The organism is Streptomyces filipinensis (genome assembly GCF_014649495.1).
GTDB classification, from domain to species: domain Bacteria; phylum Actinomycetota; class Actinomycetes; order Streptomycetales; family Streptomycetaceae; genus Streptomyces; species Streptomyces filipinensis.
This window is the reverse complement of record NZ_BMTD01000017.1, coordinates 1-187,100: the sequence shown is the minus strand read 5'-3', so window position 1 is coordinate 187,100 and position 187,100 is coordinate 1. Positions and strand designations below refer to the sequence as shown.

Sequence of the window (187,100 nt, the reverse complement as noted above, 5' to 3'; positions counted from 1 at the left end):
GTACAAGCAGCAGGACTCCGAGCACCTGCTGGAGACCACCGGCAAGCAGCTGCGCAAGCTGATGAGCTGGGTGAACGAGGAGGCGTAAGCCTCACGGCAGGGGGGCGGCTCCCCGAGCAGCCGCCCCCTCCCGCTCCGCACCCGCGCCCCTCACTCCACCGGCCCACAAGCACGTGTCGGGACGGGGCGTGCCGGGGACGGACCGACCCGCTCGCCGAACCGACGCTTCCGCGGAGGAAGACCGGCCCCTGGCCCTGCCTCATGCACGCGAGTCCGGTGGTGGCCCCGGAGTTCCGGACGGGCGATGGCCCATGGATGCCCCTGCTCCCCCGTACTCGGAGGGTCTGCTGCCGGCCCCCGGCCGCTGACCACAGAGCCGTCACACCCGGGACCGCTCCTGGAGCACTCCGAGGAAGGCCGAGGCGACGAGTGCGACAGCGCGGTCCTCGTCGTGTGCCAGCCGGCGCAGGACGTCCTGCGCGGTGGTCCCCGGCAGCTCGACCAGCGCCTGGGTCAGGCGTATCCGCGTCGCGGAGTCCGCGGTGGGCGCGGCGAGTTCGCCGGCCAGTGCGGTCAGGATCCGGTCGCCACACCCGGGGTCCTGGGACAGTGTCCCCAGGATCTCCGCCGCGTCGACGTCGTTGGCGCCTTCGACCACCATGCCGACGAGGGTCGGCACGGCCTCGGTCACCCCACGCCTGCCCAACGCCGGCGCGGCGTGCCTGCGCACCGTCGTGTCCGGGTCCCGGAGCGCCTCCACGAGCACCGCGGTCGCGTCCGGGGTCTCGGGTATCCCGGCGATCGCCTGCACCGCCCGCCGCCGGACGTCGACGTCCTCCGACCGCACACCGGCGGCCAGCGTCTCCACCCCGTCGCCGCCCGATCGGGCGAGCGCCCAGCGCAGGGCGCCCGCCACGTTGGGGTCGGATTCGGTCAGGACCGCCCCGGCCAGCAACTCGGCGGGAACCGACCAGCCCTCCGGCCGGGCCAGCACGGCCTGCTGCCTGCGCGCGGCGCTGGTCGAGTCGAGCCCCTGCATGAGCTCGACGATGCGCAGCACGTCCTGCCAGCCGGTGGGCGCCGACGCATCGATCGCGCGGAGCCGCTCAAGCAGCTCCCGTTCCCGCTCCAAGCGGTCTTCCGTCCACCGGATGAGGTCGCTGACCAGGGCGGACGGCGTGAAGGCCGGATCCTGCAGTGCGCGCCCGATCTGCTTGAGCGAGAGCCCGAGGGACCGCAGGCTCTCCACGTGGAAGATCCTGCGGACGTCGTCGGCGGAGTACTCGCGGTAGCCGCCGACGGTGCGACCGGTCGGTCGTACCAGCCCGAGGGCGTCGTAGTGCCGGAGCATCCGGGCGCTCACCCCCGAGTGACGGGCCACCTCGCCGATCAGCACCCCGCGGCCTCCACGGCCTCGGCGACCTCCGCGGCAGCCACGGCGCCGGCCGACTCGGTCATCCCGGCGGTCTCCACGACACCCGCCCTCTCCGTAGCCTCCGCGGCCTCCACGACACGCGACGTCTCCCCGGCCTCCGCGGACTCCCCGGTCTCGGTGGCTCCCGGCGCAGTCGCGACGGCAGCGGCTCGTTCCGGGCCGAGTGTGACGACTCGCTTCGCCTCGTCGAGGGCCGCGTCGAAACCGGTCTCCGGGTTCTGCCGGAGCAGCTCGGTGGCACGGGCGTGCGCGGCCACCACCGGATCGGGATGCGCCGCGGCCTGCTCCAGGGCGGGCGTGCTCACGTCGCCGAGGTCGACGAGGGCACGGCTCAGGCTCAGCCGCACCTCGCGGTCGCCGCGGCCGAGCTGCATGACCAGTGCGTCCGCCAGGTCCCTCTTCACGGCTTCGGGCACGAGGGCGACCGCGACGCGCCACGCGGTCCGCGCGACCTCGTCGTCGGCGTCGCGCAGCATGTCGCGCGTGATCCAGGCCCATGCGCTGCTGTCACCGATCTTGGAGAGCGTGTGCAGCGCCTGGCTCCGGGCCTGAGTGCGCCCGGAGTCGAGTTCCTGACGGATCCGGGGCAGGGTGATCTCCGGCGGCAGGCGGGTCAGCGCCCACGACAGCATGTCCCGCACGAAGAAGTCCGGCTCGACCGCGCACCGCTCGACGAGTGTCTCCAGGAAGCCGGGATCGGGGTTCGAGCCGACCGCCAGGGCCGCCTGGAGCCGGACCGACGCGTCCTTGGCGCCGAGGGCGTCGGCCACGCGGGTGTGCTGCGGGGTTCCGCTTGTCGTGTGGATCGGGACCACCTCCTGCACCCAGCGCACACCTTAACAACGTGTCAAGGTCAAGCCCGTTGTCGGACCAGGCCTGTTGGTCGCCCGGCACATCCGCACCCGGTCCGCGGTCGTCGCCGGCCGGCTGCGCGACCGCGACGGCGCTCCAGAGGCTGTCGAGACGGCGCTTCACCCGGGCCGGATCAATCGCCGGAGTAGCCCCAGAAGTAGATCTCCTGCGGTTCACCCTGATCGTCGTGGAGCACGGCGCACCGGCCGTACCAGCGCCAGTGGTCGAATTCCTCGAAACGGGGCACGTGAGCCCGGGTCGGCTTCCGCGTGCCCAAGACACGCAGAGCCTCCTCGTCGGTCACCTGCTTCATCGTGCAGTAGTCCGGCTTCTCCTCCGGCCCGATGATCCGGAAGATGTCGAGGATCGAGTGCGTCCCCTCGTGCTGAACGAGCTCGTGTTCCCACAGCTCGTCCATGGTCTCCGGCCATGGCAGCCGCTCCTCCTCCGGCCTCCAGTCGGCACCCGGTCCCCAGTAGTACTCCCGCTCCTCGAAGACCTTCCGCCTCAGCCCCTCGAACGCCCCGACAAGATCCTCCTGATACGGCACGGCATAGTCCCACCCCGACGCGCCCATACGGTCCCTCCTCATCCAGCTCTGCCAGAACGGCCGGACGCTAACAGCGGCCACTGACACGCGCGAGCCGTGCTCCTGGACGCCTTGGACGGCAACGGCCCGTTCTAGACCTGAGGCAGGATTCTTGCGCGAGCTTCCCTCGAACCAATGACCACATCCAGCGTTGCCGGATCCTCGCGGTGCTTTTTGATCGAAACATCACCCCGCTGATCAGAAGCAGGCCCATGATCCTGAGACGAGTAATTGATCACCATCGCCAACTTACTGCAGCCCAGCGAAGCCCACATCCTAGATCCGTCTGAACCTGCTGCCGAGGCGAAACTGTAGGGACCGGCCGGGTAGGGCGTACTCTCTTCCGAATCACTTCTAGGCCACGCTGAAGTGACGTGGATCAACGATCGTTCAGAATTCTCCGCCTCAGCTACCCGAAGGCCACAGAATTCCCCCTGGATGTACGCGATCAGACGATAGGAACCCTCCCGAACCTCGCCAATCACCTTAGGCTTCTGGGATTTACGCGGGAATTCGTCCGCAGTGATCAGCTGCTCTTCACTCGAGTCGATCGACTTGAGTCGACTCAGCTGCGCAAATTGACCAGACGGCGATTCATGGGCAAATCCGCTTCCGCCCCCCGAAGTGCATGCCACACATGAGAGCGAAAGGGTGACCCCTAAGGCTAGTTTTCGAACCACCTGCGCCATAGAGTCACCCTTTCACATGCCACGATTACCGGCGGGCTAGCCATTCCGTCCACCGGGTCGGTTCGACTCCGCGACTGACCGAACGAGGAAAAACATAACCACTGCACGACACCCCCTCAATTAAATTGAGGGAGAATTGAGAGTGGACTGATTGATTCCGGAAAGCAATTCCTATTCGATGGTTCAGGTTTTCAATTACGGGACGAAGGGGCGGTTTTCTCAACCCGTCTCCTCTCCGGAGCCCCCGATCAACCGGTAGCCGGCGCCCTCACAGCGAGCCAGGCGCCGAGCGCCGAGAAATCGGCGTCCACGAGCCCTGAGCCGGCTCCCCCATCCACGTCGTGGCCCACACGAGAGGGCAGTCCAGGGCCAGGAGGCGCGATCCGATGCCGGGATCCAGTCGATCAAGTAGTGGGTTCCCCTGATCGACGGACGTCGAGGAGCGGTACGACGCCCCGAACGGGATGAGCGGCCCGTCGACGTCGAGGAAGAGGATGGGGCGCTCCGCTGCGCTGGCCACAGCCGTACGATAACCCGGCGCGGTGGCGGCGGGGACTCTGCTTCCCGGGCCGTCCCCGGGCCACCCAACGGGTTAACACCCAAGCCTCGCGTTCAGGCAAGACGGGGTGCCTCTTCCCAGCCGAGTGCAGCGCTCCAACTGGGTCTGGCTCCAAGCCACTTTCTCAACAAAGGGCGCCACACGGGTCAGAGCGACATCCTACGATCGCCTGCATGCTGCTGACACCCCACGAGGTACTCGGCCGTTGGCTTCTCACCACCCTTGGTGAGATGGGCGGTGCGGGTTCCAAGCAGGCCGTGCTTCGGAGGATCGAGGAGCGATACGGTTCCCAGCTCACCGAGACGGACCACCTGCCGCAACCATCCAACGGGGAAGTCAAGTGGGAGAACCGGACCGCTTGGCAGCGGGACCGGATGGTCAAGGCAGGGCTTCTCAAGCCTTACGAGAGGCGCGGTGATCCTTGGGCGCTCACCGAGGCGGGCTGGGCGGCTCACCGTGCCCTCGTATCCGGTCAGGGGGATCCGGGCGCCCGCGCCCTGCCGAACAAGGCGGCGCCCACGTCCCGCGCCTCTGATCCTCCTGAGGCGTCGGGCGCAACCCGGTGACCGCTGATGAGCAAGACCGACCGACTGGTGAAAGGCGCTTCCCACGTCCAGGGTCGCCATCGCCGCACGGCACATGCGGTAGGGCCTGGCCGGTATCGGCCAGGCCCCAGGAAGGGTGAGTGCGGGTCAGCTCACCACCGGTACCAGCGCCCACGGCCGCCGCCGGCACTCGTGGAGCGCACAACGAAGCCGAGCAGCCACAGCACCAGGACGGCGAGAGCCACCCACCAGAGGATCTTGACGGCGAAACCGGCACCGAAAAGGACGAGTGCGAGAAGCAGAACGAGCAGCAAGGGAACCATGGTTATCGACCTCCTGAGCCGCCGTATGCCCCGTGACTGTTACTTCACTCGACAGCTGCGGCTTGTTTGTGCAGGGAGAGCCGGGGCACGAGTGGGCTACCGCAAGAACGGCACCACAGTGACGAGGAGGCGGATTCCATGACTGCCGGCGAGAAGGCCAAGGCGAAGACCGAGCAGACCGAGGGCAAGGTCAAGGAGGTCGCGGGAAGCGCCATCGGGAATGACCGCATGGCCGCCGAAGGACAGGCTGAGAAGAGCACGGGGGATGCCCGTGAGGCCAAGGAGAAGGCCAAGGACGCCTTCAAGCACTGACTGCATCTCTTTTCTCCGAAGGGTCTTCCCGCGCGCGCCCCGGGAAGACCCTTCGAGGTGTCTCCGCGGAAACGGTCACCACCACGTCACTCGCCCGACCCGGGCTGGTGGGTTCTCGCCCGACGGTGTGAAGATGTCGTCATGCACGCGGCCCCCGAGCAGAAGGTGTACCTCACCCGCCTTGAAGAGGTCTTCGTGATCACGGTGCGCGGTGAGACGGACCACGATGACACAGAGGAGTTCGAAGCGGCCTGGGATGCGGCCGATCAGGCCGCACTGCCCACCACGGCGATCGACCTGTCCCAGGTCACCTTCGCCGACAGCATGCTCCTGAACGCTCTCCTGGACGCCAGGCGCCGACACGTGTCCGGCGGCCGGCAACTCATCCTCCTCGGCCCCCTCCCCCCGGCGGTCAGCCGACTGTTGACCCTCAGCGGGACAATCGACCACTTCACGATCGCCGACACGGGCCCCTCCCTCACCAGCTGAGGGCATCGTTCATGAAGGAGACGCCGACGGGCAGGCGATCCGACGCGCCGATCACGGGAAGTAGTGAAGAGGTAAGGCACAACCACGGGAAGACGGTTATGGTCACCCCGCTCGGCGAGGAGTCTTCGGACAGCCCGGTGCCCCCGGCGCCGTGGCGGTACTGTGCGGTCTGGGACTGCACCGAGGGCCGGATCGCAGATGCCCGGCGCGTCGGCGGACACGGCCTCCGCTTGATCACACGGCTCTGCGACCGGCTGCACACCGTCGATCCCGGAACCGGCAAGCAGGTCGTCGCCCACCTCCCCCTGCACCGATCAGGGGACTGACCGCTCCCGGCCCGCCTCCGCGTCTGGTACGAGGACGGCGATGACGCTCGTCGACCATGACCGTGCTGGTCAAGTGGCGCCCGCGCCGGTGCAACCGTCGTTCTCCCGGTGCCCGTGCGGGTCCGCGCGGCTCGCCTGCGCGGTGAGGTGGTCCAGCACGTTGGTGAGACGGAGCCTGCGGTCCAGGAAGTCCGGCCGACGGTCCAGGTGCAGAGTCGCGCCGACGGCGGTGGTCCGGCGGTGGATCATCAGCAGGGCGGACAGGCCCGTGGAATCGATCCAGGTCAGGTCGCGGAAGTCCAGACGTACGTCGCTGAGCCGGACGGGCTCGGCTGTGAGGTGCTGGACGACCGTGTCGACCAGGCCGGCGCTCGTGTCGTGGTCGAGCTCGCCGCCCACGCACACGGCCAGGGTGGTGTCCTCGTGGAGGACGGTGACGGTGAATTCGGGAAGAGGCAGATCGGTCATGCGTGGATGTCGGGGTCGGGGACAGGGCGGGTGGGGCGGTCGCACAGAACGGCTCCGCCCGCCTGGAGCAGGTCGACGGTGCGGGGGAACTCGCGCAGCTGGTCGGCCAGGGCCTCGAGGCCGGTCACCACGGAGTGGGCGGGGACGTGCCTGGCCTCGAGGATGTCGGCTGTCCAGGTGAGAAACTCGGTGAAGACGTCGGGGTCGTCGACGTAGAGGGCGGTGGCCAGGAAGTCGATGATGTGGGCGATGTCCTCCGCGGTGCGCTCGCGCTGCGCGTCGGTGTATGCGCGCATTGCCGGGAAGCGGCTTTCCAGGTCGCTCAGGGTCTGCTTGACGAGCTGCGGGCGGGACAGGACGACCATCGTGTATTCCTGGTCGGCCAAGTGCGGCAGATCGTCCGCCACCTGACGGATCGTGGCCGGACCGGGCCGCTCAAGGCCCGCTTGGAGCACGGCTGCCGCCCCGCGGGCGTCGGCCGCCCACCGGTCGGCGCCCAGCGCCCGGGCGTGACGGCCGTCCCGGCCGAAGGCGCGGCCGCCGGCGAGGACGGGGACGCCTAGGGCCTGACAGGCGGTGATGGCGGCGTGGGCGGCGGGCAGGTGGGTGGATATCGAGCCGGACAGCAGGATGGCATCGGGGTCGGTGTGGTGCAGGTGCGCCACCAGATGCGGCGTCGGCGTCTGGGCGCCGAGGTAGTCGACCTGCCAGCCGCGCAGGACGAGGACCTCGCTGACGAGCCGAGCGGGGAAGGCGTGCCATTCACCGTCGATGCAGCTGACCGTCACCCGGCCTTGGCGGGGGGTGCGGGGTTCACGCGTCGGCCGACGGTGGGCGAGCGAAGCGACGATCCGCTCGTTGATGGCGGTGGCGGCGTGCTCCTGAGCCACGGTGATGCGGTCGGCGGCCCATTCGAGGCCGACCTTCTCCTGGACGGGCGCGATCACATCCAGCAGCAGCCTCTCCTCCTCCATGCCGTCGGCCGCTGCCTGGTGGACGAGGCCGGCGGCTCTGTGTTCGTCGCCGTCGGCGACTGCCTGCCACAGCCGGTCCGACAGCTCGGCCGTCGCGTCCGAGGGGCTCACGTGTTCCTCCTGCTGCTTCGCGCGCCCGTTCCGTTGAGGACTGTCAAGGGACCGGTCCTGGGGACGCTGACGGCGACAGCAGCCATGTCGTCGTGCCGGCCTCCGCCGATCCACTGGGAGGCCAGCATCCGCACCCGCTCCACGACCGCTTCGGCCGGCAGGCCCGCGCATTCCGACAGCGCCCGCTGCAAGCGGTGCTCACCGAAGAGTTCGTCGCCCAGCGGGCCGCCGCGGGCCTCGGTGATGCCGTCGGTGTAGAGCAGGCATGTCTCTCCCGGCGCCAGCGTCGTCTCCACCGTGTTGGCCGTGACGGTCGGCAGGGCACCTACCAGGGTGCCGCGCGTGGCTGACTCTTCCACCTTGCCGTCGGCGCGGACGATCAGCGGGGGCAGATGTCCGGCGCTGGTCAGCCGGACCCGGGCTCGGGTGCCGCGGCGGCGGACGGAGGCGAGCACCAGGGTGGCGAAGCGGGTGTGGTGGGAGGTGAGCAGGGCGCCGTTGAGCAGGTTGAGCACCCGCTGGTGGTCGTCGGTCAGCGGCAGCAGCGCGTGCAGCGTGTTCCGGATCTTGCCGGTGAGCACCGCAGCGTCCAGTCCCTTGCCCGCGACGTCTCCCAGGACGACAAGGGTGTCCTGGGACGGGTCGGAGCCCGGGTGGACGTCGTAGAAGTCCCCGCCGACCCGCTCGTGGTCCTTCGCGGCACGGTAGCCGCCGGCGTAGTCCACCCCGTGCACGCTGCTCAGCCGAGGGGGCAGCAGTTCGCGCATCAGGGTGGCGGTCACGTTGGCCTGTTCGCCGTAGAGGCGGGCGGCGGACAGGGCTGTGCCGGCGCGAGCGGCGAAGAGGCGCGCGAAGACCTCCTCCCCGTCGGTGAAGCACTGCTCGGCGCTGGAGCGCAGGAGCACCAGGGCTCCGGCGGACACTCCGTGGCCAGGGAGCGGGGCGACGATCACGGATCCCACGGGTCCGGCGAAACCGTCCGGGACGACCCAGTCGGGCAGGCCGACGGGGTCTATCCAACGGGCCGGTACGGGCGGGAAGCCCTGGAGCGCCTCGGCCAGCCCCGGCACACCGGCGACATCGACCTGCCGCGTGACCTGGCTGACCGGGCCGCCCCGGTTGGCGTAGGCCAACGGACGGCGCCGCCCCTGCCGCGGAGCGACGAGGACGGCGGCGTCGGCGAGGTGTTCCGCGGCAAGGGACGCGGCCACCTCCATGCAGCGGGACACGTTCAGGGTGGACAGCAACGTGCTGGAGACGTCCGACAGGATCTCCGTCCGCGTCCGCGCGTCGCTCAGCGCGGTCTCGGCAAGACGGCGGTCGGTGTCGTCGACCAGCCACCACACCACGTCTCCGTCACCGGCAGCGGTTGGATGCGCTTCGTAGTGGCGCCCTTTGATCGGTCCGCTCAGTGGGCCGGCGGAGCTGCCGCGCTGTCCGCCGCTGACGCGCTGGTGAGCATCGGCGAGCCAGGACGGAACCTGCTCGTGCAGCCGGTCGCCGCTCGCCGCTCCGGGGAGAAGTGCCCGGGCGGCCTCATTGATCTCGACGAGGCCGCCGTACCTGTCGACGATCAGAACGGGATAGGGGGCCTCAGTCCACGTCGCACCGACCAGGTGGCCGGCGTCGGGCGGACGGGCGGAGATACCGGGGGAAGCAGTCACAAACGGAGGCACGCACGGCGCGTACCTCACCACCTTCCTGCCCTGGGAAATAGATGTCTTATGGCAACAGTCCCGTATCGCGCCCGAGCTTGCAAGCGGTCCAGTCGGCGGCGCCGCTCGCCCGGCGTTGACACCAGTAGTCTGGTAACCCGGACCGGCGAAATGTCGCTGACACGTTCGACGGCCGACCTTCTGCCCAAGGAATCCGGAGGTGACGGCGATGCTGCGGGTCACCGAGCGGGCCGGGGACCGAGTCGTCGTGGAGCTGCCGGAAGACGTGGATCTGGACAGCACGCCCGGCCTGCGGGCGGTGGGCGACCGCCTGATCGACGAAGGCTGCCGGCACCTGACCTTGGACTGCTCCCGGACCGTCTACCTGGACTCCACCGGCATCAGCGCGATCGTCACCTGGTACCAGCGCCTGGATGCAGTCAGCGGCTCGCTGACACTGTCGGGCGTCAACGAACACCTGTACTCCCTGCTGACCCGGCTGGGACTGCACACCGCCATCACCATCACTCCTGGCACGGCCGCCGACGACAAGCAGGGTTCCTGAAAGCTTCCGGCCCACCGGTGCCGGGCCTCGCCGGGCACGGTCGCCTCATACATCCCACACGACACCGCGGGCAGTGGGTTCCGGGGCTCACACCCCGGGTCGAGCAGCAGAGGTGAGAGCATCCGCCCCATGGACAACGCGGACGATCGCACGGCTCGCTGGTGGGCGGCACTGCGCCGGACACCTCTGGCCGTCTGGAACGACGACGTCACGGACTGGGCCGCCGCCCTGACGTACTACGCGGTGCTGGCGCTGTTTCCGGTTCTGCTGGTGATCCTCTCGATCGTGGGTCTGACCATTCCCACGGCCAAGCCGGAGGTCATCGACCGCATGTCGCAGGCCGCTCCCGTGGCCTCCCGTGCTCTGCTGCGCGGTGCCCTGCGGCAGATGGCCGGACAGTCGTCGGCGGCTTGGACGCTGATCTTCCTCGGCGGGTCAGGAGCACTGTGGTCGGGATCCAGCTATCTGAGCGTCTTCCGCCGGGCGCTGCACGCCATGCACCGGGTCAGTGCGAACCGGCCGGTCTGGCGCACCGCTCCGCGTATCGTCGCCACGGCACTCGTTCTGATCGGCCTGCTCCTCACGTCCACCCTCGCGTTGTCTCTCACCGGCGCCCTGGCCCGGCGTCTGAGCCGGGCGCTGCATCTGGGCGCCGGGCCGCAGGCCGCCTGGGACGCTCTGAGGTGGCCCGTCGTGGCCGCGGTCACCGTGGTGCTGGTGCTGGTGCTGTATCGCTCGGGCCCCGCACCGTCCCGCCCTGTCAGGAGGATGGCGCCGGGCGGCACGTTGGCGGTGGTCCTCCTGCTGACCGTCTCGCTCGGATTTGCCGTCTACACCTCGCATGTCGGTACGTATCATCGTCTGTACGGTTCACTGGCCGGAGTCGTTGTCTTCTTGATCTGGCTGTGGCTGTCCAACCTGGCCCTTCTGGTCGGCGCTCAGTTCAACGCGGAACTGGCGAAGCCTGCTCGCGGGAGAGGAGCCGAGGGACCGGTTCAAACAGCGGACCACTTGTAGCCGGGGACCGTGAACCGCTCCGCTTGCATACCGGCCACACGGGTACAGCGATGGATTACGGGTGTGCCCGCAGCACCCGTACAGGACTGAGAGTGATGTGTTCGTGACTCTTCCCGGCGGCACCGACGATCGTGTTGAGGGCTCGGAGGGCGATCCGAGCGCCGACGCGCACGAGATCGCCGCGGCCGTGGAGCGCCTTGCGAACCTGTGGTCCATGGCCGCCCAGGAGGCGGTCGTACGGTTGTCCCCCCACCAACTGCGGGCGCTTCGGGTGCTGGAGGCGGCACCGGAGGTGAACCTGACGGGCCTGGCGGAACGACTGGACATCGGGCTTCCCACCTCCAGCCGTCTGTGTGACCGACTGGAGGCGGCGGGCATGCTGGAGCGCACACTGCACCCGCACAACCGCCGTGAGGTACAGCTGCGGCTCACCGGTCAGGGACGCCGTGTGCTGGCGGATGTGGCCCGTCGACGCGCCACGACCCTGACCGGAGTACTGGCAGCCATGGCGCCCGAGGAGCGATCGGCACTGGTCCTGGGCATGAACGCCTTCCTCTCCGCTGCGGACGGAGAGTCGACGCCGCCATCGGAGGCGCGGTAGATCTAGCGGCTCGGCCGCACCTGACCGGTCGAGGCGGCGTCGCGCCCGATCCAGTCCAGACAAACGACAGCGGCGTCGGATGCCAGCCCCTCGCCGCCGACGTGTTCGACCAGTCCGGCGACGACCGACCGTGCCGCCTCGTGCGGCGAGATCTGACGGGTGGCGCCCAGGACCTGGCGCAGGACCCCTTCCCCGAACACTTCTCCGCTCGCCGACCGGGTCCCGTGCACTCCGGTGCTGATGACGACCAGGCGGTCCCCCGGCTCGACCTGGAACGTCTGCTCCTCGTACCGGGTCTCCTCGAACATGCCGAGCGGCATCTGCGCCTCCAGCTCGACGAGCTCGATCGTGGCACCGCGCTGGCGGTACAGCTGCGGGGATCCGGCGTCCACGGCCCAGCCCCTGCCTGTGGTGAGATCGAAGCGCAGCAGAAGGGTGGAGGCGTACGTCCTGCCGCCGTACTGCGAGTAGATGGCCTGGTCGGCGAGGCTCGCCTGGTCCGCGAGGCCGATGCCGGCGCGACGCGCGTTGCGCAGTGCACCGACGGCGAGGCTGGTGAGCAGGGCGGCGTCGATGCCCTGACCCATGCCGTCGGTGACGGTGAGAGTGAGGTGGTCGGCGTCGGTGGACCAGTCGAAGTTGTCGCCGCCGATGGCGTAGGCGGGCTCCAGATGCGCGCCGATGACGTATTCGTCGCGGGCGCACCCACGGCCCGGGAGAAGCTGCCACTGCATCTCGGCGGCGAGGGTGAGACGGCGGGTCCGGCGGGCCATGAGGTACAGGTCGGTGTCCCGGCCCGCCGTCACGACCTCGTGTCCCAGTGCGGTGGCGATGTCGCCGAGCCGGAGCACCGTGCCGGGGTCGGCGGAGGTGCCGGACACGCGGACGCAGAGCACACCGAGGCGGTCACCTCGGACGGATACGGGCAGGTGAACCAGCTGCGTATCCGCCTCCGCAGTCACTTCCACCACTGGCTTCTGGGTGGTGAAAGCGGTACCGGCGGGACCGTCGTGGGCGGAGACCGGATCGCCGGTGTGCGGCAGGTGCGTGACGGGCTGCAGGACCGTCAGACCGTAGTCGGCGAGCAGGAGCGTCACCTCGCGGGCCCCGAAGCGCTCCGCCAGCAGACGGCCGGCGGCGGCCACCAGCGCGTGCGGCGAGGCCGCGCGCAGCCGTCCCTCTGCGGACGAGATCGGTTCGGATACGTTCACGGTGTCTCCATCGTCTCTCCGTGCGGCCCCCACGCTATCGCCTGTGGCACCTCCGGCCGCGGTGGTGGGCGCAGCCCGCGTGCACCCGCGAGCAAGGAGTCTCGACACGGTTGTGTCGGCCGCGCAGGCGTACTCGAGGGCCGAGACGGTCACACCGCGCGCTGTCGTCTACGCCGGGACACACTTGCGCCGTGGGCGCCGAGCACGTGTCCCCCGGTGACCGTCCCGCGCGGTGACGGCGCGTGAGTCCGTCCGCTCAGCCGGCCTGAATCCGTGGCCGCCGCTCCCGCTCCGACTCGTCGCGGCGCCCCGCGTCGACCGGATCGAAACGTCGTGCGCCGTGCCCCGCACCGCCTTCCGCCGCTGCGGGACCGGGCGTTCGGGACCTTCCCGTCTCCCGTGAGGCCAAGGGCGCCACCGTCCGGCCCGGCACGTCATCGGGTGCTGAGTATGCCTTCGCGCAGGCGGGTCAGCAGACGTGTGATCAGGCGGGAGACGTGCATCTGGGAGACGCCGAGACGTTCGCCGATCTGCGCCTGGGTGAGTTCCTCCACGAAGCGCCAGTGAATGATCCTGCGGTCGCGTTCATCGAGTTCGGCGATCATCGGAGCGAGCGCGTGGAAGTCCTCGACCAGTTCCAAAGCGGCGTCCTCGTTGCCGATGAAGTCCGCGAGCGCCGCCTCACCGTCCTCGCTGCTGTTGATCGCCGCGTCCAGGGACGCCGACTTGTAGCCGTTGGACGCCAACTGGGCCTCGACCACCTCGTCCTCCGGCAGGCTCATCAGCTCGGACAGCTCCCTGGTCGTCGGTGTCCGACCCAGCCGGCTGCGTAGCTCCTCATTGGCCCGGGCAAGCTGCACACGGGCCTCCTGGAGCCGACGCGGCACATGCACGGCCCAGGAGGTGTCACGGAAGAACCGCTTGATCTCACCGACGATGTAAGGCACGGCGAACGAGGTGAACTCGACCTCACGGGACAACTCGAACCGGTCGATCGCCTTGATCAGACCGATCATTCCCACCTGGACGATGTCCTCCATCTCCTCCGGCCCACGGCTGCGGAACCGGCCGGCCGCATACCGCACCAAGGACATGTTCATCTCGATCAGCGTGTTACGCGCGTACTGGTACTCCGGCGTACCCTCCTCCAGCACCGCCAACTGATCGAAGAACACCTTCGACAACTCCCGCGCGTCCTTCGGCGCGACCTTGGACGGGTCCGCGATCTCGGGAACGCCCACCGCCTGGCCAACGGTCCCCTCGGTCGTCGTCGCCATCACGCGCCCCTCCCACATCAGTCAGCCTCGGTTCGCCGGGCCATCGTCCGGCAGCCCCCGCATACCCCGGCCGGGGACCGGCATTCCTCACTGGCCCGCGCGGGCAGGGTGCACGCGGCCTCCATCGTGTGCATGACCACCGCTCCTGCTCACGCCGCCGCGGACACCGCTTGGCTCTGGGCGGGGCTCTCGGCACTCCGGCGCGAGCCCCGGCGGGCACAGTGCCCGCGGAACGTGGTCGGCGTCTTCCTCTCCCAGGTCTGATCTGGGCGACCCAGGGAAGCCGTGGTGGGGCAAGCCCCCGTGAACCCCGCCGAGAACCGAGGTGAACCAATGGCGCAGGATCTGACCCCGAAGTACACGGTGCCCGGCATCGAGCGTGAGGCGGCCGGCCGGCTGATCGGTCTGCTCCGGCTGCGCCTGCACGCCCTGAACGATCTGCACCTGACGCTCAAGCACGTGCACTGGAACGTGGTCGGGCCGCACTTCATCGCCGTGCACGAGATGATCGACCCGCAGGTGGACCGGGTCCGGGACATGGCCGACGACGTGGCGGAACGCATCGCCGCGCTCGGCGGCGTCGCGCAGGGCACGCCGGGAGCCCTGGTCGCCGAGCGCACCTGGGACGACTACTCCATCGGCCGCGCCGACGCGATCGCCCACCTCGGCGCCCTCGACCTCGTCTACACCGGAGTGATCGAAGCCGTCCGCGCCGCGATCAAGGAAGCGGGCGACATCGACACCGCCACCGAGGACCTGCTCATCGAGCAACTGCGCGACCTGGAACAGTTCCAGTGGTTCGTGCGGGCGCACCTGGAGAGCGCGGGCGGCGCCCTCGCCACCGGGCAGGCCCGGACCGAGGAGGAGGCCGCGGCCAAGGGGGCCGAACTCGGCTGAGCGGCCCCACGTCGGCAGGCCGGGAGGCGGCGACTTGGCATGCCTTTCCTCCGGGATGCCGGTAGCCCGCGTAGGTGACTTGAGGCTGAAAGCGAGGTGGTTGCCGGCACCGGGCAGCCGCCTCGCCCCCTTCCGGTCAGCCCCGGACGATGGTCTGGGCCTGCGGACCCTCTCGGCTCGGCCGACTTCAACCGGCGTTCCCTGGACCATGACGAGGAAGCCATGAGCGGAGAAGGGGCCGGGCCGGCGGGAGACCGGGCCGACGCGTGAGCCCGGAGGGGGTCGCCCCCCCCGCCCTCGCGTCGTGACGTCATGCGGTCAGTGCGTGGTCAGTGCGTCCCCTGCACGCGGCGGGTCGGTACGGCCGGCGCCGACAGGGACTCGTCCGCAGCGGGCTCGGTGTCGGGCCGGTAGACGGTCAGCGCCTCCGGCAGCTTGTCCAGCACGAAGGCGCGCGGCGCCGGGACGATCTCCCCGTCACAGGCCATACGGGCGCCCTCCGGCAGCAACGACACCTCCAGGCGTTCGGCACGTGCCGCCGCGTAGAACGGCGTGCGGGTGAGCCGACCCGCGCACGCCGCGGCGAGCAGCCTGGTACGGGCGAACCGGCCTGCGCGGGCCACCCGCAGATCGAGCAGGCCGTCCGCCAGATCGTGTCGGCGCACCGGCGCGATACCGACACTGCGGTACGAGCCGTTGCCGGCGAACAGCAGCCACAGCGGCCGCTCCCGCCCGTTCACCTCGGCACGCAACGGCCGCGAGCGACGCAGCGCGTGCAGGACGGCGAGCAGGGTCGCCGGCGGCCCTCCGATCCGCGGCGACCACCGCTCACGCAGCCGCACCAGCTCCGGGTAGACACCGAGGCTGAAAGTGTTGAGGAAGTAGCGGGGCTCTGCCGCGCCCCCCTCCTCCGACGGCCGCACGCGCCCCACGTCGACCCTGACGGCGCTGCCCTCGGTCACCGCCTGGCAGGCGTCGGCGATGGTGTCGACGCCGAGGTCGGCGGCGAAATGGTTGAAGGTGCCGCCGGGCAGCACCAGCAGGGGGACGTCCGCGGCCAGTGCCGGCGCCACCGCGGCGTTCACGGTGCCGTCACCACCGCACACGCCCAGCGCTCCGCCCAGTGCGGCGGCCCGGCGCGCGGCCTCGGCGAGCAACTCGGGCAGCTGTGGCCCCTGCTCCCCGTGCAGCCGGATCTCCGCCTCGGGCAGCGCCGCGCGCAACTGGCGTACCGGGTCGACGAGTTGGGGCTGGGCGCCGGAGCCCGGGTTGACGACCACCACAAGCCCCTTCCCTCGCGGCAGCGGCCTCACGTCCGTGCGGGCCCGGGCCGGCGGCGGCAGCTGGGAGCGGGACGGCACCATTCCGCGCACCGCGTAGGCGGCGCCGACCCCGAGCACCGCGCCGGCCAGCACGTCGCCGGGGAAGTGGGCACCGGTGTACACCCGGGAGAAGGCCACGGACACGGCGAGCGGCGCCATTGCGGCTCCCGCTTGCGGCGACTCCAGAGCGACGCCGGTGACGAACGCGGCGGCGGACGCGGTGTGACCGGAGGGGAAGGAGGTGGTGAACGGCGGCCGGTGCGGGCGCCGGGCAGCCGGCACGCCGTCCAGCAGGGGCCGCGCCCGGCCCACGGACCGCTTGGTCACGGTGTTGACCAGGGCGGAGGCCACAGTCAGGGACGCGATGCCCCGCATGGCCGCCCGGCGGCCCCGCGCGCCGCCGAACACCCAGAGACCAGCGGCCAGCCCGCCCCACAGCACTCCGTGGTCGGCGACCCGGCTCAGCCGCGGCAGGACGGGCTCGGCCGCGGGCCACCGGCGGGCCGAGACGGCATGGAAAAGGGCGTGGTCGGCCGCGGACAGCAGCTGACGTACCCCGCCCACTTCTCGCTTGTTCATGGCAGTTCTCGTACCCCACGAGACCTCGCGCATCCTCCCGTGCCTCCTGAGGCGCAGGGCGGGCCGACAACGCGAACATCGCACCGGGCCGACCCGGTGTCCTGGTGTCCGACACGCAGCCACGCTTCCCTCCGGGCGCCGCGTCGGGACCGGTTTTCACCAGGGAGACCCGGCCGCCCGACACGCCGGCGACGCCTGAAGGGCAGTCACGTCACAGGGGCGCGCGGCGGATACGTCCGGGCTCCCCTGCTCCCCGTCCGCCGCCAGGAGACAACGGATCGGGTCGGCGTCGGCCTGTGCGCGGATCCGTGAACCGCCCGCGGTCCCTCACCTCGGCGACGGCCGTGTCCGCGGTGCACCACAGGCGCAGTTCGCCCGCCGCGCCGCCACCGCGGCCCGCAACGCACGTCAGTACGCCCAGCGCGCCGCCCTCGCCCGGACCTGCAGGCCGGCCTGCTGCGCCCCCGTCACCGACGTACGAAGTCGCACGACACCGCCACCAGCAGCACGGGGGCGGTGTCCCGAGCTGCTCACCGGCACCGTGTACGCCGACTCCTTGGTCGAGTCCGCGATTCCGCGCTGACCTGAAGGGCTTTGACATCAGCCGGGTCGTCGGCCTGGACGAGACCCTGCTGACGCCGACCACGGACTCACCCTTGCGCTTTCCTCGGGTGCCCCGGGGATGTCGCCTGCGGCAGCAGCCTGGAGGGCGGCGTTCACCGAAGGGAAGACGGGAAAGACTTCCTGGAGCCCGAGCATGCGCCACACCTGCTCGTAGTGGGCGCTGAGAGCAGCCACGCGCAGGGTGCCGGCACGGTGGTCCAGGGTGCGCGACAGCGTGATGAGCATGCTGACGCCGGAGGAGTCCATGTACTGCACCTGGGATGCGTCCAGCACCAGGGTGGTGCAGCCACGGTCGACCAAGTCCTCGCACTGGGCACCGACAAGGGGCGCGTTGTCGTAGTCGACCGTCTCCGGGAGCTGTGCGATCGTCGCGTCCTCGTGCTGCATCTGGACAGTGAGCATGAAGAAGGGACTTCCCTCCAGATCGTTCTCGTCGGGCCGGGTCACAAGTGTGCTGCGGACCTTGCCTCTGTTCCACCGTCTGCCCCCGTTGTCTTGGGACAGACCGATGCATATGCGGGTGTGATGCCCGCCGAGGGTAGCGGTCTGCCGAACACAACGCATCCGCCGTCCCTGCTGGACGGTGCCTGGCTTCAGGACACCGTCCGGGCCGGACGAGATCGGTGCGGGTCTACTCCGGCAGCTCGGTGTGGAGCCTGACCCTGGTCCCCTCATCCGGTACGGAGCGGATCTCCACGAGGTCGCAGAGCTGGTGAACCAGCCACAGGCCGCGACCACCGACCTGCCTGGCGTCCGGCCTTCTCCGTCCGACCAGGGGGTCCTCGATGTAGCCCGCGTCGCGGAACTCGCACACGAGTCGGCGCTCCTCGCTCCAGGTGCGCAGCACACCGTGTCCGCCGCCGTGACGAATGCTGTTGGTGGCCACCTCCGTGGCGGCCAGGTGCAGTTCTCTCAGGCGTCGGCCGGTCAGGCCGTGCCGTTCGGCGCACGCGGCGATCTTCTCGCGCAGGGCGGGCAGGTCACCCCTGCTGTAGGCGAATTCCTCGTACGGGTCGCACGGGTCGGTGAGCGGTGTGAAGCGGTACGGTGCCTGCGGGTCGTAGTCCGCACACGGCATCGTGCGGCCGTCCTGGCGCAGCTCGGGGTGGCACCGGGCCATTTCCGCCAGTGACGCCTTGTCGTGAGCGATGTCGTAGGGGCACAGCAGCCACCAGGCCGGGCCCCGGGCGAAGGCTTTGTTGAGGAGCCATTCGTGGTAGCGCAGCTCCTCGGCTTCGGCCGGGCTGCGGACCTCGTCCCAGGGTGATTCGCCGATCCCGCGGACGGGCCGTCCTTGCGAGGCGTACTCCTCAAGCCATTCCTGCCAGGCTCCGATGAGCCGGCCGGGGTGGTGCGCGACCCCTGCGGTGTCGACGTAGCGGACGGCATCCTCGTCGCGGATCTCGGCGCGCAGCAGGGACGCCTTGTCCTGGGGGACGGCCACGACGACGGCCTCGCCACCTGCGAGGGCGTCGTGGATGAAACTGAGGGCACCCTCGACGAACGCGTCCCTGCCGGAGTACGGGTACAGCTCGTGCCGGTATCCGGCGCCCGGCGCGTTCGAGCTGGGAGCAGAGGAGGTCACGGCGCCATCACCACCGGAATCTCGGGGACCGCGAAGCCGGACAGCTGCCAGGTGAGCCGGACGGTGTCGTTGGTGCCTTCCAGGACGACCTTGCGGTCCGGAAGGTGCCTGGCCGCATCGGCCAGGGCGCTCATCCCGGCGGCGTCGAAGAACTGAAGAGCATGGCAGAGCAGGCGCACCGTGGCCTTCTGGGCGAGGAGGGCGCACAGGATGGAGCCGAAGGCCACCGCGCCCTCGCTGTCGACGATCCCGTTCACCGTCCAGCCTTCCTTCCCCGTGCGGTACACCTGGAACGCCGGTGCCGTCGGACGGCTGCCCAGACTGTGGGGGTGCACGCACCTGATCTGCTCCAGGAGGGAGGGATCCTGGTCCGCACCGCTGTAGGCGCAGACCACCAGGGCTCCGGTGTCGGCGGCGAACTCCTCCAGATCGAGTTCACTGCGCAACAGCTCCTTCGTCCGCTCCGGACGGCAGTCGGGCCCGACGTGGTGCAGCACCCGGAGCGAGCGGAACCCCTCGCGGTCGGCGTTGGCCGCCTCCCGACGCACCGCGGCCAGCAGAGAGCCGTCCAGCCGAGCCGGGTCGAGCACGAGCTGCGCGAACTCACTCCCCGCTTCGAGAGGCGGCCCGACGATCACCACCTTGTCCCCGTACAGGGCCCCGTCCGCGACGAAGGACCGGCTGCGGTCGATGACGTGGTCGGTCCGGTCCAACACCTGGCAGACGTGATCACCGGTGTCGACCTCGTCCAGAGTGGCCAGAGTGCGCGGCGCTCTCACTGCTCCTCCATCCTCACGCGTCTCACTCTACTGACAGGGTGCCGACACGCGCCCAGCCTCGGAGGGGGCCTCTCGGGGCGACATCCGCGGCGTCCACGCCGGAGGTCGCCAGGCTCATGGCCATGCTCAGGGCCACCGTTCTCGTGGATCACCTGGGCCCAGCGTGGCCCGCGACCCGGGCCGCGAGGCCGACGGTTCCCTGGGCGGCCCATCAGAAGCAGCGTCATCTCAGCGTCGAGACGACCTGCCGCCGTCCGCGCCGAAGCGGTGAATGTTCACACCTCGGCCCGGCACGACGTCATGAAACGCCAGGTCGGCGTCGTTCGTCAGGCATACGACGCGCTGCACGTCATGCATTTCGAGAAACAGGTCGAGCACACCCGGCCGCGCCTGAACGCCCCTGGAACACCCCAGGTCAGCGACCCTTCTCCGCAGGCTCAAGGATCGCCACGCACTCCACGTGATGCGTCATCGGAAACAGATCGAACGCCCGCAGCGTCCGCACCCGGTACCCGCCCTCGCGGAAGTACGCCAGGTCGCGGGCCAGCGCGGCGGGGTCGCAGGCGACGTAGGCGATGCGGCGGGCGGCCAGGGAGGCGAGGTGGACGACCGTCGTGCGGCCGGCGCCGGCGCGGGGCGGGTCCAGGACGATCAGGTCGACCTCCGTGATGCCCGTGCGCGGCAGGACCGACTCGACCTTGCCCTGTTCGATGCGGACCCGCGGGAAGCCGGCGAGGTTGTGCCGCGCGTCCTCCACCGCCCGCTTGCCGGACTCGATGCCGAGGACCGCGCCCTTGTCGCCGAGGCGGTCGGCCAGGGCGCCGGCGAACAGGCCGACGCCGCAGTAGAGGTCCAGGGCCGTTTCGCCCTTGCGGGGCAGCAGGCCCTGCATGACGGCCGTCACGAGCGTGTCGGCCGCCTTCGGGTGGACCTGCCAGAAGCCGCCGCCCGCGACGCGGTGGGTACGGCCGTCCGCGCGTTCACGGACGAAGGGGCGTCCGTGGACCCGGTGGATTCCGCCGGACTTCTCGTCGACGCGGAGGACGGAGACCGGCTTGTCCAGTTCCACCAGCGGGAGGCGGCCGCCGGGGCGCGGGGTCAGGATCACCTGGCGGTCCTGCGAGCCGGTCGCGGCGATCGCCTCGACCGACTCCATGCCGGTCCAGTCCCGCCGCTCGATGCCCAGCTCGCTGACGCCCTCCGCCGCGATCATGCAGTGGTCGATGCGTTCGACCTCGTGCGAGCGGTGGCGGCGCAGGCCGGCGTGGCCCTCGGCGTCCACGGCGTACTGGACGCGCGTGCGCCACTGCGGGACCTGGCCCGCGGGCAGCTTGTCACCCTCGGCCGGCATCACCGTGCCGTCCCAGCCGGCCTCCTCGGGCGTGAGGCCCGCGAGCCGCTTGAGCTGTTCGGCGATCACCTCGCCCTTGAGACGGCGCTGGGCGCCGGGCTTGGCGTGCTGCCAGTCGCAGCCGCCGCAGCGGCCGGGGCCGGCGAAGGGGCAGGGGGCCTCGACACGGTCCTTGGAGGCGTCCAGGATCCGTACGGCGTCCGCGCGCAGGAAGCGGGCTCCCTCCTCGCCCTCGGTCACCCGCGCCACCACCCGCTCGCCCGGCAGCGTGTGCCGCACGAACAGCACCTGGCCCTCGGCCGTGCGGGCGATGCAGTGGCCGCCATGGGCGACGGGGCCGATCTCGACCTCGTACTCCTCCCCGACCAGCGACTTCTTCGGTTCTGCCTGCATGGCGGGGTGACTCCAGATCGGAAACGGGAAACGGCCGGACAACAGCCCACCAGTCTACGTGGCTGTCGTCCGGCCGTTCACCACAGGCCGTGCGCCGGGAATCAGTCCTTGGCCGCCGAGGGCTCCTTGGGCCGCTCCGCCGCCGGACCCCGTCGTACGGCACCCGGTGCGCTCCACTCCTGACGCCTGCGGGCGCGCACCTTGGCCGCCTCGGAGGACGCCAGCTGGTAGGGCACGGAGGTGACCATCACGCCGGGTGTGAAGAGCAGGCGGCCCTTCAGGCGCAGGGCGCTCTGGTTGTGCAGCAGGTGCTCGTACCAGTGGCCGACCACGTACTCGGGGATGATCACGGAGACCGCGTCGCGCGGGGACTCCTTGCGCAGACCCTTGACGTACTCGATGATCGGCCGGGTGATCTCGCGGTACGGCGAGTCCAGGACCTTCAGCGGTACGTCGATGCCGCGCTGCTCCCACTCCTCGCGCAGCGCCTTGGTCTCGGCCGGGTCCACGTTGACCGTCAGCGCCTCCAGCGTGTCCGAGCGCATCAGCTTGGCGTAGGCCAGGGCGCGCAGGGTGGGGCGGTGGATCTTCGAGATGAGCACGACCGAGTGGACGCGGGACGGGCGGACCAGATCGTCGTCCGGCTCCTCGGGGGCGGCGATCTCCTCGGAGACACGGTCGTAGTGCTTCCGGATCGCGGTCATCGTCGCGTAGAAGATGCACATGCCCAGCAGGGCGACCCAGGCCCCGTGCGTGAACTTGGTGACCAGGACGACGACGAGCACCAGGCCGGTGAAGAAGGCGCCGAACGCGTTGATCGCGCGGGAGCGCACCATGTGGCGGCGCTTGGCCTGGTCCTGCTCGACCGCCAGGTGGCGGTTCCAGTGCCGGACCATGCCGGTCTGGCTCAGCGTGAAGGACACGAACACGCCGACGATGTAGAGCTGGATCAGCCGCGTGGAGTCGGCGCCGTAGATGACGGTCAGCAGCATCGCGGCGCCCGCGAGCAGCACGATGCCGTTGGAGAAGGCGAGGCGGTCGCCGCGGGTGTGCAGCTGGCGCGGCAGGTAGCGGTCCTGGGCGAGGATCGAGCCGAGCAGCGGGAAGCCGTTGTACGCCGTGTTCGCCGCCAGGAAGAGGACCAGCGCGGTGGCGGCCGCCAGGACGATGAACAGGAAGCTGCCCTTGCCGAACACCGCCTCGGCGACCTGGGAGATCACCGGGTTCTGGACGTAGCCGGAGCCGAGCGGGTGGCCGTTGTGGAGCAGGTCGGTGGCCGGGTTCTCGGCCATGCGGACCTTGGTCGACATGGCGAGGGCGATGATGCCGCAGAACATGGTGACGGCCAGCAGGCCCATCATCGCGAGCGTGGTCGCCGCGTTCTTCGACTTGGGCTTGCGGAAGGCCGGGACGCCGTTGGAGATCGCCTCCACACCGGTGAGCGCGGCACAGCCGGAGGAGAAGGCGCGCAGCAGGAGGAAGACGAGCGCGAAGCCCGCGAGACCCTGGTGCTCGGCCTTGATGTGGTAGTCGGCCGTCGGCGCGTGCATGGTGTCGCCGAGGACCAGGCCGCGGAACGCGCCCCACGCGATCATGATGAAGACGCCGCCGACGAACACGTACGTCGGGATCGCGAAGAGCTTGCCGGACTCCTTCACGCCGCGCAGGTTCATCAGAGTCAGCAGGACGATCACGGCGACCGCGCACAGCACCTTGTGCTCGACCACGAAGGGGATCGCGGAGCCGAGGTTCTCGATGCCGGAGGCGATGGAGACGGCGACGGTCAGGACGTAGTCGACGAGCAGCGCGCTGGCGACGGTGAGGCCGGCCCTGGGACCGAGGTTGGTGGTGGCCACCTCGTAGTCACCGCCGCCGCTCGGGTAGGCGTGCACGTTCTGGCGGTAGGAGGCGACGACCGTGAACATCAGCACGACGACCGCGACGGCGATCCACGGGCTGAAGTGGTACGCCGACACACCCGCGATGGACAGGACCAGCAGGACCTCCCCCGGCGCGTAGGCGACAGAGGACAGCGGGTCGGAGGCGAAGACGGGGAGTGCGATGCGCTTCGGCAGGAGCGTTTCGCCCAGCCGGTCACTGCGCAGTGCGCGCCCGATCAGAATCCGTTTGGGCACGTCGGTCAGTTTGGACACGACAGAGGATGGTAGGCCTTCGAACAGGCAACCGCCCACCCGGCATCCTGGTTCTGCCTCACGAGTGAAATCAGGGGCGCGCTGAACTGCGGATTCCGCGGTCCGTGCGCTCCCCGTGCCTAGATGGCAAACCCCGCCTGTCATCGCACTTCGGAGGTCCTATGCCCGCCACCGCGGAGCTCGTCGGGGCGACCCTCGCCATCCTCGGCCTCGGAATCCTGACCCTGTGCAGCGTGCGCAGCATCACTCGCCGGCGCCCGCCCCCGGTGATCGCGGACGCCGAGCGCTGGCGCTGCTAGGACGTGATCGCGGAGGCGGACGGCTGACGCCGCCGACGTGAGGCGCGTGATCGCGGATCTTGATCACGGAACGTGATCAAGGCGAACCGCGCACGGGGGTGCCCACCCCCTGGCGCCCGTGTGTAGCTTTGGGCGTCGGTCTGAGACCCTGATGCTGAGCAGTAACTTTTGGACACCGGAAGGACGGTCGTGCACATCGTCATCATGGGCTGCGGAAGAGTAGGTTCCGCTCTTGCCCAGACCCTGGAGCAACAGGGCCACACGGTCGCCGTGATCGACCAGGACCCCACCGCCTTCCGCCGGCTGGGCCCCGGATTCGGTGGTCGCCGGGTCACCGGGGTCGGCTTCGACCAGGACACGCTGCGCGAGGCGGGCATCGAGGAGGCCGGCGCCTTCGCGGCCGTCTCCAGCGGTGACAACTCCAACATCATCTCGGCGCGCGTGGCCCGCGAGATGTTCGGCGTGGAGAACGTGGCCGCCCGTATCTACGACCCCCGCCGCGCCGAGGTCTACCAGCGCCTGGGCATCCCCACCGTGGCCACGGTCCGCTGGACCGCCGACCAGATGCTGCGCCGGCTGCTGCCCTCCGGCGCCGAGCCGCTGTGGCGCGACCCCACCGGCGGCGTCCAGCTCGCCGAGGTGCACGCTTCCGCTCACTGGGTCGGCCACAAGATCAGCAAGCTGCAGGAGGAGACGGGCGTCCGCGTGGCGTTCCTGACCCGCCTGGGCGAGGCGATCCTGCCGACCTCGCAGACGGTGCTGCAGGAGGGCGACCTCGTGCACGTGATGATGCGGGCGGACGACGTCGAGAAGGTCGAGGCGGCGTTCGCCCAGGGCCCGGAAGAGGAGAGCGGTCACTGATGAGGGTCGCCATTGCCGGAGCCGGTGCCGTCGGCCGCTCGATCGCGGGCGAGCTGCTGGAGAACGGCCACGAGGTCCTGCTGATCGACAAGGCCCCGACCGCGATCTCGGTGGAGCGGGTGCCCCAGGCGGAGTGGCTGCTGGCCGACGCCTGCGAGATCACGTCCCTGGACGAGGCGGCGCTGCAGCGCTGCAACGTCGTCATCGCCGCGACCGGCGACGACAAGGTCAACCTGGTCGTGTCGCTGCTCGCCAAGACGGAGTACGGCGTCCCGCGCGTCGTCGCCCGCGTCAACAACCCGAAGAACGAGTGGCTGTTCAACGAGGCCTGGGGCGTGGACGTGGCCGTCTCCACCCCGCGCCTGATGTCCGCCCTGGTCGAGGAGGCGGTGAGCGTCGGCGACCTGGTCCGCCTGCTGCGTTTCAGCCACGGCGACGCCAACCTCGTCGAGCTGACCCTGCCCGAGGAGTCGGCCCTGGCCGGCACCCAGGTCGGCGATGTGGAGTGGCCCGAGGACACCTCCCTGGTCACGATCATCCGCGGCACCCGCGTCCTGACCCCGACCAAGGAGGACTCCCTGGAACCGGGCGACGAACTCCTCTTCGTGGCCGCCCAGGCCCGCGAGGAGCAGTTGGAGGAGCTGCTGTCGGTGCGGCGGGAAGAAGCCTGACCGACACGAAGAAGGGCGCCCTCGACCGCGAGGGCGCCCTTTTCGTCGTACGGCGGCTGTCTACGCCTCCCGGCGGTGCCGCCCGCCCGAGGGTTCGCCCCCCTCGGCGGCCAGCGCGGCCTCGCGTTCCTTCTCGGCCTTCTCCTCGGCCTCCATCTCGGCGAAGACGTCGATCGGCGCGGGCGCCTTTGCCAGGAAGACCCAGGTCAGCCAGACCGCCAGCAGGAACGGCGGGATCTTCAGGGCGACCAGGACCCAGCCGAGCCTGGTCGTGTCCGACCACCAGTACAGCGGGAAGAGGATCGCGCACTTGGCGAGCAGGATCAGGCCCCAGGCCCAACTGGCCTTCGCGTAGGCCTTCTTGCGGCCGGGGTTGCGGGTGCGCCAGGAGAGGTTCTCCTTGAAGACCGGGCCGAGGATGAGGCCGATCAGGGGCACCCCGGCGAGGGTCGTGATGATGTACGCCAGCGCCAGGCCCAGCGTGTAGAGCATGCCGGGGAGGTAGAAGTCCTTGGCGTTGCCGGTGAACATCGCGAAGACCACGCCGAAGGCCACGCCGAACACACCGCTGAAGGCGTGCTTGACGGTGTCCTTCATGGCGAGCCGGACCACGACCAGGACCAGGGAGACGATCAGCGCCGCGATCGCCGACACGTGCAGGTCCTTGTTGATCGTGAAGATCGCCACGAAGAGCAGGCCCGGCACGACCGTCTCGACCATGCCGCGGACACCGCCGAACGCCTCGAACAGCGCGGCCTCGGTCACCGCCCGGGCGTCACCGGCCGGGTCGGGCGGACTCTGGTCGGCGCTTTCGGTCGGCTTGTCGAGGGACGTCACCGGCTACTCCCGTCCGAGGGGTCGCAGTTCGTACTTCGGGTTGAACAGCACCCGGCGGCCCCGGCTCATCGAGATCCGGCCCGATGCGATCAGCTTGCGTCCCGGTTCTATGCCCACGATGGAACGCCTGCCGAGCCACACCACGTCCAGCGGGGCGGAGCCGTCGAACAGCTCGGCCTCCAGGGCCGGGACCCCGGCGCGAGGTCGCAAGGTGACCGTGCGCAAGGTACCAGTTACGGTCACGATCTGCCGGTCATGGCAGTCACCGATCTTCGTACAGCCCGCCGTCTCGGCGTCTTCGCGCAGCTCCTCGGACTCCAGGTCCTCCTGCGACGAGGAGAGCCGGTCGAGCATGCGCCGGAACCGGCCGGCCGGCTTTTCGGAACGAGGAACAGCACTCATACCTGAAGCGTACCGGGGCCCACCGACACCGCCGTAGCCCAGCTCACTTCGCGGCCCGGCTCACTTCTCGAACCGGTATCCCATCCCCGGCTCCGTGATGAAGTGCCGGGGGTGCGAGGGGTCGGTCTCCAGCTTGCGGCGCAGTTGGGCCATGTACACGCGCAGGTAGTTGGTCTCGGTCCCGTACGACGGTCCCCACACCTCCTGCAGCAGCTGCTTCTGGCTGACCAGGCGCCCGGTGTTGCGGACCAGCACCTCCAGCAGGTGCCACTCGGTCGGGGTGAGCCGGACGTCCTTTCCGGCGCGGTTGACCTTCTTGGCGGCCAGGTCGACGGTGAAGTCCTCGGTGTCCACCGTCGTCAGGTCGTCCTCGCCGGGCCCGACCGGCTCGGCCCGGCGCACGGCGGCCCGCAGCCTGGCCAGCAGCTCGTCCATGCCGAAGGGCTTGGTGACGTAGTCGTCGGCACCCGCGTCCAGCGCCTCGACCTTCTCGTCGGAGGAGTGCCGGGCGGACAGGACCAGGATCGGCACGCGGGTCCAGCCGCGCAGTCCCTTGATCACCTCGACGCCGTCCATGTCGGGCAGGCCCAGGTCCAGCACGACCACGTCGGGGTGCCGGGACGCGGCCAGTTCGAGGGCGGTACGGCCGTCGGGGGCCGCGTCGACCTCGTACTTGCGTGCCTTGAGGTTGATCACGAGGGCCCGCACGATCTGCGGCTCGTCGTCGACCACGAGCACCCGGGTCGTCATAGGGTCTGCCTTTCTGGTTCCGCGGTGTCCCAGCCCGCATCGCGGGCCTCGGGAGCCGATCCTGCCGCCCGCAGGCTCAGGACCATGGTGAGTCCCCCGCCCGGCGTGTCCTCGGCGTTGAGGGTGCCGCCCATGGCCTCCGCGAAGCCCCGGGCGACCGCGAGACCGAGCCCGACGCCGGCGCCGCGCGGGGCGTCACCGTAGCGCTGGAAGGGCTCGAAGATCCGGTCCTTGGCCTCGTCCGGCACGCCCGGGCCGCGGTCCACCACCCGCACCTCGACCCGGTCGGCGATGGCGCTCGCGGAGACCAGCACGGGCCGCCCGCGGGGGCTGTACTTGACGGCGTTCTCGACCAGGTTGGCCACGGACCGCTCCAGCAGCCCGGGGTCGACCTCGACCATCGGCAGGGTCTCGGGCACGTCCAGCTCGACGCTGTCCTCCGGTACGCCGCCCAGGGCCATCGGGACGACCTCGTCCACGTCGATCTCGCGGATCAGCGGGGTGACCGTACCGGTCTGCAGTCGGGACATGTCGAGCAGGTTGCCGACGAGGTGGTCGAGCCGGTCGGCGCCCTCCTCGATGCCCTGCAGCAGCTCCGCCTGGTCCTCCTCGGACCAGGCCACGTCGTCCGAACGCAGCGAGGAGACGGCGGCCTTGATGCCGGCCAGCGGGGTGCGCAGGTCGTGGCTGACGGCGGCCAGCAGGGCGGTGCGGATGCGGTTGCCCTCGGCGAGCGTGCGGGCCTGGTCGGCCTCCTCCTGCAGGCGCCGACGGTCCAGCGCGACGGCGGCCTGCGCGGCGAAGGCGGCGAGCACCCGGCGGTCCTCGGCGGGCAGCACGCGGCCGGTGAGCGCGAGCGCCATGTGGTCGCCGACGGGCATGTCGACGTCGGCGTCCTCGGGCCGCTCCAGCGAGCGCCCGAATCCGGCGCGTCCGGCGCACGTCCACGGTTCGACGTCGCTCGCCCGTTCCAGCAGCGCGGCCGACTCCATCGCGAAGGTCTCCCGGACCCGCTCCAGCAGCTCCTCCAGCCTCGTCTCACCGCGCAGCACGTTCCCGGCGAGGAAGGAGAGGATCTCCGACTCGGCGCGCAGCCGGGCGGCCTGGTGGGTGCGCCGGGCCGCGAGGTCGACCACCGAGGCGACCGACATGCCGACGCCGAAGAAGATCGCGATGGCGACCATGTTCTTGGGGTCGGCGATGGTCAGCCGGTGCAGGGGCGGGGTGTAGAAGTAGTTCAGCAGCAGCGAGCCGAAGGCCGCCGAGGCCAGGGCGGGCAGCAGGCCGCCGAGCAGCGCCGCCGCGACGGTGACCGCGAGGAACAGCAGCATGTCGTTGGCGAGGCCGAGGTCGACGGTGTTCAGCAGCACCGCGAGGACCGCGGGGCCCACCAGGCCCACCGCCCAGCCCCAGATGATCCGGGCCCGCCCGAGCCGTCCGCCACGGGCCACGGGCAGTCCGCGGCCCTTGGCGACCTCCTCGTGGGTGACGATGTGGACGTCGAGGTCGGGGCCGGAGTCCCGGGCGACCGTCGCGCCGACGCCGGGCCCGAAGACGTACTGCCAGGCCTTGCGGCGCGAGGAACCGAGCACGATCTGGGTGGCGTTGACACCGCGCGCGAAGGCCAGCAGGGCGGCCGGTATGTCGTCGCCGACCACGTGGTGGAAGGTGCCGCCCAGGTCCTCCACGAGGGTGCGCTGGACGGCGAGTTCCTTCGGGGAGGCCGAGGTCAGCCCGTCGCTGCGGGCTATGTAGACGGCGAGCACCTCACCGCCGGCGCCCTTCTCGGCGAGCCGCGCGGCCCGGCGGATCAGGGTCCGTCCCTCGGGGCCGCCGGTCAGGCCGACCACGATCCGCTCGCGCGAACCCCAGATCTTGGAGACCCGGTGTTCGCTGCGGTACGCGTTCAGGTACTCGTCGACCCGGTCGGCCACCCACAGCAGCGCCAGCTCACGCAGGGCGGTGAGGTTGCCGGGGCGGAAGTAGTTCGAGAGCGCCGCGTCGACCTTGTCGGGCTGGTAGATGTTGCCGTGGGCCATACGGCGGCGCAGGGCCTGCGGGGACATGTCGACGAGCTCGATCTGGTCGGCGCGCCGTACCACCTCGTCCGGGACGGTCTCGCGCTGGCGCACCCCGGTGATCGACTCCACGACGTCGCCGAGTGATTCCAGGTGCTGGATGTTGACGGTGGAGATGACGTCGATCCCCGCGGCGAGCAGTGCCTCGACGTCCTGCCAGCGCTTGGCGTTGCGGGATCCGGGGATGTTGGTGTGGGCGAGTTCGTCGACCAGGGCGACGGCGGGCGCCCGGCGCAGCACGGCGTCGACGTCCATCTCGCCGAAGGCGGTGTCCCGGTACTCCAGCCGCTTGCGCGGCACCTGCTCCAGGCCGTGCAGCATCACCTCGGTGCGCGGCCGCTCGTGGTGCTCGACGAAGGCCACGACGCAGTCGGTGCCCCGCTCCACTCGGCGGTGCGCCTCGGAGAGCATGGCGTACGTCTTGCCCACGCCCGGTGCCGCGCCGAGGTAGATCCGAAGCTTGCCGCGTGCCATGGCCCCATTGTCTTCCCGTAACTGCTGCCTACGCAGCGTCGACCTTACGGCCAACAATCACGGCAAACGGGACGCGGGGGCGGGCGCCGGACAACTTTGACGCAACCCTGATGAGCAGGCCGGGCACCGGGACGGCTCCGTGCTCGGCGATTGCGCCGTCGCGCAGTTCCAGCACCCGGTCGGCGAGGTATCGACGGGACGCCCGTATGGCGCCCTGAAGGGGCGCGGGGAACTGCGCGACGAGCCCCCGCGACCGGCACCCGACGACGGAGAACCGCCCGCACGGCACGACTCCGCAAAAACGGGCCGCACCTCTCAGAGGCACGGCCCGTACATCCCTGCTGAACCCAGCGGAGCGCCTAGCGGACTTCCGTGATCTCCGGCCCGCGCTGCAGCTGGCCCATGCCACCGGAGAAGCGCGAGGACTCCTCCTGCTGGACGCCCTCGGGCACCATCTGCGCGTCGTTGGGGAGCTTGAGGACGATCGGGTCGCGGGGCGCCATCGGCCCCTCCCCGCGCACCACGACCGCGTCGCGGAAGATCTGCTCCAGCAGGCCGGCGGCCTGCGGCTGCACGGCCCCCTGCCCGGAGATCACACCGCGCAGGAACCACCGCGGACCGTCCACACCGACGAACCGCACGACCTGGAAGCCACCCGTGCCGTCCGGCAGCTGCACCGGCACCTGAGCCCGCAGTTCCCAACCCAGCGGGCCCTCGACCTCGTCGACGATGCCACCCTGCTGGGTGATGCCGCCCGCGATCTCCTCGCGGACCTCGCCCCAGATGCCCTCGCGCTTGGGGGCGGCGAAGGCCTGGAGCTGGATGGCGCTGTCGCGCAGCACGACGGTCGCGGCGACGATCGCGTCACCGGCGACCTCGACCCGCAGCTCCATGCCCTCGACACCGGGGATGAACAGCCCGCCGAGGTCCACGCGGCCCTCGCCCGGGTCGCGCACCTCGCCGCTGTCCCACGGCCCGTCGGGCCGCGGTCCCGGCTCCAGCCGGACGCGCTCGCGCTCGGCCTCCGCTTCCTCGTCCGCCTCGGTGTCGACGCTGTCGACGACCTGCTCGGCCTCGCCGGCCGCATCCTCGGCGGCACCCTTCTTGTTGCGACGTCCGAACACGTCACTGTCCTTCCCGGTCGGATACGACCGAAGCGTATCGATTCCCACCCGTCGGACCGCCATCGGCGGCCTGACCGCTTGTGCCGCTCTCGTCGCCCACCGCGGCATGGCCACCGGTGGACCCGAAGCCCCCTTCGGCCCGCGCCGAGCCGGGAAGTTCCGCGACCTCCTGGAAGCGGACCCTCTCGACCTGCTGGACGACCAGTTGGGCAATCCGGTCGAAACGCTCGAACCGCACGCTGTCGCGCGGATCGAGATTCACCACGATCACCTTGATCTCCCCACGGTACCCGGCATCAACCGTCCCCGGGGCATTCACGAGGGCGACACCGCAGCGGGCGGCCAGGCCGGAGCGCGGATGCACGAAGGCCGCGTACCCCTCGGGCAGGGCGATCGACACCCCTGTGGGCAGCACCGCCCGCTCCCCCGGGGCCAGCTCGCACGACTCGGTGGTGCGCAGATCGGCTCCGGCGTCCCCGGGGTGCTCGTACGCCGGAAGCGGTACGTCGGGGTCGATGCGCCGGAGCAGCACGTCCAGGGGGCCACCGCTCACGGGTTCACCTCGAAGGCGCGGGCGCGCCGGAGCTGGTCCGGGTCGCTCATGGCGGCCTGGATCTCCTCCTCGCGGCCGTGGTCGATGAAGTGGTCGACCTTGACCTCGATGAAGAGGGCGTCGGCGCGGACGGCGACGGGCCCGTCGGGGCCGCCGAGGCGTCCGGTGGCGGTGGAGTAGATCTTCCGCCCGGCGACGGCGGTGACCTCGGCCTCCAGGTACAGCGTGGTGCCCACCGGGACGGGCCGTGCGAAGTCGGTCTCCAGCCGGCCGGTGACGGCGATGGTCCGCAGCAGCCAGTTCAGCGAGCCGAGGGTCTCGTCCAGGGCCGTGGCCAGCACTCCGCCATGGGCGAGGCCGGGGGCGCCCTGGTGGGCGGGCTGGACGGTGAACTCGGCGGTCAGCGAGACCCCCTCGCCCGCGCGGGCCTCCAGGTGCAGGCCGTGCGGCTGCCCGGGACCACAACCGAAACAGTGTTCGTAGTGGGCGCCGAGGAGTTCCCCGGGCGCGGGCGCGTCGGGGTGCCGTACCGGTTTGACCGCGTCGGCGGGAGGCTGAAGGCTTACGGAACTACCACTCACAGCCGCAGACCTTACCCGCCGTCCGTCACCCCCCACCGCCCCGCCTGACGGCGCTTAGCGCCGGCCGCCCTGATTCCGGGCCGGTACGGATCCCGTGCCAAGCTTGGCTCCATGCAGCCCTCCGCCACCCCGTACGAAGAACGCCTCACCACCCCCCGCTCGTGGTGGCTGATCAGTTTCCTCGTGGGCGTCTCGTTCGCCCTGATCCTGCTCCCCTTCGGCACCCTGCCGCTGCTCGGCGGCCTGGTCGGCGGTACGGCGGCGGCGGCGGTGGTCGCCAGCGCGTACGGCTCCCCGCGCATCCGCGTGGTGGGCGACTCGCTGATCGCGGGCGAGGCGAAGATCCCGGTGTCGGCGCTGGGTGAGTCGCAGGTGCTGGACGCGGAGGAGGCCCGGGCCTGGCGGACGTACAAGGCCGACACGCGTGCCTTCCTGCTGCTGCGCGCCTACGTCCCGACGGCTCTGCGCGTGGAGGTCACGGACCCGGAGGACCCGACGCCGTACCTGTACCTGTCGACGCGGGAGCCGGAGAAGCTGGCGGCGGCGATCGAGGCGGCCCGTACGGCGAACGCCTAGAGCTCTTCCGGGAGGTCGCCGAGTCTCAGCGGCTTCTCCGGCTCCTCCAGCGGGGGAAGCTCCGGCAGTTCCTCCCACGGGACCTGGACCGTGCGCAGGTCGGCCCGGATACGGGCGGCGAGCCTCCTGGTGTCCCTGCGGTTCATGACCGCGCCGACCGCGGCACCGATCATGAACGGCATGAGGTTGGGCAGGTCGCGGACCATCCGCTTCATGATCTGCTGGCGCAGTTCGCGCTTCATGCGGCCGCCGAGGGCCGTGTCGTAGGTCGACGGCTTCATCACGTCGATCCCGCGCTCCTCCGACCAGGAGGACAGATACGCGGTACTGCGGGTCTTGAGGTTCCCCGGCGGGCGTACGCCGTAGACCTCGTGCAGTTCGGCGATGAGCTTCAGCTCGATCGCGGCGACCCCGGTGATCTCCGCGGCCAGTTCGGTCGGCATGGCAGGCGGCACCGGCAGCATGGCCGCCGCTCCGATCCCGGCCCCGATCGCCGAGGTGCCGGCCGCCGCGCCCGCCACGAGCTTGTCGGCGAGTTCTTCGGGCCCGGCGCCCGGGAACTGCCGGCGCAGGGTCGCGAGGTCGCGTACGGGGACACGCGGGGCGATCTCGATGATCCGGTCCGCGAGGTAGGCGAGGCCCGCGCGAGCGCGGCTGCCGCCCTTGCGGGCCCCTTCCCGGGCCATGCCCCGGGCCTTGTCACGCATCGCCGCGGCCCGTCGCCTGGCGACGGGCGCGGGTTGCCGCACCGGCGCCGGGTGGTCCGCCCGGTCGGTCGCCGGTTCGAGCGGGGCCACCACTCCTGGTGAGCCCCGCTCGTCATCACGCGCGCCGTGCGGGCCGTGGGACGGCCCTTCGTCCGCTTTCCCCAGGGAGAAGCGGCGCTTCCGTGGAGGGGTCGAGCCGGTCACGGCCGACCCGTCCTCAGTCGCAGTCGCGGCAGATCGGCTGACCGTTCTTCTCACGGGCCAGCTGGCTGCGGTGATGCACCAGGAAGCAGCTCATGCAGGTGAACTCGTCCTGCTGCTTGGGCAGCACCCGGACGGCCAGCTCCTCGTTCGAGAGATCGGCGCCGGGCAGTTCGAGGCCCTCGGCGGCCTCGAACTCGTCGACGTCCACCGCGGAAGTGGACTTGTCGTTCCGCCGGGCCTTCAGCTCTTCAAGGCTGTCCGAGTCGACGTCGTCGTCGGTCTTGCGTGGAGTGTCGTAATCGGTTGCCATATCGCTCTCCCCCTCTGGGTGTCTGCGGTGTCTCCAGCGCACGTAACGCGTGAGAGGCCGGACTTGTGCCCGACCTGAGGCGGAGATTTTGCCTCACATCAAGGTCTGTTACTCAATCGACACCCAACCCGACCCCTCAAGAGTGATCGGCTTGGCTGGCGGTGAGGACCGTACACGGTTCGAATGTCACACCTCAAAGGCGCCTCACCGTGTACTTCCCGTGATCAAGAGCCCTGAAAACCCGGACTTTCCCGGCTTTCTGCCATCTGTCATGATCACGGAACGTACATGGCTGGAAATCCGCCCATGTGATTGATCGCACAATGTGAACCCCGTCGGGCGCCCTGAAAATTCCGCGCAAAGCGAACATCGTCCGCGTGTGTCGGTTCTGGTCACAGCGGCAGGGTGACCCGCATCACCAGACCACCGCCCTCACGCGGCTGCGCCACGATGTGGCCGCCGTGCGCCCGGGCCACGGACCGCACGATGGACAGACCGAGGCCGACGCCCTTGTCGCTGCCCGTGCGCTCCGTACGGAGCCGCCTGAAGGGTTCGAAGAGGTTGTCGATCTCGTACGCCGGCACCACCGGCCCGGTGTTCGTGACGGTCAGCACCGCCTGTGCGTGCTCCACCTCGGTGGTCACCTCCACCCAGCCGCCCTCGGCCATGTTGTACCGCACGGCGTTCTGCACGAGGTTCAGCGCGATCCGCTCCAGCAGCACGCCGTTGCCCTGCACCACGGCGGGCTTGCGCTCGCCGCGGATCTTCACGCCCTTGGCGTCGGCCTCGGCGTGCACCTGGTCCAGGGCCTGGGAGGCGACCTCGGCCAGGTCGACGGGCTTGCGCTCGACGATCTGGTTGTCGCTGCGGGCGAGCAGCAACAGGCCCTCGACCAGCTGTTCGCTGCGCTCGTTGGTCGCCAGCAGCGTCTTGCCGAGCTGCTGCAGCTCCACCGGGGCGTTCGGGTCCGACAGATGGACCTCCAGCAGCGTTCTGTTGATCGCGAGCGGGGTGCGCAGCTCGTGGGAGGCGTTGCCGACGAAGCGCTGTTGGGCGGTGAAGGCCCGCTGCAGCCGCTCCAGCATGTCGTCGAAGGTGTCCGCCAGCTCCTTCAGCTCGTCGTCCGGGCCGTCCAGCTCGATCCGGCGGGACAGATCGGATCCGGCCACCTGCCGGGCGGTACGGGTGATCCGGCCGAGCGGGGACAGCACGCGGCCGGCCATCGCGTAGCCGAACGCGAAGGCGATCACGGCGAGGCCCAGCAGGGCCAGCAGGGAGCGGCTGAGCAGGTTGTCCAGGGCACCCTGGCGCTGCCGGTCCACGCAGTGGGCGATCGCGTCGTTGAAGTCCGGCAGCGGCACCGAGCTGGAGTTGATCGCGGTGATCGCCGGGCAGTTGTCGCTGGAGACCTTGATGTCCGTACCGCTCACGATCTTGAACAGCGGCTGGTTGCCCGTGCTGATCGCCTGCGCGGCCAGCAGGTAGATGATCGACAGCAGCAGGATGCCGGCGATCAGGAACATGCCGCCGTACAGCAGCGTGAGCCGTATGCGGATGGTCGGGCGCAGCCACGGGAACGGGGGCTGCGGCCTCCTGGGGTCCCAGGTGGGCTTCGGTGGCGCCTGGGGCGGTGCGGGTGTCGCGGCCATGGCGGATCAGATCCGGTAGCCGGAGCCGGGGACGGTGACGATCACCGGGGGCTCGCCGAGCTTGCGACGCAGGGTCATCACGGTGACGCGGACGACGTTGGTGAACGGGTCGGTGTTCTCGTCCCAGGCCTTCTCCAGCAGCTGCTCGGCGGAGACGACCGCGCCCTCGCTGCGCATGAGCACCTCCAGCACCGCGAACTCCTTGGGCGCGAGCTGGATCTCCTTGCCGTCGCGGAACACCTCGCGGCGGTTGGGGTCGAGCTTGATGCCGGCGCGCTCGAGGACCGGCGGCAGCGGCACGCTCGTACGGCGGCCGAGGGCGCGCACGCGCGCGATCAGCTCGCTGAACGCGAACGGCTTGGGCAGATAGTCGTCGGCGCCGATCTCCAGGCCCTCGACCCGGTCGCTGACGTCGCCCGAGGCGGTGAGCATGAGCACGCGCGTGGGCATGCCCAGCTCCACGATCTTGCGGCAGACGTCGTCGCCGTGCACGAGCGGGAGGTCGCGGTCGAGGACGACCACGTCGTAGTCGTTGACGCCGATGCGCTCCAGGGCGGCCGCACCGTCGTACACGACGTCGACGGCCATGGCCTCCCGGCGCAGTCCGGTGGCCACCGCATCGGCGAGCAGCTGCTCGTCCTCGACGACGAGTACGCGCACGTCGCAAGTCCTTCCTCTGTCCGCCCGCACAGCGCACCGTGGGCACGTGCGAGCAGGGGTGTTCGTGGGGTGTGACCTCCATCCTGCCCTTTTCGGCCGTAAGTCGGCTGTAAGGCGGGTTGCGGAGCGCACGGACCGGCGCGCGGGGGCGGGAATACGAGATTTTCTCCTCCGGTTGAGGTTTCCGGGCAGGGGAGCGGGGGGAGGACGGCTTTACACCCCGCGATCACGCTCTGCATGTGCCGCAGCACCATGCGGTACACCGCGACCCGCTTGCCGCAGAGTGGGCGCGGGTGTCCGGCACCGTCGCCGCCCGGCAGGGCAGTGCTGGGCACCCGTGGGAGACGTGATCGCCTCTTTCCCAACCGGCACACCCCCGTGCCACCGACCCACGACCCAGGACGAGGGGGCGCAGCATGGACGCTTTCACCGCAGGACTTCTGCAGCGCATAAGGGCGACCGAGTCCGACCTGTCGCGGGCTCGTGACGAGGGTGACGACTTCCTCGTCGAAGTGGAGCAGGCAGAGCTCGACGACCTGCGACGCCTCGCCGCCGAACACGGTGTGGAGGTCGGCGCGTCACGCGTCTGATCGGCCCGAAAGCGCAAGAAGGGACCCCGGCGAATCCAGCGCCGGGGTCCCTTTGCGTCGTGCGGTGCACCGGGCGCGCCCCCGGCCGCCGGCCGGCGAGGTCTTCCCGCCGCGGCGCCGGGCGCCGGCGGCGGTCCCGGGGGCGCCCCCACGCCCTCGGGCGGTGGTGGGGCGCCGGGCCGTGCTCACCCCCCGGCGCGGCCTCCGCTCAGTCGTGCCAGGCGCCGAACTCCTCCAGCAGCCCCTGCAGCGGCTCGAAGACTCCCGGCGATCCGGCGACCGTCAGATCGCGCGACGGCCGCTCTCCGGGCCGCCCTCCGACCAGCGCCCCCGCCTCCCGGGCGATCAGGTCACCCGCCGCGAAGTCCCAGGCGTTGAGCCCCCGCTCGTAGTACCCGTCGAGCCGGCCGCAGGCCACGTCGCACAGGTCGACCGCCGCCGAGCCGCTGCGCCGGACGTCCCGCAGCAGCGGGATCAGCCGGCCGGCCACCTCGGCCTGGTGGGTGCGGACCTCGGCGACGTAGTTGAAGCCGGTGGAGACCAGCGCCTGGTCCAGCGGGGGCGCGGGGCGGCAGGCGAGCGCCCGCTCGCCCTCCCACGCGCCCGTGGCCCACGCACCGCCGCCGCGCACGGCGTGGTACGTCTCGCCGCGCATCGGAGCCGCGACGACCCCGGCGACCGTCTCGCCGTCCCGCTCCGCCGCGATGGACACCGCCCAGGTCGGCAGGCCGTACAGGTAGTTCACCGTGCCGTCGAGCGGGTCGATCACCCAGCGGATGCCGCTGGTGCCCTCGCTGGAGGCGCCCTCCTCGCCGAGGAAGCCGTCGTCGGGACGCCGGCCGGAGATCAGATCGGTGATCAGCTTCTCCGCCGCGATGTCCATCTCGGTGACGACGTCGATCGGGCTGGACTTGGTCCTCGCCACGGCCAGGTCGGCCGGGCGGCCGTCCCGCAGCAGCTCTCCGGCCCGGCGGGCGGCCTCCTGGGCCAGCTGAAGCAGTTCGCGGTGCAGGGCGTCGGTCACGGGGCTCCTCACGCGTAGGGGCTGTCGGCGCCGGCGGCGGCCGGACGCGGGACGCGGGCCGGGCAGCAGCCGACGGGGCAGACGTCGTGGCTCGGGCCCAGGGCGCCCAGGGCGCAGGGGGTGACCTGGAGGCCGCGCTCCACGGCGGCGCGTTCGGTGATCAGCTCGCGGACGGCCGCGGCGAACCGGGGGTCGGCGCCGACCGTGGCCGAGCGGCGCACGGGCAGGCCCAGTTCCCGGGCCTTGGCCGTGGCCTCGGTGTCGAGGTCGTAGAGGACCTCCATGTGGTCGGAGACGAAGCCGATGGGGGCCATGACGACGGCCGGGGCGCCCGCCGCGTGCCGCTCCTCAAGGTGGTCGCAGATGTCCGGCTCCAGCCACGGGATGTGCGGGGCGCCGGAACGGGACTGGTAGACCAGCCGCCAGGGGTGGTCGATCCCGGTGCGCTCGCGGACGGCGTCGGCGATCAGCTGGGCCACGTCCAGGTGCTGTTCGACGTACGCCCCGCCCTCGCCGTGGGCCTCGACGGGGCCGGAGCTGTCGGCGGCGGAGGTGGGGATGGAGTGCGTGGTGAAGGCGATGTGGGCGCCGGCGCGGACGTCCTCGGGGAGGTCGGCGAGGGCGCGCAGCACGCCGTCGACCATGGGCTCGACGAAGCCGGGGTGGTTGAAGTAGTGCCGCAGCTTGTCGATCTCCGGGAGCTCCACTCCCTCGGCCCGCAGCGTGGCCAGCGCGTCGGCGAGGTTCTCGCGGTACTGGCGGCAGCCCGAGTAGGAGGCGTAGGCGCTGGTGGCGAGGACCAGGATGCGGCGGCGTCCGTCGGCGGCCATCTCCCGCAGGGTGTCCGTGAGGTACGGCGCCCAGTTGCGGTTGCCCCAGTAGACCGGCAGGTCCAGGCCGTGGTCGGCGAAGTCCTTGCGCAGGGCTTCCAGCAGGGCGCGGTTCTGGTCGTTGATGGGGCTGACCCCGCCGAACTGGAAGTAGTGCCGCCCGACTTCCTTCAGGCGTTCCTTCGGGATGCCCCGCCCGCGCGTGACGTTCTCCAGGAACGGGACCACGTCGTCCGGGCCTTCGGGACCGCCGAAGGAGAGCAGGAGCAGGGCGTCGTACGGGGTGGCATCGAGCGCGTCTGGCATGTCTCGATCCTGCCACCCGGTGCTGACAGCCGGGAAACAGCGGGATGACGAGTCGGGTTCCAGGGGGTTTATACCGGTTTTTTCCGCAGTCAACAGGGGTGCAATTAGGGTCACCTAACTCGTAAGCTGTACCAGCCGCATTCGCGACTTACCGAGCCGCTTCGGAGACGACGTGCCCAGCCCCTACAGAGCCTTGTTCGCCGCGCCCGGCACCAAGGCGTTCTCCGCCGCGGGATTCCTCGGCCGGATGCCGCTCTCGATGATGGGCATCGGCGTGGTCACGATGATCTCCCAGCTGACCGGGCGGTACGGCCTCGCGGGCGCGCTGTCGGCCACCATCGCGCTGTCCGCCGCGGTGATCGGGCCGCAGATCTCCCGGCTGGTCGACCAGCACGGCCAGCGCCGGGTGCTGCGTCCCGCGACCCTGGTGACGCTCGCGGCGGCGGCCGGGCTGCTGCTCGCCGCGCACTTCCGGTGGGCGGACTGGGTGCTGTTCGTGTGCGCGGCGGGGATCGGCTCGGTGCCGAGTCTCGGCGCGATGATCCGGGCCCGCTGGGCGGCCCTGTACCGGGGCACGCCGCAGCTGCACACCGCCTACTCGTTCGAGTCGGTCGTCGACGAGGTCTGCTTCATCTTCGGCCCGATCATCTCCATCGGGCTGTCCACGGCCTGGTTCCCGGAGGCCGGGCCGCTGCTGGCCGCCTGCTTCCTGGCCGCAGGGGTCTTCTGGCTGACCGCCCAGCGCGCCACCGAGCCGGAGCCGCACCCGCGCGAGAGGCAAGGCGGCGGTACGGCCCTGCGCTCGGCCGGGCTGCAGGTGCTGGTGGCGACCTTCGCGGCCACGGGAGCGATCTTCGGCTCCGTGGACGTGGTCACCGTCGCCTTCGCCGACGAGCGCGGCCACAAGGGCGCCGCGAGCCTGGTCCTCGCGCTGTACGCGGCCGGTTCCTGTGCGGCCGGCGTGGTCTTCGGGCTGCTGCGGTTCGCCGGGGCGCCGGAACGTCGCTGGTTGCTGGGCGTGACGGGGATGGCCGTGAGTATGATCCCCCTCCTACTGGTCGGAAACCTGCCGCTTCTGGCCGTGGCGCTGTTCGTTGCGGGGCTGTCCATCGCACCGACGATGATCACGACGATGTCCCTCATCGAAGAGCACGTACCTCGCGCGCAGCTCACCGAGGGCATGACCTGGGTGAGCACCGGCCTCGCGGTCGGGGTCGCGCTCGGCTCCTCCGTGGCCGGCTGGGTGATCGACGCAGCCGGGGCGCGGGCCGGGTACGGGGTTCCGGCCGTGTCCGGGGCCGTCGCGGTCGCGGTCGGTTTCCTGGGGTACCGCCGGCTGCGCAGGCCGGCCGCGGGTCGGGGAGGCACCGTTGAGCAGCACAGCGAGCGGGAAGAACGGCACCTGGCGTAACTGGGGCGGCAACGTCTGCGCCCGGCCCGCCCGGCAGGTCGCGCCGGCCTCGGTGGAGGAGCTGGCCGCGGCGGTGCGCCGGGCGGCCGAGGACGGCCTGAAGGTGAAGGCGGTCGGGACCGGCCATTCCTTCACCTCGATCGCGGCCACCGACGGAGTGTTGATCCGCCCTCAACTGTTGACCGGGATCCGCACCATCGACCGGTCGTCCATGACGGTCACGGTGGAGGCCGGCACCCCGCTCAAGAGACTCAACGCGGCCCTGGCGCGCGAGGGCCTGTCGCTGGCCAACATGGGCGACATCATGGAGCAGACCGTCTCCGGGGCCACCAGCACCGGCACGCACGGCACGGGCCGTGAGTCCGGTTCCATCTCCGCGCAGATCAAGGGGCTCGAACTCGTCACGGCGGACGGGTCGGTGCTCACCTGCTCCGAGAAGGAGAACCCGGAGGTCTTCGCAGCCGCCCGGACGGGCCTCGGCGCCCTCGGCATCATCACCGCGATCACCTTCGCCGTGGAGCCGCTGTTCCTGCTCACCGCGCGTGAGGAACCGATGCCGTTCGATCGGGTCCTCGCAGAGTTCGATCAACTGTGGGCGGAGAACGAGCACTTCGAGTTCTACTGGTTCCCGCACACCGACAACACCAACACCAAGCGGAACAACCGCAGCGCCGGTCCCGAACAGCCCGTGGGGCAGCTGGCCGGCTGGTTCGAGGACGAGTTCCTCTCCAACGGGGTGTTCCAGGTGGCCCAGTGGGTCGGCCGCGCCGCCCCCGCCACCGTCCCGGCCATCGCGCAGATCTCCAGCAAGGCCCTGTCCGCGCGGACGTACACGGACATCCCCTACAAGGTCTTCACCTCGCCGCGCCGGGTGCGGTTCGTGGAGATGGAGTACGCCGTCCCGCGCGCGGCCCTGGTGGAGACGCTGCGCGAGCTGAAGGCCATGGTCGAGCGTTCGGGGCTGCGCGTCAGCTTCCCCGTCGAGGTGCGCACCGCCCCGGCCGACGACATCACCCTGTCCACCGCGTCCGGCCGGGACAGCGCCTACGTGGCCGTCCACATGTTCCGGGGGACGCCGTACCAGGCGTACTTCACCGCCGCCGAGCGGATCTTCACCGCGCACGAGGGCCGGCCGCACTGGGGCAAGGTGCACACGCGGGACGCCGAGTACTTCGCGCGTGTCTACCCGCGCTTCGGTGAGTTCACCGCGCTGAGGGACCGCCTTGACCCGGAACGGCTGTTCCAGAACGACTACTTGCGGAGGGTTCTGGGGTCGTAGGCGTCGTGGTGGACCCGCTGGGCGTGGGGGTCGGGGACGGGCTCGGACCGTCACTCGGCTCGCCGCCCGGGGAGCCGCCGGGCGTCGGGGTCTCGCCGGGGGCCGTACCGCCGCCGGCATCGGGCGCGTGCTGCCGGGACGGCGCACCGGAGGGGGCCGGCGCCTCGTCGGTCGCGGAGGGGGAATCGGAGGTGGCGGGGGAGTCGGTCGTGGCGGAGGACGAGCCCCGGCCGGTGACGGCGTCGCTCACCGTCGTCCCCCCGCCACCACTGAAACTGGTGCCCGAGACCAGTTCGTACGTCGTGATGCCGGCCATGGTCACACCGAACACGACGGCGGCCGCGACCACCGGCCGCCGCCGGCCCCGCACCCGCGCGCGGTAGACGGTGCCGTCGGTGAACCCGCCCGGAGCCGGTGACGCCTGCTCCCTGGGGCGGGCCACGGCCGTCGCCCCACGCAGCTGCTCCCCGGTCCGCTTGAAGAAGTGCTGGAACACCGTGCCCCCGCAGGTGGCGACGACGCTGACGACTCCCGCGCCCAGGATCGTGCCGTACACCCCGGCGTACGACGCCAGTTTGGCCGCCACCACCGCCGCCAGGGCACTGCCCGCGACCTGGGGGACGCTCAGGTCGATCCGTTTGCGACCCGCATCGGGCGTTTCACGCATACCCGGAACTTGCCTGCCCTTCTCGTGCTTGACGGCGTGCTTGATGACATTGACCGACCGACTGCACGAGTGAGGGACGTACAGACGAAACCAATAGTTCCGTTTCTGGTGATTGCGTGAAGTTCGCCACGTTCATGATCGGCAAAACCGGTTGCCAAGGGCCAAGTCGCAAGCCTTGCGAGAAGTTGGGCGGCGCGCCCATCCACGCACATGGTCCAAATGGAGTACTGTTGCGAGCCCTGGGTCCGGTCTCCCACCAGGGTGTCCGCGGCCTTGCAGGACCGCCGGGAGGGGGGCTAGTTGCACAGGGTGACGAGCTTGGTCACTTAGCGTTGCGAACAGGTAACCGTGCCATAACGGCGCCCCAGGGTCCGTGCCCGACACGCCGGGCAACTCGGCAAGGTTGTGGCAGGCTGCACCCGGGCAGGCCACACTCGACTAGCGGAAGCAGCGACGCACGTGACGTCGGCAGGCACCACCCGGGAGGTCCCCATGCCCGAACTGCGTGTCGTGGCCGTCTCGAATGACGGCACACGGCTGGTGCTCAAAGCTGCCGACTCCACGGAGTACACGCTTCCGATCGACGAACGGCTCCGCGCCGCCGTGCGCGGCGACCGGCCGCGTCTCGGCCAGATCGAGATCGAGGTCGAGAGCCATCTGCGCCCGCGTGACATCCAGGCGCGTATACGCGCCGGGGCCACCGCGGAAGAGGTCGCCCAGCTCGCCGGCATCCCCGTCGACCGCGTACGGCGGTTCGAGGGACCCGTGCTGGCCGAGCGCGCCTTCATGGCGGAGCGTGCCCGCAAGACCCCGGTCCGCCGGCCCGGCGAGAACTCCGGACCGCTGCTCGGCGAGGCCGTGCAGGAGCGGCTGCTGCTGCGCGGCGCCGAGAAGGACAGCGTGCAGTGGGACTCCTGGCGCCGCGACGACGGCACCTGGGAGGTTCTCCTGGTCTACCTGGTCGCCGGCGAACCGCACTCGGCGAGCTGGACGTACGACCCGCCCCGGCGGCTCGTACAGGCCGTGGACGACGAGGCCCGCTCGCTCATCGGCGAGTCCGACGACCTCGCCGTGCCCGAGCCGAGCTTCCCGTTCGTCCCGCGCATCGCCCGGCTGCCGCGCGAGCGTTCGATGGACCGCGCGCTCGACCGGAGCGAGCGGGAGCGGCCCGCCCTGCCCGCGCAGCTGTCCGAGCCCGCCGAGGAGAACACGGGCGAACGCGACTCGCTGACCAGCCTGCTGGAGGCCGTACCGAGCTTCCGGGGCGACCTGGTGGTCCCGGAGCGCCCGGCGGAGACGCCGGAGGAGCCCACCGACGAACCCGACGCGGAGGAGCCGCCGGCCCCCGCCGCGTCGGCCGGCTCGGCCTACGCGGACGTCCTCATGCCGCGCTCCGTCGGCAGCCATCGCGACCGCCTCACCGGCGCGACCGACCGGCAGGCCGAGGCCGACGGCGTCCGCCCCGGCCGCCGTGCCGCCGTGCCGAGCTGGGACGAGATCGTGTTCGGCACGCGCCGCAAGAAGCAGGAGTAGGCAGGCCGTTCCGGAAGGGCGGTGGCACGCGCGCGTGCCACCGCCCTTCCGGCTGCCGCTACTGCGGATCCGCGCCCACGGCCACCGGCCGGGACGGGTCCGAGGACCACTCGGACCACGAACCGACGTACAGGGCCGCCGGAATGCCGGCCACCGCGAGGGCAAGCACCTCGTGGGCGCCGGAGACGCCCGAACCGCAGTACACGCCCACCTCGGCGTCCGCGGAGACGCCCAGGGCCTTGAAGCGGTCCCTCAGCTCCGCCGCGGGCAGGAAACGGCCGTCAGGACCCACGTTCTCCGTCGTCGGCGCCGACACCGCGCCCGGGATGTGCCCGCCGACCCGGTCGACCGGCTCCACCTCCCCGCGGTACCGCTCCCCCGCGCGCGCGTCCAGCAGCACGCCCGCGCGGGCCAGGGCCGCGGCCCCGTCCGCGTCCAGCAGCCCCGCGGCGGCCGGAGCCGGCCGGAAGTCGCCCTCGGCCGGCTCCGGCGCCCGCGTGGACAACTCGCCCTGCCAGGCCGCCAAACCGCCGTCGAGGACCCGCACGTCCGGGTGACCCGTCCAGCGCAGCAGCCACCAGGCGCGCGCCGCCGCCCAGCCCTGCCCGCCGTCGTAGACGACGACCGGGCGGGTGGCCGACACACCCGCACGGCGCATCGCGGCACCGAACTCCGTGAGGTCCGGCAGCGGATGCCGGCCCTGTTCCCCGGGCGCTGCGGCCAGTTCGCGGTCCAGGTCGACGAAGACCGCGCCGGGGATGTGACCGGCCGCGTACTCGGCCCGCCCGTCGAAGGCCGGCGCGCCCGCCGCCTTGGCCAGGCTCAGCTGCCAGCGCACGTCCAGCAGCAGCGGCGGGCGGTCCCCGGCCAGCTCGTGTGCGAGATCGGTTGCGGTGATGATGGCTGTCATGGCGTCCATCCTTACGCCAGGGGTGGCCGCGGCGTCCAGGTCCGGCTACTCTGCTCGGCCGGACACGCTCGATCACGAGGCGTACGGGATCGAGCACGTGCTGTACAGCCGACGGACACCCGCCGGCCATCGTCCGGAAGCGGCGGAAGAGGGCAGATCGGGCATCCTCCCGGAGGTATCGCCGGGCGGCTGCGCGGTGACGCAGGCGGCGCCGTGGAGGATGCGGGCACCGGCACGGGCGTACCCGCCGCCGGCGTGGACACCCCTTCCGGGGAGCGGAAGCGACACGGCCACCGCGAGGGGCCGGGGAGAGAGTGATCGATGACCGAGGCACGGGAGCCGGCCGGCCCGCACGCGCGGCGCGCGCCCGGCACACCCTGCTGGGTGAGCCTGATGGCGCACGGGCTGACCGCCACCGAGGAGTTCTACGGTGAGCTGTTCGGCTGGGAGTTCGAGCCGGGTCCGCAGCAGCTGGGCCCGTATGTGCGGGCGCTGCTGGACGGGCACGAGGTGGCGGGCATGGGCCAGCTGCCCCCGGACCGCCGGCTGCCGATCGCCTGGACGCCGTACCTCGCCTCGGACGACGTGGACCAGACGGCCGACACGGTACGGGAGTGCGGCGGCACGGTGGGGGTGGGCCCGCTGGACGCCGCCGAGGCCGGACGGATGGCCATCGCGGCGGATCCTTCCGGGGCGGTGTTCGGCATCTGGCAGGGGTCCGCGCACCTGGGCACCACGCTCACCGGCGTGCCCGGGACGCCCGCGTGGAACGAGCTGGTGACCTTCGAGACCGAGAGCGTCGCCAAGTTCTACGCGACGGTGTTCGGATACGAGCAGGAGGCGGTGGTGTCGGCCGACTTCGACTACGTCACCCTGCACCTCGCCGGCCGTCCGGTGGCCGGCCTGCACGGCGTGGGCCACGCCCTGCCCCGCGATCGCGGACCGCACTGGCAGACGTACTTCGAGGTCGCCGACACCGACGCGACGACGCGGCAGGTCGCGGACCTCGGCGGCCGGGTCATCAGACCGCCGCACGACAGCCCGCACGGCCGGGTGGCCACGGTGGCGGACCCGGAGGGCGCGGAGTTCTCGGTGGTCCAGAACCCGCACTGAGCCGAACGGCACGCACGGGGCCCGAGCGCACGGCAGTGCCCCCGCAGCCTGACCCGGCCGCGTCAGGGAGAACGCAGGGGCGCACCGGACGGCACCTGGGCCGACTCGGGACGTACGGGGGCAGCACCTGGACCGGCTCAGGACGTACGGGGCGGCGCCTGGGCCGGCTCGGGACGTGGGGGTGCCGGGCTGGCTCCGGACGTCCCGGTACTGGGCGGCTCAGGACGTGCCGCTGCCCAGCCTGGCTTCGGGCGTGAGCGGATGGTGTTTGGGGCCGGCTCGGGACGTACGGGTGCTGCGTCGGCTCAGGAAGTGGCGGCAGTGGGCCGGGAAGGGATCAGGGTGCCGCTGGTGCCCGGCCTGGCCACCGGCGTGCGGGGACCATGCCGAGCCAGGCTCGGGGCGTTGCCGACGGCCGCCTGGCCACGGGCGGGCCGGGCGGGGACGGCCCGGAGGGGCTCCGGAGGGGTCAGACCGGGGAGACCGGGAGGACGTCCGGGGACAGGGCCGCCGCGCGGGCCGAGGCGGCGGTCATCCGGCGCCGGTGGTGGCGGCGGCACAGCACCTCGTAGCCGACCTCGTCCGCCGCCTGGTTGACGTCGCCGACGACCACCTGGGCGCCCTCGACCACCATCTCGCCGCCTCTCGTGCGGGCGTTGTGCGTGGCCCGGGCGCCGCACCAGCACAGCGCCTCCACCTGGAGCACCTCGATGCGGTCCGCCAGCTCCACCAGCCGCTGCGAGCCGGGGAAGAGCTTGGAGCGGAAGTCGGTGGTGATCCCGAAGGCGTACACATCGAGGCCGAGATCGTCCACCACGCGCGCGAGCTGGTCGATCTGCCCGGGCGCGAGGAACTGCGCCTCGTCCGCGATCACGTAGTCGGCGCGGCGGCCCTGCGAGAGGTGGTCCACGAGATAGGCGTACAGATCCTGGTCGTCGGCGACCTCCACCGCGTCGGTGACCAGGCCGAGCCGGGAGGACAGCTTGCCCTCGCCCGCGCGGTCGTTCCGGGTGAAGATCATGCCGACGAGGCCGCGCGCGGAGCGGTTGTGCTCGATCTGCAGAGCCAGCGTCGACTTCCCGCAGTCCATCGTTCCGGAGAAGAACACCAGCTCGGGCATGAGGAGTTGCACACCTTTCGGCGAGTAGTCACAAGGGGAAGCGTCAGGAGCGTACTTCGAGCAGCGGCACCAGCTGCTCGGCGGGCGTCATCGAACCGTGGTTGCCGACCAGCGCCGACTCCTTCGGCTCCCGTTCGGACGCGATGATCAGGACGTCGTCGTGCGCGGCCGCGATCACGTCCCCGAGCCGCGGGTAGACCCGCTCGTCGATGTGCGGACCGAACCAGCCCGCCGCGATCGCCTCGTCCCGCGAGGCCACCCAGAACTGCTCGCCGAGCACCTCGCGCCAGACGGTCAGTACGTCGTTCTGCGCGCCCGGCACCGCGTACACGTGCCGCGCCCGGCCCTCGCCGCCCAGCAGGGCCACCCCGGCGCGCAGCTCCCAGTCCGTGTCGAAGTCGAGGCGGTGCTCGTCGTCGAACGGGACGTCGACCATGCCGTGGTCGGCGGTGACGTAGAGCGCGGCGCGCGGCGGCAGCTGCTCGGCGAGGCGCTGGGCGAGCCGGTCGACGTACATCAGCTGGCCGCGCCAGGTGTCGGAGGCGACGCCGTAGCGGTGACCGGCGCCGTCCAGCTCGGAGTAGTACGTGTAGACCAACGAACGGTCCCCGGCGGCCAGTTGCTCGGCCGCGAGGTCCATGCGCTCCTCGCCGCTCAGCCGGCCGTGGAACCTGCCGCCGCTGAGCGCGACCTTGGTGAGCGGGGTGTGCTCGAAGGCGGGCGAGGTCACCTGCGCGGCGTGCACACCGGCCTCGTGGGCCAGCTGGAAGACGGTCGGGTACGGCTGCCACGGACGCGGGTCGGTGTACGGCTGCCAGCGGAGCTGGTTCATCAGCTCACCGGTGGCCGGGTTGCGGACCGTGTAGCCGGGCAGGCCGTGGGCACCGGGCGGCAGGCCCGTGCCGACGGAGGCGAGGGAGGTGGCGGTGGTCGCCGGGTAGCCGGCGGTGAGCGGGCGGCCGGTGCCGCCGCGCGACGTGCCGAGCAGCGAGGTCAGGAAGGGCGCCTCGGCGGAGTGCGCCCGCAGCTGCTCCCAGCCGAGACCGTCGATCAGCAGGACGCAGACCCGGTCGGCGGCGGTCAGCTCCTCGATCGTCGCGGTCAGGCCGGGGACGCCCATTCCGGCGGCGAGGGTGGGCAGCAGATCGGCGAGGGAGCCGGTGCCGTACTCGGGCAGCGGCGCGGTGTCCAGGGCGAGGGGTTCCGGGTGGTCCCATGCGGAGAGCTGGGACATCAGCGCGCGGTGTCCGCGGTCGCCTCCGAGATGGCCTGCGCGAAGGCGAGCGCCTGGCGCACCGTCTCCGGGCCGTCCCCGGCCTCGCTGACGCGCAGGCTGAGGTCGTCCGCCGTGGAACTGCCCGTGTAGCCGTGGTCGGCGTCGCAGTTGGGGTCGCCGCAGGCGGCGGGCTCCAGGTCGATGCGGCTGACCGCTCCCCAGCCGATGGTCAGTACGACCTCGCGGGGCAGCGTGCCCGGCGTGTACTGCTCCGGGTTCGCGACCACCCGGCTGACCACGACGGAGGAGATCCGGCCGATCTTCACGGACTCGGTGGAGGTGGTGGCGTAGGGCGTCGGGGAGGTGCTGTCGGCGGCCTGCTCGTCGGTGTGACTGACGATGAAGCGGTTACCGGTGAGGACCAGCACCGTGACATGCCGGCGGACCTCGTTCTGGTCGAACGTCGTCTCCTGATGGACCAGGTACGACTGGATGGGCTCGCCGCCCACAGCGGCCTCCACCGCCTCGGCCACGAGGGCCGGGTAGTAGCCGCTGCGCTCGATCGCCGCGCGCAGCCCCTGGGTCGTCGTACTGGTCTTGGCCATGGCGTCCATCTTAATCCGTGGGCAAGGGCGGTCCGGGCCAGTCGCACACAGCCGGGGAGGCCTGCGCACGCGCGTGTGCGGGCCTCGGGACGAGCCCGGGGCGGATGTCCAGCCGCTCGGCGGCGACGAGGCAGGAGACGGGTTCCGGGCCGCCGGCGTCCGCCTCGAAGGCGACGACGAGCCGCGGTGTCTCACCGAGGGTCCGCGCCAGGCAAGCGGTCTCGTCGGCCGTTGGCGCGCGGAAGACGGGATCCTGGAAGGCGGGCGGGCAGGAGACCCGGGCGGGGGTGACGAAGTCGACCTCCAGGCCGTGGTGGTAGGCGAGGTCGTACCCGGCGGCCAGCCGCAGCCGCCCGGCGTCCCAGCCGAGCACCTCCCAGTCCCACCGGCTGCCCTCGGGCAGCCGCCGGCCGGCGATCTCCATGTGTTCGCCCCTCTCCTGCTCTCCTGCTCTTCTGCTCAGTAGGCGGGCATCGTGCGCGGGCCGAGGTCGTCGCGGGCGGGCGGGGGCGCGAGCCGTACCGTGGCGCCGAGGGCGCTCACGCCGTGCGGCGCGACGACGACGGGCTCCAGGGTGACGGCGACCACCTCCGGGTGGTCGTCGACCAGCCGGGACACCCGCAGCAGCAGTTCCTCCAGCGCCGGGGTGTCGACGGGCGTGGAGCCGCGCCAGCCGAACAGCAGCGGCGCCGTACGGATCGACCGCACCAGCGAGGTCGCCTCGCGGTCGGTGACCGGGACCAGCCGGTGTGCCATGTCCCCGAGCAGCTGTGAGGCGGCCCCGGCGAGCCCGAAGGACAGCACGGCCCCGGCCGCCGGGTCGATCACGGCCCGTACGACGGTGTCCACGCCGCGCGGTGCCATGCCCTGCACGACCGGCCGCAGCTCCTCCGGCTTGCCGAACAGCTCGGTCAACTCGGCGTACGCCCGGCGCAGTTGCTCCTCGTCCGCGAGGTCCAGGCGCACGCCGCCCAGGTCGGCGCGGTGCCTGAGGTGCGGGGCGGTGGCCTTGAGGGCCACCGGGTAGCCGAGGGTGCGGGCGGCTTCGGCGGCGGCGTCGGGGGTGGGGGCGGGCAGTGCGCGCCGCACGTGGATGCCGTATCTGCCGAGGAGTTCGCAGGTCGCCGCGTCCGAGAGCGTGAGCCCCTCCCCGCGGGCGAGCAGCTCACCGATCAGCCGCGCGGCACCCTTCTCGTCGATGTCGTCGTACTCGGGCACCTTCCCCGGGTCCATGGCCTCCCGCCGCCACTGCCCGTACCTGACGGCCTCGGCGAGGGCCCGCACGGCGCGTTCGGCGGCGGGGTAGGCGGGGATGAGGTGGGTGCCTTCGGGAGGGGCGGCAGGTAGGGAGCGCGGCCCTTCCGCTCCCGCGGCGGGCGGGCGCTCCGCTCCGGCGGCGGGCGGGCGCTCCGCAGGGTGGTGGGGATCCCGCCGGTGGGCGCCGCCCTCAGCACCGGGTGTCCTGCCGACGGCCTGAGGTGCGGTACTGGCCGCGGCCGACAGCGCCTCCGCGAGCCCCCCGAGCTCCACGTGCACCACCAGCACCGGCTTCCCCGGCACGGCAGCCGCGGCCGACCGCAACGCCTCCGCCAGCTCCGCGTCCCCCGGCGACGCCTCCCCGATGGCGGGGATCGCCGTCACGACAACGGCGTCGTTGCTGTCGTCGGCCAGCGCCCGCGTCAACGCCCGGTGGAAGTCCTCCGCCGTCGCCCCCGTCGTCAGATCCACCGGACGCGACGGCCGCAGCCCCTCGGCGAGACAGCGGTCGTACGTCAGCACCCCCAGTGACTCGGAGTTCCCCAGGATCGCCACCCTCGGTCCCACGGGCAGCGGCTGCCGGGCGAGCAGCAGCCCGGCGTCGACCAGCTCGGTGATGGTGTCGACCCGGAGCACCCCGGCCTGCCGCAGCAGCGCGGAGACCGTGGCGTGCGGCAGCCGGGTGGCCCGTACCGCGTGCCCCTGCGGCGCGGAGCCGACGCCCTGCACCACGACCAGCGGCTTCGCCGCCGCGGTGCGCCGCGCGAGGCGTGTGAACTTGCGCGGGTTGCCGATGGACTCCAGGTACATGAGGGCGACGTCGGTCTCGGGGTCGTCGTACCAGTACTGGAGGACGTCGTTGCCGGAGACGTCCGCGCGGTTGCCGGCGGACACGAAGGTGGACACGCCCGTGACCCCGGTGACGCCTCCCCCGCGCCGGTGCAGCCGGGACAGCAGGGCGATGCCGATGGCGCCGGACTGGGCGAACATGCCGATGCGGCCGGTCCGGGGCATCTCCGGGGCCAGGGAGGCGTTCAGCCGGACGTCCGCCGCGGTGTTGATGATCCCGAAGGCGTTCGGGCCGATGATCCGCATGCCGTACGCGCGCGCCTGCCGCACGAGCGCCCGTTGCCGCTCACGCCCCTCGGGCCCGCTCTCGGCGTACCCGGCGGAGAGCACGACGAGCCCCTGCACCCCGTGTTCTCCGCACTCGGCGACCACCGCGGGCACGTGCTCGGCCGGTACGGCGACGACGGCGAGGTCCACCGGGCCGTCGATGTCCCGCACGGAGCGGTGCGCCGGCACCCCGTCGACCTCCTTGAGGTCCTCCGGGAAGGCCTTGTTCACCGCGTGCAGCCGGCCGCCGTAGCCGGCGTCGCGGATGTTGCCGAGGACGCTGCGGCCGACTCCGCCGGGGGCGCGGCCGACGCCGACGACGGCCACGGAGCCGGGCGCCAGCAGCCGCCGTACCGAGCGGGCCTCGGCGCGCTGCTCCCGCGCCCGCTGGACGGCGACGGAACGGTCGGTGGGTTCGAGGCCGAACTCCAGGCGGACGACGCCGTCCTCGAAGCTGCGCTTCTGGGTGTAGCCGGCGTCCGTGAACACCTTGATCATCTTGGTGTTGGCGGGGAGCACCTCGGCGGCGAATCGGCGGATGTCGCGCTCACGGGCGACGGCCGCGATGTGCTCCAGCAGAGCGGAGGCGACCCCGCGGCCCTGGTGGGCGTCCTGTACGAGGAAGGCCACCTCGGCCTCGTCGGCGGGCGCGGACGCGGGCATACCGTCGGCGCCGATGCGGTCATAGCGTACGGTGGCGATGAACTCGCCGCCGACAGTGGCCGCGAGTCCCACCCGGTCCACAAAGTCGTGGTGCGTGAAGCGGTGGACGTCCTTGGCGGAGAGTCGGGGGTACGGCGCGAAGAAGCGGTAGTACTTCGACTCGTCCGAGACCTGCTCGTAGAAGCTGACCAGGCGGTCGGCGTCATCAACGGTGATGGGCCGGATGCGCGCGGTACCCCCGTCGCGCAGCACCACGTCCGCCTCCCAGTGGGCGGGGTACTGGTGCCGGTCCTGCCGGTCCGCCGAGGTCTGCATGGGCCCCAGAGTACGGCTCGCGTACGACAACGGCGCGGGGCAGTCTGTGGAGGACGACACGTCGGATCGAGGCCGCGGTCCGACGACACACCGGGCAGGACGAAGGTCCGCTCCGGGCACGCTTCACGGTATGGGAAACTGGTCTAGACAACCCTGAAGACTGAAGGGCAGCAACACATGGCTGAGCGCCGCGTCAACGTCGGCTGGGCCGAGGGCCTCCACGCCCGCCCCGCTTCCATCTTCGTCCGAGCCGCCACGGCCGCAGGCGTCCCGGTGACGATCGCCAAGGCTGACGGCAACCCCGTCAACGCGGCCTCCATGCTGGCTGTCCTGGGTCTGGGCGCCCAGGGCGGCGAGGAGATCGTCCTCGCCTCCGACGCCGAGGGCGCGGACGCCGCCCTGGACCGTCTGGCCAAGCTGGTCTCCGAGGGGCTTGAGGAGCTGCCCGAGACCGTCTGAGTGAGACGAGGGAGCCGCGTCGCCCTTACCGGGTGGCGCGGCTTCCACCTTTTCCGGACCGTGAATTCACGGCACACAGGAAAAGGGCAGCGGAAATCCACGCCCGACGAATACGCTCTTCTTTGTATACGGCGCCCGTGTTAATGCCGAGGGATCGACATGTTTACGGCGTGTTGCGAGGTCCTCACACGCCCGGCGTCCCCGGAAAAGCGGAGTCGGTGCGCCGCCGTCGCACGCTCGGCGTGCAGGGCCGTGACCGCCCGCGCACGCTCGCCGTCGCCGCGCGCCACCGCGTCCACGATGGCACCGTGCTCCGCCCAGGACTCCGTCGGGCTCGGCGGCGCCTCCACCGCGTACATCCAGGCGATCTTGTGCCGCAGCTGGGTGAGCATCGTGGTCAGCGAGGGGCTGCCGGAGGCCTGGGCCAGCGTCTCGTGGAACCAGCCGCCCAGTGACCGCAGATCGTCGCTGTGGCCCCGCCTGGCGCGCTCCTGGCCGATCCTGACCAGGCCGCGCAGCACCTTCAGATGGGCCTCCGTACGGCGCTGGGCGGCCCGGGCGGCCCCGAGCGGCTCCAGGAGCAGGCGCATCTCCAGCAGGTCGGCGGCCTCCTGCTCGGTCGGCTCGGCCACGCACGCGCCCGCGTGCCGGCGGGTCACCACGAAGCCCTCGGCCTCCAGGGTGCGCAGGGCCTCGCGGACGGGGACGCGGGAGACGCCGTAGCGGCGGGCCAGGACTTCCTCGGTGAGGCGGCCGCCGCGCTTGTAGACACCGGCGACGATGTCGTCCCGGATCGCCGTGCACACCGAGTGCGCCGGAATACGCATGACCGACCTCCGCCTTAATCCCCGTGAAACGTCGACGATGGACGCGTTGTTCCGTGACTCTATTCCAAGGGGCCGGAAATTCCGACGGCGGGCCGGAATCCATGGATATTTTTTGGTCAGCAGGCCGGTGGACGCACCGGAAAAGGCGAAAGCCCCGGCCGGTGCGGGCCGGGGCTGCGCGGAGGGAGAAGAGCGTCAGACGTTCACGCCGTGCTTGCGGAGATAGGCGACGGGGTCGACGTCCGAGCCGTAGTCGGGGCTCGTACGGGCCTCGAAGTGCAGGTGCGGGCCGGTGACGTTGCCGGTCGCGCCGGACAGGGCGATCTGCTGGCCCGGGGTGACCTGCTGGCCCACCGTGACGCCGATCGACGACAGGTGGCCGTACTGGGTGTACATGCCGTCGGCCATCCTGATCACGATCTGGTTGCCGTACGCGCCGCCCCAGCCGGTGGAGACGACGGTGCCGATGCCGACCGCGTGGACGGGCGTGCCGCTGGCCGCGTGGAAGTCGATGCCGGTGTGGTGGCCGGAGGACCACAGGGAGCTGCTGGCCTCGTAGCCGGTGGAGACGTAGGAGTTCGCTATCGGGGGCACGAAGGCGTTCAGGCGCTTGCGCTCGGCCGCCCGCGCGGCGCGGACCCTGGCCTCGCGGATCTCCTGGGCCCGCTCGGCCGCGGCCTGCTCGGCCGCCTTCTGCTCGGCGGCCGCCTTCTGGGCGGCGGCCTGCGCGTCGATCTGCTCGGCGATGTCGTCGCCGACGGTGACCACCGGGGTGAGGCCGGTCTGCTCGGCGGGCCTCTCGGCGGCGAGCGCCGGGGACGCCGCGAGGGTGCCGACGACACCGGTCGTGGTGAGGGCGGCGATGCCCGCCGCCTGCGCGGTGGTGCGCTTGACGCGGCCGGGCTTGCGGTGCTTCCCGGTGGCGCACATGAACGCCATGAAGTGGCTGGTCCTTTCCTTCCCTCTCGCCTACCGGGTTAGCTGACGGGTTCGGAGCAGGAAGGTCTCCTACGGACCCCCTCGCTCAGGCGCGGGCGTCCGATTCACCCCAGGGACTGCGATGGGTCCCCGGCTCCCCTGGCTCGCGCCGTACGGGGACTCGGCGATGGCTGTCCGGTGCCGCGGGTGCGGCGTACTGCCTGACGAACAGCCCGCACGACGGTACGGAAGCCCGCTTCCAACCCCAAACGGATCCGGGCTTTTGTAGCGCATCCCACAGGCCAGACAGGCAACCTCCGCCGCAAATCGGGCATCTGGGGAAGGGAGTGGAACAGCGGGGGCCCTGACGGCCTGTCGGTCGTCAGGGCCCCACGCGCGTGTGGCCGGCTCGGTCCTCGCCGGCCGCTGCGACGGCGCCGTCTACTCGGCCGCCACCACGGTCACTTCGCCGATGCCGAGGGCCTCGACCGGCGCCTTGATCTGGGCGGCGTCACCGACGAGGACGGTGACCATGCGGTCCACGGGGAAGGCGTTCACGACGGCCGCCGTGGCCTCCACCGTGCCCGTCGCGGCCAGCTGCTGATAGAGCGTCGCCTGGAAGTCGTCGGGCAGGTGCTGCTCGACCTGGTCGGCCAGTGTGGCCGCGACGGCCGCCGCGGTCTCGTACTTCAGCGGCGCCACTCCGACGAGGTTCTGCACCGCCACGTCCCGCTCGGCGTCGGTCAGACCCTCCGCCGCGAGGGTGCGCAGCACCTTCCACAGGTCCTCCAGCGCGGGACCGGTGTTGGGGGTGTCGACGGAGCCGCTGATGGCGAGCAGCGAGACGCCCGTGCCGTCCGGTGCGGAGCGGAGGACCTGCCCGAAGGAGCGCACGCCGTAGGTGTAGCCCTTCTCCTCGCGCAGGACGCGGTCCAGGCGGGAGGTGAGGGTGCCGCCGAGGCAGTAGGTGCCGAGCACCTGGGCGGGCCACACGCGGTCGTGCCGGTCCGGGCCGACGCGGCCGATGAGCAGCTGTGTCTGGACGGCGCCGGGCCGGTCCACGATGACCACCCGGCCGGTGTCGTCGGCGGCCACCTGCGGCACGGGCCGCGGCTCGCCCGGTGTGCCGGCCCAGGCGCCCAGGGTGTCGCCGAGCAGCTCGTCCAGGTCGACCCCGGTGAGGTCGCCGACCACGACGGCCGTGGCCGTGGCCGGGCGGACATACCGGTCGTAGAAGGCGCGTACGGCGGCGGCGTCGATCTTCTCGACGGTCTCCTCGGTGCCCTGACGCGGACGTGACATGCGCGAGGTCGCCGGGAACAGCTCCTTGGAGAGTTCCTTCGCCGCCCGGCGGGAGGGGTTGGCCAGCTCGTGCGGGATCTCGTCCAGGCGGTTGCGGACCAGCCGCTCGACCTCGCTCTCGGCGAAGGCGGGCGCGCGCAGGGCGTCGGCGAGCAGGCCGAGGCCCTTGGCCAGGCGGGAGGCCGGGACCTCCAGGCTGAGCCGGACGCCGGGGTGGTCGGCGTGCGCGTCGAGCGTGGCGCCCGCGCGCTCCAGCTCGGCGGCGAACTCCTCGGCGGAGTGCTTGTCCGTGCCCTCGGAGAAGGCCCGCGCCATGATCGTGGCGACGCCGTCCAGGCCCGCCGGCTCGGCGTCCAGGGGCGCGTCCAGCAGCACCTCGACGGCGACGACCTGCTGGCCGGGGCGGTGGCAGCGCAGCACGGTCAGGCCGTTGTCGAGCGTGCCCCGCTCGGGGGCCGGGAACGCCCACGGCTTGGCCTCGCCGGGCTGCGGCTGGGGGTGGAAGTCCATGGTGGCGAGCTCGGTCACTTGGCCGTCTCCTCGTTCTCGTTACCGGCCTCTACGGTCGCTTCCTGCTCGGGGTCCTCGGGGACGTCGGCGTCGGGGGCCTCCTCCGGGGACTTCGGCTCGTAGACCAGGACCGCACGGTTGTCGGGGCGCAGACGGGCCTTGGCGACCTCCTGGACCTCCTCGGGGGTCACCTCCAGGACCCGCTGGACGGCGGTGAGGGCCAGCTGCGGGTCGCCGAACAGGACGGCGTACCGGCACAGTTCGTCGGCGCGGCCGGCGACCGTGCCGAGCCGGTCCAGCCACTCGCGCTCCAACTGGGCCTGGGCGCGCTCCATCTCCTCGGGCGTGGGGCCCTCCTCGGCGAACCGGGCCAGCTCCTCGTCGATGGCGGCCTCGATGACCGGCACCTCGACGTCACCGGAGGTCTTCACGTCCAGCCAGCCCATGGAGGGCGCGCCGGCCAGCCGCAGCAGGCCGAAGCCGGCCGCGACGGCCGTACGGTCGCGGCGCACCAGCCGGTTGTACAGGCGGGAGGACTCGCCGCCGCCGAGGACCGTCAGGGCGAGGTCGGCCGCGTCGCACGCGCGCGTGCCGTCGTGCGGCAGGCGGTAGGCGGCCATCAGGGCACGCGCCGGGACCTCCTCGACGAGGACCTCGCGCTTCTGCTCGCCGATGACCTCAGGCAGGGAGCCGTCGCGGGGCGCGGGCTTGCCGTCGTGGGACGAGATAGACCCGAAGTACCGCTCGATCCAGGCCAGGGTCTGCTGGGGGTCGATGTCGCCGACCACGGAGAGCACCGCGTTGTTCGGCGCGTAGTAGGTGCGGAAGAACTGGCGGGCGTCCTCCAGGGTGGCCGCGTCCAGGTCCGCCATCGAGCCGATCGGCGTGTGGTGGTAGGGGTGGCCCTCCGGGTACGACAGGGCGGTCAGCTTCTCGAAGGCCGTGCCGTAGGGGACGTTGTCGTAGCGCTGGCGGCGTTCGTTCTTGACGACGTCCCGCTGGTTCTCCATGGACTCGTCGTCCAGGGCGGCCAGCAGCGAGCCCATGCGGTCGGCCTCCAGCCAGAGGGCGAGCTCCAGCTGGTGCGCGGGCATGGTCTCGAAGTAGTTGGTGCGCTCGAAGCTGGTGGTGCCGTTGAGCGAGCCGCCGGCGCCCTGCACCAGCTCGAAGTGACCGTTGCCCTTGACCTGCGCCGAGCCCTGGAACATCAAGTGCTCGAAAAGGTGAGCCAGACCGGTACGCCCCTTGACTTCGTGGCGGGAGCCGACGTCGTACCAGAGGCAGACCGCCGCCACCGGGGTCAGGTGGTCCTCGGAAAGCACCACGCGCAGACCGTTGGCCAGGCGGTGCTCGGTCGCTGTCAGGCCCCCGGAGCCTGCCTCGGCTGTGGTCGTGTGACCCATGGGCATGTACATCCCTTCGCGAGCGGATGCGGTTGTGAAAACCGCGGTTTTCCTGCCGTTCCTGCCACTGTATGCAAAGCGTGCGGGGCCCCGGCGAAGTTCCCGCGGGACGTACGCCCACAGCGGATCGCGTAGCCTGCGTCGGACCCGGCTCAGCTGGTCCGGGGAGCCGCCTGGACCCGGGTCGCGGCACGGCTTGTCAGTGCCTCGGTCCACAATGGTCGGCGTCAGATCCGTCCAACGCTTCACGCAAGGAGCCAGGCAGCGATGGCCCGCCGCAGCACGAAGACCCCGCCGCCCGACGATTCGTACGAGGAGAAGATCCTCGACATCGACGTCGTGGACGAGATGCGTGGCTCCTACCTCGAGTACGCGTACTCGGTCATCTACTCGCGCGCCCTGCCGGACGCCCGTGACGGTCTCAAGCCGGTGCACCGCCGGATCGTCTACCAGATGAACGAGATGGGCCTGCGCCCCGACCGCGGCTATGTGAAGTGCGCGCGCGTCGTCGGCGAGGTCATGGGCAAGCTGCACCCGCACGGCGACGCGTCGATCTACGACGCCCTGGTGCGGATGGCCCAGCCCTTCTCCATGCGCGTGCCGCTCGTCGACGGCCACGGCAACTTCGGCTCGCTGGGCAACGACGACCCGCCGGCCGCCATGCGGTACACCGAGTGCCGCCAGGCCGAGGCGACAAGTCTGATGACCGAGTCGATCGACGAGGACACGGTCGACTTCGCACCCAACTACGACGGCCAGGAGCGCGAGCCGGTGGCGCTGCCCGCCGCGTTCCCGAACCTGCTGGTCAACGGCTCCTCGGGCATCGCGGTCGGCATGGCGACGAACATGCCGCCGCACAACCTGCGCGAGGTCATCGCGGCGGCCCGCCACCTGATCAAGTACCCGAACGCGGACCTGGACGCGCTGATGAGGCACGTCCCGGGCCCGGACCTGCCCACCGGCGGCCGGGTCGTGGGCCTGGACGGCATCCGGGACGCGTACGCGACGGGCCGCGGCACCTTCAAGATGCGCGCGACGGTGTCGATCGAGACCGTCACCGCCCGCCGCAAGGGCCTGGTGGTCACCGAACTGCCGTTCACGGTCGGTCCCGAGAAGGTCATCGCGAAGATCAAGGACCTGGTCAACGCGAAGAAGGTCCAGGGCATCGCCGACGTCAAGGACCTCACCGACCGCGAGCACGGCCTGCGCCTGGTCATCGAGATCAAGAACGGCTTCGTGCCGGAGGCGATCCTGGAGCAGCTGTACAAGCTGACGCCGATGGAGGAGTCCTTCGGCATCAACAACGTCGCCCTGGTCGACGGCCAGCCGCTCACGCTCGGCCTGAAGGAGCTGCTGGAGGTCTACCTCGACCACCGCTTCGACGTGGTCCGGCGGCGCAGCGAGTTCCGCCGCAGCAAGAGGCGGGACCGGCTGCACCTGGTCGAGGGTCTGCTGACCGCCCTGGTCGACATCGACGAGGTCATCCGGCTGATCCGGTCCAGCGAGAACTCCGCGCAGGCCAAGGAGCGCCTGATGGAGCGCTTCTCGCTCAGCGAGGTGCAGACGCAGTACATCCTCGACACGCCGCTGCGCCGGCTCACCAAGTACGACCGCATCGAGCTGGAGGCGGAGAAGGACAAGCTCACCGCGGAGATCGCGGAGCTGACCCGGATCCTGGACTCCGACGCGGAACTGCGCAAGCTGGTCTCCAACGAACTGGCCGCCGTGTCCAAGAAGTTCGGCACCGACCGGCGCACGGTCCTGCTGGAGTCCGCCGGTGCCCCGGTGGCCGCCGTACCGCTGCAGGTGGCCGACGACCCGTGCCGGGTCCTGCTGTCCTCGACGGGTCTGCTGGCCCGTACGGCGACCGCCGAGCCGTTCGCGGAGCAGGCGGGCGCCAGGCGCGTCAAGCACGACGTGATCGTCTCGTCTGTCCCGGCGACCCAGCGCGGCGAGATCGGCGCGGTGACCTCGGCGGGCCGGCTGTTGCGGATCAACGTGGTCGACCTGCCCCAGCTGCCGGAGACGGCGGCGGCCCCGAACCTCTCCGGAGGCGCGCCGCTGGCGGAGTTCGTCTCCCTGGAGGACGACGAGACGGTGGTCTGTCTGACCACGCTCGACGAGTCGTCGCCGGGCCTCGCGCTCGGCACCGAGCAGGGTGTCGTCAAGCGTGTGGTGGCCGACTATCCGTCCAACAAGGACGAGTTGGAGGTCATCACGCTCAAGGAGGGCGACCGGATCGTCGGCGCGGTGGAGCTGCGCACCGGTGAGGAGGACCTGGTCTTCATCACCGACGACGCGCAGCTGCTGCGCTTCCAGGCGTCCATCGTGCGCCCGCAGGGCCGTCCGGCGGGCGGTATGGCGGGCATCAAGCTCGCCGAGGGCGCGAAGGTCATCTCCTTCACGGCGGTCGACCCGGCGGCCGACGCGGTGGTGTTCACGGTGGCGGGTTCGCGCGGCACGCTGGACGACTCGGTGCAGACGACGGCCAAGCTGACGCCGTTCGACCAGTACCCGCGCAAGGGCCGGGCCACGGGTGGAGTGCGCTGCCAGCGGTTCCTGAAGGGCGAGGACTGCCTGTCGCTGGCCTGGGCGGGCCCGCTTCCCGCGCGCGCGGCGCAGAAGACCGGCGCCCCTGTCGAGCTGCCGGAGCCGGACCCGCGGCGGGACGGCTCGGGCACGTCGCTGCCGAAGACGGTGTCGGTGGTCGCGGGTCCGGTGCTCTAGGGCCGTGCTCTAGGGCCGGTGCTCCAGGCCTCGGCCGGTGTTCCAGGCCTGGTACGACATCGCGTCGGGCTCCTCCTCGGAGCCCTGGACATACCGCAGGACGCCCCACATGCCGTGTTCGTCGGCGTGTGGGGCGTCGTTCTCGCATCCCTTGAGCTCCTTGCCGAGGGCCTCGGTGCCGATAGCGGAGCCGATCAGCACGAGCTGGGTCAGGCGGGCGTCGGCGGCGGCCCACGGCTCGGGGTAGAAGCGCAGGAACCGGCCGACGGCGTGCACGGCGTACCGGTTGTGCGGGTCGTAGGGGCCGAAGTCGACGTACCCCTTGATCCGGTACAGGCCCTCGGGCCGGCTGTCGAGGAACCGCATGAGCCGGCGCGGTTCCAGGGGCGTCCCGGAGGTGAAGGACAGGCTGTCGTAGCCGGTGTGCAGATGACCGGCGTGCTCGTCGTCCCCGCGGTGCTCGTGCAGGTCGTCGAAGGACAGTTGCCCGAACCGCTCCTCGCCCGGCCTGCAGTCGAAGAGGAACTCCGGGTCGAGGCGGCCGTAGGTGGCGGGGACCACGGCGGCACCGTCCACGAGGGACCGCACCAGAGCGAGCAGCCGGTCACCGTCCGCGGCCCGGTCGAGCTTGTTGACCACCACCAGGTCGGCGAGGGCCAGATGCCGGTCGATCTCGGGGTGCCTGGCCCGGGTGTCGTCGAACTCGGCGGCGTCCACGACCTCGACGAGGCCGCCGTAGACGACCCTCGGGTGCTCGCTGGCCAGCACCATCCGGACCAGTTCCTGGGGTTCGGCGAGCCCACTGGCCTCGATGACGATCACGTCGATGCCGGCGCCCGGGTCGGCGAGCCGGTCCAGGTAGACGTCGAGTTCGCTCGCGTCGACGGCACAGCAGAGGCAGCCGTTGCCCAGCGAGACGGTCGAGTCGCCGAGCGCGCCCGCGACGGCCATCGCGTCGATCTCGATGGCCCCGAAGTCGTTGACGATCGCCCCGATCCGGCTGCCGCCGCTGCGGTGCAGGAGGTGGTTGAGGAGTGTGGTCTTGCCGGAGCCCAGGAATCCGGCGAGCACGACGACCGGGATCTGCGGACCGCTGCTGTTCCCCAACGGGTGACCTCTCTGCTGTGGACGGGGCCCCTGAGGACCGGCTGCCGGACCAGCATAGGAGGGCGCTGCCGCCCGCCCTCCCCCGACGGTGAGGCCTCGGCCGGCGAGCGGCCGGGGCGGGGACGGAAGGCTGTCGGACGGCAGCGGCCGGCGAGCGGCCCGGGCGGTCAGCCGACGCCAGAGGGCAGCCGGCGAGCAGCCCAGGACGGTCAGCCGTCGACCCGCAGCGGCCGGCGAGCGGCTGAGGGAGGCCGGCCCGCGACAGCAGGCAGCCGTCCAACGGCCCAGGACGATCAGCCGACGCCAGAGGGCAGCCGGCGAGCAGCCCGGGGCAGGGAAGCCGTCACCCGCGGGCCCGGCGAGCAGCCCCAGCCAGCGCCCCGGGGCGGGCGACCGGCGCCCACGGCACCCGGCGGGCCGCTCAAGGAGGTCAGCCCGCGCCAGCAGGCCGCCGGCGAGCAGCCCAGGACGGTCGGCCGGCGCCTGGGGGCGCTCAGCGCGCGGCCGGGACCGCGACCGGCGGCTGTGGTCCCACGTAGCGCGCCACCGGCCGGATGATCTTCGAGTCGGCCGCCTGTTCCAGGATGTTGGCGCTCCAGCCCACCGCGCGTCCCGCGGCGAAGGTGGGTGTGAACATCTCGCGGGGCAGGCCGCAGAGTTCCATGACCACGCCGGCGTAGAACTCGACGTTGGTGTGCAGTTCGCGGCCGGGCTTCAGTTCGGCGAGGATCGCCTCGACCCGGCGCTCGACCTCCACGGCGAACTCGACGCGCGGACCGCCGAAGCCGAGCGCGATCTCCCGCAGCATCCGTGAACGTGGGTCCTCCGTGCGGTAGATGGCGTGCCCGAAGCCCATGATCCGGTCGCCCGCGAGCACCCGCTCCCGGATCCAGGGGTCGATCCGGTCCGGGGTGCCGATGGCGTCCAGCGTGTCCAGGGCCCGGCTGGGCGCGCCTCCGTGCAGCGGCCCGGACAGGGCGCCCACGGCTCCGGTCAGACAGGCCACCACGTCGGCGCCGGTGGAGGCGATGACACGGGCCGTGAACGTTGACGCGTTGAATCCGTGATCAATGGTTGAGATCAAGTATTGCTCGACGGCACGCGCCCGCTGCGGCCCGGGCTCCGCCCCGTTCAGCATGTACAGGTAGTTGGCCGCGTACGGGAGGTCGTCGCGCGGCTCGACCGGATCGAGGCCCCGCCCGAGGCGGTACAGCGCGGTGAGCAGCGTGGGGACGGCCGCGCAGACCGCCACGGTGTCGGCGCGGCGCCGGTCCGCGTCGATGTCGTACACCGGTCGCAGCGCCCGCGCCGCACCCAGCAGTGACAGGGCCGTGCGCAGTCCGGCCAGCGGCCCCGGGACGCGGCTCGCGGCGGCGATCGCGGGCAGTGCCGCCCGGACCTCCTCGGGCAGCCGCCGCAGCGCCACGGTCTCGGCGGTGAAGGCCGCACGGCGCTCCGTGTCCGGGAGCGAACCGTGCACCAGGAGATGCCAGACGTCCTCGAAGGTGCGGGTCCGCGCGAGTTCGACGGCCGAGTACTGCCGGTAGTGGTAGAAGCCCTCCAGTCCGCGGACGTCGCCGATCTCGGTCTCGGTGACGACGACGCCGGCGAGACCGCGGGGCGCGTCGACGAGTGGGGCTGCGGTCCTGTTGATGGCCATGGTTCTCCTCCCTGGACTTGATCCGACTGTCCATGCTTGACTAATGGCGTGTCAATATTGATTGACTCAATGTATGGCGATCAAGATATATGGAGGCGGCTACGGTGACCCCCATGCGCGATCCCGAACCCGCTCCCCCCGGCCGTCCCGGGCGAAGGCTGACCACCAAGGAGACCGCCGAGCTGCTCGGCGTCAAGCCCGAAACCGTGTACGCGTACGTGAGCCGCGGCCTGCTCAGCAGCAGACGCGAGCCAGGAGGCCGCGCCAGCACCTTCGAGGTGAAGGAGGTCGAGGCCCTCGCCCGGCGCCACCGGCGCGAGGCCGCCGCGAGCCCGGGCTCCGGCGGGGACCTGTCCGTCCGGACCCACATCACGCTGATCGAGCGGGACCGGTACTTCTTCCGGGGCGTGGACGCCGTGGACCTGGCCCTCCGGCACTCCTACGAGGAGGTCGCGGAATGGCTGTGGACGGGCCGGCTGACCCCGGGCGTCACCTTCGCCGCGCCCGGCCCCACCGTCGAGGTCGCCCGCCGCGCGGTGAACGCCCTGAGCGAGCACGCCTCCCCCACCGACCGGCTGCGCGTGGCGGCGATCGCCGCGGCGGCCGAGGACCCGCTGCGCTTCGACCTGTCGGAGGAGGCCGTGCTGAACACCGCGCGGATCCTCATCCCGACGCTCGTCGCCGCGCTGCCGCCGGCCCGGCACGCCCACAAGGACGACGGTCCGCTCGCCCACCGGCTGTGGGGCAGGCTGACCGGCCGCCCCGCCGACGAGGCGTCGCTGCGGGTCCTGGACACCGCGCTCGCCCTGCTCGCCGACCACGACCTGGCCGCCTCCACACTCGCGGTCCGGGTCGCCGCCTCGGCCCGCGCACACGCCTACGCGGCCGTCTCGGCCGGGTTCGGTGTCCTGGAGGGCCCGCTGCACGGCGCCGCCAGCGGCATGGCCCACCGCATACTGCTCGACGTGCTCGACCAGGGGACCGCGGTCCCGGTGATCGCCGACGAACTGCGCGCCGGCCGCCGCGTCCCCGGTCTCGGCCACCGGCTCTACACCGGGGAGGACCCCCGCGCGCGTGTCCTGTTCGACCTCCTGGAGGAGGTGCCGCGCGCGGAGTCCGCGTTGCTGGCCGCCCGCGACATCGTCGCCACGACCGCCCGGCACACCCCGCTGCACGCCAACGTCGACCTGGCCCTGGCGGTGTTCACCGCGTCCAGCGGCATGTCCGCCTCGGCGGGCGAGACGATCTTCGCCGTCGCACGGACGGCGGGCTGGATCGCACACGCCCTGGAGGAGTACGGCGAGCGCCCCCTGCGCATGCGCCCGGTCGGCCACTACGTCGGCCCGCGGCCTCCCCAGCCCCTCCCGGAGTAGGCCGCGGCCGAAGGCCCCGCTCCGGCGCGACCGCCCCGAAGCAGGACACAAGGGTGGCCGGAAGTCACCCCAGGGAGGGTCAGGTTAGGCTCACCTCTGTGAGTAGGTGCGCGACCGTGTCCCGGAGCCTCGACGAGCCCGTTTCTGGTACGGCGGCCACGGCGACGACGTGGCTGCTGCTGGAGCAGCCCGGCCCGTGGGGTGCCAAGGCCCTCACTTCGAGCCACCTGGACCCCGCCCTGGGCCGGGCCCTGGAGTCGGCCGCCGAGGGAACCGGCGTACGCGTCGCGCTCATCCGCCGCCCCGGGCGCCACGCCGACCCCGGCAAGGCCGCCGTACGGCAGCTGTACGTCGCCCACACCGTGCCGGGCCGCGTGTGGCTGCACAGCGCCACGACCCGGGATCCGCGCCGGCTGCTCGGCCTCGACTTCGCCGCGCTCGGAGCGGGCGACCCCCGCTCCTTCGGCACCGCGCTCGGCGGGCGGCCGCACCGCGGCGACCCGCTCGCGCTCGTGTGCACCAACGGCAAGCGCGACCGCTGCTGCGCCCTCCTGGGCCGCCCCCTGGCCACCGAACTGGCCGCTTCGGGAGTGCGCGGCATCTGGGAGGTCACCCATCTGGGTGGACATCGCTTCTCGCCTACGGTGCTCGTGCTGCCGTACGGCTACGCCTACGGCCGCGCCGATGCGCACACCGTCAAGGAGGCGCTGCACGGCGTCCGGGAAGGGCGCGTGGTGGTCGAGGGATGCCGCGGGTGCTCGGCCTGGGAGCGGCCCGGTCAGGCGGCCGAGCTGGCCGTCCGGTCGGCCGCGGGCGAGTACCGGGCGGGGGTGCTGGGCGTCGTACGGACCGACGGCGGGGCGCCCCGCTGGGACGTCACCGTCGGGCACACCGACGGGCGGCGCTGGCGGGTGACCGTGGCGCAGGGCGCGTCGCTGCCGCCGCGTCCGGAGAGCTGTGCCGCGTCGGTCCTGGGAACGCCCGCGCGGATGGACGTGGTGGACGTGCGCGAGCTGCGGCCGACGGCTCTGGCGAGCTGACCCGCACCCGTCGCGACGACTCCTTCAAGAGGGGTCGAGAGATCCACGCCACACCTCCTGGGGACCGGCCCGCGCGTCCACGTACCGTCATGGGTATGAGCCCCACCGCCCCCGTACGCCGTCTGCGCCTCGGTCTGCCACGGCGGGTGTTCTCGCAGGTGCTGCTGATGCAGGTGGCGATCGCCGCGGGGGTCGCGGTGCTCGCGACCGGGCTCTTCCTGGCGCCGCTGAGCAAACAGCTGGACCAGGAGGCGGAGCGCCGGGCGCTGGCGATCGCCCAGACCACGGCACAGGACCCGCAGATCGCCGAGGGGGTCCTGACCACCCCGCCGACCAGTGACGGCCCGGTGCAGAGGGAGGCCGAGCGGATCCGCAGGGCCACGCACGCCGAGTACGTCGTGGTGCTCGACCGGAACTGGGTGCGCTGGTCGCATCCCACCACCTCGCAGATCGGCAAGGAGGTCTCCACGAGCCCCGAGGACGCCCTGGGCGGCAAGGAGGTCATGGAGATCGACAAGGGCACCCTGGGCCGCTCCGCGCGCGGCAAGGTGCCGCTGTACGACGCCGGCCACCGCATCATCGGGGCCGTCTCGGTCGGTATCGCCTACGACAGCGTGCGGGCGCGGCTGATCGGCGCGATCCCGGGGCTGTTCGCGTACGCCGGCGGGGCGCTCGCGGTGGGTGCGCTGGCCGCCTGGCTGATCTCCCGCCGGGTCCAGCGGCAGACCCGGGACCTGGCCTTCTCCGACATCTCGGCGCTGCTCGCGGAGCGCGAGGCGATGCTGCACGGCATCCGCGAGGGCGTGGTCGCCCTGGACCCCGGCGGTCGTGTCCGTCTGTTCAACGACGAGGCGCGGCGGCTGCTGGGCATCGGCGACGAGGCCGTCGGGCAGACCCCCGACGAGGCGCTCGGTGCGGGCCGTACGACGGACGTCCTGGCCGGCCGGGTGAGGGGCACGGATCTGCTCACCGTACGCGGGCAGCGCGTGCTGGTCGCCAACCGCATGCCCACCGACGACGGCGGCGCCGTGGCCACCCTGCGCGATCGCACCGAACTGGAGCAGCTGGCCCGCGAGCTGGACTCCACGCGCGGGCTGATCGACGCCCTGCGCGCCCAGGACCACGAGCACGCCAACCGCATGCACACCCTGCTCGGGCTGCTGGAGCTGGAGATGTACGACGACGCCGTGGAGTTCGTCGGCGAGGTGGTCGGCGACCACCGGGCCACCGCCGAGCAGGTCACCGAGAAGATCCACGACCCCCTGCTGGCCGCGCTGCTGGTCGGCAAGGCGACCGTGGCGGCCGAGCGGGGTGTCGCGCTGTGGGTGTCGGAGGGCACCCGGCTGCCGGACCGGCTGATCGATCCGCGGGGCCTGGTCACGGTGATGGGCAACCTGGTGGACAACGCCCTCGACGCGGTCGCCGGCACACCGCACGCACGCGTGGAGGTCGAGTTGCGCGCCGAGGGCCGTGCGGTCGTGCTCCGCGTGCGTGACACGGGCCCCGGAATCCCGGCCGGTCAACGGGAGTTGGTCTTCACCGAGGGCTGGTCCACCAAGAGACCGCCCGCCCACGGCAAACGGGGCATCGGACTCTCGCTGGTGCGCCGGCTCGCCGAACGGCAGGGCGGGAGCGCGACGGTGGGCGCGGCGGACGGAGGCGGCGCGGAGTTCACCGTGGTCCTTCCGGAGGCGCTGAGGGAACCGGAGCTGGAGCCCGCGGTACGAGGGGAATCCGTCGAGCCCACCGCCGTCGCCGAGGAGGAGGCGTGATGATCGAGGTCCTGGTAGTGGACGACGACACCCGCGTCGCCCGGGTGAACGCCGCGTACGTGGCGAAGGTGCCGGGATTCCACGTCGCCGGCGAGGCGCACAGCGCGGCCGAGGCGCTGCGCCAGGTCGAGACGCTGCCGCGGCTGGACCTGGTCCTCATGGACCACTACCTGCCCGACGACACCGGGCTCGCGGTCGTAGGGGAGATGCGCCGGCGCGGCCACCAGACCGACGTGATCATGGTGACGGCCGCGCGGGACATGTCGACCGTCCAGGCCGCGATGCGCCAGGGGGCGCTGCAGTATCTGGTGAAACCGTTCGCGTTCGCCGGTCTGCGCGCCAAGCTGGAGGCGTACGCGCAGCTGCGGCGCACCCTGGACGGCGGCGGCGAGGCCGAACAGGCGCAGGTGGACCGCATCTTCGGTGCCCTGTCCGCGCCGTCGGAGCCCGAGCTGCCCAAGGGGCACTCCCCCATGACGGCCGAGCTGGTGCGCCAGGCGCTGATGAGCGCCGGAGGACCGCTGTCCGCGCAGGAGATCGCCGAGCGGACGGGGGTGAGCCGGCAGACGGCCCAGCGGTATCTGAAGCTGCTGGAACGCAGCGGCCGGGCGCGGCTCACCCTCAAGTACGGCGACGCGGGCCGCCCGGAACACCGTTACGTGTGGGCGACCCGCGGCTGAGCGGACCTGTCTACTTGGCAGCGTTGACGAACTCGGTCGTGTACGTCTTGCTCAAGTCGACCTTGGCGTTCTTGATGACGGGGTTGAACGACTTGAGGACCTTCTCAACGGTCTCCGGGCCGCCCTGGGGCATCACGCCGTCGTCGGTGAACATCGGCAGGGTGCTCTTGATGGCCTGGGTGTAGAGCGCCTTGTCGCCCTGGGAGTAGTCGGCGGGCATCTTCGCGGCGATCTCGTCGGCGCTGTGGGTCGACATCCACTTGAGCGTCTTGACGAATGCATTGGCCAACTTCTGGACGGTGTCCCTGTGACCGTTGACCCAGTCCGTCTGCATGTACAGACTTGACGACGGGTACGGCCCGCCCAGCGCCTTCTGCGAGCCCTCGGGAGTGCGCATGTCGAGGAGGACCTTGCCCGCCTTCTTGTCGAGGATCGCCGCGACGGTGGGATCGGTGGTCATGCCGGCGTCGATCGAGCCCTGCTGCAGCGCGGAGATGAAGGTCGGGCCCGCGCCGACGGCGACCGGGGTGAAATCGCTGATCTTCAGACCGTTCTTGACCGCCAGGTACTTGGTGAGGAAGTCGGTCGAGGAACCGAGGCCGGTGATGCCGAGCTTCCTGCCCTTGAAGTCCTTCGGTGAGGTGATGTCCTTCGCCTGCTTGGTGGAGACGACCTCGACCTCGCCGGGCGCGTGCGAGAACTGCACGACGGACTCCACCGACTTCTGCTTCGCCTGCAGGTCGAGAGTGTGGTCGTAGAAGCCGACGGCGCCCTGGACCTGGCCGGAGACGAGCGCTGTCTCGGCCTGGACACCGGCGGGCTCACTGAGGAGTTCCACGTCGAGGCCCTCGGAGTCGAAGTAGCCGAGCCGCTGGGTCAGCAACGCGGGCAGATAGATGACCTTGTCCAGGCCACCGACCATGATCTTGACCTTCGTGCCCTTGCCGTCGCCCTTGCTGCCGGCGCCGGCCGAAGTGCCGCTCGCCGCGTCGTTGGCGCAGGCGGTGAGCGAGGAGAGGGCCAGCAGGCCGGAGGCGGCGAGCGAGACGTATCTGGCGGTCTTGCGCATGGCGGTTCACGTCCTTGTGCGAGGGCGGTACGGGGGAGGTGGGGTTCGGAGCGTGGGGGTTTGGAGCGGAGGGTCTTGGGGGCTCGGTGGGCCGGGCTCAGCCGGAGTGCGCCGGCTTCCACCGGAAGATGCGGCGCTCGGCGAAGGTCAGCAGGCCCTCGGCGGCGAGGGCGACGACGGCGAGGATGACCATCGCGGCGTAGACGCCGGCGGCGTTGAAGTTGCCCTGGGACGCGGCGACGAGCAGGCCGATGCCCTTGGTGGCGCCGATGTACTCGCCGACGATGGCGCCGATGAGGGCGAAGCCGAAGCTGACGTGAAGGCTGGTGAAGATCCAGGAGGTCGCCGACGGGATGACCACCTGAAGCGTCACCCTGCGATTGCTCGCGCCGAGGATCCGGGCGTTGGCGACCAGGTTCCCGTCGACTTCACGGGCGCCCTGGAAGGCGTTGAAGAAGACCGGGAAGAACACCAGCACCACGGCCGAGGCGACCTTCGAGGCGGGGCCCAGGCCGAACCAGATCAGGAAGATCGGGGCCAGCACGATCCTGGGGATGGAGTTGAGCACCTTGACGTACGGACCGAGGACGTCGGCGAGGAAGGGGACCCGCCCCAGAGCGATACCGAAGAGCACGCCGGCGACGACACCGATGATCCAGCCGAGCAGCGCTTCCTGCAGCGTGGCCCAGATCTGCTCGCCCAGCGAGCCCTGTGCCGTTCCGTGCATCACCCAGGTGGAGATCTGGTCCCAGATCTGCGACGGCATGGAGAAGTTGAACGGGTCGATGACCTTGGCCCGGGACAGCCCTTCCCACAGGCCGAGCACGGCCACCAGGAGGAACACCCGCGCGGCGTTGACGACCAGCTTGCGTCTGCGGGCGGCCTGGGCGCGCGACTGGGCGCGGTCGGGGACCTTGGCCGTGGCGGGGACCGGCGTGGTGATGACCTCAGGCGACATGAGCGGCACCTCTTTCACGGGTGATGCGGACCTCTTCGCCCAGGGACTCCCAGATCTCGCGGTAGATCTCGATGAACTGCGGCTGCAGGCGCACCGCCTCGACCTTGCGCGGCCGGGGCAGGTCGATGTCGAAGACCTGTTTCACGGTCGCGGGTCCGGCGGTCATCACGACGACCTTGTCGGCGAGCGCGATGGACTCCTCCAGGTCGTGGGTGACGAAGACGACGGAGGCGCCCGTGCCTTCCCACAGCTCCAGCAGTTCGTCCGACATCAGTGCCCGGGTCTGCACGTCGAGTGCCGAGAACGGCTCGTCCATCAGCAGGATCTCGGGGTCGTTGACGAACGTGGCGGCGAGGGCGACGCGCTTGCGCTGACCGCCGGAGAGCTGGTGCGGGTAGCGGTCCTCGAAGGCGGCGAGTCCGACGCGGGCCAGCCACTCCCGTGCCTTCTCCTTGGCCTCGGCCTTCGGTACACCCCGGAAACGGGGGCCGGCCATGACGTTGGACAGGACCGTGCGCCAGGGGAACGTGGCGTCCTGCTGGAAGACGAAGCCGACCTTGTCGCCGACGCCGTCGACCGGCTCGCCGGCCACCAGCACCTCGCCCTCGGTGGGCTCCTCCAAGCCGCTGACCAGCGTCAGCGTGGTGGACTTGCCACAGCCGGTCGGTCCTACGACGGCCACGAACTCGCCGCGTTCGACGGTGAGGTCCAGACCGCGCACGGCCGTGTGCAGTCCCCCTGACGGGGTTCTGAAGGTCTTGCTCGCGCCCCGCAGCTCGATGGCGGGGCTGGTGTGTGCGCTCATGGCCCGGGACGGTAGGTGTGGCCCCGGCCACAGCAGGAGTCTTGTGAGCACAAGCTGTTCTTTTGCTCGCAAGAACCTGTTGTGCTCATTTTGCGCGCGCTACAACTGCGGAGCACGAAACACGGGCTTAACGCTCGCCGGCCTGAGGAGAGGCCTGATGATTGACGTCCTGGTCGTGGACGACGACTTCCGCGTCGCTGAGATAAACGCCAAGTACGTGGGAAAGGTTCCCGGCTTCCGGGTGGCCGCCCGCGCGCACAGCGCCGCCCAGGCCCTGACCGCCGTCGAACGCGGCGGCATCGACCTGGTCCTGCTCGACCACTACCTGCCGGACGGGACCGGCCTCGACCTCGTCCACCGCATGCGGGAGCACGGTCACGGAACGGACGTCATCATGATCACCGCGGCCAGCGATGTGACGACCGTCCAGCACGCCATGCGCCTGGGCGCCCTGCACTACCTGGTCAAACCCTTCACCTTCGCCGCCCTGCGCGCCCGCCTCGACTCCTATGCCGCCCTGCGCCGCACGGTGGACCGCGTCGGCGGCCGGGGCCTGAGCGGGCAGGAGCAGGTCGACCGGATCTTCGGGGCGCTGCGCACGGCCCCGGCACCGTCCGCCCCCGGCCTGCCGAGCGGCCAGTCGGAGCCCACGACCGATCTGATCTGCGGCGTCCTGCACCGCTCGGACCAGCCGCTGTCGGCCCACGAGGTGGCTGCCAGGACCGGCCTGAGCCGCTCCACGGCCCAGCGCTACCTCCGCCACCTGGAACAGGCCGGCCGTCTGCGGCTCTCCCTGAAGTACGGCGACACCGGGCGGCCTGAGCACCGGTACGCCTGGGTGGCCCCGTAGGCGGCCCCCGTACGGTCGTCCTGCCCCGGCCGGCTGTGCGGCTGGCCCGGCTAGGCGGCCCCGGCGCCGGTCAGCGACCGTACCTCCGTCTCGGCGTACTTGGCCTCGTCCGCGACCTCGTCCGAGGTGACCGTGCCGAGCCAGCCGGCGAGGAAGCCGAGCGGGATGGAGACGATGCCCGGGTTCTGCAGCGGGAAGTACTGGAAGTCGACGTCCGGGAACAGTGAGGCCGGGCTGCCGGACACCACCGGGGAGAGCAGCACCAGGCCCAGCGCCGGGATCAGCCCGCCGTACACGGCCCACACCGCACCGCGCGTGGTGAAGCCACGCCAGAACAGCGAATACAGCAGCACGGGAAGGTTCGCCGACGCGGCGACGGCGAAGGCGAGACCCACCAGGAAGGCGACGTTGAGGTCACGGGCCAGCAGACCGAGGGCGATCGCCACGACGCCGATACCGACCGCCGCCCACCGCGCCACCGCCACCTCGCTGCGCGCCCTGCCCCGTCTCCTGCCGCGCGAGCGCCGCAGCGACGCGTACAGGTCGTGCGCCACCGACGCCGACGAGGCGAGGGTGATGCCGGCGACCACGGCGAGGATCGTGGCGAACGCGACGGCGGCGACCACCGCGAAGAGAACCGTTCCGCCGGTGGAAGCGGCGCCGCCACCCAGTTCGAGCGCGAGCAGCGGCACCGCGGTGTTCCCGGCCGCGTTCGAACCGCGCACCGCCCCCGTACCCACCACGGCGGCCGCCCCGAAGCCGAGCACGATCGTCATCAGGTAGAAGCCGCCGATCAGCCCGATGGACCACACCGCGGAACGGCGCGCGGCCCGTGCGGTGGGCACGGTGTAGAAGCGGGACAGGATGTGCGGCAGTCCCGCCGTGCCCAGGACCAGGGCGAGTCCCAGGCTGATGAAGTCGAGGCGCGCGGTCCAGGTGCCGCCGTACCTGAGGCCCGGCGCCAGGAACGCCCTTCCGTGACCACTGCGCTCCGCGGCCGTCAGGAGCAGACGGTCGATGTCGCCGTGGAAGCGCAGCAGGAGGAGCGCGGTCAGCGCGACCGTGCCGCTCAGCAGCAGGACCGCCTTCACGATCTGGATCCAGGTGGTGGCCCGCATCCCTCCCAGCGACACATAGACCACCATGAGCGCGCCGACCCCGATGACCGCCCAGGTCTGGGCAGCGCCGCTCGTCCGCCCCAGCAGCAGCGCCACCAGGCTGCCCGCGCCGACCATCTGCGCCACCAGATACAGAACGGACACCGTCACGGAGGAGGTTCCCGCGGCGATCCGTACCGGCCGCTCGCTCATCCGCGCGGCCACCACGTCGGCCAGGGTGAACCGCCCGCAGTTGCGGACCAGTTCCGCCACCAGGAACAGCACGACCAGCCAGGCCACCAGGAAGCCCACGACATACAGCATCCCGTCGTACCCGTACAGCGCGATCAGCCCGGTGACCCCGAGAAACGAAGCGGCCGACATGTAGTCACCGGCGATGGCAAAACCATTCTCCATGGGAGAGAACAACCGCCCTCCCGCGTAGAACTCCTCCGCCGAACCCTGCCGGCGACGGCTCACCCAGGTCGTGATCCCGAGGGTGACGGCCACGAAGCCGCTGAACAGCAGCAGCGCCAGCGCCTGATGGTGACCGGTCACGAGGCGCCTCCCCGTCCGCGGGTCAGTTCCTGGGTGTCCCAGCGCAGCTCCAGCGCCGCCCGGTCCCGGCGCAGCCGCGCATGCCGGGCGTAGGCCCAGGCGAACAGGAACGTGGTGAGGAACTGTCCGAGCCCGGCCAGCATGCCCACATTGACCGCTCCGGCCACGGACCGGGCCATGAGTCCGGGCGCGGTCGTGGCGGTGACCAGGTAACTCATGTACCAGACGAGGAAGACGGCGACGCCGGGTACGACGAACCGCCGGTACCTGGCGCGCACCTCCTGGAAGGCCGCGCTGCGCTGCACCTCGACGTACACGTCCCGGGCTCTCGGGTCCGCTCCGCCCCACTCTCCGCGAGCAGGCGGCACGGCGGCCGCCGGCACACCGGTGCCGTCCGGCTCGCCCCAGCCGGAGGCCAGCGTGTCGTACCAAGGGTCCTCGTGCGTCGCCTCGCGGGAGGGCGGTACCCCACGGTCTTCCTGGTTCTCGGCCGAACTCTCGGGACCGTCCCCGGCTCCCCGGGGACGATCATCGCTTGACTGCATGCCCAAGGATGGACAGATCGGGAAGATCCCTGACTCTTCTTCCCTCGGCTCTTCACCCCATCAGGTGATTCACTGCGCGGGCGGCCGCACCAGCCCCTTGCCGTAGGCGTAACGCACCGCCTGGGCACGGTCCTTGAGGCCGGTCTTCGAGAAGAGGTTGTTGATGTGTGTCTTCACCGTCGCGGTCGAGACATGCAGCTTGCGGGCGATCTCCTGATTACTGAAACCCTCGGCGATCAGCACCAGGACCTCGGTCTCCCGCGCGGTCAGTCCGTCGGGCGGCGCGTCGGCCGTCACCGAGGGGCCGGCCTCGGGCTGCGACAGCCGCTCCAGCAACCGGCGCTGGACGCTCGGCGACAGCCCCGCGTCGCCCGACAGCACGCTCTCCACGGCACGCACGATCTCGTCACCGCCGGCGTCCTTGGTCAGGTAGCCCCGGGCGCCGGCACGCAGCGCGGGGAACAACGACTCGTCGTCCGCGTACGTCGTGAGCACCACGACCTGGGTCCCGGGGTACTGCGCCCGGATCCGCCGGGTGGCCTCCACGCCGTCGCAGCGGGGCATCCTGAGGTCCATCAGGACGACGTCCGGGGCCAGTTCCGCGACCAGTCGCACCGCCTCCTCGCCGTCTCCCGCGGCACCCACGACCTGAACCCCGGGCAGCAGCCCGAGCAGCATCACGATGCCCTCCCGGACCACGGTCTGGTCGTCGGCGACCACCACCCGTGCGGGCTGCTTCTCCCCCTCCGTCTGCGTCATACCGGCACCCTCAGCGTCACCACGAACCCTTCCTCGCCCGCCCCCGCGTCCAGAGAGCCGCCCAGCAGCTCGGCACGCTCCCGCATGCCCAGCAGACCGTACCCCCCTCCGGACCCCGTGAGTTCGCCCGGCCGGCCGCCCGAGTCCCTTACGTCCAGCGTCACTTCGTGCTCGCCGTAGTCGAGCCGCAGCTGCACCTTGGCGCCCTGGGCGTGCTTGCGGACGTTCGTCAACGCCTCCTGGGCGACTCTGCGCACGGTCTGGGAGGCCTCGGCCGACAGCGGCCTGCGCTCACCCGTCACGGTGACCTCGGCGCCGTCGGACCCGCTGACGAGTTCGCTCAGGAAGTCCTCCAGCGGGGTCAGATCGCCCCGCAGCGCGGACAGTGCCTGTCTGGTCTCGGCGAGTCCGTCCCGGGCCATGCCCCGGGCGGCCACCACCCGCTCCAGGATCCGCTCGCGGTCCGCGCCGTTCTCGATCAGCAGCCGGGCCGCCTCCAGGTGCACCAGTTGCGCCGAGAGGCTGTGGGCGAGCACGTCGTGGATCTCCCGTGCGATCCGCGCTCGCTCGGCCAGTGCCGCGGACTCCGCCTCGGCCGCCCTGGCTGCCCGCTCCTGGGTGAGCAGCCGCTGTGCGTTGCCACGAGCCTCCGCGTCCAGCCGCAGGACGTATCCGGCGAGGGCCATGCCCACCACCGAGGCGGCCGTGGTCAGCCACACGTCGTTGTTGAAAGCGGAGTACGCGGCCAGGCCCACCGACGTCACGGGAGTCGCGGCCGCGAGGGGCAGCCGCTCCAGGGCGGTGACCCCGCAGCCGCACCAGAGCACCAGGGCCAGTCCCCTGAACCCGGCGGCCTCGGCGCCGACCGCCAGGCCCATCAGCGCGGCCAGCAGCGTCAGGGAAGGCACCAGCCGGTGCTGGTAGGTGGTCCGGTAGAAGGCCCAGGCGAGGAGAGCGGCGGCGACGACCCCGGCCATCGCCGCGAGTCCGCTCCAGATACCGACGTGCTTCTGGTTGTACGCGCCCCACAGCAGCAGGGCGATCACAAGGGCCCTGACGGCCCAGGCCAGCATGCGCCGGCGTTGGCTGATTCCGGCACGGCCGAGCGCCTCTTGCGACGGCCAGCGAGTCCAGGCGTTCTCCGTCACGCGCGCTCCCTCCTGACCGACCGCATGTCGTCACCGTACGCCGGGGCGGGGCGGTTCACGGCGCCGAGGGGCTGGGCACGCCAGACCAGGATTCCGCCGCGGACCAGCAGGGTGGTGGCGAGTCCGAGCATCAGGGCGGCGCTGTCCTGGTGCAGACCGAGCGCGTGGCCGATGCCGAAGACACCGATCCGCAGGGCGATGCCCACGACCCATACGGCGATGCTCGCCTTGGTGCTCTTGGTCCACACGACACCGTCCGGTTCGGTCCAGATACGGGTCGTCCAGGCCCATCCGGCGCCGGTGGCCAGACCGACGAGCAGCTCCACCACGAGCAGTACGGCGGATTCCGTTCGGTGGTGAGCGTCGAGGATGCCGGGCTCGCGCAGCGCGACCACGCCGAGGATCACGGGGATCAGCCACCAGCGCCGGTCGGTGTTGATCGCGCGGGCACGGAACTGCCGCGCGATCACTATGGCGGCGACGGCCACGATCACCAGCGCGTTGGCGAACCCGGACATCAGAGCCTCCGTGAGCGAGAAGAAGGTGCCGGGAGCGGGCGCTGCCGACACCTACGAAGCTACGGAAAAGCGCAGGTCGGGAGATCGGCGCCGGGGTGGATCACGGGTGGAATCCTGCAGCGGTCCGTCTCCACCCACGGGTGTAGAACCACGTGGGGGACGGCTGAGGGGCGGAGGGCAGACAGGGCAAGGTCCCGTCGGCCGGTACAGCTCGTGGTGGGCCGGCGGACGCCCCGGTCGAACGCGAGCCGCGCCCACAGCCCCGCCGGGCCGCCGGCCCCCGCCCGGCCCGCGAGGACGGCCTCGGGTCGGCGGAGAACGGCTCACCGTCGCCCTTCGCCGGCTCCCCGGCCCCGCAGGCACCCGAGCCCCGCGGGCGCGGCGCGGCCGGCTCCGAACCGACTCCGCTCGCGCCGCCCCGGGCGTACCCCGCTCAACCCGCCGCGGGCAAACCTGTCGGCCGAAGCCCGGCGCGGCGGCTACGCGTCGATGCGCGACCGGTCCAGCGTGGCCGCCGAGTTGGAGATGAACTCCTTGCGGGGCGCCACGTCGTTGCCCATCAGCAGGTCGAAGACCTGCTCAGCGGCCTCCAGGTCGGCGAGGTTGATCCGCCGCAGGGTGCGGTGGCGGGGGTCCATCGTGGTCTCGGCCAGCTGGTCGGCGTCCATCTCGCCCAGACCCTTGTAGCGCTGGATGGAGTCCTTGTACCGGATGCCCTTGCTCTGGAACTCCATGAGCTTGTCGCGCAGCTCGCGGTCCGAGTACGTGTAGACGTACTTGTCCTGGCCCTTCTTCGGCTGGACGATCTCGATGCGGTGCAGCGGCGGCACAGCGGCGAAGACCCGGCCGGCCTCGACCATCGGCCGCATGTAGCGCTGGAACAGCGTGAGCAGCAGGCAGCGGATGTGGGAGCCGTCCACATCGGCGTCGGTCATCATGATGATCTTGCCGTAGCGGGCCTGGTCGATGTCGAAGGTACGCCCCGAGCCCGCTCCTATGACCTGGATGATCGCGCCGCACTCCGCGTTCTTGAGCATGTCGGTCACGGACGACCGCTGCACGTTCAGGATCTTGCCGCGGATCGGCAGCAGGGCCTGGAACTCGGAGTTCCGCGCCAGCTTGGCCGTACCGAGCGCGGAGTCGCCCTCGACGATGAAGAGCTCGCTGCGGTCGACGTCGTCGCTGCGGCAGTCGGCGAGCTTCGCCGGCAGGGACGAGGACTCCAGGGCGGTCTTACGCCGCTGGGCGTCCTTGTGCTGGCGGGCCGCGACGCGCGTACGGGCGGCGGCCACCACCTTCTCCATGACGACCCGGGCCTGGGCGGCGGCGTCCCGCTTGGTGGCGGTCAGGAACGCCTTCAGTTCCTTGGTGACCACGTTGTTCACGATGCGGCGGGCCGCCGACGTACCGAGGACCTCCTTGGTCTGACCCTCGAACTGCGGCTCGGCCAGGCGCACGGTGACGACGGCGGTGAGGCCCTCCAGGGCGTCGTCCTTGACGATGTTGTCCTCGGCCACGCGCAGCATCTTCTTGGCCCGCAGGACGTCGTTCAGCGTCTGGGTGAGAGCCTGTTCGAAGCCGGCGACATGGGTGCCGCCCTTCGGCGTGGCGATGATGTTGACGAAGGACCGGGTCGTGGTGTCGTAGCCGGTGCCCCAGCGCATGGCGATGTCGACGCCCAGCTCGCGGGTGACCTCGGTGGGGGTCATCTGACCGTGCTCGTCCAGGACCGGAACGGTCTCCTTGAAGGTCCCCTGGCCCGAGAAGCGCAGCACGTCGCAGACCGGCCTGTCGCCCGCCAGGTACTCACAGAACTCGCTGATGCCGCCGTCGAAGCGGAAGGACTCCTCGCCCTTGCTGCCGCCCTCGCCGAGGCCGAGCTCGTCGCGGACGACGATGGTCAGGCCCGGCACCAGGAAGGCGGTCTGGCGGGCGCGCTGGTGCAGGTTCTCCAGGGAGAGCTTGGCGTCCTTGAGGAAGATCTGCCGGTCGGCCCAGTACCGCACGCGCGTGCCGGTGCGGGTCCTGGGGATCTTCTTGGTCTTGCGCAGCCCGCTCTTGGCCTCGAACTTCGCCTCGGCGCCGTCGGCCCCGAAGGCGCCCGGCACACCACGCCGGAAGCTGATGGCGTGGGTGTGGCCGCCGCGGTCCACCTCGACGTCGAGACGGGCGGACAGGGCGTTGACCACGGAGGCGCCGACGCCGTGCAGACCGCCGGAGGCGGCGTACGAGCCGCCGCCGAACTTTCCGCCCGCGTGCAGTTTGGTCATGACGACCTCGACGCCGGACAGGCCGGTCCTGGGCTCGACGTCCACGGGGATGCCGCGGCCGTTGTCGCGCACCTCCACGGAGCCGTCGTCGTGGAGGACCACCTCGATGCGGTCGCAGACACCTGCGAGGGCCTCGTCGACGGAGTTGTCGATGATCTCCCAGAGGCAGTGCATCAGACCGCGGCTGTCGGTCGAGCCGATGTACATGCCAGGGCGCTTGCGCACGGCCTCGAGGCCCTCGAGGACGAGCAGGTGCCGCGCGGTGTAGTTGGAACCGTCCCGGTCTGCTCCTGCCAGCAGCGCTGTGGACGGCACGGACGTGTCGGCGGTCACGCGGTTCGCTCCTCGCTGAATTTCAGTTGACCCCCTACTGGGTAAGGGGACGGCTTCGGTTGCCGCTCAGAGGGTACCGAGGCCTGGTAGAGCCGGTGTAACGCCACCCTCGTCGAGAACTCAGACTAGTCCACGCTCGCATGCGTGTTCGATCCCTCGATGGAGTGAAGTACACATCACGTTCCCTTGGAGGCATGAACCATTTAGGCTCCGGGCACGTCCTCATGAACAACAGGCAACCCGGCCTGGAGGACCGAGACACAACACTGCGCGAAACCGTAAGCAGCACAAGAGACGCACTACGGCACATTCGCCGCCAACCGGCAGCAAACAGCCGCCCCGGAAGAATTTTTTCGAGGAAAAGCCACGAGCGGGAACGTTTTCGGGCTGGTTGGATGTTGACCCTGGTACGACAGCTCGTCGAGCTAGAGAAGAGGCGACGTGACTACTGTTCTGACCCCCGCGAGCCCGCTGACGGCCGCCGATCGCTGCGACCGCTGCGGCGCCCAGGCATACCTGCGCGTCGTCTTGCTGAGCGGCGGAGAACTGCTCTTCTGCGCCCACCACGGTCGCAAGTTCGAGCCGGAACTCAAGAAGATCGCCGCTGAGATACAGGACGAGACGGAGCGGCTGACGTCCCTTCCGGGCACGGGCACCGCTTCCGAAGAAGAGCGCTGAATCTCGCACACACGACGAGCCAGCCCCGGCGCAGGCCGGTGAACGGGCGGCCGCTCCTGCCGTGGAGCGGCCGCCCGTGCTCATGCCCCGTGCGAGCGCCTCAGGGGCGCGCCTGGGGCCGTTTCTGGCTCCCTGAGGCCGCTCCCAGGCCCCGTACGACGTCGGATACGCGGGTGTAGACGCCGGGGTTGCCCGGCCTGCCGCAGCCGCTCCCCCAGGACACGAGCCCGACCAGCCGCCCTGCCGCCACCAGCGGGCCGCCACTGTCGCCCTGGCAGGCGTCCGGGCCGCCGGCGGGTTCTCCGGCGCAGAGCATGCTGTCGGCGCGATAGGTGCCGTCGGGGCCACCCGGGTAGGCACGGGTGCAGAGGTCGTCGGCCAGCACACGCACCCGTGCGGCGTGCAGCGTGCGCGGGTAGGCGCCCGCGCCACTGGTGTCACCCCATCCGGAGACCAGGGCCTCGGTGCCCGGCGTGTAGGCCGGGTCGCCCGCACTCGCCATGGGGACGACCGCGCTCTGCGGCAGCTCCTTGGCGAGCGTGATCACGGCGAAGTCGCCGGCGTGGGTCTCGCTGTCGTACCCGGGGTTGATCCGGGCGTCCCGTACGGGGATCTCCTGGCCTTCCGCCGACAGGAGGTCGGTGCGGCCCGCGATGACCTTCAGGTCCCGCATGCGGCTGGGAGGGGCCCCGAGGACATCCTCGCCGAGGCAGTGAGCCGCGGTGAGCACCGTCGTCCGTGCGACCGCCACGCCCCCGCAGAACTGGCCCGCCCGTGTACCGCCGAACCGGTCACGGCTGGACAGGGCGACCGTCCACGGGGCCTGGGAGACATCTATCGGAAAGCCCCCGACCACCACGCTGTCGGCGGCCACGGGTGTCGCGTTGACCAGGGGTATGACGGTCATGGCGGCCGCCAGGGCAAGCGGCCGGATCAGTGACCGGGCAACGGAACGACGCATGCAGGCTCCTCACTCCGGGTGGTGCTGGGAACACCCAGGGTGATCCACGACGTGGATGCGCGCAGCACGAAGGCCCGGCTCCCACACGGGGAGCCGGGCCTTCGCCGTCGTACGACCGCGACCTAGTCGAGGTAGTCGCGCAGCACCTGGGAACGCGACGGGTGGCGCAGCTTCGACATGGTCTTGGACTCGATCTGGCGGATGCGCTCACGCGTCACGCCGTACACCTTGCCGATCTCGTCGAGGGTCTTCGGCTGACCGTCGGTGAGCCCGAACCGCATGGAGACGACGCCGGCCTCGCGCTCGGACAGGGTGTCCAGAACGGAGTGGAGCTGCTCCTGCAGGAGCGTGAAGCTGACCGCGTCGGCCGGGACGACGGCCTCGGAGTCCTCGATGAGGTCACCGAACTCGCTGTCGCCGTCCTCACCCAGGGGGGTGTGCAGCGAGATGGGCTCGCGGCCGTACTTCTGGACCTCGATGACCTTCTCCGGGGTCATGTCGAGTTCCTTGGCCAGCTCCTCCGGGGTGGGCTCGCGGCCCAGGTCCTGGAGCATCTGGCGCTGCACGCGCGCGAGCTTGTTGATGACCTCGACCATGTGCACCGGGATACGGATGGTGCGGGCCTGGTCGGCCATGGCGCGGGTGATGGCCTGACGGATCCACCAGGTGGCGTACGTGGAGAACTTGTAGCCCTTGGTGTAGTCGAACTTCTCGACCGCGCGGATCAGACCGAGGTTGCCCTCCTGGATGAGGTCCAGGAAGAGCATGCCGCGGCCGGTGTAGCGCTTGGCCAGGGACACCACCAGACGGAGGTTGGCCTCCAGCAGGTGGTTCTTGGCGCGGCGGCCGTCCTCGGCGATGATCTCCAGCTCGCGCTTCAGCTTCGGCGCCAGCTTGTCGGCGTTGGCCAGCTTGTCCTCGGCGAACAGACCCGCCTCGATGCGCTTGGCCAGCTCGACCTCCTGCTCGGCGTTGAGCAGGGGGACCTTGCCGATCTGCTTCAGGTAGTCCTTGACCGGGTCGGCGGTGGCGCCGGCCGCGGCGACCTGCTGCGCGGGCGCGTCGTCCTCGTCCTCGTCGGACAGGACGAAGCCCGCGCTCTCGGCACCCTCGGGCTCGTCGGCGACCTTGGTGTCCTCGAGAACCTCGTCCTCAAGAAGCTCGACGTCGTCCTTCTTGGCCGTGGTCTTCTTGGCGGCCGTCTTCTTGGCGACGGTCTTCTTGGCGACCGCCTTCTTGGCGGTCGTCTTCTTGGCGGCGGCCTTCTTGGCGGGTGCGGCTTCCTCGGCGGAATCGGCGGTGACCGGAGCGGCGGACGCCGTGGGGGCGGCCGCGGTGGCGGTGGTGGCCTTCCTGGTCGTCACCGTCTTCGCCGCGACCGTCTTGGTGGCGGTGCGCTTGGCCGGACTCTTCGCTGCGACGCTCTTGCGGGTGCGCTTGGGCTCTGCGGCACTGACCATCAGCGTCACACCCTCTTCCTCAAGAATCTGGTTGAGGCTGCGCAGTACGTTCTTCCACTGAGTGGCCGGAATCTGGTCAGCTTCGAAGGCCCGACGCACATCGTCGCCGGCGATCTGCCCCTCAGCCTTTCCCCGCTCAATGAGCGCCATGACAGAGACGGACTCGGCGATCTCCGGCGGGAGCGTACGGGATGTGCTGGCCGACACGAACAACCTCTCGGAACGTTGGAAAACGGCTTCCGGCACCGTCCACTGCGGACAGGAGCCGACCACCGGCCTGGGGATGGCCGACGGCGCGGGCGGGGGCCTGGGAGATGCACAGCGCCTGTCATGGCGTCCGTATTCCCTCCGCGGCTGTCACCTCTTAGGTCATCGCGCTGTCTCCGCGAGCGTTACGCCCAATCTGCGTGGCCCGAGTCACACCCCGTAAGCGATCAAAAGCATTCAGAAATAGACAAATAGGTTTAGCCTTGGCGTCTCGCCCGGCCACGCGGAGGACCGCGGCGGGCCCGTCGCACCGCTGGACCCCGCCGGACCGCACAGGGTCCGGCGGGGTCCGGCGACGTCCGGCACCGAGCCCGGCGCCGCCACGAGCACCACGAGGACGCCACGCACCGGCGACCGCACCGCCTTGGCCGCGGGGGTCAGTGCTCGCGCGGGGCGGGCACCACGCGCTCGACCTCGGGGTGGACCGTGAGCAGTTGACGCATGGCCGCCTCGGCCGCCGCGCCGTCGCCGGTGCCGAGCGCGTCGACGATCCGCGCGTGCTGCGCGAGAGACGCCTCGTTCGGCCGGTCACAGGACGTGACCGGGCCGCCGGAGACCTGCAGGGCCGCCGAGACGATCCCGGAGAGGTGCTCCAGCATGCGGTTGCCGGCGATCTGGATGAGCAGGCCGTGGAACTCTCCGTCGGCGCGCGAGTACGTCAGCGCGTCGCCCTGCGCCATGGCATGGCTCATGATCTCGACCATGTCACAGAGGCGCTGCTGCACCTCCTCTCGCCCGTGCCCGGCGGCGAGGCGGGCGGCGAGCGGCTCGATCGTCCAGCGCAGCTCGCTCAGCTCGCGGCGCTGGTCGTCGCGCTGGGGGCCGAAGGCCCGCCACTCGATGATGTCCGGATCGAGCAGATTCCAGTCACTGACGGGACGCACACGCGTGCCGACGTTCGGGCGGGCGCTGACCAGGCCCTTGGCTTCGAGGACACGGAGCGACTCGCGGACGACGGTGCGGGAGACCTCGAAGCGCTGGCCGATCTCCTCGGGCACCAGCGGACGGTCCGCGCCGAGGTCGCCGGAGACGATCATCTGGCCGAGCTGCTGGACGAGCTGGCCGTGCAGTCCACGTCCGCGGCTGCCCGCGGCACGCCGGCCGACGCGGCCCAGGTCGGGGTCCGCACCTTCCCAGGTGGGCGCTGCGACGCGATCGCCCACCTGGGACTCTGCGTAGGGGTAGCGGTCGAGATCGCCCGGGCCGGCCAGACCGGAGTCGGTGGAGCGGGCGGCGGTCATCATGGTGTGCGCAAGGGTACTCACGGATCCTTTGTCGGCGTCGCCTCCAACTCCCTTGAGGTCTTTGGTGAAAAGCACACGAAAGGGTGATCGCTCACCCCGTCGCAATTGACGCCTTATCGGAAAGAAATGGGCTTTCCGCGGGGAGTTGTGCACATGCCGGGACCGGATGTGTGCGCATGCTCGTCACTGGAACCGGGCGCGCAGCGTCGTGAACAGATACGCGCACAGCAGTGCCGACAGTGACAACGCCAGGGCTCCGCCCACGGGTTGGGCGAGCACGCGTACCAGTCCGAGCAGGTAGCGTTCACCTCCGAACGGCCACTGCAGCAGGTAGACCTCCCGCATCCGCACCGGGAACCCGGCAGCCGTGCGCAGGGCCGACCCCTGCGTCACCTTGTCCACGAGGGGAACGACGACAACGGGCACGGCCAGTACGGCCGCCAGGCCACCCGTGGTGGACCGGAACACACCGGCCGCCAGGACACCGGCCCAGGCACAGCCGACGACCAGGCCGAACCAACTGGCGCTCAGCGAAAGCCAGTCGGCGGGAACTTGTGTCAGCTCCCGTCCGTAGACGATGTAGAGCGCTTCGGCGTCGCAGCCCATGGTGAGGAAGGCCAGCAGCACCGCGGTGGCTCCGGAGACGAGCAGTTTCGCGGTGAGCAGCCCCAGCCGGCGGGGCACGGTGCCGCGGTCCGCCGCGAGGGCGGGGTGGCGGAACTCGTCCCCGAAGGCCAGCGCACCGAGCAGTCCTGCCGCGAGCGCGGCGGGCGGCAGCGGCAGCTGCCGCGGCCACGCGGCGAACAGTCGCGCCTGCGGGGTGTGGCCGAGCCTGCCCAGCAGTACGGCGGTGAGCGCGGACACCACCAGTACGGCGCCGCAGGTGACGAAGCCGACGCCGATCCCGGTCGCGCGCCGGAGCTCGTAGCGCAGGGGACGCAGGGGGCTGGGGGCGGGACGCACGGTGATGGGGGGTGGGAGCGGGGGCAGGGTGTCGAGGCCACTGGCACCGGCAGGACGGGACCTCTGCGGGGAGTCCGGCTGACGGCTGCAGGGATTCCTGGCGCCGGGGAGCCGGATGCGGAGGGCGGGGATGCGGAGGGCGGGGATACGGCCTGCCAGGGCGTTCGTGAGGCCGGTCTGCGGCCCCCGGGCCGCCGAGACCGCGTCGCGCGCGGCGCGCGCCGTGCTCGCGGCTTCGACGGTCCGCGCGCCGCGGGCTCCCGCCAGCACCTCGGCGGGGACGTCTCCGGCTCCACCTCCGTCCGGAGCGTCCTCCCCGGGGGGCGCGTCGTGGCCGTCAGGGGCGTCGTGACCGTCGCCCGCGTCTTCGCCGGACGCGACGCCACCGGGCGCGTTCTCTCCGAGCGACCCGCCCACGCCTTCGCGCGCCTCCACGCGGTGGGTGCCGTCCGTTCCGTCGGGCGTCCCCGCCCCGGCAGGCATCTCCATGCCGTCCGGCTCGGCGCCGGCGTGCGCCGATCTGCCGGTTTCCGTGCCGGTGCCGGCAGGCGAAGCGCCTTCGGTCGACACCGGACGAGTGGTCTCGGTCTGCTCGGTACCCGGGCGAGTACCGGGCGCCTCTGCGTGCGACGGCACCTCACCGTCGGCGGCCTGCGCCGACTCCCGCGCCGACGGCCCTTCACCCGAGGAGAGGCGGGAACCCTCTCCGAGCGACGCCGCCTCGGCGCCGGGAGCCCGCTCGCCGTGCCCCGAGGGCGATTCCTCCCCCGCCGACGGTTCTTCCCGCCGGGAGCCGCTGGGCGTACCCCCCTGCGGCGGCGAGGTGTCCGATGGGGCGTTCTCGCGGTTCCCCACCGAGAAGCCGAACGGCATGGCGCTCCGGTCCCGCGCGGAGGTATCCGGCGGCGGGGCGCCCGGCTCTCCCGGCAAGAGGCCTGATGCTTCGACGTCCGGCTCCGCCTCGGACGAGCCGAGCGGCGGCGCATCCGGCTCCGCCACCGACCACGCAGGCGCCACAGGGCCCGACAGCGACGCGGCCACGCCGACCCACGAGGCGCCGGACTTCACCGTCGGCAAGCCGGGCACGGCCCTCTCGGGCATCAGCAAGCCGCGGACGGTCGCCCCACGCGCCACCGACGACGAGCCGGCGTCGCCCCTGTCTGCCGCCGGCTCCTTCGACGCCACCACGCCCGCATCCGCCGACGAGGGGACGACGGGTCCGGCACCGGCGCCCGGCCCGCCGCCGGCCCACGAGGCACCCGGCTCCCCCGCCACCGAACCGCCGACGGGCGGCCCGGGCTCCGCCGGCGACGAGCCGGCGTCGCCCCCGTCTGCCGCCGGCCCCTTCGACGCCACCACACCCGCGTCCCCCGACGAGAGGACGACGGGTCCGGCACCGGCACCCGGCCCCATGTCACCGACCTCGTCGGCCAGTTGGTGGATGAGGATGCCATGACGGAAGGCCGCGTCGCCGATGTCGGCGGTCGTGGAGCCGTACACCGAGAGACGATTGCCGCCCTCGTGCACGACTTCGACAGAGCGGCGGGTGGTGCGGGCCTCCTTGGTGAGCAGAGCCGCGAGACGCGCCGCGTGCGGGCTGCGGACCGCCACGCGCGGACGCAGCCGGGTACGGGCGAACTCCCGCGCCTCCTGGTCGGCCACGAGTCTGCCGCGGTCCAGGGTGACGACCCGGTCGGCCGTGCGTGCAGCCTCCTTGGGATCGGCGGAGCTGTAGAGCACCGTGCCGCCCTGGTCGGCATGGGCCCGCAGCATGCCGTGCAGCCACTGCGCCTCACGGGCCGAGAGTCCGTCGGCGGGTTCGTCCAGGACGAGCGTGTGCGGGTCGGGCAGCAGGGCACAGGCCAGGCCGAGTCTGCGGTCCATTCCGCGTGAGAGCGTGCCGAGCCGCTCCTCGCGGAGGCTGACGAGGCCCACCGCTTCGAGAACCTCGTCGGCCCGTCGCGCGGGTACTCCCGAAGCCGCGCACAACATGCGCAGATGGCCGCGGACCGAGCGGGCCGGATGCCCCGGTACGTCGCCGAGGAGCACACCGACTTCCCGTGCCGGATGGGCGATCCGGTGCAGGGGCCGCCCCTTGAAGTAGGTGATGCCGCGCCCCTGTTGAAGCTCGAGCATCAGTCTGAGCGCCGTCGTCTTGCCCGCGCCGGCACCTCCGAGGAGCACCGTGACATCTCCCGCGCGTGCTTCGAAGGAGACGTCGTCGACGGCGGGCGGGTGCGCCTTGCGGGGATTGCTGGTCAGTCCGAAGGCATGGATCACCTGCAGCAAGATAGCGCGTAATGTCCGGTTTTTCGGGTATAACCCGATCTGCTAATGCATGCAATGCGAGTCGACCCGCTTGGCGTCCGCCGTTCGACGGAGCCGGGCTCGGCATGTGCGGTCGGCACGCCGGGCGGTCCGGGCGGCCCGCGAACCCGTACGCCTCAGACCTCGGGACGCAGCATCGGCGGATTGAGCAGGGTGGCGCCGCCGGCCCTGAAGAGCTGGGCCGGCCGTCCCCCCTGGCGCGTGGTCGTACCTCCGGTGGGGACGAGGAATCCGGGGGTCCCGGTGACCTTGCGGTGGAAGTTGCGCGGATCGAGCGCCACCCCCCACACCGCCTCGTACACCCTGCGCAGCTCGCCGACGGTGAACTCGCTCGGGCAGAACGCGGTGGCCAGCGATGAGTACTCGATCTTGGACCGGGCCCGCTCCACCCCGTCGGCGAGGATCTGGGCGTGGTCGAAGGCGAGCGGTGCCATGGGCTCGCCGTCGCGGCCGTAACCGCCCTGCTGGAGCAGTTCCTCGACGGGCGCCCAGCGGGCGTTGCTGGCATCGCCTCCCGCCCGCGGCGCCGGCAGGTCGGGCGCGAGCGCGAGGTGCGCGACGCTCACCACGCGCATCCGCGGATCCCTTTCGGGGTCGCCATAGGTGGCGAGTTGTTCGAGGTGGGCGCCGTTGTCCTGGGCCGGGGCCGCGGGGCCGTGTGCACACAGCCCGGTCTCCTCGGCGAGCTCGCGCGCCGCTGCCTGGGAGAGGTCCTCGTCGGCCCGTACGAAACCGCCGGGCAGCGCCCAGCGCCCCTGGAACGGCGGCTCGCCCCTGCGGACCGCCAGCGCGCACAGGGCATGGCGGCGCACGGTCAGCACGACCAGGTCCACGGTGACGGCGAAGGGCGGGAAGGCTGACGGGTCGTAGGGCATGCGGCGATCATAGTCGTCTTCCTGACGATAAACACTCCCCTCGCCGACCGCATCGATCGTGGTTCCACTTCGTACCGGTGCGGGCCACGGGGCCGGCTCCCATCCCCGTCCCCCTCGCGTCATACGAGGTCACACTCCCAGTTGCAGGCCGTCCGCCGCCTCCTCGACCATGGCGAGCCCCAGCCGGCTGACCCGCACGGCGAACGGCGCACCGGCGACGCGCAGCCCCGTCAGACCGAGTTCGCCGAGCGGCGCGCTCCGCACGGGGCTCAGGGTGATTGTGCGGGCGGGGGCGTCCGGGCGGATGCCCGCGAGCGAGGTGAGCATCATGATCACGGAGGCCGCCGCGGTGGCCGCCGGCCGGCAGGCCGCGGGGTGCGGAAGGGGAGCGCTCCCGCCAGATCGCTGCTCTCCGCCGAACATCTCCGGCAGCCGGTGACCGAAGTGTTCCGCCGCTTCCAGCAGCCCTCTCAGCAGGCCGGCGGATTCCTTCTCATAGCCGGCGGCGGCCAGTCCGGCGACGGCGAGTGCGGTGTCGTGCACCCGGACGGCTCCGGTCCGGTGACCGAACGGGTTGTGTCCCGCCTCCTTGGCGCCGAGGCCGCGCAACCCCCAGCCCGCGTCCATGGCGGGGGTTCCGAGCAGCCGGGCGAGCTGTTCCGTCTGCACGGCGTCCAGCAGGCCCGGGGCGAGCCGGCCGGAGCCGAGCAGGCCGGTGTCGAGGAGGTGGACGGCGGTGGAGCCGAGGTGCGGCACAGGACGGCCGTCGGGTGCCAGGGCCGCGGCGGGGCGTCCGCCGCCGCGGTCCGCGACCCAGAAGTCGGCCCGGAAGGCCGTCTGCAGGGCCTGGGCCCACTGCCGTAAGTCGTCGGCACCGGGACGGTCGTACGCGTCCAGGAGATCGGCGCCGAGCAGGGCGGCCCGATACGCGTGGGCCTGTGTCTCGCAGCGGGCCGGACCTCCGGGTTGCGGGTCGTGGAGGTAGGGGCCGTCGCCCGCGGTACTGCGCAGCCAGGTGAGACAGCGTTCCGCCGTGGGCAGCAGCTCTGTCGTCTCCTGCTCCGGCAGGCCCCAGCGGCGGGCCTCGGCGAGCAGGACGGGGAAGAGCAGGGTGGCCTCCGTGCCCGTGCATCCGGGCGGCAGGAGTGGGCCGGCGTCGCGTCGTGGTCCGGGGATCATGCCGGGCCGTGGGCTGCGGTCCGGAAGCTGGGTGCGGGCCAGGGTGCGCAGTGTGCCCGCGGCGAGCCGGGTGCCGAGCGGCAGTGTCATGCGGGCCGCCGCCAGTGCGTCGGCGGGGGCCATGCCGCAGCGCCAGGGCGCGCCCGCCGCGAGGTGGGTGTCGGCGGGGTGGGCGGGGTCGCGCAGGAGCAGGGCCTGGAGGTCGGCCACCGCCGCGTGCAGCAGCGGGGCCACCCGGGAGTCGTCGCCGGCCGCTCTGGCGGGAGCGAACGGACTGGTCGTGGCCTGCCCCGCCGCCCGCAGCGGGCCGGCGCCGTCGAGCCGCACCCGGAGCTCCACCGCCGCCGTGCCGCCCGCGGGCACTTCCAGTTCCCAGCGCAGCAGTCCGGCCGAGGCGAGGGCGTCGGCGGGCGGCGGGTCCGCGGTGACGGAGGCGGCGGCTCCGGCCGTGGCCCAGCGCAGGCCCGAGTCGTGGACGGTCGCCGGAAGTTCGGGCCCTGCCCGGCCCGAGGCGATGGTGCCGAGTTCGGCGAGGTCCGTGCCGAGGGCGACCTCGACGGGCAGCCTGAGCGGTCGCGCGGCCGCGTTGCGGAGGATGATCCGTTCGGTTCCGTCGGCACGGCGGATCCGCTCGACCAGGACATCCGGATCGGGGCCCGCCGACGGAGAAGCGTGCAGTGTGCCCACGAAACGGGCACTGTCGGCGCCGGTCATCCTGGCCTGTACGGCCAGCGGTTCGCGGCCGGCCACGCGGACCTGACACCGTGAGAGCAGGCGCCTGCCACCTCGGTAGAACCCGTCCAGTCCCCGGCCGGTCAGCTGTCCCTCACCGGAGATGGCGAGACCGGGCAGGGCGACACAGATCAAGGCGGTGTGCGTCGGCGGCAGCTCGGGGGCCGGACGGCTGTCCTGCGGTGTGCGCACCGACGGGGCCGCGGTGGTCCGGCGGCCCCGGTCCGGGACCGGTGGCCTTCCGTGGCCCGCCGAGCCGTTCGGCCCGGGGTTCCTCGGCGAGGGCCGGGCGACGGTCTGCCGTGCCGTGGCGGCACCGTCCGGCGGGAACCAGTCGCGCCGGGCCCAGGGCGGGCGTTCGTCATCGACGGGGGAGGGCGGAGTCGGCTGCTGGTGCATGGGGTGGCTTCCTCTGCGCTCGGTGCGCCTCTGCCCTGCCGGGCGGCCGGAGGGGCGCGCCGCAGGACACGGGTCGTACGGCGGCCGGGCCTTTGCGGGCGCTCCGCCACTCAGGTGAACGGAGCGAGGCTCGTCCGGGTCACGGCTCGCCTCGGTGAAGCCGTCCGTGGGCCGGGGGGCGGGGGCGGCGGTGCCGGGGAGGCCGGTGGCGCGCCGCCACCACCAGCGGACGTGCGGTGGGCCCTCGCACACGACCCGAGCGGTCGGGTGTGTCCGGTCGCCCCCGCCGGTCAAGCGGGCCAGAAGGGTGCCGCCGGCGCGGCAGTCGCACCGGCTCCCGCGAGACCGCCTTCGCAGCGAGCTCCAGGGCCGTGCCCCGCGTCCCGAGGCGTCCGCCGAGGGGCCACGCGGCTTCCTGCCGCAGACCTGCTGAAGCGGGGATCCTCCCACGCTCACCCGTACGACGCTCACCCCTCCTCCTCGGACTTGCCTCGATCCTTTCGCGGCGGAACCGCGCTGGTCGTGGTGCCACCCGGCTCCGCCGCCCGCGGGCGCGTGCCGTCCTGGCCGCGGCTGCCGGGGCGCGAGGGCACGGCTGCCGGGGAGCCGGGGCGGGAGCCGGCCGGCCTCCTCCGGCCGCCGGTGGACCGAGCCGCGCGCGGGGCATCGCCGCCGTCGGCGGAACGCACCCGGCGCCGTCGGCGTGTCACCGTTCCCCGGCCCGGCTCGGCGTCCTCGCCGTTCGCGACGGCGCTCGCCGCGGGCGTCGCCTCTTCACCGGCCGCGAGCGCTGCGGACGTCGCCTCGTCGCCGGCCGCGAGCGCTGCGGGCGCCGCCTTCCGCTCCGGATGCGGCTGTGCGGCGTGGTCCGCCGGTGTACGCCCCGCGCGCTCGGCGCGCAGGCAGCGGCGGACCGATTCCGGATCGATGCCTTCGTTGCAGGCCTGGTGCAGCAGCCGGGCGAAGAGGTAATCGGGATCCGCGCCCAGCGCCATGGCCAGCGCCTCACGGGCCTCCAACTCGTCACCGGTCGACCAGGCGACCCAACCGGCCAGGGTCAGTGGGGCAGCGGCGTGCTCGCCGTAGGGACCGACGCAGCGGCGGGCCAGGGCGCGCCAGAGCCGGAGAGCCGGACCCGCCTCGTCGCCCTCCATCCACACGGCCGCACGGTCGCGGGTCGTGCGGTCCTGGAGTCCGAGGATCAGCGTCGCCGCCTCGTCGTGTGCCAGGAGGCCGTCGTCTCGCAGGTCGGCGGGATGTGCGCCGGACACCGGAGCCGCGGCGGCGAAGCGGCGGATGACCCGCTCCGCGAGGCCCAGGGTCTCCTCCGCCACTGCCGCGCGGGACCCCTCGTCGAGAATGCGGGGCACCAGAGCCATCCCGGCCGCGTCCAGGGCGATCTCCTGCTCCAGGGCCGCGGTCGTCTCCCAGGGCTGCAGCCTGGCGCGCAACTCGCGCAGCGTGCCCCGGACCTGGATGCCGGCGTAGGTGGCCGCGGCGGCCAGCACGGAGGTGCCGGGAAGGCCCATCGGCGAGCCGTCCCCGGGGCAGCAGGCCTCGGTCGGGCAGCAGTACGACCAGAAGCGCCCGTCGGAGATGCACAGTGCCTCGATGACCGGCACGTCGAGGTCGCCGCACTGGGTGCGCAGGAGGTGGGCCAGCCGTTCGAGCCGTCGTTTGACGTCGCGGCCCGACTCTCCCGGGGAGGGTTCCTGGCAGATGTAGGCCACCATCTGCTCGGGCCGGGCGCCCCGTCGTTCGCTGCCGGTCACCAGTCCGTGGGCGAGCTGGCGCGCGGCCGCCTCCCAGTCCTCCTCGTTCGCGGGGATGCCGAGGCGGGCCCGGCCGCCGAAACGCCCCCGACTCTCGCGGTCGTGCAGGGCCACCAGCACCATGCTGTCCTCCGGGCGGTAGCCGAGGAGGTAGGGCAGGGCGTCGGCCAGTTCGGCGGGGGTGCGCAACGTGACCTGTGTGTCGTGGGCGGACAGGCCGACGGACGGCTCCTGTCCGGAGATGTCGCTGTTTTCGAACGGTCCGGCGGTTTCGCTGTGATTCGTCATGCGCCGACGATCTCGCGGATCTTGAGATTCCGGTTGGCCCTGTGGACAAGTCGGGTCAGGGACACAACAACACCGTCCCGGCTGTCCACAGACCGCACCGGGCGCCGCCCGCTTGTCAGTCCTGTCCTGTTGTATGGGATGCATGGAGCACACGAGCAACGCGGATCTCCGGGCGCAGGCGGACGCCGTCCTCGCCCGGCTCGTCGGGGATGCCACGGGCGCGGCCCGGCTGCGCGAGGACCAGTGGCGGGCGATCGAGGCACTGGTCGCCGAGCGGCGCCGGGCCCTGGTGGTGCAGCGCACGGGATGGGGCAAGTCCGCGGTGTACTTCGTCGCGACCTCGCTGCTGCGGGCCAGAGGGAGCGGCCCCACGGTCATCGTCTCGCCCCTGCTCGCGCTCATGCGCAACCAGGTGGAGGCCGCAGCTCGGGCCGGCATCCACGCCCGTACCATCAACTCCGCCAACACCGAGGAGTGGGACGCCGTCCAGGCCGAGATCGCGGCCGGTGCGGTCGACGTCCTGCTCGTCAGTCCGGAGCGTCTGAACAACCCGGACTTCCGCGACCAGGTCCTGCCCAAGCTGTCCGCCGCGACGGGCCTGCTGGTCGTGGACGAGGCCCACTGCATCTCCGACTGGGGTCACGACTTCCGCCCCGACTACCGGCGGCTGCGCACCATGCTCGCCGACCTCCCGCCCGGTGTCCCCGTGCTGGCCACCACCGCCACGGCCAATGCCCGTGTGACCGCGGATGTCGCCGAGCAGCTGGGCACCGGCGGCACGTCGGACGCGCTGGTGCTGCGTGGACCGCTGGACCGGGAGAGCCTCAGTCTCGGCGTGCTGCGGCTGCCCGACGCCGCGCACCGGATGGCCTGGCTCGCCGACCACCTCGACGACCTGCCGGGCTCCGGCATCGTCTACACGCTCACCGTCGCCGCCGCCGAGGAGGTCACCGCGTTCCTGCGGCAGCGCGGGCACCGCGTCGCCTCGTACACGGGCAAGACGGAGAACGCCGAGCGCCAGCAGGCCGAGGACGATCTGCTCGCCAACCGGGTCAAGGCGCTGATCGCCACCTCGGCGCTCGGCATGGGCTTCGACAAGCCGGATCTCGGCTTCGTGATCCACCTCGGCTCCCCCTCCTCCCCCATCGCCTACTACCAGCAGGTCGGCCGCGCCGGCCGCGGGGTGGAACACGCCGAGGTACTGCTGCTGCCCGGCAAGGAGGACGAGGCGATCTGGGAGTACTTCGCGTCGCTCGCCTTCCCCTCCGAGGAACTGGTCCGGCGCACCCTGGACGTCCTCGCCCGGGCGGGCGGCCCGCTGTCGCTGCCCGCGCTGGAACCCCTGGTCGAGCTGCGTCGCTCCCGCCTGGAAACCATGCTGAAGGTCCTGGACGTGGACGGAGCGGTCCGTCGCGTCAAGGGCGGCTGGATCGCCACCGGGCAGCCCTGGTCGTACGACACCGAGCGCTACGACTGGGTGGCCCGGCAGCGCGCGGCCGAACAGGAGGCGATGCGCGCCTACGCGTCCACCACCGAGTGCCGGATGGAGTTCCTGCAGCGTCAGCTGGACGACGAGGGTGCCAAGCCCTGCGGCCGCTGCGACAACTGCGCCGGCCCGCGCTTCGCCGCCGACTCGTCCGCGGCGGCGGTGGACGCGGCGCGCAGCGACCTGGGCCGTGCCGGCGTCGAGGTGGAACCCCGTCGTATGTGGCCGACGGGCCTGCCGGCCATCGGCATCGACCTCAAGGGACGCATTCCGGCCGGTGAACAGGCCTCACCGGGGCGGGCTCTGGGGCGGCTGTCGGACATCGGCTGGGGCAATCGACTGCGTCCGCTCTTCGGCCCCCAGACGCCGGACACCGCTGTGCCGGACGACGTGGCGCGGGCCGTGGTGGGTGTTCTGGCCGACTGGGCGAAAGGGCCCGGCGGCTGGGCGTCCGGCGCGTCCGACGCCCAGGCCCGGCCGGTGGGTGTCGTCACCGTGGCCTCGCGGACCCGGCCCCTGCTGATCCGGTCCCTGGGGTCCCGGATCGCCGAGATCGGACGGCTGCCGCTGCTCGGTTCCGTCGAGTACGCCGAGGACGTGCCGCGGGTCCCCCGCAGCAACAGCGCGCAACGGCTGAAGGCCCTCGACGGTGCGTTGACGGTGCCGCCCGCCCTCGCGTCGGCGCTCGCCGAGGCGGGCGGCCCGGTGCTGCTGGTCGACGACTTCACGGAGACGGGCTGGACCCTCGCGGTCGCGGCGCGTCTGCTCAGAAGGTCCGGCGCGCGGGGGGTGTTGCCGCTGGTCCTGGCCGTCCAGGGGTGAGCGCGCACCGGCCCGCGGCAGCCCTGCGGGCAGGCCCCCCGTGCCCCAGGCATCATGGGGCCGGCCTTTGGGTAGGGATATAAGCCACGCACCGCCAGATACCAGTCGGTGGCCCCAATTGCTCGTTGCCGCATCCCAGTTCGGCAGGAAGAATTGAGGTCCGCTCCCCGCACGGCTCGTCCGCGATCAGGTAGGGCTTTGCTGCGGTGCGCGGTCCCTCGAATCCGACCTCGCCCGCAGTATGGGCGCGTAGCCGAAGGGAGGAACGTGTCCTTCGGATTCGCCTCGTCCTCGGCGGCCTCCTTGTCGACGTCCGCGTCCGCCGCTTCCGCCAATCGCCTGCTCGAGCCCGCCGAATGGGCCGCCGCCGGAATCCCTCTGCTGCGCAACCCTCGTGAGGTCGTCAGCGGGCTGCATGCCCGCCATGCGCCGATGCCCTCCACGGCGATCGTGGCCGTGCTCGATCCGGAGGAGCGGCTGTGCGCCAGCGCCTCGTTCACGCGCCGTCCGGCCCCGGCCGACGGCTGGATGTTCCGCAACGCGCTGCTCTCACAGCTGCGCCGGGTCATTCCGCACGACCTGCGGCGCCGCACCCCGGTGCGCACGGCCGTACTCGTCTACTGCCGTGAGGGCGACGCGCATTGGACGGAGGAGGACGGGGCCTGGATGTGGGGCCTGCGCGACGCCTGCACGCTGCACGGGCTGCGGTGCGGGGCGTACATCACGCTGACCCACGACGGCTGGCACGTGCTCGGCGAGGGACGCAGCGGACGCCGTCCCAACGCCGACAGCGCACCGGAACCCCTCGCCATGTCCGAGGCCCCGCCGCTCGTGCCGCGCACCGGTGGCCCCGTCTCCGAGGTGCTCCGCCGCGCGGCGGCCCGCTGAAGGGCAGGGCAGCGGGTCGAGTTCGCGGACGACGGTCTCCGGCGTCCTCGACGGGGCCGTGCGGTCAGCGCAGCAACCGCGCGCCGTTCGGGATGCCAGGCCGCCGCACGGACGAGGCCCCCGCCGCACCTGGGAGAGGTATGTCGCCCGGGACAGTGCGGCCCGTGTCCCGCCGGGAACGGACCGGCACCTGCGCGGCGTCCGGCGGTCGTGCGAGCCGTAGGAGACCGAATCGCCCATGCCCCGGCCTGGCTGCGCGGCCGTCTCCCACGAGCCGCTCCGGGCGCGCACGGCGACGGGTACGGGGTCGGTCACCGTCGCCGATGTCGGCATCCCGGTATCCAGCCGGCATCCGAGGACGTCACCGGGATCGGCCCTCCCTGTGGACGACCACCGCCGTGCACCCGGCGTCGCGGGGAGGCCGCCCCAGGAAGGGAACGGCCGTCCCGTCGTCCGGGCATGCCGAGGACGACGCCGTGCGGATGCCGCCGGAGCGGCTCGTTCGCCGCCCCGGTTGCCCCGAGGTGCCGAGGTCGGCTCAGACGCCGGCGCCCAGCACCGAGTTGATCTGCTGCGGGTCACCGCAGACGATCAGCAGGGCACCGGCCCGGGCATGGGCCAGCGGAAGGGCCGAGGCGGCAACGGAAGCGGGGCCTCCGTTGACGGCCACGACGACCACGGGGCGGGACGCGGCGCGGGAGACGGCGGCGGCGTCGGCATAGAAGACGTCGTCACCGGCATCGTGCTGCGCCCAGTAGGAGGCTTCGCCGAAGGACAACTCGTGTTCCGCCCACGGGTGCTGGGACCCGGTGGTGAGCACGAGCACGTCGCCGGGGGCACGGCCCGAGTCCAGGAGCAGGTCCACCGCCTCGTCGGCGGCGTCGACCGCTCCCTCGGCCGAGGCCGGGATCAGCTGGATCTGCGGGCCGGCCGGCACGGCGGCGGGAGCGGCCGGGCCCGACGGGCCCGGATGGGCCGGAGTCACGTCACGCGGTGTGCGCTGTACCGGCGGCGCCGGCCGCGGAGGGCCGGGGCGACCGGGGCGGGACGGAGCCGCGGGGCGGGGGCCGGGTACGGGGCGGGGGGTCGGCGCGGTACGGCCGCTGGCGGGCGTGGCGCGGGGACCCTGGGCACTCTCGTGAATCTGAGGCTCCTCGGGAATGAGAGGCATGAGCTGATATTTATCAAACATTGGTGCGGCGCGGGTGGCCGGGGGGCACATCAGTGCGAGCAGAACCGTCAGAAATCGAAGCCGAGCTGACCCTCGATTTCCGGAACGCTTCCGTCCGCCCAGCTGCGGACCTTCTTGAGGTGCCGCCACTGAGGCAACGCATCAAGATACGCCCACGACAAGCGGTGGTGCGGGGTGGGCCCCCACTCCGCCAGTGCGGCCTTGTGCACGGGCGACGGATACCCGGCGTTGTCCGCAAATCCGAAGTCTGCATGGTCGATACCCAGTTCGGCCATCATTTTGTCGCGCTGAACCTTGGCTATCACCGACGCCGCAGCGACGGCCACACACGACCGGTCGCCCTTGATCACCGTGCGGACCTTCCAGGGAGCGCCGAGGTAGTCGTGCTTCCCGTCGAGGATCACGGCGTCGGGGCGCATCGGCAGGCCGTCCAGAGCACGGACCGCGGCAAGCCGCAGTGCGGCCGTCATCCCCAGGTCGTCGATCTCCTCAGGGGAAGCATGCCCCAGCGCGTATCCCGTCACCCACGTCCGAAGCATCGTGGCCAGTTCCGTGCGCCGCTTGATCGTGAGCAGCTTGGAATCGGTCAGCCCCTCGGGCGCACGGCGGAGCCCGGTGATCGCGGCACAGACGGTGACAGGTCCGGCCCAGGCGCCGCGCCCCACCTCGTCGATACCGGCAATGACCTTCGCTCCGGTCGTGGCGCGCAGGGAGCGCTCGACGGTGTGGGTAGGTGGTTCGTACGGCATGGCGCCCTTAGCGTACGCCGCCGGGATCGTCACCGGACACCCCGGTCGACCGACCTCCGCACAGGTCGCGCCGGTATGCGGGCTCAGCCTCCATGGGGCCGGAGCAGCGGAAGCATCAGCTGATCGATCATCTCCTCAAGATCCTGGTCGATCCATTCGCTGGCGCACATCTTCGAGCGGTACATCATCATCGCCGGGATGACATCGAAGACATAGCCGTTGGCCGCGTCCGATCGCACCTCTCCCCGCCCTATTCCACGGATGATGACCTCACGGAGGAGCTTGACGGTCGGCTCCACCACTCCTCCGACGATCACTTCATGGAAGCGCTCCGCCTGAGTTTGATCGCACTCGTGAATGACGGAGCGGAGCGCGACACCAGGTCGGGAGTACATGATCCGCCGCACCTGCCGGCACAGAGCGAGAAGGTCCTCACGCACGCTGCCGAGGTCCGGGGCCTCCTCGACCCGGGGCAGTCCCGCCACCAGCGCGTCCGCGACGAGGTCCTCCTTGCAGGGCCAGCGGCGGTACACCGCGGCCTTGCCGGTCTGAGCGCCGGCTGCGACACCTTCCATGGTCAGCCCTTTCCAGCCGACCTCACCGAGCTGTTCCAGCGCGGCATCGAGGATCGCGCGCTCCAGCACCACGCCGCGCCGACGGGGGGAAGCCGCCCGGTCCGGTACGGCCGTCCAGCGCGAGGTAACCATCTATGTCTCTCCAACATGCAAAGGAAGCGGGGATTCCGGGGCGGGGGGCGCCGCGCTGCAGCAACAGGGGGACGCGAGGCGGGGCGCGGGATCAAGTGAACGCTTGCGTTCACTGTTGGGGACTCACTACCGTGAACGCGACAGTGAACGCGATCGTTCACTAATGTCTTCAGGGGGAACCCATAGTGACGACCTCTCAACTGCTTCAGGACCCGAAACCGGGCGTGGCCCGCCGGGAGGGGCATCCCGGCATCGCACTCACCGTCATCGCGGCCTGCCAACTCATGGTGGTACTCGACGCGACGATTGTGAACATCGCGCTCCCGCACATTCAAGACGCACTCAGGTTCAGTACCACGGACCTCACTTGGGTGGTCAGCGCCTACACGCTCACCTTCGGCGGCCTGCTGCTGCTCGGTGCGCGGGCCGGCGACATCCTCGGCCGCCGCCGGGTGTTCATGACCGGCATCCTGCTGTTCACCTTCGCCTCGCTGCTGGGCGGTCTCGCCCAGGAACCCTGGCAGCTGCTGGCCGCGCGGGCCCTGCAGGGCGTGGGCGGCGCGATCGCCTCGCCCACGTCGCTGGCGCTGATCACCACGACGTTCCCCGAAGGCCCGGAGCGCAACCGGGCCTTCGGCGTGTTCGCCGCCGTGTCCGCGGGCGGTGGCGCCATCGGACTGCTGGCGGGCGGCATGCTCACCGACTGGCTCGACTGGCGGTGGGTGCTGTTCGTGAACGTGCCGATCGGCGTGCTGATCGCGTCGCTCGCGCCGCTGTACATCAGCGAGTCCCAGCGGCATCCGGGCCGCTTCGACATCACGGGCGCGCTGACCTCGACGGCGGGTATGGCCCTGCTGGTCTACGGATTCATCCGCGCCTCGGAGAACGGCTGGCGGAACGGCCTCACCCTCGGCTCGTTCGCCGCGGCCGCGGTCCTGCTGCTCGCCTTCGTCCTCACCGAGATGCGGGCGAAGGAGCCGATCACCCCGCTCAGGATGTTCTCGGACCGCAACCGCTGGGGCACGTACGTGATCATGCTGAGCCTCGCCGCGGCGATGTTCGGCATGTTCTTCTACATCGTGCTGTTCGTACAGGACGTGCTCGGCTACAGCGCCATCAAGGCCGGCCTGGCCTTCCTCCCCGTGACGGTCGCGATCGCGGTCGGTGCGGGACTGTCCCAGCGCTTCCTTCCGAGGCTCGGCCCCAGGCCGTTCATGATGGCCGGCTCGGCGCTCGTGCTGACCGGGCTGGTCTGGCAGACCTTCATCCGGCCGGACAGCTCCTACGTCGGCGGAGTGCTCGGGCCGATGCTGGCGTTCGGCTTCGGCATGGGCCTGAACTTCGTCACCGCCACCGTCACGGCGGTGTCCGGCGTCGCCCAGCACGAGGCAGGCGCGGCGTCCGGGCTCCTCAACGCCATGCAGCAGGTGGGCGGTTCGCTCGGACTGTCCATCCTGACGACCGTGTTCGGCTCGGCGGCCAAGGACGAGGCGAAGAAGCAACTGCCGAAGTTCCTCGCCAACGGTTCGCCGGAGCAGAAGGCCCACTTCGCCAAGACGCACCAGCTGCCCGCGCCCTGGGGACATGACGTGCTCGCCCACGGCATCTCCACCGCCTTCGTGCCGGCTGCCGCGATGGCCGGCGTAGCGTTCGTCACCGCCTGGCTGGTGATCAGGGTCCGCAAGAGCGATCTCGACTCCCTCGCCGGCGTGGCCGGCCCGGGCATCGGCTGATCCCGTCCGGCCCGCGCACAGCCGCGGCCGGCCGGACTGCCGCCAGAGGGCGAACGGCCCCCGCGGCGGTCCGGCCCGCCGCATCAGACCCGCCGACGCCCGCACGAGAACCAGCACGGCAAGCAACACGGCGACCGGCACGGCAAGCAGCACCAGCGCAGGCACCACGCGTGCCATCTCCGCACCCCCTCCGACCGTCGCGCTCTCCCGGCTGTCCGCCGCCCGCAGCCGCACGCCTCGGCGTGCCGCGGCGTGCGACCGACAGGGGAGGAACGGGCGGCAGTCACGGAGAGTTCCCGGCGGACACAGAGAGTTCTGGAGGTGGCCGATCCGCCCCCGTGTGCCCGCACAGGGCGCGCAAAAGGCCAGCCGAGGGGGCCAAGCCGGTCATCCGGCCCGTCAGGGCCCCGTCGGCACCCACTCCGGCAGCGCCTCGACCCGTTCCACCCACTCGGCGGGCGGAGCCCCCGCCTTTCCCGAGGCGAGCACACCGCCCACGATCGCGCAGGTCGTGTCCACGTCGCCGCCGACCCCGGCCGTCGTCCAGAACGCCGCCTCGTAGTCACCGAGACGCCGCGCGGCGGACCAGAGGGCGAACGGAACGGTGTCGTGGGCGGTCGTACGCCGTCCGCAACCGAGCACGGCCGCGACGGTGCCGGCGTCGCCGTAGTCGAGCATGTCCCGGGCGCGCCGGAGTCCCTGGCCTACGGCGCTCTTCGGCACCAGGGCGATGACGCCGTCCAGGAGCGACTCGGGGCTGGGCGGGCCGTCCGGCGAACCGGCCAGCGCCGCCGCCGCGGCCACGGCCATGGCTCCGACGACGGCCTCACGGTGCTGATGGGTCGGGTAGGCCGAGATCTCCGCCTGGTGGGTCGCCTGTTCCGGATCGTCCGCGTACCAGGCGCCGAGGGGTGCGATGCGCATCGCGGCTCCGTTGCCCCAGGACCCCTGTCCGTTGAACAGCCCGGCGGCCAGCTCACGCCAGTCCCCGCCCTCCCGGACGAGTCTCAGCAGGCGGTTGACGGCGGGGCCGTAGCCCCGGTCGAAGTCGTGGTGCTCGGCGAAGGAGCGGGCCAGCGCGTCCTGGTCGATCCGGTGCTCGGCGGCGAGTACGGCGACCACGGAGGACGCCATCTCGGTGTCGTCCGTCCACTGCCAGGGCCCCTCGGGCAGCTCGCGTCGCTTCAGCAGGGGGTAGTGCGCCGGAACGAAGAACTGGGAGCCCAGGGCGTCCCCCACGGCCAGTCCGCGCAGGCTCGCCAGGGCGCGCTCAAGGCGCCCGGAGGAAGAGGAGTCAGCGGTCATCGCTCTGCCACTCTATCCGTTCACCCAGAACGGCACCGGCTCCCGCCAGCGCCCGAAGGGCCGGTCGAGCGTGTACCTGCCGTCCTCTCCGAGAACGAGCATCCGCATCTCGGCGTTCCCGGGGTTCGACAGCGACTCGAATTCCGCGACCGTCCAGTGGAACCAGCGCATGCAGAACAGCCGCATCGCGAGTCCGTGCGTCACCAGGAGTACGTTCGGCGGATGGTCCGGGGCCTCGAAGCTGCGGAACAGGCTCTCGAGGAAGCCGCCGACCCGGTCGTACACGTCGGCGCCGGACTCGCCCTGCGGGAACCGGAAGAAGAAGTGGCCGTACGCGTCCCGGTAGGCCTTCTGCAGGCGCACGTCGTCGCGGTCCTGCCAGTTGCCCCAGTCCTGTTCGCGGAGCCTGGGCTCCTCCCGGACGCGTATGAGGTCGGGGTCGAGGTGGAAGGCGCGCAGCGTTTCGTGCGTCCGGCGGTAAGGGGAGACGTACACGCTCACGCGTTCTCGGCCGAAGACCTCCCGGAGCTTCTTGCCGGTCTCCTCGGCCTGCCGCCAGCCGCGCTCCGTCAGCGCGAGAGCGTGGTCGGGTTCGCGCTCGTACACGGAGTCGTCAATGTTGCCCGTTGACTCGCCGTGCCGGACAAGGACGATGCGCCGTGGTCGTGCCATGCCAAAACCCTAGATCGAACGGGGGAAAGTCGAGCACTCGTACGGGCCCCCTACAGCGTAGGTCACACGAATCGCACCTCTCGGACCCCTCCCGGACGCACCGCGCACACCTTCAGGGTGCGCGTTTGCTTTTCAAACGCACACCGGCGGCCTCAGACCGTCCAGGACGGTTCGAGATCCACGATGTCGCCTGAGAGCGCCGCCACGTCGGCCTCGGTCTGCGCGCGCAGCGCGAGGCGCTCCACGCGCTCGGTGCGGTACTTGCCGTGCTCGGCCGCCGACCGCCACATCGACAGGACCAGGAACTCCTGCTCGGGTGCCTCGGCGAACATCCCGCGGATCATCCCGGGCGAACCGGCCATCGCGGGGTTCCAGACCTTCTCCTGCATCAGCGTGAAGTGCTCGACGCGCTCCTCGTGGATCCGGCACAGGGCCACGCGGATCAGATCGGTGTCGGTGAACCGCGGCTCGAACCCCGTCTTCACATCGAAGCGGTACTCGAAGAGCTTGACCTGGGCGTCCTTGAACGTGCCGGACTGTGCGGTCGCCAGGCGGTCGTGGGAGCGGGCCATGAAGGAGTCGTAGAAGGCGCGGCTCTCCCAGAAGGCGAAGATGTGCGCGACGCCGGGCCGCTGCCGGCTCCAGCCGCCACCCTGCCCCCGGAAACCCGGCTCCCCCAGAAGCCCCGCCCATTTCCGCTGCCCCCGCTCGAAGCCGCGGCGGTCCACCACGGTGCAGCGAATCCACTTGACCAGCACCGCGCCATCGTAAGGCCACCGGGCGTGGCGCCGGTCACGCTCTGGCGGAGATCACCCGGGCATGCGCTCCGGCGCGCGTGGCACGATGGACAAGAAGCCCTGACTTCGCCGGAGTTGGGGCATGGCAACCACAGGGGGAAGGGGAAGCCCGTTGACCGGCTTCAGCAAGGGACTGCGCAAGGTCGAGGTCGGGCTCAAGTGGGACCCCAGTCCGGCGGGCCGGCCGCCCACCGACCTCGACATCGTCGCGGCGACGTTCGTCTCGGGCGACGCCTACGGGGATCCGGCCTACCTGGTGCACTTCGACAGCCGCTCACCCGACGGCACGATCTTCCTCAACCGGGACAGCGCGGACGGCAGGGGCTTCGGCTGGGACGAGGTCATGGCGCTGGAACTGGACCGGCTCGATGCCCGGTACGCGCGCGTGGTCGTCGGTGTCGTCATCCAACAGCGGTCCGGGCACACGGCGTTCGTCAACGTGCTGAATCCGGCCATGCGCGTCCGCGAGGGCTACACCGTGCTCGCCGAGGACGACTTCGGCTCCGTCCTCGGGGCGACGGCGGCCACGATCGCCGAGTTCGTGCGTGACGACTCCGGGGAGTGGACCTTCCGGCCCGGTGTGCACGGCTTCGAGGAGGATCCGGTGGCCTTCACCCGGGTCATGGGCAGGGCCCGGTGACGGCGAGGGGCGCCGGCCACGGCCGGCGCCCCTCGCTTCACCTGCGGACCGTCAGCTGCAGCCGCTGGTCGAACCGCAGCCCTCGCAGATGTAGCAGGAACCGGCCCGCTGCATCTTCGTACCGCAGGAGAAGCACAGCGGGGCGTCGGCCTGGATGCCCAGCTGCATCTCCACCAGCTCGGCGCTGGTGTGGGCCTGCTTCGGGGCGGGCTGGGCCGCCTCGGTCCCGGCCTTCGGCGCGGCGACCGCCTTCAGCTCCTGGGCGCGCGGCGCCGACTGGGCGAGGCCCTCGACGTCGACCTCGTCGTCGGCGGGCTCGTAGGAGCCGGTCTCCAGGTGCCGCTGACGCTCCTCGGCGGAGTGGATGCCGAGCGCGGAGCGGGTCTCGAAGGGCAGGAAGTCCAGCGCCAGGCGTCGGAAGATGTAGTCGACGATCGACTGCGCCATCCGCACGTCCGGGTCGTCGGTCATGCCGGCCGGCTCGAAGCGCATGTTGGTGAACTTCGAGACGTACGTCTCCAGCGGCACGCCGTACTGGAGGCCCACGGAGACCGCGATGGAGAAGGCGTCCATCATGCCCGCGAGCGTCGAGCCCTGCTTGGACATCTTCAGGAAGACCTCGCCGAGACCGTCGTCCGGGTAGGAGTTGGCGGTCATGTAGCCCTCGGCGCCGCCGACCGTGAAGGACGTGGTGATCCCGGGACGGCCCTTGGGAAGGCGCTTGCGGACCGGGCGGTACTCGATGACCTTCTCGACCGTCTCGCGGATGGTCGCCTCGGCCTTCTCGGTGACCTCGGCCTTCTCCTTCTCCTTGGTCTTCGCGGAGAGCGGCTGGCCGACCTTGCAGTTGTCGCGGTAGATCGCGAGCGCCTTGACGCCGAGCTTCCAGGCCTCGAAGTAGATCTCCTCGACCTCCTCGACGGTCGCCGTCTCCGGCATGTTGACCGTCTTGGAGATGGCGCCGGAGATCCAGGGCTGGATCGCGGCCATCATGCGGACGTGGCCCATCGGGGAGATGGCCCGCTCGCCCATGGCGCAGTCGAACACCTCGTAGTGCTCGTTCCTGAGGCCGGGAGCGTCGATCACATTGCCGTGCTCGGCGATGTGGGCGACGATCGCCTCGATCTGCTCCTCCTGGTAGCCCAGGCGGCGCAGGGCCTGCGGGACGGTGCCGTTGACGATCTGCATCGAGCCGCCGCCGACCAGCTTCTTGAACTTCACGAGCGCCAGGTCGGGCTCGACACCGGTGGTGTCGCAGGACATCGCGAGACCGATGGTGCCGGTCGGGGCCAGGACGGACGCCTGGGAGTTACGGAAACCGTTCTTCTCACCGAGACGGACGACGTCCTGCCAGGCCTCCGTGGCGGCGGCCCACACCGGGGTGTCCAGGTCGTCCATGCGCACGGCCGTGCCGTTGGCGTCGGCGTGCTGCTTCATGACGCGGTTGTGGGCGTCGGCGTTGCGGGCGTAGCCGTCGTACGGGCCGACGACCGCGGCCAGCTCGGCGGAACGACGGTAGGCCGTACCCGTCATGAGGGAGGTGATGGCGCCGGCCAGGGCGCGGCCGCCGTCGGAGTCGTAGGCGTGGCCGGTGGCCATCAGCAGGGCGCCGAGGTTGGCGTAGCCGATGCCGAGCTGGCGGAACGCGCGGGTGTTCTCGCCGATCTTCTGGGTCGGGAAGTCCGCGAAGCAGATCGAGATGTCCATCGCGGTGATGACCAGCTCGACGACCTTCTGGAAGCGCTCGGTCTCGAAGGACTGGTTGCCCTTGCCGTCGTCCTTCAGGAACTTCATCAGGTTCAGCGAGGCCAGGTTGCAGGACGTGTTGTCCAGGTGCATGTACTCGCTGCACGGGTTCGACGCGGTGATCCGGCCGGACTCGGGGCAGGTGTGCCAGTTGTTGATGGTGTCGTCGTACTGGATGCCCGGGTCGGCGCAGGCCCACGCGGCCTCGGCGATCTTGCGGAAGAGCGCCTTGGCGTCGACCTCCTCGATGACCTCGCCGGTCATCCGGGCCCGCAGGCCGAACTGGCCGTTGCGCTCGACCGCGTTCATGAACTCGTCGTTCACGCGGACCGAGTTGTTGGCGTTCTGGTACTGGACGGACGTGATGTCGTCGCCGCCCAGGTCCATGTCGAAGCCCGCGTCGCGCAGGACGCGGATCTTCTCCTCCTCGCTGACCTTGGTCTGGATGAAGTCCTCGATGTCGGGGTGGTCGACGTCGAGCACGACCATCTTGGCGGCGCGGCGGGTGGCACCACCGGACTTGATGGTGCCGGCGGAGGCGTCGGCGCCGCGCATGAAGGAGACGGGACCGGAGGCGTTGCCGCCGGAGGACAGCAGCTCCTTGGAGGAGCGGATGCGGGAGAGGTTCAGGCCGGCACCGGAGCCGCCCTTGAAGATCATGCCCTCTTCCTTGTACCAGTCGAGGATCGACTCCATGGAGTCGTCGACGGACAGGATGAAGCAGGCGGAGACCTGCTGGGGCTGCGACGTGCCCACGTTGAACCAGACGGGGCTGTTGAAGCTGAAGATCTGGTGCAGGAGGGCGTACGCCAGCTCGTGCTCGAAGATCTCCGCGTCGGCGGCCGAGGCGAAGTACCTGTGGTCCTCACCGGCCTTCCGGTACGTCTTCACGATGCGGTCGATCAGCTGCTTGAGGCTGGTCTCGCGCTGCGGGGTGCCGACGGCACCGCGGAAGTACTTGCTGGTGACGATGTTGACCGCGTTCACCGACCAGAAGTCGGGGAACTCGACGCCACGCTGCTCGAAGTTGACCGAGCCGTCGCGCCAGTTGGTCATGACGACGTCACGGCGCTCCCACGACACCTCGTCGTACGGGTGCACGCCGGGGGTGGTGTGGATGCGGTCGATACGCAGCCCCTTGGTGACCTTGGCGCCCTTGGCTCGGGAACCTCGTGCCGGACCGCTCGCCGTCTCTGTCATGCCGCCTCCCTGTACGGGCGAAAACGCCCAGAAGTGCCCCGTTTGTTCCCGTGGCACGGTGTTCTGTCTTGTGTTGCGGGCACCCTCAGCCGCCGCCCGCAACAGGTCTTAGGTCGCCGCCTTCCGGCCGGAACCCGGTCTCCTCCCGGGCGCCGGCCCGCCGGTCAGTCGGCGGCGCGGACGGGCACGGGGACCTGAGTGGTCCCGACGGGCCCGCGATCGTCTTCCTGGCTCCCCGCTCCCGCGTCTTCCTCGTCCGCGGCGGGGCCTCGCGGCGCCTCCCTCAGCTCCGCGATCGCGGCCTCGAAGTCCTCGAGCGAGTCGAACGCCCGGTAGACGGAGGCGAATCGCAGATAGGCGACGAGGTCGAGCTCCTGCAACGGGCCGAGTATGGCCAGCCCCACATCGTGGGTGGTCAGCTCGGCGCTTCCGGTGGCCCGCAGCGCCTCCTCGACCCGCTGGCCGAGCTGGGCGAGTGCGTCCTCGGTGACAGGCCGTCCCTGGCATGCCTTGCGCACGCCGTTGATGACCTTGACGCGGCTGAAAGGCTCGGTGACCCCCGACCGCTTGATCACCATCAGCGAGCACGTCTCCACGGTCGTGAAACGACGGGAGCAGTCAGGGCACTGACGGCGCCTGCGGATCGACGTGCCGTCGTCGGTCGTACGACTGTCGACCACACGGCTGTCGGGGTGCCTGCAGAAGGGGCAGTGCATGATCTCCAACCCTCCTCACAGCAGACTCAACAACCTCACCGGACCTCATGGGCCCCGCGAAGCAGCCCTAAGCATAGGCGATCGCGGAGCAGTCTCAGACCGGGGGGACCACAACTTGTGGGCTGCTGTAGCCATCCAACCACTAGATGTGGGGATTGGCTCATACACCGAGGCGGACTCGCGTGTCGCCCCGGAAGGGCGGTGGACATCCCGCACACAGGTGACCGCGGGGACACGCGGCGCGGAGCCGTATCACTGTGACGCTTACGGAGATACCGTGGGCGCCGCACGGAGGACGCGTGGGACTCCGGCACAGAAGGGACCCGAGGCCCGGACGTCCGGCTTCCGGATGGCAGACTGGGACGGCGGCCCACGAGGTCGCCAACCCCGGCGGTGAAGAGTACAACAATGGGCGCTTTTGCCCGCCAGGTGGCGCGTCACCAATACACCCAGACACGCGATCACGTCCGGTGAATCGCACTTTTTCACTCGAACGTGTGTTTGGCGCAACCTTTCGAAAGCAACTACCGTTGTCCAGCAGGGAGACCATCGAGAGGGGCCGACGTGACCACCACCGCAGACAGTGCCACCATCACTGCCCAGGACCGCTCCCAGGGCCGAGTCGAGCCGGTACACGTGATGAACGAAGCCGCGCATCCCGAAGGGCACAAGCGCTCCCTGCCGGGCCGACCTCCAGGAATCCGGGCGGACAGCTCCGGACTCACCGACCGACAGCGTCGCGTGATCGAAGTCATCCGTGACTCCGTACAGCGGCGCGGCTATCCGCCGTCGATGCGGGAGATCGGCCAGGCCGTCGGCCTCTCCAGCACCTCCTCGGTCGCGCATCAGCTCATGGCACTGGAGCGCAAGGGCTTCCTGCGCCGCGACCCGCACCGTCCGCGCGCGTACGAGGTGCGCGGCTCCGACCAGGCCGTGACCGTGCAGCCCACGGACACCGCCGGCAAGCCCGCCGCGTCCTACGTCCCGCTGGTCGGCCGTATCGCCGCCGGTGGCCCCATCCTCGCGGAGGAGTCCGTCGAGGACGTCTTCCCTCTCCCCCGCCAGCTCGTCGGCGACGGTGAACTGTTCGTCCTCAAGGTCGTCGGCGACTCCATGATCGAGGCCGCGATCTGCGACGGCGACTGGGTCACCGTGCGCCGTCAGCCGGTCGCCGAGAACGGCGACATCGTGGCGGCCATGCTCGACGGCGAAGCCACCGTCAAGCGCTTCAAGCGCGAGGACGGCCATGTCTGGCTCCTCCCGCACAACGCGGCCTACGAGCCGATCCCCGGCGACGACGCGACCATCCTGGGCAAGGTCGTCGCGGTGCTGCGGCGCGTGTGACGCCCGCGGGCGGGCCGCACGGCTGCTCGCTCCCTGACCGGGCCCCGGAACCCCTGCGCCGGTTCCGGGGCCCAGCTGCGTCCAGAGGGTCCCAGCGCCTTTGTCTCCCGGACGCCTCCTCGCGGCGCATCGTGGGGTGGCCCGACCGTTGCCGGGTCGGGCCGCCCCACGATCACTTCGCCTCCGCCTGCCGCGCCTCCGCCTCCCTGGCCGCCGCGTCGATCGAGGCGAGGGACTTGCGGACCTGGTTGCGGTCCGTGGTGTACCAGAAGTCCGGGAGTGACGTCTTCAGGTAACCGCCGTACCGCGCGGTGGCCAGCCGCTGATCCAGTACGGCGACCACACCCCGGTCCCCCGAGGCACGGACCAGCCGGCCGGCGCCCTGGGCCATGAGCAGCGCCGCATGGGTGGCGGCCACCGCCATGAAGCCGTTGCCGCCCGCGTCCTCCACCGCCTTCTGCCGGGCGCTCATCAGGGGATCGTCGGGGCGGGGGAACGGGATCTTGTCCATGACGACCAGCTGGCAGCTGGGGCCGGGGACGTCGACCCCCTGCCACAGGGACAGCGTGCCGAACAGGCACGTCTTCGGGTCGGCCGCGAAGTTCTTGATCAGCTCACCCAGGGTCTCCTCGCCCTGGAGCAGGATCGGGAACTCGGGGATCCGGGAGCGCAGCTCCTCCGCCGCGTGCTGCGCGGCCCGCATGGACGAGAACAGCCCGAGAGTACGGCCCCCCGCCGCCTGGATGAGCTCGGTCAGCTCGTCGAGCATGTCGGAACGCTCGCCGTCGCGCGCGGGCCGCGCGAGGTGCTTGGCGACGTAGAGGATGCCCTGCCTCGGGTAGTCGAAGGGCGAGCCGACATCGACGCCCTTCCACGCGGGCAGGTCCTCGCCCTCCTTCCCCTCGGGGCCGAGGCCCAGCGACGCTCCGACGCCGTTGAAGTCACCGCCCAGCTTGAAGGTCGCGGAGGTGAGGACGACAGCGCGGTCGGCGAAGAGCTTCTCCCTGAGCAGGCCCGAGACCGACATGGGAGCGACCCGCAGGGACGCGCCGAAGCGGTCGTGCCGCTCGTACCACACGACGTCCCACTCCGAGCCGTTCAGGACCCGCTCGGCCACGTCGTGCACCGTCTCCACCGAGGCGAGCGCCTGTTTGCGGACCGCGTCCTCGTCCTGGACCGACTTGTCGCGGGTCGAGCCGAGCGCGCTGATGACCGTGCGCGCGGCGTCCCGCAGTGCCATGAGGGCGTAGCCGAGGTCTTCCGGGATCTCCTCCAGGCGGCCCGGCAGGGCCAGCTCCATCAGCCGCTCGAAGCCCTCGGCGGCGGTCTGGAGCTGGTCGGCGGCCTTCTCGTCGACGAGCTTGGCCGCCCGGCGCACCGCTCGATTGACCTGGCCGGTGGTGAGTTCGCCGGTCGCGACACCGGTGACCCGGGAGACGAGTTCATGCGCCTCGTCCACGATCAGCACTTCGTGCTGCGGCAGCACCGGCGCGCCCTCGATGGCGTCGATGGCGAGCAGGGCGTGGTTCGTGACCACGACCTCGGCGAGCTTGGCACGCTCGCGGGCCATCTCGGCGAAGCACTCGGCGCCGTACGCACACTTCGACGCGCCCAGGCACTCCCGCGACGACACCGACACCTGCGCCCAGGCACGGTCCGAGACACCCGGAGTGAGATCGTCCCGGTCACCTGTCTCCGTCTCGTCCGACCAGTCGCGCAGCCGCAGGAGGTCCTGGCCCAGCTTGCTGGTGGGCGCGGCGGCCTCGAACTGGTCGAAGAGGCCGTCCTCCTCGTCCTGCGGCATGCCCTCGTGCAGGCGGTGCAGGCACAGGTAGTTCGAGCGGCCCTTGAGCATCGCGAACTCCGGGCGGCGGCGCAGCAGCGGATGCAGGGCGTCGACCGTGCGGGGCAGGTCGCGCTCCACGAGCTGGCGCTGCAGCGCGAGCGTGGCCGTGGCGACGACCACGCGTTCCCCGTGCGCGAGCGCCGGCACGAGGTAGCCGAGCGACTTACCGGTGCCGGTGCCGGCCTGCACCAGCAGGTGGGATCCGTCGTCGATCGCCTCGGCGACCGCTTCGGCCATGGTCACCTGGCCAGGGCGCTCCGTACCGCCGACAGCTGTGACGGCGGCGTGCAGGAGTTCGGGGAGTGAGGGCTTCGTCATAGCCCGACCACCCTACGGCCCGGCACTGACAAAGGGGGGATCAAGGCGGGTGGGGAGGGCGGGATCACGGCCTGGCTCCTGGTGGGTGGCGGGGCGGGCGAGCGGTGCACCAAGGGTGACGATGTCGTCGCAGTGAGCTACAGCACATCCCTCAGGGCACGGTCCCGGATCATGAGGGCGGACCGCTTGCCGGGCAGGTCGACCTCGTCGGCGAACCGGAAGCCGGCGCTCAGGAACGCCGCGATGGAGGGGGCGTTGTGCAGGGCGGGTTCCGCCACGACCCGTGCGCACGTGGGGCGCCGGTCGAGGATCAGGTCGGCCACGGCGCGGAGCAGCGCGGATCCCAGCCCTCGTCCTCGGTCCGCGGCCGCACCGACGAGGAGGTGGATGCCGGTGTCATGGGGGCGGGCCGGATAGTGGCGGGCCAGCGGGTCCAGGTCCGCCCGGTAGATCTCCCAGTAGCTCATCGGTGTGCCGTCCAGGACGCCGAGACACGGCACGCTGCGTCCGTCGCCGTCGAGCTGGGTGCGCAGGTGGTCCTCCGTCCGGGTCCGGGGCCCGGCCAGCTGCCAGAACGCCGAGACGGCGGGGTCGTTCATCCAGCGGTGGATGAGCGGCAGGTCGTCGTCGATGCGCACGGGGACGAGCTGGAAGGAACCGACGCGGGTGAGCACGGCGCCCCACGTGTGCGGCTGGTCCAGGAGACAGGCCGCCCCGCCGGCGAAGAGGCGCAGGAAGTCCGGGGGCAGATGCAGGTCCAGCGTGTCCTCGCAGTCCGCGTCGTCGTCCTCGACGGCGAACCCGGCGAAGGGGATGCCCCGGGTGGCCGCGCCGTCGCCTCGTGGGTCGGCGGAGCCCCGGTGGGCCGGGACGCCCGGGGCGGCGGGGGCGCCCGGTCGGGCGGTACCGGGGCCCGGGTCGGCGTTCGCGTCGGTGGGAGGCAAGATGCGCTCCTCTCAGGAGACGAGGTGGTTCATGTTCCTCGGAAGTGCCGGGAGATCGTGCGGTGCGTTCAGGGGTGAAGGGGGTTGGCGATGGTGACGTAGACGGACTGGGTGTCGACCGGGCCGACGAGTTCGTCCAGGCCGTGCAGGCGGGTCAGCAGGTTGGCCTTGCAGCGCAGGACGGGTGCGTCGAGCAGGAGGCCGGGAAGGGGGCTGCGCAGTGCGGTGGGCCCTGTGGCGGCCTCGGTGAGGAAGCGGCGGAAGGCCGCGAGGAGGAGTCGCTCGTCGACGAGGCGCTGGGAGCCGAACGCGCCGATCAGGCCGAGCACGTTGTTGATGGCGAGGTAGTAGGCGAAGCGTTCGTCGGTCACCTCGTCGGGGACGAAGGTGTCGCTGTGCTCACCGATACCGGGCAGCCGGGCGCTCAGTTCGGCTCGCCGGGACGTACGGAAGTAGTAGCCCTGGTTGTCGCGGTAGCGACCGCCGGCGGGCCAGCCGTCGCCGTCGAGCAGGAGCAGGGTGTTCTGCTGGTGGGCTTCGAGGGCGATACCGGCCTCGCTGTCCAGCCAGAGCACGGGTCGCACGACCTGTTCCAGGTAGCGGAGGAACCACTCCGCGGCAACGGCCGCGAGCGGCCGGCCCGTACGCGCGGCGAGCCGTTCGACGAGCTGGGCCAGCCGGGAGCGCATGGGCCGGGCCGACTGCCGGGGCGAGGAGTCGCCGCCCGGTTCGGGCACGGGTCGCGGCGAGACGAGTCCGGCGACACAGCCGACGTCGTCGGTCGGGGCGAACGGGTTGTGCCTGATCACCACGTCGAGTCCGGGCACAGGCAGGCCGTCCGGGGTGTCGACGGCGAGCCAGGCCGGGTCGCGGACGATGTCGAAGCAGGGGTGGGCGGCCTGCCATCGCCGGGACAGGCCGGTGCGCAGCAGCCGGTGCACCTCGACTCCCCGGTGGAGTTCCTTGCGCAGGTTCTCGCGGCGGGAGTTGGTGATGCTCAGGCCTAGCGACAACTTGAGCATCGCGGGGGCGCCCGACCGGTACACCGTGCGGACGGAGGAGGTGGGATGCCAGGCGGTGCCGAGAGGCCCGAGGTCGCGCAGGAGTCCGGAGTCGAGCAGGGCGGCGACGGGTTCGCGGTGGCGCAGCTCGCGGGCCTGCCACGGGTGCAGCGGGAGGGCGGCGTAGTCCCCGGGCACGGGAAGGCCCGTTTCGGCGAGGCGCCGGACGAGGTCGGCGGCGGGAACGGGCCGGCCCCGTTCGGTCCAGGCGGAGTCGGTGGCGAGCAGCGAGGGCGCGACGGCCATCCAGTGCAGGGCGAAGCAGCCGCGCAGCTCTGGTGCGTACAGCCGGGCTTCGGACTCGGTCAGGCCTTCCCGGCTCTTGGGGGTCGGGTGCAGGGGGTGTCCGAGGAGGAGGGCCTGCTCGGCGGAGAGGAACAGGTCGGGGGGATCGGTGGGGTGCTCGCGCCGGTCGTGGAGGAAGGCCGCCGTGCGGCGCTGGGAGTCCGCCACCCTGGCCACGAGATCGCCGTGGCCGACACCGGTGGGTTCCTCGGCGGAGGCGGTGCCGCCGCTGTCGCCGGCCGTCTCGCGGACGAGCAGGGCCGCCAAGGTGACGGCGTCGACCGCGGGAGCGGCCGCCGGGGCGCCGATCAGGCGGGGTGGGCCGAAGCGGTGCAGGCCGGTGGCCGACCAGTAGCGGACCGGCACGAGCAGGGACGTGCCGCTGGCCGGCAGCGGGAGGCAGAGGGTGCCGCTGTGGGGGGCTGCGAGGTTGCTCTCCCGTACCCAGCATCGCAACAGGTTGTCCACGGCGGCGGCCTGGGCCGCGGCGCGCGGGTCGGGATGCTCCAGCAGGTCGGCGCCGGCCTCGGTCACGCGGCTGAGATCGACGGTCCGTCTCTTCTGCTGGGGAACCGCCTCGGCGAGCGGCACAGGGGAGGCCGGAATGCCGGGGTCTCCCTGTTCGTCGGGAGCACCGGAGTTGCCGTCGGGAGTGGGGTTGGCGTTCATGACGGCTCCTCGTGGCTGGCTGGGTGGTGCGGTGTTCGCCCGGTCGCTCGCTCGCCGCTGCCCCGTGACCGGCGGTCGGCCTCGCCGCGTCGACGGTTGCGCGGGCGGCGCCGGAGGGCCGCGTCGGCGCTGAGAGCGGGCGTGAACGAGAGGGCTGTGTGTCGTGGGAGGCCGCTGTCGGCCCGATTGTCCTTACCGGGGAGAGCGGTTGGACGGGAAGGGGTCAGGGAGGCTGGTGCCGGCCTCGGCGGCCGGGCGGTGTCGGTGCGGCTGTCAGCCGGTGCGCGGGGCAGGGCCGTGGTCCCGGCCGCGGTGCGGGCCGTGTTCCTCGTGGGCGCGGGCCACCGCTGTCACCGCGTCCGCCAGACGGTCCAGTACGGCTGCGGCCTGTTCGTCGCTGATCGTGAGCGGGGGAAGCAGCCGGACCACGGCCGAGTGCCGGCCGCCGAGTTCGACGATCAGCCCTCGCTGGAGGCACTCCCGCTGTACGGCCGCGGCGAGTTCGGGAGCGGCCCGGCGCGGCGCGGAGCGGGGCTTGGGACCGGCGGACGTGGGAGGGGTCTCGCCGGGCCCGGCTCCGGTGCCGTCGGGGTCGACCAGTTCGACCCCGATCATCAGCCCGCGTCCCCGCACCTCTCCGACGCACGCGAACGAGCGGGCCAGTTCCCCGAGTTGGTCCAGCATGCGGGTGCCGAGGCCGGCGGCTCGTTCGGCGAGGCCGTTCTCCCGGACGTGGCTGAGGGTCGCGGTGCCCGCGGCCATGGCGAGCTGGTTGCCGCGGAAGGTTCCCGCGTGGGCGCCGGGTGGCCAGACGTCGAGGTCGTCGCGGTAGACGATCACGGCCAGCGGGAGGCTGCCGCCGATGGCCTTGGACAGGACCATGACGTCGGGGCTGATGCCGCTGTGGTCGACGGCCCAGAAGGCGCCGGTCCGGCCCACGCCGGTCTGGATCTCGTCGGCGATCAGCGGGATGGAACGGTCAGCCGTGAGCTGTCGCATACGGCGCAGCCAGTCGTCCGGCCCGGGGATCACCCCGCCCTCGCCCTGCACGGGTTCGAGGATCATGCCCGCGGGCAGGGGCACGCCGGACTTGGGGTCGTCCAGAAGGGACTCGGTCCAGCGGGCGGAGAGCGCGGCCCCGCGCGGTCCGCCCACGCCGAAGGGGCAGCGGTAGTCCTGCGGATAGGGCAGGCGGGCGACCTGGACGTCCAGGGCACCGCCGGAGGCGGCCAGGGCACCGGCGGTCATGCCGTGGTAGGCCCCGGTGAAGGCGAGGACGCCGGTGCGGCCGGTCGCGGCCCGGACCAGTTTGAGCGCGGCCTCGACGGCATCGGTACCGGCCGGTCCGCAGAACTGGACCCGGGCGCGGTCGGCGAGGCCGGGTGGGAGGGTACGGAACAGCTCGGTGATGAAGGCGTCCTTGACGGGGGTCGCGAGGTCCAGGACGGAGAGCGGAGCGCCGGAGTCCAGGACCCTGCGGATGGCTTCCAGGACGACCGGGTGATTGTGGCCGAGGGCGAGTGTGCCCGCGCCGGAGAGGCAGTCCAGATAGCGGCGGCCGTCGGCGCCCTCGATGGTGAGCCCCCGGGCCCGGACCGGCACGATCGGCAGGGCCCGGGCGTAGGTACGGGCGGAGGACTCGCGCGCCGACTGGCGTCTGAGGATTCCCTCGTGCACGGCCCGCGCTTCCCCGTGCAGGCCTCCAGCCATCGACTCCGTTACGGCCACGGCGCGCTGTCCTCCCCGCTGCTTAGAGGCGTGTTGATCCACGGGGACCGGATGCAGGCAGCTGGCCCCCCACCGCTACAACCCCGCTCTGTTCGACGGGTTACGGGTTTCCTCAAGATCATTTCCGGGAACGGGTGGGCACGGTGGGCGAAGAGGGACGGCGATCCGCCGGACGTTAGTGGTGAGTGAACGTCAAACCGGGAGATCTCCGGATGATTGGCCAGGTCAGACGGCTTGTAGCCGAACCGTTGCCGTTCCATCGGAACTCCCCCACAGGGACCGCATAGTGTGTGATGCCGTTCCCATGCGGCCGTGGGACCGGCGTGAACTCCCTGTGGGGTCACGGCCGGTGTCACGGCCGAAGCGCCGAGTACCTTCACCACACGGGGAGTCACCAGCATGCGATCCATACGACCGTCGTTCACCGCTCAGCGAGGGAGGGGCCCCCGCCGTAGCTCCCCCGCACTGGCGGCGGTCGCCCTCGCCTCAACGCTGGCGCTGACCGCCACCGCCTGCAACGGCGACGACAACGCCGGCGGCACTCCGTCCGCCTCGGCGACCGCGGTCAGCACCGGCGACGGAAAGATCAGGATCCCGGACGACCTGAAGCAGAAGCTCAAGGACCACGGGATCGACGTCGACAAGTGGAAGAACGGCGCCTGGAAGAACTGGAACAAGAAGGACTGGCTGCGCGAGGCCAACGACTTCATCAACCCGATCATCAAGGGCCTGTGGGACCCGAGCCGGATGCGCCACGCCAACGACCCGAACAAGGGGGTCAACGACAACGACATCTCCGGTGACCAGGGTGTGACGGACCCGACCCCGCAGCCCGTGAAGGCCCAGGCGGTGGCGTCGCCGTACCACACCAACGCGCCCGCCTCGGGCAAGGTGTTCTTCGACTCCCCCGAGGGCCACATGGTGTGCTCCGGCACGGTCGTGGAGGACCCGGCCCACCCGGGCAAGTCCAACCTGGTCTGGACGGCCGGTCACTGTGTGCACGCCGGCAAGAAGGGCGGCTGGTACCGCAACATGGCCTTCGTGCCGTCGTACAACAACTCCGCCAAGCCGGCCGACCAGCTGCAGAAGGCCACCAGGTCGGAGATCGCCCCGTACGGCGTCTGGTGGGCGGACGCGGCGCAGACCTCGCAGCAGTGGATCGACCAGGGCGGCGAGACCGGCGGCAACGGTGCCTCGTACGACTACGCGGTGATCCATGTGACGCCGGAGCAGGGCGGCAGCGGCAAGTCGCTGGAGGAGACCGTCGGCGGGGCGCTGCCGGTGAACTTCAACGCTCCAGCGGTGCCGAAGGTCAGCAGCATCACCGCGTCCGGGTACCCGGAGGCGGCTCCGTTCGACGGTCAGTCGCTGTACCAGTGCAAGGACAAGCCCGGGCGGCTGTCCCTGGCCCAGGCGGAGCCGACGATGTACCGGATCGGCTGCACGATGACCGCGGGCTCCTCCGGAGGCGGCTGGGTGGAGACCGGTACCGACGGCAAGCCGGCACTGGTGTCCAACACCTCCATCGGCCCGGTGACCTCGGGCTGGCTGGCCGGTCCTCGGCTGGGCCCCGTGGCCAAGGGCGTGTACGAGTCGGTGAGCAAGAAGTTCGCCGGGCAGTAAGCGCGGTCGCGGCACCGCACCCCTAAGGGGGTGCGTGAAAGGCCCGCTCCCCCACCGGGGGAGCGGGCCTTCGGTTGCGGCCTCGGGATCAGGCCGCGGATGCCGGGGTGTAGGGCGCCAGGTCCGCCGCCAGCTCCTCGTGCACCCGGACCTTGAGCAGGGTGCCCTCCGCGGTGTGCTCCTCGGAGATCACCTCGCCCTCGGCGTGGGCGCGGGCGACGAGCTTGCCGTGGGTGTACGGCACGAGCGCCTCGATCTCGACCGACGGGCGCGGCAGCTCGTCGTCGATCAGGGCGAGCAGCTCGTCGATGCCCTGGCCGGTACGGGCCGAGACGGCGATCGAGCGCTTCTCGACCCTGAGCAGGCGCTGCAGGACCAGCGGGTCGGCGGCGTCCGCCTTGTTGATCACGACGATCTCGGGCACGTCGGTGGCGCCGACGTCCCGGATCACCTCGCGCACGGCGGCGAGCTGCTCCTCCGGGTCCGGGTGCGAGCCGTCCACCACGTGGAGGATCAGGTCGGAGTCACCGACCTCCTCCATGGTGGAGCGGAACGCCTCGACCAGGTGGTGCGGCAGGTGCCGGACGAAGCCGACGGTGTCCGCCAGCGTGTACAGCCGGCCGCTCGGGGTCTCCGCGCGGCGGACGGTCGGGTCCAGGGTCGCGAACAGGGCGTTCTCGACCAGGACGCCGGCGCCGGTGAGGCGGTTGAGCAGGGAGGACTTGCCGGCGTTGGTGTAGCCCGCGATGGCGACGGACGGCACCTTGTTGCGCCGGCGCTCCTGGCGCTTGATCTCGCGGCTGGTCTTCATCTCCGCGATCTCCCGGCGCATCTTCGCCATCTTCTCGCGGATCCGTCGCCGGTCCGTCTCGATCTTGGTCTCACCGGGGCCACGCGTGGCCAGGCCGCCACGACCGCCACCCATCTGCCGGGACAGCGACTGACCCCAGCCGCGCAGCCTCGGCAGCATGTACTGCATCTGCGCGAGCGCGACCTGCGCCTTGCCCTCCCGGGACTTGGCGTGCTGGGCGAAGATGTCCAGGATCAGGGCCGTACGGTCGATGACCTTGACCTTGACGACGTCTTCCAGCTGGATCAGCTGGCCCGGGCTGAGCTCACCGTCGCAGACGACCGTGTCGGCGCCCGTTTCGAGGACGATGTCACGCAGCTCCAGGGCCTTGCCGGAGCCGATGTAGGTGGCCGCGTCGGGCTTGTCGCGGCGCTGGATGACGCCGTCGAGCACGAGCGCGCCCGCCGTCTCCGCCAGGGCGGCCAGCTCCGCGAGGGAGTTGTCGGCGTCCTGCGCGGTGCCGGTGGTCCACACCCCGACGAGCACGACCCGCTCCAGGCGGAGCTGTCGGTACTCGACCTCGGTGACGTCCTCCAGCTCGGTGGACAGACCCGCCACACGGCGCAGGGCCGCGCGCTCGGAGCGGTCGAACTGGTCGCCGTCCCGCTCGCCGTCGATCTCGTGGCTCCAGGCGACGTCCTCTTCCATCAGGGCATCGGCCCGAAGACCTTCGGGATAGGCGTGCGCGAGGCGCTGGGTGTCCTGGGAAGGGGAAGAAGAGGAGGTCATTGGATCCTTACGTCGATGGGATGCCGTTACGGCGTCGATACGACGGTCCTACGGGACCGTACGTGGGGTCAACGCACGAGTACCCCGGGAGATTCCCGTGTCCCGCCTCGCGCCGACCCGAAGATGGTCGCACGAGGCGGCACGTCTCGTCACCGTGTTATCGCGGGGTACGCGGCTCGCCCGCCTTCGGCGACCTGACCGGCCCGGACCCCCTCCGATCATGCTTCCCCTGCTTGACCGGTCCGGACGCCTTCCGGTGCGGCTTGCCCACCTTCTCCGGGCTGGACGCCTTCCGGTGCGGCTTGCCCGACTTCTCGGGGCTGGACGCCTTCCAGTCGGGATGGCCGGGCATCGGCGGGGTCTTCGCGCCGTACAGCCAGCCCTGGAAGAAGCCGCTCAGGTCGCGGCCGGAGACCGTCGAGGCCAGCCGGACGAAGTCGGCGCTGGTGGCCGTGGAGTCCCGGTGTTCCCGGACCCATTCCCGCTCCACCCGCTCGAAGTCCGGCCGGCCGATCTCCTGCCGCAGGGCGTAGAGCACGAGCGCCGCGCCGTCGTAGATGTTGGGCCGGAAGATGCCGATCTTCTGGCCGGGGGAGGGCGGCTCGGGCCGGCCGGGCGGACCGCCGGCCGCGCGCCAGCTGTCGGAGGCGGCGTACGCGGCCTTCATGCGGTTCTCCAGCGACCGCTGCGCGGACTCCTCGGCGTACAGGGCCTCGTACCAGGTGGCGTGCCCCTCGTTCAGCCAGACGTCGGACCAGGTGCGGGGGCTGACGCTGTCGCCGAACCACTGGTGGGACAGCTCGTGCACCATGATCGACTCCTTGTACCAGGCAGGGAAGGAGGACTCGGTGAACAGGTTCTTCTCGAAGAGCGACAGGGTCTGTGTCTCCAGTTCGAATCCGGTGGAGGCCTGTGCCATGAGCACGCCATAGGTCTCGAACGGGTACGGCCCGACCTTGCCCTCCAGCCAGGCGATCTGGTCGGGCGTCTTGGCGAGCCACGGTTCGAGGGCCTTGGCGTCGGCGCTGGGCACGACGTCACGGACGGGCAGCCCGTGCGGTCCCTCCCGGTGCAGCACGGCGGACCGGCCGATGGACACCTGGGTGAGCTCGGTGGCCATGGGGTGCCGGGTGCGGTAGGTCCAGGTGGTGCTGCGGCCGGCCCGGTCCACACCGGCGGGCAGACCGTTGGCGACGACGGTGTAGCCGTTCGGGGCGGTGACGTGGAAGGTGAACATCGCCTTGTCGGACGGGTGGTCGTTGCACGGGAAGACCAGGTGGGCGGCGTCGGCCTGGTTGGCCATCGCGAGGCCGTCGGTCGTGCGCACCCACCCCCCGTCCTCGTCCTTGGCGGCGGCGGGATCGCTGGTGTGCTTCACCCTGATCCTGGTCCAGCTGCCCTCGTCGAGGGAGTGGTCGGGAGTGACGACCAGGTCCTCGCCGACGGTGGCGAAGTCCGCGCGGTGCCCGTCGACCTCGACGGACTGCACGGTGCCGTGCGCGAAGTCGAGGTTGATCCGGTCCAGATCGGCGGTGGCCCGGGCATCGATGGTGGTGACGGCCTGGAGCGGCTTCTCGTTGGTGCCGGGGTAGGTGAGGGAGAGGTCGTACGACGCCACGTCGTAGCCCGGGTTGCCCAGGTACGGATAGAGCCGGTCTCCGACTCCGAGGGGCTCGGGCGGGGCCGCGGCTGCGAGGAGACAGACGGAGACGGCGGAGGCGAGCAGGGCGGCCTTGCGGTGCCGGGAGGTGCGGGCCCGGAACGGGGAGCCGGCGCGGCGGTTGAGGCGGGGGCTGAGCGGCATGCATCACCGCTACCAGTGCGCTCTCGTGCCGCGACGGCGACGCGCGTCCGACCCACCCGAACGGGTTGGGTCCGGGGGCCTTCTGCGCACGGTCGGGCGGTGTTCCGGCCGAGTGGCGCGCCGGGGCACCGCGCGGGCCTGTGCACCGGCCCGCGCGACCGTCCACCGAGCACCCCGCACGGCCCGGCGCCGTCCGTCACGCTCCGGCGTCTCCCAGGGGGCCGCCGGTCTGGTGCTGGGCGCGAGCCACGTCGTAGACGCCCGGGACGTCGCGCATGGCGCGCATCAGGGCCGGGAGGCGGGCGGCGTCGGGGAGTTGGAGGGTGTAGGTGTGCCGCACCCGCTGCTGGCTGGGCGGTTCGACGGTGGCGGAGACGATGTCGACCCCCGCCGAGGCGATCGCCTCGGTGAGGTCGGCGAGCAGATGGGGGCGGCCGAACGATTCAGCGACCAGGGTGACGCGGCACTCGCTGGTGTCCCCCCAGCGCACGCCGACCTCCGTGCGCCCGCGGCCCTTCATGTGCGCCACCGCCGCGCACTCCGCCCGGTGCACGGTCACCACTCCCCCGCGTACCGCGAAGCCGGTGATCGCGTCCGGCGGCACGGGCGTACAGCACCCGGCGAGCCGTACGGCGGCCTTCGGCCGGTCCGCGAGCACGTCGGCGCGCCGGGGCCGGGCCGCGGCGGCGCCCCCGGCAGCGGCGGCGGCCGGGCGAGGTGCGGCGGGACCCTCGGCGGGGGCGTCGGCCGGGGTGGGGGCGCGGTGGGGTGCGGGGGTGCCCTCGGCGGGTTCGGCGCGTGCGCCGGTCATCTCGTCCGCCCCGGTGCCGCCGCCGGGATGCGTCGCCAGCCAGCGCTGGATGGCGATGCGGGCGGCGGGGGTGTGGGCGTGCTCCAGCCACTCCCTGGAGGGCTCGGAGGCCGGGTCCTGGCCCATGAGGAGCTGGACGGTGTCGCCGTCCCTCAGCACGGTGCTGAGGGTGGCGAGGCGGCCGTTGACGCGGGCGCCGATGCAGGCGTGGGCGTCCTCGCCGTACTGGGCGTAGGCGGCGTCCACGCAGGTGGCGCCCTCGGGCAGGCCGAGCGTGCCGCCGTCGGGGCGGAAGACGGTGATCTCGCGGTCCTGGGCCAGGTCCTCGCGCAGGGTGGACCAGAACGTGTCGGGGTCGGGCGCGGCCCGCTGCCAGTCGAGGAGGCGGGAGAGCCAGCCGGGGCGGGTGGGGTCGGCGCGCTCGCCGTCGGCGGGGTGCTCGCAGGCGTCGGAGGCGGGGGTGTCGGAGGCGGGGGCGTACGGGTTGCCGAGCGCGACCACGCCGGCCTCGGCGACCTTGTGCATCTGGTGGGTGCGGATGAGGACTTCGACGACCTGGCCGTCCCGACGGGCGACGGCGGTGTGCAGCGACTGGTACAGGTTGAACTTCGGTACGGCGATGAAGTCCTTGAACTCCGAGACCACCGGCGTCATACAGGTGTGCAGTTCGCCGAGGACGCCGTAACAGTCCGCGTCCTCTCCCACCAGCACCAGCAGGCGGCCGAAGTCGGTGCCGCGCAGCTGTCCGCGTTTGCGGCCCACCCGGTGGACGGAGACGAAGTGCCGTGGCCGGATGAGGACTTCGGCCTGGATACCGGCCTCGCGCAGCACCCCGCGCATCTCGTCGGCGACCTCGGCCAGCGGGTCGCCGGGGCGGGCGGCGTTGTCGGCGATGAGCCGGCGTGTGTGCTCGTACTCCTCGGGGTGCAGGATGGCGAAGACCAGGTCCTCCATCTCGGTCTTCAGGGCCTGCACGCCGAGGCGCTCGGCGAGCGGGATGAGGACGTCGCGGGTGACCTTGGCGATCCGCGCCTGTTTCTCGGGGCGCATCACGCCGAGGGTGCGCATGTTGTGCAGGCGGTCGGCGAGTTTGATCGACATCACGCGCACGTCGCTGCCGGTGGCGACGAGCATCTTGCGGAAGGTCTCGGGCTCGGCGGCGGCTCCGTAGTCGACCTTCTCCAGTTTCGTGACGCCGTCGACGAGATAACGAACCTCCTCGCCGAACTGTTCCCGCACCTGATCCAGCGTCACATCGGTGTCCTCGACGGTGTCGTGGAGCAGAGAGGCCGTCAAGGTCGTGGTCTCGGCGCCGAGTTCGGCGAGGATCAGGGTCACCGCGAGCGGGTGGGTGATGTACGGCTCACCGCTCTTGCGCATCTGGCCGCGGTGCGAGGACTCCGCGAGGACGTAGGCGCGGCGCAGGGGGTCCAGGTCCGCGTCGGGATGATGGGCGCGGTGCGCCTCCGCGACATGGCTGATCGCGTCGGGCAACTTGCCGCGGACGGCGGGGCCGAGCAGCGCGGCCCTGCCGAGCCTGCGCAGATCGATCCGTGGCCGAGCCTTCCTGCGGTCCGCCCGGGGCACCGCGGGGGCGGCGGCCGCCGCGGACGCTGTGGGCGCTACCGGGCCAGGGGTCGCAGGATTCGTGGCCTCCGCACTCATGGGCACCTCCGGCTCGTGGACCGGCGGACGGGGCCCCAGGGCGTACGCGGCTCAGGGATGGCGACGTTCCCCCGTCCGTGCCGGTGCTTGATGCTATCGAGCCCACCACGTGCGACCGACCGCCTCTCGGCGAGCGTGAAACGGATCACCCATTCGAGCGATGGAAAGGAGGTTTAGGGTTTGCGCCACTCGCCACGGTCGCCCGCGGTGACGCCACGCCCCCGGTCGCGGGAAACCGCTGATCCGGGAGCCGAAGGGCGTCCTCCTCGACCTTACGCCGGGTCAGCGGAGCGCGTTTTCCAGCCATTCGCCGTCGATCTCGCCCTCGGCGACGATCACGGCGGGTCCGGTCATCTCGATCTGGCCGTCGGGCCGCTCGGTGATGACCAGACGGCCGCCGGGCAGGTCGACGGTGTACGTGGCCGGGGTTCCGGTGACGGCCGGGTCGGCGCCGTCGCGCCGGGCGGCGGCCACGGCGACGGCGCACGCGCCCGTGCCGCACGAGCGGGTCTCGCCGGAGCCGCGCTCGTGCACGCGCATGGCGACGTGCCGGGGGCCGCGGTCGACGACGAACTCGACGTTCACCCCGTCCGGGTAGGTGGCCGCCGGGGTGACCGGCGGCGGGGTGTACAGGTTGCCGGCGTCGGCGAGGTCCTCGACGAAGGCGACCGCGTGCGGGTTGCCCATGTTCACGTTGCGCGCGGGCCAGCTGAGCTCGCCGACGCCGACCGTGACGTCGCCCTCCGGCAGGCGGGCGCGGCCCATGCCGACGGTGATGTCACCGTCCTTCGCGATGTGGACCGTCTTCACGCCCGCGCGCGTGGCGATCGCGACGTCACCTTCGCCCACATGACCCGCGTGCTGGAGGTAGCGCGCGAACACACGAACTCCGTTGCCGCACATCTCGGCGACCGAGCCGTCGCCGTTGCGGTAGTCCATGAACCACTCGGCCTCGGCCGTCATCGACAGGGCCTCCGGATGCGCGGCCGAGCGCACCACGTGCAGCACACCGTCGCCGCCGATGCCGGCCCGGCGGTCGCACAGGGCGGCGACGGCGGCCGGGCTCAGGTCGAGGGCGTTCTCCGGGTCCGGGACGATCACGAAGTCGTTCTCGGTGCCGTGACCCTTGAGGAAGGCGATCCGTGTGCTCATTCCTCGATCGTACGGGGTCGCTCCAGCTCCGCCGGGCTGGGCCGGCGGGAGGCGGGAGGGTGCGGGACCCTGCAACGGTACGGTCCGTCAGGGGGTGACCGCGCGGTCACCCCCGCAGAGGGCCACGCTTCAGCGGAGCCTTGCCACGCGCCACATCGCGAGGATCACCACTACGGCCACCAGCAGGACGTATCCGAGGACGACCCGCCAGTCGGGGCGGCGGCCCGAACCCCGGGCCGGCAGGCCGGGCCAGGTGTAGCCCACCCTGCGGGCGGCCATCATGCCCCAGCCGGCGGCGCAGGAGCAGATCAGCAGGCCGAGCATGGCGATCACGGCACCGCTGTCGCCGAAGTCGAAGGCGAGCGGGAAGGCGAACATCAGGGAGCCGACGGCGGACAGACCCACGATGGGAGCGAGCTGCCAGATGCGCAGCCGGCGCTGCGGGCGCAGCTCGACCTCGACCTCCGGACCGCCCGGGTACATCTCCTCGGGCTCCGGCCCGTCGTCGGTCACGCCGTCCGGCGTCTCGTCGGGCCCGTCGTCCGTCAGCCGGGCTTCGGCGAGGGTCTCCTCGGCCAGCCGGTGCCCGGCCGGCCGGCCGCCGGTGACCAGGTCCTCGGCCGGTCGGGCCTCCGGGCGCCGGCCTTCGGCCAGCTGGTGCTCAGCCCGGCAGTCCCCGGTAGCGCGCCCCTCGGCCCGGTCCGGTTCGTCACCCTCGGTGGTGACGTGCTCGGCACTTTGTGCGGTGTCGCGAGGGCTGGCCTCCATCGCCACGCGCCCTCCCAACTAGGCTCCACTTGGTCGATCGAAGCTCGATGATGGCACGGTCCCGAAGTCCGCGATGACCGGCGGCGCATCCCGATGCCATGACGTGATCAGGCTGTGACCGGTCGTTCGACCAACGCCAGGGCCTGCTGCGGAAGTTCCCCGCGATCCGCCACGGCCCCACTCAACCAGTGCACCCGGGGATCGCGCCTGAACCATGAATCCTGACGGCGCGCGAAGCGTTTGGTCGCACGGACGGTCTCGGCCCGCGCTTCCGCTTCGGCGCACTCCCCGGCGAGCGCCGCGAGCACCTGCTGGTAGCCCAGCGCGCGCGACGCTGTGCGCCCCTCGCGCAAGCCCTGCGCCTCCAGTGCGCGTACCTCGTCCACGAGGCCCGCCTCCCACATCCGGTCGACGCGGCGTGCGATGCGTTCGTCCAGTTCCGGACGAGCCACGTCGACACCGATCTGGACGGTGTCGTAGACGGAGTCGTGACCGGGCAGGTTCGCGGTGAAGGGCCGGCCGGTGATCTCGATCACCTCCAGGGCCCGGACGATACGGCGGCCGTTGCTCGGCAGGATCGCGCGGGCGGCCTCCGGGTCGGCGGCGGCCAGGCGGGCGTGCAGCGCACCGGAGCCGCGCAGGGCCAGCTCCTCCTCCAGACGGGCCCGGACCTCGGGGTCCGTACCGGGGAACTCCAGGTTGTCGACGGCACCGCGGACGTACAGGCCGGAGCCGCCGACCAGGATCGGCCAGCGGCCGTCGGCGAGCAGCGCGTCGATCCGGGCGCGGGCCAGTTTCTGGTACTCGGCGACGGAGGCGGTGACCGTGACGTCCCAGATGTCCATCAGGTGGTGCGGGATGCCGCCGCGCTCCTCCGGCGTCAGCTTGGCGGTTCCGATGTCCATCCCTCGGTACAGCTGCATGGAGTCGGCGTTGACGACCTCCCCACCGAGCTGCTGGGCCAGGAAGACGCCGAGATCGGACTTTCCGGCCGCGGTGGGTCCGACGACGGCGATGACGCGGGGGGTGGAGGGTGCGCTGCTCACCGCACCAGTCTCGCAAACCTCCCGGCGGGGTCTCGAACGAGTTACGTGACAGGTGGGGTCCCTGGTCGTTGCCCGTGGCGAGGTACCGCCCTCCGGTCCGCCGGAGGCGGTGACCCCGGCGGCGCAACCGTACGCACCGGGTAACGCGGGAATTCGCCCGCACGAGTACCGTATGGAGTGGATATGGGCGTTTTTGCACGACTCCTCGGCAGGTCGAAGGCGACTCCGGAGGCGTCGGTCGCCGAGGCGGAGGCCGACGCGGAGTCGGCGGGGGCCGAGGTGGCGGAAGCGGAGTCGGCGGAGACGGAGGCGGCCGGTTCGGCGGAGGCGAAGGGTTCGGCCGGGGACGGGAGTGAGGACGCGGCGGCGCCGGGCGCCGGTGCGGACGACGCATCCGACGGCTCCGGCATCCCCAAGCAGCAGTCCGCCGAGGAGGCCGCCGACAACGAGGCCGGCGAGGGCGCCCGCAGGTAACTCCCGCGAGGGAAGGTGGACCATGGGTCTGTTGGACAACATGAAGGACAAGCTCGGCCCGGCCAGGGACAAGGTGTCGGACCTCGCCCGGCAGCACGGGGACAAGGTCCAGCACGGCATCGAGAAGGCCGCGAAGGCCGTGGACGAGCGGACCAAGCACAAGTACAGCGACAGGATCCAGGCGGGCACCGGCAAGACCAGGGAGGCGATGGACCGCCTCGCGCACAAGGAGGGCCCCGGCCCGCAGAAGGCCACCGGCCATCCGATGCCCCCCACCCCGCCGGAGGGCCCGCCACCGGCCTCGTGAGTCTGCTGAAGGGCACAGGGATCGGCGGACGGTCGTGGAGCACAGCGGCTCCCGGCCGTCCGCCCTTGTGCGCGTGCGGCCGAGGTCCCGCCCCTGCCTCTGCCCGCCGGTGGCCGGCGCGCAGCCCACGACGGCCATGGGCCGTCACGCGCCGCACCGCGCCCCCGTGATACCCCGGCCGGCGCCCAGCCGGCACGCGCCCCACCACAGCCACACCCCCGTGGCGGCCCACCGCGCAGGCCCGCGTACGGCCGGAAAGGGCGCCGCGCCCGGCTAGGACCAGGTCGCCACGACATACCCCACGCCGTACGGCGCGTCCTCGTACAGCAGCGCGCCGGCCAGGTCCGCGCCCTCGGCGGCGCCGGCCAGGACCTGCCAGGAGGCCCGGCCGGAGGCCTTCAGCTCGTGTGCCAGCCCGGCGTCCAGCGCCCGGACGGCATCCACGTCCGCGGCGCCCAGCGCCCGCGCGACCTCCGCGTCGAAGGGTGCCGCCCGCTCGTCCAGGTAACCCGGCGCCTTGACCGTGCGGCACGCGCTGGCATCACCCATCACCAGCAGCGCCACCCGCCCGGCCCGGGCGCCGATCTCCCTGCCGGCCTCGGCACACCGCTCGGGCGCGAGCGGTTCCCCGACCCCGAGCCCCTCGATCGGGGCGTCCGCCCAACCGGTCCGCTGCAGCAGCCAGGCGCCGACGGCCAGCGACGGCGGCAGTTCCCGCTCGCCGGCGGCCCCCGTCGCGGTGCCGAGGCGTACGTCGAGGCCGACCCCGAACCCGCGGAAGGATCCCGGGCTGCCCTGCGGAAACGATCCGCGCCCGCTCTGCTCGGCCGGGCCGACGACCACCAGGAGGTCCGGACGGGCGGCGGCGAGCACACCGAGCGCGTCGGCGCAGGCCGAGCGTGCGGGGTCCATCTCGGGAGCGGCACCCGCTGCGACCTCGGGCACGAGCAGCGGAGGGCAGGGACAGACTGCGGCGGCGACAAGCATGACCGGCAGGTTACGCGGTCCGGGGGCGGTCAGTAGGTGATCGGCCCCGAGTCCCACTCCAGCTCGGTGAACAGGAAGTGGTAGGTGAACACCCCGCCCGACGAGCCGTCCCCGGCCAGCATCCAGCCGTCGGCGGTGCGGTACCGGCGCATCCGCACCGGATACCGCGGATGCCGGGGCTGGTACAGGCGTACCAGCTCCCCGAACCGCGCCTCGGCCTCCTCGCGCGTGCCGTCGATCGTGGCCATCAGCTCGTACTGCCTGCGGTACGGCCCCTCACCAGGCGGTGTGTCCAGCAGCAGCGCCCATCGAGGCATCAGCTCGTCCCCCGTCCCCCGTTGTCACATGGCCGGCAGGTCGCCGGGCGTGTCCGTCAGTCGCAGCCGCAGCCGGAACCCGCGGCGACCGGCAGCGGGGCCGGCACGCCGATCTTCGGCAGGCCCAGCATGACACCCGCCGGCTTGGCCGCCTCGGTGGCGTTGCGCTTCTCCCAGGCGTCCCCCGCGCGCGTGCGGCGCACAGCGAGGACCGGGCCCTCGGCCAGCAGGTGGTGCGGGGCGGCGTACGTCACCTCGACCGTGACCACGTCACCGGGGCGGACCTCCTGCTCCGGCTTGGTGAAGTGGACCAGCCGGTTGTCGGGGGCGCGGCCGGAGAGGCGGTGGGTGGCGCCGTCCTTGCGGCCCTCGCCCTCGGCCACCATCAGCTCCAGCGTGCGGCCGACCTGCTTCTTGTTCTCCTCCCAGGAGATCTCCTCCTGGAGGGCGACGAGCCGCTCGTAGCGCGCCTGGACGACCTCCTTGGGGATCTGGTCGTCCATGGTGGCGGCCGGGGTGCCGGGGCGCTTGGAGTACTGGAAGGTGAAGGCCTGCGCGAACCGCGCCTCGCGGACGGCGTGCAGGGTCTGCTCGAAGTCCTCCTCGGTCTCGCCGGGGAAGCCCACGATGATGTCGGTGGTGATCGCGGCGTGCGGGATGGCGGCGCGCACCTTCTCGATGATCCCGAGGTAGCGCTCCTGCCGGTACGAGCGGCGCATCGCCTTCAGGACCGTGTCCGAACCGGACTGCATCGGCATGTGCAGCTGCGGCATGACGTTCGGCGTCTCGGCCATGGCGGCGATGACGTCGTCGGTGAAGTCACGCGGGTGCGGGGACGTGAAGCGGACGCGCTCCAGGCCCTCGATGGACCCGCAGGCGCGCAGCAGCTTGCTGAAGGCCTCGCGGTCGCCGATGTCGGAGCCGTACGCGTTGACGTTCTGGCCCAGCAGCGTGATCTCGGAGACACCCTCGGCGACCAGCGCCTCGACCTCGGCGAGGATGTCGCCGGGCCGGCGGTCCTTCTCCTTGCCGCGCAGGGCCGGGACGATACAGAAGGTGCAGGTGTTGTTGCAGCCGACGGAGATCGACACCCAGGCCGCGTACGCGCTCTCGCGCCGGGTCGGCAGGGTGGACGGGAAGGCCTCCAGGGACTCGGCGATCTCGACCTGCGCCTCCTCCTGCACGCGGGCGCGCTCCAGCAGGACCGGCAGCTTGCCGATGTTGTGCGTGCCGAAGACGACGTCCACCCAGGGCGCCTTCTTCACGATGGTGTCGCGGTCCTTCTGCGCGAGGCAGCCGCCGACCGCGATCTGCATGCCGGGCCGCGTGGCCTTCCTGGGCGCGAGCCGGCCGAGGTTGCCGTAGAGGCGGTTGTCGGCGTTCTCCCGGACGGCGCAGGTGTTGAAGACGACCACGTCAGCGTCCCCGTCCGACCCGTCGGGGGCCCGGACGTAGCCGGCCTCCTCGAGCAGCCCGGCCAACCGCTCCGAATCGTGGACGTTCATCTGGCACCCGTAGGTGCGGATCTCGTAACTCTTGGGTGCGTGAACGTCCACTGCGGGGCTCCGGTCGCTGCTGGTCATGTGTCAAGGGTAGGCGGTCTTGGGAGAGCCTCCGTCGCAGCGCCTCACGGGCCCCGCCCGCCCTCGTTGACCAGCGGTTTCTCGTCGGCGTCGGCCCATGGTGCGCGGCGCGCCCGCGACAGGGGCGTCAGCGGGCCGCCCGTCGGTCGGGTGCCGGACGGACGCCGGCCGGGATGCGCTCCACCTGCGCCGCCGCCTCGGGGGTGCGCACCACGAAGTGCACGTCCCAGTCCGCGCCGCGCGCCAACTCGGCCTCGACGGCGGCCCACACGGCGGCCAGGCTGACCGCGTACGGCAGGCCGCCGCGCCCCGAGCCGAGCAGCGGGAGGCACACCGAGCGCAGCGGCGGCAGGAAACGGGTGTGCTCCTCCGCCAGGACCGCGAGGGCCCGGGACGTGGCCCGGGTGACGTCGGAGGGCAGCACGTCGTAGTCGTTGGTGCCGGCCCGCGGGACCGCGACCGCCGCGTGGTAGATCCGCCGGACGCCGCGGTCCGCCAGGGCGCCCGCACCGGTCGCGGCCACGGTGCCGGCCAGGACCGCGCGGCCCGAGACCCCGTGCGCGGCGGCCCACGCGCGCAGCTCGTGGTGGAGCGGGTCGTCCAGGACGTCACCGGTCACACCGCGTACGGCGGCCGCGCGGCGCAGGGACGCGGCGACCGACGACTTGTACGGCTCGGGCAGCGCGAGATGGACGTTGGCCGGGGACACGATCACGTCGACGTCCCGCACCAGGTCCACCGGGTGCACATGGAGCGTGAGCGTCACGGACCGGCCGCCGGCCCTGACCCGCACGGTCCGGTGCGTGCCGCCCGCCGGCTCGGTTCCCGAGGCGCCGCCGGACGCACCGGCCCGCTCCGCCACGAGCCGCACGATGTGCTCGGCGACCTGCCCCAGGACCATCACCTCGTGATCCTTGCGGAACCGCTCGACGCTCACCCCGTACACCCTGGCCGCCCGGGCCCGGCGGTCCGAGGCCGGCCAGTCCCGGGTGCCCTCCGCCAGACCCAGGGTGTACTCGGCGGCGGTGCGCAGCGTACCGGCGTCCAGGCGGGACACGGCGTGCCGCAGCAGCGTCTCGACGGCCGCGCCCGGAGTCCGCGCCGCGGGATCGGTGAGCGCCCCCGCCGCGGACTCCAGCGCCGGCAGCGCTCGCCCGCGCAACCGGACCAGGCCCGCCCGCCGGACTTCCCTCAGTTCGGCGGTGAGTGGCGGGACGTCAGGTAAGGGCGTGGCTGCCATGCGACCACGATGGCAGCACGGCTCGATCACCGACAAGCGGCTTCCGAGAGCCCCCGTGTCACGGACCGACGGGTGCGGGGATCCTTCACGGCCACACGGGCTCCGAGATCTCGGCCCGCAGCGGAGCGAGGATCTCGTTGGCTCTCTTACGGCCCTCCTGCGAGCCGAGGTCGGGGATCCCCCGGTCCCCCGGTACCTCCAGCGGGCTTCCCTGGCCGTGCTCGAAGCGGTCGTGGAAGAGGACGAGCGCGCACCGGGACCGGTTGCGCCGGGACTCCCACATCAGGCCCATGGCATCCGGGGCCTGCGCCCGGATCTCGCTCGACCAGCGCCGCGCCTTCGCGTAGTTGCTCTCGTCCTCCAGGAGCGTGGAGTCCTGGCAGACGGCGGCGAGGTCCGCGCCCCCGACCAGCGATACCAGGTTCAGCGGGTACCGGGTGCGCACCGCGCTCAGCGATCGGTGCCAGACGGTACGGAACGGGATCGTCCGCATGCCGAGCGGCAGGTCGAAGGGGCGCGAGCGCAGCACGCTCTCCGCGAGGGCGGTCAGCGGGGTGTCCGCGAGGTACAGGCTGTGGTACGGGTCGAGCACCGTGCCCTCGAAGCGGCCGCCGTCGAAGTGGATGTCCGCGAGCCTGGGGTTGAACTGGTCGGGCGCGTAGCTGGAGCGGTGCACCCGCCACAGCTCGGTGCCCGCCGGGATCACCTGCCGGTTGGGCCGCAGTTCCAGGTCGATCATGGGGAAGAAGCCGCTCATCATTCTCCCTCCGCCAGGGTGTGGGCCGCGCCGACCAGCCGCTGGTCGGGCAGCCGGCCGAGCAGGGACGCGGGTGTGCCGCCCAGCCAGGTGTTGTGGCTGAGCCACCAGGACGCGGCGCCCCAGGGGTCGATCTCCGCCAGCAGCAGCCGGTTGACCTCCAGGACGACCTGGTACGGAGTACCGCCGCCCGCCGGGAACTGGAACTCGGGGTAGCGGTCGACGTCCCGCGCGTCCGGAAGCCTGATCAGTTCGGGCGGCGGCGCACCGCCGCAGCGGGCCCGCGCCTCGCCGGCCGAGAGGGCGGGGGTGCGGAGCAGATGCGCCTTTTCGGGGTCCGTGCCGGAGGGCGGCTGGGGGGCGGTGCCGGAGGGTTGCTGGGGGGCTGTGCGGGAGGGTTGCTGGGGGGCTGTGCCAGAGGGGGGCGGCGGGGAGGCTGGGCCGTGGGTCGGCTCGGGTGGGGTGGCGTACGTCGGTTCGGGCGGGGGTTCGTGCGCCGGTTCGGGAGGGGGTTCGTGCGCCGGTTCGCGGGTCGGTGACGGCAGCCTGAGCCAGGCCGTCAGCTCCTGTGCTCCCACCACGGTCTCCGGACCGGGTGGGGCCGCGACCATCCGTAGGGAGTCCAGGGCCAGGCGCACCGGATGGTCCAGCGGCAGGGCCAGCAACGCCAGGCGGACACCCTGCAGTGCCCGGCGTATCCCTCTGCCGTCGTCCGGCGCCACGTCGGCCAGTGCCGTGAGGCGGGACAGCAGCAGCGCGTACTGCTCGCCGTCCAGGGCCTCGCGGATGCTGTCCCGGTGTGCACCGATCAGGGCGAGCAGCCGCTCCGCAGACCCCGCACCCTCCTCGTTCACGCCGTCCTCCCTTCCGTCTTGGCCGCGTCCGTGTGCGACCGGCCCGGATGGCCCTGATGGATGAACGGGGCCCAGAGCGCGATCCGTTCGAGTCCCGGCCGCCGCATCTCACGCAGCAGCTCCCCCCGCAGCGAACCGGGGTTCTCGCGCCGGGGGTCGAGCATCCAGAGCTGTGCGGCCCGGAGCGCGTCGACGGGGCTGTGGCCGGCGACGTTCAGATAGTGGTGGAACACCGCCATGAGCAGTGCCGAGACCCCGTCCCGGGCCATCCACCGGGAACCGACGACGTCCCGTGCTCCGGCCGAGACGAACGCCGTGGTCAGGGTCAACGCCTCATCGTGGTCGCGGGTGCTCAGATCGGTCTGGCAGGCGCTGAGCACCACCAACGGGGCGTCGGTGGCGGCCCCTCCGCTCTCGGGCCGGTCCAGCAGCCGGGTCACCGTCAGATCGCTCGGGTCGCCCAGCTCGTCCGCGAGGTGCAGTGCCGAGACCGTGGGCCGGAGGCCCGCCGATCCGTGCGAGGCGATGTGGAGCATCGAGGTGCTCCCGGCGAGGAAGGCGAGGACGTCGTCGGGGGTGCCGTGGGCCGCGAGCTCCGCGTCGGGGAGCTGGGAGATCTCCCCGCACATCCGGGCCCGTCGGTAGAAGGCGTCCCGCAGCGCCATGACCTCGACCTCGGCGTGCGTCAGGTCCATGCTCGGGTCGGCCAGCAGCACGGGAGCGGCCGCCGGATCGCGCGGCGCACGGCGCAGCGTCCGCAGGAACTGGCTGCCGGACGCCGCGTAACTGATCACCGCCCTCCGGCACAGGTGGTCGTACGGGGCGCCGGCCGGGAACCGGGCGGCGTGCCAGGGGACGATGCCCAGGCGCCCACAGGGGACGAGGACGATCCGCAGCGGCCGGTCCTCCTCCCCCGCCCTGTCGCCCTCGCCCTCGTGGCCGGCGGCGAGGCGTTCCTCCAGGCCGGCGAGGAACGGATCGAGCACCTGGAAAGCCCAGTCGCAGAGTGCGGTGAGCGCCTCCTCCCAGGCCTGCTCCCCGGCAGGGTCGGTCCGGTGGTCCCGCAGGGCGGCCTCACGGGCCTCCGTGGCGTCGAGGTAGCGCTCCAGCGGACCGCTCTCGGCACCGGACAGCAACGGCCGTACGCACACTCCCGCCCCGATGTCCGGGCCCACCGCGATGATCACGCCGGCGTCCCCGGCCTCGCACGGGACCAGGTAGAGGAGCGCGTCCGCGCCGCTCTCGGCGACACCGTCCGCGAGTTCGCTCAGGGTGGGGGTGCGCAGCAGGCCGCCCTCCTGCCGGTAGCCGAGGGCCTCCAGGGCCTGGCGGCGCAGGGTGCTCGGCAGCTCGCCGGGGACCCCTGCCCCGCCGGCGGCGCCGCGCTCCCGGGCCGTGCCGGCCGCCTCCCGCCACGCCGCGGCGAGATCGTGACGGCCCCGCGCGTCGAGGAGTTCCGGTACGGCCGCGGAGGTGGACGCCGCGTGCAGGACCAGAGCGCGGCCCAGTTCCAGCGCGGCCACCGCCTCGTGCAGCCGGCCCTGGGAGGCCGCCCACAGCGCGGCCTCCACGCCTCGGCTGGCCCCGGTCCGGGCCGTCAGCAGACCGTCCTCGGCACCGGACTGGAGCAGGACGTCGGCGGCGAGCGCACCCAGCGCCTCCCGGGCCGCTTCCAGGGCTCGGAGGTCCTTCACGTCGTCGTCGAGGACTCCGCGCTCCCGGTACGCCTGCGCGAGCCGCCACAGCGCCTCGGCGGCGATCCGCGGCGCCCTGCCCTCCCGTACGCCGTCCCGCACCCGCTCCAGCTCGGCGATCAGCGCGTCGAGGTCCGCCCTGCGGTGGGTGACCGCGTAGCGCATGCTCAGGGAGAGCGCGGAGGTGTGCAGGTCCTCCGTCGAGGCGCCGGGAGGCGGCGGCACGTGCGGGGGAAGGTCCTCGGGCGCCGTCGCCGGCGGCGTGCCGTCCGCGGCGAGGGCGACGCGCAGCAGACCGAGGTCCGGGAGGTACGGCAACGGCAGCTCGTCGGCGAACGGGAGCGAGCTGTCCCGGACGGCCGACATCCCGGTCTGCGCGTACGACACGGCGCGCAGGAGCAGTTCCCGGTCCCGGGTGACGATGCCGAGTCCGCCGTAGGCCGCGCCCAGGGACAGGACGACCGTGAAGCGGAACGGGTCGCCTTCCGGGACCTCCCTCTCCAGCGCCTCGGCCTCGTCCACCAACCCGTGGAGCGTCTGCACGTCCTCCGCTTCCCGGGCGTCCATGATCCTGCTGTACAGCTGCAGCGCCCGGCCCATGACGGAGGGGTCGACGTCCTCCATCCCCGGTGGCAGCGAGCCGGCGAGCCCGTCCAGGTGGCCGCGGACCGCCTCCATGTGCGCACGGCCGGCCGACCGGTCCTGGTGCGTGCCGCCGGCGCCCTGACTGATGTTGAGCAGGAGTGCCCGCACCGCCTCCAGGGCGGGGGCCGCGTCCGGGCCGGGCGGCGGCCGGTCCTGCACGGAACGCAGCCTGCGGAGGAGGCCGTTGAGCGCCCGGTGCGGATCCTCGCTGTTCAGCGCCTCGTCGAGGCCGTGGGTCGTGGCGTGCACGGCGTCCATGGCAGCCGCCAGCCGACGGAAGTCGTCGAGGGTGAGGCCGGGGAGCGGGGGCGGAGCGGCTTCCGCACCCCCGCCCACCGCGGCCCATCCGGTCCCGCCCCCACCGGCCGTGTCCCCAGCCGCCGCGGCACGACTCGGCGTGGCCCCCACCACCGCGCCCGCCCCCGCCGCGACACCGCTCGCCGCGCCCCCAGCCGCCGTGCCCTCAGCCGAGGCCCGACCGGTTGTGCCCTCACCCGTCACGGGCCCAGCCGCCGTGCCCTCAGCCGAGGCCCGGGCAGTCACGCCCTCGCCCGCCGCGCCCCCAGCCGCTGTGCCCGCACTCGCCGCGGCCCGACCTACGGCCCGACCGGTCGCACCCTCACCCGTCGCGGCCCCCGCCGCCCCACTCCCACCTGCCGCGGCCTTACTCGCCGCGCCCCCAGCCGCCGTACCCTCGTCCGACGCCCGGGCAGGCGTCCCCTCACGCGCCGTGGCACGGCCGGTCGTGGCCCTGCCCGTGGCGGAACCGCCCGTGGCCGTGGTCGTCGGGGGCGTGCCGAAGACCCGGTCCATCGTCTCGCGTATCCGGTCCGCGCCCGGGCCGGCCGGCATCATGCTCGTGAGCAGGTCGGAGAGTCCCGTCCCCGTGGGGGCCGCGTACAGGTCCCGCATGCGCCGCACGTGTCCGAGGAGTTCCGGTGGCAACGGCAGCTCCGCCACCTCGGCGGTCAGCGCCTGGATCTCCGCCGTGGCGCTCATCATCCCGGCGGGCCCGGCCCGGCGGACCCATTCGACGAACGCCGACAGGTCGGGTGCCGCCCCGGCCAGACCGGGCTGCGGCGGTAACGGGGAGACGAGGGAGAGCAGGAACAGCGCGGCCCACCGCCGGTCCTCCTCGCTCACCGAAGCGCCCAGCGCGCTCCCCCGGTCCCGTGCCCGCCGCAGCAGTGCCTCCGCGCGCTCGCCGTCGGCCGGCTCCGCGCGCCAGGCGAGATGCCGCATGGCCAGCGCGGCACCCTGCCAGACGCTCACCTGGCCCAGCAGGACGGGATCGTGGTCGAGCAGCCGTACCAGCTGGCCGAGTTCGGCGACCGACGCGTCGTAGTCCCGGCGCGGCACCACACCGCCCCGCGGCACCACCGCGTCGGGTGTCAGCCCGGGTATCAGCCGCTTCGCCCGTACGACGGCGTCCACCGCCCACGTGCGCAGCCCCCGTACGCCGCCGCTCTCCTCGTCGCTCACCGGCATCCCGCCCTTCCGGTCCTCAACCACCCGGGACGCAGCCCGGGAAGACAGCCGGGTGACGCTCTCGCAGGCATCCCCCGGGGACAGACCCCGGAGGCCTTCCGGGGCGCCCCCGGAACGCCCCTGGGGCCGCCACTATGCCGTTCCCGAAGCCGCCGGGCGGCGAGATCCGGCAACTGGCGCATCAGTGCCCCGAATCCGCCCAGGACGTGCCCAGGTCCGCTCTCATCTCACGCCGTATCAGCCGCAGTCGGCCCCACTGGGCGTCGATGCCCGCCTTCGCCGCGTCCGCCGAGTCCCCGGCGCGCGGCACTCCGTCGTCGAGCCGGCGCACCATGCCGTACACCGCGCCGAGATCGCGGCTGAGGTCAGCGGCGAGGGGGAGCATCCGCTCCGGCACCCGCACCTGGGCCTCGGCGTAGACGTCCCGGTACCGGTCCCGTGCCTGGGTCAGCCGCCGCCGTAAGGGCCACGGCTCCTCGTCGCGGCCCAGCGCGTGGACCTGGTCGGTGAGCGCGGCCAGATACTGGCGGGCGGCGGTGTTGAGCGCGACGTAGCACGCGTGCAGTTCCTGGGTGTGTCCGCGCCGCTCCCGTACCTGCTCGGCGTGTTCCCGCTCGCGCCGGCGGCTGCGGTCGGCCGCGCGCTGGGTCAGCAACGCGGACAGCAGCGTCCCGACGACTCCGACGACCGCGACCACGGGTGCGGTCGCTCCACCGACGTCCACGCCGTCCCCTCCCGCCGTCGCCTTGTGCCGACCCGTCGCTCGGACCCGACCCGTCGCGATGTGCCGACCCGTCGCGATGTGCCGACCCGTCGCCCCGTCCCGACGCAAGCGAAGCAGGAAGCACCGGGCGCGGTGAACTCCCGGCCCGTTCGTCGCCCCGGATTCGCCCCGGCGCCGCCCACGGGGCAGCGGGAGAGCCGGGGAACCGGGCGCCGGACGGTCGAATCCCGGTCGCTGTACGGGAATCGGGCGACGCGGAGGGACGGATGGTCCGGTACGGGGCCATCATGAGGCACCGGGGGACGACGGGCCGGCGGGCAGTGGGGGGATCCCGCCGGCCCGTGTGCCGGAACGGACGCAGGACGGATGAACCGCGGAGACGTCGCGGGGAACCATCAGCGGCGCCCCTCGAAAACCCGTTGGAGGCGACGCACCCCCTGCGCCTAAGGTCGCGACATGAGTACGCGTACCTTCCGGATCACCGTCCGCGGCGCCTTCGACGGCCTCACCGACGCACAGCGGGCAGCGCTGCTGGCCGACGCAGCCGAACACGACGTGCTGCGCGCCGCGTTCACGCCCGAGGGCAGCCTCACCTACGACATCGCCGCCCGGCCGGCCTTCGTCTTCCGTTACTCGGACACGGGAGAGGAAGAGGAGGACATCCTGGAGGCGGCCGAGCGGGCCGAGGAGGCGGCGAAGGCCTGGCTGACCGAGCGCGGCTACGGCTTCAAGAACCTCCGTTCCACCGCCGAGGACCTCTCCCAGGCGCCGATGGGCAAGCGGCAGCGACGCGCGGCCCGTTCCAACGGCGCATAAACTTGACTACTCAAGGACATGGCAATGATTCGATGCCGGTTCGTACGGCCGGAACGCCCGGGAAGGGGCGGTGAGCGGCGGCGATGAGTGACACCTTGGACGCGGCGCTGCGGCTGGTACGGGCCCAGGCGGCGCTCGTACGGCGCTTCGACGCCCGGCTGAGCGGGCTGCACGGCGTCAGCCTCGCCGACTTCACCGTGCTCCTGCGGCTCTCGCAGGCACCCGGCGGACGGATGCGCCGGATCGACCTCGCCGAGGCCCTGGGCCTGACGGCCTCCGGGGTCACCCGTGGGCTGGCTCCCCTGGAGCGGATCGGGCTGGTGACCCGCGAGGCGGACGCCCGGGACGCGCGCGTGGCCTACGCGTCCCTGACCACGACGGGCCGACGGCGACTGCGGGAGATGCTCGCCACGGCCGAGGAGACAGCCGCCGACCTCTTCACCGCCCCGGCATGGGACGCCGAGGACGTCACACAACTGTCATGCCTGCTGGCCCGCCTCGGAGGCACCGGCCTGACCGGCCGCTGAACCCACTCCTCAACGTGCCCGGCCGGTCGGCGGTTTCAGTCAGCACTTGTCTGAAATCGCCGTGGCGCAGGTCACGTTGAGTTGTGGCCGGTTTGTGAGGGAGCCATGTACGCACACATGGCATGCTCATGGCTCGTCACGAGTTACCGACTGGTTCTACCTACGAGTAGACCGCGTGTCCGGTACCTCTCTGCCACCCCCCACTTCACACAGGACCCTCCATGCGCAGACGCATGCGGCACAGACGTGCCCTGTTGCCCGCCTTCGCCGTGACCGCCCTCTTCCTCGCCTCGGCCTGCTCCTCGTCCGCCCCGCACGCCGAACCGCCGGCGACCGCCGGGCACGGTCCCCGGGCCGCCGGGGCCACCGGCGAACCCGACGCCGGCACGGACCACCCGCTCGCCGTCGCCGCCGCTCCCGCCACCGGTGCCACCGCCACCGCCACCGCCACGGCGGGACCGGCCGGTTCCGGACGACGGGCGCACAAGACGACGCTCGCCATCAGCTCGTACGACAGCCACACCCGGCGGGCCGTGCTCACCGCCAAGCCGGTTCACAGGGGGAGTTCAGCGACTCCCTCCCCCATCCCTTCCCCCTCGGGGCGCCCCTCCGCCGCCCCGCACAAGGCCGCCGTCGGCGACGTGATCGCCAGTGCGCCCGCGCCCGGAGCACCGCAGGGGCTGCTCGCCAAGGTCACCAAGGTGATCGGCGAGACGGACGGCGGCACCGAGGTGCAGACGGCACCGGCCACGCTCAACGCGCTGCTCGGCGACGAGACGGCGAAGGGCGAGGTGCCGGTCGACCCGTCGTCCTTCACCGTCGACAAGCTGCTCCCCGATGTGAAGGTGTCCTGGGCCAAGGCCGGTGACGTGCACGTCGGCCCCAAGGGTGCGACGGTGCCGCTCGGCAGCCTCCGCCTCGACGTGAGCGCGGGCCTGCCGACGGCCCAGGACGCCCCGGCCTCGGCCGGCGCCGCGGTGAAGGGATTCGTCCAGGTCGCCCCGCAGGTCGACTTCACCTACGGCGGCGCCGGCACGGACACCCCGCCCGGCTCCGCCTACCTCGGCGTGTCCGGCGACTGGACCTCCGGCTGGGCGGTCAAGGGGCGGGCCGCCGCCACCACGGGGGCTCCGCTGCGGATCCCGTTCGCCAAGCTGCACGCCGATCCGGTCCTCCAGGTCGGCCCCGTCCCCGTCGTCGTCAATCTGGACCTGACCTGCTACTTCCAGATCAGCGGCGACGGGCATGTCACCGTCGACGTCGAGCAGAACCTCAAAGGCGACTTCAAGGCGGGCGGCACCTTCGGGCCGGCCAGCGGCTGGACGCCGGTCAGCTCGTCGGACATGACGAGCACGCCCGTCCGCGCCTCCCTCACCGCCGCCGGGAACGTGAAGACGGCGCTGGGCGCCGAGGCCTCGGTCGGTCTCTACGGCGCCGTCGGTGTCACCGCCGACCTGGCCCCGTATCTGCGCGGCGAGGCCTCCGGCACGGTCACCTCCTCCGCCGGGGGCGGGACGAAGGCCAAGGGCTCCTGGGACGTGTACGGCGGGGTCGACCTGTCCGGGACCCTGCGCTTCCAGCTGTCCGTCTTCGGTACCCCGGTCATCCAGCGGAGCATCCCGCTGGGCGCCCTGAACCGCGAGTGGAAGCTGGCGGGCGGCACCTTCTAGCCGCCCGGACGAGGCCCCGCGGACCCCGGGCACCCGGACGACAGGGATTCGGGCCCCGGGCACCCGGACAACGGGCACTCGGGCTACGCGGTCGGATCCGAGGCACCGCCCTGCGCCGCCGGTATCCATCCCTGGTGGCGCAGCACCGACGACACGTCCGGTGCCCGGTAGTGCTCCCCCTTGAGGACCTTGCCGTCGGCCCGGCGGGCGACCTGCCCGTCCGGGCCGAGCTTGCTCATGTTGGCCCGGTGGATCTCGGCGATCACCTGATCGAGGTCGATGCCGTGCACCAGAGCCGTGCCGTACGCCACATAGACCACGTCGGCCAGCTCGTGCGCGAGCCTGTCCAGCGGGCCCTCGACCGCCACCTCGGCGACCTCCGCCGCCTCCTCGGCGAGCAGTTCCCCCCGGTGCGCGGCCAGTTCGGGGTCCACCTCCGTCGGCGTACTGCGGGCGTCGAGACCGAAGGTGCGGTGGAACTCACGGACGAGGTCGGCGGGAGAAGTGCTCATGCGACGACTGTAACGGCCGCCACTGACAGAGCCCCCGGGCCGCCTGCGGCCCCCGGAATGACCTCGGCCCTGGTCAGCGGCGCTCCCGGCCTGGCAGGATCGCCGCATGTCCAAGGTGTTCCCCTCCCACAGCAGGCGCCGGGCGCTGCCGGCCGCGGCCGCCGGTGCCGTGGTGCTCGGGCTGCTGCTGTGGTGGCTGCTGCCGCTGGGCGAGAAGCCCCCGAGCGGGACGATCGTCTTCAGCACCGGCACGCCCCGCGGGGTCTACCAGGAGTACGGCGAGCGGCTGCGCGCCGAGTTCGCCAAGGACATGCCCGACCTGACGGTGAAGCTGCTCAACAGCGCCGGTTCGCAGGAGAACGTGCAGCGGGTGGCGACCGGCAAGGCCGACTTCACCATCGCGGCGGCGGACGCGGTGGAGGCGTACCAGCTGCGGCACGGCCGCGGTGCCGGACGGCTGCGCGGCGTGGCCCGGCTCTACGACGACTACGTGCAGCTCGTCGTGCGCAGCGACTCGGACATCAGAACCATCGCGGACCTGCGGCACAAGCGGGTCGCGACCGGGCTGCCCGACTCCGGGGTACGGCTGATCGCCGAGCGGGTGCTGAAGGCCGCCGGCATCGATCCGCGCAAGGACATCATCCCGGCCGCGGACGGCATCGACACCGGCCCCGACCGGCTGACGCGGCACCGGATCGACGCCTTCTTCTGGTCGGGCGGGCTGCCCACCAAGGGACTGGTCACACTGGCGAAGAAGCCCGCCTTCAAGTTCGTGCCCATCGAGGGCGACCTCGTCACCAAGCTGCACAACGAGGGCCAGGCGGCGCGCTACTACCGTGCCACCAACATCCCCGAGTCCGCCTATCCGACCGTGCAGCAGGGCAGCGAGGTCCCGACGATCGCCGTGTCCAACCTCCTGATGACCCGCACGGACGTCGACCCCCGGCTGACCGAGTGGGTGACCCGCACGGTCATCAAGAGCCGCGACGGCATCGGTGCCCACGTCCACTCCGCCCAGCTGGTCGATCTGCGCACCGCCATCTACACCGACCCCCTGCCGTTGCAGGAGGGCGCCCGGCGCTACTACCGCTCGATGAAGCCGTAGCCCGAGAAAGGCCGCCCCTGGACCCGGCGGACAGCGGAGGCGGGGCTCCCCGCGTCAGGATTCCCTGTGCCGGGGCACGGCCACCGTCACCCGCAGCCCGCGCGGCTCATGGTGGGCGTACTCGATCGAGCCGCCGCCCGCCGCCAGCAGGGCTCGGCTGATGGACAGGCCCAGACCCGAGCCCTTGATGTTCTGATGGCGGCCGCTGCGCCAGAACCGGTCGCCCACGCGCGCGAGTTCCTCGTCGGTGAGACCGGGCCCGGTGTCGGTGACGACGACCGTGGAGGTGTCGCCGTCGGCGGCCACGGTGACCTCCACCGTGCCGCCTTCCGGACTGAACTTCACGGCGTTGTCGATCACCGCGTCCAGGGCGCTGGACAGGGTGATCGGGTCCGCCCAGGCGGTCGTGGGCGGGCAGTCCCCGGCCAGCCGGACCCCCTTGGCGTCGGCGGCCGGAGACCAGGCGGCGACCCGCTCCGCGGCGAGCGCGCCGATGTCGGTCAGTGTCAGGTCCGCGTCGGCGTGCTCGGCCAGCGCCAGGTCGAGCAGGTCGTCCAGGACCTGCGCCAGGCGCTTGCCCTCGGTGCGGACCGAGGCGATCTCCTCGTTGCCCTCGGGGAGTTCGAGGGCGAGCAGTTCGATGCGCAGCAGCAGCGCCGCGAGCGGGTTGCGCAACTGGTGCGAGGCGTCCGCGACGAAGGCGCGCTGCTGCTCCAGCACGTCCTCGACGTTGTCCGCCATCTCGTTGAACGAACGGGCCAGCCGTCTGAGTTCCGGCGGTCCGCCGGCGACCGCGACCCGGGACTTCAGCCGCCCGGTGGCGATGTCGTGGGTGGTGGCGTCCAGCACCCGTACCGGCCTGAGCACCCAGCCGGTCAGCCGCAGCGCCGCGCCGACGGCCAGCAGCATCGCCGCGCTCTCGCCCGCCGCTATCAGCAGCCAGCCGCGCAGCGTTTGCGAACGCATCTGTCCGGTGGGCGAGTCGGTGACCACGACCGCCACCACGTCCCCGTCCCGGATCACCGGCGAGGCGACGACCAGCCGGCTGCGCTGCCAGGGCCACACCTGCTTGGGGTCGTGGCTGCGCCGGCTGAGCAGTGCCTCGTCGAAGGCCTCCCGCACCTCCCCCTTCCGCGGTACGAACCAGTCGCCGGGCGCATTGGCCATCGCGGAGCCGTTGCGGTAGAAGACGCCGGCCCGGATGCCGTAGACGCCGTAGTAGCTGTCCAGTTCGCTGCGCAGGGCCTCCAGGCGCTCGTCGGTGCCGGTGCGGCGCGATCCGCCGGGCCGCTCGGTGACGAACTGGGCGAGCGCCGCGAAGCGTGCCGTGTCGTCGATGCGGTCGACGACGACCTTCTGCTGCTGGGCGGCGGCCACGCTGAGGGCGAGGGGGAAACCGAGGGCGAGGAGGACGGCCGCCATCAGGACGATGAGCAGCGGCAGCAGGCGTGCGCGCACCCGTCCCCGCTAGAGGGCCGGGGCGACGAGCCGGTAGCCGACGCCGCGTACGGTCTCGATCAGCGCGGGCTGGCGCAGTTTGGCGCGCAGGGAGGCGACATGCACCTCCAGGGTGCGGCCGGTGCCCTCCCAACTGGTGCGCCAGACCTCGCTGATGATCTGTTCCCGGCGGAAGACCACACCCGGGCGCTGCGCGAGCAGGGCGAGCAGGTCGAACTCCTTGCGGGTCAGCTGGACCACCGAACCGTCCACGGTGACCTGCCGGGTGGGCAGTTCGATCCGTACGGGACCGAGGTGCAGGGCGCTCTCGGCGCCGGCCGCCGGATCCTCGTGGACGGTGCGCCGGCTGACGGCGTGGATCCGGGCGAGCAGCTCGCCGGTGTCGTACGGCTTCACCACGTAGTCGTCGGCGCCCAGGTTGAGCCCGTGGATGCGGGAGCGGACGTCGGAGCGCGCGGTGACCATGATCACCGGGGTGCTGGTGCGCTTGCGGATCTTGCCGCAGACCTCGTAGCCGTCCTGGTCGGGCAGGCCCAGGTCGAGCAGGACCACGCCGAAGCCGGCGCCCTCGGGGACGAGGGCCTGGAGGGCCTCCTCGCCGCTGCGTGCGTGGGTGACGTCGAAGCCGTGTCGCGCGAGTACGGCGGACAGGGCCGCGGCGACGTGGTTGTCGTCCTCGACGAGCAGCAGTCTCATCCCGGCCCCCTCCGGTTCAGCGGTCGTACGGTCTGGGTTCTGGCGCGGCGTGTAGCTCACGCGCGCGTGCACCATGGCAGTGACGCCGATGGACAAGGACGGCGTCAAGAGCGTTCCGGTTGCCCGTCGGTTCCGTTATCCGGCCGATACGCACACGAGGGGCAAGTGCTACGACACGTGTCCGTTTGCTATCGGATCGTGATGCTCAGATCTCCCTCAGATGTGATGACGCAGGTCACAGCCCCTCATTACTGTCCTCGGAAACCCGAGGAGGACGGAGTCCGAGAGCGATGACCAAAGTACCGGTGGCCAAGGAAGACGTGGCCACGTCCGACGAACTGGTCGTCCTGAAGAGCGTCAACAAGCACTTCGGCGCGTTGCATGTGCTCCAGGACATCGACCTGACGATCGCCCGCGGCGAGGTCGTCGTGGTCATCGGGCCCTCCGGGTCCGGAAAGTCGACTCTGTGCCGCACCATCAACCGCCTGGAGACGATCGACTCGGGCACCATCGCGATCGACGGCAGGCCCCTGCCCCAGGAGGGCAAGGAGCTGGCCCGGCTGCGGGCCGACGTCGGGATGGTCTTCCAGTCCTTCAACCTCTTCGCGCACAAGACCGTGCTCGAGAACGTGATGCTGGGGCAGCTCAAGGTCCGCAAGGCGGACAAGAAGCAGGCCGAGGAGAAGGCCCGGGCGCTGCTCGACCGGGTCGGCGTGGGCACCCAGGCCGACAAGTACCCCGCCCAGCTGTCCGGCGGCCAGCAGCAGCGCGTGGCGATCGCGCGGGCGCTGGCGATGGGCCCGAAGGTCATGCTCTTCGACGAGCCGACCTCCGCCCTCGACCCCGAGATGATCAACGAGGTCCTCGAGGTCATGCAGCAGCTCGCCCGCGAGGGCATGACGATGGTCGTCGTCACCCACGAGATGGGCTTCGCACGATCGGCTGCAAACCGGGTGGTCTTCATGGCCGACGGCCGGATCGTCGAACAGGCTGCGCCCGACCAGTTCTTCAGCAACCCGCGCAGCGACCGGGCCAAGGACTTCCTGTCCAAGATCCTGCACCACTGACGGCGCGCCACCCGGGCGCCCTGGGCCGCCCTTTCCCACGGACCTCGTTCCTCACCATTCGAAGGATGTTCAGCATGAAGCTCCGCAAGGTCACCGCCGCCTCGGCCGCCGTACTCGCCCTGACCGTGGGCGCCACCGCGTGCGGCGGCGGCAAGAAGGACGACAACGGCTCCTCGGGCGGTGACGGCAAGAAGATCGCCATCGGCATCAAGTACGACCAGCCGGGCCTCGGCCAGAAGACCCCGCAGGGCTACTCGGGCTTCGACGTCGACGTGGCCACCTATGTCGCCAAGAAGCTCGGTTACAGCGCCGACCAGATCGAGTGGAAGGAGTCGAAGAGCGCCGACCGCGAGACCATGCTGCAGCGCGGTGACGTCGACTTCATCGCCGCCACGTACTCGATCACCCCGGAGCGTCAGCAGAAGGTGGACTTCGCCGGTCCCTACCTGCTGGCCCACCAGGACGTGCTGCTGCGGGCGGACGACAAGAAGATCAAGGCTCCCGGTGACCTGAACGGCAAGAACCTGTGTTCGGTGGCCGGCTCGACCTCGGCCCAGAACCTGAAGGCCAGGCTGGCTCCGAAGGCCAACCTGCAGACGTACCCGACCTACTCGGCCTGCCTCTCGGGCCTGCAGAGCGGCGCCATCGAAGCCCTCACCACGGACGACTCGATCCTCGCCGGTTACGCCGCGCAGGCCCAGTTCAAGGGCAAGTTCAAGCTCGGCGCCTTCAAGATGACCAACGAGAACTACGGCATCGGCGTCAAGAAGGGCAGCGACCTCAAGGCCAAGATCAACAAGGCCCTTGAGGAGATGGTCTCCGACGGTTCCTGGGAGGCCGCCGTGAAGAAGAACTTCGGCCCGGCCGACTACAAGAACGAGCCCGCCCCGAAGATCGGCGAGATCAAGAGCTGAGGCAACCCCCGCCCGGTGCGCCGCTCCTGACGGCGGCGCACCGGGGCATCCTTACACGCGGAAGCGCGGGAGATCGTGTTCGACTTTCTTGACAAGTACGACGTGCTGGGAGCCTTCTGGACGACGGTGCAGCTGACGCTGCTGTCGGCCGTGGGTTCCCTGGTCTGGGGCACTCTGCTGGCCGCCATGCGGGTGGGCCCCGTACCGCTGATGCGCGGTTTCGCCACCGCCTACGTGAACATCGTGCGGAACATCCCGCTCACGGTGATCATCCTGTTCTCCTCACTCGGCCTCAACCAGACCCTGAGCATCCACCTCGGTGCGCACGACTTCCCCACGATCAACTTCCGGCTGGCCGTGCTCGGCCTGATCGTCTACACCGCGACCTTCGTGTGCGAGGCGATCCGGGCCGGTATCAACACGGTGCCGGTCGGGCAGGCGGAGGCCGCCCGCGCCATCGGCCTGAGCTTCAGTCAGGTGCTGTTCCTGGTCGTGCTCCCGCAGGCCTTCCGCGCGGCCGTCGGCCCGCTGACCAACGTGTTGATCGCGTTGACGAAGAACACGACGGTGGCCGCGGCGATCGGTGTGGCGGAGGCGGCCTTCCTGATGAAGCAGATGATCGAGAACGAGGCAGAGCTGCTGGCGATCTCCGCGGTCATCGCCCTGGGGTTCGTCTGCCTCACCCTGCCGACCGGTCTGATCCTCGGCTGGGTCGGCAAGAAGGTGGCGGTGAAGCGATGAGTTCGGTCCTGTACGACGCCCAGGGCCCCCGTGCCAAGCGGCGCAACGTTCTCTACACGGCCCTCTTCGTGGTCGCCTTCGCGGCCGTGGTGTGGTGGGTCTACCAGGCCCTCGACGACAAGGGGCAGCTGGCCTGGTCGTTGTGGAAGCCCTTCTTCAGCGGCACGGAGGCGTACTCGACGTACATCTGGCCCGGCCTGGAGAACACCCTGAAGGCGGCGGCGCTGGCGATGGTCATCGCGCTTCCACTGGGTGCCGTCCTCGGGATATCCCGGCTCTCGGACCACGTGTGGGTGCGCGTGCCGGCCGCCATCGTGGTCGAGTTCTTCCGGGCGATCCCGGTCCTGGTCCTGATGATCTTCGGGCTCGCGATCTTCGCCCAGTACACCGACGTCAGTTCGGACGACCGTCCGTTCTACGCGGTCGTGACCGGTCTGGTGCTGTACAACGCGTCGGTGCTCGCGGAGATCGTCCGCGCGGGCATCCTCGCCCTGCCGAAGGGCCAGTCCGAGGCGGCCATGGCGATCGGCCTGCGCAAGGGTCAGGTGATGCGGCTCATCCTGCTGCCGCAGTCGGTCACCGCGATGCTCCCGGCGATCGTCAGCCAGCTGGTGGTCATCGTGAAGGACACCGCCCTCGGCGGCGCGGTACTCACCTTCCCCGAGCTGCTGGCCTCGGCCAACACGATGGCCGGCTACTACGGCAACATCATCGCCTCCCTCACCGTCGTGGCCGCGATCTACATCGTCATCAACTTCTCGCTGACCTCCTTCGCGAGCTGGCTGGAGAGCCGGCTGCGGCGGCGCAAGAAGTCGACGGGCGTGGTGCTCGGGTTCCAGGACGTGGCGGACATCGCGGGTACGGCGGCGACCGGAGACGGCGTCGGCGCCGGGGCCGGCCCTGCCGGGCTCGTCTGACAAATCGTCACGTCACCCGTACGGCGCGCAGAGGCAGTGGCGTGATCGCCACTGCCTCTGGTCACTTGACGCAAACTCTGCCAATGGGTTGCATACGTTCTGTGACCGTGCACCCCGCTTCACCTTCCTGTTCCTCTCCGTCCGTCAGGGCACCACTGCGGGCAGGAGGCGCCGCGCCGTGGATCCGGTGATCATCGTCGGAGCCGGGCCGGTCGGGCTCACGCTCGCCCTGGCGCTGGCCCGCCAGGAGGTGCCGTCCGTCGTCCTGGACGAGGGTCCCGGCAAGGACGAGCCCCGCCCGGCGCGCACCGTCGTGCTGCGCGAGGACACGGCCGCGCTGCTGGAGCGGCTGACCGAAGTGGCGCTCGGTGAGCACGGCGTGCGCTGGGCCGGATGGCGGTCTCTGCGGCGCAAGCAGGTGATGAACGAGGTCGTCTTCGGCGAGGGTGACGTCGCCGCCCCGCTGCACATCGCCCAGCACGTCGTCACGAGCGCCCTGCGCGCCGCCGTGGCCGACGAGCCGCTGGTCAAGGTCGCCGTGGACAGCCGCCTGGACTCGATCGAGCAGGAGCGTTCCGGCGTCACCGCGCACACCCGTGGGCCGAAGGGCGTCTGGTGGCGTGGCAGTTATCTGGTCGGCTGCGACGGACCCCGCTCCACCGTGCGCAAACTCCAGGACATCCGCTTCCCGGGCCGTACCGCGGTGGAGCGACACGCGGTCGCCGCGCTGCGTGTGGAACTTCCGTGGGAGGGCCGGACGTTGCTCCACCGGATGCCGCCGTGGCGGCAGTCCGGGCCCTCGGCCGTGGAGGTGACCGCCCGCCCCCTCCCGGACGGCGTGTGGCGCCTGGACTGGCTGCTGCCACCGGGCAAGGAGCTGGTCACGCCCGAGACCCTGGTGGCCCGGATCCGCGAGACCCTCGCGGGCTGGACGAACGGCTCCACACCGGCCTACGAGCTGCTCGACACCGGTGTCCACATGGTGCACCACCGGCTGGCCCGCCGCTGGCGCGTCGGCCGGGTCCTGCTCGCCGGGGACGCGGCCCATCTGCTCGGCGCACTCGGCACCCAGGGGCTGGACGAGGGCCTCCGGGACGCCGACAACCTCGCCTGGAAGCTGGCCGTGGTCTGGCACCGCGGCCCGCACGAGGCACTGCTGGACAGCTATCAGGCCGAGCGGCGCGCGCTGATCACCGCCCGGCTGCGCGCCGCGGACCTGGCGCTGCCGGTGCTGCGCGGCGCCGGCGGACTGCGCCAGATGGTCCCGGGCACGGCCCGCGGCCACGATGTGCTGCTCACGGACGGTCACCTGGGGCGCGGTCCCCTTGGTGCGCCGGGGGCGTACGCCGACTCCCCGCTGGCGCCCCGGCACCTGCAGGGCGAGATCCCCGTCGACACCCCGCCCGGCGCACAGGTCACCGATGTACGGGTCACCGCGGAGGACGGTTCCTTCGTCCAGCTGCGCGACCGGCTGGGCCGCGGCGCGCTGCTCGTCGTGCTGATCGCGCCGGGCACGGGCGTGTGGGCCCGCAAGCACTGGGTGTCCGCCGGGGTCATGCCCCGGCTCGCGGCCGCGGTGACCGCGCTGCCGCACCCGGCCGAGCTCCTGGTCGCGGAGGAGTACCCGGGTGCGCCGGCGCACAGCGTGCTGCTCGTGCGCCCTGACGGCCACCTGGTCACCGCGTTGAGCGGGGTCCGTCCGGCCGACCTGTACGCGGCGGCGGAGGCGACCCTGGGCGGCGCGGTGAAGGAGGAGCCGCCGGCGGAGGCCTCGGCGGAGGCGGAGGCCGGCTCCGGCGTGCGCTGACCGCGCGCCCTGTCACCCTCCGTCCACATGGTGACGGTGAGTTGACCGGAGTACACCGGCATGCTGTACTCCGGACCATGACCGACACCTGTGTACGCCTGTGGCGGAGGGTCCATATGGACCTCGTCCGCTATGCGGGCTGCGTGTGTCGTCCGTCCTGCTGAATTCGCCTTCCTTTTTCGGGCGCCGTCGCGCGCCCGTTCCGCGAACCCCCTTCAGGACGGTGTGTCCGTGTCTGTCCCCTCTCCTTCCGTGTCCCCTGCCGTCGGCTCGGCACCCACGCAGGCGGACCTCTTCGACTTCGTACGACGTACGGCCGCCGACGCCGAGCTGATCGCCTCCCTGCCGCTCGACCCCGAGGGCCGCACCTGGGTGCGGCTGCAGGGACCGGGGGGCAGTGAGGCCTGGCTGATCGGCTGGCCGCCGGGCACCGGGACCGGCTGGCACGACCACGCCGACTCGGTCGGCGCGTTCCTCACCGCCTCCGGCGAACTCAGGGAGAACTCGCTCGCCGCCCGGCTGCCCACCGACGGCTGGAAGACCCTGGAACTCTCCGAGGGCGTGGACCGCGAACGCCGGCTGCCGGCCGGCGAGGGCCGCGCCTTCGGCCATCACCATGTCCACGAGGTCCTCAACGAGTCCCGCGACCGCCACGCGATCTCCGTCCACGCCTACCACCCGCCGCTGCCGCGGATCCGCCGTTACAGTCGCACCGGCCAGGTGCTGCGCCTGGAGCAGGTCGAGCGACCGGAGGACTGGCAGTGAGCGGCACCGCCGGCCGAGCGCCGGCCGGCATCGACGCGTTGCTGGAGCGGGTCCGCGCGGACTACCGGCGCATCGAGGCACATGAGGCGCACGAGGCGGCGCGGAGCGGTGCGGCGCTGCTGGTCGACATCCGCTATGCAGCCCTGCGGGAGCGGGACGGGCTGATTCCCGGCGCCCTCGTCATCGAGCGCAACGAGCTGGAGTGGCGCCTCGATCCGCAGGGCAGCCACCGCGTTCCCGAGGCCACCGGTCACGACCTGCGCATCGTGGTGATCTGCAACGAGGGCTACGCCTCCAGTCTCGCCGCCGCCTCCCTCCACCAACTGGGCCTGCACCGGGCGACGGACCTGGTGGGCGGCTTCCAGGCGTGGCGCGCGGCGGGGCTCCCGGTGGAGCCGGCGAGCCCCTGATCCCCGGCGCCCGCGGGGACCTGGAGCACAGCCGGCACCGGAAGCAGTCGGAACCCCCGTGTCCCGGCACGGGGGTTCCTCGCGGTCCGGCCCGGCTCCTACTCCTTCGCCGTGGCCACCGTCACCGCCGGCACCCGCAGCACCGCCCGCCCCGGAACCGCACTGGCCACCAGCGCGAGCAGGCCGGCGATCCCGACGACGGTGACATAGAGCAGGGGCGTGACCGACGGCGCCGCGCGGCCCGTCATCCCGGCGCTGAACGCGGTGAGCACGGCGAGGGCGATCCCGCTGCCGAGCGAGGTGGCGAGGAACAGGACGGCCAGCACCTCGGTGCGCAGCATGCGGAGCACCTGACGGCGGGTCGCGCCGGCGAGGCGGAGCAGGGCGAACTCCCGGACACGCTCTGCCACGGACATGGCGAGCGTGTTGACGACGGCGATGGCGGTGAAGGCCAGCACGAGCCCCATGGCGAGATAGTTGACCTCGGCGTTCGTCCGCTGCCGGTCCGCCTGCAGGGCGTCGGCATCGGCCGGCGAAAGAATCCGCAGCCCCGGGAACTCACGGAGTGTAGTCGCGAGTTGTGTCTGTGTACGGGTCGTGCCGACGAGGACGGAGGAGGCGAGCGGGTTGTCGACGTGGCGGGCGACGAGGTCGTGGGAGAAGGTGAAGTCGCCGAAGCCGAGACCGCGGGCGTAGACGGCGGCGACGGTGAGCGTGGCGGGCATGCCGTCACCGAGGGTGAGTTTCAGGGGGCTGCCGGGCTTCAGATGGTGCTGGTCCGCGGCCAGTTGACTGACGGCGACCGTGCCGGGGCCGAGCCGGTCGAGGGAGCCGGCGGTGACCTGCGGATCCCAGGTGCGGGTCAGGCCCGCCGGGGTGACGCCCTGCGCGGGGTACTTGTCGAGGCCCACGCGGATGGTCGTCCGGACGACTTCGGTGACGGTGTCGTGCCCCGTGCGCAGCCGTCGGGCGGCCTCGGCGGGGACGCCTGGCCCCTGCGCGGCGACGACCCAGTCGGCTCGGACACCGGCGCGGGCCTGGCTGCGGGCGGCGTCGCCGAGCGTGGACTGGACGAACAGCACGGTGCAGGTCATGCCGATGAGCAGGGTGAGGGGGGTGACGACGGAGGCCATACGGGCGGCGTTGCCGCGCAGGTTGGCGGTGGCGAGGCGGCCGCCGTGGCCGGTGAGCCGGAGCGGGCCGGCGAGCAGCAGCGCGGCCGTCTTGACGAGCAGGGGACCGAGCAGAGCGACGGAGGTGGACAGGACGACGACGGCGAGGAAGGTCACGGGCGTCGATGCGGGCTCGGTGCGCAGCGAGGTGAGGACGACGACGAGGACGGCTCCACCGGCGAGCAGCAGCAGTCCGGCGGCTATCCGCCCCCAGGCGGGACGGGTCCGCTCGGCCCTGGCCTCGGCCAGAGCCTCGGTCGGGCGGATCCGGGCGATCCTGCGGGAGGCGATCCGGGCCGCTGCCCAGGCACCGAGCAGGGTGGCGGCGAGGGCGGCGAGCGGCGGGAAGACACTGACGCTGTGCTCAAGCGTGTCGGGTACGGCGCCCAGGGCGACGAACCTGGAGTGCAGCCAGCTGCCCAGCGGCAGCCCGAGCAGCGCGCCCGTGGTGCCCGCCGCCGTGCCGACGATCAGCGCCTCCCGGCCGAGGAGCTTGCGGATCTGCCCGGGCGTGGCGGCGATGGCGCGGAGCAGGGCGAGTTCGCGGTGGCGCTGCTGCACGGTGAGCGCGAAGGTGCCGACGACCACGAGCACCGCCACCAGCAGTGAGGTTCCGCCCATGGCGCCACCCATGCTGACCAGCCGGGTGCGAGCGGCAGCGGCGTCCAGGAACTCGACGGGTCCACGGGCTGCCCCGGTGCTGACCTGGGCAGTGGTGCCGTGCAGAGCCCGCGCCACGGCGTCGCGCACCTGCTCGGCGTCCGTGCCCTTGGCCGGCAGTACGCCGAACGCGCTGACCTGCCCCCGGTGCGCGGCCAGCCGGCGGGCCTCGGCGGCGGAGAAGAACAGGGACGTCTGGTGGCGTACGGCGGTGGCCGGGGTGGCGACACCGGTGACGCGGTAGCTGCGCGGGGCCTGCGTGGACTGCACGGTGAGCCGGTCACCGGGCCGCAGTCCGGCCCGTGCCGCGAGGTCGCTGTCGATGACCAGGTCACCGTCGGAGGTGGGCGCGCTGCCGGCGGTCAGCCGGTACGGCGTCAGCACGGCGGATTCCCAGGCGTGCCCGTAGGCGGTACGGCCGCCGGTCCCGGCCGGGGTCAACGGCTGGGCGAGGAAGGTGAGTTCGGGCACCACCCGGGCCACACCGGGGACATGGGAGAGTCTGGTGCGCAGTTCCTGTGGGAGCCAGGCGCGCTCGGCGATGGGTTTCGCCTTGTGCTTGACCTTGGTCTTGCCCTTTTTGTGCTTGACGGTGGTCTGGTGGACGTACTGGTCGCCGGAGACCACGACGGGGGCGGCGGCGTAGCGCTCGGTGCGGATGGTGCCACGCAGGCCGGTGTCGAGGAGGGTGCCACAGGCGGTGATCAGAGCGGCCGCGCACATCAGCGCGAGGAAGGCGCCGAGAAAACCCGCCTTTCGTGCACGGACGGTCCGGAGGGCGTATCGCAGCATCATCGAGCGGGCTCTCTTCTGTTGTGCGCGTCGGCTGGGTCGTACGCGGCCGGCCTCGGCGGGGTGCGTGCCGTGGTCCGGAGCGTGCGTACAGAATCGTTCGCGCGGGGCCGGGAGAGCACTGCGGTGGTCCGGCGTCTTCGGCGGGGGTTAACCCCACCGAGGATCTTCAGCAGCCCGGCGGGACCCGCGATCCGGAACCGCCCGCGCCGCCCCGGAGACTCAGAAGTCCCCTTCTGCGAGGAACTCCGTGTCCTCGCCCTCTTCCTCCAGGGCCTGGCGGACGACCCGCAGGGCCATGCCCTCGGGGTAGCCCTTGCGGGCGAGCATGCCGGCGAGGCGGCGGAGCCGCTTGTCGCGGTCGAGGCCTCGGGTGGCGCGCAGTTTGCGGGCCACGAGCTCCCGGGCCGTCGCCTCCTCCTGCTCGGAGTCGAGCTGGGAGACGGCCTCGTCGATCAGCGTCGAGTCGACCCCCTTGGTGCGCAGCTCCCGGGCGAGCGCCCGGCGCGCGAGTCCCCGGCCATGGTGCCGGGACTCCACCCAGGCCTCCGCGAACGCGCTGTCGTCGATCAGACCGACCTCCTCGAACCGCGACAGCACCTCCTCGGCCGCGTCCTCGGGGATCTCCCGCTTGCGCAGGGCGTCCGCGAGTTGTTTGCGGGTGCGCGGGGTCCCGGTGAGCAGGCGCAGACAGATCGCCCGTGCCCGCTCAACCGGGTCCCCTGAAGACTCCCCCCGCTCGGCCCTCGACGAGGAAGGGGCGCCTTCGTCCTCACCGGGCGCGTCCCCGAAGCCGCGCCGCCGCCGGCCGCGCCCCCGGCCACCCCGCGGGCCGACGCCACTGCCGGAGTCGTGGCCGGACGAGCCACCCCCGTACGGGTCGCCGCCCATGCCGCCCGGGTGGGCGTCGCCATCGTCCCCGCGGCTCCCCCGTTCGCGGTACTCGGCGTGCTCGCCCTGACCGTCCTCCCCGTGTCCGTGGTCACCGCCCCGAGCGGAGTGCGGGTAGCCCCCGCTGCCCCTTCCCCGCGGGGGGCCGGGGGTGGCGGCGTACTCGTACTCGGCCCAGTCGGTTCGTCGTGTCACGGGTCAGCTCTTGGCTGCGGCGGCCTTGGGCTTGGTGGCCTTGGCGGCTGCCGGGGCGGGCGTCGTCTTGGCGTCGTCGGCTGCAGCGCTGGTGACCGCCGCGTCCGCGCCCGGCTCGGCGGCGGGCTCCTCGGGCCGGACCCCGACGCCCAGCTTCTCCTTGATCTTCTTCTCGATCTCGTTGGCCAGGTCGGGGTTGTCCTTGAGGAAGTTGCGCGCGTTCTCCTTGCCCTGGCCGAGCTGGTCGCCCTCGTACGTGTACCAGGCGCCGGCCTTGCGGACGAAGCCGTGCTCCACGCCCATGTCGATCAGGCCGCCCTCGCGGCTGATGCCCTGGCCGTAGAGGATGTCGAACTCGGCCTGCTTGAAGGGCGGGGCGACCTTGTTCTTGACGACCTTGCAGCGGGTGCGGTTACCGACTGCCTCCGTGCCGTCCTTGAGGGTCTCGATGCGGCGGATGTCGATGCGCACCGAGGCGTAGAACTTCAGCGCCCGGCCACCCGTCGTGGTCTCCGGGGAGCCGAACATCACGCCGATCTTCTCGCGGAGCTGGTTGATGAAGATCGCGGTGGTCTTGGACTGGTTGAGCGCGCTGGTGATCTTCCGCAGGGCCTGGCTCATCAGACGGGCCTGCAGACCGACGTGGCTGTCGCCCATCTCGCCCTCGATCTCCGCGCGCGGGACGAGCGCGGCGACGGAGTCGATGACGATGAGGTCGAGCGCCCCGGAGCGGACGAGCATGTCCACGATCTCCAGGGCCTGCTCGCCGTTGTCCGGCTGGGAGAGGATCAGGTTGTCGATGTCGACGCCGAGCTTGCGCGCGTACTCGGGGTCGAGGGCGTGTTCGGCGTCCACGAAGGCGACCTGGCCGCCGGCCTTCTGCGCGTTCGCCACAGCGTGCAGGGTCAGGGTCGTCTTACCGGAGGACTCCGGTCCGTAGATCTCCACGACACGGCCGCGCGGCAGGCCGCCGACGCCGAGGGCGACGTCGAGTGCGGTCGACCCGGTCGGGATGACCTCGATGGGCTCCTTCGACCGCTCGCCCATGCGCATGACCGCGCCCTTGCCGAATTGCCGTTCAATCTGTGCGAGCGCGGCGTCGAGCGCCTTCTCGCGGTCGGTTCCTGCCATGGGTTCCACCCGGTTTGCTTGAGTCGATCGCTTCACGTCAAAGACGCTAACGCCTGCCACTGACAATGCGCCCCGACGCAGGCCCAGCCTGTGGATAACCGAGGGACTTCCTCCAGCAAAACGGGACGAAATCGACCACCCGAAGCCTCGCCTGAGCCTCCATGAGAATGGATGTTCGATTTTCGTGTCAAGCGCCACCACACCTGCCGGGACGCCTGAGCCGCTGCGCTCAGGCGCCCCGCGCCGTCCGGTCCGGCTTTCCAGGTCAGGACGGGTGGGACGCGGGAGGGGCGTCGCGTCGCCGGTCTTCCCGTAGCCGTAGTCCCGTGCGGACCCGGTCTGAAGCACCGACTGGGTGATGTGGGCATCCCAAGGTCCGGGCGCCGCCGAAAACGCCCCCGTGACCGGCGCCACTCAGACTTCGCCGACACCGCTCGCACTTCACCGACGCAGGACACCGGCCTCGGGCACCGCTACTCCCGGTGGTGTACGGCGGGTGCCTTCGGCCGGACGACGACCGCGCGGGCCGCTCCCGGGAGCCTTTGGCCCATGAAGAATCCCCGCGCCGTCGACCGGCTCTGTCACGCGACGGGGCTGCTCCTCGTCCTGTCCGGTCTCGTGCATCTGGTGGTGTTCGCGGTCGACGGCGGCCCGTGGGACGGCCCCGTCTCCTGGCGCAAGCCCGTCACCTTCGGGCTCTCCTTCGGGCTGACGCTGATCGCGATCACCTGGGTCACGTCGTACCTGCGTGTCGGCCCGCGGCTGCGCTCGGCCCTTTTGCTCGCCCTCTCCGCCGACTGCGTGGTGGAGGTCGGCGGGATCACCCTCCAGGCGTGGCGCCGGGTGCCCTCGCACCTGGACATGGAGACCCGCTTCGACACCGCGGTGTCCATGACGCTCGCGGTGGGCGGCGGCGTGCTCGTCGCCCTGCTCACGGTCTTCGCCGTCGCGTCCTTCCGGCGCCGGCCGGCAGGCCCCGCCGGCATGCCGCTCGCGGTCCGCTCCGGGTTCGTGCTCCTGCTGGTGGCGCTGGCTTCCGGGGCGGCGATGATCGCGCGCGGGGTCGTCCTGACCAGGACCGGCCACCAGGAGGCCGCCTACCACTCGACCGCCCCGCTCAAGCCCCTGCACGGCGTGAGCCTGCACGCCGTGCTCGTCCTGCCCGCGCTGGCCTGGCTGCTGTCCCGCTCGCCCCGGAGCGAGCGGACCCGCCGGCGGATCGTGGCCACGGCGGCCGGCTGTTACGCGGCCGCGGTCGCCGGAGCGGGAGTGTGGGCGGTGCTGACGTACTGAAGACAGGACCGACCGTACGGAAGACGGGAGCGGCGCGCCCGCCCTACGACTCCTCCGTCTCGGGCTGAGCGGCCCGCAGCCGGCGTATCCGCGCCATCATCCCGGGGCCGCCCGACCCCCGGCTGCGGTGTCCGTACACCCTGGGGTCGTCCGTGACGGCGTACCGCTTCACGTACGCCCCGAGGAACGCCTGGAGGGTGGCCACCGCCGGGATGGCGATCAGCGCACCGACGGCGCCCAGCAGCGCGGTGCCCGCGATGACGGAGCCGAAGGCGACCGCCGGGTGGATGTCGACCGTCTTGGCCGTCAGTTTGGGCTGGAGCATGTAGTTCTCGAACTGCTGGTAGACCACGACGAAGACCAGCACCCACACCGCGTACCAGGGCGCGACGGTGAACGCGATCAGCATCGGCAGCGCCCCCGCGAGGTAGGTGCCGATGGTGGGGATGAACTGCGAGACCAGGCCCACCCAGACACCGAGCACGGGCGCGTACGGCACGCCCAGGGCCTGGAGCAGGATGTAGTGGGCGATGCCGGAGATGAGCGCCATCAGGCCGCGTGAATAGAGGTAGCCACCCGTCTTGTCGACGGCGATCTCCCAGGCGCGCAGTACCTCGGCCTGGCGGGCGGGCGGCAGCACGGAGCACAGCGCGCGGCGCAGCCGGGGACCGTCGGCGGCGAAGTAGAACGAGAACAGCCCCACCGTCAGCAACTGGAACAGCCCGCCGAGCACCTGCGCGGAGACGTCGAGGACCCCGGCGGCGCTGTTCTGCGCGTACTTGCGCAGCCAGTCGGAGTGCAGCAGGCCTTCCTGGACGTCCACACGCCGCAGCTCCGTGTGGAAGGTCTCATTGATCCAGTTGATGAGCGAGTCAAGGTAGGCCGGGAAGCCCTCGACCATCTTGATGATCTGGCCGGCCAGCATGGAGCCGAGCAATGTGACGAACCCGGCGGCGACGATCGTCAACCCGAGGAAGACCAGGGAGGTCGCGAGCCCCCGGCGTATGCCGCGGGAGGCCATCCGGCTCACCGCGGGCTCTATCGCGAGGGCCAGGAAGAACGCGATCAACATGTTGATCAACAGCCCGGTCAGCTGGTGGAAGGCCCAGCTGCCGAGCTGGAACGCGGCGATCAGCGCGAGCGCGAGCACCATCGCGCGCGGCAGCCAGCGCGGCATGCGGCCGGCCGCAGCGACGGCGCCGGGGGCCGGGGGCCGGTCCGGCGGTGTCGTACCGGTCGGTGCCGCCTGCCGGGGCAGCGGCTCGTTGGTCTCGTCAGTGGGTGCCACGCGCCAAGTCTCGCCCACGCCACCGACAACCTGCGCCCACCTGCGGTCTTCGTGACCGATCGGTGCCGTAGGGCCCCGAGCTTCACGGACGATCCAGGGCGTTTCGGGCAGCGCTCCGGTCGGGGCGTCAGCGCCGCTCGCCCGGTACCTGCATGACCGTGCAGACCACGCGCCACACGTCCTTCGCGTCCCAGCCGGCGGCCAGCGCCTCCTTCACCGTGCGCCCGCCGAGCTCCGACATGACGTGATCGCGCGCGAAGGTGTCGGCGTACCCCGGACCGAAGTGTTCCGCCATCCGCTGCCAGAAGACCGTCAACCGCATGACTCCAGTATCCCGCCCCTGGGGGTGGGCCCCGGCCGGGAGCGCTTGCCGAGACCGCTTTCCGCCCTACGGTCTGACGCATGGCCGAAACCGGAGCTTCCCCACTCCCCTCCACGCCCCCGGCGCGCTCCCCGCTCTTCCGCGCCGAGCAGTTCGTGTGGCTCACCGCGCGCGTGCTGGAGCAGCGCCTGTTCGCGCACCACTTCCTGCACGGCACCCCGGACGCGGTGGAAGCGGCGCTGGACGCCTACCGCAACGAGGACGGCGGATACGGGCACGCGCTGGAGCCGGATCTGCGCGGCCCGGTGAGCCAGCCTCTGCACACCGCGCACGCGCTGCGCGTCCTGGACGCCATCGGGCGCTGCGGCGGGCAGCGGGTCGAGCGCGTGTGCCGCTACCTGACCTCGGTCTCCAGCGCCGACGGTGCCCTGCCGGCGATCCGCCCCAGCCAGCGCGGGTATCCCACGGCACCGTTCGTCCCGGTCGTCGACGATCCTCCCAGCGAGTTGCTCGCCACCGGACCGGTGGTCGGGCTGCTGCACCGCAACGAGGTGTGGCACGCCTGGCTGTTCCGGGCCACCGACTTCTGCTGGCAGGCGGTGGAGTCCCTGGAGAAGTCCCACCCGTACGAGGTGGAGGCCGCCGTGGTGTTCCTGGACGCCGCTCCCGACCGCTCGCGCGCGCAGGCCGCCGCGGACCGGCTCGGCCGCATGGTGCGCGAACAACGGCTCGCGGTGCTCGACCCGGACCGGCCGGGCGCGTATCCGGTCCCGTCCGGCTACGCCCCCGGCGAGCACCACTTCCCGCACGACTTCGCCAGGAGTCCGGAGTCACTCGCGCGCGCGTGGTTCACGGACGACGAGATGGCCCGGTCCCTGGACCACCTGGCCGCGGAGCAGCAGGACGACGGCGGCTGGCCGGTCCGATGGCGCCAGTGGGCCCCTGCCCCCGCACTGGAGGCACGCGCCATGGTCACCATCGAGGCGCTGCGCACCCTGCGGGCATACGGCCGTTTCGTGGGCTGAGCCGATGCCCCGCGGCGGCCGGCCGCGTCCCGCGGGGCCGCGGAACCGGGTCACCTCACGCGCGTGGCCGACCGCAAGAGCGGAGCCCCTGTGCGGTGCCGGTCCCACCCGTCACCCTCCCATGGCCCGTACGCCCGCCGTCACCACCACGGCAGCCGCCACGACCAGCAGGAACGGCGCGCGCAGCAGCAGCGCCACGGCGGCCGCGCCGAGTCCGGCGACCCGTGCGTCCAGCACGAGCGCGTGCCCGTCGGCGAAGGTCTGCTGGGCCGTGAGCGCCGCGAGCAGGGCGACGGGCAGCAGGGCGGCGAGCCGCCGGACGAACGGCCGCTCCATGGCGCCCGCGGGCACCAGCAGCCCGGCGAGCTTGACGGCGTAGCAGCCGACGGCGGTCAGGCCGATCGCGATCCAGGTGTTCACCGGTCCTCCTTCGGCTTTGTCGGTCCATCCGCCCCGCGGGTCCCCTCCGCGGCCCCTGCGGCGCGTCGGCCTCGCCCCACCCGGGGGCCCTCGGTGACCAGCGCGATCGGCGCCGCCAGGGCCGCCACCAGGACCGGGGCACCGGCCGGCAGGACGGGCAGCAGGCCGAGGCCCAGCAGGACCGCGAGACCCGCCACCGCACGCTCGGTGGCCGTCCTCAGCATGGGCGCGAGCAGAGCGAGGAACACGGCGGGCCCGGCCGCGTCCAGTCCCCACGCGCGCGTGTCGCCGATGGCCTTGGCACCGAGCGCACCGAGCAGCGTGGTGAGGTTCCAGAGCACGTACAGCGTGAGCCCGGTGACGGTGAAACCGATCCGCCGGGCGCGCCGGGTCGGCTGGGCCAGGGTGACCGCCGTGGTCTCGTCGATCACCCACTGGGCGGCGAGGGGCCGTACCGCGCGCGGGAGGGCGAGCAGGTGCGACAGCCGCAGCCCGTAGAAGGCGTTGCGGACGCCCAGGAAGAAGGCACCGGCAGCCGCGGTGAACGGGCTGCCTCCGGCGGCGAGCGCTCCGACCAGGGCGAACTGGGAGGCGCCGGTGAAGACCAGGAGGCTGAGCACGCACGTCTGGAGCAGCCCGAGCCCGCTGCCGGCCGAGGTCACCCCGAAGGCGAATCCGGACAGGCCCACGGCGACGCCGACTCCCAGGGCGTCCCGTACGACGGCCCGGTCGGGCTTGTCCGTGTCGTCGGCGGTCGTGTCCGCGCGTGCTGTCTGCTGTGCCACGCCAGGAACGGTACGGGCGCCCCTCAACCCCGGTCTTGTACGTTCTTGCGCCCGCGCACCGGCCCCGGCTCGCCTGCGCTCCTGCGCTCGCGCTGGTAGGCCCCCGGTGGCACGCCGACGATCCGGGTGAAGTGCCGGTTGAGGTGGGGCTGGTCGGTGAAGCCGACGGCGACCGCCGCCTCGGCGGGGGCCGTCCCCGCGTCCAGCAGGAGGCGCGCGCGGCGAACGCGGGCGTCGGTCAGCCACGCGTGCGGCGGCATGCCGTAGCGGTCGCGGAAGGCCCGCAGCAGTGCGAACGGGCTGGTGCCGAGGTCGGTGGCCAGCCGTTCCAGGGTCGGCGGCTCGGCCATCCGCTCGTGCAGCACCTCACGCGCGCGCAGCGCGATGCCGGCCCCGGCCGTGCGGACCGGCCGCTCCGGCAGCGGGCCGCCGTTCAGCCGCAGCAGCCTGGTCACCGCGACCCGCAGCAGCGTGTCGGCGGCCAGCGCGTTGCCCTCGTCCGCCGCCCGGAGCACCTGGTGGACCAGGCGGACGGTGTACGGGTCGTCGAGGACGGGACTGAGGAAACCCGGTGTCCCGCGGATGCCGGTGGTCTCGGCCGCGATCGCGGCGACCACCTCGGGCGAGGGGTAGACCGCGCCGTACCGCCAGCCGTCGGGGACGCCGGCGCGGCCGGTGTGCGGGGTGTCCGGATTGACCAGCGCGAGGGCTCCCGCGCCCGCGGACACGTCGGAACCGCGATGGTGGAAGACCTCGACACCGTCGGCTATGGCCGCGATCACGAAGTGCTCGTGGGTGTGGCGGACGAAGGTCTTGCGGATGTACCGGGCCCGCAGCAGGTCCACGCCCGGCAGGTCGTCGTACCGCCAGTGCCGCGCACGCTCCACCGGCCGGTCCCCACCCGCCTCCGCACCGGTCCGTCCGTCGCTGCGCCGAGCACCACCCGCCATACGCCCATTGTCCGCCCGACGGCCCGCGCACGGCCGCGCCGTCGCCTTGCCCCATGACGTTTGCCCAGCTCAACGCGATTGTCAGTGGCCGGGTGCAGGATGGACGCATGGTCAGCTCCGCACACCGAGCCCTCGACGGCTTCTCCCCCGCGACCCGCGGCTGGTTCACGGGGGCGTTCTCCGCGCCCACCGCGGCCCAGGCCGGCGCGTGGCAGGCCATCGGCGCGGGTTCGGACGTGCTGGTGGTGGCCCCGACCGGCTCGGGCAAGACCCTGGCCGCGTTCCTCGCCGCCCTGGACCAGCTGGCCTCGGCCCCGCCCCCGGCCGATCCGAAGAAGCGCTGTCGGGTTCTCTACGTGTCCCCGCTGAAGGCCCTCGCGGTCGACGTCGAACGGAACCTGCGCAGCCCGCTCACCGGCATTCGGCAGGAGTCCGTGCGGCTGGGCCTGCCCGAACCCGAGGTCAGGGTCGGTATCCGCTCCGGCGACACCCCGGCGGCCGAACGGCGCGCCCTGTCCACCCGTCCGCCGGACATCCTGATCACCACCCCCGAGTCGCTGTTCCTGATGCTGACCTCGGCCACGCGCGAAGCGCTCACGGGCGTGGAGACGGTGATCCTCGACGAGGTGCACGCGGTCGCGGGCACCAAGCGCGGCGCGCATCTCGCGCTCTCCCTGGAGCGGCTCGACGAGCTCCTGCCGCGGCCGGCCCGCCGGATCGGCCTGTCGGCGACCGTCCGCCCGGTGGACGAGGTGGCCCGGTATCTCTCGCCACGCCGCAAGGTGGAGATCGTCCAGCCGGAGTCCGGCAAGGAGTTCGACCTGTCCGTGGTCGTCCCGGTCGAGGACATGGGCGAGCTGGGCGGCGCCCCGGCGGCCGACGCGGCCGAGGGCGCGGAGCGGCCTTCGATCTGGCCGCATGTGGAGGAGCGGATCGCCGACCTCGTCCAGTCCCACCGCTCCACGATCGTGTTCGCCAACTCCCGGCGCCTCGCCGAGCGGCTGTGCAACCGGCTGAACGAGATCGCCTACGAGCGGGCGACGGGCGAGACCCTGGACGAGCACCACTCCCCGGCCCAGCTGATGGGCGGCTCGGGCGCGGCCCAGGGCGCGCCCCCGGTGATCGCCCGCGCGCACCACGGCTCGGTCTCCAAGGAGCAGCGCGCGCTGGTCGAGGAGGACCTGAAGGCGGGCCGGCTGCCCGCCGTGGTCGCCACGTCCAGCCTGGAGCTGGGCATCGACATGGGCGCCGTGGACCTGGTCGTGCAGGTCGAGTCCCCGCCCTCGGTCGCCTCCGGGCTGCAGCGCGTCGGGCGCGCGGGGCACCAGGTGGGCGCCGTCTCCACCGGTGTCGTCTTCCCCAAGTACCGCGGTGACCTCGTCCAGGCGGCGGTGGTCACCGAGCGGATGCGCTCGGGCTCGATCGAGTCCCTGAGGGTGCCCGCGAACCCGCTGGACGTCCTCGCGCAGCAGCTGGTCGCGATGACGGCGCTGGACACCTGGCAGTTCGACGACCTGCTCGCCGTGGCTCGCCGTGCGGCGCCCTTCGCTTCGCTGCCCGAGTCGGCGTTCACGGCGGTCCTCGACATGCTCGCGGGCCGTTACCCCTCCGACGCGTTCGCCGAGCTGCGCCCGCGCGTGGTGTGGGACCGCGTGACCGGCGAGATCACCGGCCGCCCGGGTGCCCAGCGGCTCGCCGTCACCTCCGGCGGCACGATCCCCGACCGCGGCCTGTTCGGCGTCTTCCTCGCCGGCTCCGACCCGAAGAAGGGCGGCGGCCGGGTCGGCGAGCTGGACGAGGAGATGGTCTACGAGTCCCGGGTCGGTGACGTCTTCACGCTGGGCACGAGCTCCTGGCGCATCGAGGACATCACCCGTGACCGGGTCCTGGTCTCCCCCGCCCCCGGCGTGCCGGGCCGCCTTCCCTTCTGGAAGGGCGACCAGCTGGGCCGGCCGCTGGAACTGGGCCGCGCGGTGGGCGCGTTCCTGCGCGAGGTCGGCTCGCTCCCCAAGGACGACGCCCGGCTGCGCCTGCTGACGGCGGGCCTGGACGCCTGGGCGGCGGACAACGTGCTGTCGTACCTGGACGAGCAGCGCGAGGCCTGCGGGCACGTTCCGGACGACCGCACGATCGTCGTGGAGCGCTTCCGTGACGAGCTGGGTGACTGGCGGGTCGTCGTCCACTCCCCCTTCGGCGCCCAGGTCCACGCCCCCTGGGCCCTCGCCCTGGGCGCCCGCCTGGCGGAGCGGTACGGCATGGACGCCCAGGTCATGCACGCCGACGACGGCATCGTGCTGCGCCTGCCCGACGCGGACCTGATGGGCCTGGACCTGCTCGACCAGGCACCGACGAAGGCCGGCACGGAATACGACAGCGAGCAGGCGCCCGTCGGGGCGGCGGACGTCGCCTTCGACAAGGGCGAGGTCGACCAGACGGTCACCGACCAGGTCGGCGGCTCCGCCCTGTTCGCCTCCCGGTTCCGCGAGTGCGCCGCCCGCGCGCTGCTGCTGCCGCGCCGCAACCCCGGCAAGCGCACCCCGCTGTGGCAGCAGCGCCAGCGGGCGGCGCAACTGCTGCAGGTGGCGAGCGAGTTCGGTTCGTTCCCGATCGTCCTGGAGGCGGTCCGCGAATGCCTCCAGGACGTCTTCGACGTTCCCGGGCTCGTCGAGCTGATGGGCGACATCGAGTCCCGCAGGGTGCGCCTGGTCGAGGTCACCACCCCGGAGCCGTCCCCGTTCGCCCGCTCCCTGCTGTTCGGGTACGTCGCCCAGTTCCTCTACGAGGGCGACTCCCCGCTGGCCGAGCGCCGCGCCGCCGCGCTGTCCCTGGACTCGCGGCTGCTGGCCGAGCTGCTCGGCCAGGCGGAGCTGCGCGAACTGCTCGACGCCGAGGTGCTGACCGAGCTGGAGCGCGAGCTGCAGTGGCTCACCGAGGACCGCCGGGTCAAGGACGTGGAGGGCGTGGCCGATGTGCTGCGGCTGCTCGGTCCGCTGACCGATGTCGAGCTGGTCGCGCGGGGTGCGGACCCGCAGTGGGCACGCGAACTGGCCGGCGCGCGCCGGGCCATCAAGGTCCGGATCGCCGGCGCCGACCACTGGGCGGCGGTCGAGGACGCGGGCCGGCTGCGCGACGCGCTCGGCACGGCGCTGCCGGTCGGCGTGCCCGAGGCCTTCACCGAGCCGGTCAAGGACCCGCTGGGCGATCTCCTCGCCCGCTATGCCCGCACGCACGGCCCGTTCACGTCGGCCACGGCTGCGGCCCGCTTCGGCCTCGGCGTGGCGGTCACCGAGGGCGCCCTGCAGCGGCTCGCCGCGAACGGCCGGGTGGTACAGGGCGAGTTCCACCCGGCGGGCATCGGTCAGGAGTGGTGCGACGCGACCGTACTGCGCCGCCTGCGCCGCCGTTCCCTGGCGGCTCTGCGCCACGAGCTGGAACCCGTGCCACCGGCCGCGCTCGCCCAGTTCCTGCCGCAGTGGCAGCACATCGGAAAGGGGCACGCCGTGCGCGGCATCGACGGACTGGTGCGCGTCGTCGAGCAGTTGCAGGGCGCTTCCGTGCCCGCCTCCGCGCTGGAGAAGCTGGTCCTGCCCTCTCGCGTGGCGAACTACACGCCCGCGATGCTCGACGAACTCACCGCCGCGGGTGAAGTGGTGTGGGCCGGCGCGGGTGCGCTGCCCGGCAAGGACGGCTGGGTCTCCCTCTATCTGGCCGACGCGGCGCCGCTGCTGCTCCCTGCGCCCCACCCCCTGGAGCTGACCGCGCTCCACCAGTCCGTCCTGGACGCGCTCTCCGGCGGCTACGGCCTGTTCTTCCGTCAGATCGCCGACCAGGTCCGTGCCACCACCCACCCCGACGCCACCGACCCCCAACTGGCCGACGTGCTCTGGGACCTCGCCTGGTCCGGCCGGCTCACCAACGACACCCTCGCGCCGATGCGCTCCCTGCTGGGCTCGGGCCGTACGGCGGGGTCGACCGCCCACCGCGCCAGGCGCAGCGTCCCCCGCGGGCGCTACGGCTCCCTGACGGCCGCCGCGCGCACCGCCTCCCGCACGGGCCCGCCGACGGTCGCCGGCCGCTGGTCGCTGCTTCCGGCGGCCGAACCGGACGCCACCGTGCGCGCCCACGCGCTGGCCCGCACGCTCCTGGACCGGCACGGTGTGGTCACCCGCGGGGCGGTCGCCGCGGAGGGGATCGAGGGCGGGTTCTCGGCGGTGTACCGGGTGTTGTCCGCCTTCGAGGAGAGCGGCCAGGCGCGGCGCGGATATGTGGTCGAGGGCCTGGGCGCGGCGCAGTTCGCCATGGACGGCGCGGTGGACCGGCTCCGCGCGGTGTCCAACGCCCGTGACCGCGGCGAGAGCCTGTCCGCCCCGGCTCGTCAGGACGGCTTCGCCGCCCCCGGGCGCCCGGGCGGCTTCCCCGACGCGCCCTTCGCGGACGGCTTCGGTACGACCGGCGGCGCACCGCACGACCACGCGCTGCCCGGCCCCTTCGACGGAAGCGGAGCCGACGGCGGTTTCGCGCACCCCGGCCTCGACGGCGACTTCACCTGGCCCCCCGCGGACCCCCCGCCCGGCCCCGGTGACTACGTCTCCCCCCGCGACCTCGCGGACCCCTTCGCCTCCCCTGGCTACGGCGGCCCCCGCGGGGGCGGAGCCGGTGCCTATGGATCACCGGCCGGCCGGGGGTACGGCAACGGTCGTACGAGCAGCTCCGCGCCCGACTCCCGTGCGGTGGTGCTCGCCGCGGCCGACCCCGCCAACGCCTACGGCGCGGCCCTGTCCTGGCCCGAGCCGCCGACCGGCGCCGGGCACAAGCCGGGCCGCAAGGCGGGCTCGCTGGTCGTCCTGGTGGAGGGCGAGCTGACGCTGTACATGGAGCGTGGCGGCAAGACGCTGCTGGCCTGGCCCGCCGGTCCGGACACGGCGGCCCCGGACGACCTCCGCCTGCGCACGGCCGCCGAGGCCCTGGCCGCGGCGGCGCGCGCGGGCTCCCTCGGCACGGTCACGGTCGAGCGGATCAACGGCGCCCAGGCCCTGACCTCGTCGATCGGCGCCCTTCTCGAAGCAGCGGGCTTCGTGGCCACACCGCGCGGCCTGCGCCTGAGAGCGTGACACCGCGCCGGGTGCCGCGACGTCGGGAAGAGCCGCGCCCTGCCGTCCTCTCTCTGCGGGACCCTCGTGGCACATCGCGTCCACACGGCGGTAGCCGCACGTCAGAGACGGCTCCGCGCCCCGGAGGGCACTGCCCGTGGCACCCTTGACGCATGCCCGAAGGTGACACGGTCTGGCAGGCCGCGAGGCGGCTGCACGAGTCCCTCGCGGGCAAGAGGCTGACCCGCAGCGACTTCCGGGTCCCTAAGTACGCGACGGTGGACCTCACCGGCCGGACGGTGCTCAGCACGATCCCGCGCGGCAAACACCTGCTCACGCGCTTCGAGGGCGGCGTGACCCTGCACACACATCTGCGGATGGAGGGGGCCTGGAAGGTGTACGGCACGGGCGAGCGCTGGCGGGGCGGCCCGGCCCACCAGATCCGGGCGGTCCTCGGCACGGCCGACCGTACGGCCGTGGGCTACCGCCTCCAGGTCCTCGAACTGCTGCGCACGAGCGAGGAGGAACGGGTCGTCGGCCACCTCGGCCCCGACCTGCTCGGCCCGGACTGGGACCCCGACCGCGCGCTGGCCAACCTCCTGGCCGACCCCGGCCGCCCGCTCGGCGAGGCGCTGCTCGACCAGCGCAATCTCGCCGGCATCGGCAACATCTACAAGAGCGAGCTGTGCTTCCTGCTGGGCGTCACCCCGTGGCTCCCGGCCGGCGCGCTGTCCGCGGACCGCGCCGAGCGACTGCCCGTGCTCGCCAAGCAGCTCCTGGAGGCGAACCGCGACCGTCCGGTCCGGCAGACCACGGGCGTGCACCGGCACGACCTGTTCGTCTACGGCCGCGCGCCCCGCCCCTGTCTGCGCTGCCGGACCCCGGTCCGCGTGGCCGACCAGGGCGACGGCACCCAGGAGCGCCCCACCTACTGGTGCCCCGCCTGCCAGCCGGGTCCCGCACCCGCTCCCGGCTCACCGCAGCGCTGGCGGGACCGCTATCCCCGCCGCACCGCTTGACGACGCGCCCCCGCACCACCCCGCCACACATCCGGTGCCCCACCGAGCCGAGGACTCCTGAACCAGTCAGCCGAGGCCTCCTGAACCGGTCATCACCTCCAGCCAATTGACGGACCGTCAGATTCGCTCGTACGGTCCTTTCATGGCCCTCGCCCCGTACGACCTCACCGGACGCACCGCATTCGTCACCGGAGCCGCAGGGGGTATCGGCCGGGCCTCCGCGGTTCTGCTCGCCGAGGCCGGCGCGACGGTGCACTGTGCCGACCGGGACGCCGGCGGCCTGCACGGCACGGCGGAGCTGGTCGGGAAGCATGGCGGGACGGCCCGTACCCATGTCCTGGACGTCACGGACCGGCCGGCCCTGGCCAAGGCCGTTCATTCCTGCGAGCGTCTGGACGTGATGGCGGCGATCGCCGGGATCATGCACAGCAGCCCCGTGCTGGAGACCCGCGAGGAGGATCTGGACCGGGTGCTGAACGTCAACTTCAAGGGTGTGCTGTACGCCTGCCAGGAGGCGGCCCGCCTGATGATCGCCCGGAACACGCGGGGCAGCATCGTCACCATGGCGTCCGGCGCGGTCGACACCGGCGGCCCCGGACTGCTCTGCTACGGCGCGGCGAAGGCGGCCGTGGTCCAGCTGACCAAGACGCTGGCGACCGAGGTCGGAGGGCAGGGCATCCGGGTCAACGCGATCGCGCCGGGATGGATCCGCACCCCGATGACCGACCGGCACGACGGCGAGGCGCAGGCGCACACCGAAGGGGTGATGGCCCGTATGTCGCCGCTGGGCCGGGTCGGCGAGCCGGAGGACGTCGCTCACGCGGTGCTGTATCTGGCGTCGGACGCGTCGGCGTTCACGACCGGTCAGATACTTCGCCCGAACGGGGGTGTGGCGATGCCCTGGTAGCGTCCCCCGCCCGCCAGGCGCTCCCCCAGCGCCCCGCCGGAACCGCGTCTGCCGCCTGCCCCTTGGGCACGCAGTGCACCGGCAGCAGGCTGAGCCCCCATCCGCCGGCCGCCACGGCGCCCTCCAGAACGCCCGCGCCGTCCCCCAGGGCGATCCGCAGCACGGCCCACCACCACACGGCCCCCAGCGCCAGGGCGGCCCCCCAGCGCACTATCCCTCCCACCATGCCCGCCACCACCTCCCGCCGGACGCTAGACCGCCACACCGGCCACGCGGGAGGCGCACCGACGGCTCACGGATGCAGCACCGCAGACAGCCTGCCCAGCACAGGGCACGAAGCAGCACCGACGGCGAATCCCGGCCGCACCCCCTAGGCGTTCTCCGCCTGGAACATCCAGTGATGCTTCTCCAGATCCGCGGTGATCCCGATGAAGATGTCCTGGGACACCGGATCCGGGTCCCCTGTCGCGGTCACCCGTTCCCGCATCCGGGTGATCACGGCGCCGAGCGCGTCCACCATGGTCCCGACGGCGTCCGTGTCCTTGATCCAGCCCGCCGGAGTGGTCTTGACGCCGCTGCCGGAGGCCACCGTGGCGGCGCGTCCGTCGGGCGGCACACCCAGGGCCGAGGCCCGCTCGGCGACGGTGTCGGAGTGAGTGCGCGCGGAGGCGACGACCTCGTCGAGCTGGAGGTGGATGGAACGGAAGCGGGGCCCGACGACGTTCCAGTGGATCTGTTTGGCGACCAGCGAGAGGTCCACCAGGTCGACGAGGGCACCCTGCAGCGCCTCGGCCACGGTCTTCAGGTCCGCGTCGGCGAACGGGCTTTTCACGACGTACATCCGCTTCCTCCGGTGCGTTCGGGCGCTGTCACATCCCTCCCACCATGACCGCACCACCCAAGCCCGGCAAACGGACGCATACCGGAGCGGAAACAGCAGAAGCCCCGGCCGGCGCTCCAGGTCTCCCTGGGCAGCCGGCTGGGGCTTCGGACAGCTCGGTTCGCTAAGCCGCGCGCGCGTGGTTCACGCGGCGACCACGTCCACCGCCTCCGCGGGCGCCTTGATGGTCACCCGTTCCGGTGGCACACCCGTCACCGACACCGAACCCAGCATCGGACGGACCGGCGTGGGCACGGGCTCGGTGGCCCGGGCGGACTGGGCCAGTTCGGCGAGCGCCAGCTCGTCGCTCACTTCCCGCATGAGTTCCGACATCCGTACGTCCAGCGCGTCGCAGATGGCGGAGAGCAGTTCGGAGGAAGCCTCCTTCTGCCCCCGCTCCACCTCGGAGAGATAGCCGAGTGAGACTCGGGCGGACGAGGAGACTTCGCGCAGAGTACGGCCCTGGCGTTGGCGCTGCCGACGCAGCACGTCACCCAGCAGGCGACGGAGCAGAATCATCGGTGGCTCCCTCCTCGGACCGCGTAGCCGCATCCTTCTCGCCCCACCGTACCGCCTTGCGCCGCGGCCGTGCGGGGAGCGATGTCGTGTTCACTCAGGGCTGCAAACATCAAAACCCCCCGTTCCGTTCCGTATCCTGTGCCCGCTCATTCCCAGTCTGTTCGCCCGCAAGCTGCTCCAGGAGCCCTGCGAGTACGCTCCGTACACTCTCCATACGAATTTCCGCACGGCTGCCGTTCAACCGCAGGGCCTCCACTTTTCCGCCAGCGGCAGAACGGAGGCGGTCCGTGAGCGGCCCGTCGACGGCCACGAACACGGTCCCGACGGGCTGGCCGTCCTGGGGGTCGGGGCCGGCGACCCCGGTGGTGGCGACGCCCCAGTCGGCGCCCAGAGCCTTCCGTACTCCGGCTGCCATCTGGCTCGCGACCTGCGGATCCACCGCTCCTCGCTGCGCCAGCAGGGTGGCGTCGACGCCCAGCAGCTCATGCTTCAGCTCGGTGGCGTAGGCGGTGACCGACCCCCGGAACACCTTGGACGCTCCGGGAACCGAAGTGATCTCCGCCGCCACCAGGCCACCGGTGAGCGACTCGGCGACGGCGAGGGTCTCGCCCCTCACGGTCAGTAGTCGCACCACTTCGGTGGCCGGTGAGCTCACGCTTCCTTCTCCTCCAACGCGGCCGCGCGCTCGGCGATTCCCCTTCGGCGCAGCACAATGGCTTGTCTTACGTAGTCGAGACCCGTGACGACGGTGAGGACGACGGCCGCGGCCATGACCCAGAACCGCAGGGTGGCCAGCCATCCGGTCAGCGCCAGGACGTACATCCCTACCGCCACGCCCTGGGTGAGGGTCTTGAGCTTGCCCCCGCGACTGGCCGGGATCACGCCGTAGCGAATGACCAGAAAACGCAGGAGCGTGATGCCGAGTTCCCGGCCGAGGATCACGGCCGTCACCCACCACGGCAGATCACCCAGGCCCGACAGACAGATGAGCGCCGCCCCCATGATCGCCTTGTCGGCGATGGGATCGGCGATCTTCCCGAAGTCGGTGACCAGGTTGTAGGTGCGCGCCAGATGTCCGTCGAACAGATCGGTGATCATGGCGACGGCGAAGGCCGCCCAGGCCAGCGAGCGCCAGGCCGGGTCGTAGCCGCCGTTCGCCAGCATCAGCGCCACGAAGCCGGGCACCAGGACCAGCCGGAGCATGGTCAGCAGATTGGCGACGTTCCAGACGCTGGCCTGGTTGACGGCCGCGGCCGCGATCTTGCCGCCGCGCGGCGTCCTGCCGCCGACCTCGCCACCCTCGGGACCTGAAGCAGAACCGGAGACCTCGGACGCCACGCCGTCGGCAGCGGCGGCGGGGCCTCGGGCGCCGTGCGCGCCGGAGGAGCCGCCCGCGGCGGATGCCGGGACTCCGGTCATCTGCCCGCCTCCTCACTACACGCGAGCGAGCCGGTCAGCGGCTCGGCCACCAGGTCGACACCCTCCGTACCGACCACCTTCGCCTCGACCATACGTCCGACGCTCAGGCCCTCGCCGCTCGTGAGCAGCACCTGGCCGTCGGTCTCGGGCGCCTGGTGCGCGGCGCGGCCGTACACGCCCTCTTCCTCGTCGACGGACTCGACCAGGACGCGCACCGTTTCCCCGAGGCGCTCCTCGGCACGCTGCGAGACCAGTTCCTCGGCCAGCCGGGACACCCGGGCGAGGCGCTCGGCGACGACGTCCTCGTCGAGCTTGTTCTCGTAGGTGGCCGCCTCCGTGCCCTCCTCGTCGGAGTAGCCGAAGACACCGATGGCGTCCAGGCGGGCGCCGTTCAGGAAGCGCTCCAGCTCGGCCAGGTCCGCCTCGCTCTCGCCGGGGAAGCCGACGATGAAGTTGGAGCGGACGCCGGCCTCGGGGGCCTTGGAGCGGATCGTGTCGAGCAGCTCCAGGAACCGGTCGGTGTCGCCGAAGCGGCGCATGGCGCGCAGCACGTCGGGCGCGGAGTGCTGGAAGGACAGGTCGAAGTACGGGACGACCTTGGGGGTGGAGGTCAGGACGTCGATGAGCCCCGGGCGCATCTCGGCCGGCTGCAGGTAGCTCACGCGCACCCGCTCGATGCCGTCGACCTCGGCCAGCTCGGGCAGCAGGGACTCCAGCAGCCGGATGTCGCCCAGGTCCTTGCCGTAGGAGGTGTTGTTCTCGGAGACCAGCATGATCTCCTTCACCCCCTCCTCGGCCAGCCAGCGGGTCTCGTTCAGCACATCGCTGGGGCGGCGGGAGATGAAGGAGCCGCGGAAGGACGGGATCGCGCAGAAGGAGCAGCGCCGGTCGCAGCCGGAGGCCAGCTTGACCGAGGCGACCGGGGAACCGTCCAGCCGTCGGCGCAGGGGCGCCCGCGGGCCGGAGGCGGGCGCCACGCCCTGCGGGAGGTCGGCCGGGCCGTGGCCGGGCAGCGCGACGGCGGCGGCCGACTCCTGCCGCTCGGCCGGGCTGATCGGGAGCAGCTTGCGGCGGTCGCGCGGGGTGTGGGAGGCGTGGATGCCACCGGACAGGATGGTCTGCAGGCGGTCGGAGATGTCCGCGTAGTCGTCGAAGCCGAGCACGCCGTCGGCCTCGGGCAGCGCCTCGGCCAGCTCCTTGCCGTACCGCTCGGCCATGCAGCCCACCGCCACGACGGCCTGGGTTCTGCCATGGTCCTTCAGGTCATTGGCCTCAAGGAGGGCGTCGACGGAGTCCTTCTTCGCGGCCTCGACGAAGCCACAGGTGTTGACCACGGCGACGTCGGCTTCCGCGGCGTCCTCCACGAGCTGCCAGCCGTCCGCCTCCAAACGGCCTGCGAGCTCCTCGGAGTCCACCTCGTTACGGGCGCATCCGAGAGTGACAAGAGCGACGGTACGGCGTTCAGGCATGAGCTCAAGACTACTTTGTCTCACCGACAGCCCACGTCGACGGGGTTGGCCGATCTTGGCCGACCCCGTCACACCGGCACTTCGCGCAGCTGTCGTCAGCCCGCGACCGGGTCGCCCTTCGTGTAGGTCAGGCGCTCCACGGCACCGGGCTGGAAGTTGTCGTCGATCTTCTTGCCGTTGACGTACAGCTCGATCGCGCCGGCGTCACCGAGGATCAGGTTGATCTTGGAGCTGTCCTGGAAGGTCTTGGACTGGCCCTTCTTCAGCAGTCCGTCGAAGAGCATCCGGCCGTTGTGATCCTTGGCCGAGATCCAGCTGCGTCCGTTGGGGGCGCTGACCTGGACGGTCACCTTGTCCTGGGGCGCGGCGGCGATGGCACTGTCGGAGGGCTCGGTGCTCGGCGCGGCGTGCTTGTCCCTCTTCGGCGCGGCCGAGGCGGGCTTGCTCGCCGCGGGCGTACGGCCACCCTCGGCGACCTGCGACTTCGCATCGTTCCCCGAGCCGCCGCCCTTGACCGCGGTGAAGCCGACGAATCCGATCACGACGACGATCGCGGCGACCATGGCCGCGGTCCAGTTCGGCCCGCGCCGCTCGGGCCGGATGCGCTCCGCCTCGAACAGGGGTGCGGCCGGCGTGGGCGCGGGGCGGCCGCCGTGCTCGGCGTCGAACTGGGCGATCAGCGGCGCAGGGTCGAGGCGGACCGCCTTGGCCAGCGTGCGGAGGTGCCCGCGGGCGTACACATCGCCACCGCACGGCGCGAAGTCGTCCACCTCGATGGCGTGCACGATGGCGGTGCGGACACGAGTGGCGCTGCTGACGTCCTCCACGGTGAGCCCGGCCGCGATCCGCGCCTGCTGCAGGGCGCGGCCCACGGAGACGCGGGCCTCCTGGGACTCGTCTGGGAACGGACGCTCGTCTTCAGGGGAGTTGCCGATGGACACGGGGGCGCCTTTCGAGCGTGTAGCCACCTGCGCTGGAAGCTCAGTCTAGGGGTGGTGCGAAAGGGTGGGGCAACCGGGCGGTGGGACTTTGTACGCCATCGGAACGGCCGGACGTTTCGAGGGCTTGACAGGCAGATACCCCATGATGGGACGACTACCTGTCCTCTCGCTCAACTGGACGTACGACAAAGGGAAACGGTTGCTCCCCGTTCTCTAACAAGTGGATCACGACGATCCGGCCACCCGGCGTAACCGGCGTCCGCCGGACAGCCCTTCGCCCTACCCCTCGGACTCCCCGCGGATCAGGGCGAGCACGCCGTCCAGTTCGTCGGGCTTCACCAGAACGTCACGCGCCTTGGAGCCCTCGCTCGGTCCCACGATGCTGCGGGACTCCATGAGGTCCATGAGCCGGCCGGCCTTGGCGAAGCCGACCCGCAGCTTGCGCTGCAGCATGGAGGTCGACCCGAACTGGGTGGAGACGACCAGCTCGGCCGCCTGGCACAGCAGGTCGAGGTCGTCACCGATGTCCTCGTCGATCTCCTTCTTCTGTTTGCTGCCGACCGTGACGTCGTCGCGGAAGACCGGCGCCATCTGGTCCTTGCAGTGCTGCACGACGGCCGCGACCTCGGCCTCGGTGACGAACGCGCCCTGCATACGGGTGGGCTTGTTCGCCCCCATGGGCAGGAACAGACCGTCGCCCTTGCCGATCAGCTTCTCGGCGCCCGGCTGGTCGAGGATGACCCGGGAGTCGGCGAGCGAGGAGGTGGCGAAGGCCAGCCGGGAGGGCACGTTGGCCTTGATGAGACCGGTGACCACGTCGACCGACGGACGCTGGGTGGCGAGCACCAGGTGGATACCGGCCGCGCGCGCGAGCTGCGTGATGCGCACGATCGCGTCCTCGACGTCGCGCGGGGCCACCATCATCAGGTCGGCCAGCTCGTCCACGATCACCAGCAGGTACGGGTACGGCTGCAGCTCCCGCTCGCTGCCCTGGGGCGGCTTGGCCTTGCCCTCGCGCACCGCGCGGTTGAAGTCGTCGATGTGCCGGTAGCCGTAGGCCGCGAGGTCGTCGTAGCGCAGGTCCATCTCGCGGACGACCCACTGCAGCGCCTCGGCGGCGCGCTTGGGGTTGGTGATGATCGGCGTGATCAGGTGCGGGATGCCCTCGTAGGCGGTCAGCTCGACCCGCTTGGGGTCGACCAGGATCATCCGGACGTCCTCCGGGGTCGCCCGCATCATGACCGAGGTGATGAGGCAGTTGATGCAGGACGACTTGCCCGAACCGGTGGCACCGGCGACCAGCATGTGCGGCATCTTGGCCAGCGAGTGCATCACGTACCCGCCCTCGACGTCCTTGCCGAAGGCGACCAGCATCGGGTCGTCGTCCTCGGCGGACTCCGCGAGGCGCAGTACGTCGCCGAGGTTGACCATCTCGCGGTCGGTGTTCGGGATCTCGATGCCCACCGCGGACTTGCCGGGGATGGGGCTGATGATCCGCACGTCCGGGCTGGCGACGGCGTACGCGATGTTCTTGGTCAGCGCGGTGATCCGCTCGACCTTCACGGCGGGGCCGAGCTCGACCTCGTAGCGGGTCACCGTCGGGCCGCGGGTGAAGCCGGTGACGGCCGCGTCGACCTTGAACTCGGTGAAGACCTGGGTGAGCGAGGCGACGACCGCGTCGTTCGCGGCGCTGCGCGCCTTGCCGGGGCCACCGCGCGTGAGGAGGTCCAGCTTCGGCAGCGCGTAGGTGATGTCCCCGGAGAGCTGGAGCTGCTCCGCCCGCGGGGGCAGGTCGCGCAACTCCTCGGGGGCCTTCTTGGTCAGGTCGGGGACGACCCCGGCCCTGAGTTCCTCCTGCTGGGGGCGCGCGGCCGGCACCGGTGAGGGCACGGGTTCCGGGGCCGGCGCCGGCGCGGGCACCGGCGTGGTCTCCTGGCGGTCTCCGACGCTGACGCCCTGGGTGAGGTCGGCGACCAGCGGGGACGGCGGCATGCCGTGCAGCACCGCACCGTCGAGCGCCGCGGCGGCCTCGGCCGCGACGTCCACGGCGTCCATGTGGCGCTGCGGATCCGGCTGGGGCACCGCGGAGCGCCTGGGGCGGCCACGGCGCTGCGAGAGCGCCTCCTCCTCGGCGCCGTCGGGGTCGTAGGCCCGGGGGGCGGCCGAGCGCTTGCGGGGGCGCGCGGGCAGCGCCTCGCGCCACTGCTCGTCGTAGCGCGCGTCGTCCCCGGTGAACTCCTCGGCCTCGTGGTCGTGCAGTACGCCCAGGCGCACGCCGAGCGCCCGCAGCCGCTGCGGGATGGCGTTGACCGGGGTGGCGGTCACCACGAGCAGACCGAAGATCGTCAGCAGCACCAGCAGGGGGACCGCGAGCATCTCGGTCATCGCGTACGTCAGCGGGGTGGCCGCCGCCCAGCCGATGAGGCCGCCGGCGTCCCTTATCGCCTGCATGCCGTCGCTGCGCGCGGGCGACCCGCACGCGATGTGGACCTGGCCGAGCACGCCGATGACGAGCGCGGACAGGCCGATCACGATCCGGCCGTTGGCCTCCGGCTTCTCCGGGTGCCGGATGAACCGCACGGCGATCACCGCGAGCAGTATCGGCACCAGCAGGTCGAGCCGGCCAAAGGCGCCCGTGACGAGGATCTCCACCAGATCGCCGACGGGGCCCTTCAGATCCGCCCAGGTGCCGGCGGCGACGATCAGCGCGACACCGAACAGCAGCAGCGCGACGCCGTCCTTGCGGTGGGCCGGATCGAGGTTCTTCGCGCCCTGCCCTATGCCGCGGAACACGGCGCCGACAGCGTGCGCGCACCCCAGCCACAGGGCGCGCACGAGCCGGTACACGCCCCCGGTGGGGTTCGGTGCCGGCTTGGGCGCCGCCTTCTTGGCCGGTGCCTTCTTCGCGGGCGTCTTCTTGGCAGGAGCCTTCTTCGCTGCGGCCTTCTTCGCCGGAGCCTTCGCGGGAGCAGCCGCCTTCTTCGCGGGCTGCTTCTTGGCTGCGGAGGGACGTGAGGCCATGGGTGTGAGATTACCGGGGGAGACGACAGCGGACACGTGTGCCCACAGCTTCACCCGTTCGTGTCGCCCTTTACGGGGCGCGGAACTGACGCACGCTCATGGGCAACCGCCACCCGGGCGTACGTCAGTTCTGCGCCGGCACCGACGAGCCGCCGGTGCCGGCACCCGGCTCCAGGGCGTCGAGCGCGCGCCGCAACCCGGTGAGCTTGCGCTCCAGATGGGCCGCCGTGGCCACCGCGGCCGCGTCCGCCGAATCGTCGTCCAGCTGCTTGGACAGGGCCTCGGCCTGCTCCTCGACGGCTGCGAGCCGCGCGGACAGCTCGGCGAGCAGCCCGGCCGGCTCCTTGCCGCCGACCCCGCCCTTGCCGCCGCCCTCCAACTGCAGCCGCAGCAGTGCCGCCTGCTCGCGCAGCTGGCAGTTCTTCATGTACAGCTCGACGAACACCGACACCTTCGCGCGCAGCACCCACGGGTCGAACGGCTTGGAGATGTAGTCGACCGCACCCGCCGCGTAGCCGCGGAAGGTGTGGTGCGGGCCGTGGTTGATCGCCGTGAGGAAGATGATCGGGATGTCCCGGGTCCGCTCGCGCCGCTTGATGTGCGCGGCCGTCTCGAACCCGTCCATGCCCGGCATCTGGACGTCCAGCAGAATGACCGCGAAATCGTCCGTGAGCAGTGCCTTGAGCGCTTCCTCCCCGCTCGATGCCCGCACCAGCGTCTGATCGAGCGCAGAGAGGATCGCCTCCAGCGCCAGCAGATTCTCCGGCCGGTCATCGACCAGGAGGATCTTGGCCTTCTGCACCATGGCCCGCCCTCCTCGCCCCGGCGGTACACCGGGCGCCGCCCCAGGGGACGACTCCCTTTCGCCGCCCGTCCTTGTGCCGGTCATCGCAGCCGCACCCCGCCTGTCGCCACACCCTGTCACCGCGATGTCACTGTGCACGTACCGCAAACGCGGCGGGGGCCGGGATGGTTCCCGGAATCCCGCATTCCCATACGTTGCCAGCCACCTTAGGTCGTCCGTTCGCCGTCACCTCAAGTGGGCAACTCCCGACACACGCCGAGGGTTCCCCGGCCGTTCACATCCCGGCGCGCCGATCGTGTCACTCCCGGCCCATCCACTGCTGCATCACGGCCAGCAGATGATCCGGGTCGACCGGCTTGGTGACGTAGTCGGAGGCACCGGACTCGATCGCCTTCTCCCGGTCGCCCTTCATCGCCTTCGCGGTCAGCGCGATGATCGGCAGCCCGGCGAACTGCGGCATCCTGCGGATCGCCGTGGTCGTCGCGTACCCGTCCATCTCCGGCATCATGATGTCCATCAGCACGACCGCCACGTCGTCGTGCTGCTCCAGCACCTCGATGCCCTCCCGGCCGTTCTCGGCGTACAGCACCGACAGGCCGTGCTGCTCCAGGACGCTGGTCAGCGCGAACACGTTACGGATGTCGTCGTCGACGATCAGGACCTTCTCGCCGCCGAACCGCACCCCGCGCGCGGCCTGCGGCGCGCTCTCCTGCTCCGGGAGCGCCGTCCGGTACTCGGACCGCAGCTCACCCTGCGGCAGACTCCGCCGCCGGCGCCGGAAGAGCGCCGCGGGACCGTTCTGCGTCTCCTGGTACGACTTCACCTCGGCCGGGGTCTCGATCTCCACGGCGGACAGCTCCGAGGACCGCTCCGCCTCGGAGGCGAGCAGCTCGCCGGCCTCCAGCGGGGGCACGGACTGCTGGTAGCCCTGCGGCGGCAGTTCGCTCGGGTGCAACGGCAGGTACAGCGTGAACGTCGAGCCGCGGCCCGGCTCGCTCTGCGCGTGGATCTCACCGCCGAGCAGCTGGGCGATCTCCCGCGAGATGGACAGGCCGAGGCCGGTGCCGCCGTACTTGCGGCTGGTCGTGCCGTCCGCCTGCTTGAACGCCTCGAAGATCACCCGCATCTTGCTGGCCGCGATACCGATGCCGGTGTCCGTCACCGAGAACGCGATCAGCGGCCCGTCCGGATCGGTCAGCGAGCCGGCCTCCAGCAGCTGCTCCCGGATGCCCAGGGGCACGCCCGCGCCGGCCGGCCTGATCACCAGCTCCACCGACCCGGAGTCGGTGAACTTCACCGCGTTCGACAGCAGGTTGCGCAGCACCTGCAGCAGCCGCTGCTCGTCGGTGTGCAGGGTCGCCGGCAGCTCCGGGGAGACCCGTACGGACAGGTCCAGTCCCTTCTCCGCGGTCAGCGGCCGGAACGTGGCCTCCACGTAGTCCACGAGCTGCACGAGCGCGATACGCGTCGGAGAGACGTCCATCTTGCCCGCCTCGACCTTCGACAGGTCGAGGATGTCGTTGATCAGCTGGAGCAGGTCGGAGCCGGCACCGTGGATGGTCTCGGCGAACTCCACCTGCTTGGGCGACAGGTTGCCCTCGGCGTTGTCGGCGAGCAGCTTCGCCAGGATCAGCAGCGAGTTGAGCGGCGTACGCAGCTCGTGCGACATGTTGGCGAGGAACTCGCTCTTGTAGCGCATCGACACCGCGAGCTGCTCGGCACGCTCCTCCAGGACCTGCCGGGCCTCCTCGATCTCGGTGTTCTTCACCTCGATGTCACGGTTCTGCCGGGCCAGCAGCTCGGCCTTCTCCTCCAGTTCGGCGTTGGACGCCTGCAGCGCCTTCTGCCGGTTCTCCAACTCGGCCGAACGCTCGCGCAGTTGCTCCGTCAGCTCCTGCGACTGCTTGAGCAGCTGCTCGGTCTTGGTGTTGACCGAGATGGTGTTGACGCTCGTCGCGATCATCTCGGCGATCTGGTTGAGGAAGTCCTTCTGGATCTGCGTGAACGGCGTGAAGGAGGCCAGCTCGATCACACCGAGCACATTGCCCTCGAACAGCACCGGCAGCACGATCACCTGCGCCGGCGGAGCCTCACCGAGCCCGGAGGAGATCCTCAGATACCCGCTGGGCGCGTTCTCCACCAGGATCGTGCGCTTCTCCTGCGCGGCCGTACCGACCAGCGCCTCACCCGGCCGGAACGACGTCGGCATGGACCCCATCGAGTAGCCGTACGAGCCGAGCATGCGCAGCTCGTAGTGGTCCTCGGCGTCGCCGCTCAGCTCCTGGCCCTCCATGAGGGACATCGCCACGAAGAACGCGCCGTGCTGCGCGGACACCACCGGCGTCAGCTCGCTCATGATCAGCGAGGCGACGTCCTCCAGGTCCCGGCGCCCCTGCATCAGCGCGGAGATACGGGCGAGGTTGCCCTTGAGCCAGTCCTGCTCCTCGTTGGCGATCGTCGTGTCGCGCAGGTTGGCGATCATCTTGTTGATGTAGTCCTGCAGCTCCTGGATCTCGCCGGACGCGTCGACGTCGATCTTCAGGTTCAGATCACCGCGGGTCACCGCGGTCGCCACGCGCGCGATGGCACGCACCTGCCGGGTCAGGTTCCCGGCCATCTCGTTCACCGACTCGGTGAGGTCCCGCCAGGTGCCGTCGACGTCACGCACGCGTGCCTGACCGCCCAGCTGCCCCTCCGTGCCCACCTCACGGGCCACCCGCGTGACCTCCTCGGCGAAGCTGGACAGCTGGTCGACCATCGTGTTGATCGTCGTCTTCAGCTCAAGGATCTCGCCACGGGCGTCAATGTCGATCTTCTTCGTCAGGTCACCCTTGGCGATCGCCGTGGTGACCATGGCGATGTTGCGCACCTGACCGGTCAGGTTCGACGCCATCTGGTTCACCGACTCGGTGAGGTCCTTCCAGGTGCCGGCCACACCCGGCACATGCGCCTGACCGCCCAGGATGCCGTCCGTGCCCACCTCACGAGCCACCTTGGTGACCTGGTCGGCGAACGAGCTCAGCGTCTTCACCATCGTGTTGATCGTGTCGGCGAGCTGCGCCACCTCACCGCGCGCCTCGATGGTGACCTGACGCGTCAGATCACCGTTGGCGACCGCCGCGGCCACCTGCGAGATGTTCCGCACCTGCATGGTCAGGTTGTTGGCCATCAGGTTGACGTTGTTGCTGAGGTCCTTCCAGATACCGGTGACCCCCGGCACGTGCGCCTGACCGCCCAGGATGCCCTCGGTGCCCACCTCACGGGCCACCCGGGTCACCTGCTCGGCGAAGCTCGACAGCTGATCAACCATCGTGTTGACCGTCGTGACGAGCTCAAGAATCTCGCCCTTCGCGTCAACAGTGATCTTCTTCGACAGGTCGCCCTTGGCGACCGCCGTCGTGACCTCGGCGATGTTGCGCACCTGGATCGTCAGGTTGTTCGCCATGAAGTTCACGGACTGCGTGAGGTCCTTCCAGGTACCGGAGACACCCTGCACCTCGGCCTGACCGCCGAGGATGCCCTCCGTACCCACCTCACGGGCCACCCGGGTGACCTCCTGGGCGAACGACGACAGCTGGTCCACCATCGTGTTCAGCGTGTTCTTCAGCTCCAGGATCTCCCCGCGCGCGTCCACGGTGATCTTCTGGGAGAGGTCACCGCGCGCCACCGCGGTGGCCACCTGCGCGATGTTGCGCACCTGCGCCGTCAGGTTGCCGGCCATGCCGTTCACGGAGTCCGTCAGGTCCCGCCACACACCGGCCACACCGGGCACCTGCGCCTGGCCGCCGAGCCGGCCCTCCGTACCCACGTCCCGCGCGACCCGCGTCACCTGGTCGGCGAAGGCGGACAGCTGATCAACCATCGTGTTGATCGTGTTCTTCAACTCAAGAATCTCGCCGCGCGCGTCAACGTCGATCTTCTGCGACAGGTCGCCGTTGGCCACCGCCGTCGTCACCTGGGCGATGTTGCGCACCTGGGACGTCAGGTTGCCGGCCATGAAGTTGACGGAGTCCGTCAACTCCTTCCACGTGCCCGACACGCCGTCCACCCGGGCCTGACCGCCGAGCCGGCCCTCCGTGCCCACGTCCCTGGCCATCCGCGTGACCTGGTCGGCGAAGCTCGACAGCTGGTCCACCATCGTGTTCACGGTGTTCTTCAACTGGAGCATCTCGCCGGACACGTCCACGGTGACCTTCTGGGACAGGTCGCCGTTGGCCACCGCCGTCGTCACCTGGGCGATGTTGCGCACCTGACCGGTGAGATTGCGGAACGCCGTGTTGACGGAGTCCGTCAGGTCCTTCCAGGCACCGGCCGCACCCGGCACCTGCGCCTGACCGCCCAGCTCACCCTCGACACCGATCTCCCGCGCGACCCGCGTCACCTCGGCACCGAACGCCGACAGCTGGTCCACCATCCCGTTGACGGTGTTCTTCAGCTCCAGCATCTCGCCGGCCACGTCGACCGTGACCTTCTGCGACAGATCACCGCTGGCCACCGCCGTCGTCACCGTCGCGATGTCCCGCACCTGCGTGGTCAGGTTCCGGAACACCGTGTTGACCGAGTCCGTCAGGTCCTTCCACGTACCGGCCGCGCCCGGCACGTTCGCCTGACCGCCCAGCCGCCCCTCCCCGCCGACCTCGTTCGCGACGCGCGTGACCTCGTCCGCGAAGATCCGCAGCGTCTCGGTCATCTGGTTGATCGTCTCGGCGAGCTGCGCCACCTCGCCGCGCGCCGGAACCGTCACCTTCCGCGACAGATCACCGTTGGCGACAGCCGTCGTCACCTGCGAGATCCCACGGACCTGCGCGGTCAGATTGCCCGCCATCGTGTTGACGGAGTCGGTCAGCTCCTTCCACACACCGGCCACACCCGGCACCTGCGCCTGACCGCCCAGGATGCCCTCGGTGCCCACCTCACGCGCCACCCGCGTGACCTCGGACGAGAAGGAAGACAGCTGCTCCACCATCGTGTTGACGGTGTTCTTCAGCTCCAGCATCTCGCCCGCGACATGCACGGTGACCTTGCGTGACAGGTCACCCCGTGCGACCGCCGTCGTCACCAGCGCGATGTCACGCACCTGTGCGGTGAGCCGGTTCGCCATGGTGTTGACGGACTCGGTCAGGTCCTTCCACGAACCCGACATGCCGCGCAGCTGGGCCTGACCGCCGAGCTTGCCCTCGGTGCCGACCTCACTGGCCACGCGCGTGACCTCGTCCGTGAACGTCGACAACTGGTCGACCAGGTTGTTGACCGTACGGCCGACCTTCAGGAACTCACCCCGCAGCGGATGCCCCGTACCGTCGTCCGGAGCCTGCGTCCGCAGCTCCATGCGCGGCGACAGATCACCCTCGGCGACCGCCGTGAGCACCCGGCCGACCTCCGAGACCGGCCAGACGAGATCGTCCACCAGCGCGTTGGAGGCGTCGATCGCGGACGCCCACGACCCCTCACACGCCCCCGTCTCCAGCCGTTCCGTGAGCTTTCCCTCACGGCCCACCATGCGCCGCACCCGGGACAGCTCACCGGTCAGATGCAGATTCCGGTCGGCCACCTCGTTGAAGACGGCCGCGATCTCCGACATCACACCGTCCCCGGAGACGGTGAGCCGCTTGCGGAAGTTCCCGTCCCGCATCGAGACGAGAGCCGTCAGCAGCCGGTTCAGGGCAGCCGTGTCCACCTCCGTGGTGCCGCCGCGCCTGCCCAGGGACGGTCCGCCTTTCGCGCGCGTCTTCGTGCCACGCGTCGCCGCGCCAGACTCCACTGTGTCCCTCCCGGAGGGGTAGACCGTTACTGCTGTGCTCGGCCGCTTCGACCCGGCACACCGCTGATCGGCATACCGGTTACTTCCACGTACCCGTTACTGCTGCGTATTTCTGCCAGACGAGATCCGGCCACACCAGGGGCTGCTGCCCGTCGTACACGGAACACACGCAGCCGGACCCACCTTCGTCAGAAGCTTGCCCAGTGTTTCACCCTGCCCGAACCAGGCCATAACAGTTCGGCAGCTTCGCACATCGTCCGCACACCCTGGGGGGTAAACACCGGCGACCGGCATCCGCTCGGACGGCGAAGGTAAGTAACCTTGCATGCGGCTGTCCAGCCGCACCGGTCCGACCGGCCTGGGCGGTGGCACGAGCACGAGCGGGCATCGGAGGGGCGGCCGCAGACCATGACCACCGGAGTCATCCCCGGGGGACAGCCCCCGGAGCCACAGCCGACGGGCGCGCTGATGCCGCAACAGCGGAGCGAGCCGGCCGGCCACGCAGCCCTGCACGTAGACAACCGGCCGAGGAGTTCTGTGATCACCGCGCGCGCGGCCGCCACCTTCGAGCCCGTCGGGCGATCGGTCGCGACCGCTCGGTCCTTCGTCCGCGACACCCTCCAGGGCTGGGGCTTCGCCGACATCGTCGACGACGCCGTCGTCCTCACCAGCGAGCTCGTGACGAACGCCGTCGTCCACGCGGGCACGCACGCGGACGTCCTGTGCCTGCGCACCGAGGACGGCGTGCGCATCGAGGTCTCCGACCGCTATCCCGAACGCGAGGTCCCCCTCCAGAACACCGGCACGCCCATGGGCAGCCCCGACCGCGAGGGCGGCCGCGGCCTCCAGCTGTGCGCCGCCCTGGCCACCCGCTGGGGCGTCGACTACACACCCACCCACAAGAACGTCTGGTTCCAGCTCAACCTCCCCGAACGCCCGGTCGGCACCCGAACCGCCGGCCCCTCCCTGCCCGCCGAGCTGCTCCCGCTGGCCGACGGCCGGGTCCGCGTCGCCGTCCTCCAGATCGACCGCAAGGGCGCCATCACCTCCTGGAACGAGGACGCCGAGGAACTCTTCGGCCACGCGGCCGGCGAGGTCATCGGCCGGCCCCTCACCGAACTCGCGGCCTGGCCGCACACCCCCGGCACCAGCACCGGCGTGGCCGAGGCCCTGCAGCTCTCCCGCTGGGAGGGCAGCTACGGCATCCGCGGCGCCGACGGCCGCGTGGCCCCGGTCTACGCCTCCCACCTCAGGGTCCGCGACACCGGCGGCGAGCCCTCCACCGTCTGCCTCCTGGTCCGCGACCACGAACGCGCCGTTCTCCAGTCCCCGCCGCGCGTGCCCGCCACCGACCAGAACCAGCCGTCCGACGGCCAGAGCAGCGACCCCTTCGAGGTCTTCATCGGCTCCCCCGCCCCGGACGACCTCGACGGCCTCCTGCAGCGCACGGTGGAGCGCGCCCGCGACATGCTCGACGGCGACTCCGCGTTCCTGCTGCTGGCCACCGACGACGAGACCGAGCTGGAGGTCCGCGCCTCCACCGGCCTGCCCTCCGCCCGCCAGCGCTTCGCGCGCGTGCCCGTCGAGGCCGGCCCCGGCCGCTACGGCTCCGCGCGGATGCCGGCCGTCCACGACGACCTCACCTCCGTACCGGGGGCCGTACCCCTGCTCTCCGGCACCGGAATGCGCTCGGTCGTCACGGTCCCGCTGAAGGTCGAGGGCCGCCTCACCGGCTCGCTCGGCGTCGCGGCCGAGGCACCGGGCCGGTACTCCAACGAGGAGGCACTGCGGCTGCAGTTCGCCGCCGACCGCATCGCCCTGGCCGTCGAGTCGGCCCGGCTGGGCGAGCTGGAGCGGCTGCGCCGCGGCTCCCTGAGCTTCCTGGTGGAGGCCTCCGACCTGCTGGCCGGCACCCTGGACCGGGACCAGACACTCGCCCTGATGGCCCAGATGACGGTCCCCACACTGGCCACCTGGTGCGCCGTCTACACGATCGCCGACCAGGCCTCCGAGCCGTACCTGTCGTACGTCCTGCACGAGGACGAGGAACTCATCGACGGCATCAAGTCGCTGCTGTCGAAGATCTCGCCGCCGGACCCGGTGCCGACGCCCGGCGCCCGCGTGTGGCCCACCCCCGGGGAGGTTGCCCACCAGGCCGCCCTGCGCAGCTCTATGCGCAGCCTCGGCCTGGCCGGCGGTCCGACGCATCAGATCGCCGCCAGTATCGGTCCCACCCTCGCCACGGCCTCCGCGGTGGGCGGCGAGACCGTCGTGCTCCCCCTCGTCGCCCGCAACCGCGTCATCGGCATGCTGGTCCTCGGAAAGCCCACCGACGAACACTTCCGCCAGGAGATCCTGGAGCTGGCCGAGGACCTGTCCCGCCGGGCCGCCCTGGCCCTGGACAACGCCCGCCTCTACTCGGAGCGCACGGCGATCAGCCAGGCCCTCCAGCGCAGCCTGCTCCCGCCGGGGACGCCACACATCGACGGCGTCGAAGTAGAGGTCATCTACCGCGCCGCCGGCGAGGGCAACGAGGTCGGCGGCGACTTCTACGACCTCTTCCCGATCGGCAACGGCGCCTACGGCTTCGCCATCGGTGACGTGTGCGGCACGGGCCCGAACGCGGCGGCGGTCACCGGCCTCGCCCGGCACGCGCTGCGCCTGCTGGCCCGCGAGGGCCTGTCCGGGCCGGCGGTCCTGCAGCGCCTGAACTCCGCGATCCTCGACGAGGGCGACCGCAGCCGCTTCCTGACACTGCTCTACGGCGAACTGCGCCTGCAGGAGGACGGCAGCGCCGAGCTCAAGGTGGTCTGCGCCGGGCATCCGCTGCCGCTGCGACTGCGCCAGGACGGCACGGTGACGGCGGCCGCCGAACCGCAGCCGCTGCTGGGCGTGATCGAGGACCTGGAGCTGCACGAGGAGACGGTCACCCTCGACCCGGGCGATGTGCTGCTGTGCGTCACGGACGGCGTCACCGAACGCCGCGAGGGCGCGCGCATGCTGGGCGACGACGGCCTCGCCGACGTCCTCACGACATGCACGGGTCTGACGGCCGGCGCGGTCGCGGCTCGCATCATGCGCGCGGTGGAGCGCTTCGCGTCGGACGCCCCGTCGGACGACATGGCGATCCTGGCGATGCGGGTCCCGGGAATCCACAAGGAAGCATGAAAAAGACCCCGCCCGGAAGGGCGGGGTCTTTTTTTACTGAGCCCCCAAACGGAATCGAACCGTTGACCTTCTCCTTACCATGGAGACGCTCTGCCGACTGAGCTATAGGGGCCTGTCGTTTTCGAGGTTTCCCTCGCGGCGACGAAGAAACTGTACCCCGAACCGGCCCGGGTTCCCAAATGCGTTCCGGCACCCCCTCAGAAGGCCGGCTGGAGCAAGCCTCCCAGGGCATTGCACGCGGACACGATCCGCTGCATCTCCCGCTTGGTGAGCGAGGCGTCCACGGGCAACGTCAGCGTCTCGTCGGCGGCCCGCTCGGTCTCCGGCAGGGACACGCACCGACGGAACTCAGGCAACCGGTGCACGGGCGTCTTGACCGGGACCCGGCACTCAACTCCCTTGGCCCGCAAGGCCAGCGCGAAGGCGTCGCGGTCCGGCCGGCCGTTCCCCGGCACCCGCACGACGTACTGCTGATAGGTGTGCCCGTCACCCCCGTCCGGCTTCCGTACGCCCTTCAGCTTGGCGTCGAGATACGCGGCCCGCTCCCTGCGCTGCGCTATCTCGTCGTACGGCGCCTCGGACTCGCCCTGTTCCAGCACGAGCAGCCCGTGCCGCTGCCCGATCGCGTGCAGTCGGGCGAGGTCGGCCGACCGTCCGAAGCGGTGGACGACAACGACCGTGGCCGTACGCGGAGTTACGGCTGCCTCGACGGCGCCCGGGGCGAGGCAGTAGGTCACCGGGTCTATGTCGGCGAACACCGGGAGCGCGCCGGCCTGGGTCACGGCCTCGGCGACTTCGACGTTTCCGAAGGCCGGTACGACGACCTCGTCACCGACTCCGACACCGGCGGCCCTGAGCATTGCAGCAGTTCCCATGTGCTGGATGCTGGGCGTGCGACGTGAACGACACGTTAAGCAAAACGTAAAAAGGTCGGACCCTGAACCGAAGTTCAGGATCCGACCTTTTGTAAGAATTGTTCGGCGGCGTCCTACTCTCCCACAGGGTCCCCCCTGCAGTACCATCGGCGCTGTGAGGCTTAGCTTCCGGGTTCGGAATGTAACCGGGCGTTTCCCTCACGCTATGACCACCGAAACATTATGAAACTGTCGAACATTGCCGCACCACGCTCTGTGAAACGTGGGGCCGTTCGTGGTTTCAGAACCAACACAGTGGACGCGAGCAACTGAGGACAAGCCCTCG

The 187,100-nt window shown here is 71.7% G+C and carries 155 protein-coding genes, 1 tRNA gene, 1 rRNA gene, 1 pseudogene and 1 riboswitch; of the genes and pseudogenes, 50 read left to right on the top strand and 108 right to left on the bottom strand.

The annotated features are described in order from the left end of the window. Positions 1–379: 379 nt before the first annotated feature. From IE244_RS31575 to IE244_RS42390, 4 genes and pseudogenes are all read right to left on the bottom strand, one after another. A complete protein-coding gene (locus tag IE244_RS31575) occupies positions 380–1,396 on the bottom strand; it encodes a HEAT repeat domain-containing protein (protein ID WP_191877002.1) in 1,017 nt (338 codons plus the stop codon). Then, entirely contained in the window at positions 1,390–2,259 is an 870-nt protein-coding gene (locus IE244_RS31570) for a HEAT repeat domain-containing protein (protein WP_229854456.1), read from the bottom strand. Before IE244_RS31570 ends, IE244_RS31575 begins: the two co-directional genes overlap by 7 nt. A 161-nt stretch (positions 2,260–2,420) precedes the next feature. Further along, positions 2,421–2,864, bottom strand: a complete 444-nt coding sequence (locus IE244_RS31565) for a hypothetical protein (RefSeq protein WP_191877001.1) — start codon at positions 2,862–2,864, stop codon at positions 2,421–2,423. A 1,026-nt stretch (positions 2,865–3,890) separates the two neighbouring features. Then, positions 3,891–4,085 (bottom strand): annotated as a pseudogene (locus IE244_RS42390) (hypothetical protein); the annotation flags it as partial. Positions 4,086–4,297: 212 nt separating this feature from the next. Here IE244_RS42390 and IE244_RS31560 point away from each other — a divergent pair. After that, positions 4,298–4,690: a winged helix-turn-helix domain-containing protein gene (locus IE244_RS31560; RefSeq protein WP_191877000.1), complete on the top strand. Its 393-nt coding sequence runs from the start codon at positions 4,298–4,300 to the stop codon at positions 4,688–4,690. A gap of 131 nt (positions 4,691–4,821) precedes the next feature. Here IE244_RS31560 and IE244_RS31555 read toward each other — a convergent pair whose 3' ends face one another. Beyond that, complete coding sequence (locus IE244_RS31555; protein WP_191876999.1) at positions 4,822–4,992, bottom strand: hydrophobic protein; 171 nt, start codon at positions 4,990–4,992, stop codon at positions 4,822–4,824. 138 nt (positions 4,993–5,130) lie between these two features. Here IE244_RS31555 and IE244_RS31550 point away from each other — a divergent pair, with 138 nt between their 5' ends. Further along, the gene (locus IE244_RS31550; protein WP_191876998.1) at positions 5,131–5,304 is read left to right on the top strand and encodes a CsbD family protein; all 174 of its coding nucleotides are present in this window, start codon (positions 5,131–5,133) and stop codon (positions 5,302–5,304) included. Between the two features lie 141 nt (positions 5,305–5,445). Continuing rightward, positions 5,446–5,793: an STAS domain-containing protein gene (locus IE244_RS31545; protein ID WP_229854454.1), complete on the top strand. Its 348-nt coding sequence runs from the start codon at positions 5,446–5,448 to the stop codon at positions 5,791–5,793. A gap of 395 nt (positions 5,794–6,188) precedes the next feature. On the opposite strand, the gene IE244_RS31540 is transcribed toward IE244_RS31545, so the two are convergent. Genes IE244_RS31540 through IE244_RS31530 form a run of 3 tightly spaced genes read right to left on the bottom strand, consistent with a single transcriptional unit; the run spans position 6,189 to position 9,336 of the window. Further along, the gene (locus IE244_RS31540; protein ID WP_191876997.1) at positions 6,189–6,587 is read right to left on the bottom strand and encodes an STAS domain-containing protein; all 399 of its coding nucleotides are present in this window, start codon (positions 6,585–6,587) and stop codon (positions 6,189–6,191) included. After that, entirely contained in the window at positions 6,584–7,672 is a 1,089-nt protein-coding gene (locus IE244_RS31535; RefSeq protein WP_229854452.1) for a cobalamin B12-binding domain-containing protein, read from the bottom strand. The genes IE244_RS31540 and IE244_RS31535 overlap by 4 nt, the downstream gene beginning before the upstream one ends. After that, on the bottom strand, positions 7,669–9,336 hold the full coding sequence (locus IE244_RS31530) for a PP2C family protein-serine/threonine phosphatase (protein ID WP_373305797.1): 1,668 nt from the start codon (positions 9,334–9,336) through the stop codon (positions 7,669–7,671). The genes IE244_RS31535 and IE244_RS31530 overlap by 4 nt, the downstream gene beginning before the upstream one ends. 220 nt (positions 9,337–9,556) lie before the next feature. Between IE244_RS31530 and IE244_RS31525 the strand changes: the two genes are divergently transcribed. The 3 genes from IE244_RS31525 to IE244_RS31515 all read left to right on the top strand — a co-directional run bounded on the left by IE244_RS31525 (position 9,557) and on the right by IE244_RS31515 (position 11,510). After that, positions 9,557–9,892: an STAS domain-containing protein gene (locus tag IE244_RS31525; RefSeq protein ID WP_229854466.1), complete on the top strand. Its 336-nt coding sequence runs from the start codon at positions 9,557–9,559 to the stop codon at positions 9,890–9,892. Between the two features lie 129 nt (positions 9,893–10,021). Next, positions 10,022–10,909 (top strand): YihY/virulence factor BrkB family protein, encoded by an 888-nt coding sequence (locus tag IE244_RS31520; RefSeq protein WP_191876994.1) that lies wholly within the window; start codon positions 10,022–10,024, stop codon positions 10,907–10,909. Between the two features lie 97 nt (positions 10,910–11,006). After that, positions 11,007–11,510, top strand: coding sequence for a MarR family winged helix-turn-helix transcriptional regulator (locus tag IE244_RS31515; protein ID WP_229854450.1), 504 nt, complete (start codon positions 11,007–11,009; stop codon positions 11,508–11,510). A 2-nt stretch (positions 11,511–11,512) separates the two neighbouring features. On the opposite strand, the gene IE244_RS31510 is transcribed toward IE244_RS31515, so the two are convergent. Together IE244_RS31510 and IE244_RS31505 are read right to left on the bottom strand one after the other, a co-directional pair. Next, a complete protein-coding gene (locus IE244_RS31510) occupies positions 11,513–12,721 on the bottom strand; it encodes a PP2C family protein-serine/threonine phosphatase (protein ID WP_229854448.1) in 1,209 nt (402 codons plus the stop codon). 434 nt (positions 12,722–13,155) lie between these two features. Beyond that, entirely contained in the window at positions 13,156–13,998 is an 843-nt protein-coding gene (locus IE244_RS31505; protein ID WP_191876993.1) for an RNA polymerase sigma factor SigF, read from the bottom strand. A 333-nt stretch (positions 13,999–14,331) separates the two neighbouring features. On the opposite strand from IE244_RS31505, the gene dps reads away from it, so the two are divergent. Continuing rightward, entirely contained in the window at positions 14,332–14,895 is a 564-nt protein-coding gene (gene dps / locus IE244_RS31500; RefSeq protein WP_191876992.1) for a DNA starvation/stationary phase protection protein Dps, read from the top strand. 329 nt (positions 14,896–15,224) lie between these two features. On the opposite strand, the gene IE244_RS31495 is transcribed toward dps, so the two are convergent. The 7 genes from IE244_RS31495 to IE244_RS31465 all read right to left on the bottom strand — a co-directional run bounded on the left by IE244_RS31495 (position 15,225) and on the right by IE244_RS31465 (position 23,681). Beyond that, positions 15,225–16,796 carry a bifunctional phosphatase PAP2/diacylglycerol kinase family protein gene (locus IE244_RS31495; protein ID WP_191876991.1) on the bottom strand — a complete coding sequence of 524 codons (1,572 nt, stop codon included), beginning with the start codon at positions 16,794–16,796 and terminating at the stop codon, positions 15,225–15,227. Positions 16,797–17,396: 600 nt separating this feature from the next. After that, positions 17,397–17,822, bottom strand: coding sequence for an STAS domain-containing protein (locus IE244_RS31490; RefSeq protein ID WP_191876990.1), 426 nt, complete (start codon positions 17,820–17,822; stop codon positions 17,397–17,399). A gap of 229 nt (positions 17,823–18,051) precedes the next feature. After that, the gene (locus IE244_RS31485) at positions 18,052–19,005 is read right to left on the bottom strand and encodes an anti-sigma factor RsbA family regulatory protein (RefSeq protein WP_191876989.1); all 954 of its coding nucleotides are present in this window, start codon (positions 19,003–19,005) and stop codon (positions 18,052–18,054) included. Continuing rightward, complete coding sequence (locus IE244_RS31480) at positions 19,002–19,784, bottom strand: MEDS domain-containing protein (protein WP_191876988.1); 783 nt, start codon at positions 19,782–19,784, stop codon at positions 19,002–19,004. Before IE244_RS31480 ends, IE244_RS31485 begins: the two co-directional genes overlap by 4 nt. Positions 19,785–20,012: 228 nt before the next feature. Continuing rightward, a complete protein-coding gene (locus IE244_RS31475) occupies positions 20,013–20,162 on the bottom strand; it encodes a hypothetical protein (RefSeq protein WP_191876987.1) in 150 nt (49 codons plus the stop codon). Positions 20,163–20,199: 37 nt separating this feature from the next. Next, positions 20,200–21,528, bottom strand: a complete 1,329-nt coding sequence (locus IE244_RS31470; RefSeq protein WP_191876986.1) for a class I SAM-dependent RNA methyltransferase — start codon at positions 21,526–21,528, stop codon at positions 20,200–20,202. A 101-nt stretch (positions 21,529–21,629) separates the two neighbouring features. Next, on the bottom strand, positions 21,630–23,681 hold the full coding sequence (locus IE244_RS31465) for an APC family permease (RefSeq protein ID WP_191876985.1): 2,052 nt from the start codon (positions 23,679–23,681) through the stop codon (positions 21,630–21,632). Positions 23,682–23,842: 161 nt separating this feature from the next. On the opposite strand from IE244_RS31465, the gene IE244_RS31460 reads away from it, so the two are divergent. From IE244_RS31460 to IE244_RS31450, 3 genes are all read left to right on the top strand, one after another. Then, the gene (locus IE244_RS31460; protein WP_191876984.1) at positions 23,843–23,980 is read left to right on the top strand and encodes a hypothetical protein; all 138 of its coding nucleotides are present in this window, start codon (positions 23,843–23,845) and stop codon (positions 23,978–23,980) included. A 189-nt stretch (positions 23,981–24,169) separates the two neighbouring features. Further along, positions 24,170–24,841 carry a potassium channel family protein gene (locus tag IE244_RS31455; protein ID WP_031165829.1) on the top strand — a complete coding sequence of 224 codons (672 nt, stop codon included), beginning with the start codon at positions 24,170–24,172 and terminating at the stop codon, positions 24,839–24,841. Then, the gene (locus tag IE244_RS31450; protein WP_191876983.1) at positions 24,841–25,512 is read left to right on the top strand and encodes a potassium channel family protein; all 672 of its coding nucleotides are present in this window, start codon (positions 24,841–24,843) and stop codon (positions 25,510–25,512) included. Before IE244_RS31455 ends, IE244_RS31450 begins: the two co-directional genes overlap by 1 nt. 60 nt (positions 25,513–25,572) lie before the next feature. On the opposite strand, the gene IE244_RS31445 is transcribed toward IE244_RS31450, so the two are convergent. The 7 genes from IE244_RS31445 to IE244_RS31415 all read right to left on the bottom strand — a co-directional run bounded on the left by IE244_RS31445 (position 25,573) and on the right by IE244_RS31415 (position 32,311). After that, a complete protein-coding gene (locus IE244_RS31445) occupies positions 25,573–26,349 on the bottom strand; it encodes a DUF3159 domain-containing protein (protein WP_191876982.1) in 777 nt (258 codons plus the stop codon). A 3-nt stretch (positions 26,350–26,352) separates the two neighbouring features. Continuing rightward, positions 26,353–26,751 (bottom strand): OB-fold nucleic acid binding domain-containing protein, encoded by a 399-nt coding sequence (locus IE244_RS31440; protein WP_191876981.1) that lies wholly within the window; start codon positions 26,749–26,751, stop codon positions 26,353–26,355. Positions 26,752–26,811: 60 nt separating this feature from the next. Next, positions 26,812–27,501 (bottom strand): response regulator, encoded by a 690-nt coding sequence (locus IE244_RS31435; protein ID WP_191876980.1) that lies wholly within the window; start codon positions 27,499–27,501, stop codon positions 26,812–26,814. After that, the gene (locus IE244_RS31430; protein ID WP_191876979.1) at positions 27,498–30,053 is read right to left on the bottom strand and encodes an ATP-binding protein; all 2,556 of its coding nucleotides are present in this window, start codon (positions 30,051–30,053) and stop codon (positions 27,498–27,500) included. The genes IE244_RS31435 and IE244_RS31430 overlap by 4 nt, the downstream gene beginning before the upstream one ends. Positions 30,054–30,412: 359 nt before the next feature. Beyond that, positions 30,413–31,177 (bottom strand): DUF3710 domain-containing protein, encoded by a 765-nt coding sequence (locus tag IE244_RS31425; RefSeq protein WP_191876978.1) that lies wholly within the window; start codon positions 31,175–31,177, stop codon positions 30,413–30,415. A 1-nt stretch (position 31,178) separates the two neighbouring features. Continuing rightward, positions 31,179–31,730 (bottom strand): dUTP diphosphatase, encoded by a 552-nt coding sequence (dut, locus tag IE244_RS31420; protein ID WP_191876977.1) that lies wholly within the window; start codon positions 31,728–31,730, stop codon positions 31,179–31,181. Next, positions 31,727–32,311, bottom strand: a complete 585-nt coding sequence (locus IE244_RS31415) for a PaaI family thioesterase (RefSeq protein WP_191876976.1) — start codon at positions 32,309–32,311, stop codon at positions 31,727–31,729. The genes dut and IE244_RS31415 overlap by 4 nt, the downstream gene beginning before the upstream one ends. Positions 32,312–32,422: 111 nt before the next feature. Here IE244_RS31415 and IE244_RS31410 point away from each other — a divergent pair, with 111 nt between their 5' ends. Beyond that, positions 32,423–32,887 carry a DUF3093 domain-containing protein gene (locus IE244_RS31410; RefSeq protein ID WP_191876975.1) on the top strand — a complete coding sequence of 155 codons (465 nt, stop codon included), beginning with the start codon at positions 32,423–32,425 and terminating at the stop codon, positions 32,885–32,887. Here IE244_RS31410 and IE244_RS31405 read toward each other — a convergent pair. The 4 genes from IE244_RS31405 to IE244_RS31390 form a co-directional block, all read right to left on the bottom strand. Then, positions 32,884–33,798, bottom strand: coding sequence for a hypothetical protein (locus IE244_RS31405; RefSeq protein ID WP_191876973.1), 915 nt, complete (start codon positions 33,796–33,798; stop codon positions 32,884–32,886). The genes IE244_RS31410 and IE244_RS31405 overlap by 4 nt on opposite strands. A 13-nt stretch (positions 33,799–33,811) precedes the next feature. Then, positions 33,812–34,108 carry a DUF4193 domain-containing protein gene (locus tag IE244_RS31400; protein ID WP_005481602.1) on the bottom strand — a complete coding sequence of 99 codons (297 nt, stop codon included), beginning with the start codon at positions 34,106–34,108 and terminating at the stop codon, positions 33,812–33,814. 392 nt (positions 34,109–34,500) lie between these two features. Further along, positions 34,501–35,757: a sensor histidine kinase gene (locus IE244_RS31395; protein ID WP_191876971.1), complete on the bottom strand. Its 1,257-nt coding sequence runs from the start codon at positions 35,755–35,757 to the stop codon at positions 34,501–34,503. Positions 35,758–35,763: 6 nt separating this feature from the next. Continuing rightward, complete coding sequence (locus IE244_RS31390) at positions 35,764–36,417, bottom strand: response regulator transcription factor (RefSeq protein WP_031165802.1); 654 nt, start codon at positions 36,415–36,417, stop codon at positions 35,764–35,766. A 416-nt stretch (positions 36,418–36,833) separates the two neighbouring features. Here IE244_RS31390 and IE244_RS31385 point away from each other — a divergent pair, with 416 nt between their 5' ends. Then, positions 36,834–37,007 (top strand): hypothetical protein, encoded by a 174-nt coding sequence (locus tag IE244_RS31385; protein WP_023546087.1) that lies wholly within the window; start codon positions 36,834–36,836, stop codon positions 37,005–37,007. A gap of 208 nt (positions 37,008–37,215) precedes the next feature. On the opposite strand, the gene IE244_RS31380 is transcribed toward IE244_RS31385, so the two are convergent. Both IE244_RS31380 and IE244_RS31375 read right to left on the bottom strand, forming a co-directional pair. Then, positions 37,216–38,031 (bottom strand): inositol monophosphatase family protein, encoded by an 816-nt coding sequence (locus IE244_RS31380; RefSeq protein ID WP_191876969.1) that lies wholly within the window; start codon positions 38,029–38,031, stop codon positions 37,216–37,218. 8 nt (positions 38,032–38,039) lie between these two features. Next, on the bottom strand, positions 38,040–39,167 hold the full coding sequence (locus tag IE244_RS31375; protein WP_191876968.1) for a ferrochelatase: 1,128 nt from the start codon (positions 39,165–39,167) through the stop codon (positions 38,040–38,042). A gap of 172 nt (positions 39,168–39,339) precedes the next feature. On the opposite strand from IE244_RS31375, the gene IE244_RS31370 reads away from it, so the two are divergent. Next, the gene (locus IE244_RS31370) at positions 39,340–40,578 is read left to right on the top strand and encodes an MFS transporter (protein WP_191876966.1); all 1,239 of its coding nucleotides are present in this window, start codon (positions 39,340–39,342) and stop codon (positions 40,576–40,578) included. Next, positions 40,538–41,857 (top strand): D-arabinono-1,4-lactone oxidase, encoded by a 1,320-nt coding sequence (locus IE244_RS31365; protein ID WP_191876964.1) that lies wholly within the window; start codon positions 40,538–40,540, stop codon positions 41,855–41,857. The genes IE244_RS31370 and IE244_RS31365 overlap by 41 nt, the downstream gene beginning before the upstream one ends. Here IE244_RS31365 and IE244_RS31360 read toward each other — a convergent pair. Continuing rightward, on the bottom strand, positions 41,781–42,524 hold the full coding sequence (locus tag IE244_RS31360; protein ID WP_191876962.1) for a hypothetical protein: 744 nt from the start codon (positions 42,522–42,524) through the stop codon (positions 41,781–41,783). The genes IE244_RS31365 and IE244_RS31360 overlap by 77 nt on opposite strands. A 492-nt stretch (positions 42,525–43,016) precedes the next feature. On the opposite strand from IE244_RS31360, the gene sepH reads away from it, so the two are divergent. After that, positions 43,017–44,057 (top strand): septation protein SepH, encoded by a 1,041-nt coding sequence (gene sepH, locus IE244_RS31355; protein WP_191876961.1) that lies wholly within the window; start codon positions 43,017–43,019, stop codon positions 44,055–44,057. 58 nt (positions 44,058–44,115) lie between these two features. Here sepH and IE244_RS31350 read toward each other — a convergent pair whose 3' ends face one another. Next, positions 44,116–44,967 (bottom strand): sulfurtransferase, encoded by an 852-nt coding sequence (locus IE244_RS31350; RefSeq protein ID WP_191876959.1) that lies wholly within the window; start codon positions 44,965–44,967, stop codon positions 44,116–44,118. Positions 44,968–45,288: 321 nt separating this feature from the next. Here IE244_RS31350 and IE244_RS31345 point away from each other — a divergent pair, with 321 nt between their 5' ends. Then, entirely contained in the window at positions 45,289–46,080 is a 792-nt protein-coding gene (locus IE244_RS31345; protein ID WP_031165785.1) for a VOC family protein, read from the top strand. 469 nt (positions 46,081–46,549) lie between these two features. On the opposite strand, the gene IE244_RS31340 is transcribed toward IE244_RS31345, so the two are convergent. Genes IE244_RS31340 through IE244_RS31320 form a run of 5 tightly spaced genes read right to left on the bottom strand, consistent with a single transcriptional unit; the run spans position 46,550 to position 52,372 of the window. Continuing rightward, on the bottom strand, positions 46,550–47,200 hold the full coding sequence (locus tag IE244_RS31340) for a thymidine kinase (protein WP_191876958.1): 651 nt from the start codon (positions 47,198–47,200) through the stop codon (positions 46,550–46,552). 43 nt (positions 47,201–47,243) lie between these two features. After that, a complete protein-coding gene (locus IE244_RS31335) occupies positions 47,244–48,434 on the bottom strand; it encodes an alkaline phosphatase family protein (RefSeq protein WP_191876956.1) in 1,191 nt (396 codons plus the stop codon). Then, positions 48,434–49,021, bottom strand: a complete 588-nt coding sequence (locus IE244_RS31330; protein ID WP_229854447.1) for a DUF5998 family protein — start codon at positions 49,019–49,021, stop codon at positions 48,434–48,436. The genes IE244_RS31335 and IE244_RS31330 overlap by 1 nt, the downstream gene beginning before the upstream one ends. Positions 49,022–49,031: 10 nt before the next feature. Beyond that, positions 49,032–49,445: a hypothetical protein gene (locus tag IE244_RS31325; protein WP_191876952.1), complete on the bottom strand. Its 414-nt coding sequence runs from the start codon at positions 49,443–49,445 to the stop codon at positions 49,032–49,034. A 35-nt stretch (positions 49,446–49,480) separates the two neighbouring features. Further along, entirely contained in the window at positions 49,481–52,372 is a 2,892-nt protein-coding gene (locus IE244_RS31320) for a bifunctional acetate--CoA ligase family protein/GNAT family N-acetyltransferase (protein ID WP_191876950.1), read from the bottom strand. Positions 52,373–52,549: 177 nt separating this feature from the next. Here IE244_RS31320 and IE244_RS31315 point away from each other — a divergent pair, with 177 nt between their 5' ends. Further along, positions 52,550–52,831 carry an HPr family phosphocarrier protein gene (locus IE244_RS31315; RefSeq protein WP_003993478.1) on the top strand — a complete coding sequence of 94 codons (282 nt, stop codon included), beginning with the start codon at positions 52,550–52,552 and terminating at the stop codon, positions 52,829–52,831. A gap of 140 nt (positions 52,832–52,971) precedes the next feature. On the opposite strand, the gene IE244_RS31310 is transcribed toward IE244_RS31315, so the two are convergent. From IE244_RS31310 to IE244_RS31295, 4 genes are all read right to left on the bottom strand, one after another. Further along, positions 52,972–53,658 carry a GntR family transcriptional regulator gene (locus IE244_RS31310; RefSeq protein WP_191876949.1) on the bottom strand — a complete coding sequence of 229 codons (687 nt, stop codon included), beginning with the start codon at positions 53,656–53,658 and terminating at the stop codon, positions 52,972–52,974. 195 nt (positions 53,659–53,853) lie between these two features. After that, positions 53,854–54,597, bottom strand: coding sequence for a M23 family metallopeptidase (locus tag IE244_RS31305; RefSeq protein ID WP_191876947.1), 744 nt, complete (start codon positions 54,595–54,597; stop codon positions 53,854–53,856). A gap of 12 nt (positions 54,598–54,609) precedes the next feature. Then, positions 54,610–54,773, bottom strand: a riboswitch (cyclic di-AMP (ydaO/yuaA leader). A gap of 244 nt (positions 54,774–55,017) precedes the next feature. Beyond that, a complete protein-coding gene (locus tag IE244_RS31300) occupies positions 55,018–56,406 on the bottom strand; it encodes a M16 family metallopeptidase (RefSeq protein ID WP_191876945.1) in 1,389 nt (462 codons plus the stop codon). Next, positions 56,403–57,797 carry a M16 family metallopeptidase gene (locus tag IE244_RS31295; protein ID WP_191876944.1) on the bottom strand — a complete coding sequence of 465 codons (1,395 nt, stop codon included), beginning with the start codon at positions 57,795–57,797 and terminating at the stop codon, positions 56,403–56,405. Before IE244_RS31295 ends, IE244_RS31300 begins: the two co-directional genes overlap by 4 nt. Positions 57,798–58,058: 261 nt before the next feature. Between IE244_RS31295 and IE244_RS31290 the strand changes: the two genes are divergently transcribed. Continuing rightward, complete coding sequence (locus IE244_RS31290; protein ID WP_191876942.1) at positions 58,059–60,518, top strand: DNA gyrase/topoisomerase IV subunit A; 2,460 nt, start codon at positions 58,059–58,061, stop codon at positions 60,516–60,518. Positions 60,519–60,527: 9 nt separating this feature from the next. Here the strand turns inward: IE244_RS31290 and IE244_RS31285 are convergent, their stop codons facing one another. Next, entirely contained in the window at positions 60,528–61,625 is a 1,098-nt protein-coding gene (locus IE244_RS31285; protein ID WP_191876941.1) for a CobW family GTP-binding protein, read from the bottom strand. Positions 61,626–62,118: 493 nt separating this feature from the next. Further along, on the bottom strand, positions 62,119–63,285 hold the full coding sequence (locus IE244_RS31280) for a citrate synthase/methylcitrate synthase (RefSeq protein ID WP_191876939.1): 1,167 nt from the start codon (positions 63,283–63,285) through the stop codon (positions 62,119–62,121). 113 nt (positions 63,286–63,398) lie between these two features. Here IE244_RS31280 and IE244_RS31275 point away from each other — a divergent pair, with 113 nt between their 5' ends. From IE244_RS31275 to IE244_RS31260, 4 genes are all read left to right on the top strand, one after another. Further along, complete coding sequence (locus tag IE244_RS31275) at positions 63,399–64,658, top strand: citrate synthase (protein ID WP_191876938.1); 1,260 nt, start codon at positions 63,399–63,401, stop codon at positions 64,656–64,658. 98 nt (positions 64,659–64,756) lie between these two features. Further along, the gene (locus tag IE244_RS31270) at positions 64,757–65,698 is read left to right on the top strand and encodes a ferredoxin family protein (protein WP_191876937.1); all 942 of its coding nucleotides are present in this window, start codon (positions 64,757–64,759) and stop codon (positions 65,696–65,698) included. Between the two features lie 95 nt (positions 65,699–65,793). Further along, positions 65,794–67,470, top strand: coding sequence for an ATP-binding protein (locus IE244_RS31265; protein WP_191876935.1), 1,677 nt, complete (start codon positions 65,794–65,796; stop codon positions 67,468–67,470). Beyond that, positions 67,470–68,150 (top strand): response regulator, encoded by a 681-nt coding sequence (locus IE244_RS31260; protein ID WP_191876933.1) that lies wholly within the window; start codon positions 67,470–67,472, stop codon positions 68,148–68,150. The genes IE244_RS31265 and IE244_RS31260 overlap by 1 nt, the downstream gene beginning before the upstream one ends. A 10-nt stretch (positions 68,151–68,160) precedes the next feature. Here the strand turns inward: IE244_RS31260 and IE244_RS31255 are convergent, their stop codons facing one another. From IE244_RS31255 to IE244_RS31245, 3 genes are all read right to left on the bottom strand, one after another. Then, on the bottom strand, positions 68,161–69,219 hold the full coding sequence (locus IE244_RS31255; RefSeq protein ID WP_191876931.1) for an ABC transporter substrate-binding protein: 1,059 nt from the start codon (positions 69,217–69,219) through the stop codon (positions 68,161–68,163). A gap of 97 nt (positions 69,220–69,316) precedes the next feature. After that, complete coding sequence (locus IE244_RS31250; RefSeq protein WP_191876929.1) at positions 69,317–70,177, bottom strand: ABC transporter permease; 861 nt, start codon at positions 70,175–70,177, stop codon at positions 69,317–69,319. Further along, positions 70,167–70,982, bottom strand: a complete 816-nt coding sequence (locus tag IE244_RS31245) for an ABC transporter ATP-binding protein (RefSeq protein WP_191876927.1) — start codon at positions 70,980–70,982, stop codon at positions 70,167–70,169. The genes IE244_RS31250 and IE244_RS31245 overlap by 11 nt, the downstream gene beginning before the upstream one ends. A 157-nt stretch (positions 70,983–71,139) precedes the next feature. Here IE244_RS31245 and IE244_RS31240 point away from each other — a divergent pair, with 157 nt between their 5' ends. Next, complete coding sequence (locus tag IE244_RS31240) at positions 71,140–71,832, top strand: response regulator (protein WP_191876925.1); 693 nt, start codon at positions 71,140–71,142, stop codon at positions 71,830–71,832. Positions 71,833–71,882: 50 nt separating this feature from the next. Here the strand turns inward: IE244_RS31240 and IE244_RS31235 are convergent, their stop codons facing one another. The 6 genes from IE244_RS31235 to IE244_RS31210 all read right to left on the bottom strand — a co-directional run bounded on the left by IE244_RS31235 (position 71,883) and on the right by IE244_RS31210 (position 79,060). After that, on the bottom strand, positions 71,883–73,487 hold the full coding sequence (locus IE244_RS31235; RefSeq protein WP_191876924.1) for a monocarboxylic acid transporter: 1,605 nt from the start codon (positions 73,485–73,487) through the stop codon (positions 71,883–71,885). Then, the gene (locus IE244_RS31230; protein ID WP_191876923.1) at positions 73,484–74,032 is read right to left on the bottom strand and encodes a DUF485 domain-containing protein; all 549 of its coding nucleotides are present in this window, start codon (positions 74,030–74,032) and stop codon (positions 73,484–73,486) included. The genes IE244_RS31235 and IE244_RS31230 overlap by 4 nt, the downstream gene beginning before the upstream one ends. Positions 74,033–74,101: 69 nt before the next feature. Continuing rightward, the gene (locus IE244_RS31225) at positions 74,102–74,791 is read right to left on the bottom strand and encodes a response regulator transcription factor (protein ID WP_191876922.1); all 690 of its coding nucleotides are present in this window, start codon (positions 74,789–74,791) and stop codon (positions 74,102–74,104) included. Beyond that, a complete protein-coding gene (locus IE244_RS31220) occupies positions 74,788–75,939 on the bottom strand; it encodes a sensor histidine kinase (RefSeq protein WP_191876920.1) in 1,152 nt (383 codons plus the stop codon). Before IE244_RS31220 ends, IE244_RS31225 begins: the two co-directional genes overlap by 4 nt. Next, entirely contained in the window at positions 75,936–76,457 is a 522-nt protein-coding gene (locus tag IE244_RS31215) for a DUF1453 family protein (RefSeq protein ID WP_191876919.1), read from the bottom strand. The genes IE244_RS31220 and IE244_RS31215 overlap by 4 nt, the downstream gene beginning before the upstream one ends. A gap of 479 nt (positions 76,458–76,936) precedes the next feature. Further along, positions 76,937–79,060 carry a DNA gyrase/topoisomerase IV subunit B gene (locus IE244_RS31210; protein ID WP_191876918.1) on the bottom strand — a complete coding sequence of 708 codons (2,124 nt, stop codon included), beginning with the start codon at positions 79,058–79,060 and terminating at the stop codon, positions 76,937–76,939. A gap of 441 nt (positions 79,061–79,501) precedes the next feature. On the opposite strand from IE244_RS31210, the gene IE244_RS31205 reads away from it, so the two are divergent. Further along, on the top strand, positions 79,502–79,738 hold the full coding sequence (locus IE244_RS31205) for a DUF7455 domain-containing protein (RefSeq protein ID WP_191876913.1): 237 nt from the start codon (positions 79,502–79,504) through the stop codon (positions 79,736–79,738). Between the two features lie 100 nt (positions 79,739–79,838). Here the strand turns inward: IE244_RS31205 and IE244_RS31200 are convergent, their stop codons facing one another. The 7 genes from IE244_RS31200 to IE244_RS31165 all read right to left on the bottom strand — a co-directional run bounded on the left by IE244_RS31200 (position 79,839) and on the right by IE244_RS31165 (position 92,206). Next, a complete protein-coding gene (locus IE244_RS31200; RefSeq protein ID WP_191876912.1) occupies positions 79,839–80,699 on the bottom strand; it encodes a serine protease in 861 nt (286 codons plus the stop codon). 122 nt (positions 80,700–80,821) lie between these two features. Continuing rightward, a complete protein-coding gene (locus IE244_RS31195; protein ID WP_191876911.1) occupies positions 80,822–82,366 on the bottom strand; it encodes an RNA polymerase sigma factor in 1,545 nt (514 codons plus the stop codon). 437 nt (positions 82,367–82,803) lie between these two features. Continuing rightward, positions 82,804–83,691 carry a FadR/GntR family transcriptional regulator gene (locus IE244_RS31190; RefSeq protein WP_191876910.1) on the bottom strand — a complete coding sequence of 296 codons (888 nt, stop codon included), beginning with the start codon at positions 83,689–83,691 and terminating at the stop codon, positions 82,804–82,806. 162 nt (positions 83,692–83,853) lie between these two features. Continuing rightward, positions 83,854–86,913 carry an ATP-binding cassette domain-containing protein gene (locus IE244_RS42385; protein ID WP_229854445.1) on the bottom strand — a complete coding sequence of 1,020 codons (3,060 nt, stop codon included), beginning with the start codon at positions 86,911–86,913 and terminating at the stop codon, positions 83,854–83,856. A 164-nt stretch (positions 86,914–87,077) separates the two neighbouring features. Continuing rightward, positions 87,078–87,836, bottom strand: a complete 759-nt coding sequence (locus IE244_RS31175) for an NUDIX hydrolase (protein ID WP_191876909.1) — start codon at positions 87,834–87,836, stop codon at positions 87,078–87,080. 129 nt (positions 87,837–87,965) lie between these two features. Then, the gene (locus tag IE244_RS31170; protein WP_229854443.1) at positions 87,966–90,146 is read right to left on the bottom strand and encodes a glycogen debranching N-terminal domain-containing protein; all 2,181 of its coding nucleotides are present in this window, start codon (positions 90,144–90,146) and stop codon (positions 87,966–87,968) included. Between the two features lie 467 nt (positions 90,147–90,613). Next, complete coding sequence (locus IE244_RS31165) at positions 90,614–92,206, bottom strand: DUF4192 domain-containing protein (RefSeq protein ID WP_191876908.1); 1,593 nt, start codon at positions 92,204–92,206, stop codon at positions 90,614–90,616. A gap of 142 nt (positions 92,207–92,348) precedes the next feature. Between IE244_RS31165 and IE244_RS31160 the strand changes: the two genes are divergently transcribed. Together IE244_RS31160 and IE244_RS31155 are read left to right on the top strand one after the other, a co-directional pair. Further along, on the top strand, positions 92,349–94,514 hold the full coding sequence (locus tag IE244_RS31160) for a RecQ family ATP-dependent DNA helicase (protein WP_191876907.1): 2,166 nt from the start codon (positions 92,349–92,351) through the stop codon (positions 94,512–94,514). A 267-nt stretch (positions 94,515–94,781) separates the two neighbouring features. Further along, the gene (locus tag IE244_RS31155; protein WP_191876906.1) at positions 94,782–95,402 is read left to right on the top strand and encodes a hypothetical protein; all 621 of its coding nucleotides are present in this window, start codon (positions 94,782–94,784) and stop codon (positions 95,400–95,402) included. A 538-nt stretch (positions 95,403–95,940) separates the two neighbouring features. Here IE244_RS31155 and IE244_RS31150 read toward each other — a convergent pair. The 3 genes from IE244_RS31150 to IE244_RS31140 form a co-directional block, all read right to left on the bottom strand. Next, complete coding sequence (locus tag IE244_RS31150) at positions 95,941–96,573, bottom strand: hypothetical protein (RefSeq protein WP_191876905.1); 633 nt, start codon at positions 96,571–96,573, stop codon at positions 95,941–95,943. Between the two features lie 68 nt (positions 96,574–96,641). Then, on the bottom strand, positions 96,642–97,343 hold the full coding sequence (gene rnhB, locus IE244_RS31145; RefSeq protein WP_191876904.1) for a ribonuclease HII: 702 nt from the start codon (positions 97,341–97,343) through the stop codon (positions 96,642–96,644). 83 nt (positions 97,344–97,426) lie between these two features. Next, positions 97,427–98,050 (bottom strand): TetR/AcrR family transcriptional regulator, encoded by a 624-nt coding sequence (locus IE244_RS31140; RefSeq protein WP_191876903.1) that lies wholly within the window; start codon positions 98,048–98,050, stop codon positions 97,427–97,429. 185 nt (positions 98,051–98,235) lie between these two features. On the opposite strand from IE244_RS31140, the gene IE244_RS31135 reads away from it, so the two are divergent. Next, entirely contained in the window at positions 98,236–99,783 is a 1,548-nt protein-coding gene (locus IE244_RS31135; protein ID WP_191876902.1) for an MFS transporter, read from the top strand. Positions 99,784–100,182: 399 nt separating this feature from the next. Here IE244_RS31135 and IE244_RS31130 read toward each other — a convergent pair whose 3' ends face one another. From IE244_RS31130 to IE244_RS31120, 3 genes are all read right to left on the bottom strand, one after another. Continuing rightward, positions 100,183–101,088: an ADP-ribosylglycohydrolase family protein gene (locus IE244_RS31130; protein WP_191876901.1), complete on the bottom strand. Its 906-nt coding sequence runs from the start codon at positions 101,086–101,088 to the stop codon at positions 100,183–100,185. Between the two features lie 12 nt (positions 101,089–101,100). After that, positions 101,101–101,760 (bottom strand): histidine phosphatase family protein, encoded by a 660-nt coding sequence (locus IE244_RS31125; protein WP_191876900.1) that lies wholly within the window; start codon positions 101,758–101,760, stop codon positions 101,101–101,103. A gap of 152 nt (positions 101,761–101,912) precedes the next feature. Continuing rightward, positions 101,913–102,518, bottom strand: coding sequence for a YdbC family protein (locus tag IE244_RS31120; protein WP_191876899.1), 606 nt, complete (start codon positions 102,516–102,518; stop codon positions 101,913–101,915). Between the two features lie 151 nt (positions 102,519–102,669). On the opposite strand from IE244_RS31120, the gene IE244_RS31115 reads away from it, so the two are divergent. After that, complete coding sequence (locus IE244_RS31115; protein WP_191876898.1) at positions 102,670–103,197, top strand: TerD family protein; 528 nt, start codon at positions 102,670–102,672, stop codon at positions 103,195–103,197. Between the two features lie 51 nt (positions 103,198–103,248). Here the strand turns inward: IE244_RS31115 and IE244_RS31110 are convergent, their stop codons facing one another. Together IE244_RS31110 and nrdR are read right to left on the bottom strand one after the other, a co-directional pair. Then, positions 103,249–106,143 carry a vitamin B12-dependent ribonucleotide reductase gene (locus IE244_RS31110; RefSeq protein ID WP_191876897.1) on the bottom strand — a complete coding sequence of 965 codons (2,895 nt, stop codon included), beginning with the start codon at positions 106,141–106,143 and terminating at the stop codon, positions 103,249–103,251. Between the two features lie 164 nt (positions 106,144–106,307). Continuing rightward, positions 106,308–106,859: a transcriptional regulator NrdR gene (nrdR, locus tag IE244_RS31105; protein ID WP_191876896.1), complete on the bottom strand. Its 552-nt coding sequence runs from the start codon at positions 106,857–106,859 to the stop codon at positions 106,308–106,310. Between the two features lie 564 nt (positions 106,860–107,423). Here nrdR and lexA point away from each other — a divergent pair. Next, a complete protein-coding gene (gene lexA / locus IE244_RS31100) occupies positions 107,424–108,203 on the top strand; it encodes a transcriptional repressor LexA (protein ID WP_031165691.1) in 780 nt (259 codons plus the stop codon). Positions 108,204–108,375: 172 nt separating this feature from the next. Here lexA and IE244_RS31095 read toward each other — a convergent pair whose 3' ends face one another. The 4 genes from IE244_RS31095 to IE244_RS31080 all read right to left on the bottom strand — a co-directional run bounded on the left by IE244_RS31095 (position 108,376) and on the right by IE244_RS31080 (position 115,054). Next, positions 108,376–110,367, bottom strand: coding sequence for an ATP-dependent DNA helicase (locus IE244_RS31095; protein WP_191876895.1), 1,992 nt, complete (start codon positions 110,365–110,367; stop codon positions 108,376–108,378). A gap of 137 nt (positions 110,368–110,504) precedes the next feature. After that, positions 110,505–111,311: a GNAT family N-acetyltransferase gene (locus tag IE244_RS31090; protein ID WP_191876894.1), complete on the bottom strand. Its 807-nt coding sequence runs from the start codon at positions 111,309–111,311 to the stop codon at positions 110,505–110,507. Positions 111,312–111,379: 68 nt separating this feature from the next. Then, positions 111,380–113,326, bottom strand: a complete 1,947-nt coding sequence (locus IE244_RS31085) for an IucA/IucC family protein (protein ID WP_191876893.1) — start codon at positions 113,324–113,326, stop codon at positions 111,380–111,382. 273 nt (positions 113,327–113,599) lie between these two features. Continuing rightward, the gene (locus IE244_RS31080; RefSeq protein ID WP_373305796.1) at positions 113,600–115,054 is read right to left on the bottom strand and encodes a diaminobutyrate--2-oxoglutarate transaminase family protein; all 1,455 of its coding nucleotides are present in this window, start codon (positions 115,052–115,054) and stop codon (positions 113,600–113,602) included. Between the two features lie 399 nt (positions 115,055–115,453). On the opposite strand from IE244_RS31080, the gene IE244_RS31075 reads away from it, so the two are divergent. Further along, the gene (locus IE244_RS31075) at positions 115,454–116,677 is read left to right on the top strand and encodes a trypsin-like serine peptidase (RefSeq protein ID WP_191876892.1); all 1,224 of its coding nucleotides are present in this window, start codon (positions 115,454–115,456) and stop codon (positions 116,675–116,677) included. Between the two features lie 88 nt (positions 116,678–116,765). On the opposite strand, the gene hflX is transcribed toward IE244_RS31075, so the two are convergent. From hflX to miaA, 6 genes are all read right to left on the bottom strand, one after another. Then, positions 116,766–118,256 carry a GTPase HflX gene (hflX, locus tag IE244_RS31070; protein WP_191876891.1) on the bottom strand — a complete coding sequence of 497 codons (1,491 nt, stop codon included), beginning with the start codon at positions 118,254–118,256 and terminating at the stop codon, positions 116,766–116,768. 157 nt (positions 118,257–118,413) lie between these two features. Next, positions 118,414–120,060, bottom strand: coding sequence for a M1 family metallopeptidase (locus tag IE244_RS31065; protein ID WP_191876890.1), 1,647 nt, complete (start codon positions 120,058–120,060; stop codon positions 118,414–118,416). A gap of 196 nt (positions 120,061–120,256) precedes the next feature. Next, entirely contained in the window at positions 120,257–122,536 is a 2,280-nt protein-coding gene (locus IE244_RS31060) for a RelA/SpoT family protein (protein ID WP_191876889.1), read from the bottom strand. Between the two features lie 282 nt (positions 122,537–122,818). Next, positions 122,819–123,688 (bottom strand): diaminopimelate epimerase, encoded by an 870-nt coding sequence (gene dapF / locus IE244_RS31055; protein WP_191876888.1) that lies wholly within the window; start codon positions 123,686–123,688, stop codon positions 122,819–122,821. A 129-nt stretch (positions 123,689–123,817) separates the two neighbouring features. Next, the gene (locus tag IE244_RS31050) at positions 123,818–124,456 is read right to left on the bottom strand and encodes a hypothetical protein (RefSeq protein WP_191876887.1); all 639 of its coding nucleotides are present in this window, start codon (positions 124,454–124,456) and stop codon (positions 123,818–123,820) included. A gap of 107 nt (positions 124,457–124,563) precedes the next feature. After that, positions 124,564–125,502 carry a tRNA (adenosine(37)-N6)-dimethylallyltransferase MiaA gene (gene miaA, locus IE244_RS31045; RefSeq protein ID WP_191876886.1) on the bottom strand — a complete coding sequence of 313 codons (939 nt, stop codon included), beginning with the start codon at positions 125,500–125,502 and terminating at the stop codon, positions 124,564–124,566. A 183-nt stretch (positions 125,503–125,685) separates the two neighbouring features. Here miaA and IE244_RS31040 point away from each other — a divergent pair, with 183 nt between their 5' ends. Further along, positions 125,686–125,976 carry a hypothetical protein gene (locus tag IE244_RS31040; RefSeq protein ID WP_191876885.1) on the top strand — a complete coding sequence of 97 codons (291 nt, stop codon included), beginning with the start codon at positions 125,686–125,688 and terminating at the stop codon, positions 125,974–125,976. Between the two features lie 22 nt (positions 125,977–125,998). Beyond that, positions 125,999–126,283, top strand: a complete 285-nt coding sequence (locus tag IE244_RS31035; RefSeq protein ID WP_031165662.1) for an antitoxin — start codon at positions 125,999–126,001, stop codon at positions 126,281–126,283. 273 nt (positions 126,284–126,556) lie between these two features. Here the strand turns inward: IE244_RS31035 and IE244_RS31030 are convergent, their stop codons facing one another. The 8 genes from IE244_RS31030 to IE244_RS30995 form a co-directional block, all read right to left on the bottom strand. Then, entirely contained in the window at positions 126,557–127,270 is a 714-nt protein-coding gene (locus IE244_RS31030; RefSeq protein WP_191876884.1) for a class III extradiol dioxygenase subunit B-like domain-containing protein, read from the bottom strand. A gap of 29 nt (positions 127,271–127,299) precedes the next feature. Continuing rightward, entirely contained in the window at positions 127,300–127,587 is a 288-nt protein-coding gene (locus IE244_RS31025; RefSeq protein ID WP_051926832.1) for a hypothetical protein, read from the bottom strand. A gap of 56 nt (positions 127,588–127,643) precedes the next feature. Further along, on the bottom strand, positions 127,644–129,170 hold the full coding sequence (gene miaB / locus IE244_RS31020; protein WP_191876883.1) for a tRNA (N6-isopentenyl adenosine(37)-C2)-methylthiotransferase MiaB: 1,527 nt from the start codon (positions 129,168–129,170) through the stop codon (positions 127,644–127,646). 127 nt (positions 129,171–129,297) lie between these two features. Beyond that, on the bottom strand, positions 129,298–130,410 hold the full coding sequence (locus tag IE244_RS31015) for a macro domain-containing protein (protein WP_191876882.1): 1,113 nt from the start codon (positions 130,408–130,410) through the stop codon (positions 129,298–129,300). Between the two features lie 85 nt (positions 130,411–130,495). Beyond that, complete coding sequence (locus IE244_RS31010; protein WP_191876881.1) at positions 130,496–131,167, bottom strand: RES family NAD+ phosphorylase; 672 nt, start codon at positions 131,165–131,167, stop codon at positions 130,496–130,498. Then, the gene (locus IE244_RS31005) at positions 131,167–132,021 is read right to left on the bottom strand and encodes a hypothetical protein (RefSeq protein ID WP_191876880.1); all 855 of its coding nucleotides are present in this window, start codon (positions 132,019–132,021) and stop codon (positions 131,167–131,169) included. The genes IE244_RS31010 and IE244_RS31005 overlap by 1 nt, the downstream gene beginning before the upstream one ends. After that, complete coding sequence (locus IE244_RS31000; RefSeq protein ID WP_229854441.1) at positions 132,018–135,842, bottom strand: CHAT domain-containing protein; 3,825 nt, start codon at positions 135,840–135,842, stop codon at positions 132,018–132,020. Before IE244_RS31000 ends, IE244_RS31005 begins: the two co-directional genes overlap by 4 nt. A 187-nt stretch (positions 135,843–136,029) precedes the next feature. After that, positions 136,030–136,572: a hypothetical protein gene (locus IE244_RS30995; RefSeq protein ID WP_191876878.1), complete on the bottom strand. Its 543-nt coding sequence runs from the start codon at positions 136,570–136,572 to the stop codon at positions 136,030–136,032. A 456-nt stretch (positions 136,573–137,028) separates the two neighbouring features. Between IE244_RS30995 and IE244_RS30990 the strand changes: the two genes are divergently transcribed. The 3 genes from IE244_RS30990 to IE244_RS30980 all read left to right on the top strand — a co-directional run bounded on the left by IE244_RS30990 (position 137,029) and on the right by IE244_RS30980 (position 139,585). After that, on the top strand, positions 137,029–137,388 hold the full coding sequence (locus IE244_RS30990) for a DUF6204 family protein (RefSeq protein ID WP_191876877.1): 360 nt from the start codon (positions 137,029–137,031) through the stop codon (positions 137,386–137,388). Positions 137,389–137,471: 83 nt separating this feature from the next. After that, positions 137,472–137,915: a MarR family winged helix-turn-helix transcriptional regulator gene (locus IE244_RS30985; protein ID WP_191876876.1), complete on the top strand. Its 444-nt coding sequence runs from the start codon at positions 137,472–137,474 to the stop codon at positions 137,913–137,915. 221 nt (positions 137,916–138,136) lie between these two features. Beyond that, positions 138,137–139,585 carry a hypothetical protein gene (locus tag IE244_RS30980; protein ID WP_191876875.1) on the top strand — a complete coding sequence of 483 codons (1,449 nt, stop codon included), beginning with the start codon at positions 138,137–138,139 and terminating at the stop codon, positions 139,583–139,585. An 83-nt stretch (positions 139,586–139,668) separates the two neighbouring features. Here the strand turns inward: IE244_RS30980 and IE244_RS30975 are convergent, their stop codons facing one another. Then, entirely contained in the window at positions 139,669–140,097 is a 429-nt protein-coding gene (locus tag IE244_RS30975) for a pyrophosphohydrolase domain-containing protein (protein ID WP_191876874.1), read from the bottom strand. A gap of 106 nt (positions 140,098–140,203) precedes the next feature. Between IE244_RS30975 and IE244_RS30970 the strand changes: the two genes are divergently transcribed. After that, complete coding sequence (locus IE244_RS30970; RefSeq protein WP_191876873.1) at positions 140,204–141,202, top strand: TAXI family TRAP transporter solute-binding subunit; 999 nt, start codon at positions 140,204–140,206, stop codon at positions 141,200–141,202. Positions 141,203–141,256: 54 nt separating this feature from the next. Here the strand turns inward: IE244_RS30970 and IE244_RS30965 are convergent, their stop codons facing one another. Together IE244_RS30965 and IE244_RS30960 are read right to left on the bottom strand one after the other, a co-directional pair. Then, a complete protein-coding gene (locus tag IE244_RS30965) occupies positions 141,257–142,660 on the bottom strand; it encodes a sensor histidine kinase (RefSeq protein WP_191876872.1) in 1,404 nt (467 codons plus the stop codon). A 9-nt stretch (positions 142,661–142,669) separates the two neighbouring features. Continuing rightward, positions 142,670–143,356, bottom strand: a complete 687-nt coding sequence (locus tag IE244_RS30960) for a response regulator transcription factor (RefSeq protein ID WP_191876871.1) — start codon at positions 143,354–143,356, stop codon at positions 142,670–142,672. Positions 143,357–143,646: 290 nt separating this feature from the next. Between IE244_RS30960 and IE244_RS30955 the strand changes: the two genes are divergently transcribed. The 8 genes from IE244_RS30955 (at position 143,647) to IE244_RS30925 (ending at position 149,977) form a co-directional block, all read left to right on the top strand. Next, positions 143,647–144,423: an amino acid ABC transporter ATP-binding protein gene (locus IE244_RS30955; protein ID WP_191876870.1), complete on the top strand. Its 777-nt coding sequence runs from the start codon at positions 143,647–143,649 to the stop codon at positions 144,421–144,423. 74 nt (positions 144,424–144,497) lie between these two features. Then, on the top strand, positions 144,498–145,337 hold the full coding sequence (locus IE244_RS30950) for a glutamate ABC transporter substrate-binding protein (RefSeq protein WP_191876869.1): 840 nt from the start codon (positions 144,498–144,500) through the stop codon (positions 145,335–145,337). 75 nt (positions 145,338–145,412) lie between these two features. After that, the gene (locus IE244_RS30945; protein ID WP_191876868.1) at positions 145,413–146,078 is read left to right on the top strand and encodes an amino acid ABC transporter permease; all 666 of its coding nucleotides are present in this window, start codon (positions 145,413–145,415) and stop codon (positions 146,076–146,078) included. Continuing rightward, entirely contained in the window at positions 146,075–146,995 is a 921-nt protein-coding gene (locus IE244_RS30940) for an amino acid ABC transporter permease (RefSeq protein ID WP_191876867.1), read from the top strand. The genes IE244_RS30945 and IE244_RS30940 overlap by 4 nt, the downstream gene beginning before the upstream one ends. Before the next feature lie 178 nt (positions 146,996–147,173). Then, the gene (locus IE244_RS30935) at positions 147,174–148,802 is read left to right on the top strand and encodes an FAD-dependent monooxygenase (protein ID WP_191876866.1); all 1,629 of its coding nucleotides are present in this window, start codon (positions 147,174–147,176) and stop codon (positions 148,800–148,802) included. Positions 148,803–148,879: 77 nt separating this feature from the next. Further along, entirely contained in the window at positions 148,880–148,966 is an 87-nt protein-coding gene (locus IE244_RS43260) for a putative leader peptide (protein ID WP_313960178.1), read from the top strand. Between the two features lie 88 nt (positions 148,967–149,054). Beyond that, a complete protein-coding gene (locus IE244_RS30930; protein WP_229854439.1) occupies positions 149,055–149,567 on the top strand; it encodes a cupin domain-containing protein in 513 nt (170 codons plus the stop codon). Then, positions 149,564–149,977: a rhodanese-like domain-containing protein gene (locus IE244_RS30925; RefSeq protein ID WP_191876864.1), complete on the top strand. Its 414-nt coding sequence runs from the start codon at positions 149,564–149,566 to the stop codon at positions 149,975–149,977. The genes IE244_RS30930 and IE244_RS30925 overlap by 4 nt, the downstream gene beginning before the upstream one ends. 98 nt (positions 149,978–150,075) lie before the next feature. Here IE244_RS30925 and IE244_RS30920 read toward each other — a convergent pair whose 3' ends face one another. The 3 genes from IE244_RS30920 to recA all read right to left on the bottom strand — a co-directional run bounded on the left by IE244_RS30920 (position 150,076) and on the right by recA (position 154,818). After that, on the bottom strand, positions 150,076–152,604 hold the full coding sequence (locus IE244_RS30920; RefSeq protein WP_191876863.1) for an FtsX-like permease family protein: 2,529 nt from the start codon (positions 152,602–152,604) through the stop codon (positions 150,076–150,078). A 219-nt stretch (positions 152,605–152,823) separates the two neighbouring features. After that, positions 152,824–153,687 carry a recombination regulator RecX gene (gene recX, locus IE244_RS30915; RefSeq protein WP_191876862.1) on the bottom strand — a complete coding sequence of 288 codons (864 nt, stop codon included), beginning with the start codon at positions 153,685–153,687 and terminating at the stop codon, positions 152,824–152,826. A gap of 3 nt (positions 153,688–153,690) precedes the next feature. Then, the gene (gene recA, locus IE244_RS30910; protein WP_191876861.1) at positions 153,691–154,818 is read right to left on the bottom strand and encodes a recombinase RecA; all 1,128 of its coding nucleotides are present in this window, start codon (positions 154,816–154,818) and stop codon (positions 153,691–153,693) included. A gap of 549 nt (positions 154,819–155,367) precedes the next feature. Here recA and IE244_RS30905 point away from each other — a divergent pair. Next, positions 155,368–156,111 (top strand): hypothetical protein, encoded by a 744-nt coding sequence (locus IE244_RS30905; protein ID WP_191876860.1) that lies wholly within the window; start codon positions 155,368–155,370, stop codon positions 156,109–156,111. 43 nt (positions 156,112–156,154) lie between these two features. Here IE244_RS30905 and IE244_RS30900 read toward each other — a convergent pair whose 3' ends face one another. Together IE244_RS30900 and IE244_RS30895 are read right to left on the bottom strand one after the other, a co-directional pair. After that, positions 156,155–157,399 carry an AI-2E family transporter gene (locus tag IE244_RS30900; protein WP_191876859.1) on the bottom strand — a complete coding sequence of 415 codons (1,245 nt, stop codon included), beginning with the start codon at positions 157,397–157,399 and terminating at the stop codon, positions 156,155–156,157. A 127-nt stretch (positions 157,400–157,526) separates the two neighbouring features. Continuing rightward, entirely contained in the window at positions 157,527–157,721 is a 195-nt protein-coding gene (locus IE244_RS30895) for a DUF3046 domain-containing protein (RefSeq protein WP_031165611.1), read from the bottom strand. Positions 157,722–157,801: 80 nt separating this feature from the next. On the opposite strand from IE244_RS30895, the gene IE244_RS30890 reads away from it, so the two are divergent. Then, positions 157,802–158,746 carry a hypothetical protein gene (locus IE244_RS30890; protein ID WP_191876858.1) on the top strand — a complete coding sequence of 315 codons (945 nt, stop codon included), beginning with the start codon at positions 157,802–157,804 and terminating at the stop codon, positions 158,744–158,746. Between the two features lie 111 nt (positions 158,747–158,857). Here IE244_RS30890 and IE244_RS30885 read toward each other — a convergent pair whose 3' ends face one another. The 3 genes from IE244_RS30885 to IE244_RS30875 are packed head-to-tail and all read right to left on the bottom strand — an operon-like array spanning position 158,858 to position 160,901. After that, entirely contained in the window at positions 158,858–159,166 is a 309-nt protein-coding gene (locus IE244_RS30885; protein ID WP_031165607.1) for an AzlD domain-containing protein, read from the bottom strand. Continuing rightward, on the bottom strand, positions 159,163–159,951 hold the full coding sequence (locus tag IE244_RS30880; RefSeq protein ID WP_191876857.1) for an AzlC family ABC transporter permease: 789 nt from the start codon (positions 159,949–159,951) through the stop codon (positions 159,163–159,165). The genes IE244_RS30885 and IE244_RS30880 overlap by 4 nt, the downstream gene beginning before the upstream one ends. A gap of 23 nt (positions 159,952–159,974) precedes the next feature. Continuing rightward, positions 159,975–160,901: an AraC family transcriptional regulator gene (locus tag IE244_RS30875; protein ID WP_191876856.1), complete on the bottom strand. Its 927-nt coding sequence runs from the start codon at positions 160,899–160,901 to the stop codon at positions 159,975–159,977. A 107-nt stretch (positions 160,902–161,008) separates the two neighbouring features. Between IE244_RS30875 and IE244_RS30870 the strand changes: the two genes are divergently transcribed. From IE244_RS30870 to IE244_RS30860, 3 genes are all read left to right on the top strand, one after another. Then, a complete protein-coding gene (locus IE244_RS30870; protein ID WP_191876855.1) occupies positions 161,009–166,012 on the top strand; it encodes an ATP-dependent helicase in 5,004 nt (1,667 codons plus the stop codon). A gap of 152 nt (positions 166,013–166,164) precedes the next feature. Continuing rightward, positions 166,165–167,010 (top strand): Fpg/Nei family DNA glycosylase, encoded by an 846-nt coding sequence (locus tag IE244_RS30865; RefSeq protein ID WP_191876854.1) that lies wholly within the window; start codon positions 166,165–166,167, stop codon positions 167,008–167,010. 142 nt (positions 167,011–167,152) lie between these two features. Beyond that, positions 167,153–167,917, top strand: coding sequence for an SDR family NAD(P)-dependent oxidoreductase (locus tag IE244_RS30860; RefSeq protein ID WP_191876853.1), 765 nt, complete (start codon positions 167,153–167,155; stop codon positions 167,915–167,917). Between the two features lie 370 nt (positions 167,918–168,287). On the opposite strand, the gene IE244_RS30855 is transcribed toward IE244_RS30860, so the two are convergent. From IE244_RS30855 to IE244_RS30815, 9 genes are all read right to left on the bottom strand, one after another. Next, complete coding sequence (locus IE244_RS30855) at positions 168,288–168,758, bottom strand: Dps family protein (RefSeq protein WP_191876852.1); 471 nt, start codon at positions 168,756–168,758, stop codon at positions 168,288–168,290. 183 nt (positions 168,759–168,941) lie between these two features. Next, positions 168,942–169,316 carry a helix-turn-helix domain-containing protein gene (locus IE244_RS30850; protein ID WP_030655977.1) on the bottom strand — a complete coding sequence of 125 codons (375 nt, stop codon included), beginning with the start codon at positions 169,314–169,316 and terminating at the stop codon, positions 168,942–168,944. A gap of 109 nt (positions 169,317–169,425) precedes the next feature. Then, positions 169,426–169,971: a CinA family protein gene (locus IE244_RS30845; RefSeq protein ID WP_191876851.1), complete on the bottom strand. Its 546-nt coding sequence runs from the start codon at positions 169,969–169,971 to the stop codon at positions 169,426–169,428. Continuing rightward, positions 169,968–170,735: a CDP-diacylglycerol--glycerol-3-phosphate 3-phosphatidyltransferase gene (gene pgsA, locus IE244_RS30840; RefSeq protein ID WP_191876850.1), complete on the bottom strand. Its 768-nt coding sequence runs from the start codon at positions 170,733–170,735 to the stop codon at positions 169,968–169,970. Before pgsA ends, IE244_RS30845 begins: the two co-directional genes overlap by 4 nt. Continuing rightward, positions 170,732–172,204: a 30S ribosomal protein S12 methylthiotransferase RimO gene (rimO, locus tag IE244_RS30835; RefSeq protein WP_191876849.1), complete on the bottom strand. Its 1,473-nt coding sequence runs from the start codon at positions 172,202–172,204 to the stop codon at positions 170,732–170,734. Before rimO ends, pgsA begins: the two co-directional genes overlap by 4 nt. Before the next feature lie 95 nt (positions 172,205–172,299). Next, a complete protein-coding gene (locus tag IE244_RS30830; RefSeq protein ID WP_191876848.1) occupies positions 172,300–173,145 on the bottom strand; it encodes a helix-turn-helix domain-containing protein in 846 nt (281 codons plus the stop codon). Positions 173,146–173,424: 279 nt separating this feature from the next. Continuing rightward, positions 173,425–176,166 (bottom strand): DNA translocase FtsK, encoded by a 2,742-nt coding sequence (locus tag IE244_RS30825; RefSeq protein ID WP_191876847.1) that lies wholly within the window; start codon positions 176,164–176,166, stop codon positions 173,425–173,427. Between the two features lie 124 nt (positions 176,167–176,290). Beyond that, complete coding sequence (locus IE244_RS30820) at positions 176,291–176,971, bottom strand: response regulator (protein ID WP_191876846.1); 681 nt, start codon at positions 176,969–176,971, stop codon at positions 176,291–176,293. 298 nt (positions 176,972–177,269) lie between these two features. Next, the gene (locus IE244_RS30815; protein WP_191876845.1) at positions 177,270–182,732 is read right to left on the bottom strand and encodes a HAMP domain-containing protein; all 5,463 of its coding nucleotides are present in this window, start codon (positions 182,730–182,732) and stop codon (positions 177,270–177,272) included. 408 nt (positions 182,733–183,140) lie between these two features. Here IE244_RS30815 and IE244_RS30810 point away from each other — a divergent pair, with 408 nt between their 5' ends. Further along, on the top strand, positions 183,141–185,900 hold the full coding sequence (locus IE244_RS30810) for a SpoIIE family protein phosphatase (protein WP_191876844.1): 2,760 nt from the start codon (positions 183,141–183,143) through the stop codon (positions 185,898–185,900). 39 nt (positions 185,901–185,939) lie between these two features. Here the strand turns inward: IE244_RS30810 and IE244_RS30805 are convergent. The 3 genes from IE244_RS30805 to rrf all read right to left on the bottom strand — a co-directional run bounded on the left by IE244_RS30805 (position 185,940) and on the right by rrf (position 186,992). Then, positions 185,940–186,012, bottom strand: a tRNA-Thr gene (locus tag IE244_RS30805). A gap of 85 nt (positions 186,013–186,097) precedes the next feature. Further along, entirely contained in the window at positions 186,098–186,760 is a 663-nt protein-coding gene (locus IE244_RS30800) for a DegT/DnrJ/EryC1/StrS family aminotransferase (protein ID WP_191877003.1), read from the bottom strand. A gap of 115 nt (positions 186,761–186,875) precedes the next feature. Continuing rightward, a 5S ribosomal RNA gene (gene rrf, locus IE244_RS30795) occupies positions 186,876–186,992 on the bottom strand. Positions 186,993–187,100 lie beyond the last annotated feature (108 nt).

What these genes read in the sequence shown, in the direction of transcription:
- IE244_RS31565 (WP_191877001.1), bottom strand. Translation starts at nt 2,864, where the DNA reads ATGGGCGCGTCGGGGTGGGACTATGCCGTGCCGTATCAGGAGGATCTT.
- IE244_RS31560 (WP_191877000.1), top strand. Translation starts at nt 4,298, where the DNA reads ATGCTGCTGACACCCCACGAGGTACTCGGCCGTTGGCTTCTCACCACC.
- IE244_RS31555 (WP_191876999.1), bottom strand. Translation starts at nt 4,992, where the DNA reads ATGGTTCCCTTGCTGCTCGTTCTGCTTCTCGCACTCGTCCTTTTCGGT.
- IE244_RS31550 (WP_191876998.1), top strand. Translation starts at nt 5,131, where the DNA reads ATGACTGCCGGCGAGAAGGCCAAGGCGAAGACCGAGCAGACCGAGGGC.
- IE244_RS31545 (WP_229854454.1), top strand. Translation starts at nt 5,446, where the DNA reads ATGCACGCGGCCCCCGAGCAGAAGGTGTACCTCACCCGCCTTGAAGAG.
- IE244_RS31540 (WP_191876997.1), bottom strand. Translation starts at nt 6,587, where the DNA reads ATGACCGATCTGCCTCTTCCCGAATTCACCGTCACCGTCCTCCACGAG.
- IE244_RS31525 (WP_229854466.1), top strand. Translation starts at nt 9,557, where the DNA reads ATGCTGCGGGTCACCGAGCGGGCCGGGGACCGAGTCGTCGTGGAGCTG.
- IE244_RS31520 (WP_191876994.1), top strand. Translation starts at nt 10,022, where the DNA reads ATGGACAACGCGGACGATCGCACGGCTCGCTGGTGGGCGGCACTGCGC.
- IE244_RS31505 (WP_191876993.1), bottom strand. Translation starts at nt 13,998, where the DNA reads ATGGCGACGACGACCGAGGGGACCGTTGGCCAGGCGGTGGGCGTTCCC.
- dps (WP_191876992.1), top strand. Translation starts at nt 14,332, where the DNA reads ATGGCGCAGGATCTGACCCCGAAGTACACGGTGCCCGGCATCGAGCGT.
- IE244_RS31495 (WP_191876991.1), bottom strand. Translation starts at nt 16,796, where the DNA reads ATGAACAAGCGAGAAGTGGGCGGGGTACGTCAGCTGCTGTCCGCGGCC.
- IE244_RS31490 (WP_191876990.1), bottom strand. Translation starts at nt 17,822, where the DNA reads ATGCTCACTGTCCAGATGCAGCACGAGGACGCGACGATCGCACAGCTC.
- IE244_RS31470 (WP_191876986.1), bottom strand. Translation starts at nt 21,528, where the DNA reads ATGCAGGCAGAACCGAAGAAGTCGCTGGTCGGGGAGGAGTACGAGGTC.
- IE244_RS31460 (WP_191876984.1), top strand. Translation starts at nt 23,843, where the DNA reads ATGCCCGCCACCGCGGAGCTCGTCGGGGCGACCCTCGCCATCCTCGGC.
- IE244_RS31450 (WP_191876983.1), top strand. Translation starts at nt 24,841, where the DNA reads ATGAGGGTCGCCATTGCCGGAGCCGGTGCCGTCGGCCGCTCGATCGCG.
- IE244_RS31440 (WP_191876981.1), bottom strand. Translation starts at nt 26,751, where the DNA reads ATGAGTGCTGTTCCTCGTTCCGAAAAGCCGGCCGGCCGGTTCCGGCGC.
- IE244_RS31435 (WP_191876980.1), bottom strand. Translation starts at nt 27,501, where the DNA reads ATGACGACCCGGGTGCTCGTGGTCGACGACGAGCCGCAGATCGTGCGG.
- IE244_RS31430 (WP_191876979.1), bottom strand. Translation starts at nt 30,053, where the DNA reads ATGGCACGCGGCAAGCTTCGGATCTACCTCGGCGCGGCACCGGGCGTG.
- IE244_RS31410 (WP_191876975.1), top strand. Translation starts at nt 32,423, where the DNA reads ATGCAGCCCTCCGCCACCCCGTACGAAGAACGCCTCACCACCCCCCGC.
- IE244_RS31400 (WP_005481602.1), bottom strand. Translation starts at nt 34,108, where the DNA reads ATGGCAACCGATTACGACACTCCACGCAAGACCGACGACGACGTCGAC.
- IE244_RS31395 (WP_191876971.1), bottom strand. Translation starts at nt 35,757, where the DNA reads ATGGCCGCGACACCCGCACCGCCCCAGGCGCCACCGAAGCCCACCTGG.
- IE244_RS31385 (WP_023546087.1), top strand. Translation starts at nt 36,834, where the DNA reads ATGGACGCTTTCACCGCAGGACTTCTGCAGCGCATAAGGGCGACCGAG.
- IE244_RS31375 (WP_191876968.1), bottom strand. Translation starts at nt 39,167, where the DNA reads ATGCCAGACGCGCTCGATGCCACCCCGTACGACGCCCTGCTCCTGCTC.
- IE244_RS31360 (WP_191876962.1), bottom strand. Translation starts at nt 42,524, where the DNA reads ATGCGTGAAACGCCCGATGCGGGTCGCAAACGGATCGACCTGAGCGTC.
- sepH (WP_191876961.1), top strand. Translation starts at nt 43,017, where the DNA reads ATGCCCGAACTGCGTGTCGTGGCCGTCTCGAATGACGGCACACGGCTG.
- IE244_RS31350 (WP_191876959.1), bottom strand. Translation starts at nt 44,967, where the DNA reads ATGACAGCCATCATCACCGCAACCGATCTCGCACACGAGCTGGCCGGG.
- IE244_RS31345 (WP_031165785.1), top strand. Translation starts at nt 45,289, where the DNA reads ATGACCGAGGCACGGGAGCCGGCCGGCCCGCACGCGCGGCGCGCGCCC.
- IE244_RS31340 (WP_191876958.1), bottom strand. Translation starts at nt 47,200, where the DNA reads ATGCCCGAGCTGGTGTTCTTCTCCGGAACGATGGACTGCGGGAAGTCG.
- IE244_RS31335 (WP_191876956.1), bottom strand. Translation starts at nt 48,434, where the DNA reads ATGTCCCAGCTCTCCGCATGGGACCACCCGGAACCCCTCGCCCTGGAC.
- IE244_RS31330 (WP_229854447.1), bottom strand. Translation starts at nt 49,021, where the DNA reads ATGGCCAAGACCAGTACGACGACCCAGGGGCTGCGCGCGGCGATCGAG.
- IE244_RS31325 (WP_191876952.1), bottom strand. Translation starts at nt 49,445, where the DNA reads ATGGAGATCGCCGGCCGGCGGCTGCCCGAGGGCAGCCGGTGGGACTGG.
- IE244_RS31320 (WP_191876950.1), bottom strand. Translation starts at nt 52,372, where the DNA reads ATGCAGACCTCGGCGGACCGGCAGGACCGGCACCAGTACCCCGCCCAC.
- IE244_RS31315 (WP_003993478.1), top strand. Translation starts at nt 52,550, where the DNA reads ATGGCTGAGCGCCGCGTCAACGTCGGCTGGGCCGAGGGCCTCCACGCC.
- IE244_RS31310 (WP_191876949.1), bottom strand. Translation starts at nt 53,658, where the DNA reads ATGCGTATTCCGGCGCACTCGGTGTGCACGGCGATCCGGGACGACATC.
- IE244_RS31305 (WP_191876947.1), bottom strand. Translation starts at nt 54,597, where the DNA reads ATGGCGTTCATGTGCGCCACCGGGAAGCACCGCAAGCCCGGCCGCGTC.
- IE244_RS31295 (WP_191876944.1), bottom strand. Translation starts at nt 57,797, where the DNA reads ATGCCCATGGGTCACACGACCACAGCCGAGGCAGGCTCCGGGGGCCTG.
- IE244_RS31290 (WP_191876942.1), top strand. Translation starts at nt 58,059, where the DNA reads ATGGCCCGCCGCAGCACGAAGACCCCGCCGCCCGACGATTCGTACGAG.
- IE244_RS31280 (WP_191876939.1), bottom strand. Translation starts at nt 63,285, where the DNA reads ATGGCCATCAACAGGACCGCAGCCCCACTCGTCGACGCGCCCCGCGGT.
- IE244_RS31275 (WP_191876938.1), top strand. Translation starts at nt 63,399, where the DNA reads ATGCGCGATCCCGAACCCGCTCCCCCCGGCCGTCCCGGGCGAAGGCTG.
- IE244_RS31265 (WP_191876935.1), top strand. Translation starts at nt 65,794, where the DNA reads ATGAGCCCCACCGCCCCCGTACGCCGTCTGCGCCTCGGTCTGCCACGG.
- IE244_RS31260 (WP_191876933.1), top strand. Translation starts at nt 67,470, where the DNA reads ATGATCGAGGTCCTGGTAGTGGACGACGACACCCGCGTCGCCCGGGTG.
- IE244_RS31255 (WP_191876931.1), bottom strand. Translation starts at nt 69,219, where the DNA reads ATGCGCAAGACCGCCAGATACGTCTCGCTCGCCGCCTCCGGCCTGCTG.
- IE244_RS31250 (WP_191876929.1), bottom strand. Translation starts at nt 70,177, where the DNA reads ATGTCGCCTGAGGTCATCACCACGCCGGTCCCCGCCACGGCCAAGGTC.
- IE244_RS31245 (WP_191876927.1), bottom strand. Translation starts at nt 70,982, where the DNA reads ATGAGCGCACACACCAGCCCCGCCATCGAGCTGCGGGGCGCGAGCAAG.
- IE244_RS31240 (WP_191876925.1), top strand. Translation starts at nt 71,140, where the DNA reads ATGATTGACGTCCTGGTCGTGGACGACGACTTCCGCGTCGCTGAGATA.
- IE244_RS31230 (WP_191876923.1), bottom strand. Translation starts at nt 74,032, where the DNA reads ATGCAGTCAAGCGATGATCGTCCCCGGGGAGCCGGGGACGGTCCCGAG.
- IE244_RS31225 (WP_191876922.1), bottom strand. Translation starts at nt 74,791, where the DNA reads ATGACGCAGACGGAGGGGGAGAAGCAGCCCGCACGGGTGGTGGTCGCC.
- IE244_RS31215 (WP_191876919.1), bottom strand. Translation starts at nt 76,457, where the DNA reads ATGTCCGGGTTCGCCAACGCGCTGGTGATCGTGGCCGTCGCCGCCATA.
- IE244_RS31200 (WP_191876912.1), bottom strand. Translation starts at nt 80,699, where the DNA reads ATGCGTCGTTCCGTTGCCCGGTCACTGATCCGGCCGCTTGCCCTGGCG.
- IE244_RS31175 (WP_191876909.1), bottom strand. Translation starts at nt 87,836, where the DNA reads ATGCCCTACGACCCGTCAGCCTTCCCGCCCTTCGCCGTCACCGTGGAC.
- IE244_RS31170 (WP_229854443.1), bottom strand. Translation starts at nt 90,146, where the DNA reads ATGCACCAGCAGCCGACTCCGCCCTCCCCCGTCGATGACGAACGCCCG.
- IE244_RS31165 (WP_191876908.1), bottom strand. Translation starts at nt 92,206, where the DNA reads ATGACGAATCACAGCGAAACCGCCGGACCGTTCGAAAACAGCGACATC.
- IE244_RS31160 (WP_191876907.1), top strand. Translation starts at nt 92,349, where the DNA reads ATGGAGCACACGAGCAACGCGGATCTCCGGGCGCAGGCGGACGCCGTC.
- IE244_RS31150 (WP_191876905.1), bottom strand. Translation starts at nt 96,573, where the DNA reads ATGCCTCTCATTCCCGAGGAGCCTCAGATTCACGAGAGTGCCCAGGGT.
- rnhB (WP_191876904.1), bottom strand. Translation starts at nt 97,343, where the DNA reads ATGCCGTACGAACCACCTACCCACACCGTCGAGCGCTCCCTGCGCGCC.
- IE244_RS31140 (WP_191876903.1), bottom strand. Translation starts at nt 98,050, where the DNA reads ATGGTTACCTCGCGCTGGACGGCCGTACCGGACCGGGCGGCTTCCCCC.
- IE244_RS31130 (WP_191876901.1), bottom strand. Translation starts at nt 101,088, where the DNA reads ATGACCGCTGACTCCTCTTCCTCCGGGCGCCTTGAGCGCGCCCTGGCG.
- IE244_RS31125 (WP_191876900.1), bottom strand. Translation starts at nt 101,760, where the DNA reads ATGGCACGACCACGGCGCATCGTCCTTGTCCGGCACGGCGAGTCAACG.
- IE244_RS31110 (WP_191876897.1), bottom strand. Translation starts at nt 106,143, where the DNA reads ATGACAGAGACGGCGAGCGGTCCGGCACGAGGTTCCCGAGCCAAGGGC.
- nrdR (WP_191876896.1), bottom strand. Translation starts at nt 106,859, where the DNA reads ATGCACTGCCCCTTCTGCAGGCACCCCGACAGCCGTGTGGTCGACAGT.
- IE244_RS31095 (WP_191876895.1), bottom strand. Translation starts at nt 110,367, where the DNA reads ATGACGAAGCCCTCACTCCCCGAACTCCTGCACGCCGCCGTCACAGCT.
- IE244_RS31085 (WP_191876893.1), bottom strand. Translation starts at nt 113,326, where the DNA reads ATGAACGCCAACCCCACTCCCGACGGCAACTCCGGTGCTCCCGACGAA.
- IE244_RS31075 (WP_191876892.1), top strand. Translation starts at nt 115,454, where the DNA reads ATGCGATCCATACGACCGTCGTTCACCGCTCAGCGAGGGAGGGGCCCC.
- hflX (WP_191876891.1), bottom strand. Translation starts at nt 118,256, where the DNA reads ATGACCTCCTCTTCTTCCCCTTCCCAGGACACCCAGCGCCTCGCGCAC.
- IE244_RS31065 (WP_191876890.1), bottom strand. Translation starts at nt 120,060, where the DNA reads ATGCCGCTCAGCCCCCGCCTCAACCGCCGCGCCGGCTCCCCGTTCCGG.
- IE244_RS31060 (WP_191876889.1), bottom strand. Translation starts at nt 122,536, where the DNA reads ATGAGTGCGGAGGCCACGAATCCTGCGACCCCTGGCCCGGTAGCGCCC.
- dapF (WP_191876888.1), bottom strand. Translation starts at nt 123,688, where the DNA reads ATGAGCACACGGATCGCCTTCCTCAAGGGTCACGGCACCGAGAACGAC.
- IE244_RS31050 (WP_191876887.1), bottom strand. Translation starts at nt 124,456, where the DNA reads ATGGAGGCCAGCCCTCGCGACACCGCACAAAGTGCCGAGCACGTCACC.
- IE244_RS31040 (WP_191876885.1), top strand. Translation starts at nt 125,686, where the DNA reads ATGGGCGTTTTTGCACGACTCCTCGGCAGGTCGAAGGCGACTCCGGAG.
- IE244_RS31035 (WP_031165662.1), top strand. Translation starts at nt 125,999, where the DNA reads ATGGGTCTGTTGGACAACATGAAGGACAAGCTCGGCCCGGCCAGGGAC.
- IE244_RS31030 (WP_191876884.1), bottom strand. Translation starts at nt 127,270, where the DNA reads ATGCTTGTCGCCGCCGCAGTCTGTCCCTGCCCTCCGCTGCTCGTGCCC.
- IE244_RS31025 (WP_051926832.1), bottom strand. Translation starts at nt 127,587, where the DNA reads ATGCCTCGATGGGCGCTGCTGCTGGACACACCGCCTGGTGAGGGGCCG.
- miaB (WP_191876883.1), bottom strand. Translation starts at nt 129,170, where the DNA reads ATGACCAGCAGCGACCGGAGCCCCGCAGTGGACGTTCACGCACCCAAG.
- IE244_RS31015 (WP_191876882.1), bottom strand. Translation starts at nt 130,410, where the DNA reads ATGGCAGCCACGCCCTTACCTGACGTCCCGCCACTCACCGCCGAACTG.
- IE244_RS31010 (WP_191876881.1), bottom strand. Translation starts at nt 131,167, where the DNA reads ATGAGCGGCTTCTTCCCCATGATCGACCTGGAACTGCGGCCCAACCGG.
- IE244_RS30990 (WP_191876877.1), top strand. Translation starts at nt 137,029, where the DNA reads ATGAGTACGCGTACCTTCCGGATCACCGTCCGCGGCGCCTTCGACGGC.
- IE244_RS30985 (WP_191876876.1), top strand. Translation starts at nt 137,472, where the DNA reads ATGAGTGACACCTTGGACGCGGCGCTGCGGCTGGTACGGGCCCAGGCG.
- IE244_RS30980 (WP_191876875.1), top strand. Translation starts at nt 138,137, where the DNA reads ATGCGCAGACGCATGCGGCACAGACGTGCCCTGTTGCCCGCCTTCGCC.
- IE244_RS30975 (WP_191876874.1), bottom strand. Translation starts at nt 140,097, where the DNA reads ATGAGCACTTCTCCCGCCGACCTCGTCCGTGAGTTCCACCGCACCTTC.
- IE244_RS30970 (WP_191876873.1), top strand. Translation starts at nt 140,204, where the DNA reads ATGTCCAAGGTGTTCCCCTCCCACAGCAGGCGCCGGGCGCTGCCGGCC.
- IE244_RS30960 (WP_191876871.1), bottom strand. Translation starts at nt 143,356, where the DNA reads ATGAGACTGCTGCTCGTCGAGGACGACAACCACGTCGCCGCGGCCCTG.
- IE244_RS30955 (WP_191876870.1), top strand. Translation starts at nt 143,647, where the DNA reads ATGACCAAAGTACCGGTGGCCAAGGAAGACGTGGCCACGTCCGACGAA.
- IE244_RS30950 (WP_191876869.1), top strand. Translation starts at nt 144,498, where the DNA reads ATGAAGCTCCGCAAGGTCACCGCCGCCTCGGCCGCCGTACTCGCCCTG.
- IE244_RS30940 (WP_191876867.1), top strand. Translation starts at nt 146,075, where the DNA reads ATGAGTTCGGTCCTGTACGACGCCCAGGGCCCCCGTGCCAAGCGGCGC.
- IE244_RS43260 (WP_313960178.1), top strand. Translation starts at nt 148,880, where the DNA reads ATGACCGACACCTGTGTACGCCTGTGGCGGAGGGTCCATATGGACCTC.
- IE244_RS30920 (WP_191876863.1), bottom strand. Translation starts at nt 152,604, where the DNA reads ATGATGCTGCGATACGCCCTCCGGACCGTCCGTGCACGAAAGGCGGGT.
- recA (WP_191876861.1), bottom strand. Translation starts at nt 154,818, where the DNA reads ATGGCAGGAACCGACCGCGAGAAGGCGCTCGACGCCGCGCTCGCACAG.
- IE244_RS30905 (WP_191876860.1), top strand. Translation starts at nt 155,368, where the DNA reads ATGAAGAATCCCCGCGCCGTCGACCGGCTCTGTCACGCGACGGGGCTG.
- IE244_RS30895 (WP_031165611.1), bottom strand. Translation starts at nt 157,721, where the DNA reads ATGCGGTTGACGGTCTTCTGGCAGCGGATGGCGGAACACTTCGGTCCG.
- IE244_RS30890 (WP_191876858.1), top strand. Translation starts at nt 157,802, where the DNA reads ATGGCCGAAACCGGAGCTTCCCCACTCCCCTCCACGCCCCCGGCGCGC.
- IE244_RS30875 (WP_191876856.1), bottom strand. Translation starts at nt 160,901, where the DNA reads ATGGCGGGTGGTGCTCGGCGCAGCGACGGACGGACCGGTGCGGAGGCG.
- IE244_RS30870 (WP_191876855.1), top strand. Translation starts at nt 161,009, where the DNA reads ATGGTCAGCTCCGCACACCGAGCCCTCGACGGCTTCTCCCCCGCGACC.
- IE244_RS30865 (WP_191876854.1), top strand. Translation starts at nt 166,165, where the DNA reads ATGCCCGAAGGTGACACGGTCTGGCAGGCCGCGAGGCGGCTGCACGAG.
- IE244_RS30860 (WP_191876853.1), top strand. Translation starts at nt 167,153, where the DNA reads ATGGCCCTCGCCCCGTACGACCTCACCGGACGCACCGCATTCGTCACC.
- IE244_RS30855 (WP_191876852.1), bottom strand. Translation starts at nt 168,758, where the DNA reads ATGTACGTCGTGAAAAGCCCGTTCGCCGACGCGGACCTGAAGACCGTG.
- IE244_RS30850 (WP_030655977.1), bottom strand. Translation starts at nt 169,316, where the DNA reads ATGATTCTGCTCCGTCGCCTGCTGGGTGACGTGCTGCGTCGGCAGCGC.
- pgsA (WP_191876850.1), bottom strand. Translation starts at nt 170,735, where the DNA reads ATGACCGGAGTCCCGGCATCCGCCGCGGGCGGCTCCTCCGGCGCGCAC.
- rimO (WP_191876849.1), bottom strand. Translation starts at nt 172,204, where the DNA reads ATGCCTGAACGCCGTACCGTCGCTCTTGTCACTCTCGGATGCGCCCGT.
- IE244_RS30825 (WP_191876847.1), bottom strand. Translation starts at nt 176,166, where the DNA reads ATGGCCTCACGTCCCTCCGCAGCCAAGAAGCAGCCCGCGAAGAAGGCG.
- IE244_RS30820 (WP_191876846.1), bottom strand. Translation starts at nt 176,971, where the DNA reads ATGGTGCAGAAGGCCAAGATCCTCCTGGTCGATGACCGGCCGGAGAAT.
- IE244_RS30810 (WP_191876844.1), top strand. Translation starts at nt 183,141, where the DNA reads ATGACCACCGGAGTCATCCCCGGGGGACAGCCCCCGGAGCCACAGCCG.
- IE244_RS30800 (WP_191877003.1), bottom strand. Translation starts at nt 186,760, where the DNA reads ATGCTCAGGGCCGCCGGTGTCGGAGTCGGTGACGAGGTCGTCGTACCG.